The sequence below is a fragment of the Streptomyces sp. NPDC107581 genome (assembly GCF_055657175.1).
In genome coordinates, this window is sequence record NZ_JBVKBH010000020.1 from 1 (window position 1) to 161,520 (window position 161,520).

Consider the following 161,520-nt stretch of genomic DNA (forward strand, 5'->3'; position numbering starts at 1 on the left):
AACTGGAAGGCGGCGCTGGACGACGACCAGATCGCCAAGTTCCAGCGCGAGCTGGGCGCGATGGGCTACCGCTTCCAGTTCATCACCCTGGCCGGCTTCCACTCCCTCAACCACGGCATGTTCGATCTCGCCCGCGGCTACGCCGAGCACGGCATGACCGCCTATGTCGACCTGCAGGAACGGGAGTTCGCGGCGCAGGCACACGGCTTCACCGCCGTCAAGCACCAGCGCGAGGTCGGCACCGGCTACTTCGACCTGGTCTCCACCGCCGTCAACCCCGCCTCCTCCACCACCGCCCTGGCCGGCTCCACGGAGGAGGAGCAGTTCCACTAGGCCGTCGGACCGGGCGCCTCGGCCACGGCCACCCTCTTGGCCGAGCGGACGGCGGACTTCGTCCTCTTGGCCGAGCGGAGGGCGGGCTTCGTCGTCTTGGCTGAGCGGAGGGCGGCCTTCGTCGTCAACGCGCCGCTCATCCCCCATCTCCTGTCGGCGGTCCGGACGGCTGAGTCCGGCTTCGCGACGGCGGCGGACATCGACGCGGGCATGGAACCGGGCTGCGCCCACCCCATGGGCCCGTTGAAGCTCGCGGACGTGATCGGTCTGGACGCCGCCGCCTCGATCGCCCAGTCGCTCCATGACGATTCCGTGAACCCTTCCCCGCCCCTCCCCCGCTGCTCCGGCGGATGGTGGAGGCAGGGCTCCTCGGCCGGAAGCCGGGCCGAGGATTCCACACATACGACCAGGACTGAGGGCCTGGTACGACGCGGGCTGAGGGGCCCGCACAGCCGGGGTGAGGGTCCCGGCGAGGCATCACAGGGGAAGGGCGGGAAGCGCGAGTGCGGCGCTTCCCGCCCTGTGGCGTGCCCCGCACGACGTGTTACGCCTCACCGTCCGAATACTGGACGTCCTGCTCCCTTCCGTCACGACGAACCCGTAGGGTGGCCGGAGCAGCTGGTTCGCCCCGTCCGCCAGGCGGGAGCGTCGCAAGAGGGAACCCGGTGGGAATCCGGGACTGCCCCGCAGCGGTGAGCGGGAACGACCGCCGTCATGAGCACTGGGTCCGACGAACAGGACCCGGGAAGCGACGGCCAGTAGGTGTCTCGTACGACGAGACGTGCCCGCGAGTCCGAAGACCTGCCAACTGCCCGCGTACGGACGATTCCGTGCGTGGACATCCCGGTGACCTCGAGGGCGGGTCGGCGTACACACCAGGCGGACGACCGCGCCAGCCGCGCGGGGTCGTGTTCCGCCCGGTTCGTCATCCCTTCGCGCTCTCGTCCCGTCCCCGGGATCTCAGGGATTCATCTCGCGAAGGAGATCTCCGTGACCAGCAAGTCCGCAGCCGCGGCAGCACGGGCCACCGTGTACGGCTACCCCCGCCAGGGACAGAACCGGGAACTGAAGAAGGCGATCGAGGGCTACTGGAAGGGCCGCGTCAGCGCCGACGCCCTCCGCGCCACCGCCGGCGACCTGCGCCGAACGAACTGGCAGCAGCTGGCCGCGGCCGGCATCGAAGAGGTGCCGACCGGCGACTTCTCGTACTACGACCATGTCCTGGACACGACCGTGATGGTCGGCGCCATTCCCGCTCGTCACCGGGACGCTGTCGCCGGGGACGCGCTGGACGGGTATTTCGCCATGGCCCGCGGCACCCAGGACGTGGCGCCGCTGGAGATGACCAAGTGGTTCGACACCAACTACCACTACCTCGTCCCCGAACTGGGACCGGACACCGTCTTCCGTGCCGACTCCACGAAGCAGGTCGGTGAGCTGCGGGAGGCTCTTGCGCTCGGCCTCACCGCCCGGCCCGTGCTCGTGGGCCCCGTCACCTACCTGCTGCTCGCCAAGCCGGCCCCCGGGGTGGCCGCGGACTTCGATCCCCTCACCCTGCTGGACCGGCTGCTGCCGGTGTACGCCGAGGTCCTCGCCGACCTGCGGGCCGCAGGCGCCGAGTGGGTCCAGCTCGACGAGCCCGCTCTCGTGCAGGACCGCACCCCGGCCGAGCTGAACGCCGCCGCCCGCGCCTACCGTGACCTCGGCGCCCTGACCGACCGTCCGAAGCTGCTGGTGGCTTCGTACTTCGACCGTCTCGGGGACGCCCTGCCGGTGCTCGCCAAGGCCCCGGTCGACGGCCTCGCGCTGGACTTCACCGAGGCCGCCGCCGCCAACCTCGACGACCTCGCCGCGGCGGGCGGCCTGCCCGGCAAGCGCCTGGTGGCCGGTGTCGTCAACGGCCGCAACATCTGGGTCAACGACCTCGGCAAGTCCCTGGCCACGCTCGGTACGCTGCTGGGTCTGGCGGACCGGGTCGACGTGTCCGCCTCCTGCTCCCTCCTCCATGTGCCGCTGGACGCCGCGGCCGAGCGGGACATCGAGCCGCAGATCCTGCGCTGGCTGGCCTTCGCGAAGCAGAAGACGCGTGAGATCGTCACGCTCGCCAAGGGCCTCGCCCAGGGCACCGACACGATCGCCGCGGAACTCTCGGCGAACCGAGCCGACCTCGCGTCCCGTGAGAACTCTCCCATCACCCACGACCCTGCTGTCCGCGCCCGCACCGCCGCCGTCACCGAGACCGACGCGCGCCGTGCCCAGCCGTACTCCGAGCGCGCCGCCGCTCAGCGGGCCCACCTCGGTCTGCCCCTGCTGCCCACCACCACCATCGGCTCCTTCCCGCAGACCAGCGAGCTGCGTACCGCCCGCGCCGAGCTGCGTTCGGGCCGGATCGACACGGCTGAGTACGAGGAGCGCATCAAGGCGGAGATCCAGGAGGTGATCGCCTTCCAGGAGAAGGCGGGTCTGGACGTCCTGGTGCACGGCGAGCCCGAGCGCAACGACATGGTCCAGTACTTCGCGGAGCAGCTCACCGGCTACCTCGCCACCCAGCACGGCTGGGTGCAGTCCTACGGCACGCGGTACGTCCGGCCGCCGATCCTGGCCGGTGACATCTCGCGTCCGGAGCCCATGACGGTGCGCTGGACGGCCTACGCGCAGTCCCTCACCGGCCGCCCGGTCAAGGGCATGCTGACCGGGCCGGTCACCATGCTCGCCTGGTCCTTCGTCCGGGACGACCAGCCCCTCGGCGACACCGCCCGGCAAGTCGCCCTCGCCCTGCGCGACGAGGTGACCGGTCTGGAGGCGGCCGGCACCTCGGTGATCCAGGTGGACGAGCCCGCGCTGCGCGAGACGCTCCCCCTGCGCGCCGCCGACCGGCCCGCGTACCTGGACTGGGCCACGGAAGCCTTCCGCCTCACCACCAGCGGGGTGCGTCCGGACACTCAGATCCACACGCACATGTGCTACGCCGAGTTCGGTGACATCGTCCAGGCGATCGACGACCTCGATGCCGATGTCATCAGCCTGGAGGCGGCCCGCTCCCACATGCAGGTCGCCCGCGAACTCGCCGATCACGGTTATCCCCGTGAGGCGGGACCCGGCGTCTACGACATCCACTCCCCCCGCGTCCCGAGCGCCGAGGAGGCCGCAGAACTGCTGCGCACCGGCCTGAAGGCCATCCCCGCCGAGCGGCTGTGGGTCAACCCGGACTGCGGCCTGAAGACCCGTGGCTGGCCCGAGACCCGGGCCTCCCTGGAGAACCTGGTGGCCGCCGCTCGTACGGTCCGCGGCGAGCTGCCCGCCTCCTGACCCGACGCCGGTATCGCTCCGGGCCGGGGCGCCACAAGCGCCCCGGCCCTTGCGCGACCTCCGGGGCGGAACCACGAGGGGGCACGTCGGTGCAACACGAACCGCGGCGGGTCGTGGTCGACGGCAGGCCCATGGTCGTGTCATCCATCAAGGGCTTCGAAAGCCTGCAAGCCCTGCGCCGGCAGCTGGGCAGCCGCCGCCGGAATGCGCGCTGCGTGACGCGCTCGTCGACATGACCCAGTTCCCGGACACCCTCGCCGAGGCACTCGGCGGGGACAACGGCGCGGAATCGCCGAACGCTCCGGCACCGCCCGGCCGCGCCGAACGCGCCGAACGCGCCGCCGGCATACGCGAGCGGGCCGGCCGCGTACGCGTCATCGCCGGCGCGGGACGCGCGGCGAGCACCCGCCGTCCCAGCACCCCCAGGCAGAACTTAGGTATACCTAACTTTCTTCGCCGACACAACATCTGGGTTGTGCACGTGGCCGACGTTCTAGATGTAGTGTTGGTCGTGCTGGTGGTTCGCCAAGCACTGCTGTGCCTGGCGAGGCAAGAGGGAACCCGGTGGGAATCCGGGGCTGCCCCGCAGCGGTGAGCGGAAACGACCGCCGTCACAAGCACTGGGTCCGACGAACAGGGCCCGGGAAGCGACGGCCAGTAGGTGTCCTCGCCTGTCACAGGCATGAACGCGTCCGCGAGTCCGAAGACCTGCCACCGGTGCGTGCACCGAAGAGCGGTGCACGCGCTCCGAGGCCCCGAGGGAGGGCCGCGTGGCTGCCGCACGGACCCAGGGTCTGGTGTGCCCGCTTGTGCCGCCACCCCACGCTCCGCCGTACGCGCCGCAACGCTCCTCCCCTTCCGGTCCTCGAAAACCGCTACGGGAACGAGCGAGAGGAGGCGGCGACCGTTGAGCGGTCTCGTGTATTTCTCCAGCGTCTCGGAGAACACCAAACGCTTCGTGGAGAAGCTGGGCCTGCCCGCCACACGGATCCCCCTGCACCCGCACCGCGAGGGCATGCCCCGGGTCACCGAGCCGTACGTGCTGATCGTGCCGACCTACGGCGGCGGTGAGCGCGCGGGCGCGGTCCCCAAACAGGTGATCCGCTTTCTGAACATCGAGGCCAACCGCGCACTGCTGCGCGGGGTCATCGCGTCCGGCAACACCAACTTCGGTGCCGACTACTGCCTGGCCGGACGGGTCGTCTCGGCCAAGTGCCGGGTTCCGGAGCTGTACCGGTTCGAACTGCTGGGCACGGACCGCGACGTCCGCGCCGTGAGGGAAGGACTGCACACGTTTTGGACACGACACTCGTCGACGGCGGGACGGCCGGCGGCATGAACACCCTCACCACAGCGGTCACGGCCCCCGCGGCCCAGCGCGAGTCGGTCGGCACGCGCAAGGACTACCACGCGCTGAACGCCATGCTGAACATGTACGACTGCGACGGCCGCATCCAGTTCGACAAGGACCGCGAGGCGGTCCGGCAGTACTTCGTCCAGCACGTCAATCCGAACACGGTGGTCTTCCCGACGCTGAGGGAGAAGATCTCCTACCTGATCGAGAACGACTACTACGAGGAGGCGCCGATCCGGCGCTACGACTGGGAGTTCGTCGAGGGTCTGTACCGGCAGGCGTACGCACACGAGCACCGCTTCCGCACCTTCCTCGGTGCGTTCAAGTACTACACGTCGTACACCCTGAAGACCTTCGACGGCTCCCGCTATCTGGAGCGGTACGAGGACCGGGTCGTGGCCACCGCCCTCTTCCTCGGTGCCGGGGACGAGGCGCTGGCCTCGCGGCTGGTCGACGAGATGATGACCGGGCGCTTCCAGCCGGCGACCCCGACCTTCCTCAACGCGGGCAAGGCGCAGCGCGGTGAGCTGGTCTCCTGCTTCCTGCTCCGTGTCGAGGACAACCTGGAGTCCATCGGCCGTGGCATCAACTCCGCGCTCCAGCTGTCCAAGCGCGGCGGGGGCGTGGCGCTGCTGCTGACGAACCTGCGCGAGCAGGGCGCCCCGATCAAGAAGATCGAGAACCAGGCCTCCGGCGTCGTGCCGGTGATGAAGCTGCTGGAGGACTCCTTCTCCTACGCCAACCAGCTCGGCGCACGGCAGGGCGCGGGAGCCGTGTACCTGCACGCGCACCACCCGGACATCATGCGGTTCCTGGACACCAAGCGGGAGAACGCGGACGAGAAGATCCGCATCAAGACGCTCTCCCTGGGCGTCGTCGTCCCCGACATCACCTTCGAACTGGCCAAGCGCAACGAGGACATGCACCTGTTCTCGCCGTACGACGTCGAGCGCGAGTACGGAAGGCCGCTGTCCGACCTGTCCGTCAGCGAGCACTACGACGACCTGGTCGCCAACCCGCGCATCCGCAGGACCACGCTCAGCGCCCGCGAGTTCTTCAAGACGATCGCGGAGCTGCAGTTCGAGTCCGGCTATCCGTATCTGCTGTTCGAGGACACGGTGAACCGGGCCAACCCGATCCCGGGCTGGATCAACATGTCCAACCTGTGCTCGGAAATCCTCCAGGTGAACACCCCGAGCACCTACGACGCCTCGCTCGGGTACCAGACGGTCGGCCGGGACATCTCCTGCAACCTGGGATCGCTGAACATCGCCGCCGCGATGGCCTCCCCCGGCCTCGGCCCGACGGTGGAGACCGCGGTCCGCGGCCTGACGTCCGTCTCCGACCAGTCGCACATCGACGCGGTGCCGTCCGTCGCCCACGGCAACGACCTGTCGCACTCCATCGGTCTCGGCCAGATGAACCTGCACGGCTACCTCGCCTCGCAGCGCATCCACTACGGCAGCGAGGAGGGCGTCGACTTCACGAACATGTACTTCTACGCCGTCGCCTACCACGCCCTGCGCGCCTCGAACCGTATCGCCGTCGAACGCGGCACGGCGTTCGACGGCTTTGCAGCCACCGCGTACGCCGACGGCTCGTACTTCGACAAGTACACCGAGCGGCTGTGGGAGCCGGCCACCGAGCGGGTGCGGGCCCTGTTCGCCGAGGCCGGCGTGCGGCTGCCCACGCGGGAGGACTGGCAGGAGCTGAAGGAATCCGTCCGCGAGCACGGCATCTACAACCAGTACCTCCAGGCCGTGCCGCCCACCGGGTCCATCAGCTACATCAACGACTCCACCGCCTCCATCCACCCGATCGCCTCCAAGGTGGAGATCCGCAAGGAGGGCAAGCTCGGCCGCGTCTACTACCCGGCGCCGCACATGGACAACGACAACCTGGAGTACTTCCAGGACGCGTACGAGATCGGCCACGAGAAGATCATCGACACCTACGCGGCAGCCACCCAGCACGTCGACCAGGGCCTGAGCTGCACCCTCTTCTTCCGTGACACGGCGACCACCCGCGATCTGAACAAGGCGCAGATCCACGCCTGGCGCAAGGGCATCAAGACGCTCTACTACATCCGGCTGCGCCAGGAGGCCCTGGAGGGCACCGAGATCGAGAACTGCCTGTCCTGCGCCCTGTGACCGCCCCCGCCCACCATCCGAAAGCACCTCGATGACCACCACCCCCGTACCGTCGGCCGATGTCTCGGTCACTCCTCCGTCCTACCGGCACGATCCGGCCGCCCGGCTGCGCCCGGTCAACTGGAACCGGGTCACCGACGAGAAGGACCTGGAGGTCTGGAACCGCCTCACCGCCAACTTCTGGCTGCCTGAGAAGGTGCCGCTGTCCAACGACGTGGGCGCGTGGCAGCAGCGGCTCACCGCCGGGGAACGCACCCTCACCATGCGGGTGTTCACCGGCCTGACCATGCTGGACACCGTGCAGGCCACCGTCGGCGAGATCGTGCAGATCCAGGACGCCCGCACCGAACACGAGGAGGCGGTGTACACGAACATCGCCTTCATGCAGGCCGTCCATGCCCGCAGCTACTCCTCGGTGTTCTCCACCCTCTCCAACACCCCGGAGATCGACGACGCCTACCAGTGGGCGGTCGCCAACGACGTCCTCCAGCAGCGCTGCAAGACAGTACTGCAGCACTACTACGGCGACGACCCGCTGAAGCGGAAGGTCGCCTCGACACTGCTGTCCTCCCTGCTGCTGTACGCGGGCTTCTACCTGCCGCTGCACTTCTCCACGCACGCGCTGCTCACCAACACCGCCGACATGATCCGCCTGATCCTGCGCGACAAGGCGGTGCACGGCTACTACTCCGGCTACAAGTACCAGCGCGGCCTGGAGAAGCGGACACCGGCCGAGCAGGAGGAGATGCGCGTCTTCACCCACGAGCTGTTGGAGGAGCTCTACCAGCTGGAGCTGCAGTACTCGGGCGAGTTGTACGAGCCGCTCGGGCTGATGGACGACGTGGCCGTCTTCGTCCGGTACAACGCCAACAAGGCGCTGATGAACCTGGGTTACCCGGCCCGCTTCGGCGCGGACGAGACCGAGGTCAACCCGGAGATCCTGGCGGCGCTGTCACCGGGCGCGGACGAGAACCACGACTTCTTCTCCGGCTCCGGATCCTCCTACGTCATGGGCAAGGCGGAGGACACCGCCGACGACGACTGGAACTTCTGAGAGGGCGACACATGTCCATCGAACCCCGCGTGCCCGCTTCCCGGGCCTCATCCGGTGATACGTCCGCCGCGTACAGCACCTGCGTACTGCTCAAACACGGCGAGATCTTCCTCAAGGGCCGCAACCGCCACCGGTTCACCGAGCGGCTCCACGACAACCTGCGCGTCGCGATGCGCGGAATCGGCGGCTCGACCTGGATCAAGACCGCCCAGAACGTCACCGTGCTGGGCGGCCAGGTACCCCGGGACGCACTGGTGGAGCGGGCACGCACGGTGATCGGCTTCAACTCCGTCGAGCCGGCCGTACGCGTGCCCAGCGATCTGGAGGACATCACCCGAGCGGCCGTCGACGCGCTGCGCGCAGCCGTCGCCGGGCGAGCCGGGCTCACTTTCGCCGTCCGCGCCAAGCGGCGGGACAAACGGTTCCCGCTGACCTCGTCCCAGGTGGACGCGTATCTCGGGGCCCGGATTCTGGAGGACGTCGCCGGGCTGCGGGTCGACCTCGCCCGGCCGGACGTCCTCCTGACCGTGGAGATCGACCGCAAGGAGACCTACCTGTCCCGGGAGCGACTTCCCGGTCTGAGCGGGCTGCCCGTCGGGGCCAGCGGCCGTGCCCTGGTACTGCTGTCCGGCGGCTACGACTCGCCCGTGGCCGCCCATCGGGCCATGCGACGTGGCCTGGCCTGCGACTTCGTACACTTCAACGGCGCCCCGTACACGAACCCGTCGTCCGTGTACAAGGCGTACGCCCTGGCCCGCGAGCTCAACCGCTACCAGCCGCCCGGCCGACTGCACGTCATCGCGCTCGGCAAGGCCCAGAAGCAGCTCGCCGTGGCCGGCGCGGGACGGCTGCAGGTCGTCGCCCAGCGGCGGCTGATGGTGCGCACCGCCTCCGCGCTGGCCGCCCGCACCGGCGCCCAGGCACTGGTGACGGGTGACAGCCTGGGCCAGGTGGCCAGCCAGACCCTGGCCAACCTGGTCGCGGTGGACGAGGCCGCGGCGCTGCCCGTGCTGCGTCCCCTGATCGGCTGGGAGAAGCAGGAGATCATCGACGAGGCCAGAACGATCGGGACCGCGGACATCTCGGTCCTGCCCGACGAGGACTGCTGCAGTCTGCTCGCCCCGCCCCGCGTCAGCACCCGCGCGCGACTGCCCCACCTGCGCTCGGTCGAGCAGCGCCTCGACCTGGACGAGGTGGTCGAGGCGCTGCTCGGTTCCTTGCAGGTCCTCCTCCCCGGGACGGAGGAAGAGGAGCCGGTCGCCGTGGGCAACAGCTGTCCTGCGCCGGCACCTGCCTGACGGCGGGCTAGGAGGCGCTCGGCACCGGTCGCTGGCCCGGACCGTCGTACGAGGCCAGCGGCCGGATGAGGGCGTTGTGCGCGAGCTGCTCGGTGATGTGGGCGGTCCAGCCGGTGATACGGCTCATCACGAAGACCGGTGTGAAGGCCGGGGTGTCGAAGCCCATCAGGTGGTAGGCGAGCCCGGCCGGGTAGTCCAGGTTCGGATGAATGCCCTTTCGGCTCGCCATGGCATGGCGCAGGGACGCGTGGAGGGTGGCAAGGCGCGTCACCTCCGGGTCGGCGGCTCGGGCCACCAGACGGTCCAGCGCATCCTGCATGATCGGTACGCGCGAGTCGCCGTGCTTGTAGACGCGGTGACCGAAGCCCATGATCTTCCGCTTGGTGGCCAGCGCCTCGTCCAGCCACTCCTCGGCCCGGGCGGGGTCGCCGATCTCCTCCAGCATGTGCATCACGGCCTCGTTGGCGCCGCCGTGCAGCGGGCCCTTGAGGGCGCCGATGGCGGCGGTGACCGCGCTGTAGAGGTCGGAGAGGGTGGAGGTGACCACGCGGGCGGTGAACGTCGAGGCGTTGAAGCTGTGTTCGGCGTACAGCACGAGGGAGATCTCGAAGCACCGGACCACATCGGGGTCGGGCACGCTGCCGAAGCACATGTGGAAGAAGTTCTCGGCGTAGCCGAGCTCGGGGTCCGGGGAGATCGGGTCCAGGCCCCGGCGGCGGCGCTGATCGGCGGCCACCACCGTGGGCAGCTTCGCCAGCAGGGTCAGGGACTTGGCCCGGTTCGCGGCGGGTGAGCCGTCGTCCTCCGTCGGGTCCTCGGCGCCGAAGAAGCTGACGGCGGTGCGCAGGACGTCCATCGGGTGACAGGTCTCGGGCAGCCGGGTGAGAAGTTCGAGCGCGGTGCGGTCCAGGGGGCGCAGGGCGCGTTCGCGGGCCTGGAAGTCGCGGAGCTGCCCGGCGTCGGGCAGTTCGCCGTGCCACAGCAGATGGGCGACTTCCTCGAAGGAGCGGTGTGCGGCCAGGTCCTGGACGGGATAACCGCGGTAGGTGAGGGAGTTGGTGGCCTGGATGACGGTGGAGATCTCGGTGGTGTCGACGACGACACCGGCGAGACCGCGGTGGATCTCGGGTGCGGTGGTGGTCATGGGGTGCCTGCCTTCATGGGTCAGGGCCGGACGGATCAGGTGCCGGACGGATCAGGTGCCGGATCAGGTGCCGGGCGGATCAGGTGCCGGGCGGATCAGGTGCCGGGCGGAAGGGTGAAGTCGAAGACGGCCGAGTCGAAGGCCTCGTAGTCGGCGTAGCCGAGGAGTTCGTACAGCCGGGTGCGGGTCTGCATGCGGAGCAGCAGCGACTCCTGGGTGCCCTCGGCCGCCAGGGTGCGCAGGCCGTCCTCGACGGCGCCCATGGCCAGCCGGAGCAGGGTGACCGGGTAGAGCGCGATGTCGTAGCCGAGGTTCTCCAGCGTGCGTGCGTCCAGCAGCCGGCCCTTGCCGAACTCGGTCATGTTGGCGAGGAGCGGGACGGGCACCGCCTTGCGAAACGTCTCGAACTCGGCCTCGTCGGCGAGGGCTTCGGGGAAGATCGCGTCGGCACCGGCGTCGACGTACGCCTTCGCCCGGTCGATCGCCGCCGCCAGGCCCTCCACCGCGCGGGCGTCGGTGCGGGCCATGAGCAGGAAGTCCGGGTCGCGGCGGGCGTCGACGGCGGCCTGGATGCGCCGGGTCATCTCCTCGCGCGACACGACCGCCTTGCCGTCGAGGTGGCCGCAGCGCTTGGGGTTGACCTGGTCCTCCAGATGCAGGCCGGCAAGGCCGGCGTCCTCCATCAACTGCACGGTGCGCGCTGCGTTCATCGGCTCGCCGAAGCCGGTGTCGGCATCGATCAGAACGGGCAGCTCGGTCACCCTCGTGGTCTGCTGGGCACGCGCGGCGATCTCGGTGGACGTGGTGAGGCCGATGTCGGGCAGACCCAGGTCGGCGGCAAGTACGGCACCGGAGAGGTAGGCGGCCTCGAAGCCCATGTCCTGGATGAGGCGGGCGGAGAGCGGGTTGAGGGCGCCGGGCATCATCAACAGGCGGTCCTCGCAGAGCCGTTGGCGCAGGCCCCGGCGGCGCTCGGCGGGCGTGGTGCGGGTGTGCAGCATCAGAACAGGCCCTTCGGCAGGCGCGCGTCGTACGCGGCGACAGCCTCGGTTTCGACGGCCGGGAAAAGGCCGTCCAGATCGGTGGCGGCCAGCTCGGCCACGTGCTCGGCGGCGTTCAGGAAGCGGTCCTGATCGGCCGGGGTGACGATGCCCTCGGCGAGGGTGCGGAACTTGCCGGCGTAGGAGGGACGGTCGAAGGGCCGGGCACCGGCCGGGTGGGCATCCGCCACTCCCAGCTCGTCCTCGATCACCGAGCCGTCCTCCAGGGTGATCACCGCACGGCCGCCGAAGGCCCGCCGGGCCGGGTCGGGATCGTGGTAGCGGCGCGTCCACGCCGGGTCCTCGACCGTGCTGATCTTCCGCCACAGCTCCACGGTCTCCGGGCGGCGGGCCCGCTCGGGGGCGTAGGAGCGCTCGTGGTGCCAGGTCCCGTCCTCCAGGGCGACGGCGAAGATGTACGGCACCGAGTGGTCGAGCGTCTCGCGGCTGGCCGTGGGATCGTACTTCTGCGGGTCGTTCGCACCGGAGCCGATGACGTGGTGGGTGTGGTGGCTGGTGTGCAGGACGATCGAGCGCACCTTCTCCAGCGAGCCGGTCTTCTCCCGCAGCCGCCGGGCCAGGTCGATGATCGCCTGGGCCTGGTACTCGGCGGAGTGTTCCTTGGTGTACGTGTCGAGGATCCCACGGCGGGACTCACCTGCCTCCGGCAGCAGGACGGTGTAGTCCGATTCCGGGCCGTCGAGCATCCAGGCCAGGAACCCGTCCTCCCCCTCGTAGACCGGCGACGGGGAGGTCTCCCCGCGCATCGCCCGGTCGACGGCCTCGATCGCGGCCTTGCCGGCGAAGGCGGGCGCGTACGCCTTCCAGCTGGAGATCTCGCCCTTGCGGGACTGCCGGGTCGCGGTCGTGGTGTGCACGGCCTGCTGAACCGCCTGGTACACCGTCTCCGTCGGCAGCCGCAGCAGGGCGCCCAGGCCGCAGGCGGTCGCCGCGCTCAGATGGGCCACGTGGTCGATGCGGTGCTCGTGCAGGCAGATGCCCTTGACCAGGGCCACATGGATCTCGTACGCGGCGACGATCCCGCGCAGCAGGTCGGCACCGGTGCGGCCGGTGTGCTGGGCCACAGCGAGGAGAGGGGGGATGTTGTCGCCGGGGTGGGAGTAGTCCGCCGCCAGGTAGGTGTCGTGGAAGTCCAGCTCGCGCACGGCGGTGCCGTTGGCCCAGGCGGCCCACTCCGGCGAGACCCGGACCGGGCTGCCGAAGACGGACGAGCCGGGCGCGGCAGCCGCATGGGCGGTGGCCTGGGCGCGGGCGACGGCGGCCGGGCGGCGCAGCAGGGAGGCGACGGCGACCGAGGCATTGTCGATCACCCGGTTGACAGCCATGGCGACGCTGTCGGCGTCCAGCTCTTCGGTGCCCGTCGCCACCGCTGCGAGCTTCCAGGCGAGCTGGTCCTCGCGGGCCAGCCGGTCGGCGCTGGGGTGGACGCGGACGTGGTGCTCGATCACGGGACTCCTCGTGGGTGTCGGGACGTGCTGGTGTGATCGAGACTGCCCGCGCGGCGGCCGTGGAGCCACCGTTCCCATGTGCGGAATCAGTACAACGCGGGGCTGCGAATCTGCGAATCCTGCGAATTCTGCGGATGCTATGTTCACAGGTAGCGCCGCTGGGCACCGCACCCGGCGACCCTGCGACGAGGAGGTGCGCGCATGGCCCGGCGACCCGCGGACCGCAAGGTCTACGCCCACGCCAAGCTGCGTCGGCTGCGCCGCGAGCACGGCATGAATCAGGTCGAGATGGCACACGCGCTCGGCATCTCCACCAGCTATGCCAACCAGATCGAACAGAGCCTGCGCCCGCTGACCGCGTCCGTACTGCTGCGGATCGCGGAGGTCTTCGGTGTCGACGCCGAGTTCTTCTCGGAGGCCGCGGAGGACCGCCTCGCCGCCGACCTGCGGGCCGCCCTCTCCGACGAGGCGTGCGGAGTGCCCCTGCCCGCCGCCGAGGAGATCACCGAGGCCGCCCGCGACCACCCCGAAGTGGCACGCGCCCTGGTCGCCCTGCACCGCCGCTACCGCGACGCCGCCGAACAGACCGCGGTCCTCGCCGCCCCAGGCAGGGGAAGCGGCACCGTTCTGCCGCCGGCCGAGCCGCACGACGAGGTACGGGACTTCTTCTACGCCCACCACAACCACTTCGAGCCCCTGGACAGCCAGGCAGAGCGGACGGCCGAGTCGCTGGGGCTGCGCCCTGGACGCGCCGCCGAGCCGCTCACGGCACGGCTCGCCGAGCAGCACGGAGTCCGGGTGGTCCAGGCCGCCCCGGGCCGCTCCGCCGACGCCCGGCGCTACGACCCCGACACCGGGCTGCTGTTCCTCTCGCCCTGGCTGAGCGACGCCCAGCGGGCTTTCCAGCTGGCCACCCAGCTCGCCCTCCTGGACCACAGCCCGCTGCTCGGTCAGCTGGCCGACAACGCAACGGAATTGAACTCGCCCGAGTCGTCGGCGCTCGCCCGCATCGGCCTCGCGAACTACTTCGCGGGCGCCCTGCTCATGCCGTACACCGCCTTCCACACCACGGCCGAGGAGGTGCGCTACGACATCGAGCTGCTGTCCGCCCGCTTCGGCGTCGGCTTCGAGACGGTCTGCCACCGTCTGAGCACCCTGCAGCGCACCGGCCGGCGGGGCGTACCGTTCTCGTTCCTGCGGGTGGACCGGGCCGGCAACATCTCCAAGCGGCAGTCGGCCACCGACTTCCACTTCTCGCGGCTCGGCGGCACCTGCCCGCTGTGGACGGTGTACGAGGCGTTCTCGGCGCCCGGCCGGATACTCACCCAGGTCGCCGAAATGCCCGACGGCAAGCGGTACTTCTGGATCGCGCGGACCATCACGCGCGGTGGGTTCGGACACCATGCCCCGCGCGCCGAGTTCGCCGTCGCGCTCGGCTGCGAACTGCGGCACGCGCACCGGCTCGTCTACGCCGAGGGCATCGCCCTGGACGACCCCCGTGCCGCGACCCCCATCGGCCTGGGCTGCCGGATCTGCGAACGCCGCGACTGTGCCCAGCGGGCCAGGCCACCGGCCGGCGGACGGCTGGCCATCGACCCGGACCGGCGCACCTACGTGCCCTACCCCGTGGAGACCCGCACCCCATGACACCTCCGACTCGGAGAGCAGGAGCAGCCACGTGACCAGCCGCGTCATCTTCGTCTCGCCCGCGACGAGCCCATCCCTGCGGCACGCACGCTTCTACGACGGCGACTCGATCGACGACATCGGAGCAGCCAACGCCCGCTCGGCGGCCGGCTCGCTGCCCGCACCCGCCCGCGTGGTCACATCCCCGAGTGCGCGTTGCCGACAGACGGCGGCGGCGCTCGCTCTCGACGGCTCGGACTCACCTCGGCTCGGGGGCCTGGATGTGGGCCGGTGGCGTGGCCGCACCCTGGACGACGTGGGGGCGGCCGAGCCGGAGGCGGTGGGCGCCTGGCTCTCCGATCCCACCTGGGCCGCGCACGGCGGGGAGTCGGTGCGGGACGTGTGCGACCGGGTCGGACAGTGGCTGGACACCGTGCGGGAGCTGGACGGCCGTACCGTCGCCGTGGTGGAACCGGAGGTGGTGCGGGCCGCTGTCGTGCACGTCCTGGGGCTGCCCTTGGCCGCCTTCTGGCGGCTCGACGTACCGCCGCTGACGGCGACGGAACTCAGCGGACGGTCCGGCCGCTGGAATCTGCGGCTCGGGCACGGCCTCGCCCCGTCGGAGACCACCCCGACGCACTGAGAACCAGCGGAGGAATGCCTCCGCTGGTTCTCGCGTCGTTCGCCGGTTCCGAGGGCCGCCTCCGGTTCAGGCGGCTGCGGCTCTCGGGTCCGTCATGCTGCGCCGACCGGCTCCGGTTGCTTCGGCGCCGGCTTGGCGGATGCCCGGATCGCCGGATCGAGCAGCCGCTCCGCCATGGGGGCGAAGACGAGGCCCAGGGCCGCCCACAGCAGGGCCTGCGCGGCGACGGAGAAGAAACGGAAGGAGAAGAGTACGTCTGCCGGAAAGCCCGGGTAGACGATGGCACCCTTGGAGTTCTTCAGGGGCAGGGGCGTCTCCGTGGCCTGGTGGCCGTACTCGTGCACGTTGGCGGAGAGTTCGCCGAGTTGCGGCAGCAGTGCCATCACGACGCCGATGGCGACGACGTACGCGGCGCCCGCGAGGAGCGTGGCGTTCCAGTTGCCGAAGCGCGACTGCAGACGCTTACCGAGCCAGACCGCCCCGACGAGGAACACGACGGAGCAGAGAACCATGACCAGGTACAGGTTGCCGCGGTCCTTGATCGTGTCCGGGTGCCCGATCGCCGGCGGGTTGGCCGGGTACTTCACGTACGGCACCAGGTAGAAGCCGAGGAAGCCGCCCAGGGCCACCAGCAGCGCCAGGTTGCGCGGACGCAGGTTGCCGACCCGGCCGAGACAGATGGCGTAGGCGACGGCGAACAGCGCGCCCATGGCGATGCCGAAGAAGACCATGCCCACGCCGATGCCGACGTTGGCCTGGATCGTCCGGCTGAAGATGTCCGGGTCGGGAGCCCCCGGTGCGATGCCGGCGGCCTTGTCGAGGGCCTCCTGTGCGGCATCGCGTCCGCTCTCGTAGTTGATGGCCTTGTTGATCTGCGGCTCGGCGAAGATCCGCGCGAAGACGAATGCGAGCAGACCGGCGACTGCGCCGGCGATGACGCCGCGCAGTATGAGTCTCTTTTCCATGTTCAGATGTCCGTGCTTGCTCTCGTCAGTGGCAGGGGAAGCCGAGGAAGTGGCGGGCGTCGTGCACGAACTCGTGGACGTGCATGTCCTTGCCGAAGACGGAGTAGGCGCCCTGGTCGACTCCGATGAAGTAGTAGATGGCCAGCGCGATCAACGCGGTTCCGGCCAGCCAGAGCACGGCCTTCGTGGCCGGCAGGACAACAGGGGTGGGAAGCGCCGCGGGCGCGGACATGCTGCTCATGAAATGAGCCCCTCCTTCAGGGGATCGTGCGTCCCTCAACCAATGGAGCGTCGCGACGGCCAAGTGTCTGACTCCAGCCCCACCCTTCGACGGGGCTGTCACAGTGGCGCGACCGTGCCGGATTTTCACCAGCTTCCTTAGGCCATCACTACATATGGAGAGTACGGACAGCGGCGATGATCCGTCAATCAGACAGATGGCCGAGAGTGTGCGATCCCGCGACCACTCCCGGCAATCTCGACGAGCACTCGGACCGACCGGCTCAAAGCTCCTGAAGGCAGGCCGGAGAGCCGGGACAGACGGTTCCCGTGCGGCAGATCCGTATATCTTTGGCAATGTGACCAGAGCCGCCGGTGAACCCCATCGCGACAGCGACCGGACGGCCAGTACCAGCCTCGCACTGGAATGTTTCAGGACAACAGGGGCCGCAGGGGAACCACGGAGAGCTGCCTCACGTTCTCCGGTACACCGACGCAGTCGATTCATGGCCTTGCCACAGAATCCTGCAGACACAACCTGGACCGCTCCGGGCAAGAGGCGGAGGAACTCAGTGGCAAGACGTCTCACACCACGCCGCATCACGCTCGGCGGCCGCGAAGTGGTCGCTCTCCCTCCGGAGGAGTATGAGCTGCTCGTCGCCAGCCGCCGGCAGATCGGCGGGCAGAGCGCTCGTGTGCGCGTCCTCGCCCAACAGGCGAAACGTACCGACCAGCTCCTGCAGGAGCTGGAGGCACTGATCGCCGCAGCGCGGGACGACTGCGGCCGGCAGTCCGCTGCGGAACCGGCGTTGTGCTCGAGGTCCTGCCCCGATGGCGAAGCCGAGGAAGGGAACACCGCAGGCGGCTGCCTTCGTTGCGCGATCGCGGCGCTGTTGCGTCAGCACAGGGACCTGGCAGTCTGAGCCACTTCACGGCCGCAGAATCGTTCATGCCCGATGGCCGCCGCGCCGGCCCGATGCACGGTCGGCACACAACACGTACGCGTCGTCCCGCCCGGCTTGATCTTCATCTCCTGCTGGGCGGGACGGAACGGGTCGGTGGTTCAGCGGTGCCGGAACTCGGCCGGCCGCTTGTCGACGAAGGCGCCCATGCCCTCCTTCTGGTCGGCGGTGGCGAACACCGCGTGGAACAGGCGCCGTTCGAAGCGGACGCCTTCCGCGAGCGTGGTCTCGAAGGCCCGCCCGACCGCTTCCTTGGCCATCATCGCGACCGGCAGCGACATGCCGGCGACGGTCTCGGCGACGGCCAGGGCCTCACCGAGCAGGTCGTCGGCGGGGACCACCCGGGAGACGAGCCCGGCTCGCTCGGCTTCGGTCGCGTCCATGGTGCGCCCGGTCAAACAGAGTTCCATGGCCTTGGCCTTGCCGACCGCGCGGGTCAGGCGCTGGGAACCGCCGATGCCGGGGATCACGCCGAGCTTGATCTCCGGCTGGCCGAAGACGGCCGTGTCGGCGGCGAGCAGGATGTCGCAGAGCATGGCGAGCTCGCAGCCGCCGCCGAGGGCGTATCCGGCGACCGCCGCCACCGTCGGCGTGCGGAGCTGTCCGAGGCGGTCCCAGGCGGCGAACCAGTCGGCGAGATACATGTCCATGTAGTTCTGCGGCTGCATCTCCTTGATGTCGGCGCCGGCCGCGAACGCCTTCGCCGAGCCCGTGATCACGATGCAGCCGCAGTCCGAGTCGCGGTCGACGTCCTCGGTCGCCGCGACGACTTCGTTCATGACCTGAAGGTTCAACGCATTGAGGGCCTGGGGACGGTTGAGCGTGAGCAGCGCGGTGCGGCCCTTGCGCTCGACGAGGATCGTCTCGTACTCGGCGTCCCGCTCCTTGGTGGTCATCCCTGTTCTCCGCTCTGATCCCTGATGGTGCGGACGATGCCGGAGAAGTCCTCCGTGGCACCGACTCGCTCGGCATACGCGGCGTACAACTCGGAAGCGCGCAAGCCGAGTTCCGCGTGCACTCCGCCCGCTCGGACCGCGTTGGCCGCGAGCCCCAGGTCCTTGGCCATGAGGGCGGCCGCGAATCCCGGACGGTAGTCCCGGTTGGCCGGACTGCTCGGCACGGGCCCGGGGACCGGGCAGTTGACGCTGAGGGCCCAGCACTGCCCGGACGCCGTGGCGGCCACGTCGTACAGGGCCTGGTGGGACAGGCCGAGGCTCTCGCCGAGGACGAACGCCTCGCTGACGGCGATCATGGAGATGCCGAGGATCATGTTGTTGCAGATCTTCGCGGCCTGCCCGGCGCCCGGGCCGCCGCAGTGGACGGCCTTCTTGCCCATCGCCTCCAGCAGGGGACGCGCCTCACCGAATTCGCTCTCGCCCCCGCCGGCCATGAAGGTGAGCGTGGCCGCTTCGGCTCCCACCACTCCCCCGGAGACCGGTGCGTCCAGAGCCTGCATCCCTGCGTCGACCGCGCGTTCGTGCGCGGCGCGGGCGTCGGCGACGTCGATGGTGGAGCAGTCGACGAACAGGGTGCCGGGCCGGGCCGCGGAGAGGACGGTGTCGTAGAGGTCGAGGACGTGACGGCCGGCAGGGAGCATGGTGATGACCACCTCGGCGTCCGTCACCGCCTCGGCCGCGGTTCCGGCGGGCTCGACGCCCGCTTGCGCAGCACCGTCCACAGCGTCGGACACCAGGTCGTGTCCACGCACGCGGTGGCCCGCTTTGACCAGGTTGGCGGCCATGGGCGCGCCCATGTGCCCGAGTCCGATGAACGCGACGGTTCGGCTCACCAGGCCACCTCCGGGGTGTCGGTACCGGCGAGTCCGAGCTCGTGCTCGCCGAGGGGGGTGAAGAAGCGTTCGACGTCGGTGTCGGTCACCTCGACAAGGGTGGCCGGCGACCAGTGCGGGGTGCGGTCCTTGTCGATGACCTGGGCGCGGATGCCCTCCACCAGGTCGTGCGTGCGCAGGGTCGCGCAGGAGACGCGGTACTCCTGGTCGAGGACCCGCTCGATGGGGCCGAGGTGCCGAGCACGGAGCAGGGCGGCCAGAGTCACCTTCAGAGCCGTCGGTGACTTGGTGAGCAGGATCTGCGCCGCCTCCTTGGCGGCGGGATCGCCTTGGTCGAGCAGCCGGTTCAGGATGTCCTCGACCGTCGGGGCGGCGTAGCAGGCGTCGATCCACTCCCGCCGGGCCGCCAGCTCACCCTGCTGCGGCGGCTGTACGTGACGGGCGAGCGCCTCTCGTACGGGCAGCTCGGCCAGGTCGTCGACGAAGGCGCCGAGGGCGTCGGAGGGCAGGTAGTGGTCGGCGAGGCCGCACAGCAGGGCATCGCCCGCGCCGATCTGCGCGCCCGTCAGCGCGAGATGGGTGCCCAGTTCGCCCGGAGCGAGAGCCAGCAGGTAGGTACCGCCGACGTCGGGGACGAAGCCGATGCCGGTCTCGGGCATGGCGATCCGCGAGCGTTCGGTGACGATCCGGACGCTGCCGTGTGCGGAGATGCCGACACCGCCGCCCATGACGATGCCGTCCATGACGGCGACGTAGGGCTTGGGGTAGCGGGCGATGCGGGCGTTGAGGCGGTACTCGTCGCGCCAGAACGCGGCCGAGGCGGCGCCGTCGCCGTCCCGGGCGTCGTCGTGAATGCTCCGGATGTCGCCGCCCGCGCACAACCCGCGCTCGCCCGCCCCGGTGACGACCACGGTCTCCACGGCCGGGTCGTGCTCCCAGGCGGTCAGAGCCTCGTCGATCCGGCGCACCATGTCGTGGTTGAGTGCGTTGAGGGCCCTGGGCCGGTTGAGCGTGATACATGCGGCCCGGCCTGCCGTACGGAGCAGGACGGCGTCTTCACTGTCACTCATCCGAACGCCTCCGTCAGGCCGCGGGCCACGATGACGCGCATGATCTCGTTGGTTCCTTCCAGGATCTGGTGGACCCGCAGGTCACGGACGATCTTCTCGATGCCGTACTCGCTGAGGTATCCGTAGCCGCCGTGCAGTTGGAGCGCGCGGTCGGCCACGGAGTATCCGGTGTCGGTGGCGAACCGCTTCGCCATCGCGCACAGATACGGTGCCTGCAGATCGCCCCGGTCGAGGGCCTGGGCGGCCTGCTGCACCAGGGCACGGGCGGCGGCCAGCTCGGTGGCCATGTCCGCGAGGCGGAAGCGCAGGGCCTGGGCGTCGAGCAGGCGTTGGCCGAACGCCTCCCGGTCGGCGAGGTGGGCGACGCTGCGGTCCAGGGCGCTGCGGGCGCCGCCCAGGGAGCAGGCGGCGATGCCCAGGCGGCCACCGTTCAGGCCGTTCATCGCGATGCGGAAGCCGTCACCCTCCTGGCCGAGGAGCCGGTCGGCCGGCAGGCGTACGCCGTCCAGGACGACCTGTCGGGTGGGCTGGGCGTTCCAGCCCATCTTGCGCTCGTTCGGCCCGAAGGTGACACCGGGGTCGTCCTTGCCGACGATGAAGGCGGAGACGCCGTCGGCGCCGCTGCCGCCGGTGCGGGCCATCACCACATACAGCTGGGAGGCGCCCGCGCCGGAGATGAACTGCTTGACGCCGGTCAGGACCCAGTGGTCGCCGTCGCGGACGGCCCGGGTGGTGAGGGCCGCCGCGTCCGAGCCGGCACCCGGCTCGGTCAGGCAGTAGCTGGCGAGGTCCTCCATGGCGCACAGGCGGGGCAGCCAGCGCTCGCGCTGGGCGTCGTCGCCGTAGCGGTCGATCATCCAGGCGACCATGTTGTGGATGGAGAGGTAGCCGGCGATGGACGGGCAGCCGGAGGCCAGCGTCTCGAAAACGAGGACGCCGTCGGCCCGGCTGAGGCCGGAGCCGCCGGCCTCCTCCCGGACGTAGACGCCGCCGAGGCCCAGCCCGGCCGCCTTGCGCAGCACGTCGACGGGGAAGTGCTTGTCCCGGTCCCAGTCCAGGGCGTGGGGTGCGAGATGGTCCTGGGCGAAGTCGAGGGTGGTCTCCACGAGGGCCTGCTGGTCCTCGGTGAGCAGGGTGGTGGTCATACGGCACTCAGCCCATCGTGGGGATCGTGAAGCTCGCGCCCTCGCGCAGACCGGCCGGCCAGCGGGAGGTGACGGTCTTGGTGCGGGTGTAGAAGCGGATCGCGTCCGGGCCGTGCTGGTTCAGGTCGCCGAAGCCGGAGCGCTTCCAGCCACCGAAGGTGTGGTAGGCGACGGGCACCGGGATGGGCACGTTGACGCCGACCATGCCGGTGTTCACCCGCCGGGTGAAGTCCCGGGCGGTGTCGCCGTCCCGGGTGAAGATGGCGACTCCGTTGCCGTAGGTGTGCTCGCTGGGCAGACGCAGGGCCTCTTCGTAGTCGGCCGCGCGCACGACACTCAGGACCGGGCCGAAGATCTCCTCCTGGTAGATGCGCATGGCGGGGGTGACCCGGTCGAAGAGGGAGGCGCCGGCGAAGAAGCCGTTCTCGTGCCCGGGCAGGACGAAGTCACGTCCGTCCACGACCAGTTCCGCTCCCTCCTCGACGCCGAGGTCGACATACGAGCGGACGCGATCCACGGCGTCCGGGCCGACCAGCGGGCCGAAGTCCGTCTCGGGGTCGTCGCTGCGGCCGATGCGCAGGGTGGCGATGCGCTCCTTGAGCCGGGCGACCAGTGCGTCGGCGGTGTCCTCGCCGACCGGGACAGCGACCGAGATCGCCATGCAGCGCTCGCCCGCCGAGCCGTATCCGGCGCCGATCAGCGCGTCCACCGCCTGGTCGAGGTCGGCGTCGGGCATCACGATCATGTGGTTCTTGGCGCCGCCGAAGCACTGTGCGCGCTTGCCGTGGGCGGCGGCGGTGGCATAGACGTGCGCGGCGACCGGCGTGGAGCCCACGAAGCCGAGGGCGGCCACGCGAGGGTCTTCGAGAAGGGTCTCGGCCGCTTCTCCCGCGCCGTTGACGACGTTGAGGACCCCGGGCGGAAGACCGGCCTCCAGGAAGAGTTCCGCGAGTCGCAGCGGTACGGACGGGTCGCGCTCGGAGGGTTTGAGGATGAAGGCGTTGCCGCAGGCCAGTGCGGGGGCCGCCTTCCACAGGGGGATCATCGCGGGGAAGTTGAAGGGCGTGATGCCGGCGACCACACCGAGGGGCGCGCGCAGGGAGTGGACGTCGATGCCGGTGCCGGCGTTGTCGGTGAACTCGCCCTTGAGGAGGTGCGGGATACCGGCGGCGAACTCCACGACCTCCAGGCCGCGCTGAAGGTCCCCGTGCGCGTCGGCGATGGTCTTGCCGTGCTCGGCGGAGAGCAGTCGGGCGAGCGCGTCCTTCTCGTTCTCGACGAGTTGGAGGAAACGCAGGAGGACCCGGGCCCGGCGCTGCGGGTTCCAGGCTCCCCACTCGCGCTGTGCCTCGGCGGCGACGGCGATCGCCGCCTCGGTCTCGGCCCGGTTCGCGAGGGGCACATGGGCCTGCACCTCACCGGTGTTGGGGTCGTACACCTCGCCGTAGGACCCCGACGTTCCCGGGGTGTGCTTGCCACCGATGAAGTGGGTCAGCTCACGCACGTCGGTGGGATCGTTCGGACGGATCATGGGGCCTGCTCTCGTCAGGTGAGGGTGATCCGGGATGGCGCGCCGGACCGGCACGCGTGGACGCGGTGGCGTACACGGACGTGTGGAAGCGGCGCGAGAACGCGTATGGCGTGCGAACCGTCAGGCGGTGACGACGGGAATGCGACCTGCGTGACGCCTACGGCGGAGTCCGCCGGGATCGTGGATGCGCACCGGTGCCATGCGTGTCAGCTCCATCCTCGTGGAAAACACGGAACATCCCACGGCCGGTATCCTGACTCCCGGATCAGCGCGCGCCGTCCGCCTTCCCGACATCCAGCTCGTCAGTGGCGTCCTGCTCGACGGCGTACTCCCCGGTCACAGTGGCGGGACCGTGCCGGAATCACACCGGCTTCCCTGCACCGCGGGCCTACCCCTCGACTATATAGTTGGACGTCCTAGTAAATCCAGTGGTGCAATCAGGCCGCACGCGCTGGGCGCCGGTGTCGAAGGCTCACCGGGGCGCCGCGAAACGCACCGGCGCCCCGAGCCGGACGCGTGGGACGGCCTGCCGGAGGGTCGTCGGTGCCGCCGTCGTCTCGCCAGGACGTGCCGTATCCGCGACCCCGCACGGCACGTCCCGGGTGCGGGGGTCATTGCCGCCCGTACGTCCAGGACGCCCACAGCCGAGCGTAGGTGCCACCCGCCGACCGGAGTTCGTCGGGCCGCCCCCGTTCGACCAGCCGGCCGTTGTCCATCACCACCACGACATCGGCCGTTGCCGCCTGCGAGAGCCGGTGCGCCACCACGACCACGGTGCGGCCCTCGGACACCGCCAGGGCCGCCCGGTCGAGGGACTGGGCCGTGTCACTGCCGGCCTCGGCCGTCGCCTCGTCCAGCACGAGCACCTCGGGGTCGAGCAGCAGGACACGGGCGAGGGCGAGTTGCTGCACCTGGCGGGCGGACAGCCGGGCGCCACCCCGGCCGACTACGGTGTCGACGCCGTCCGGCAGCGCCGCGGTCCAGTCCGCGGCGCCGACGACGGCGAGCGCGGCCCCGATCTCCTGCTCCGACGCCTCCCGGCACGCCAGGCGGAGATTGTCGGCCACCGTGCCGGGGAAGATGTGGTGCTCCTGCGTGACCAGTACGATCCTCCGCTCGCCGTGCGCCGCGGGGCGGGCGAGGTCGCCGGTGGGGACGCCGTCGAGCGTGACGCTGCCCGCGTACGGCGGGCGCATCCCGGCGATCAGCGTCGCCAGGGTGGACTTGCCCGATCCGCTCGCGCCGACGACGGCCAGGCGCTGCCCGGGGCGGATGTCGAGGTCGATGCCGTGCAGTACGTCGGGGCCCTCGCCGTACCGATGGCGGACGTCACGCACGGCGATCCCCTCCCCCGACCGGCGAGGAGTGGGCCCGGAGTGCCGGTCGGGTGCCGGTACGGTCAGGGTGACCCCGACGATCCGGGCAAGCGCGGCGGTCGCCTGCTGCACGCTGTCGAAGGTGCCGAGCAGTGTGTTCACTGGATCGAACAGCCCGGCGAAGAACAGCGCCGCCGTGGTCGCGGCGCCGACGTCGGCGCGTCCGGTGCGGACCAGGGCCCAGGCCACGAGGAGGATCGCGCTCAGGCCGGTGAACTCGGCGATGTTGAGCCGGCCGTAGAAGCGGGTCGCCGCCCGGGTCGCCCGGAACTCGTACGACATCGCCTCCGTCGAGGCCGCCTCCACACCGGCGTGCCGGCCCGGGCCCAGGCGCAGGGCGCGCAGGGTGGGCAGCGCGGTGAAGGCGCCGAGCAGTGCCGAGGTGCGGCGTCCCTCCGCGGTCCGGCCGGCCGCGTAGAGAGGCCGGGAGGTGCGCAGGTACCAGCGCAGGGTGTGCGCCTGGAGGGGCACCGCGAGGAGTCCGGCGACGGCGAACCGCCAGTCGAGCGCGGCCAGTCCGACAAGTGCGGCGAGGATGGTGAGCGCCGCCCCGGCGAAGTCCCCCAGTGCGCCGGTGGCTGCGTTCGAGACGCGTTCGGTGTCGCCGGAGAGCCGGGCGACCAGGTCGCCGGTGCCGCCCGCCTCGACGACGTCCACGGGCAGGGCCAGCGCCGAGACGACGGCGTCCTCGCGCAGCCGGCCCGTCACCGTCAGGACGACCCGCGCCAGCAGTACGGTGGCGGCCCACGCGGTCAGCGCGCCGGCGACGGCGGCGGCGGTCAGGAGCAGAACGGGAGTGACCAGTGCGCTCGGGCCACGGTGGTCGGCGACGGCCTGGGTGATCCGGCCGATCGCCACCGGGCCGGCCAGGGTCAGGGCGCTGTCGAGGACGAGCGCGGCGACAGCCGCCCACAGTGTCGGCCTGCGCGCGCGCAGGGCGTCGCGCAACCGCGCCCGGGTCTGCCGCGCGGTCGCGACGGGAAGCAGCGGTGCCGTGTCCGCCGGGGCCGTCACCGCGTCACCGTCCGGTCCGCCGAGGGCACATGGATGAGCCGGTCGCAGCGTGCGAGCCAGGCCGGGCTGCTCGTGATGACGAGGGTGGTGCGGTGGGCTCGCGCCCGCCGCACCCGGTCGGCGATGGCGTCCTCCGTGGCCGCGTCCACGGCGTTGGTGGGGTCGTGCAGCACCAGCACCGGTGGCCGGGCGGCGAGCGCGCGCCCCAGTGCGATGCGCTGGCGCTGGCCGCCGGAGAGGGTCTCACCGCGGTCGCCGACCGGCGTGCCGGCGCCGTGCCGTGCGGCGTGGACGACCTGGTCGGCGAAGGAGGCCCAGGCGGCTTCGGTCACGGCGGCGGCGTCCTCGGTGAGGGCGGCCAGGTTGTCGGCGACGGTGCCGGGCAGCAGCACGGGGTCGTGGTGGCAGACCAGCACGGTGGCCCTGAGCGCGTCCAGCTCAAGTGCCGTCAGATCGGTGCCGTCCAGCAGGATCCGCCCGTCCTCGGGATCCTCTTCGCGGGCCAGCAGCAGTGCGACGGCGTCGGCGACGGCGGGGTCGGCGCAGGCGAGGCCGGTCATGCGACCGCCGGGGACGGACCAGTTGGCCCGGATCCCGCCGGGCAACAGCACTCCGCGGAACTCGATGGCGCCAGGCGGCGCGGCCGAAGGCGCCCCCGGTCCGGCGCCCGACGGGGCCGGTCTCCGGCGTGCTCCGGTGGTGAACGTCGACTCCCCGCCCGGCACCGGAGAACGGACCGGCGCGGGCGCCGGAGAACGGGCCGCCGCCGGCTCCGGTACGGCCGGGGGTGTGCTGAGCACCTCGTGGACGCGGGCGGCCGACGCGAGGGCGCGGACGTAGCGCGCGTGGGTGGCGGAGACGACCCGCATCGGGCCGTTCACGAACTGCGCGAGGCCGAGCACCGCGATCAGCCGACCCAGGCCGATCCGTCCCTCCAGGGCGAGCCCGCCACCGATCGCGGCAATGGCGGTCAGGTAGAGCCCGGTCAGCAGGACACCGACCGAGAGCAGCGCACCCTCGGCGGACTCGGCCCGCCGCGCCGCGCGTACGGCGTCCCGGCTGACCCGGGCGTAGTCGGCGGCGACGGCGCGCTCGGCGCCGATGCCCTTGAGCACCCGCAGCCCCCGGACGAGTTCCTCGGCCAGGGCAGTGGCCCGCGCCTGCTGGGCCTGCTCGGCACCGCTGGTGCGGCGCAGCACATGGGAGAGGCGGTTCTGCGCGAGAAGGACACCCGCGGTGCCGGCCACGACGAGCGCGCCGAGGCCGAGGGAGATGCGCAGCAGCAGCACCGTGGAGCCGAGCAGGACGACCACCGCGGCGACCGTGGTGGCGAGGGCGCCGGCGAAGGCGCCCACCCGTTCCGCGTCGCCGGATGCGCGGCCGAGCAGGTCGCCCGGCGCCAGCCGCACCCCGCCGCCCGGCCGCAGCACCCGCTGCGTCAGCGCCGTGCGTACCTGGTGCTCCGTGTACTGCCGGGCGCGCGTGGCCGCCCGCGCGCCGAAGCGGTACGACAGGGACAGCAGGAGGAAGTCCGCCGCCAGCAGGCCGAGCCAGCGGACCGTCGATGCAGGCGTGCCGGACCGTACGGCTTCGCCGACCGTGGCACCGACGATCACCGGCACCAGCGCCTCGCCCAGCTGGTGCGTGCTGAACAGCACCGACGCCAGCACCAGGTCGCGTCGGCGGTTGCCCAGGGACCACCACAGCAGCGCCCGCGGCGAGGCGGCCGGAGCCGGGGCGGCGGCACGGGGAGCCCGGGCGGAGGGGCGACGGGAAGGGGCGGAGGCGGGTATGGTCACCCGGCCACGTTAGGGTCACCTTACTTTTGTCGTAAACGCAGCAGAGCGCCACCGTATGTCGTGCATCGGTCATGGACGGCGGGCAGGGGGCGCGTGAACAGGGGCAGGAACGCCGGGCATGGCACACGAGAAGACCATCGGTCTCGAACGGTTCGAGATGGTCCGGGGGCAGATCTTCCAGCACCACCTCCATGACGAGCACCAACTCGCCTGGGCCAGCAGCGGTGTCGTCATGGTCGACGCCCAGGACCGCTGCTGGGTCCTGCCCCCGCACCTCGCGCTGTGGATCCCGGGCGGCGTCCGGCACGCCACCGCGGCTCTGCGGGAGTCGGTGCTCCAGGGCATCTACCTGAACCCGGTGACCTGCCCGCTGGCCTGGCCCCGGCCGACCGTGCTCGCCGTCTCGCCGCTCGCCCGGCATCTGATCGGCTACCTGGCCGGCGAACTGCCGTCCAGGGTGCGTGCGCAGGCCGAGGCCGTGCTCCTGGAGGTACTGCGACCGGCGGAGGCCACCGTGTTCGAGCTGCCGCTGCCGGCCGACCCGCGGGCCAGGGAGACCGCCGCGCTGTTGCTGGACGATCCCGCGGACCAACGCAGGCTGGGCGAGCTGGGGCGCGCGGTCGGCGCCAGCGAGCGCACGCTGCTGCGGCTCTTCCTCGCCGAGACGGGGATGACGTTCGCTCAGTGGCGGACCCAGGCCCGGCTCCAGGCCGCCCTTGCCCACCTCGCCGAGGGCCGGCCGGTCGGACGGGTGGCCGAGCGGGTGGGCTATGCGACGCCCAGCGCCTTCGTCGCCGCGTTCCGCCGGGTGACCGGGTCCACGCCCGCCGCGTACTTCGCCCGGTCACGGGGAAAGGTGAGCGGGCCGGACTAGGCCGAGGGCGCGTTCCGGCCCCGTCGCGCTTGGCGGATCGGCGACATGAGCCACGGATCCGGGCCGGGTCCTTCATCGTCCTCAGCCTCCGGCTGCCGCGTCTGGTGTGCGCCCTGCGGCCCGACGTGGTCGATGTGGCGCACGGGCGTCCGGAAGGGCACGCGGGCGTCCCTGTGGGTGCGCCTGCCTCACATCAGCAGGGGTCGGAGTCGGCGGTCCCGGCTGCCTCGAAGCGGACCGGCGCCCGGAACCGGGCACGCCGGGCGGCACGTCGGAAGGTGGTCAGTACCGCCGGCCCGGCCAGCAGCACACACACGAAGTTGGTCACGGCCCGGCCGGTGTCCCAGCCCAGCGACGTGGCGAGGTCGAAAGCGACGTAGCGGTGCCACTGTTCGGTGAAGGGCAGGCCGGGCAGGTAGGCGATGGAGCTGTTGGGGTCGAGCGAGAACGGCCAGAAGGAGAGGTTCAGCAGGAAGCCGAAGAGATAGCCGGAGAGCGATCCGTACACCGCCAGCAGCGCCACCTCGCGCCGGCCGCTCGCCCGGGGAAGGAACCCGGCGAGCATGCCCACGAACGCGCAGCCGAACATCTGGTACGGCATCCACGGCCCGACGCCTCCGGTGATCAACGCGGAGGCGAACAGCGAGGTGCAGCCGAGCACGAACCCGAAGCCGGGGCCGTAGACCCGCCCCGCCAGAACCAGCACGAAGAAGACCGTCTCGATGCCCGCCGTGCCGGCGCCGAGGGGTCGCAGCGCCGCGTTGACGGCGGAGAGCACGCCGAGCATGGCGAGCGCCTTGGAGTCGATGCCGCCTTCGGCGATCTCCGACAGCACCACGCACAGCACCAGGACCAGCAGGACGCCGAAGATCAGCGGTGGTGCGTAGTTGGAACCGAACTTGCCCGGCGCGACCACGAACGGCCAGAAGAACGCGACGAGTCCGAGGAACGCGGCGAGCGCCACGACCACGCCGGCACGCGGGGTCAGCCGGATCGCGCTGCCGATGCGCGCGCTCACGGGCGTGTCCCCTCTTCGTCGTCGGCGGCCAGTGCCTGCGCGGCCTGCTTGACCGTGAGGAACGGCAGCGGGGAGAGGATCTTCGCGGTCTGCGGGGCGAAGGTCGGCGAGGAGATGATGACCTCGGTGGTCGGGCCGTCGGCCACGACGTCCCCCTCGGCCATGACGACCACCCGGTCGGCTGCACGGGCCGCGAACTCGACGTCATGGGTGGAGATCACAACCGCCCGTCCCTCCGCGGCGAGAGCGTCCACGATGTCCATCAGCGCCGTCTTGGCCCGGTAGTCCAGGCCCCGGGTCGGTTCGTCCAGGAGGAGGACCTGGGGCGCGGCGGACAACTGGATGGCGAGGACGAGCGCGAGCTTCTGGCCCTCCGACAGGTCGCGCGGGTGGGTGGCGTCGTCGATACCGGGCGCGAGCCGGTCGAGAAGGTCGCGCGCCTTCAGCCTGGTGCCCGACTCGGCGTCCGCCTGGTCGAGTTCCTCCTTCACCGTCTCCAGGTAGAGCAGGTCGGCGGGGGTCTGCGGGACCAGGCCCACGAGTCGGCGCGCCTCGGCCGCGGGCACGGTGTGCGGATCGGTGCCACCACGGCCGCCGGACATCTTCACCGATCCGGCCTTGCGTGGTCCGGACCCCTGCAGGGCCCACAGGAGGGAGGACTTTCCGGAGCCGTTGCGGCCCATCAGCGCGGTGACCTCGCCCGCGTGCAGATCGAGGTCCACTGCGCGTACGGCCGCGACACCCCGATAAGTGACCGTGATGCCGCGTGCGGCGAGCAGCCGGGTCCGTTCGCCCTCCGGGACCGGTGGCCTGACGGGGGCCGGGGCACGGCCCGCGAGCCTGGTACGCAGCGGCGCGGCGGCACGGCGGGCGTCGCGGATGGACAGCGGCAGCGGAGACCAGTTCGCGACCCGGCCCAGCTCCACGATCGGCGGTGCGATCGTGGAGGTACGGAGGATTTCGGACGGAGCGCCGATGCGGGCGCGGCCGTCGCCGGGCAGGTGGATGACGCGGTCGGCGTACTGGACGACGCGTTCGAGGCGGTGCTCGGCCATGAGGACAGTGACACCGAGGTCGTGCACGAGCCGGGTGACGGCGGCGAGGACCTCCTCGGCCGCCGTGGGGTCCAGTGCCGAGGTGGGTTCGTCCAGGACCAGGACGCGGGGATGGGCGGTGAGGACGGAGCCGATGGCGACGCGCTGCTGCTGCCCGCCGGAGAGTTCGTGCAGGGCCCGGTGGCGGAGGTCGGCGAGGCCGAGCAGGTCGAGGGTCTCCTCGACGCGCTTGCGCATGGTCGCCGCCGGGATCGCCAACTGCTCCATGGCGTAGGCCAGTTCCTCCTCCACCGTGTCGGTGACGAACCCGTCGATCGGGTCCTGGCCGACCACGCCGACGACGTCGGCGAGTTCCCGGGGCGGATGGTGGGCGGTGTCGCGGCCGTCGACCGTGACCCGGCCGTACAGGGTGCCGCCGGTGAAGTGCGGCACCAGCCCGTTGACCGCGCCCAGGAGCGTGGACTTGCCCACGCCCGTGTGCCCGACGACGAGGCAGAGTTCGCCCTCCTCCACCGTGAGGTCGATGTCGCGCAGGGCGGGTTCGGGCGCGTCCTCGTACTGGACGGTGACCTGGTCGAAGGTGATCACGGGGTGTCGGCTCTCTGGACAGGGCTGGGCGGAGGTGCGAGGAAGCCGGCCGTGCCGGCGAGGAGGATCGCGGCGGTCGGGACGAGCGGCAGGCCGGGCCAGGTCAGCGGGTAGAAGGTGGGGTTGAGCTGGGCCGGGTCGTAGCCGAGGTTGCTGAAGAGCAGCACGGCTGACAGCACTCCGCTGCCGGCCACGGCCCACTCCGGCAGGCGCCAGAGGTCGGGGCGGTAGGTGGTGCGGGTGACACGCCGGCCTCCCAGCCGCAGTCCCGCCACGCACAGCACGGCCCCGCACGCCATCGCGGGCAGGCCCAGGAAGGCGGGCGCGGTGGCGTCGAGCAGCCCGTACGCCCCGGCGCACAGGCCGCACATGCCCAGCAGCATCAGCGCACCGGTGGCCCGGCGGGAGCGGCGGGTGGCCGTGCCCGCCCGGCCGTAGCCGCGGGAGTCCATGGCAGCGGCCAGCCGCAGGGACCGTTCCAGGGCGTCCTCCAGGACCGGGACCACGATGCCGCGCAGCGCCTTCATGCCCTTCGTCCGCCCGGCCCGCAGCTTCTTCGCCCGGGCGACGCGTTGCACGCTCTGCACGAGCTGCGGCGCCACGCTGATCGCGACGGTGACGGCGACCCCCAGCTCGTACAGGGCACCGGGAAGCACCCGCAGGGCCCGCTTGGGATTGGCGAGGGTGTTGGCGGCGCCGATGCAGCACAGCATGCAGGCCAGCCGCAGTCCGTCGGTCGCGGCGGACAGCAGCGCCTCCAGCGACACCGGCCCGCCGATCTTGATGCCCGCGTACCAGTCGGGGGTGGGGATGTGCGGGAGGGAGAAGAGGAAGTGGTCGTGCGGGGTGATGCCGGTGGCGAACACCGCGCGGAAGGCAACGCGGATCGTCACCACCGTCAGGGCCAGGAACAGGTAGTACTTGAAGCCGCGTGCCCAGGGCGCCTCGGTGCGCCGGGCCGTGACGACGTAGCCGAGAACGGCGAGGACGAGGAAGAGCAGCACCGGGTTGTCGGTGCGGCTGACGGCGGTGGCGAGGGCGAGCGCCCACACCCACCAGGCCACGGGGTGCAGGGTTCGCGGCAGGCGCCGGCCGCCGCGGTCGGGGACCGCGGCGGCCGGGGACGCCTCGACTGTCGTGCGGGCCACCGCGGTCACTCGGTACGACGGCGGCGGTACGCCACGAACGCCGCCGCCCCGCCGATCAGCACCACGAGACCGGCGCCCGTCGCCACGGGGACGATCGAACCGGCGTCGTGCTTGGCCTCGGCGGCCGGGGCGGCGTCGACCACCCTGGTGCCGGTGCCGGATGCCGCCGCTGCCGGGCTGCTCGCGGTGGCAGTGGGCGTGGGTGACGCAGTCGGGCTTGCGGACTTGCCCGCCTTCGGCTTCTTCTTCGGTTCGGCCGCGGCGGACCGGGAAGGTGCGGTCGTGTGCCGCTCGGGGGCCGGGCCGGTGTCCACGTCGGGCGGCAGCGAGGGTGCCTTGTGGGTGGAGGCGGGCCGGCCCGCATCGCCCTGTGGCTTGGTGTTGTGAGCCCGCAGCTGGTCCGGGGAGATCGTGGGCCGGCCCTTGGTTCCCTCGACGTTCGTGCCGCCGAAGATCCACAGGTCGACGCTGCCGGGCTTGGGCTTGTAGAGCATCGCCCCGAGCTGGCTGTACGTCCAGTCCCTGGCCCCTGGGTCGGCGTGCCAGTACGACCAGTACGCGGAGGCGGGCGGCGTGAGCACGCAGTCGTCCTGCGCTGCGGTCGGATACTGCTTGCCGCTCTGGTAACCGCTGTAGCCGATACGGCAGATGAAGGCCGGTCCGTCGTGCCCGGTGCCGGTCGTGCGCCAGCCGCCCTGGTTGAGCAGTTCGTACCCGGTGGTCGGGGTCGTACCGCAGGAGCGCAGGATCGGGCCGCCCCAGTGACTGAAGTCGACGGCGAGCACGGCGCCCGAGGTCGTCGTGCAGCGGCCCATCGGCTGCGGGTCGGCCGCGGCCGGGGTGCCGGTCGCGGCGACGACGGCGACCGGCAGGCAGAGCGCTGCCAGTACGCGGAGCCGGCGTGCGGCCGTGGTCGCACCGAGAGCCGTGGCCACCGCGCGGAAGCTCACGGGACTCATCGTCCGCCTCCCGTGCCCGCACGACGCCGCGCGACGACCACCGTGCGCCAGCCGGCGAGCACCAGCAGCGCGGCGATCCCGGCGAGGGTGCCCACCTGGGCACCGGTGGAGGCGAGGACACCGCCCCCACCGCCGCCGTCCGCGACGGTCCCGCCGTCACCCGAGCCGCCGGTGTTGCCGCTGCCGCCGGTGTCGCCCGTGGTGATGATGTCGGGGGCACTGCCGCTGGGGCTCGGCGTGGGCTGCGGGGAGGTGCTGGTCAGGCTGCGCTTCAGCTTGCCGAAGGAGATGCCGGTGGCTCCACCCACGGCCTGGGTGGAGGCGCGCAGGTCGGAGCCGGGCTGGCCTTCCTTGGCAACCCGGAACCCGCCGTCGGCGTTCTGCTGTGCGGCGAGGAATTTACGGGCCTTGGCGATCTGCGCGGTGTACTTCCCCGCGTCGAGGGACAGGCCCTGCACGGCGAGTGCGGCCGAGTTGACGGAGTCGCCCGCCGCTCCCGGGAATCCACCGTCGGACAGTTGCCTGGACGCCATCCATGCCAGCGCCCTGTCCACGGCCTTGTCCGCCTTGGCACCGCCCGCCAGGTCGAGAGCCATGGCGGCGATGGCGGTCGAGTCGACGTCGGAGTCGTTCGTGGCGGGGATCAGGCTCGGCCAGGCACCTGAACTCCGCTGGAGGCTCTCCAGATAGGCGACCGGCTGAGCGGCCGCCGTCTTGTCACCCGCCCGCAGCTGGGCCATGACGGCCAGGGCCTGGGAGAACACGGACGGGGCGTAGGTGTAGGCGCCCTTGGCCGCGCAGGAGCGGTCCGGCGCGGTGCTGGGCTTGGTGCAGACCGCCTTCTTCAGCGCTGCGATGAGGTCGTGCCCGGCGAAGTCGCGCGGGTCGCGCCCGACGGCCTCGGCGAGCAGCGCCGTCTTGCCGATCGAACCGCCACCGGCGTAGACGGTGCCGATGCCGGTCCAGTCGTTGACGGTGCGGCCCGCGCCGTCCCGGCCGGCGTGGTCGAGGAAGTCGACGACGCTCCGCAGCTTGGCGTTGTTCAGGCCGGTGGCGGCGAGCGCGTAGGCACCGTCGATGGTCAGGCCGAAGTCGGCGCGGCCCGTGCCGAGCCCGTCGTCGTAGTACTTGCCGCTCTTGAGGTTCGCCGCCTTGGTGAGGTAGGTGACGCCCTTTTTCAGGTCGGGTCCGGTACCCGGGGCGGGGGTGGTGGGGGTGCCGGTGGGATCGGTGGGGTCCGTGGGCGGTTTCGTGGGACGCGCGTCCTTGGCCGTCAGGGTGACGAGGCTGGTGCCGGCACCGGCCAGGACGGCTCGCGGAGTCGGGTAGAGGGCGGGGGCGGTGTCGCCGCCCTCGAAGCCGAAGCCGCCGTCCTTGAGCTGCTGCCGGGACAGCCAGTCGACGGCGGTGTCCGCGCGGTCGGTGTCGCCGAGCGCACGCAGGGCCTGGGCAGCATAGGCGGTCGCCTCGACGCTGCCGTTGGTGGCGGTCGGGTCGGCAGGGAAAGAGCCGTCCGCGAGCTGCTCCTTGGTCAGGAAGGTACGCGCCCCGGTCACTGCGTCGTCGTGGCCGCCGGCCCTGTGCAGCACGAGGGCGACGAACGCGGTGATGACGGTTTCGCCGCTGCATGATTCGCCGGGCTGGATGAGAAGGCTGGTGGTCCCGCCGTCCTCGCACCGGAGCTGGGTCAGCCGGTCGACGGTCGCGGCCGGCGGCGTCACCCCGCCACGCAGCAGGGCGAGCACGGCCAGCGCCTGCTGCTCGGCGACACCGGCGTTCTTGAAGTCACCCTTCGCGGTGCAGCCCGGAGTCTTGTCCGGGTCGGATCCCTCCGCGCAGACGTTGGAGGTCAGGTCGGCGAGGAGGTCGTGGCCGCCGAACTTGTGCGGATCGGCCTTGGTGATCTCGGCGAGCAGGGCGAGCCGGGCGTTGGCCCCGGCGTCGGGGCCCTGGTCCTTGCCGGCCGCGTAGATGTAGTCGTCCGCGTGCGCCGCGAGGTAGTCGGTGATCTTGTACAGCGGGGTGCCCTGGCCATGGACGGCGGCGAGGGCGTAGGCCGTGTCGAGGGTGAGCGGATAGTCGGGGGTGCTGGCGCCGTCGTCGACGATCCGCGTGCCGTCGGCCAGTTTCCCGGTGAGCCAGGTCGTGGCCGCGGTGAGGGAGACCGTGCCGACCCGCACGTCGTCGGGGCTGAACCTGGGCTCCCCGCCGGAGCCGTCCGGCTTCGTGCCGCCGTACACCCAGGCGTCCACGTCGCCGTTCTTCAGCTTGCGGGACTGTGCGCCGTACGGACTGTATGTCCAGTGGTCCTCGCCGGGTGAGGCGATCCAGTAGGACCAGTAGGCACTGGCCTGCGGGGTGGCGTCGCAGGCTTCCTTGTCCGGAGTCGGGTACTGGGTACCGGAGTTGAAGGTGGCGAGGCCGATGCGGCAGATGAAGGCGTCGCCGTCGTGCTTGGTTCCGGCGGTGGTGAAGCCGCCGGTGTGAAGGAGGTCGAAGCCGGTGGTCGGGGTGGTGTCGCAGCCCCGCTCGACCTTGCCGCCGAAGGACCCGAAGTCGACGGCCACGACGGCACCCTTGGTGGCCGTGCAGTCGCCGATCGGCCCGGCCGCGGACGCCGTCGTGCTGGTGAGGAAGGCCACACCCGCCGCCAGCGCCATGAGCCACGCCGCCACCAGCGCCGTCAGGCGTCTCGGACCTGTGCCCGCCCGTCCGTCTCTTCGTCTCTCGGTCCCCACCGCAGCCCCCTCGTGCCTGCCGGCGCGTGCGCGGACGTGGCAGAGGGCCTCCGGAGGACGGGGAGAGCCCGGCAGCCGGAAGCTGGTCGCACCACGCCGTAGTCCGCGACGGCGGCTGTTACTGATGATCATGTTCCAGGCATTCCGGCTCGCCCGGCGCGGAGCCGGGCCTACGGTTGCGGGTCAGCGCCGGACTTCGACCGGCTTCCCCTGGAACTTGTCGCCTATCAGCGGGATTTGAACACGCTTCACAGGAAGCGTCAAGACGGGCCCAGGGTGCCGCGACGGGTGACCGACCGAGCGCTGGCGGCCGGGTTGCACGTCAGGTACCGTCCCGGACTGCCGAGTGGGGGAACCCGGTGGGAGTCCGGGGCTGACGCGCAGCGGTGTGGGACGGCAGGGGGCCGGCCCGAGCCCGAATGCCCAAGCGGTGAGACACCTTTGGAAGCCGGTCCACGCGTTCCGGGCGGCGGCCACGTCCCGCCGCCCCGGTGAAGGTGGACATGGGTCCGGCCGACGCCCCCTCATTCCAGGAGCAGGCCATGTCCCGTCATCCGTCCCGACGATCCGTCCTCGTCGCTTCCGCCGCCCTCGGCGCATTCGCGCTGACCACGCTGCCCGCGGCGGCCACCTCCACCCCGGCACAGATCGCCACGTCGAAGACGAACGGCGTCACCTACCTCAAGTCGCTTCAGGCCGCCGACGGGTCGTACGCCGGTTCCGGGCTGTCCAACGAGTGGGCGTTCAGCGCGCTCGCCTCGGCCGGAACCGCCGCCGTCGACGTCACGCCCGGCGGAGACACCAGCAAGAACGCGAGAACCGTCTACCGCAACCTGCTGTCCACCAGCGGCTGGCCGTCCTCCAGTCCCCTGGTCACCGACTACGAGCGTGCCACGCTCAACGCCTACGCCGCCGGCATCGACCCGTCCCGTGTCTCCGCCTCCCGCAACCTGGTCGCGGACATCTACAGCTACTGGCAGACCTCCGAGCCCGGCTACTTCGGCCCGTCGTCCAACTTCAACGGCACCGTCTTCGCCGCGCTCGCCCTGAACGGCGCGAAGACCCAGGCGGGGCAGACCCGCATCCCGCAGGCGCTGCGCAACTCGATCATCACCCGTCTCCGGGCCAACCAGCACAACGACGGCGGCTGGAACTACAGCAAGGCCGAAGGCAACCCGAGCCAGCTGGGCGCCGGCAGTGACATCGACATGACCGGTGCCGCCATGGCCGCGCTCTGCGTGTCCGGGGTGCCGAACACCGACACCGACATCGTGCAGGCGAAGAACTTCCTGAAGGGCAAGCTCGTATCGGACACCGGCGCCTTCGACGCCATGTTCGGCGCCAACACCGACTCCAACGGCTGGGCGGTCTCGGGTCTGAACGCCTGCGGAATCGACCCGCAGGCCGGTGACTTCCTCACCGCGGACGGCAAGACGCCGGTGGACTTCCTCATCGCCCAGCAGTTCAACCCGGGCGGCGGCTTCAAGTACCTGCCCACCGACACCTCGCCGACGGCGTACTCGTCGATCGACGGTCTGCGGGCCGTGGCGGGCGGCGGCTTCACCGCGACCCCGCCCGTCCCGACGACGCCGGGCGCCCCGCAGTGGGTCAGCCAGTCCTCCCTCACCTCCGGTACGGCGACGAAACTGGCACTCACCGTGGACGACGGCTCCGGCAACCTGAAGGTGTGCTCCGTCGCACTCACGCCGACCGGTACGACGACCACGCTCGGTGCCGTCCTCGACGCGGCCAAGACCGCCGCCACCCCGTCGGGCTGTGTCACGAGTGTGAACCCGTCCTCAGGCTCGGGCGTCATCACGGCTGTCAACGGCAAGGCCAACAGCGGCTCCAACACCTGGAAGGTCAGCGTCGACGGCTCGTCCTTCGCCTCCGCGACGCGGGGCAAGGTCGTGAACGTCGGCGACACGATCGCCGTGCGCTGGGGCGTCTGACGGCGATGCCGCTCCGGGACCCGCCCCGCGGCGGGTCCTAGAGTCGGGGTATGCGCATCGTCTCGCTGCTGCCCGCCGCCACCGACATCATCGCCGAGCTCGGACTGACCGCGCAGCTGGCCGGTCGCACTCACGAGTGCGACTGGCCACCGCGCGAGGTGGCGTCCGTACCGGTGGTGACCGGGGCGGATCTGGACCAGGACGTGCTCACCAGCCGGGAGATCTCCGACGCGGTCGGCGGTTCGGCGCACTCCGGGTCGTCGCTGTACACGCTCGACACCGAGGCGCTGGCGTCGCTGCGTCCGGACGTCGTGCTCACCCAGGATCTGTGCGACGTGTGCGCGGTGTCCTACGAGAAGGTCAGCAGCACGGTGCGGCTGCTGAACGCGCAGACCAAGGTCCTCAGCCTGGAGCCGCACACGCTCGACGACGTACTGGACTGCCTGGTGACGGTCGGGGAGCTGCTCGGCGTGCCCGAGCGCGCCCGGCGGCGCCGGGCCGAGCTGTGCGCTCGTCTCGACCGCGTCCGCGCGGCGGTCACCGGCCGTGACCGGCCCCGGGTCGTGGCGATCGAGTGGCTCGACCCGTTGTGGCCCGCAGGGCACTGGGTGCCCGAGCAGATCACGACGGCCGGGGGCGAGCCTCTCCTCGCCGCACCCGGCGAGCACACCGAGCCGATGGCCTGGGAGGCGGTGCGGGCCGCACGGCCGGACGTGGTCCTCGTCCTGCCGTGCGGCTTTCCGCCCGAACGCACCTTGCGCGAGAGCGAGTTGCTCACGAGACTCCCAGGCTGGACGGACCTGCCCGCCGTCCGGTCCGGCCGGGTCTGGGTGCTGGACGGACCGGCCTACTTCAACCGCCCGGGACCACGGGTGGTGCGTGGGGCGGAGGTACTCGCCCATGTCCTGCACGGCGTGCGGACCGCAGAGGCGGTGTCACCGGCCGAGGCACGACCGCTCCCCGGCCGGTGACGGCACACCGGAATCAGAAGGCCGTCCAGGTGAACGCCACCTTGTCCCCGGCGTTCAGCTTGAACTGGCAGCCGCCCACGGGGGTGGACGTGCCGTTGACGGAGATGTTCCAGTAGGCGCTGCCCCCGCCGCTGACCTTCTTGATGGTGTCGACCGAGTAGTCGTCGAACGACGCGTACCAGGTGCCGTCCCAGGTGAAGTGCCGCTTGCGGGCCGCGTCGTCGAGGGCGGCCGTAGGCGTCGGTACGGCGGAGGGGTTGGCTCCCCCGTTGGTGCCGTCGCATCTGTGGGTGCCGCCCGTGACCGTGGTGACCTCATGGCCGCGCGTTCTTATGCTGCCCTTGAAGAGGAGTCCGTCCGGTCCCTGGACCGTCAGGCTCACCCGGATGGGAGCGTTCGTACGGGGCATGCTCTGGGCGTGAGCGACGGCCGGGGCGGAGGCGAGAGCCAGGCCGAGAGCCGTCGTGGCGATCATGGTACGGCGTGCGGATGTGCGGTGCACTGGTGAAGCCTTCCTGAGGTGGGCGGCCCGCGGCCCGTCGCCGAGCGAACGGACCGGCACCCTCGGCAGGCGCGGCTTCCCCCTCCGGGATGTTGGACGCACCGAACCCGGCTACTCGGATCAGGCTCTCGGCTTCGCGCTGCAGACCATGACAGTGGGAAGCATTTCTCGGCACGCTCCGGGTACTCCGACTCGCGGCCCGCCAAGGCCGCACACGGTTGCAGGTCAGCGCCGGACTCCCACCGGCTTCCCCCAGTCACGTGCCTATGCGGTTGTTGTGCCGCCCGTCCACTCCCGCGCGACGGTCACGGCCGCCCGCCAGATGCGAACGGCGTTCAGTCTACGGCTGGTTGGGGCGATCTGCTGAGCAGTCGCCGGTATTGCGTGCAGCGGGCGAGAAGCTCGTCATGTGACCCGATACCGACGGCCCGGCCCTCTTTGGAAGGGCTGTGGTGCCTGCGGCGAGCGGACGGGCGACCCGGATCTCGGGGGTCGCAACCGGGCGGTCACATCGGTGGCCCCGCAATGGTCCGCCACGCCGGAATCGCCTGCCCGGCCGAGAGGCCCCGGCCACAGACCACCGTCCGAGGAAGCCCGACGGTGGTCGGGCGGACCCAGGGACGTGCGCCGAGCGGAGCGTAGGCGTCCGGGCGGCGGGTCGTGAAGAAGGGGAACAGCTCCAGCCAGTCGCGCCGGGCGTCCAGGTCGAAGTCGCCGAAAGGGCTCCCGCGGGCGCGCTGCTCGCGGGAACCCTCCGGCGCTGCCTGCTGGTGAAGGGTGAGAAGACGGTCACGAGCAGGACATCCGTGCGACCCCGTCGTCAGGGGCGCAGGAGCAGGCTGTCGCCGCGCTCCTTCGCGGCGGCGTAGCGCTTGGCCACGTCCTGCCAGTTGACGACGGCCCACATCGCCTCGATGAAGTCCACCTTCTGGTTCTTGTACTGGAGGTAGAAGGCGTGCTCCCAGGCGTCGAAGACCAGGACGGGGGTCGAGCCCTGGCCGATGTTGCCCTGGTGGTCGTAGACCTGCTCCACGATCAGGCGGCCGCTGAGCGGCTCGTAGGCGAGCACGCCCCAGCCCGAACCCTGGGTGGTGGCCGCCGCCTTGGTCAGCTGCGCCTTGAAGCCGGCGAACGAACCGAAGGACTCGGTGATCGCGTCGGCCAGGTCGCCGACACCGTCCTGGGCCAGCGGCTCGCCGCCGCCGTCCTTCGGACCGGTCATGTTCTGCCAGTAGATGCTGTGCAGGATGTGCCCGGAGAGGTGGAAGGCCAGGCTCTTTTCCAGCCCGTTGATCGAGCCCCACGACTCCTTGTCCCGCGCCTCGGCGAGCTGCTCGACCGTGTCGTTGGCGCCCTTCACATAGGCCGCGTGGTGCTTGTCGTGGTGCAGCTCGATGATCTCCGGGCTGATGACCGGGGCGAGCGCCGAGTAGTCGTAGGGAAGTTCCGGGAGCGTGTAGAGCGCCATGTCCAACGTCCTCCGACGTTATTGCCAGATGTATGCAGCTGCACGCTAACAGCAAGAACGGTACCTTGCGATCAGGCGTCGGACCTAGGACCCCCTCACCATGTCGCGCCGAGTACGTGACGGCAGTCCGCGATCCGGACTCCTCAACCGCGGCGAGAAAGGCAAGCACGTGACCATGACTCCGCCGTCGCACGGTGACGCGACGACGCCGGAACTGGCGGTGCTGTTGCGACGCCACGGCCTGCGCTGCACCCACAGTCGGCTGTGCACCCTGAGGTTGCTCTCCGCCTCCGGGATGCATCTCTCCTCCGCCGAAGTCTGGGCTGAACTACAGCAGCTGGATCTGCCCTTCGATCAGGCGACCGTCTACCGGACCCTGGAAACTCTGACGGACGCCGGTCTGGCACACGCGGTCCACGGTCCGGGCGGCCCCAAGCGCTACGGCATCAGTTCCAAGCCGCACCATCACACGGTCTGCGAGCGGTGCGGCCAAGTGGGGGATGTGGCGATGGAGCACCTCAGGGAAGCCTCGGAGCGGATCGCCGAGCTGACGGGCCTGCGAGGCGACGCGGCGGGTTCGCTGCTGCTCTTCGGCCGATGCGCTCGCTGCAGTACCTGACCGTGGGTGGGTGCGGGACGCCGTCCATGGAACGGACGCTGTCAAGGCGGGACGGCGCCCCGCACCAGGGCCGGACGCAGGGTGCACCGCTTCGGCCACCCTGGCCGACCACTTCTTGCACAGTAGATGCTCTTGCAACAGGTGCGCAATAAAGACTCATCGCGCTTCGCCCTCAGGGAGGAGCTGCCCGTACGCCTCGCCGCGACGGACAAGGCCGTGGTGAAGGTCGAGCGGAATTTCCCCAAGGTGCACCGGGGTTGGAGTGCTCGGGGGCTGATCGACCAGGCCCCGAACGCCGAGCGGGCCGCCATGGACAAGGAGCGCGTCACCGAACGGGCTGTGGCTGACGCCGGAGACGCGGGTTCGCGTTGCAACTCGGGCGAGGGATCGGCGAGTGACTGTGGTCTCCGGCGGTGACCCTGGGGCCTGACGGTGGCCGGTATCCGGCGAGAGCGAGGGTGAACGGCGGCGGGTCATGCGCGCGGCACCGCCGGACAGCCGCTGCTCGGCGCGTTCCGGGGTCGTGGCGGGCCGGGCCAGTCCCGCCGTCCACTTCACCTCGATCCGGGCGAACGTCCACACCAGCAGGGCGACCGCCCAGGTGGCGAAGAACAGCCCGACGATGACGTAACCGATGACGTTCAGGTCCAGGCGGGAGACCCAGTCCCAGAACGCCCCGTGCAGGTTCGCCTTCTCGGCGATCGGGCCCAGCAGCTCGACGGTGCCGATGACGAGGGCGACGGCCACGGACAGGCCGGGAGGGGTGAGCCTGCCCAGCAGGGATCACGGCTCGCACCTCGGCGTCCGGGGGCGACAGCAGCGCACTCCAGTGGACTGCGCACCGCACATGCGTGCCGGGTTACTTTGCCTGTCCAATCTATTGCACACTGGTTGCAATAACTATTAGTGCGCAGAAAGGGTGTGGAGCGTGGGCTCTCCGATCGTGCTGGGGATCGAGTCGTCGTGCGACGAGACCGGTGCGGGACTGGTCCGGGACGGCCGGCTGCTCGGCCACGCCGTGGCGTCGAGCATGGACGAACACGCCCGCTACGGCGGTGTGGTGCCGGAGATCGCCTCCCGCGCCCACCTTCACTCCCTGCGCCCGGTGGTCCGACAGGCACTGGACCAGGCCGGGCTGAAACTGTCCGACATCGGCGCCGTGGCCGTCACCACCGGACCGGGCCTGTCCGGAGCGCTCCAGGTGGGGCTCGCGGGTGCGAAGGGGATCGCGTACGCGCTCGGCGTGCCCTTGTACGGCGTTCACCATCTCGCCGGCCACGTCGCCGCCGACACGCTCGAACACGGTCCCCTGCCCAACCCCTGCATGGTGCTGATCGTGTCGGGCGGCCACACCTCGCTCCTCCTCGTGCGCGATCTGGCCCGCGATCCGATCGTCCACCTCGGCGACACGCTCGACGACGCGGCCGGGGAGTGCTTCGACAAGGTCGCCCGGGTCTTCGGGCTGCCCTACCCCGGCGGTCCGGCCATCGACCGGACCGCGCGTGAGGGGGATCCGCGCGCGGTCGCCTTCCCGCGCCCGCTGCCGGGCTCGTACGACTTCTCGTTCTCCGGACTGAAGACGGCGGCCGCCCGCTGGGCCGAAGGTCATGCGGGGCGCGAGCTGCCCGTGGCCGACGGCGCGGCGTCCCTCCAGGAGGCGGTCGCCGATGTGCTGACCCGCAAGGCGGTCGCCGCTTGTGCCGAGCACGGCGTCGGGACGCTGGTGGTGGTCGGCGGCGTCGCCGCGAACTCACGGGTACGGTCGCTGGCCGAGGAACGCTGCCGGGCCGCCGGCGTCGAACTGCGCGTGCCGCCGCTGAGGCTGTGCACGGACAACGGCGCGATGATCGCCGCGGTCGGCGACCTCCTCGTCCGCGCCGGATCCGACCCCGCACCGCTCGACGTCTCGATCGACCCCTCGGCACCCCTGGAATACGCGGCCCTGCACCCGGTGTCCGTCTCGGCAGGTGCGGCCTGATGGACATACGGGTCTGCACGGGCACCGAGCTGCTGGACCACAGTGACACCCTGAGGTCGGTCTACACAGACGCCTTCTGCGCCCCTCCCTGGAACGAGGACGAGCAGAAGGCGGCTGCCTTCGTCTCTCGACTCTCGGCCGACGCACGGCGGCCGGGCTTCGTCGCCGCACTCGCCCTCGATGGCCAGGAGGTGGCCGGTTTCGCGACCGCCTGGACCACTCGTGCGCCCTTTCCCACGGATCGCTGCTACCCCGAGGCCACTGCCGCGCTCGGATCCGACCGCACCGCCGCCTGGTTGTGCGGCGCCCGTGAGATCGACGAACTCGCCGTCCGCCCCGCCGCCCGTGGCAAGGGCGTGGCCGCCGAGCTCCTCTCAGCGGTCACCGAGGACGCCCCGGACGGCCGGGCCTGGCTGCTCACCTCGTGGCGCTCCTCGAAAGCCGTGAGTTTCTACCGTTGGCAGGGCTGGACCCAGGCCACCCACCCCGCCCCCGAGGGCACGGGCACCGTCGTCTTCCTCGGCCCCCGCCACCCTGCCCGAACCCTGGCCGCCCATCCCCTGTAATCATCCGGAGCCCACCGTGCGCGCCGCCGAGATCGGACACCGGCTGCCCGGTGCGCAGGCGTTCCTGCCGCACGGCACCTACGGCTTCCCCATCGACCTCACCCTGGAGATGGCCGCCGGACAGGGCGTCGAGGTCGACCGCGAGGGCTTCGACGTACCTCATGCGGGAACAAGGGGAACGCGCCCGCGCCGACGCGCGCGCCCACAAGTCCAGCGGTACGACGGATGCGTCCGCCCTGCGGTCCGTGCTGGACGAGCCCGGCCCGACGAGCTGGCGCGCGTGGGACACCCCGCCCACCGAGTCCCGCGTCGTACGGCGAGAAGGTCCGCGTCGTCGAGATCGGCGGCCCCTGGTCGCGGGAGCTGTGCGGTGGCACGCACGTCGAACGCGCCTCACAGATCGGTGTGGTCTCCCTGACCTCCGAGTCGTCGGTCGGCGCGGGGAAGCGCCGGCTGAGGCCGCAGTGGGGTCGAGGGGTTCCGCCATCTTGCTCGCTCACGTGATCTGGTCTCCGAAATCGCCGAACCGCTCAGTGCCGCGCGCAGCGAGCTGCGCGGCAAGATCGACGGGCTTCTCGACCGGCTGAAGGCCGCCGACGGGGAGAATGCCCGGCTCAAGGGCCATCGCCGCGAGAGCGACGGAGCTGGCTGCCTCCGGAGTGGACGCCCACGGCATCCTGATGGTCACCACGACCGTGGACGACCCGGTCGGCGACGCGCGCACTCGCACTGTGGCCGCGCCGCAAGCTCCTCGGGAGACGGCCGTTGGAGGGATTGAGACCCTCGATCCGCAGCTTTCTCACTCGTAAGGGAAAAAAAGGCAGTATGCCTATTACTGCCAGAATCGAGAGTGACCGGCCGGTGGTTACGTTGATCAACGTATTCACCGTGACACCGCAGCGCCAGCATGAGCTGATCGCTCTGCTGGCGCACGCCACGGAAGAGACGATGAAGCACCAGCCGGGCTTCATCTGCGCCAATTTCCACGCCAGTGAGGACGGCGAACGCGTCATCAACTACGCGCAGTGGGAGAGCGAGACTCACTACCACGCGATGCTGGACAACCCCGAGGCCCGAATCCACATGGACCAGGCAGCCGTCATCGCCACCGACGTCCAACCTCGTCTTTTCCGCGTCGCCTCCCACCACCCCAAGGGCTGACCGCCATGCTCCCCGGAGTACGGCACCGCCCACCGACACGACCCGAGCGGGTGCCGGCGGGCTGAATCTCCGGGGCCGGACAACGCGCCATGCGCCTGTGTCCCGGTCAGTCGGCGTCGGTGGTCTTCGCGTTCCAGCAGTGCTCGACGCCCGCCAGTGGGCGATGGCGCAGGCCCAGACGACGAAGAGGCCGACGTTGTCCAGGGCGATGCCGGAGATCCAGTTGGTGATCCCGTCCTGGAGGCCGAGGTTGTCGTCCAGGACGCCGCCGAGCTCGACGGTGCCGATGGCATGTGACCCCCGTCCTGGGAGCCCAATTCCATGCAGGCATTGCCTCGTCCAGGTGTGCATCTGCCAGAGCTTGGTCACATCTGGGTCTGAGTCTTGCGCTTCAGGCGTTCGTAGGGAGTCTGGCCGCCGAGAGCGCCGTGCGGGCGGTGGTAGTTGTAGTAGTCCTCCCATTCTCGGAGTTTTTCGTCGAGTTCGCCGGTGTCGTCGATGACGACACCGGCGAGCATGCGGTAGAACTCCTCGGCGTCGATGCGGCGTGAGCGTTCCACCTTGCCGTTGAGGTGCGGGGATGCCGGTTTGATGTAGGTGTGGGCGATGCCCTTGTCGGGACGCAGGTGCCTTCGACAGCCACGCTCGGCACCACGTCCGGCAGCGGGGCGGACGGCGGCGCGGTGAGTTTCGTAACGCGCCCGATTCACCGGTCATCCGATCGATCCCACGGGCTGCCGTGCGCGCCATTCTCACAGCATGGCTGACACCCCCCGCCCCCATTCCGCAGAACGCGAGCGCACCCCCGAGCTGGCCGACGGCCGGGGCGGCGCAACCCGCAGAACCGTCATAGCCGCCCTCGGCGGTGCGACCCTCGGAGCGGCCGCTCTGGGTCTCACGGCCGGGCAGGCGACCGCGGCCGCGGACCGGAACAACGCGGCCCAGTCCCCGACCCGGCCGGCCGCCGACTGCGTCCTGACGCCCGAGCAGACCGAGGGCCCTTACTACCTGGACCTGGAGACTGTCCGCAAGGACATCACCGAGGGCAAGCCCGGCGTGCCACTCACCCTCCGTGTCAGGGTGATCGACACCACGACCTGCTCCGCGCTGCCCGGCACGGCGGTCGACATCTGGCACTGCGACGCTCTCGGCGTCTATTCCGGATACGTGGCAGGAGGCTCCACCCCGGACACGACCTTCCTGCGCGGCGTGCAACTGACCGACTCCACAGGCGTCGCGGAGTTCACCACCGTCTACCCTGGCTGGTACGTCGGCCGTGCCCTCCACATCCACGTCAAGACACATGCCGGCGGCACTGTCACCAACGGCAGGTACCACGGAGGCCACGTCTCCCACACCGGCCAGCTCTACTTCCCGGAAACGTACAACAGCAGGGTCGCCGCATTGGCCCCCTACCGGAGCAACACGGCCAGTCGCACGCTCAACGCCAGGGACGGCATCTACCGTAACGGCGGGTCCTCCACCCTGCTGACCCTCACGCAGGTCGGCAGCGACCTCGGCAAGGGAGTGACCGGCACGGTTGTGCTCGGCATCGATCCCGCCGCCACCCCCTGACGCCCCCGTGCGAGCGGTGGCCGGTCCGCTGAAACGAGGCCCGCAACCACCGCTGCGCGGCCGGCCGCCCACACCTGGCGCTCCGCGTCGCGTGTCGGACTGCGTCGTGTTGCGTCGTGGCAAGAACCGCGACCGCAGGAGATGCGTACGCCCGTCAGCCGTGCCCGAGTTGACCCACGGCTGCAGTGCGCGCGAAGGGACGCGATGACGGACGCAAGGATTCCATCCCGGGAATGGGCGGCCGGGAATCGGGGATGACCGGAGCATGACATGTGAGTCGTGCGGCGCACCGCTGACCGGTCGACCGCTCAGCGGTCGACCGGCTCGCTACTGCTCCGGGGCATGCAGACAGAGGGCGTTCAGGCAACGCTCGGCGCGCCGGGATTCCCGCCGGGCACAGACGGCCGCGTCACCGCCTCCACCGAGCGCTCCCTCCCCGACCGCCCAGGGCCGCGGCCTGCCACGGGCGCTCGACTCCTTCGTGGGCCGCCGGGCGGAGCTGTCGCGGCTGCGCACCCTGCTGAGGGCGTCGCGACTCCTGACCCTCACCGGAGCCGGGGGCGTCGGCAAGACGCGGTTGGCGCTGGAGTTCGCCAGGGGGCTCCCCGGCCGCCAGGGGCGGGTCGACCTGGTCGAACTCGACGCGCTGCATGACGGCGCTGCGCTCGCACAGTCGGTCGCGGCCGCGCTGGCCGTGGGTGAACGGGCAGGACGATCCGGTGTCGACGTCCTGGTCCACGCGATCGGCGACGCCCGTCGGCTGCTGATCCTGGACAACTGCGAGCATCTGGCCGAGCCGTGCGCCCGACTGATCGCGACCTTGCTGAGTCACTGCCCTCGGTTACGGATCCTGGCGACCAGTCGAGAGGCCCTGCGAGTACCCGGGGAGATCGTCCTCCGGGTCGGTGAGCTGTCGCTGCCGCCGGCCGACGCCGGAGACGATCCGGTGGTCCTGCTCCGGGCGGACGCCGTCCGGCTCTTCGTCGAGCGTGCCTCGAGTTGCTCACCAGGATTCACGCTCCACCGCGGAAACGGCAGGACGGTTGCCGAGATCTGCCGCAGACTGGACGGCCTGACGCTCGCCGTCGAGCTGGCGGCCCGCCGGGCCGGAACTCTTCCGCCGAGTGACATCCTGACGGGACTGGACGACCATATGTCCCAGCTGTCCCTCCTGGCAGGCGGACACAGGACCGGACCCGGGCGCCACAGCGAGCTGGCCGCCGCGATCGACTGGAGCCACCGGCTGCTCGATCCGGCAGAACAGGTGGTCTTCCGGCGACTCGCGGTGCTCGTCGGCGGGTTCGACACGGCTGCGGCGCGGGCGGTCTGCACCGGCGACGGTGTCGCACCGTCACAGATACTCGGCATCCTGTGTGCCCTCGAGGCCAAATCCCTGATCGCACGCCTCTCAGGAGACGCCGAGACCGCACGGTTCAGACAGCTGAGCGCCATCCGCGCCTACGCCCTGAAGTGCCTGCTCGCGTCCGGCGAGCTGCACATCACCGGGCACCGGGTCCTCGGGTGGCTGAACAGGCTGGCAGACCGGGCCGGCGACGAGGTGTTCCCCGACCAGGCCGGCAGCCCGCTGGCCGTGGAGCGGGACAACCTCGCGGCGGCTTTGGCCGGCACGACCGTACGCGACGGTGCCGCGTGCCCACGACTGGAGCTGGAACTGGCGCGCGTGCACTACGAGCAGGAACAGCCGTCAGCCGCCCGCGCGCTGCTGACGGGCCTGCTGCGGGACACCGGCAGACGGGCGCTCGGCGGGGCGGTACCGGCTCTGGCCGCGCGCGTGGCCTGCCAGCGGGCCGACCTGGCACAAGCACTGCGCCTCGGCGAGCAGGCGGTGGTCATGGAGCGCACGCGCCATCACCCCGCGGGACTTGCCAACGCCCTGGACGCACGGGCAGCGGCGCGGCTCTGCCGCGGGGAATTCGGAGCGGCCGTCGCAGATCTCCGCGAGTGCCTGGACGTCGTCGCCACTCTGGGAAAGCCCAACGACATCGCGTGGTGCACCCATCACCTGGCCTGGGCGTTGCTCCAAGCGGGCGGGGAACCGGAGGCCGACATCCTCATGTCCCGTTGCCTCCCCGTGCTCAGGGACCACGCCCCCTGGAACCGGGTCGCGGCCGCTCTGCACACAGCGGGCGCCGTGCGGCTGGCTCTGGGGCGTCTGGAAAGTGCCGAGGCACTGTTCGCCGAGGTGCTGCGGATCGTCCCCGAGGCCAGCTTTCACGCGCTCTACCCGGTGGAGGGCCTGGCCCTCGTGGCCGCCGAGAGCGGCGACATGCGGCGAGCCCTCCTGCTGTACGAGGCGAGCGCGCAGGCACGCCGCCGCCTCGACACCGTGTCCGAAGCTCCGTGGCGACGCCAGGTGGAGCGGACGGTGGCTCGTGCCAGGACAGGGCTGCCGGCAGCCGCTCGGGACGCGGCCGTCAGCGGCGGCCGTCGGCTGCGCGGGGATCGGCTCGTCGCGTACGCGCTGCGGACAACGGGAGACGACCCCCGCACGACGACGGACGCCGCGGAGGTCGTCGACGACCGGTCCGCCCTCACCGGAAGGGAGTTCATGGTGGCCGAGCTCGTCGCCGACGGACTGACCAACCGGCAGATCGCGGAGCGGCTCGGTCTTTCGGCCCACACGGTCGCCACACACCTGGACAAGGTGCGCGACAAGCTGGGTATGCGGTCACGCACGCAGATCGCCCTGTGGGTGGCCGCGCGGACCAAGGCCGGGCGTGCCTCCGGGTGACGAAGTCCCGGACCTTTGGGCCGTCACGGCGTGTCCGTGAGCCGGGGTCATCGGGCGCATGCCGGCCGGGACGAGCGCTCACGCCCGGTGCGGGCGCGGTTCCGGCCGAGCGGGTTCTGCCGTCGGCCGACGTGCACCGCGCGGCCGGGCAGGGCGCGCAGGCGTCGGACCGGAATGGGCGAGACGCACCGACGCATGCTGTCTTCGACCGACCAGCACGAATACGCCACCCGGCAGACTCGGCACGTCTCGGTCACCCTCGGCCGCTCCCTTGGAAGCGGCTGCCGTATCGTTGCGGCACATGTGGCCAGGAGAGCAGCCGTCGAGGGGCGGACAGAATCCGCAGCAGCCCCCGTTCGCACACCAGTCGAACCCCTACCAGCAGCCCGGTCCTGGCCAGCCGAACCCGTATCAGCAGCCCGGCCCGTTCCAGCCGAACTCCCACCAGCAGCCTCAGCACTGGCAGATGCCCATCCAGCCGGCCGCCGGGGCACCCGCGCCCCCGCCGACGGGTGGCGGCCGGAACCGGACCGGACTCGTCGCCGTCGTCGCTGCGGCAGCCGTCGTGCTCGCGGCCGGCACCACCGGATTCCTTGTGCTCCGCGGCCACAAGCAGGACGGGCCCGACCCGAAGCCGACCAACACCGCTTCATCGGCGCAGAGTTCCGCCAACCCCCGAGGACCCGACACCCGGACCGCCACGATCAAGGGCTGGAAGGTCCTGACGAATCCCACCCAGGGAATCGCGTTCGATGTCCCGCCCCAATGGGAGATCCAGTCTGCCGGCTGGGTCACCTATGTCTCCAAGGACGGGGACCCGGACGACAAACCACTCATCGCCATGCGCAATGTCGCGATGCTGCAGAAGAAGTGGTGCTCCTCCGACGAGGACCGGGACGGCACACTGGAGAACGTGCCTCTGGCCCAGGTGGGTACGAGGGGCAACCACGGATACCGAAGCACTCAGGAGATCGCCCGTTCCGACCCGAAGACCTGGGTGTACGGGGCATACACACAGCCGGACGAGACGAAGGTGAAGACCGGCACCGTCGAGGAGTTCACCACGAACTCCGGCCTCAAGGGCAGTCTGGGCGCTGCCTGGTCCGTGGGCGTGAAGGAATCGAAGAAGTGCGCCACGGACGGCAAAGCCTGGTCCTTCGCCTTCAAGAACACTGCCGGCGATCTGGTCTCCTGGTCGTTCTTCGGCGCCAAGAACGTGGCCGCGGAGGTACCGGACGCGACCATACGGAAAATCGCCGCCACTGTGCGGCTCTACAAGCCCCCGGCGGACTCCTGATTCCAGCCCAGAACCCGGCGAACGAAGGGGAACGGCCCGCCCGGCGCGGATTTCGGCGTCGTGGCAGGGCCGGTCACGGCCCCTGCCCGTGATCCCTCGAGGCCGAGGCGTCAGCCGCGATGGCGCGTGGACACAGATCGTCGGCGGCTTTCTGCACAAGTTCGCCCTTCATGCAGGGCGCGAATCGCTCGCCATCGCCGCCGCGTTGTGGTCACTGGTCTCGCTCACGGCAGGGCACCCTGACAGCACCTCCGGGAAGCACCCGACGAGCCGCCCCCTCAGCTCCGCCCAGGCCCCGCCCGCCGCACGACGCAGGCCGACCGAGGGGTGGAAACGACGGGCCACGCGTCGCCTCGTACCCGGGCATGGAGGTGTTCATCGCCGGGTGGTGCTGTCGGGCCGGCGGGCCATGACGACCAGGGAGCCACGGTCACCGGATGGCGGGGGGGCGGGAGCCTGCGTGGGCATCGGCGACGGATGAGGTCGGCCGGTGCCCACGGGGTGGCCGCGTCTCTCAGCCCTCGTCGAAGAGCAGGTCTTCCACCGGGTGTGTCATGCGGACGGTGTCGCCGTTGGTGACGTTGACGACGTGGTGCAGACCCACAATCCGCTCGCCGGTGGACAGGACCGTCGCCTTGTCCCCCTTGCCGGCAAGGTACGCGGAGAAGCAGCGGACGGGCATGCTGAACTGGAGGAAGTCCACGAGCCGCCGGAACAGCTTGGGCATGATCACGACGTCGTCGGTGATGGTGGACAGATCGGAGACCTTGAACCCGGAGGTGGTGACGTCCTGGGGCCACAGCCCCTGGCGGGCCGTGCGGGCGCCCTGCGCGACGGTGGTGAGTTCTGTCCGCAGGTCGCGGAACAGGCTGGTGTAGAAGGTCGGATAGACCAGGCCCAGTGAGGTCAGGTGGTGGTTGGCGGTCTGCCGCAGCAGCGGCACGTCGACGGTGACGGCCGTGCCGCTGGCCGCGGGAGGGGTGCCCCGGCCGACGAAGGCCACGGCGCGGTTGTTGACGTCGCCGCCCGCGGTGAGGATGTAACCGGGCGTGGTCTCGGGCGTCGAGGCGCTGACGGACTCGTCCGGCTTGCGCTGTACGTCGTTGAACCCGAGCCACGTGAGGAGCTCCGCCGCTGCGGCGTGGCCGAACTGCAGCGGCTGGTGCTCTCCGGCGTAGTGCGTCTCCAGCGCGTCGATGGCCTCCAGGCGGAGTGAGGCCTCACCGGTGTGGGAGGCATGCACCGGGTGGTTACCGCCGATGAGTTTCCAGTCGTCCGGGGTGTCGGCGACGAAGTGGACGGTATCTCCGTCCGGCTGAGTGTCCTTCAGGCGGAACTTTCCCTGAATGAGCAGCATAGGCATGACAACTCCGGTGGGGACGGGGGTGTGGAGCAGGTGGGGAGCACCGCCGTACGCACACATGGACACGACTCGAACGCACGGGCAATTTGCTCATAACCGACAAAATAGCGGCCGATCCGGTGGACGGTCCGCGAGGCGCGCGGAACAGTCCCCAACGTCGCCAGATCGCTCGATCCACCAGAACTTCCTGCAGAACGTCCTTCGGCACGAAGAGCCCGCGTCGGCACCGCGCACTCCTGGAACAGGGGTTTCCGGTGGTCACCCACCTCGCGGACCGCACGGTGCCGGTGAACATCTTCGATTCCGCCACTCGTCTGGCGGCGCAGCGCTTCCTGACCGCGGTTCCGTCACTCTTCGTGGTCGGCACATGCGCTCTGCCTCCGGTGCGGCACAGCTCATCACATCCGTCCGTACCGACTTCGGGGTCACGGGTGCCACGGACGCCCAGCTCGTACAGGCACTCGGTCCCACGACGAGAGCTCTGCGGCACAGCTGGCCGGCAGCCCGCTGTAAGCGGAGACCCCGCACCCGTCCCCGAGCAGCCGGTGCCGGCTGTGCGGCCCCTTAAGGTGAACTGTAGGGACGAAGATCGACGCGGGTGGGCAGGTCACCGGCTGGGGGGACGAGAGCGTGGCAGCACTGGTGGGCAGATCGTCGGAACTCGCGCGACTGGACGCCCTGTTGGCAGGACTGGGCCGGTCCGGCCTGCCGGAGGTCGTCGACATCACCGGTGAACCCGGCATCGGAAAGAGCAGGTTGCTCGACGAGCTGTGCGCGCGGGCCCGCAGGGCCGGGTTCACCGTACTGCGCGGCCGGGCCACGGAGTACGAACAGCACGTTCCCTACCAGCTGTTCACCGACGCGTTCGCCGACACCGACCCCGGCACGCCGGAGGCAGGCGCCACCGTCGCCGAAACGCGCTCGGTGCTGCACGGCATCCGGAGAGTGCCGAGCGACGGTTCCCCCGAAGGGGCCGCCGCCCGGTTCGACCTGCATCGTGCGATCGCCGCGGTCCTGACGCACCTGGGTGAGCAGGGTCTGGTGCTGGCCCTGGACGACCTGCACTGGGCGGATCCCGCCTCACGCGAGCTCGTGGACCACCTGGTCCGGCACCCTGCGCGCGGACGCGTTCTCCTGGCGGTGGCCCGGCGGGTCCGGCAGACACCGACCTCGCTGACCGCGGCGCTGACGCGCGGCGCAGCCGGCGGAACCACGCTCCAGCTCGCCCTGGAACCGCTCTCCGAGCAGGACTCCGTCCTGGCGCTGGCTCCCGACGTGCCCGAGGACCGGGCCAAGCAGCTGCACGCCGCCAGCGAAGGCAACCCCCTGTATCTGTTCGCCCTGGTGTACGCGTACCGCACAGGGACGCCACCACACGGCCTCACGCCCGACGCACACGGCGACGCCCTGGACCCGGCCGGCGTACCCGGTGGGCTCGCGGCGCTGCTGCTCGACGAGTTGGCCACGCTCACCGGGCCGCAGCGCCTGGTCGTCGAGGCGGTGGCGGCGCTCGGCGACCACGCCACGCCCGCCATGCTGACCGTGGCGACCGGGCTCTGCCCGCAGGAGGTGGAGGACGAGACCGGTGCCCTGGTGGTGCGGGATCTGCTGCGCGCCGGGCCGGGTGGCCGGTGGGCGCTGCGCCATTCCCTGGTCCGTGCCCTGGTCTACGAGGGAACCGCGCCGGGGCGGCGTGCCGAGGTCCACCGCCGTGCCGCGCGGGAGCTGGCCCGTGGCGGCGCTCCCGCCACCGAGCGGGCCCGGCACGTCGAACGGTCGCTGACCGGCTGGGACCCCCGGGCCGCGAAGGTTCTCATCGAGGCCGCGGAACGGTTCGCGTCGACCGCGCCGGCCACGGCAGCCCATCTGCTGGATGTCGTCCTCACCCATATGCCGGACAGTCCCGACCGCTTCACGCAACGCGGCGAACTGGTCCTGGCGCGCGCCCGCGCGCTCGGCGCCAGCGGCAACCTCCAGGAGAGCCGGGATCTGCTGCACACCCTGATCGAGACGTCCGGCAAGGACCATCCCGAACTGCGTACGCAGGCCGTCGCCCAGTGCGCCGTGATGGAGCGGCACCTCGGCCACTCCCCCGAGGCAACCGCCCTGCTGCGCCGGGAGCTGTCCCGCGATCCGGGCCCGTCCCCCGCCCAGGCTGTCTCCCTGCGACTGGCCCTCGGCATGTCCGCCCTTCTGACCGGTTCCTATCCGGAGGCGCGCGAGGACGTCGCGCAGGCCGTCGCCGTCGCACGTGCCGACGACGACCCCACCGGTCAAGCGGCGGCGCTGGCCCTGGCAGCCCTGGGCGAGGCGTACGAGGGGGAGACGGAGGCGGCAGCCCGTTTCAGCGACGCCGCAGGTTCACTTGCGGACGCGCTGACCGATCCCGGTCTCGCGGACCTGTGCGAGGCGCTGGTCTGGCTGGCCTGGGCGGAAACCCTGCTGGAGCGCTACGACGACGCCGAGCGGCACATCACCCGAGGCCTCCGCATCGCCCGCCGGACCGGACAACTCCACGTGCTGCCACACCTGTTGACGAGCAGAGCCTTCGTCCACCTCACCACCTGCCGTCTGCCGTCCGCGCTGGAGGCCTCCGAGGAGGCGGAGTCCATCGCCCGGGCCGCGGGCAGCAAGGACCTTCTGGGCTTCACCCTGGCCATCAAGACGCTGGTGCTGTTGCTGATACGTCCGCTGGGGGACGGCAGCGCCCTGTCCACCGGTGAGGAGGCCGTCGCCGCGGCAGGCCGGAGCAGGGGCTGGTGGTCGTCCCTGGCCTGGTGCATGCTCGGTCATGCGACGTACGTGAGCGGCGACCCCCACCGCGCTCGGGAGGCCATCACGACGGCAGGGGGCGGCCCTGAACTACCCCTGTTGCAACCTTCGATCCGCCCTGGTCAGCTCGACACCCTCGCGGCCGCGGCCCTCGCCGCCGGTGACGTCGACGCGGCCGGCCGCTGGGTCGCCCAGGCGACCCGCGAGGCCGACCGGCTCCGCCTCGACGGTCAGCGCGCCGCCGCCCTGCGCGCCCAGGCCACGCTGGCCGAGCACCACGGTGAGACCGGCAGGGCCGTAAGGCTCCTCGACGCGGCGGCAGAGGAATACGTGCGCTGCGGCCAATCCCTGTGGGAGGCGTACTCCCTGTTGCGGGCGGCGCCGTTGGTGCAGCGCACGGGGCAGGGAGCGCGCGCTGTCGCGATGTGGCGCCGGGCCCACCGGATCGCCGTCGGCGGCGGCGCACGCCTGCTGGTGGACCTCGCCGAACTGATCCGCCCCCAGGTGACGGCGGAGACCCCGACGGTTCCGGCACAGCTCGCGGAGCTGACGGCCCGTGAGCTGGAGGTGGCGAAGCTGGTGGCGCAGGGACTGAGCAATCAGGACATCGCCGCCCGGCTCCACCTGAGCCGCCGCACCGTCGAAACCCACCTGTCCTCGATCTACCGGAAGGCGTCAGTGCCGTCCCGCGCGGCCCTTGCCGGACTCATGACCCGCGTCGGGCTGGGCGCCGGATCCTGAGCGACGCCCGGTGATCAGTCGTCGCCGCAGGTCTCGGCCGCCTGAGGCTGCGGCGCCAGGATCACCACGACGGCGCCCGCCACCGCGGCGAGCCACATCGCGTGGCGCACGGCCGGGTGTGCAGGGCGGCGCGAGGCCGCCCACGTGATCCATGCGACCGCGGATCCCATGGCCGGCGCGGCCACGACCGACGCGCGCAGCACACGGTGACCGCCCTGGACCGGGGCGGCTTCGGTGCTCGTGCCCCCGGTGCCGTGGCTGACAACCGCGCTCATGAAGGACGGCGACCACTGCACGGCGTGTCTGCCCGAGCATCCGCCGACGGGTCATGGACGCCCCGCACACGGCGGTCACGACCACCAGAACGTCCAGTGCGTGCGCCGGGACACTCGCTCGGGACGCGCCCGGGCAGGACGCGGGCCGGACGGCTCCTCGCACCTCATCGCCGGTCATCGGCTTCACGGATGCTCGCCTTTCGTCGTGTGCGGTCCGGCGGGGGCGCTCCCGCTCGCCGCCCGGTCGTACCCGCGTCAGTGTGCCGGGGCCGCCTGCGCGGACACATCCGTGAAAACACGACTCCGCCGCACACCCGGCCCGGACACCCGCGACGTGATGAAACACGTAAGGGGTTACGTGTTTCCACTGAGGCCGCTTCCCCCGCGGCCGTCTACGGTCGGCAGTCGGACGACTCGAGCGGTGCAGAGGGGACTGTGTGAAAGGCAACACCCAGGGTGTACGGGGAAGTTGGGTGACGCTCGTGGTGGCGGCGAGTCTGCTGGCCGGGTGTTCGGCACAGGGGGCGGACGTCGGCTCCTCCCGGCGGACCGGGTCACCCGCGCACACTGCCTCGCCGGAGGCAGCGGCGCCCCCGTCGGGCAGCTCTTCCGCCGCCGCCTTCACACCCGACGCCGGCCTCGTCCCCAGGACCTCGAAGGACGGGCGGAACCTGGTGGACTCCGTGGTGTTCGCTCCGGGCGACTGGGGCCGGGGCTTCGTCGCGCAGGACCCGGCCGACAGCACCCCGGGCACCTGGGCCGTGCTGGACGGCAACTGCCGCTGGGAGCGGCGGAAGCTCCCCCGGGGCGTACTGGCCAGCCTGTCCCGTTACAGCCGACTGCCCGCCGGCGGAGGCAAAGGTGCCGTGAAGGTGACGGCCGCTGCCACCGCGCACTCCCTCACTCTCGGCGCCGACGAACAGCTGAGCACCACCCTGGAGGAAGTCCTGCGCTGCCCTGAGCAACAGCCACGGGCCGACGAACGGATCACGGGTCTGAACTCACTCGGCACCCCCTTCGGCGCCCGCGAGCAGGAGTACGCCGACGACTCGGTGCTGGAGGCCGGTCAGTACGTCGCGAAGGGCGGCACCGCCCAGCCGTACCTGTGGATGGTCGCCCGCCTGGGGACGGTCGTCGTGGCCGTCTCCGTGACGGGCGGGCAGGGGCACAGCCAGGAGGAGCTGCAGCAGTTGGGCAGCACCGCCCTGGGGCAGATGCTGGTGCGCGTCCAGCAGCGGCTGAAGGGGAAGTGATGGAGCCACTGCGCACCTCCGACCCGTCCAGGCTGGCGGGCCATCGGCTGCTCGGGCGTCTGGGCGCGGGTGGTATGGGGGTGGTGTACCTGGCCCGCTCGGCCGGCGGTTCGCTGGTCGCGCTGAAGGTGATCCAGGCCGAGTACGCCGAGGACGCCGGATTCCGGGAGCGGTTCCGGCGCGAGGCGGAGACGGCCCGCCGGATGACCAGCCCATGGGTGGCGTCCCTGGTGGACGCGGACCCCGAGGCGGCGGAGCCCTGGCTGGCCACCGCCTTCGTGCCGGGGCCTTCACTGGGCGAGGCGGTCGCCGCACACGGGCCACTCCCCGTGCGGAGCCTGCGGGTGCTGGGCGCCCGGCTCGCCCAGGCGCTGGGGGATCTCCACTCGGTCGGTCTCGTGCACCGGGACGTCAAACCGGGCAATGTGCTGCTCGCGCTCGACGGCCCGCGACTGATCGACTTCGGTGTGGCCCGCGATCCGCAGGACACCGCGCTCACGTCGACCGGTGTCGTGCTCGGCACCCCCGGCTTCCTGGCACCGGAACAAGCCCACGGCGGGCGGGAGGTGGGCCCGGCCGGCGACATCTTCTCGCTGGGCTGCGTCCTTGCCCACGCGGCCACCGGCCGCCCTCCCTTCGGTACCGGCTCACTCGACGCACTGCTGTACCGCACGGTGCACGACGCCCCGGATCTGGAGGGGGTTCCCCAGGAGCTAACCGCAACAGTGCGCGGCTGTCTGGAGAAGAACCCGCGGCTGCGGCCCACTGCCGAAGCACTGTCGGAGGTCCTTTCGGCCACCGCGCCCGCCGCACCTGCCGACCCGCGGGAGGCCCTGCGGGCGGTACGTCCTGCGACGCACGGGGACCAGGAAACCGGTGACGAGGCCTGGTTGCCCGAGCCGTTGGTCCGGCTGATCGCCGAACGGTCGGCCGCCGGGCTCGGGCTGCCCGCCATCGACGACACCGAGGTCGGCTCCGAGTCCTCCGACACCGGCGCGGCGGACGATGCGCTCGGACAGCCATCGCGCCGCACCGTCGGCAGACGCCGTTTCCTCGTCCTGACCGGAGGCGCGGTGGCCGTGACGGCCGGAGGCGGGCTGGCCGCCCGGGCCGCGTTCTCCGGTGACGGCAAGGGGAACGGTTCCACCGCCGCCCCGACGGCAACCGGGCCCGTGCACGCGATCGGCCTGCATGCCGATCTGAGCGGTGACCACAGGGCGGTGGGCCGGGCTCAGGAGCGGGGACTGCGGCTCGCGGTCGAGGAGTTCAACTCCCGCGGCGACAGGCCGTTCACGCTCGCCGTGCGGACCATGGACGACGGCGGGGATCCGGCCCGGGCCCCCGCCGTGGCCAAGCGACTGGTCGCCGACCCTACCGTGCTGGCCGTGATCGGTCCCACCACGGATGACACCGCTCTGGCCTCGCTGGCGACGTACGACGCCGCGTCGCTGCCCCTCATCGCGGTGTCGCCCGGAGCCACCGTGCTGGGCGTGATGGGCAGCCGGTCCTTCCTCCACGCCCGCGTGACGGACACGGTCCTGCCGTTCTATCTCCACGCCTATCTGTTCGGCACGGCGAAGTCGCGCACGATCGGAATCGTCGACGACCGCGCGGCGGACGCGTACGCATGGGAGATCAGCAGCTCGCTCACCCGCATCCTTCGCAAGGGCCGGCAGCGGGCCGTCCCCAAGGTGGTCAGCGCGTTGCGGAAGGACTTCGGACCGACGCTCGACGCGCTGCTCGAAGGCGGCGCCGACTCCGTGGTCTTCGCCGGATACCACGACCGCGCGGCGCTGCTGGCCCGAGAACTGATGAATCGTCACTTTTCGGGCGCTCGGGCCGCCGCCCAGGGGGTGCTCGACACCCGGTTCCTGTCCGCCGCCGGGGACGCGGCCGACGGCTGGGTGATCGTCGCCCCCGTCATGGACGCCTCCGTGGCACCCGAGGCCAAGGCGTTCGCGGCCGCGTACCGCAGGCGGTTCGACGCCGAGCCGGAACGATACGCCGTCGAGGCGTACGACGTGGCCCGGCTGACCGTGCAGACCCTGGACTCGCCGGCCACGGGAGGCGTCACCCGGCAGAACCTGACGACGGCGCTGCGCGCGGCCTCGTACAAGGGGATCACGAAGAACTTCGCGTTCGACAGGAAGACCGGTTCCCTGGTCATCGACGGCAGCGGGGTCTACCTGTGGAAGGTCGGCGGTGGCCGGTTCCGGTACCAGGGCGTGGCGCCGTTCCAGGTGTCCACCTGATGGGGCGTTGATGGAGCCGTTGCGCGGCGCCGACCGGGCCAGGATCGCGGGCTACCGGCTGCTGGGCCGGCTGGGCGCGGGCGGCATGGGCGTGGTGTACCTGGCCCGCTCCGGCAAAGGCTCGCCGGCCGCATTGAAGGTCATCCGTGCCGTGCATGCGCACGACCCGGGCTTCCGGGCCCGTTTCCGCCGTGAGGTGGAGACGGCGGGCCGGGTCACCAGCCCCTGGGTCGTACCGCTGCTCGACGCGGACCCGGACGCGGAGTCGCCGTGGCTCGCCACGGCGTTCGTGCCGGGCCCCTCACTGGCGGAGGCGGTCGAGGAGTGCGGGCCGCTGCCGCACCGCTCGGTGCGGTTCCTGGGGGCCCGCCTCGCCGAGGCGCTGGAGGCCGTGCACGGGGCGGGTCTGGTCCACCGGGACGTCAAGCCGGGCAATGTGCTGCTCGCCGTCGACGGGCCGCGGGTGATCGACTTCGGTATCGCCCGTATGCCGGAGGACACCTCCCTCACCGCCAGCGGGCTGGTGGTCGGCTCCCCCGGATTCCTCTCCCCCGAACAGGCCCAGGGACGGGGCAGGGAGATCGGCCCGGCCAGCGACGTCTTCTCGCTCGGCTGTCTGCTGGCATTCGCCGCGACGGGCGAACGCCCCTTCGGCGGTGGCTCCGCGGCCGAGGTGCTGGTGCGCACGGTCCACGACGAGCCGGACCTGGACGGCGTACCGGCGCCACTGCTGCCGCTGCTGCGGACCTGCCTGGCGAAGGATCCGGGCTCCCGGCCCCCCGTGGCCGACATCCGGAGAACCCTGGACGAGACGGATCCTCACGACCGGGACCGCGAGGGCGGAGGCTGGTTGCCGGAGTCGCCCACCCGGCTGATCGCACGCCGCTCGACCGCCGCTCTCGCCCTGCCCGCCGTCGAGGCGACCGAGGTGTCCGGCGCTCCACCCGGTGTCGATACGGTGCCCGGTTCGTGGGAGCCGTCGAGGGGCGCCACGCGACGCCGCTTCCTGGTGCTGGGCTCGGCCGCCGGAGTACTGACGGCGGGCGCGACGGCGGCCTGGTGGACGGCGGACCGCCCCGGTCACGCTTCGACGCAGCGCGGCGGCACACGGCGTCCGCGCCTGGTGGTCGCCCTGCACGCCGATCTGACGGGAGGACACAAGACGGCAGGAACCGCCCAGGAGAACGGCGTCCGGCTCGCCGTCGACCACCTCAACTCCCGTGCCGACCGCGTCTTCGACCTCGCACTCCGGGTGCACGACGACGCGGGCAGCCCGCCCAGGGCGCAACGGATCGCTCGGCAACTCGCGGCCGACGACCGGGTCCGCGCGGTGATCGGGCCGACCACCGACGCCTGCGCCAAGGCCGTCCTCGACCAGTACGAGAAGGCGCTGCTGCCCATGGTCTCCGTATCGGTCGGGCTCGACGGGGTGTCCCCCGCCACGTACCGGACGTACGTGGCCACCCGGCCCCCCGACCGCAACCTGGCGGCGCCCCTGTTCGCGTACCTCGTCCGCACCGCCCGGGCACGCAGGACGGTGCTGATCGACGACGCAGCCGAGGGCGACTTCAGCTGGAACATCTGCACATGGGTGAGCGAGGCCATGCGTTCCGGGCAGCAGACCACGACCCGGCGCACCCTCGCCGCCGAGGACGACGCAGCCGAGGACTTCCGTGCCCTCGCCGAGTCGGTGACCGACGCGGAAGCGGACGCGGTGGTGTTCGCCGGTGGCCCTGCGCGCGCCGCGAAACTGGCGCTCGCGCTGCGAACCGCCGGCTACTCCGGAGCGCAACTGGCCACCCAGCGCGCCCTCGACCCCCGCTTCCTCACCTCGGCGGGCGACGCCGCCGAAGGATGGGTCTTCGCCACCGCCTTCCTCGATCCGACCCGTGTGCCGGCCGCGAAGCCCTTCGTCACCGCCTACCACGAGCACTTCGGCACCGACCCGCCCTGGTACTCCGCGGAGGCCTACGACGCGACGCTCTTCGTGGGCCGCGCGATGACGACGCTGGGCGCGTCCCGCGCGGAACGGGGCGCGATCGTGGGGCGGCTGCGCGACACCGACTTCCGCGGGATCACCAAGCGGCTGCGCTACACATCGTCGAGTACCGTCTACACCATGAAGGCGCTGTACCTCTTCCAGACGTCCGGCGGCCGCTTCCGCTTTCTCGGCCAGTACGAGGACGCCACGGCTCCAGCCGGTGCGGGGACGGGAGCCGACCGGACCGCCTGACCGCGTCACGCATCCTCGGCTGCCTGCACGCAGGTCCAGCTGTGCCGGATGTTTCGGCGTTCCGGGGAGTCGAGCCGAGTGACGTCCGGCCCTCCGTTGCTGCGCGAGCGGAATGCGCTGATCAGCGTGCGGTATGCGAAGAAGAGCGTCGCGGCCACGGTCACGTCGAAAGCGATGCCAGGCCCGTCCCCGGTGCCCGTGGCGGTGCGGAGCACGTGGAGGAGACCGTAGCCGCTGAGGACCGTCGCCAGGGCACACACCTTCCACAACACCCGGTGCCTGCGCCGCTCATGGCGCATTTCGGAGAACGACGCGAGGGCCACCAGGAGTTGAGCGCCGCAGTGGTCGCACGTCGTACGGGTCTCGTTCCTGCATTCGTCGAAACGCTCCAGACGGTCCACGCCGGCGTTGGTGAGGGCGATCGTCCGCGTGTGCTGGTGACCGGCCTCCTGGCTGACGATGTGCGTGATCCTGTACTCGAAGGTCCCCGACACCTCTGCGGCCACGGCCCCCGCTCCTTCCCCCTGACCCGGTACGGCCTCGATTCTCGGGCCGCCGCGGCGACGTGCCACCGGGATCGCAGCACCCGGGACAACCCTGTTACGCCCCGCGGAAGTACTGCTGACGAAGTACTACCGCCGACGAAGTACTACCGCCGCCCTTCGGCCAGGTACCGGGCTCGCCACTGCGGCAGGCAGTCGTGGAGGTACATCGCGAAGGGGACCCACCAGATCAGATCGTTGGTGACGACGATGACGCCGGAGGCCAGGGGCCACTCGCCGGTGAGAGCCAGCCACAGCCAGCCGAGCGGTCCGAGCACCTTGCCGGCCAGGCCGACCGCCGCGACGGCGAAGCCCTCGGCGGGGCGGAGGGCCACATCCAGATAGAGCAGCCCGTACAGGCCGAGCACCATGCCCAGTGTCATGAAGATCTGGGGGTGGTTCTGCGGGGGCATGTCGGCGACGCGGAACAGCCATTGCGGGTCGACGGCCGCGTAACAGCCCCAGACGATGTTATAGATGCCGGCCGCCGCGAAGACCCGCCGGTGCAGCCGCGCACGGGGAACGGGAGAAGCCTCACGTGATATGAACACGGCTTTATTGTCGTGTCCACGCGCCGGTAGCATGCCGCCGCATGGGGGAATCGAACATCGTCGTGGTCGGGGGCAGCGGCTTCTACGGCCGGTACGTCGTCGCCGATCTGCTGCGCCGGCCCGGCGTCCGCGTCACCGTCGTCTCCCGCAGACCGCCGCATCCCCCCTTCACGTCCGAGCGGGTCCGCTGGGTCGCCGGCGACCGCGACGACCCGGAGCGGCTGGGCGGCCTCCTGGGTGACGCGGTCGCGGTCGTGCACTGCGCGGGCCCGTTCCAGGCGTTGGACGGCGCCGGCACCCACCCGCTCGGGCCGCTGCGGGCAGCGGTGACCGCCGGAGTTCCGTACGTCGACATCTGCGAGGACCGCGCCTTTCTGCACGCGGCGGCACGGGTGGCCCGCTCGGCGACGGCTCCCGTCCTCACCGGGGCATCCGTCGTACCGGGCCTCCAGGCACTGATCGTCCACGACCTCGCGCAGGGCATGGACCATGTCGACGGCGTGCTGTGCTGTGCCGCTCCCGACACCCGGCGGCACCGCGGCCCGGCGATGTTCGAGGCGATGATGCACGGCGCCGGGCTCCCGTTCACCGCTCCTCGTGAGGGCGTACCCACCGTGGTGCACGGCTGGTCCGAGCCCGAGTGGACAGTGTTCCCGCCGCCGGTCGGCCGACGGCTGGTCCACCAGGTGTACGAGATGGCCGACCTGGACGTGCTGGCCGAACTGTCCGGTGCCCGCACGATCGCTTTCAAGGCCGGTACCGAATTCACCGTCGTCAACCGGGCTTTGGCTCTCTTCGCCGCGCTGCGGGCCCGCACCGGGCGGCCCCGCGCCACCCGGCGCTGGACCCCGTTGGTGCGCGCGGTGTCGTGGCTCGTCGGCCGGGTCGGCGACGAGGCGGGCGGCTTCACGGTCACCGTGAGCGGGGAGCGCGGTGGGCGGCCGGTCACCCGCCGGCTGGGCATGACGGCCCGGCAGGACGGCGGTCGCATTCCCTCACTGCTCGCCGGCATCGCCGTCGACCACCTGCTGGAGGGCCGGCTCCACACCACCGGCCTCGTCCCGCTCCATTCCTGGCTGGCTCCGCACGAACTGCGCGCCGCGCTGCGCGACCGGGGGATCGGCCTGTGGCGCAGCGAAGACGAGGACGGCTGGCGCCCTTGGGAGGAGTGACGAGCCGTCAGGCTGCGGCGGACCCGGAACAGTGCTCCCAGTCCTCGGTCTCACTTCGCTCGCGGGGTGGGCTGCCAGACGGATCTGGTGGTCGGCCACGGACATCGCGCCCGCTGTCGTCCACAGCTCCGCCGCAGGGTACCGACCACTGGGCATGTCGAGACGCATGCCATGCGCCACTCGCCGCACCCGGCGCTGTACAGATGGCCTGCGGGGCCGACCCGGTCAGCGGGTCGAGGGCTGCTGCTCGGACCGGCCCTTGCGGTCTCGCTCCTGCAGCAGGCGTGCGGTCCGCTCGGACACCGGCGCGGCCAGCAGCGCGGCGACCAGGTCGACCAGTCGGCTGGTGAACAACCGGTCGTCCCTGCGGGGGCGGCCGGCGGCCCGCGCGGCGAGCTCGGCATGGCAGAAGCGCATGGCCGTGAAGCGGGTGTGGAACACCGCGGTCGACTCGGGGGCCAGCAGCGGTTCCACCAGGCGCCGCCAGGGATAGATGCTCGACCCCTCCGTCACGACGACCTCGACCAGAGGTTCGGGGCGGTTGAGCAGTTCGGCCACGATCTGCAGGAACTCGCGCCCGCCATCGGGGTCGGCGAGTTTGGCGGCGGCCGGCAGAACCAGTGCGGCGGCGAGGGATCGAAGATCGACGGCGCCGTCGTCCTCGTACTGCTCCAGCAATACCTCCCGGCGAGCGTCCACCGCAGGCAGGTGCTTGTCGAGTACGGCCCGCAGCAGACCCGCACGGTCGCCGAAGTGGTACTGCAGCGCGGTCGCGTTGCGCTGACCGGCGGCCCGCTTGATCTCGTTGAGCGACGCACCGTCGACGCCCTTCGCCGCGAACAACTGCTCGGCGGCGCGGAGGAGTGCGGCGCGCGTGTCACCGGCCTTCCGACTCCGGGGCGACGTGGCCTGCCTCTCATTTGCTGTCACGGACGCCCATGCTAGCGTCGGCCAAGTTAATGAGGCTGCATTAATAACTGATAAAAGCGCCTTGGCGCGCTACGGGAGTCCATCCAGTGAAGGCACTGACCTACCACGGCCCCCACGACATCCGCTACGAGGATGTCCCCGACCCGGCCGTCACCAGCCCCACCGACGCGGTCGTCCAGGTCACCACGGCCGGTATCTGCGGCAGCGATCTGCACATCTACGGTGGCCACGGGTTCAGCCCGGAGACCGGTTACACCCCGGGGCACGAATGCGTCGGTGTGGTCGTCGACACCGGAGACCGGGTGACCCGCTTCAGGCCCGGCGACCGCGTCCTGGTTCCCGCCTCGGTCGGTTGCACCCTGTGCGCAACCTGCGCGAGGGGGCTCACCGCCAGGTGCGAGCGAGCACATGCCCCGACGGATCTCTGCTACGGAGTGAGCCCGCATCTTCCGGGCAGTCAGGCCGAGGCCCTTGCTGTGCCCCATGCCGATGTCAACCTGGTGCACCTGCCCGAAGACATCTCCGACGAGGCCGCCATCGTCCTGACGGACAACGCCCCCACGGCCTGGTACGGCTGCCGCCGGGCCCGCATCCAGCCCGGCGAGACGGTTCTTGTCATCGGTCTGGGCCCGGTCGGCCTCATGGCCGCACAATCCGCCTTCACGATGGGTGCCGCCCGCGTGCTGGGCGCGGATCTGGTTGCGGAGCGCCGCGCTTTCGCCGCCACCCTGGGCGTCGAGCCGGTCGAGGGCGAGGACGTGCGAACGGCCGTACGGGAGATGACCGCAGGGCGCGGACCGGACGCCGTGGTGGAGGCCGTGGGCTCGGACGCCACCATCGACCTGGCCCTCAAAACCGTCCGGCAGGCAGGACGGGTCAGCGTCATCGGCGTGAGCCAGAGCAAGGCCTTCCCCTTCCACATGGGACTGGCCCAGATCAAGGAGCTTGAGTTCGCCATCGGGCTGTGCTCGATCCATTACGAGCTCCCTGCCCTGATCCCCCTCGCCCGGGCCGGCCGGATCACGCCGGGGGCCGTGGTCTCCCACCGCTTCGCCCTCTCCCAGGGCCCCGCGGCGTACGAACTGTTCAACAGCCGCGCCGCGGGTGTCCGCAAGGTCCTTCTCGACCCCACCCGCTGATCCACCGCCGTCGGCCGATCGCCACCCGGGGCAACCGCGTCGACACCAAGACGGTCGCCGCAGCCGATCGACCACGGCGGCGGGGCGGGCTGTGCCGGCGGACTCGGAGACGGTCAGGCGAGCGTGCCGCCCAGTGGTTGTTGGGTCCACACGGTCTTGCCCTCGCGCGTGTAGCGGGTGCCCCAGCGTTCGGTCACCTGGGCCACCAGGAACAGGCCGCGGCCGCCCTCGTCGGTGGTGCGGGCGCGGCGCAGGTGGGGTGAGGTGTGGCTGGTGTCGCTGACCTCGCACACCAGACACCGTTCACGGATCAGCCGCAGCGTCGCAGGGCCACTGGCGTAGCGGTAGACGTTGGTGACCAGTTCGCTGGCGATCAGCTCGGTCGTGAACGCCAAGTGCTCCAGACCCCATTCACTCAGCTTGGCCGAGGTCAGTTCCCGGGCCCGGGCGGCGCTGGCAGGCTCCGGCGGCAGACTCCAGGAGGCGACATCGTCCGGTGGCAGCATGCGGGTGCGCGCGATCAGCAACGCGACGTCGTCGGTGGGGCGCGCGGACACGAGTGAGTCGACCACGGCTTGGCATGTCCATTCCAGCCCGTCGGCGGGGCGGGTGAGCGCTGCGCACAGCCTGCTCAGGCCGAGATCGGCATCGATGTGGCGTTCGCCGATGAGTCCGTTGGTGTACAGGCACAGCAGGCTTCCCTCGGCCAGTTCGACGTCCCGGGCCTCGAACGGCAGGCCGCCCAGGCCGAGGGGTGGGCCGGCGGGCAGGTCCAGCAGGGCCACCTGGCCGTCCGGAGCGGTCACCACCGGCGGCGGGTGGCCTGCGCGGGCCACGGAGCACCGCCCGGAGACCGGGTCGTACACGGCGTACAGGCAGGTGGCGCCGACGACCTGATCGCCCACGGGCCGTTCGCCGGCCGCCTCCTGCTCGGCCGCCAGGAGGTTGACCAGGTCGTCGAGGCGGGAGAGGACCTCGTCCGGTTCCAGGTCGAGGCTGGCGAGCGTGTGGACGGCGGTACGCAGCCGACCCATGGTGGCGGCAGCGTGGATGCCGCGTCCCACCACGTCGCCGACGACGAGGGCGACCCGCGCCCCGGACAACGGAATGACGTCGAACCAGTCGCCGCCCAGGCCCGGGGCCGCGCTGGCCGGCAGGTAGCGCATGGCCACCTCGACGGCCGACTGGTCCGGAACCGCCCGGGGCAGAAGGCTGCTCTGCAAGGTGAACGCGGTGTGCTGCTGCTGGGTGAAGCGCCGGGCATTGTCGATGGCGACGGCGGCGCGCGAGGCGAGTTCCTGGGCGAGAGTGAGATCGTCCGCCTCGAAGGAATCGGGGCGGCGTGAACGCCACAAGGCCATCACGCCCAGCACCAGACCACGCGCGGCAACCGGTACCACGATCAGCGAGTGGGCGTCCGGGCCCGGAGCGTGTGACCCCTGGCGGCCTTCCGTCGAGAACCAGTCGGGCGGGAGAACCGGTTCCAGGACGGGCCGCCCTTCGGCCAGGCATCTGGCCTGGGGCGTGTCCGGCCCAAAATCCACCGGCTCGCCCTGGGGGTGGGGCGGCCCGGGTTGCTGGGCACCGATGCTGCAGGCCCCCACTCGGACCACGGGCCCTCCCAAGGCCTGCGCCGGTTCCTCACCACGCGTCACCGGCTGCAGCAGGTCCACCGACGCATGGTCGGCGAGGTGGGGCACCATCACCTCGGCGAGTTCCCGGGCGGTCTCCGCCACGTCGAGCGTGGTTCCGATACGACTGCCGGCCTGGTCGAGGAGCGCGAGCCGGCTCTGGGCCCGATGGCGTTCCGTGATGTCCTCGATCATCTCGGCCACACCCAGGATGCGGCCGGAGGGATCCTCCATCGGGAAGGACGAGACCATCGCGACCCGCTCTCGTGCCGGATCCCACTCCAGGCGCACGAACTGCTCGGAGTAGACCATCGGCCTGCCGGTCTCCATCACCTGGCGCACACGGTCCACGGCCCTGCGTGCGTCATCAGGGAGGAGGAAACAGCCGGTGGGGAGCCCTCGGAACTCCGCTGCCGGGACACCGCTGAATCGTTCGATGGCCCGGTTGACCCGGAGAAGCCTCAGGTCGGGGCCGTGGACGACCAGCCCGATGGGGCACCGGCGGTACAACCCGTCGAGCACCGCCCGGTCCCTCTGCCACTCCAGGACGTCGACCGCGAGTGCCCCGGCAAGGAGCCACTCACGGATCCGGTCATCGCGAGAGAGCGGATGGGCCCTGAGCCCCATCTCCACGAGCCGCCCGTCGCGGTGCCGCACCTTCAGCACCCCGAACCAGCCGCCGGCTCTCCTGCAGCTCGCCGCGGCCTCCCTGACCGCCGGCAGATCGCGAGGATCGACAAGGACCTCGAATGCCGGACGACCGATCACGGCTGTGTCCGGATGGCCGAGCAGTTCCTGGGCCCGCCGGCTCCATCCGACCACCACTCCCCGGTCGTCGAACACCGCCAAGGCGGCGAGGTGCGGGGCGAACGGGTCGTCGTGGCTTTTGCTGAGCTCCGTCATCCACTCCTCCACCGCCGGACACCGCCTCGTCCTCGGTCACCGATCTTCTGCCACGGGGCCGGACCGCGGCCGGTGACCGGCGTGACGACGCCCGGGGCGGTGGCTCGGCGTTCCCACATGCACGCTGACCTGCTGGTGCCATGCAAGCCTAGTGAACCCGGTGCGGCCGCGGCGGCCGCGCCCGCCGCATGGCGCGGCGTGGCGTCGCGGGCACGAGGGGTTACCGCAGGCACGACGACCCGCTCATGGAGCAGCTCCTGCCGGGCCTCGTGGAGGTGTCCCCAGCTCGCGCGCCGCCAGGGCCCAGCTGAGCTCCACCGCGGTGTCCGGAGCGTCCAGGCTGGTTCCGGTCAGCTCCTCGAAACGACGCAGCCGGTAGCGGACGGTGTTGACATGGACGTGCTCGCTGCGGGCGACATCGCGGATGTGCCGTCCCCTCTCCAGGTATCCCCGCACCGACTCCTCGATGAGCGCACCGAACTCCCCCTGCGCCTCCAGAGGGCGCAGATACCGGTCGTGCAGCAACTCGGCGAGTTCCGGTTCGGCCACCACGGCCACCCGCCAGGACAGGTCGCTCAGGTCGTGCACGCCGCGCAGACCGTACGCACGAGCGGCTCCCAGCAGCCGGCCGGCGGCACGGAAGGAGCGGTGCACCGCTGTCAGATCCGTCGGCGGGCCGAGCCCCGCCGTCACCCCCAGGTCACCGATCTCAGGCCTTTCCTCGACGACTCCGACGACAGCCTCGTCCAGCACGGTGAGCAGCGCGCCCCGGCCGTTCCTGCGGCCGTGTGACTCCAAGGAGCGCTCCAGCGCGTCCGGGCCGACGTTGCCGTCCGGGACGGCTCTGATGGCCCGGTGCGGCCGCGCCGGATCCAGTCCGTAGATCGCCGCACCGCTGTGGATCTCCGCCGCGCTCAGCGTCCCGTGGAGCAGTCCGCGCAGGAAGTCGGCGCGACGGCGGGCGTCGAGCAGGGCGGCGGCGACCTCCGCCTGCCGGTGGACGGCGGCGATCTGCAGGCTCGCGACGTCCGCCAGCTCCCACAGGCACCTGGTGCGGTCGACGACGAGGCCGGGGTCCAGCCCACGTGCGGTCGCCTCTGCGAGGAACAGATCCCGTATCGCGCTCAGCGCCCGGCGGAAGGCGCGGAGCCCGTCGCCGAGCGGCACGCCTCGGGCGACCCGGTCCCGGGCCACATCGGCTTCGTCGAAGTCCTCCGGCGCGGGCACGGTCCCTTCACGCACGACCGCGAGAGCCCGGTGGAAGTGCCGATGCCAGATCTGGTCCAGGAGTTCCCGCGGGACCGCCCGGTAGGACGGGATGTGGTCCGCCAGATCCGCGTGCAACCGCCCGCCCACGTGCCACTGCTGCACGGTCATCGCGGCGATGACCCGTTCGAGAGGCGCCGCCGGGCCCGGCTGTCCGGGCATGGACCTCACCTCCGCCCCTGCTGTGCCGGCCGTTGTGCAATTGAACAATATGCCAACCTCCGGCCTTGGCCGGGGAGCCGTCGACAACTCCCCGCCTGCGAAAGCACAGTGGCACGGCGGCGGACGGAGTGGATCGGCGCGCACGCAGCGCGGCGCCGGTCGACCGTGTTCAGTCCCGCCCGTGGTTGTGCCCCACCCTGCCGAACAGTGCGGAGACCGCCATGACCGACAAGTACCACCAGCGAGCCCACCGCGGCGCCGCCGACACCGGCCCGCGCCTCGCGCCACTGCCCGAGGACGGCTGGGACCCGTCCACCCGGGAGCTGCTCGCCCCGATTCCCCGGGACGCCGACGGCCACCTCGCCAACGTCTTCACCACCTTGGTACGGCACCCCGGCCTCTTCCGGCACTTCCTGCCGTTCGGCAGCCATCTGCTGCGGGACGGCCGTCTTCCGGACCGGACCAGGGAACTGCTGATCCTGCGCACCGCATGCAACACCCGGGCCGGTTACGAATGGGGGCGGCACGTACCGCTGGCCAGGGCCGCCGGGGTCAACGACGAGGAGATCCGACGGGTCGGTGCGGGCCCGGACGCCCAAGGGTGGCTGCCGGCCGACGTCCATCTGCTGCGTGCCGCCGACGAACTGCACCGGGAAGCACGCCTGTCCGCGGCCACCTGGTCCGCACTCGCCGCCGACCACGACGAGGCACAGCTGATCGAAATCACCATGCTCGTCGGTCAGTACCACATGGTCGCGTTCTTCCTGAACTCCGCCGGTACGCGGCTCGAGCCCGGCTACGAGACGGAGTCCCTGCCCGCGCCCACCGGGGCCGGCGCGGACGCGACGGAAGGGGCACACGGCGATGCCTGAGCCCCGGCACCACGCGCCTCATCCGACCAGCCTGCTCACCGGCCGGAACGTGCTGGTCATCGGCGCGGGCACCCGCCCCAGCGACGATCCGGCGGCCCCGGTGGGCAACGGGCGGGCGGTGGCCGTGCTCGCCGCCCGCGAGGGAGCGTCCGTGGCCTGCGCCGACGTCTCCCCCTCCGCCGCGGCGGCCACCGCCGCCCTGGTCGGTGAGGAGGAGGCCCGCGGCCTCCCCGTGGTCGGTGACGCCACGGATCCCGGCCGGTCCTCGGCCATGGTCGCCGAGGCCCTTCGCGAACTCGGCGGACTCGACGCGATCGTGGTCAACGTCGGCATCGGCCTCGGCGCGGGCCTGGCGGACACCTCACCGCAGCAGTGGGAGCGCGTGCTCTCGGTCAACCTGAGCGCCCCCTTCTTCGCCGCCAAGTACGGGCTGCCCGCCATGGCCGACGGAGGATCGATCGTCTTCGTCGGATCCGTGGCCGGGCTGCGCGCGGCCACCGACTCGCCCGCCTACGACAGCTCCAAGGCAGGCCTGTTCGGTCTCACCCGCCATGTCGCCAAGGAGGGCGGGCCGCGCGGAATCCGCGCCAACCTGGTCGTCCCGGGCCTGATCGACACCCCGATGGGCCGCCAGGCCTCGACCCGGCGGGCGTCGCGTTCCGCCTCGTTCAGCCGCATACCGCTCGGACGTCAGGGAACCGCCTGGGAGGTGGCCGCAGCCGTCACCTTCCTGCTCTCCGACCGCGCCTCCTACATCACCGGACAGAGCCTCGTGGTGGACGGAGGATTGAACGCCGTCTGAGCACTCCGGTCTCCGGTGACGGGGCGAGGGCGGTCCTCCGGTGTCAGGGCATCGGCCGGGACCGCCCCCGTCGGCTCACTTCTGCAGTGGACCGAACTCCCTACGGGTGTCCACCGACTTGCCGAACAGCTGCCACCGCTCGCCCTTGAACTCTCTACACGGCCCTGGCCATCCTCTTCTTCTGACGACCGACGGCCGCCGGCTGGTTCGCCACGCTCGCTGGATTCGCGGTCATCGCCCTCACCTACGGTGCCCTCGGACTCCTCCTCGGCGTCCTGGTCAAGCGGGATCTGGAGGGCTTCTTCCTGATCATCATGGTCGGGCTGATGGACACCTTCCTGCAGAACCCCCTGGGAAACCCGCTCGCCAACAAGCCCGTCCTGCAGTGGTTCCCGTCCTTCGGCCCCATGCAGTTCGCCGTCGGCGGCTACTTCGGCCGCACGGCCCTTTGGGGACACCTCGCCCTCGGGCTCCTCTGGGCTGCCGCGTTCAGCACGGTAGGGCCGGTGATCTTCCACATCCGGACCCGGAACCGCACGCACACGTGCCATCCGACCCGACGGTGAACACCGATGGAGAGTGCTGATGCTGCCATCAGGCCGGACATGATCGAGTTCGAGCCCCCTGTGCTCTCGTTCCCGGAGGCGGACCACGATCAGCAGGACAACCAGACCGGACAGGGCGAGCCGGACGCGCCGGACGACACCGACTCGTCGACAACCGCACCCCTTGTGGCTCTCGCTTCCACGCACCCGCCCCCTTCACTTGGCTGCCGTCCTGCTCTCCGGCAGGCACAGTGGCGACGCCGGATGTCCCTGCCTCGAACCAGAGCGGAAGCCGTCGGCGCGTCACCCCGGCAAAACCATCCGGGCCAGGGCACCGCACTAGGCAACGGTGTCGGCCGGAATAACCTGCTCCGTCCAGATGATCTTGCCGTTCGTGGTGTAGCGGGTGCCCCACCGGCGGGCGAGCTGGGCCACGATCAGCAGGCCCCGTCCTCCCTCGTCGGTGGTCCGGGCATGGCGCAGGCGTGGCGAGGTGCTGCTGGTGTCGGAGACCTCGCAGATCAGGCTGCGGTCCCGGATCAGGCGGAGACCGATCGGTCCGGACGCGTGGCGGATGGCGTTGGTGACCAGTTCGCTGACGATGAGTTCCGTGGTGAACGTCAGATCGGGTATGCGCCACTCCGTCAGCTGCTGGGCGGCGAGTGTGCGGGCGTGTGCGACGGCGGCCGGATCGCTGGGCAGGTCCCAGGAGACGAACCGGTCGTGGGCCAGGACCCGAGTGCGGGCGAGGAGCAGGGCGGCATCGTCGGACGGCGGATTGACGGGCAGGTCGTCGATCACCGTGCGGCCGATCTCCTCCAGTGTCGGCCGGGGCGCCCCGAGGACATCGCCGAGCCGGGAGAGCCCGACGTCGATGTCCCGGCCGAAGGACCCGATGAGGCCGTCTGTGTAGAGCGCGATGAGGCTGCCTTCGGCCAGCTTCAGTTCGACGGACTGGAAGGGGAGGTAGCCGAGGCCGAGGGGCGGTCCGGCGGGCAGGTCCAGGATGTCGGCGCCGCCGCCGGGACGGACGATCATCGGTGGGAGGTGACCCGCGCGGGCCAGGGTGCACCGGCCACTGACCGGGTCGTAGACGGCGTACAGGCAGGTGGCGCCCATGAACGCGGTGCCGGCGGCCTCGTCCTCGGCCGCCGTCGAGGCGTCGCTGTCGTGCACGCCCATGAGACCGATGACCAGGTCATCCAGGTGGGCCAGCAGTTCGTCCGGGGGCAGGTCGAGGTTGGCGAGCGTGCGCACGGCGGTGCGCAGGCGCCCCATGGTGGCTGCGGCGTTGATGCCGTGCCCGGCCACGTCCCCCACGATCAGTGCGACCCGTGCTCCGGAGAGCGGAATCACGTCGAACCAGTCGCCGCCCACACCACTGGGGGCACCCGCCGGGAGGTACCACGAGGCCACCTCCAGGGCGGACCCTCCGGTCAGTTCCTGCGGCAACAGGTAGCGCTGCATGGAACGGGCCGCGGCGCGCTCGCGGGTGAAGCGGCGCGCGTTGTCGATGCACACCGCCGCGCGGGAGACGAGTTCCTCGGCGAGACGTACGTCGTCCTCCTCGAACGGGCCCAGCCTCCGCGACCGGGCGAACGTCGCCACGCCCAGGGTGACGCCGCGCGCCCGCACCGGAACCACCATCACCGAGCGGGCGTCGTAATCGCGGATGGAGGCGCCCAGCGACTCGTCCTCGGTCACCCACGGACTGGTGGTGTGGTCCAGGGTCCGTTCCACGAGAGTCCTGCTCTCCAGCAGACATCGGGTCACGGGGGACGCGGGTGCGCGCCGGACCGTCTCCCCCACGGTCAGGGTCGCCTCGGGGCAGCCCTCACGCACCGACTGCTGCCCCGCGCGCCGGATGACGGGCGACAGCCCGACCGGCCCGGGTGCCGGTTCCCCGCCTCTCATGACCGAGTCCAGCAGGTCGACGGCGACGAAGTCGGCCACGGCCGGCACGGCGTCGTCAGCCAGCTCCTGCGCGGTCCGCGTCACGTCCAGGGTGCTGCCGATGTGGGCGGCGGCGGCGTTGAGCAGGGCCAGGCGTTCCTGGGCCCGCCAGCGCTCGGTGACGTCGATGACCATGTACCAGACACCCACGTTCCGGCCGTGGCGGTCCTTCATGGCGAAGAAGGAGGCGGAGATGGCGCGGCTGCTGTCGGAGTCCGTCCGGCTGGGTCCGCGGTACTCGTAGTCCATCACCGGAGCGCCGGTGTCCAGGACCCGGCGCATCTTCTCCTCGAAAGCCTCGGCCTCCGCCTTCGGCAGCAGTTCCCCCATCCGCCGCCCCAGCCGCCGTTCGAACGGGATCTCACGGTCGAGCGGCTCGTTCACCCAGACGTACCGCAGGTCGGTGTCGAGCACGGCGATGCCGACCGGCGCGTGCGTGAGGAACGGCGCGAGCATCAGCCGGCTCACGCCACCGCCCGGTATCCGCCAGAAGGCCCGTTTCGGAGGCCGCCCGACGAACCTGCCGAACACCAGCGCGGCCGCCGTGGCGACCAGGACGCCAGGAACCATTTCGTAGATGCCCGATGCGAAGGGGCCGAGCAGCGGATTGATCTCCTTCCACAGCAGCACCGTGGCCGCACCCGACACGATCCCGGCCATGGCACCCGCCCAGGTCATGCGCGGCCAGTACAGCGAGAGCAGGACGACCGGCCCGAAGGCCGCCCCGAATCCGGCCCAGGCATGGGCCACGATGCCCAGCAGCCCGCCGCCCCTGAGCGCGATCACGAAGGCCACCAGGGTCACGACGACGACGGCGGCACGACCGGCCCACACCAGCGCCCTGTCCGAGGCACGCCGATTGAAGAAGGCGCGGTAGACGTCCTCCGTGAGAGCGACGGACGACACGAGGAGCTGGCTGTCCGCGGTCGAGATGATCGCGGCCAGGACGGCGATCAGCATCACCCCGGCACCCCAGGGATCGAACAGTGCCCGGCTCAGGCCGATGTACACCGTCTGCGGGTCGTGGAGCGGCGTGCCGGTCTGTGCGATCCCCACCAGGCCGACGAGTGTGGCGCCGGCGAGCACGATGATGACCCACCCGGTTTCGATACGGCGGGCCGTGGGGATGGCGCCGGTGCTGCGGATGCCCATGAAACGGGCCAGGATGTGCGGCTGACCGAAATAACCGAGGCCCCAGGCGAGCAGCGAGACGACCGCGACGGCACCGAGGGATCCGCTCGCCGACCACCGTCCGCCCAGGAGGTCGACCTTCGCACCCATGTCGAGCAGGTCGGGTGCCCTGCTGTTGAGGGTGTCCCGCAGCGCCCCGAAGCCGCCGAGCGCCCCGATGCCGACGACGGGGAGCACGAGCAGGGCGAGGAACATCAGCGTGCCCTGCATCACGTGGGTCAGGCTCACGGCGAGGAAGCCGCCCAGGCACGAGTAGATGACGATCACCAGGGCGGTCAGAGCCACTCCCAGCCTGAACCCGACATCGAAGATATGTCCGAACAGCAGGCCACCGGCCACCAGCCCGCTGGCGACGTAGACGGTGAAGAACACAAGCGTGACCACCGCCGAGACCATCCGAAGCATCCGGGTGCGGTCCTCGAACCGCTCTTCGAGATAGGCCGACAGACTCACGGCGTTCCCCGCGCGCTCGGTGTAGGTGCGCAGCCTCGGCGCGACGAACAGCCAGTTCAAGTAGGTGCCGAGCACCAGACCGACCGCGATCCAGCTGGCGCCGACACCGGCCGCGTACACCGCTCCGGGAAACGCGAGGAACAGCCAGCCGGACATGTCGCTGGCTCCCGCCGACAGGGCGGCGACGAAAGCGCCGAGTCTGCGGCCGCCCAGGGCGAAATCGGCGAAGGTGTGAGTGCGACGGTAGGCCCAGACACCTGTTCCGATCATGACGGCCACGTACACGAGGAACGTGACCACGATCGGCGCACTCAAGTCCAACATAGTGCCCTCGCCTGCGAGGTCTCTGAAAGCACGGGCGCGAGCGCCGCACGCCTGACAGTCGTGGCTCTTATTACTCAAATGTACATATTTTGGTCACTTTGAGCCGACAGCACCGCCCTCACCGGGGCAGGCACGCGTACCGCGGGATCCTTCGCCGTGGGGCTCGGGCAGCCCGACCAGCAGCAGCGTCACGTCGTCGTCGTGCGCGGCGGTGTCCGGAAGGAGGGTTCTGACCAGCCGGTCCGCGGCTTGGTCGAGGGTCTTCGGATCCGTGGGAGCGCCCTTCAGGGCGACCCAGAGAGTGTGGGCGAGAATGTCGATCTGGGCGTCGATGTCGGTGCCGGGTCTTTCGACCAGTCCATCGGTGTAGAGCGCGAGAGTGCTCCCCGGCGGCAGTGGCTGGGTCGTCTGCCGGAACGGCACCCCTGGGCCGCACGAATCGTTGACTCCCAGCGGTACTCCGACCGGTGTCCGGAGTAGGCGGGCGGGCCCGTCAGGAGGCAGGACGATGACCGGCGGGTGCCCGGCCGAACACAGGGTGATCTCGTGGGCGCGCTGGTCTATCACCAGGTAGACGCAGGTGACGAGCTGGTCCGCCAGGTCGCCGACGAAGGCGTCCAGCCCGGTCATGAGCCGGCTGGGCGATATGCCCGTGCGGGCCAGCGCGTGGGAGGCCGCGCGCAGCTGGCCCATCACGGCGGCCGCCTCCAGGCCCCGGCCCATCACGTCGCCGACGACGACGCCGGTACGGTCCCCGTCCAGGGGGATGACGTCGAACCAGTCGCCGCCGACCCCGGGGTCCTGGACAGACGCCAGGTACCGGTGGGCGCTGGGCAGGTACGGCAACCGGGACGGCTCGCCCATGAGGCTGTGCTGCAGGGTGTGGGCGATACGTCGGTGCTCCTCGTAGCGTTCGGCGCGTTCGGCCTCGGCCTGTCTGCGTTCGGTGATGTCCCGCACGGTCAGGAACACCCGCGTCTCCTGTTCGGCCTGGAGACTGCTGACGCTCACCTCGACGGGGAACTCACCCCCGTCGCTGTGCAGCCCGTACAGGCCCCTGTCCAGGACGATCGGTTTCGGGTCCGCCTGCCGCAGGTAGGCGCGGAGCAGAGCGCTGTGCCGTCGGCGTCGCGGTGGGGGCACCAGATCGACCACCTGCGTCCCGACGAGGTCGTCCGGCGCATGGCCGAACAATCGTTGCACCTGGGCGTTGGCCATGACGACGACGCCATGGCCGTCCGTGATCAGCAGGGCGTCGGGGGCCGATTCCAGCAGCGCGAGGAAGCGTCGGTTGGCCCGCCGGACCTCGCGCTGCGCCGCGACTCGTTCGGTGATGTCGGTGACCACGCCGCACACGGCGTAGTGCTCGCCGGACGGGGTGTTGAGCGGGAACAAGGAGGTGAGGACGTCCCGTGGGCCTCCCGGCAGGGCGAGAAGCTCCTCCCGCTGCACGGCGGTGCCCCGTGCCAGCATGGCACGGTCTGCGGTCCGTGCCTGAAGCGCGAGGTCGGGCGCCATGACATCCTCGTCCCGGCGGCCCAGTACCTGTTCACGGGACAGGCCCAGGCTCTTCTCGAACGTCGTGTTGACCGCCAGGAAGCGACCCTCCAGATCCTTGATGAACACCACCGCAGGTGTGTGGTCCATGAACGCCTGCACCAGTGCGTTCTGCCGCACCTGCCATTCGGCACGGAAGTGCGCCACCTCCATCCGGCGCCCCACGGCCAACGTCGCGAAGACGACCGTGGTGAACACAGCCACATGCCCGCACACCAGCAGCGCGGTACCCAGACGCATTCCGAACAGGCCCGCGTCCTCACCGGCCAGAACGAGTCCGCCCAGTACCGGAGGCACCACCAGGACGGTGGCGAACAGCCGGCGTCCCAGCACGCCTGTGGTGCCCGCATTCATGAGCAGTCCGGCCAGGCCCCGGTCCGGCCGGGCGAGGAACACAGCGATCCCCAGCATGACCAGAGCCACCCCGGTGTACAGGGCCATGCCCTTGTAGGGACCGAACCGTTCGAGTTCGGGTACGGCGTACGCGAACCCGTACAGGCGCAGCATTCCCAGCGTGAGGACGGCCAGGCCCGGGACCTGACTCGTCCAGGCGGGTAGTCGGGACGTGCTCGCACACAGGGCCGCCACTCCCCCGATCATCAGTGCCACAGCCGTGTTCGGTGCCATCCGCCCAGGCACCTCTGCCGCCACCCTCGCCCTCTCGTCCTTGAAGAGCAGCTCGTCGATGCCGAGGCCCGCCCCGGTCACGTACTCCACCAGGGTGAGCCCGCTGATCAAGGCAGCCAGGGCTGCGCCCGCACGCGCCGCGGTGATCATCCAGGGGGCGACACGTCTGCGAGCCACCAGGAACACAGAGACGCCGAGTGCCAGCAGAGCCACGGCGGTGTTCGCGTTCATGGCCGCGTCGGCCCCGGGCACGCGCCTCAGGATGTCGATGCCGAGGATCCAGCCGGACAGACCCGCCGCGCCCAGCACTGCGGCCATCAGTGCGGCGCCCTGCGCCACGGCGCGAGCGGCGTCCAGGGCGGACTGCTGGTACGGCAGGTCCGCGGCCTGCCCTGCTCCAAGTACGCCGGGCAACTCGGGCGTCTGCTGCTCTTCCGTCACGGAACACTCGTCTGCATGGACAAATGACTGAATCGCCACTCACACCATATGTACTTTGACCGCCCCGTGCCCCGTGCCGTGTGTCCCCGGTCATGCCCAGGACCAGCTCCGTCGGCCCATGACCGGTCCGCATCGGTGCCCGCTCGTCCACCGATCGGTGACGCCGAGGGCCAGGTCCTGGGCGTCCCTGCGGAGCACTCCTCGTCCGGGCCGTGCTCCGAGAGCTCAGGCGCAACCCGAGGCGAAAGGACTCAAACGGGTTCGAGTCGCGGTTCCGGTTGCCGCGCCGGTACGGCCGTCGGCTCCCACTGTCTGGTGGTCCGCAGGTAGCCGTAGACCACTGAGGTCATCGCCAGAAGGAGAAATGGCCCGAACACCCACGGATGTCCGGCCATCTCCATCGGCAGACAGCGGTACGACACCAAGAGCGCGGCAAAGACCGTAGCGCCGTAGACGACCAGCTGGATTCCTGGCCGGTCCCAGCCACGGTCGAACGAGCGCAGCGCCGCCTCGATCGTGAGCGCGAACACCACGCCGGCGACGAGATCCGCGCCGTAGTGGTAGCCGAATCCCAGCGTTGCGCCGAGCGTGGCGATCAGCCAGAACGCGCCCGCGAACCGCAGAAGCCGTGGGGCCCTGCGGGAGTGAATGAAGATCGCGGTGGCCCACGCCGTGTGCAGGCTGGGCATGCAGTTTCGGGGGGTGATCCCGTCGTATCGGATCGGGTGCGGGATGTTGACCGGAGGCGGCGTGTCCGGCCACAGATTGGCCACCGCCCAGTGCACGCCGCCGGTGCCCGAGGCGCCCGGGCCGTAGGCGAACACCGGTCCGACCACCGGGAAAAGCATGTAAACGCCCGGTCCGAGGAGGCCGATCACCAGGAAGGTGCGCACCAGATGATGGCGCGGGAAGCGGCGCTCGACCGCCACGCTGCGCAGCTGGTACAGCGCGACGACGACCGCGGCCACCGCAAGCTGGGCGTAGACCAGGTGGAGAAGATGCGTGCCGATCGGACCGGTGCCCCTGACCATCCGGCCCACCAGCCACGACGGGTTGCCCAGCGCGTGATCGGCGGTTGCCACGTACTGATCGAGCACCGCCGGGCGGGCCTTGGAGGTGATGAGCAGCCAACTATCGCCGGTCTTGCGGCCGGCCACCAGGAGCAGGCCCAGCCCGACGCCCTTCAACAGCAGGACGCGTTCGGCGCCGGTGCGGCGCGTGACGGCGAGGACCGCACAGCCCAGCATCACCCACAACGCTCCGCTACCGAAGAGATGACCGTCGGTCGTCCTGGCGTCGACAGCCCACCGCACCAGAGCGAAGACCACGTCGATACCGATGGCGGCACCAGCCGCGATGAACCGTTGCCGCCAGGTGAGCACCACCATCATCAACGCCATACCGCCGTACAGCGGTCCCGGCTTCGGGGTGAATATCAGCCCTTCCACCTGGCTGGTGATCGGCCCCGGTTGACCGTAGCGGCGTGCGGCGATCTCCAGTGTGATGAGGAATCCAAGAGCCGCCGCAGCCACGGCTACCCACAGCAAGGCTCGCCGTCGACGCCACACGGCCAACGCAGCTCTGCCGTCCATTCGCGAAAACACCTGCGACGCTCTAGATATCAATCGTCTGGCCGATTTATTCGATAGGGGTTGAACGGGCAAAAAGCGATCACGGTAGTCATCGCGAGTTCGAACATGCTATCGGAGCAGTTCGGCGGCTTCCGCCGACCAGGAGTGGCGTCACCGGATACCCCGAGGGCTCCCCAGCGTGCGCCGGCGCCGTCTTGCAGCATGAACGCGGTGTTGATGTACCGCCAACGCCCCGAACACAGCGCACGGCCTGCGCGGGCAGCCTCCGCCCGCCCCGATACCGGAAGGTCCTTGCGCCGCCTACGGGAGCAGGGTTTCGCGCGAGTGGATTGCCCAGGGTTGACCGTGCCGGCAAGCTGTCCGCCGGCACTGCGGATGACGGCCGGTGACGCTTACCGCCGGCGCAACCGCTCGAGGCTTCAGCGGCTGCCCACGATCCGCTCGGCCGCCTTTTCGGCGATCATGATCGTGGGTGCGTTGGTGTTTCCGCTGATGACGGTCGGCATGACCGAGGCGTCGACGACACGGAGTCGCTCGACTCCGTACACCTCCAGGTCCGGATCGACGACGGAGTCGTCTCCGGTTCCCATGGCACAGGTGCCCACTGGGTGATATGACGTGGCACTCCACCTGCGGACGTGCTCTTCGAGAGCCGTGTCGTCGTCCATGCCGCCCAGACGGCTCAGGTCGTCACTGGCCGGCAGGTACGACCGTGCCAGGTATGCGGCGAACGGTGCGCGGTGGGCGATGCCCATGACCGCTCGGAGTCCGGCGACCATGACCGACACATCCGCGGGTACGTCGAAGTACCGGGGATCGATCAGCGGTGGGGCCTGCGGATCGGCCGACGCGAGACGGACGGTGCCGCGGCTATGCGGGTTCAGGGTGCAGCAGTTCATCGTGAACACCGGCCGGTCAGGTACCACCTCACCACTGAGAATGAGCGCAGTGGCCCCTCCCAGCAGCTGGACGTCAGGTCGGCTGGTGCCGTCCGTGACGTTGAGGAACGCGCCGACCTCGCCGTAGTTGGAGGCGAAGGGCCCGTCGCCGTGGGCGCGCCACCGTTCGAGGTTGTCCGGGGTGAGCAGGTCCCGGACGACGTCGGTGGAGTTCCGGGTCTCCCACACGACGGGAGTCATCAAATGGTCCTGCAGGTTCCGCCCGACTCCCGGCAGGGGGACACGGACGTCTATCCCCACGGCGTGCAGTTCGTCGGGATCGCCTATGCCCGACAGGAGCAACAGCTGCGGCGAGTTGATGGATCCGCCGCAGAGCAGGATCTCCCTGTCGGCGTGGGCCGCCCGCTCCTGTCCGTCCTGCAGATAGGTGACGCCCGCCGCGCGTGATCCGTCGAGTGTGACCTTCGTTGCCATGGCGCCGGTGCGTACCGTGAGATTGGGCCGGCCGAGGGCCGGACGCAGATAGGCGTCGGCCGCGGACCACCGTCGCCCGTGATGGCATGTCACCTGGTACAGGCCGGCACCGGCCGGGGACGCACCCGCGAAGTCGTCGTTGCGGTCCAGTCCCCATTCCACGGCGGCGTCCAGCCAGGACCGTGAGAGTTCGTGCGTGTAGGTACGGTCCTCGACGTGCAGGGGTCCGTCCGAACCGTGGTAGGGCTCGCCGAGGCGGCGGTTCGACTCGGACTTCACGAAATACGGCAGGACGTCGTCGTAGCCCCAGCCTTTCGCACCGTGCTCGTCACGCCAGCCGTCGTAGTCGTGCCGGTTGCCCCGGGTGTAGATCATGACGTTGGTGGACGACGAGCCGCCCAGTGTTCTGCCGCGGGGCCAGAAGAAGGTGCGGTCCGGCCCGGGCTGTTCGACCGTCCGGTAGCTCCAGTCGGTGTGCGATCCGAAGAGCATTCCGAGCGCGGCCGGGATGTGGATGAGTTCGTCGGTGTCGGGGCCGCCCGCTTCGAGGAGCAGCACGCGGACGCGGTCGTCGCGGCTCAGGCGGTCTGCGAGCACACAACCGGCGCTGCCGGCTCCCACGATGACGTAGTCGAATCCTTCGGTTCCGGTGGAAGTCATGCTGGTTTCCTCGCCCGGCGAGCATCCGTCGCCCGACTCGCCCGAGCCGGGCGACGGATGCCGACTGTCGCATCAGGGGTGGTAGATCGACTGGACTTGCTGGTATGCCTGAAGCCCCTCGGGCCCCAGTTCGCTGCCGAGTCCGCTGGCCTTCCAGCCTCCGTAGGGGGAGGTGATGTCGGGCAGATAGCCGTTGAGCCCGACGGTGCCGGTCCGGAAACGGCGGGCCACCTGGGCACCGTGGTCCAGGTCCGTGGTCCAGACGGTGCCGGCGAGGCCGTAGGCCGACTCGTTCGCCAGGCGCACTGCCTCGTCCTCGCCGTCGTAGGGCATGACCGTGAGGACCGGGCCGAAGATCTCTTCCTGCGCGATGGTCGATGAGTTGTCGACGTCGGCGAATACGGTGGGTTCGACGAACCAGCCTCGATCGAGTCCGGACGGCCGGCCTCCTCCGGTGGTGAGCCGGGCGCCCTCGTTGCGGCCGGTCTTGATGTAACCCAGCACACGTTCGCGCTGGCGCTCGCTGACGAGCGGGCCGATCTGGGTGCCGGGGTCGAGCGCGTCACCGACGACGGCGTCACGGGCCATCGCCGTACAGAACTCGACCACTTCCCGATACCTGCCGCGGGAGGCCAGGATCCTGGTACTCGCGTAACAGGTCTGACCGTTGTTCGGCAGCGTGGCCATGAAGAACTGCTCTGCGTTCGCGGCAAGGTCGGCGTCGTCGAGGACGACGGCGGCGGACTTGCCTCCCAGCTCCAGGGTCACCGGCCGCAGCAACTCGGCGCACACGGCAGCCACTTGGCGCCCCGCTCTGGTGGATCCGGTGAACGACACCTTGTCGATGCCAGGGTGGGAGACCAGATACGCGCCGGTGTCGCGGCCGCCCGGAACGATGTTGATCACGCCGTCGGGGATGCCCGCTTCCGCGACCGCCTCCGCCAGCAGCACCGAGTCGAGGACCGTCTCCGGCGCCGGCTTGAGGACGAGCACGCAACCGGCCGCCAGAGCCGGCGCCATCTTGAAGAAGGCGATGGTCTGAGGGAAGTTCCAGGTCATGATGGCGGCTACGACGCCTACGGGTTCCCGGCGGACCAGGGTGCTGCCACGAGGCAGTCCGGTACGCAGTTCCTCGTGCGGCATGCTGCCGGCCAGACCCGCGTAATAGCGCAGCAGGGCCGACGGCACCACACCTTCGACGGAGCGGGCCACCGTGATGGGCATGCCGTTCTGCGCGCTGACGGCGGCGGACGTCGCCGCCGTCCTGGCATCGAGCGCATCAGCGAGACGGATCATCGCGGCCGCGCGATGTTCGGCGCCCCAGGAGGCCCAGCCGGTCGGTGTGTCGAATGCGGCACGAGCGGCCCCGACCGCCCGGTCGATGTCGTCCTGGGTACCGTCCGGTACCGCACCGAGGTGATCGCCGGTACTCGCGGATACGGCATTGATGACGCGATCTCCGGACGCGTGCACCCAGCGTCCGCCGATGAACAGATGGTCGGAATCCATGGTGAACTCTCCCCACGGCATGGCCTTGGGACCACAGCACTGCCGTGGTGTTCGATAAGCGGGTGACCAGCGGGCACAGGAGTGCTCAGCGCGGCACGCGGGCCGCCACCGGTCGTGACTTTCCTACGCTGCGGCCCGGCAGGTCGAACCTGCGGGCGGGCCACATCTGCGACGCCCCTGGCGGCCGGTACCGGCCTCGCGAGGAGCGCTTGCACGGTTTACGACTGAATAAATGCGACATTACCCCCATCTGGGGTAGCCTGTCACCAGATGGGCAGAATGTAAGTGAAAAACATGGGTCGCCGCCCGACGGGGCAAGGCCGGACCGACGGCTCAGAGCCTCACACGACGCCCGTGGGCATCACGGTCGGCAGACCGGACCACGGTGTGCGACATCGCACCATGGGCGGGACGACGCCTCAAGGAGAGGTGGCACATCATGAGGACATATGGCGGAGCCACGGCGGAACAGCGCACATCGCTCCGCCGTCGGCGCCTCATGGAAAGCGGTCTCGAACTCTTCTCCAGCCAGGGATACGCCCACACGTCGATCCGTGCGGTACTCCGCCACGCCGGACTGAAGGACAGGTACTTCGCGGAGAGCTTCTCCTCCCTCGACGATCTCATGGCAGCGCTCATGAGAGACATCTACGAGGAACAGATCGCCCGGTGCGCCGAGGCGATCGGCACGGACCAGCCGCTGCGCGACCGGGCGCGGAACATGATCGACATCATCGTCGGACTTCCGCTGCAAGATCCGAGAAAAGGGCGGGTCAAGCTCGCGGAATCCCTGGGTGCCGGTCCCCTCACAGCACACGAACGACGTCTGGGCCTGCAGCGCACGAGCGGCCTGGTGGACTCCCTCCTGAGGGAAAGACTTCACGATTCCCGGATCGACACCGCCACCCTGTCCGTAGCCATCGTGGGCGCGGTCAGCGAAATGCTGCTGAGCTGGTTCAACGGAGTTCTGGACACTTCGAGGGAGGAGCTGGTGGATCAGGGACTTCTCCTCTTCGAGGCCGTCATCGAGCACGCCTCGGCTTGCCGACCCGCAGAAACGGCCGCTGAACCATGTGATGACTCGGCCGTTCGAGAGGCCGCGAGCACTCGGCCGTGATCGTGGACGACGCCGTGTGCGCGGATGCCGACGTTGTGAGGCTGATCAGGAACCAGCGCCGGGCAGCTTCTGCGACAGTTCGATCATGTTGCCCCACGGGTCACGGAAGAACGCCAGTCGCCGGCTGATGTCCTCGATCTCGAAAGGTTCACCGATAAGGTCGACGCCACGGCCGGCGAGCTCGGCGCATGCCTCGTCGACATCGTCGACATGGACGCACATGTGCTGGTAGCCGCCGTGCTGCAGGCTGGCTCCGAGGTCGTCGAGGACCTCGTTCGGGAAGGGCACCGGTCCGGCCAGCAGTTCCACATGGAAGTTGTCATCGTTGGGCGGGCAGAGGTATGCGAGCTGCAGCTCACCGTAGGGCCACTCCTGGAGCACTCGGAAGTCCAGCTTCTCCGTGTACCAGACCTTCGCCGCGTCGTAATCGGGAACGCGGATACCGACATGGTGACCGCCGAAGGACGCAAAGGGGCTTGATGGGTTTTTCGGCGGGTGGGCCGGCATGGGCATCGCAATCACTCCTGTCCTGCTGAACCATCAAGGGATGGCACGAAGAACCAGACGGTTCAGACTACCCCGCGGTTCGGTGCGGAATAAGCAGGCTCCGGATATTCGTGATCAGGTACGTCGGCTCGCCGTTCAGGGCTTGTGACACGATAATGAACGGCGCTTCTTCGATCTGCTCCAGCGGATGAGGCCGAGGCCCAACGAGAAGAAAGTGTCGTGGAGTTCGGGTCGGTATTCCCAGCGGACGACGAGACGCCGGCTGCTCGGCGAGCACGAAGCGATACCGACTTCGGAACACGCCGGGGACCGCGTTTGAGGAATTCCACCCATGGTGCGCCCACCTTGCTGCGGCCCTTCGAACTGCCTTCTGTCGTCCGAGGCCGCGCCGGCCGCCACATCGACGGTCCGGGGGTTCGGCGGGCGGTGGTTCAGCACTCATCGGTCGGCCCGTTACTCGTACCGGTACTTCAGCGAGTCCGCCTCCGCCTGCTCGATGTCGGCGATCGTCAGCTCCGGCATCCGCAGCTGGGCCAGCGTCACCTCGGCCGAGGTCGGCTGGGCGTCCGCCGGCAGCCACTGCTCCGGCTTCCAGGCCCCGCTGCGCAGGAGCGACTTGGGGCAGTGCGGGTAGACCTCCTCGATCCCCAGCACCAGCGCGCCGGCCGGCGGCTTGCCCACGGCGGTCAGCTGTGACAGCAGCTCCGGGCGGGTGGAGACGCAGGCCCGGCCGTTCACCCTGAGCGTCGTGGTGCGCCCCGGGATGACGAACAGCAGCCCGGCCCGTCCGGTGGTGACGACGTTCTGCAGGGTGTCCAGGCGCTTGTTGCCGGTCGCGTCCGGTATCGCCACCGTCCGTGCGTCCAAGACGGCTACGAAGCCTGCGGGGCCGCCGCGCGGGGAAACGTCACAGTTGCCCTCGGCATCCGCGCTGGCGACCAGGACCAGCGGTGAGCAACCGATCAACCGCCGGGTCTGTTCGGTGAGTTCTGTCATCTGCTTGCGCACGGCCGCGTCGCCGGGGAGTCCGTAGGCCCGGCGCAGCCCCTCCTGGTCGCGCACGGCATCGAGGCGGAGCGAGTCGAAGGCACTGGCGGCAAGAGGTGATGTCATGTCCCCGACCCTAATGGACCGACCTGCGATCGATCTTGGTCGGTGAGTGCGGGGGTGCGGGGACATGGAGGCATTCGCGCGCGTTTTCTGGTGTGGGAAGAACAGACAGGCTCGCGCGGCCGAGCGGCCTACCCGGCACGACCCAGCACCGAGCAGGAGCTCGTCCGTGCCACGGCCGGCCGGACCCACAGGCCAACACGCCCCAAGAACAGTCGCAGGTCGGCCCGTTACTCCGTCACGACCGGGGGCAGCGGTTCACGGGCCGCGTGCCAGGCAGGGGGGAGGGCAGCGACGCCCGTGCGGGCGGCGATCACCCCGCCCGCGATGGCGCAGGTGGTGTCGATGTCACCGCGCCCGGCGACCGTGCACCACAGGCCTTCCTGCAGGTCGTCGAGGTGCCCCGCCGCGCACCACAGGGCGTACGGGACCGTGTCGGGCCCTGACATGCGGTAGCCGGAGCCCAGAACCTCCGCAGCGTGCCGGACCGAGGTGCGCTCCGGCATCCGGGCCGCGACCCGCACACCCGACCGGACGTCGCTGTCGGGGAGCTGTTCGGCGACTGCCCGGAGGAAGTCCGGCCGTGCCGGGGCAGGCCCGCCCCGGCTGCGCGTTGCCAGCGCCGCGGCGAGGGCGACCGCCACCGCCCCGGCGACCGCCTCCGGGTGGTGGTGTGAGACCGCGCCCTGGCGGGCGGCCTGCTCAGCGACCGCATCGAGGTCGTCGGCGTGCCAGGCGCCGAGCGGGGCGGCGCGCATGGCTGCGCCGTTGCCCCAGGAGCCTTGGCCGCAGAACTGTCCGGTGACCACCTCCTGCCAGGGCTCGCCCGCGCCGATCCGGCGGAGCACGTCATGCATCGAGGCTCCGTAGCCGCGGTGCGTGTCGTCGGCGTAGGCTGCCGCGAAGCGCAGGGCGAGGCGGTCCTGGTCGACGGTGCCGTCGCCCTCGGCGAGTTCCCGTACGAGTTCGAGCGCCTGGGCAGTGTCGTCGCTCCACCGCCACAGCGGTTCCGGGGGCAGCGTCCGCGCCTCCAGGGCTGCCGAACCGTCTCGGCGCAGGATGGCGAACCAGCGGTCGCCGAAGGCGTCGCCGAACGCGAGCCCGTACAAGGAATCCAGCGCAGCAGTAGGCACGGTGATCATCGGGGCAGTATCGCAGCGCGTCGACGCTCATGCGCTTGGCCCCCCTTTTTTGCCGCCCGGACACGGACGGAGTCGATCGCGCACCGTGACCGGTCGAGCTCACCACAGGCACCAGGTTCGTCGAGGCCGACGCGGCCTGCGGGGCGGGTGTTGCCGTAGACACCCGTGGTGAACTGCGTAGTTTCACGGATGCGGAGCCTGGGGCCGCGCGACGTACCGTGCGCATGGAAACCTGTGCGCCGCACGCGCCCAGCATGCCTGCTCGGAGACCTCCGGCGGCTGCTCTCGACCTTACGGAGATTCAATGCGTATACGTGCCATGTCGGTAGCCCTTCCCTCCGCCGTCGCCCTGTCCGCGCTCTGCCTTCCGGCAGCCGCCCTGGCGGCGGAGCGTCCGGGTGCGGCGGCGACACTCGGCTCCTTCGGCGCCCGGTCCGTCCACCCCGACACCAAGCTGGGCAACATCAGTTTCTCCAAGGCCGTCATCAACGGCGGCAAGGACACCGTTCTGGGCACCACCACCAAGAAGTCCGTCACCGTGACGTACACGGCCACCAGTTCCAGCGGGGTCGCCCTCACGGAAGCCTTCCTCTGGCAGGGCACGGACAGCTCAAGCACGGACACCATCACGGGATCCCTGGGCACCGATGACGACCCCACCTGCACCGAGTCGACGACCCGGACCGGCGTCTACGCCTGCAAGGCCGTCTTCCACCTCAATGCCGCGTCCGATCTGAAGCACAACGGTGTCGCAGGAACCTGGAAGCTGTTCCTCGGCGGGTACGACCTCTACGCCAACGCCAGCTACAACGACGACGTTGCCACCACCCGGATCAAGAAGGCGTCCCAGCTGACCGCCAACGCCACCCCGGAGCCGGTGAAGAAGGGCAAGACCATCACGGTCACAGGAAGCCTGAAGCGTGCCAACTGGAACGACGGCACGTACGCCGGCTACACAGGGCAGGGGGTGCTGCTCCAGTACCGCAAGAAGGGAAGCAACACCTACACCACCGTCAGGAAGGTCACGAGCGGCACCGGTGGCGCGCTCAAGACCACCACCACCGCGACGGCCGACGGGTACTACCGCTTCTCCTTCGTCACCAACACCACCACCGCCGCCTCGACAGCCGCCGGCGACTACGTCGACGTCAGGTAGCGATCACGCTCTCGGACGGGCTCGTCGGTGAAAGGGCGAGGCCAGGACCTCCCTAAGAGCTCGTAACACGATCATGATCCAACCTTCCTAAGGCGTCTCCAGCAAATGAGACTGCAAGCCAATGAGAGGAAGGCGTCATGGAGTTCGAGACGTCGTTCCCAGAGGACCGCGAGGCGTTTGAACTGGTGGAGCAGGGCGAAGGTCTGCTCGACGACGTAGCGGAGCTTGCCCAGGCCCTTGATGTTCGGGGTGCCCTTGCGGGAGATCACCGCCCGGATGCGGCGGCGTCGCAGCTCACCGCGCACAGCCTTCGAGTCGTACGCCTTGTCGCCCAAAAGGCACTCAGGCCGCCTTCGGGGCCGGCCAGGTCGTCCGGCGACGGGCGGGATGCCGTCGACGAGGTCGAGCGTCTGGGTGACGTCGTTGACGTTGGCGGCGGTCGTGATGACGTGCAGCGGGGTGCCCTTGCCATCGCAGATGAGGTGATGCTTGCTGCCCGTCTTCCGTCGGTCGACCGGCGACGGACCAGTCGCGGCTCCCCCTTTTTCGCGCGCACGTGGGAGCCGTCCACGCACGCGCGGGTCCAGTCGAGCTCGCCGACCGCGTTGAGCTCGGCGAGCAGGGTCCGGTGCAATCGCTCGAAGACTCCGGCCCGCTGCCAGCGGTCCAGACGCCGCCAGCAGGTCTGCCCGGATCCGAATCCCAGCTCCAGCGGCAGGAGTTGCCAGGCGATGTCCTGGTGCAGGACGTACAGGATGCCCTGCAGACAGAGCCGATCATCCACTGGCCTCGGCCCCGGCGACCGCGTCGGCCAAGGCGGCAGCAGCGGTTCGATCAGCGCCCACAAGTCGTCGTCCACGATCCACGGTCGAGTCGTCACACCCGCCGAACGATCAGATCGTCACAACAGTCACGCTCGACCGGGACACCTCAGCAAGATCTCTTTGCGGGCTTACACAGCCATGCGTCGTGGTCCGATTTCGCCACCCTGCCAGCTGGGCCTCGTGAGGCCACGGGCGTGAGATGCGTGTGTCAGGCGTCCGCCGCGTACCGCCAGAACTCCCTGATCACCGGTGCCGGCACAGGGCCCATCGCTGCCACCTGAGTCAGCAGGATGGTGACCGCACCCGTGGCCGGGATGACGTGCGCCGCTGTGCCCGTGCCGCCGACCCAGCCGTAACGGCCGGGCGCATTCCACGGGTTGGTCCGGTCGATGTCAACCGAGCCACCGAAGCCCCAGCCCTGGCCCTCCAGGAACAGCCGGCCGATGTCGCGCTGCGCCGGATTCGTATGGTCGGTGGTCATCATGCGTACGGAGTCGGCCGACAGCACCCGACGCCCGTCAGCCGCCACTCCGCCCGCCAGCAGCATCCGGCAGAAGGCCAGCCAGTCGTCGGCGGTCGAGGCCAGCCCGCCACTGCCGAGCGGTAGCGCGGGCAGGCTACGCCACTCACCGTCCGGGCCGTCGGCGAGCTCCAGGCTGCCGTCGTCGCCTGGCCTGTAGAAGCTGGTGAACCGGCCCCGCTTGGCGGCCGGCACCTCGAAACCGGTGTCCACCATGCCCAGCGGCCCGAAGATCCGCTCCGTCAGGAATTCCGGCAGCGGCTGTCCGGTGACCCGCGAAATCAATACCCCCTGCAGGACGGAGCAGGTGTCGTACAGCCAGGCAGCGCCCGGCTGGTACAGCAGCGGGATGCGGCCGAGCGCCGCCATCCACTCGTCGGCCGGCGGGAAGTTGCTCGGCACCCGGCCGTCCTTTTGCACCGTGAACAACTCCTGCACCGCCGGCAGTGTGAAGTCGGAGGGGAATCCGTACCCGGCCTGGGAGGCCAACACGTCGAAAACGGTGATGGGCCGGTCGGCCGGCACCACGTCGTCCACCGGGCTCGCCGGTGTGCGTACGACCACCGGCTTCCCCAGCTCCGGCAGCCACATCCCGATCGGGGCGTCGAGTGCGATCCTGCCCTCCTCCACGAGGATCAGCAGTGCGGCGGCGGTGACGGACTTGGTGATCGAGGCGACCCGGAAGATGGAGTCCCTCGCCATCGGGGCGCCGCCGTCGGCGTCCTGCGCGCCGACGGCCACCACCTCGACCTGGTCACCCCGGGCCACGAGGCCAACCGCTCCCGGCAGCGTACCGGCACCGACGTGGGCTTCGATCAAGTCGTGCAGGGTCGTCATGGGGCCGCCTTCCAGAAGATTGCTGTCGAAAGGCAGACTCCCGCACGGGCCGGGAATCATCGGTGTCGACAGGTCTGGTGGCCGGAGCCTCGTCACGGAACGTCTCAAGAAGACCAGATCATGATCGTGTTATGAGCTCTAAGTAATGCGCACAGACGGCTGGCGGTCATTGACGGCTGATCCAGGCCGTCCTATGGACTGTCTCGACCAACAGCACCTCACAGCCCGACTGACGGCTCCACGGCCGTCACCCTGGGCACGGGCATACGTTCTGGTCGCAGTACGCGCCTCCCGGGTCCCGCGCCGGACAGGGCGTCCGGCCCGGCATCAGCGCTCGACGGTCTCCACGGCCAAGTCGTCCTCCGCACCGCTTTCGTCGCCCGTCTCATCCTTGCCCTCGCCGCAGGCAAGTGGCTGAGCGGCGTAGGTGATGCGGACGACGCCGTCGGCGTGCCTCTCGGCGCATGCCCGTACGCCGAAGACCTCGGCGAGGATCTGCGGAGTCAGCACCTCCAGAACCGGACCCGCCGCCACCACGGCTCCCTCGTGCAGGACGACCAGGCGGTCGCAGAGCCGGGCGGCCAGGTCGAGGTCGTGCAGGACCGCCAGCGTGGTGACACCCGTGGCGCGGATCAGGTCCAGCAGCTCGAACCGGGCCCGGATGTCGAGGTGGTTGGTCAGCTCGTCGAGCACGAGCAGCTGGGGGTCCTGTGCCAACGCCCTGGCGAGCAGGACACGTTGGCGCTCGCCTCCGGAGAGGGAGGCGTAGTCCCGGTCCGCGTAGGGTCGTACGCCGCAGCGGTCGACGGCGTCCTCCACGGCCCGGTGGTCCTCCGCGCCGTCGCGGCCCAGCAGTCCGTGGTGCGGAGCACGGCCGAGGGCGACGATCTCGGTGACGGTCAGGCCGGTGGTGTTGCCGGTGGAGTCCTGGAGGACGGCGGCGGTGCGGCGGGCCGCGGTGCGGGCGGACAGGGTCCATACGTCGTCGTCACCGACCCTGACCACGCCGCCGGCCGGACGGAGCGAGCGGTAGACGGCCCGCAACAGTGTTGATTTTCCACTGCCGTTGGGGCCGACGAGGCCGACGATGTCCCCCTTGTGGGCCTCCAGGCTCACGGCGTGCAGGATCGGCCGGCGGTCCAGGGTGATGCGGAGCTGGTCGACGGTGAGTTTCATGCTTCAGTCCAGGCCCTTGTTGCGGCGCAGCAGCCACAGGAAGAAGGGTGCGCCGAGCAGAGCGGTGAGGATGCCCAGCGGCAGCTCGTTGGGGCGGTTGAGGGTGCGGGAGAGGAGGTCGACGAGGACCAGGTAGAGGGCGCCCAGCAGGGCGGTGAGGGGCAGGAGGCGGCGGTGGTCGGCGCCGAGGGTGAGGCGGACCAGGTGCGGGATCATCAGGCCGACGAAGCCGATGCTGCCGGCGACGGCGATGACGGTTCCGGTCAGCAGTGCGCTGAGCACCAGGAGCACCGCGCGCAGCCGGTTGACGTCGACACCGAGTGCGGTGGCCGACTCGTCGCCGGCCAGCAGGACATTGAGCCGCCGGCCGAAGAGCGTGAGGAGGGCGGTGCCGGCCAGGACCACTACGGTGACCGTGGGGAGTTGGTCCCACTGGGCGCCGGCCACGCTGCCCAGCATCCAGAACATCACCGTGCGCAGCTCGGTGGGCGTCGCCTGCAACTGGACGTAACTCGTCGCCGAGAGGAAGACATAGCCGACCGCGACCCCGGCCAGCACCAACCGTGTCGGTGCCATCCGGCCCCGCCGCTGCCCGAGCGCGAAGACCAGAGCGCCGGCCGCCACCGCACCGAGGAAGGCGGCCGCCGACACCCCGATCCCGGCGAGTGCCGCGCCTCCGCCCAGGGTGATCACCAGCACCGCGCCGAGCGTGGCGCCGTATGAGAATCCGAGGACGATGGGGTCGGCGAGCGGGTTGGACACCACGGTCTGCAGCACCGTTCCGGAGACGGCCAGACCCGCGCCGACCAGGGCTGCGAGGACCACCCGGGGAGTCCGGAAGTTCCAGACGATCTGGTCGGTCGCGAGGTCGCCGGCGGTGCCCTGCCCGGTGACGTGGTGCCACACGATGCCCCACACGTCACCGAGCGGGATGGTGACCGCTCCGATGCTGATCGCCACGATCATGGTGGCGACCAGCGCGACGGGCAGGAGGGTGAAGGCCAGGGCGACTTTCAGGCGGGTCGGCCGGTTCAGAACGCGTCCGGGTGCAGCATCTGCCCGATCTTCTGCACGGCCAGGTCGTTGCTCGGGCCGAGGTACATCGAGTCGGACAGGACCACGTACTTGTTCTTCTTGGCGGCCGGCCACTGGGGGAACTCCTTCAGCAGTTTCTTGGCGTAGGCCGCCGGGTCGGGGTCGTTGTAGCCGATGACGACGAGTGCGTCCACGTCGGTGGCGGCGACCTTCTCCTTGCTCAGGTCGGCGAAGGAGGTCTTGGATGCCGACGCGAAGGCGTTGGTGCCGCCGGCTTTGGTGAGGATGTCGTTGTAGATGCCATGGGCGACGACCGAGCTGAAGTCGTTGCCGCCCATGGACATGTTCGAGAAGAGCACCATCACCTTGGGCGCCTTCTTGCCCTTGACCTTCGCTGCCACCTCGTCGATGTGCTTCTCCGAGGCGGCGATCAGCTTCTCCGCCCGGTCGGTGACGTGGAAGATCTTCCCCATGTCGCGCAGCAGCGTGTAGCTGTCGGCGACGGTCATCTTCGAGGTGTCCTGCTTGCAGCCCTGCGGGGAGACATAGGTGTGGGCAGCGACCTGCTGCAACTGGTCACGGGTCGCGAAGCCGTTCTTCTCGTCGAAGCCGTACGACGTCGTGGACAGCACCAGGTCCGGGCGCAGGCCGAGCATCGCCTCGCGCGGGATGTCGTAGGCGTCGTTGAGTTTGATGTTCCCGGTGGGCAGGGCCTTGATGGCCTTGGCCCGGCCGGGTACCTCGCTCATGCCGTAGCTCTGCTCGTTGGCGACGATCCTGTCGCCGAGGCCGAGTGCGAGCAGTGTCGAGACCTCGGCGACGGAGGCGCCGTTCATGACGACCACGCGGCTGGGAGCCTTCTTGAAGGTCTCGGTCCGACCGCAGTTCTCGATGGTCACCGGGTATCCGGCCTTCGAGGCGGCGGCATCGGCCTTGGTGCCGCTCGCCTTCTCGTCCGTCGAGGAGCCGGCGCATGCCGCCGTGAGCAGACACAGGGCCGCGGCCAGGGCTGTGGCGACCGGCCGTTTGATGGACATGCTGACTCCTTGCGTGCAGGGCTCGGTGGTGTTCCGTTCCAGTAGTCGTGGCGCGGTGGCCATGAGTTCCCGGCGAGGTCCAACTACTTTGCGGGCCAGGCCGGATGGGGCTCCCTTCCGGGGGGTGCGGGCAGTTCCCCGGCAGCGACACAGTGATCGAGGTACCGGAACACCAGGTCCCGGCCGACGGGCGGGCAGGTGATGCCGCTGCCGCTCAGGCCCCGTCGGACGTTGTCGGCGTGGACGCGTCCCAGGTGCAGGTCTGCGGCATCGCTCCCGCTCGTCTCGTTCGAGTCGAAGAAGGCGAGCGTGGTGGCCGCGGCGTCGGCCGAGCGGGGCAGCTGATCGCGCCATCGGGCCAGGGGCAGACGTCGTACAGGATAGCCGTACTCCTCGATCCAGTCGTAGAGGTCGCTCACTCGGATCCTCGGTACGGCCGCGTGGTTGAAGACCGGTCCGGTGGCTGTGCGGGCGAGATGCACGAGGGACCGGGCGACGTGGTCCACCGGCGTCCAGATCTCGTCCTCGAACAACTCGGGGAGGATGCCCGCCGGGATGCCCGCCCTCAGCACGCTCCACAGGAAGTCGCGTGCGTTGACGTATCCGGAGCCGGCCGGTCCGACCACTCGTCCCAGGCGGTGCACGGTGACCGGCAGACCACGCTCGGCCGCCTGTTCGAGCAGTCGTTCGGAGGCCCACTTCGACTGCTGGTAGCCGTACCGCAGACCGGCGTGGGGCGGCAGGAACGCTTCCGGTACCTCGGGGCTGAGGCCGGCCGGCGGGGCCACGGACAGCGTGGAGACGTAGTGGAGGGGGATCGACCGTGCGGCGGCCAGGCGCAGCAGGTGCCGGGTGGACTCGGTGTTGACGGCGCGCAGGGTGCCGTACTCCCGCATGATGCTGACCGTCGCGGCGTTGTGGAAGATCGCGTCGCAAGTCTCCGCGAGTTCACCGAGGGTGTCCAAGGCGAGGCCGAGGCCGGGGCGGGCGAGGTCGGCGGGGACACCGGTGATGCGCTGCTTCGCCGCCTCCGGGAGCGAGAGGTCGTGGTGGTCCAGGGCCTGGTGGATCCGGTCGACGGCCTCGCCGGTGGTCCGCGCGCGGACGGTGCAGACGATCTCGGCTTCCGTGGTGTCCAGGAGTGCGGCGAGCAGGTACGTGCCGACGAAGCCGGTGGCGCCGGTCAGCAGGATGCGCCGGGGCACGTCCGGACAGCGGCCGTTGCCGGGCCGGATGTCCGGGGCGAGGACGGTGTCGGTGTGAAGGGCCGCCGGGAGGCCGGTGGCGGTGGGCGAGCGGTCGTCGAGGAAGCGGGCGAGCTCGGCGGCGGTGGGGTACTGGAAGAGCCAGGCGACCCGTATGTCGCGGCCGAGTTCGACGCCGAGCCGGTTGGCGACCTGGATGGCTTGCAGGGACTGGGCGCCCAGGTCGAAGACGTCGTCGCCGGGGGTGATGGTGTCGACGCCCAGGATCTGTTGCCAGATGCCGATGACGGTCCGCTCCAGGGGGCTGCCGGCGGTGGGGGCCGGGGTCGCCAAGGGCGTGCTCAGCGTGCGTCGGTCGATCTTGCCGGATCCCGTGCGGGGCAGGCGGCTGTGGAGTTCGACCGCGGAGGGGACCATCGCCGCGGGGAGCCTCGCCCGGAGGTGGTCCCTGAGCTCGGCGGCGGAGGGAGCCGGAGAGTCCGTGACCACGTGGGCCGCGAGGCGTCGGGTGCCGTCCGGCGACGTCTGTCCGACGACCGCCGCCTCCCGGATCCGTGGGTGGGTCAGCAGGGCGCTCTCCACCTCGGCGGGCTGTACGCGATGGCCGCTGATCTTGAACTCCTCGTCCGCCCGGCCGAGGAAGCGCAGTTGCCCGTCCTCGCCGATGTGCACCAGGTCGCCCGTGCGGTAGGCGCGGGGTCCGCCGGGAAGGGCGGTGAAAGGGGCGAACCGGGCGGTGTCGGGGTGGCCCGTCCGCCGGTAGCCGAGGGCCAGGTTGTCGCCCATGAGGTACAACTCCCCGCCGCCGACGGCGACTCGGGTGCCGGGCAGCGGCAGCCCGATCGGCACGTCGCCGGGGGCGAGAGCCGGGTCGTGCAGGTCGGCGACGGTGGCGACCACGGTCGCCTCGGTCGGGCCGTAGGTGTTGAACAGTTCGACCGACGTGCCGACGGCCTTGCGCCAGCGCTCCACTCGTTCGGGGAGCGCCGCCTCGCCGCCGATGACGACGGCTCGGACGTCCCCGGGCAGGGCGCTCATGCCCGTCGACAGTGTGTAGGCGAGTTCGTGCCAGTACGCGGTGGGCAGGTCCAGGACGCTGACGCGCAGGCGTGCGCACTCGTCCAGGAACCGTGGGACCGACTCCGTCATCTCGTCGGTGCGGACGACGAGGGTGCCGCCGGCGCACAGGGTGAGGAAGATTTCCTCCACGCTGGTGTCGAAGTGGAGTGGCGCGAACTGCAGGACCCTGTCCTCGCGGCGCAGCCCGTAACGGTACGTGGCACCCGCCACGAAGTTGGCCAGGGCGCCGTGGCTGATCTCGACGCCCTTGGGGCGGCCGGTGGAGCCGGAGGTGTGGATGACGTAGGCGCAGTCCCCGGGTGACGACGGCGTCGGGGCGGGGCCCGGGGATGGATGATCCGGCTGGTCGAGCGCGAGGACGGGCGTGCCCGCGAAGGTGCTCGCCCGGGCGGCTGTCGTCAGCACCAGGTCGGGCGCGGCCTCGCTCAGCAGCCGAGCCGTCCGGTCGGCGGGGGCGGCCGGGTCGAGGGGACAGTAGGCCGCGCCCGACATCATCACGCCGAGGATGGTGGTGACGGCGTCGATTCCCCGGGGCAGCGCCACGGCCACCAGGCTGCCCCGGCCGATGTTCCGGGAGGTCAGACGGCGGGCCACGTCGCGTGCGCTGCCGAAGAGCCGGGCATAGGTGATGTCGTCCCCGGCGTGCTCCACGGCGACGGCCTCGCCCCTGCGGGCGGCGTGGTCGGCGATCAGGCTCATCACGGGGCGGGCGGGGACGGGCAGCGGTCCACCGTCCAGAACCGGCACGGACGCCGGACGCAGGGGCCGGTCGGGGGCGGCCACCGCCTCGTCGAGCAGCGCGAGCAACCCCTCCAGGAACGCGGTCGCATCCGCCTCGTCGTACAGGTCGGGATTGGCGTCCACCGCGATCCGCAGTCCGGTGCCGTCGGAGCGGTCGTACACGTTGACCGCGAGGTCGTCGACGGGACCCGCGGAGACGTTGTGGACGGTGCTGCGGTGTCCGGCGAACCGCAGGTCGTACGCGAACGGCATGATGTTGACGCCGGGCCCGGAGAGCCTCCGCTGTCCGCCCACCAGCTTCAGGTCGCGGCGCAGTTGTTCGTAACGGTAGCGCTGGTGCGGCAGACCGGCGCGGAGCTCGCGGGAGACGCGGGCCGCGAGGTCGCGCAGGCTGTCGTCGGCGCAGACGGCGACACGCAGGGGCAGGATGTTGCGCACCATCGACGGCACGCGCAGCGACACGGAGCCGAGACGGCCCATGGCCGGAAGGCTCAGGACGATCTCCGGGGCACCGGTGACCCGGTGCAGCTGGGCGACGGTCACCGCGAGCAGTACCTCGGACCAGGTCACCGACAGCTCACGGGCGACGGTGCGCAGGTCGTCGGCCCGGGTCGGGTCGAGGTCGGTGACATGGCGGTGGAAGGTGCGGGCGGGCAGCGCGGACCGGCCGGCCGGGGTGGCCACCGGGGGGCGGTCGGCGTACCGGTCGGTCCAGTAGGCGCGGTCCTTGGCGTAGCGGGCGGATTCCAGGTAGGCGCGTTCCTCGGCGCGAACGGACTCCAGGGTGCCGAAGCCGCTGTCGGGTACGGGCTCGCCCGCCATGAGTGCCGTGTAGACCTGGGCCACGCGGCGGGCGACCAGGGAGAGGCCGAATCCGTCGAGTGCGATGTGGTGGACGCGGTGGTACCAGAGGTACTGGTCGTTCCCGGTCTTCAGCAGGGCGTGTCCGAACACCGGGCCGCGGGCCAGGTCCACGGGCCGGGCCATGTCCCTGGCCATCCAGGCGCGGGCCGCGGTGTGCGGATCCGGTTCGGCGCTGAGGTCGGCGGTGTGCAACTGCCAGTCGCCGACCGGGGTTTCGAGCTGCCAGGGGCGCCCTTCGCGGTCCGCCGCGAAGGTCACGTGAAGAGCTGCGGTCTCGGCGACGACGTGATGGAGCGCCCTGTCGAAGACGGCCACGTCCACCGGGCCGTCGATGCACACGTACTCGGCGGTGTTGTAGGCAGGGCTGTCCGGGTCCAGCAACTGGCCGGTCCAGATGCCTTCCTGGGCCGCCAGCAGCGGGTGGCGGGGTGCGGGTTCAGGTGTCGGCATGGGCCGCGCCTCCTTGGCGTTCGACCAGCAGTTGCCACCACTGCGCGAAGGAGGTGCGCTCGGCGAGGTCCACGAAGCTGACGTCCGCACCGGCGGCCTGCCACCGTTCGATCAGGGTGACGATGCGCAGGGAGTCGAGGCCCGCGTCCAGCGGGCTCTCGTTCAGGTCGACTTCGTCGGGGCGCAAGTACAGGAACTCCGCGAGGTCGGCGCGGAAGCTCTCCGGGGTGAGGGATTCAGGCATGGGGTCTCTCTACGACGGTGTCGGCGGGGTCAGTTGACCTTGCGGGCGGAGTCGCTCCAGAAGCGGTCCCGCAGTTCGCGGCGGAGGATCTTCCCACTGGGGTTGCGCGGCACCTGGTCGATGAACTCGTAGGCCGACGGCAGCTTGAAGGCGGCCAGGCGCGGAACGAGGAAGGTGTGCAGGTCCCGTGGGCTCGGCCGCTCCCCCGGGACCGGGACGACGAACGCGTGGACCCGTTCGCCCCAGCGCTGGTCGGGAGCCCCGACGATCACCGCCTCGGCCACACCCGGGTGGCGCTCCAGCACGTTCTCGATCTCGGCGGGGTACACGTTCTCGCCGGCGACGAGGACGGCGTCCTTGATCCGATCGCGGATGAAGATGTAGCCGTCCTGGTCGATGTACCCGGCGTCGCCGGTGTGGATCCACCCGTCGACCAGGGTCTCCGCGGTCTTGTCGGGCAAGCCCCAGTACTCCACCATCCGGGCCGGGGTGTGCAGGCAGACCTCGCCGATCTCGCCCGGCGGCAGCTCGTCGCCCTTGTCGTCGATCACCCTGGCGCGGACGCCCGGATAGGGGTGGCCCGCGGCCTGCATGCGCCGTCCGCCGGGGACGTGGTCGGCCGGCGGCAGGCACACGGCGGTGTTGCCGGTCTCGGTGAGCCCGTAGATCTGCGCGAACTCGCAGTCCAGTACGGCGAGACTCGCCTCCAGCAGGCTCTCGGAGATCGGCGAGCCACCGTAGACGGTCTTGCGGAGCGTCGTGAAGTCCTCGGCGCTGACGCCTGGTTCGGTGAGCATCATGCGGAGCATCGCCGGAACCACGCAGGCCGTGGTGATGCCGAGATCGCGGATCAGGTCGACGGCATGGCGGGCGGCGAAGGCACGCATCGCCACGATCGTCGTCCCCGCGGTGAAGTTCTGCGTGGCCCACCACAGTCCGCCGATGTGGAAGCCGGGGATACCGACGAGTGCGATGTCACCGTCCCGCCAGTCGATCCAGTCCAGCCCCTCGCTCGCCAGGGCCTCGCGGATGGCGAAGAAGCTGCGGTGGGCGAGGACGACACCCTTGGGGAGGCCCGTGGTGCCGCTGGTGTAGAGCTGGGCGACGGGGGTGTCGGACTCGGCCTCGAACTCCGTTTCCGTGTCGCGGTGTCGGCCGCTCCAGTCGCCTATGGATTCCAGTGGAACGACCGTCTCGGGGGGCGCGATCGGCATGCGCTCCACGATCGGCGCGCATTCCGATTCGAGGAACAGCAGTCTGGTGCCGGAGTCCTGGAGAATGTGGCTCACCTCGGGTGCGGTGAGCCGCCAGTTGACGGGGACCAGAACGGTGCCGCTCTTGGCGCAGGCGAAGAGGATCTCGTAGTAGTGCTCGGACTCCTTGCCCAGGTATGCCACGCGGTCGCCCTCGGCGAGTCCGGCGGCCCGGATCGCCCGGGCGATGCGGCTGCTCCCGCGGTGCAGATCGCCGTACGAGAGGCTGCGGCCCTCACAGAGCACGGCCGGGATGCCGGGCCGGTGCTCGGCGTGGAAGCGGATGGTCTGGACGAGCGTCTCCATGGGCGAACCCTCCGGTGGCTCAGGTGATGTTGACGAATGCGAGCGTCGCCTCGCCGTCGCACCGGCCGCCGTCGGCGTCCCAGTAGCGGTACGAGGTCTCGGCATGGAGGAACGGCCTGCCGACGCCGGGCGTGCGCCGGGTGAGGGAGAGGAATTCCATCTCCCCGGAGAAGGAACGGGGATTGACGGGACGCCGGAAGTTGCCCGCGAAGCGGGCGATCAGGATGTCCGGGAGCTGGTGTCGCCAGAAGTCGTCCAGGGTCCAGTCCTCGAGCCCGGCCAGCAGTCCTTCCTTCACCGACTTCGCGACGAGGTAGTACATCATCTGGTTGTAGGCGATGTTGACCTCGACCGAGTTCAGGTGGCCGGTGTCGTCGATGTAGCAGGACTCGGGGATCTCGAACTCGCAGCGCGCCGAGGTGCGTTCGGGTCCGGCGGTGACGACGGCGGACTTCACGTACTTGCAGTGCGTTTTGTACGGCACCAGGACCCGCTCCATCAGGTCGGTGTCCGTGTCGTACGAGCGGTCGACGGCCGGTGTCGTCATGCCCCTGGTATCCCGTCGTGCAGCTTGCGCTCGTCGTGGACGGTGACGCGGAAGGAGACGGTGGGTTCCGGGGTGGTCGTGTGCCGGGCGCGGTGGATCAGACTGCGGTTGTCCCAGATCAGCAGGTCGCCCTGCTCGAAGCTCTGGAGGTGGATGTTGTCGTGCTCGAAGGTGTCGTCGAGCTGGCCGGTGGCCTCGAAGAGCCGCTTGAGGAGTTCCTCGTCGTACGGCGTGCCGTCCACGTCCTCGATACCGACGGTGAAGCCCTCGCTGATGTAGAGGACCGTTTCGCCGGTGAAGGGGTGGGTGAATGTGCTGGGCTGGCGCACGGCCGGAGTCTTGCGCTCGACCTCTTCGATGATCTCGGACAGGGGCCGGTAGACGTCGTGCGGCCGGATCTTGAAGTACTTGCGGACCGAGTGCCGGCAGTAGGTGTCCGCGACCTGCTTCTTGAGGTCCTCGGGCAGCCTCGCGTACGCCCTGCCCATGTCGATGAAGTAGGTGCCGCGGTTCTTCTGCGGAATGACCTGGGGGTAGATCAGGGTGATGCCGAAGGGGTCGGGCATGAACTGGTAGTCGGCGTGCCAGAACTTGCCCGTCTTCGGCACGCCTATCTGCTTGCCGTTCTCCGGGACGTTGGAGGAGACGAAGATCTCCTCGATCTCGGGGTGGTGGTACATCGGCTCGTAGTACGCCTCCGGGCGCCCGAGGCGTTTACCGAGGTCCAGGAACTGCTGCGGGGAGAGGTCCTGCCCCTTCAGGACGGCGATCTTCTTCGTGTAGACGGTCTGCTTGAGCGTCTCGAAGTCCGCGTCGGATGCGGTGCTGTGGTCGAGGTCCTCGACCAGGGCGCCGATGGCCGAGCCGGGCTGTTCGGTGATCTTCATGGGTGTCTTCCTTGGTGAGAGCGGTCAGCGGGCCTGTTTGGCATCGATCAGTGCCGCGGTGCCGGCGAGGGTGAGGGTGGGCCGCAGCTCGCTGTCGTGCACCGTCACGCCGAGGTCGCGTTCGATGCGGATGCTGATCTCGACCATCGTCAGCGAGTCGACGTCCAGGTCGGCGAAGGTGGCCTCGGGGGTGAAGCGGTCGGCCGGGGCGTCGTGCAGTTTCGCCAGGATCTCGACCAGCCGGTCGTAGGTGGTGCTCATGAGGCGGTTCCTTCTCCTCGTTCGTACGGGTGGACGGGTAGGGGCAGTTCGGGCCAGGTCAGCAGGCAGGAGCCCCAGGTGAGTCCGCCGCCGAAGGCGGTGAGCAGGAGTCGGTCGCCGGGACGGATCACCTGCCGGCCGGCCGCGTCGGCGAGAGCCAGGGGTATGGAGGCGGCGCCGGTGTTGCCGACCGAGTCGACGTTGGTGACGCAGCGTTCCCGGGGCAGGCCCAGGTCGTCCGCCACCGAGTGCAGGATGCGCAGGTTGGCCTGGTGGGGGACGAAGTGGCCGACGTCGTCGATCTTCCAGCCGGCCGTGTGCAGCACGGCTCGCGCGGACTCGGCCATGCGGTTCACGGCGTGGCGGTAGACCTCGTTGCCGCGCATCGCGAAGTGCCGGTCGCTGCGCTGCGCTTCGTCGCCGGTGGACCGCTGGCGGGAACCACCCGCCGCGACCGTGATGAGGTCCTCGTGCGCTCCGTCACTGCCCAGGTCGAACCGGCCCACGGCGCCGAGTTCGTCGGCGTGTCCGGCACGCAGGACGACGGCGCCGGCGCCGTCCCCGAAGATGATCGCGTTGGCCCGGTCCAGCGGATCCACGATGGTGGAGTAGGTGTCGGCGCCGATGAGCAGGACCCGTCCGGCCACGCCGGAGGTGATCAGTCCGGCAGCCGTGGCGAGTCCGTAGACGAATCCGGTGCACACGGCACCGACGTCGAAGGCGGCCACTTGGGCGAGCCCCAGCCGGGCGGCGACCGAGGGTGCCGTGGCCGGACAGGGCCGGTCGGGTGTGGTCGTGGTGACGATCACCGCGTCGACGGAGTCGACTCCGGCACTGTGCAGGGCCCGGTGCCCGGCCTCGACGGCAAGGTCCGAGGTCGCCTGGCCGGGCTCGATGACGTGGCGTCGGCGGATTCCGGTGCGGGTGCGGATCCAGGCGTCGTCGGTGTCGAGCCTCTCGGCCAGCTCGTCGTTGGTGACCACGCGGGGCGGCACCCATCCGGCAAGGCCGCAGAGGACGGCAGCGGGTGGACCGGGAGCGTTACTGGGCACGGCTGTGCTCCAAGGGTGAGGAGTTCCGGGGGCACCCGGAAGGGGCGGGGAGGGCAGGAGTGCTCTAGGGAACGGTGGTTGTTCTGCGCACGGCGAGGGCCAGTGGCACGCCGCAGGCGATGCCGGCCGCTATCGCGAAGACGGCGGCCCTGATGCCGGCCGGCGAGGCGCCGCCGGCCTGGTGCTGCCCCACAGCGCCGGCCAGTGCCACCAGCACCGCAAGGCCCACCGCGCCGCCGACCTGGAGGCTGGTCGAGGCGAGCCCCGACGCCACGCCCTGGTCATCGGGAGCGACACCGGCGGCAGCGGTGATCCACATGCCCGTCCAGGCGGCACCCTGGCCAAGGCCCAGCAGAACGATGCCCGGCAACAGCAGCGGGTACGAACCGTGCTCGGTGAGCGCGAGGCCGAGAGCGGCGGCCCCCGTCGCGCCGAGTGCCATGCCGCCGACCAGCATGCGGCGTACGCCGAAGGCTGCGACGGCCCGCTCCCCTGCCTGGGTACCGGCAGCGACCAACACGGCCGGGACGAGGAAGGCGAGACCGGTCACGAACGCGCTGTAGCCGCGCACGGTCTGGAAGTAGAGGGTCAGGAAGTACGGCAGGGAGCTGAAGGTGGCGCTGTACACAGCGGTCACCGCCATCGCCGTGACAAGCCCGCGATGCCTGAACAGCCGGGCCGGCACCAGTGGATCGCGCGCACGCGTCTCGACGACGGCGAAGAGCGTCAGCAGGGTCAGCGAGAGCACCGCACTCACGAGGACGGACGGGCTGCTCCAGCCGGCCTCGGGAGCGTGCACCAGGAGGAACACCAGGAGGGTGATGCCTCCGGTCCCGGTCAGTGCACCGGTCAAATCGAATCTCCGCGCGCCGACGCGTGGGACGTCGGCGGGGAACAGCACCCGGCCCGCCCACGCGATGGCTCCCGCCACGGGAACGTTGACGAAGAACACGGACTGCCAGCCGAACGCCTCCACCAGGACCCCGCCGAGGAGGGAGCCGAAGCAGAGACCGCCGGCCCCCGCGGCGCCCCACACGGCCAACGCCCGGTTGCGGTCGGGTCCTTCGGCGTAGATGGTGTTGATCAGGGACAGGGTGGCCGGGAAGAGCAGGGATCCGCCGATGCCCTGGACCGCCCGCACCGCGACCAGTGCTCCCGGGGTCTCCGCGAGCCCTCCCACCAGCGAGGAACCCGCGTAGACCAGTGCGGCGGCGACGAACGTGCGGCGTCGGCCCAGCAGGTCCGCGGCCCGGCCGCCCAGCAGCAGGAAGCCACCCGTCGCCACGACGTAGGCGCTCACCACCCACTGCAGGTCGTGCTCCGAGAAACCGAGGCCGGTGCCTATGCCGGGGAGAGCGACATACACGATGTTGTAGTCGAGGGCGATGACCAGCTGAGCCAGCGCCAGGACGAGAAGGGACAGCCGTGCCGACAATGTCCGGTCCCCCTCACCCATGGAAAAGAAATAGAGACGAATATCGAATCCGTCGATCATTTTCGGTCACGATAGCACCTCGATGAGAACTTGAGAATGCCCGCCCTACAAACCAACTCGGGCCTGTGGATTAGCTTTTCAGGCAGCACTGAAAACCGACAGTGCATAACTGCCGGTTCAATTCTGCAGTATTTTCAGGCGGTCAGCTCTCCCCCATCAGTCGCCTGATTTCCGAGATGAGCGACACCAGCGCCCGTCGTTCCGGAATGGTTGTTTCCGGGTGCCAGAGGTCCACGAGGAGGCAGGTGCGCGGACGATCGCCGCCATTGCGCGCCTCATGTTCGAAGGAGTAGTCGAAGAGCAGGCAGTGGCCCTCCCGCCAGTTGCGGGTCTCACCGGCCACGGTGATGCTGCACCCGTCGGGGATGTCCACGGCGAGATGCAGGTTGATGCTGAAGTTCCACAGGTCGCAGTGCGGAGCGATGGAGGCCTTGGGCAGCAGGGTGGAGAAGTGACTTTCCAGGAGAGGACAGATCTTCTCCGTGTCGACGGCGAACTCTTTGAGCACCTTGTGGGCGGTGGGCACGGTCGCGGCCGATTCCTCGACCATTGCCCCACCGCGGTAAAGGTAGAGAGCCTGCCAGTCCTCCTGCCGGGTCAGATAGTGCTCGTAGTCCGAAAATGCCTCCCGACGTACCGCCCAAGCCGAGTTCAGCTCGTCCTTGATGACCGGATGGGCGGATTCCAGCGCCTCGACGACGGAGATCACTTCCGGGTGGGCGCGGGGATCGTGCCACGGGGTGGGAGACAGACCCGGCAAGATCCATTTGGCTCCCCTCTGGAGCGGGTGCCGGGCCCCTCCTCCGGGTTCCAGCATCCGCTCCACCCGGCTGAGGGATTCCGCACCGTGGTCGCTTCTGATCACCGCGAACGCGTTCTCTATCTCGGGTGTCATGGGGCCCTCCTGGCTGCTGCCGCGACCGTGCGCCGTGCCGCACCGTCGCATCAGTAGTCGGACAGATGACCGAGCGAGTTCCCGCGACTTTCGGCCAATGCGTAGGGGCGTCAGGGGAATTGACGCTCCTGCTTCTGCGTGACCTGGAACACGACATGCGTCGTCGTTCTCCTCAGCAGGGCCGCCGGTCGGGCTCCTGCTCCCCAGGGACACCGTGCGAACGCCGGCGGCCGGGATCCGAAGTGACAGGCCACCGGGCGCCGGCGCCACCTCGCACGCTCATCCGCAGGTGACGCCGGCACCCGTCACGCTCAGGCCGCCGTGGCGGCCGGAGCGGGCACGCCCCGGACGGACTCCTCCACGGCCGCGTCCGGACGAGGTCTGTCGGCCTCGCCGAGCAGCCCCACGAGGGTCATCCGTGCGCGGGCCACGCGGGACCGCACCGTGCCGACCGGGCAGCCGGCGAGCCGGGCCGTCTCCTCATAGGACAACCCCACCACCTGAGTCAGGACAAACGCCTCACGGCGTTCGTCCGGGAGGCCGTCCAGCAGGTCGAGGAGGGCGATGCCGTCGTCGAAACCCGGCAGACCACAGGGCTGAGCCCATTCCACGGCCGTCTGCCAGTCGTGGGTGTGCGCCGCCCGGGGCCGGACGGCGGCGCGGCGGAAGCTGTCGACGACCGCGCAGCGGGCGATGGACAGCAGCCAGGTGCGGGCCGAGGCGCGTCCCTCGAACCGGTGCAGGCTGCCGAGCGCCCGCACGAAGGTGTCCTGGGCGAGGTCGTCGACGTTCTGGGGATCCACCCCCAAGTGGGCGACGTAACGCAGCACGTCGGAGTGCAGGGCGCGCACGAAGCACTCGGCCGCGTCCGGGTCACCGCTCCGGGCGGCAAGCGCCCATGCGGTCGTCGACGCGTCCGCCGAGGCCCGCTGCGGTCGCGGAGCAGTCAGGGCAGAAGTGATCACGAGGTGTCCTTCTCAAGTCATCCGGAGCCCGGCCCACGGTGAGGCCACGGCTCTCGGGTGAATGGGGTGCAGCCGTAGGGGTGGTACGGCGGTGCCCGGGGCTCGCGCGGGCTCGTGTGCGTGCGGTGGTCCGCACGGGTTCTCCGGGAACCCTCGCGACACAACTGATGAACGCTCCTGAGAAAGGCTCAGGAGGCCCGCTGAGAGAAAGAAGGGGGTGAGCCCCGGTGGATCCGGCTGTCTCAGGCGACAGCGGCACCCACGGGCGGCCCCCGGGAAGTGATGGCGTAACTGAGAAGGAGTCGTGCCAGGGTCCGGCAACCGGAGTCGCGGCGCCTTCGCACCGACGGCCGGCGCGGCGGCACGGGCAGGGCGAGCAGCAACCGCAGGGGTGCCACCAGGCGGGCGGCGACGGCCCGCAGGATGCGGAAGACCGCGCGCTCGCCGTAAGCGAGCCACAGACCGCACACGACCGCGGCAAGCAGGTGGGCTGCGAACATGCCGAACGCGCCGCCGCCTCCCATGCTGTGCGCACCGTGCATGCCGGGCCCCATGTGCGTCATGGAGCCCGATCCCATGTCTCCCATGCCGGGCATGTCCATCGCGCCCGTCTGCGTGGGACCCATGTCCATGGCGTCCATGCCATGTGCCGGGGCCGACGAGGGCGAATGCGGGCCGGACGCGAGCGACTGTGTCAGGGAGAAGGTCTCGTGGAGCACCGCCTGGGCCACGACCACGACCGTGACGATCAGCGCGTGCCCGCGCTCACGGCCGGCGAGGCACCAGCCGGCGGCACCCGTCCCGGCGGCGGCTGCCGCCATGGCCCACCAGGGCACCGGGACACCGGACATCATCACGTGGCCGAGGGCAGCAAGCAGCACACAGGCGGCGGCGAACACACCGGCCCGCAGCGTGCGGCACCATCCTCCGACAGTCATGACGCGCCCATCTTCGCACCCGTGGTCCGATCGTTGTCAGGGGGTACGTACGGTCACCTGCCCCCGGACTCAACCAGAGAAGAGTGACACACACCACAGCAACAGGGCGGGAACTCCACGGGCGTCGGCGACGACTTCCAGTACGGGACGGTCCACGGGCAGCTGCTGAACCGTGCCTCTCCGATCACTCGACCGGTAACCGCCTTCCGGCGCCGGAGGAGCCGGAGGAGCCGGAGGAGCCGGAGGAGCCGGAGGAGCCGGAGGAGCCGGAGGAGCCGGAGATGGACTGGAACACCGACGGAGTGCGCGGAAATGTGCCGGCCGAAGGGGCGAACGGTTCGGCCTGCTCCTTCGCTGCGGCTGACCTTCGCTGCGGCTGACCTTCGCTGCGGCTGACGCGCGCGGACACGGAGTGGCCACGAGAGCGTGCGCCCCCGCCGGTCGGCCGGGCCTTCGAGGAGGCGGTTCCCTTCCGCACGCAGTCGGGCCGCCCGGATGAGCGACCCGGCCTCGTGCCGGGCCGCACCGGGCACCGGGTTCACGGTGGAGGGTCTGCAGCGTCAGGAACTCGTCCATCGACGGCGTGGGCCATCACGTAGAGCCGCACGCTCGGCCGGCCAGTGGTCCTGAGTCTCTTGCGGCGTTGGATCGCCCCTCGGACCGGGCGGGGGCACCGCCTAGAACGCGGTCGTTCCGGGTCGGACCACGACGGCGGGCAGCTTCACCCTGCCGCTGCGGCTGAACGTCAGTGTGAACGAGACGAGGTCGCCCGCCCGCCACTCGCCGGTCGGGGCCGACACCGTCAGGTCCACACCGTAGGGCGACATGGCGACGGTCTTCCCCGCCCGTATCTCGATCGACTCGGCCGAGGCCCGGTAGGCCGTCGCGCCGCTGTTCATGTGGTGGCGGGCCAGATCCACTCCGCCGGGAGCGTCGGGCGAGCTGACGCTCACGAGGCGGTCGGCCGAGCCGCCCTTGTTGGTGATGCGGAAGAACGCCGCCGTCTCGGAGGAGCCGGCGGTGGGGAGGAGAACGCGCCCTTCGGTCACGCGTATGCGGGCCGGGCTGCCCGCGTTGCCCGTACCGACCCAGGTGGTCAGGCCCGCCAGGGCCAGGCTGGACGCGGCGACGGGCACGAGGGCGGCCAACAGGGTGTCGGCCGTCCGCCGGCGATCGGTGAGTCGTGCCGACAGGCGGGCGAGGAGTCCGTTCACCGGTGACCTGCTTTCCGCTGCCGACGCTCGCGCGCCGGGGCGGGCGCGGGCTGCCAGGCCCGCAGGCGCAGGCTGTTGCCCACCACCAGCACGGAGCTGGCCGACATCGCGGCCGCCGCCACCATGGGATTGAGCAGTCCCACCATGGCGAGCGGCACGGTGACGACGTTGTAGCCGAAGGCCCACACCAGGTTGGCCCGGATCGTGCCGAGCGTTCGCCGGGCGAGCAGGACGGCGTCCCCCAGCGCTTCGATGTCCCCCCGCACGAGCGTCAGGTCGGCCGCGCCGATGGCCACATCCGTCCCGCAGCCCATGGCAATGCCCAGATCGGCGCCGGCGAGCGCGGCTGCGTCGTTGACGCCGTCCCCGACGACCGCGACCCGGCTGCCCTCCTCCTGCAACCGCCTCACCAGTGCGGCCTTGTCCTCGGGCGTGCAGCGGGCGTGCACCTCGTCGATGCCGAGCGCCTCGGCCACGGCCCGCGCGGGTGCCTCGCGGTCGCCGGTGGCGAGTACCGGTCGGATCCCGAACCTGCGCAGCCGGTCCACGGCCCGATAGCTGCCGGGCCGGACGACGTCGCCGACCGCGATCAACGCCTCGGCCACTCCGTCCACCCGCACGAGGACCGGCGTGTGTGCGGCGGTCTCCGCCGCGACGAGGGCGTCCGCAAGAGTGGCCGGCAACTCGCCGTCCGGCGCCAGTACTTCCACCGTGCGGCCGTCCACGCGGCCACGTACTCCCCGCCCCGGCGTGGCCACGAAGTCCCGCACGGCGGGCAGCGGGTCCTCGGCCGCCGAGCGCCGTGCGTGAGCGGTGACGGCCCGCCCCAGCGGATGCTCCGAGCCCTGTTCCACGGCGCCGGCCAGGCGGAGGACGGCCTCCCGGCCGAGTCCGCCGTGAGCGGGGGTGAGCTGTACGACGGTCATGTGGCCGCTGGTCAGCGTGCCGGTCTTGTCCAGGACCACCGTGTCGACGTGCTGGAGCGCCTCCAGCGTCTGCGGGCCGCTGACCAGCACGCCCAGCTGGGCCCCGCGGCCGGTTGCGGCCATCAGCGCGGTCGGCGTGGCCAGGCCCAGCGCACAGGGGCAGGCCACGACGAGTACGGCCACGCACGCGGTGATCGCGGTCTGCGGGTCTGCTCCGGCACCGAGCCAGAACCCGAGCACGGTGACGGCGACGGTCAGCACGACGGGCACGAACACCCCGGCGACGGCGTCGGCCAGCCGCTGGGCCCGCGCCTTGCCCGCCTGGGCCTCCGTCACCAACCGGGTGATGCGGGCCAGCTGTGTGTCGGCCCCGACCGCCGTGGCACGGACCAGCAGCAGACCGCCGACGTTCACGGCCCCGCCGACCAGGGCCGAACCGGGTCCCACCTCCGCGGGCTCGCTCTCGCCGGTGACCAGGGACAGGTCCACGGCGGAACTGCCCTCCACCACCCGGCCGTCGGTGGCGACCCGCTCGCCGGGACGCACGACGAAGACCTGGCCCACCCGCAGCCGCTCGATGGGAACGGAACGCTCGCCGTGCTCGTCGCGTACCGACACCTCCTTGGCCGCGAGCTCCGCCAGTGACCGCAGGGCAGCTCCGGTCCCCCGCCTGGCCCGCGCCTCCAGGAACCGCCCGGTCAGCACGAACAGCGGAACACCGACCGCTGCTTCCAGATACACGTGCGCCGGGCCGTCCGACGCGGACGGCAACAGACTGAACGGCATCCGCATCCCGGGATCGCCCGCTCCCCCGAGGAACAACGCGTACGCCGACCAGGAGAAGGACGCCACCACGCCCAGCGAGACGAGGGTGTCCATGGTGGCCGCAGAGTGACGCAGCCCGCGCACCGCCCGTACGTGGAACGGCCAGGCGCTCCACACCGCCACCGGGGCCGCCAGCATGAAACACAGCCACTGCCAGTTGCGGAACTGCAGGGACGGCACCATCGAAAGCACCAGCACGGGGACGGCGAGCAGCGCGGTGACGATGAGCCGCTCGCGTTCCCGTCGCGCGGCGTCGGATCCGTCCTCGTCACCGGCTTCCTCGTCACGCTGCTCCGGCGAGGGGGGCTCGGGGAGCGCCGCCTCGTAGCCTGCCTGTTCGACAGCCGTGACGAGGTCCTCCGGAAGGACACCCGCCGGATGACTGACCCGGGCGAGTCCGGTGGCGAGATTGACGGTCGCCGTGACGCCGTCGAGCTTGGCGAGCTTCTTCTCCACCCGCCGTACGCAGGCGGCGCACGTCATGCCACCGACCGTCAGGTCCGTCACCACGAGCGACGCCACCGGTTCGGCTCCCATCACTCACCGCCCCCGTGCATCCCGGGCATGCCACCCGTGCCACCCGTGCCACCGCCACCGGCGCCCCCGTTGCCGTCGCCGTCGGCTCCGGTGCCGTGTATGCCCGGCGCCACAGGTCCGGCGGCCGATCCCACGGCGTAGGAGACCGAGAAGACCAGCGCCAGCAGCAACAGGAAGCCGCAGAGGGCGGGCGGGGGCATCAGCTTGCGGGGAATCACGCCCCCGATGCGGGAGGAGTGTCGGGACTCGGCCATGCTCGACCTTCCTGGTCGCGTCGAACCGTCGTACGGCGCGAGGCAGTCCCCAGCCGTACCGCTCTAGGAGTCGGACGGATCGAGGGCCCAGTTCCTAGATCGAATTATGACGTGCGCCACATGGCGGACACGCGTGCAGCACGTCGCCGCCCCTGGGGAGCGAGGCGCCCGGCCGACACGGCGCTCGCCGCGTGCTGCGTTCCTCACCGCGTGCTGCCCCATTCGGTGCATGCTGCGCTATTCGGTGCCGGCCAGTGCGGCACCCAGAGCAGGCTTGTCGATCTTGCCAACGGCGTTCTTGGGCAGGTTTCCCAGGGTGGGCTCGCGGTGTTCCACGGCGGCGATGTGGCAGTGGTCGACGCCCAGGTGCGCGAGCAGGGCCTCGTGCATGTCGGCGTGGTCGTGGACCGAGTACTCGTATGCGAGTGGCTTGTCGGAGAGGCCCATGCCGAGCATGTCCGGCGCGATGACGGTGAACCACTGGGTGAGGCTCGGCCAGAGCGCGGCCCAGTCCGTGGAGTTGAACGGGTATCCGTGGATCAGCAGGAGGTGTGAGCCCTGTCCCTCCATCCGGTGGAACACCTCGAAGCCGAGGCAGTCGAAGCTGTGGCCCTGGGACTTCCATGTCGTGAGGTCGGGATCCATGGGCTGTCTCCTCAAGTGGTGTCCGGGGTGACCCGACGTCCGGCGGGTGTGCAACTCCCACCGGCACGGGCGGTGTGGTGTGCAACTCCCACCGGCGCGGGCGGTGTGATGTGCGCGGTGGTGGATCGCTCAGAAGTCGAAGTTCGTGGATCGCAGTGCCAGCGCCGCGCCGGCCATGCCCAGCAGGCGGGCCGGCAGCCTGCGCAGCCGGGCCTGGTGCGCGGCGACCGCTCCGTCGAGCCGTGTGCGCGGGTAGAGCCGGCCGCGGGAGACGACGGCCAGCAGGCCCTGGCCGGGGCTTGTCGCGGTGGTCGGGTCCTCGCGGTAGACGAGCAGGTCGGCGGGTGCGCCGACGCGAAGGAGTCCGAGGTCCGGCTCACCGAGAGCGGGGCCGAGGACTTCGGCGTTGCCGCGCGTGGCCAGGTGCCAGACCTCGGCGGGGGCGATACCGGCCCGCGCGAACAGCGCCATCTCGGTGTGCAGGGAGGCTCCGGGGACGGTGAACGGCTGGGGCGAGTCGGTGCCCAGGTGCAGGCGGACCCCGGCGGCGTGCAGGTCGCCGATCAGCCGCAGTTTCTGGTCGAGCGTGCGGGCGACGCGGGCGAGGCGTGCCTCGCCGATGCTCCGATAGACGGGGAAGCCGCGGGTGGGGTGCCAGAGCTGGTTGGCGTACAGCGGTGGCAGCAGCGCGGTGGCCGGGTCCCGCTTGGCCTTCGGGTAGTCGTGGTACGAGAGCAGCATCTCGGTGGCGACCACGGTGGGCGTGTGGGCCAGGCCGTGGGCGAGGCTGTTGCGGACGATCTCGTCGAGGCGTCGCTGGTCGACGTTCTGCCAGTCGGTGGCCCGGCATACGACGGTGTCGGCGGAGAGGTCGGCCGGCCTCGGCACGCCGAAGAAGTGCTGGGTGTCGGGGAGCAACGCCTGTTCGTGGCGCAGGTGACTGGGGACGTGCCCGATCACGCCCAGGCCGCGTTTGTCGGCAGCCACGACGAGCGCGGCAATGTCTTCGGCGTCCAGGCCCTCGTAGGACTTGATCCAGTGGTCGCCGGCGTCGGCGATCCGGGCCACCAGCTCGTCGGCCTGGCGTGGGCCTTCCATCTGAAGGCTGTTGGGCCAGCGGGTCCGGCCACGGGTGACGAAGGATCCGGCTGTGGAGAGACGCGGCCCGGGGTGGCCCTGTTCCATGGCGCGGCGAGCGGTGGGTCCGGCGGTGCCGTCGGAGTCGCCGGCGTCTCGGACGGCGGTCACCCCGTGGGCGAGGTGGACCAGCAGGGAGGCTTCGTTGACGTGCAGCGGGTTGCCGGGCGCGAGGTGGGTGTGCATGTCGACCAGGCCCGGCACGACGTAGGTGCCGCGGTACTCCTCCAGCACTCGGTCGGCCGGTGACCGGGGGTCAGCCACCAGAGCGGCTATGCGTTCGCCGCGGACCGCCAGGGTGGTGTGGGCGGTTGTGTGTTCGGCCGGTTGGACGAGGGTGACATCGGGGAGCGCGAAAGGGCCGGTTGCACCGGCGGGAATGTTCATCGTGGTGTTTCCTCAATTGACGTCCTCGGCCGGCGGGCTCGGCCCTGCAGGGCCGAAGCCAGGAGTCTGGTGAGGACGTCCGGGGTGGTGGCGGCGTTGACGGCGGCGGGTGCGGCACCGATCGACAGCGAGGCGATCAGATCGTGGTCGCGGGTGACTGGGATGCTGCCACCATAGAACCGATCGGTTCATGTTCAAAGTTTGTGAACCGTTCGGTTGCATCAATCTCGCGGTACCTTACACGCGAGAGGACGGGCTGGACGGCCCGTCCACCCAACCTCCGCCCACCGCACCGGGCACCGGACGCCCCACCGACGACCCTCCTTCGATGCCTACGCCTACGCCCGCGCAGCAGCGACCCCTTGCCTGCGAACCCTTGAATAATCCAGTCGGTTCATTTAGTTTCCACATGTGAGTCAATCGGTTCAATCGCATGACCGGACACCGGCGGCCGAGCCGACCGTCCGGTTGATCCGCTACGACACCTCCGACGACTCGGGCGGCGCGCGGGACCTGCTGGATCGCTTCCTGTCCGTGCGACTGCCGCGACTGCCCTACGGCTTGCCGTTCACCGGCCTCATCCACAACGCCGACGAGCGCGTCCCGGCGACCGCTCTGGAATTCGGCACCGACCTGTGACCGAACTGATCACCACATACCCCGGAGCACGCTCGTGACCACCTTCGTCCTCGTCCACGGCGCCTGGCACGGCCCCTGGTGCTGGGACCGCGTCGCCGGGCTGCTGCAGGCGGCCGGGCACCGTGTCCTCGCTCCTTCCCTCACCGGACTCGGTGACCGCACGAACCGGCTCACCCCGGCCATCACCCTGGACACCCACGCCGACGACGTGAGCGACGTCCTCGAACGGGAAGACCTCCACGATGTCGTCCTGGTCGGGCACAGCTACGCCGGGATGGTTGTCCGCCAGGCCGCGGACCGCGTCCCCCAACGCGTCGCCGAACTCGTCCTCCTGGACGCCTGGGCGGCCTCCGACGGTCAGGCCATCGCCGGAATCGCGCCCGAATGGTTCATGACCGCGCTGGACGACAGCGCCCGCACCGCCGGCGACGGCTGGCTCATGCCCGCCCTGCCGGCAGAGCTGCTCGGCGTCACCGAGCCGATCGACGCGACATGGCTGGAGGCCCGTATGACCCCCCATCCGCTGCGTACGTTCCACGACGCCGCACAGCTGACGGGAGCGGTCGACGCGCTGCCGTGTCGGGCCGTCGTGTGCACGGTCGGCGAGGTCATGCCCTTCCGTCACCTCGCCGAAGACCACGGCTGGCCCGTCACCGACCTGCCGGCCGGACATGACGCGATGATCACGCACCCCGCCGCGGTCGCCGACGCCCTCCTGTCCGCATGACTCCCCGCATACGCTTCCGCTGGAAGGCAGGTCCGGTGCCCTCCACGCACACCGACCTGGTGGTCAGCGCCGCGGTGCTGACCACCGACAGCCATCGCCTCCTCTGGTACGTCTACGCGCGCGGTCTGTGGCTGCGTCACCACTGGTCCAGGACCCCCGGTTGTGTCGGCCTGTGGGTCTGGGCCCGGCCGCTGCGCCGCGAGGCCGGCGTGGTCTCCGTCTGGGCCAGTGAGGAGGATTTCCATGCCTTCATCCGGGGGCACGGTCACGCGCCTCTTGCCGTAAGGTTCGCCGACCGCGTCACGGCACGCGCACAGACTTGGCACACCGAACGCTTCGATCCGTCGCAGACCTGGGAACGGGCCCTGAGCGTGCTGCCGGCAGACCCGCCCGTGCAATGACCGCCGGCCTGGGCGGGCACCTGCGCCGAGTAGGAGACCTGCGGAGTGGCCAGTGCCGCGTACCAGCCCATGCCGACAGCCTGAATGGCCAGCCCCAGGGTGAGGATGTTGCGGCTGCCGATGCGGTCGGACAGGGTGCCCGCGAGCGGGGTGACGGCGATCGGCATCGCGGTCCACGGCAGCATGCGCAGGCCCGCCTGCAGTGGTGTGTAGCCCTGGACGCCCTGGAGGTACTGGGTGAGCAGGAAGACGGCGCGGCTCCACGGCGTCGCGTGTGCCCGGATCGCACAGCAGGAGAGGGCGCCGGGCGTCGACCGTTAGTTCAGCTTAAACGAACGATGTAGCTGATGTAGCTGGACAGAAAGTGCCTCCGGCGGCGACGCTGAGCGGCCTGTCCCACCCCGTTCAGCAGCATCAGGAGTTCTCCCATGCGCGCCACCGTGATCCATGGACCGAACGACATCCGGATCGAGGAGGTCCCGGACCCCCGGATCCAGCACCCTGCGGACGCGGTGGTGCGAGTGGTCAGCGCCTGTATCTGCGGCAGTGACCTCTGGGCCTATCGCGGGGTGGCCTCGCGCGTGGCCGGGCAGCGCATCGGGCACGAGTTCCTCGGCGTCGTCGAGGAGGTCGGCTCCGAGGTCACCGGCTTCGCGCCGGGCGATTTCGTGGTCGCGCCCTTCGTCTGGTCCGACGGCACGTGCGACCACTGCCGGGAGGGCCTGCAGACGTCCTGTCCGCACGGCGGGTTCTGGGGAGAGGTCGGCTCCGACGGTGGCCAGGGCGAGGCGGTCCGCGTGCCCTACGCCGACGGAACCCTCGTGGAACTCCCCCGGGACGCCGTCACCGACGAGAAGCTCGTCCCCGGCCTGCTGGCCCTCTCCGACGTGATGAGCACCGGACACCATGCCGCCGTCTCGGCGCGGGTCCGTCCCGGTGCGACGGTCGCCGTCGTGGGCGACGGAGCGGTCGGCCTGTGCGGCGTGCTCGCCGCCCGGCGCCTTGGCGCCGACCGGATCATCGCGCTCGGCCGCCACCGGACCCGCACGGACATCGCCCGCTCGTTCGGCGCCACCGACGTCGTCGCCGAACGCGGTGAGGCGGCCATCGAGGCGATCCGGGAAATGACCGGCGGCCAGGGCGCACACGCCGTACTGGAAGCCGTCGGCACCGAGGAATCGATGCGCACCGCCATCTCCATCACTCGCGACGGCGGCGCGGTGGGCTATGTCGGCGTACCGCACGGCGGCAGCGCCGGCGTGGACATCGGCCAGATGTTCGGCCGCAACATCACTCTGGCGGGCGGCGTCGCCCCGGCCCGCGCCTACATACCCGAACTGCTCACCGACGTACTGGCGGGCGTCATCGACCCCGCTCCGGTATTCGACCGGACCATCGACCTCGACGGCGTGCCGGACGGCTACCGCGCCATGGACGACCGGTCGGCGCTGAAAGTCCGCATCGCCTTCTGAACAGCCCCGAGGAGAAGTCCATGAAGATCGCCATTGCCGGCGGCCACGGCCGGATCGCCCGGCGTCTGGGCCGACTGGTCACCGCCCGGGGGGACAGCGTCGTCGGGCTCATCCGCAACCCCGCCCACGGCAATGACCTGTCGGACGACGGCATACGGCCGATCGTCTGCGACCTCGAAGCGGCTTCGTCCGAGGACGTCGCCGCGGCCCTGTCCGGAGCCGGTGCCGTGGTCTTCGCCGCCGGCGCCGGCCCCGGCAGCGGCGCAGCCCGCAAGTACACCGTCGACCATCAGGCCGCCGTGCTGCTGGCCGACGCCGCCTTGCGCGCGGGGATCCGGCGGTACGTCATGGTCTCCACCCGAGGCGCCGGCAGTCCGCCCCCGGCTCACGCCGACGAGGTCTGGGCCGCTTACGTGCACGCCAAAACCGCCGCCGACGACCACGTCATGGCACAGGACCTCGACTGGACCGTGCTGCGCCCCGCGGCCCTCACCGACGATCCCGGCACCGGCGCGGTACGTCTCACTGCGGAGAGGAGCGTGGGGCAGGTCACGCGGGACGACGTCGCTCAGGTCCTGGCCGCCCTGCTCGCCACGCCTGCTACCGCAGGGCTCGTCCTGGAACTCGCCCAAGGACCTGACCCCGTCGCCGAAGCGGTGGCACGTGCCGCGAACAGCCGTACGGGCGAGCGCCGCCCGTGACGGGGAGGGGTCGGCAACGGCCCCGATCAACACCCTCAATTCATCGGTCAGCTGATGACGACGCGCCATGAACGACCGACGGACCAGCCGCTTTGGAGACAGGAGCCGGCCAGGGCTGGTCCGATGGGCCATGCGAAGCCTTCCTGTCGGCACTGGAGGCATCGGCCGTGGAGCATGCGACGAACTGCGGTGCGCCGGGTTCGAGGGGAAGCGTGGTCGCACGGGCAGTGAAACCGATGGCGTGGTACCAGCCGCACAACATCAGCAGGTCCGGCAGCTCCTCGCTGCTGAACTCGACCCGCCGAGCTGGACCATGCACCGTCCAACGGCTCGGGCTCGTAGCCGCCATCGGGCCGGGGGCGACGGCGACCGCGAGTGGCCCTGTCCGTGAGAACGCCATGGCCGCACCCTTGAACTTGCAGCGCATGTCAGGAAGTCGGCGACGTCCGCGCCTTCTGCGTGCCGAGGTCTTCGTACAGACGGTGGCGCTGGTCGGGACTGAGGGTGGTGGAGACCGCGGTGAGTGCGCTGTCCGCCTGACCCGGCATCGCGTCGAGGACATCGCGAACGATCGCCGCCCTGGGTGCGGGTGGCAAGGCGGGCAGCATCCGGTGAAGGTCGGTGAGGGCCTCCGCGGGGGTGCGGGAGGCATGGAAGGCGTCGAACACTGCGGCCAGTTCCTTGTCGCCGGCGTACTGCCACAGCGCCGGCATCGCGACCGTCTCCTCCACATGCAGGTGGGCAAGATAGGCACTGATCACTTCGTTCAGCGCCAGGTACAGCGCGTGCTGAGCCTCCGGAAGGGCGTCGGCAACGGCGTCCGGCAGCGAGCGCGCCCGCTCGTCCAGCGCGACGAAGGCCGCGTCGAGTCGTATGTGCTCGGCTTCCAGCGCATCGGCCGCCTCGGGCGCCCGCTCCCGCAGGAGTTGGTGGATGAAGGTGTCTTCGTGGTCGGCGTGCTCGCGCAGTTCCTGCGTCATGGCGAGGCAGCGGTCCGCCTGCTCGACGGCAGCGCCGCTGTGGGAGATGTCGGCAGCGCCGAGTTCGACGGCAAGCGCGAAAAGCCGGGCACGCTGCCCCATGTGCACATTCCGGTAGAGGTCGATCTTGGGCATTTCCCGTCCCTGGGTAGATGGGGCTATGATGACAACATGCTGCCTAACTAGCAACATGTTGTCAATCGGAGGAATGTGCAATGCCCGATGAGACGGCCCTACTGGTCGCCGATGTCCTGGAAGCTGCCGGGGCCCTGCGTCGTTTGGGTGAGCAGACCGCCGGCACGGAGGGGCTCACCCAGGCTCGATGGCAGGTGCTGAGTGCGGTGTCCGAGGATCCCCTCACCGTTCCCCAGGCCGCGCGACGCCTCGGCGTCAGCCGCCAGAACGTCCAGCGGGTCGCCAACGATCTCGTGGCCTTCGGGCTCGCCGCCTATGCGTCCAATCCCGATCACCGCGGCTCCCCCTTGCTGACGCTGACGCCCAAGGGAAGGGAGTCGCTCGCCCGGGTCACCGCCAGCGCCACGCAAGTGCATCGCACCCTCTTCGCGGCCATCCCCGACGAGGAGATCCGTGCCACCAGGGCATCGCTGCGCAGGCTGCTGGCCGAGCTCGACCGCCATGAAGGGACAACGGGCAAGCGCTAGGAGCCGTCCGAGCGATCACGGTCGCTGTCGGCCTCTCTGAAGTCGATTGCCCAAGTCCCGTCTGCCGCGCGACCATCACCGAATGGATGAGGTCGAGGGTCTGATGCTGGTGCGGGTTGTGCAGACGTGTTCCGCCCACCCGTCCCAGTGGGATGCCTGGACGGCGGAGGGCCAGTACCTGTACCTCCGGTACCGGCATGGCGAAGGCTGCGTCGAGCGGCACCCTGGCCCCGACATCGACACACCAGATTCCTGGAAGGAGGGCCTGTCGGAACTCCTGGCCGAATGGGACGACGGCACCGGCAGCGGAGTCATCAGCCTCGAAGCCTTCCTCGCGGTTTCTGGCTTGGCGCTGGCTCCCGGCGCGTCGGTGCGCTGACGCCGCACAGCGCGGTCATGTGCGGAGCCAGATCTTCCTGCACGCGGCAACCATCCTCGCCGACGCCTGCACCAAGATGCGCGAATACTGCGTCGAAGGCATCCGGCTCAACCGGGACCGGATCGACGCCTACGTCGACCGGTCCCTCATGCTGGTCACCGCCCTCTCGCCCGTCATCGGCTACGACAAAGCCTCCGCGATCGCCCACAAGGCCGACGACGAGGACACCACCTTGCGCGCGGCAGCGGTGGCCTCCGGCTACGTCAGCGCCGAGGACTTCGACCGGATCGTCAGGCCCGCCACCATGGTCGGCCGGACGTAGGGCAACCGCGAGTACCCCCAACGGAGCCCGGCCACTCTCGCCCTGCAGCCCGCTCCGGAGGGGGCGATCCTGAAGATGGGGTGTGGGGTGTCTCGGCTGTCCATAGGGACCGAGCGCATGGGGTCGCGGAGCCCGCGGCTGCCGCGGCCCGTGCAGGGAGCGGGTTACCGGATGAGGCTTGTCGTCGATCTCAACCGGTGCCAGGGATTCGCGCAGTGCGTCTTTCTCGCCCCGGACGTCTTCGCTCTGCACGGTGATGAGGCGTTGCTGTTCTCCCCAAGTTTCGACGAGGCACAGCGTGACCGGGTGGAAAAGGCTGCTGCGGCCTGTCCGGTCCAGGCCGTCCTCGTCGACTACTGCGACGAGCCGACGAAGGGTGTGGAGCCCCATGTCGGCTGAGGCGGACGTCGCGGCTCTGCGGCGCCAGGGCCGCATCGTCGTCGTCGGTGCCTCGCTGGCCGGTCTGCGCGCGGCGGAGGCCTTGCGCGACCAGGGTTTCACCGGATCGCTGACCATGATCGGCGACGAGCCGTGCGAGCCCTACGACCGTCCGCCGCTGTCCAAGCAGGCGCTGCTCGGGCGGGCGCGGGCCGAGGACACGGTGCTGCCGCGCCGGCGCGACATCGCTGCCGAATGGCGTCTGGGCGTCGCCGCCGCGGGCTTGGACCGGGATGCCGGACAGGTACGTCTGGCGAACGGCGACACCGTTTCCTACGACCGCCTGCTGATCACGACCGGGACCAGAGCACGGCCCTGGTTCCACCGGAAGAGGCCGCGCTGGACGGGGTGTTCGGGCTCCGTACCCGCGACGACTCCGCCCGCCTGCACCGGAAACTGACCGGAGGAGTGTCCCGGGTGCTGGTGATCGGCGCCGGTTTCACGGGCTCCGAGGTCGCCTCCGCCTGCCGGGAGCTGGGCCTGCAGGTCACAGTCGCCGAACGTGGCCCGGCACCGCTGGTGGGCGCGCTCGGCGGAGTTCTCGGCGCGGTCGCGGACCGGATGCAGCGCAGGAAGGGTGTCGACCTGCGCTGCGGCATCAGTGTCACCGCCCTGGAGGGCGACTACGGGGGACGACTCAGATGCGCCCATCTGTCCGACGGTTCGTCGATCGACGTGGAGGTGGCGGTCATCTCGCTCGGCGCCGTCCGGAACACCGAATGGCTCGCCGGCTCGGGATTGGCCGCGGGTCCCCGGGGGGTCGCGTGCGACGCCGGGTGCCGGGTGTTCGACGTGAACGGCATCGTCACCGACGACATCTACGCCGCCGGTGATGTGGCCCGCAGCCCGCACCCGCTGTTCGACTACCAGTTCCTGTCGCTGGAGCACTGGGGCAACGCCGTCGAACAGGCCGAGATCGCCGCCCACAACATGATCTGTGCGGGCCCCCAGCGCCGTCCGCACCTGTGGCTGCCGATGTTCTGGTCCTCCCAGTTCGGTGTCAACATCAAGTCGGTGGGTGTGCCCTCGCTGGGCGACGAACTGGTCGTCGCCCAGGGCACGCTCGCCGAGGAGCGGTTCGTCGCGGTGTACGGGTACCGCGGCCGTGTCATCGCCGCGGCGTCCTTCGACGGAGCCAAGTGGCTGGGGTTCTACGAACAGCAGATCGCGGCCGGCGCGCCGTTCCCGCCGGAGTACCGCACGGTCGACCGCCGCACCGAAACGCTGCAGCCGGTCGACCCGGCCTTCCCTGATCCCCATCTGCCCACCCATGGAGCCACGGTCACGCTGACGGGTCACTCACCGAGCGAGCGGCGTGTCGCATTCGTTCCGTCGCACGCCTGATCACCGGCCCCTGCACGTCCGGAGCCAACAGGAGGCACCATGACGCCCGGCCCCATCTCCGCGCAGATCACCGACTACGCCAATCGAGCCGATCCGTACCCGCTCTACGCGGAACTGCGCAAGACACCGGTCAGGCGGGAGGACGACGGCACTTACCTGGTCAGCACCTACTACCAGGTGCGGAGCCTGGCCAACGACCCGCGGCTGAGCAACGACACGAGCAACCGTCCGCCGGGCTACGCCCGCACCGGGCAACCGGCGAAGAAGAGTGGCCTGCCGCCGGGCTTCATCTTCACCGACCCGCCCGTGCACGACCGGCTGCGCGACATCATCAACCGGCCGTTCGGTCCCCCGCACAGCCCCGGATTCCTCGACGGCCTGCGCGGGGAGCTGTCCAAGGTCGTCAGCGACCTGCTCGACGCCTTCGAAGGCAAGGACCGGGTCGACACCGTCGACGACTTCTCCTACCCCCTTCCCGTCACCGCCATCTGCAAGGTGCTCGGCGTGCCGCGCGAGGACGAACCGCTCTTCCACGGCTGGGCCGACGCCCTGGCGTCCGGAATCGATCCCCAAGCCGCCGACACGGGCGGCCAGGAAAAGACACAGCAGGCGCGCCAGGACATGGGCGCCTATCTGTCCGACCTGATCGAGACCAAACGCCGCCACCCCGGCCCCGGGATCCTCAGCGCGCTCGCCCCCGAGATGACACCGGCAGACCTGGAGGCCACCGCGGTGCTGCTCCTGGTCGCCGGCCACGAGAGCACGGTCAACGCGATCACCAACACGACCCTCACCCTGCTGCGCCACCCCGATGTCCTCCAGCGGTTCCAGAAGGAGCCCGACCTGGCCGTCCCGCTCATCGAGGAAGTACTGCGGTACGAACCCCCGGTCCAGTTCATACCGTTCACCACCGCCCTGGCCGACATCGACGTCGCCGGCACCACGATCCCCCGGGGCTCGCCGGTCTGGCTCATGCTGGCCGCGGCCAACCGCGACCCCAAACGCTTCAAGGACCCGGACCGGTTCGATCCCGACCGCAAGGACAACGAGCACCTGGGCTTCTACACCGGCATCCACTACTGCTTCGGCGCTCCGCTCGCCCGGATCGAACTCCATGCGGCTGTGCCCGAACTGTTCCGCCGGGTCAAGTTCTCCGGACTGCTCGAGGACCCGCCGCCCTACCGTGCCAACGCGGTGCTCCGCGGCCCCCGCCACCTGCCCATGGCGATCGAGGGTCTCACCGCCTGAACACAGCCCCATCTCAGGCCTCACAGCCTCAACCCCGCCGCACGGGCCGGGGGAACCGCTCCGGCAAACAGAGGGACGGTACATCTGGCCGTCTGCCGTCAGTTCAGACCTCGTAGGGCCAGACGGCGACATGGTCCTGTGCCACACGGACCTCCACCCACGATCCATCGGCACCCTCCGGCGGCGGCCCGGCAAGGTCGAACAGGATCAGCGCGTCACCCACTCCCAGGACAGCCCTTGAGTCCTCGGTCAGGCTCAGCCGTCCACGAAAGACGACGCGGCCGCGTTCTTCCCGCAGCTCAGGGGCTTCAGAAGTACTCGGCCAGGCGTTCTCCGCCCAGACGATGTCCTCATCCACGGTCCACTCGACATGGTGTTCTCGCCCTACCGCGTCAGGGTCCCCCTGCCAGCGCACCACAGCAGTGCCCGCTGCCGAGCGCACCCGGACAGACAGGGGCCTCGACGGATCGGGCTGCACAGCCTCCACTTCGACCAGCACTCTCTCTCCTCCCAGTCGAGGCAGTCGGCGCCCTCCTCCTCCGGGCGCTGGTGGTCATCGGCGGCCTGCCGGTTCGCCGCACGTTCAGCCTCGTTACTTCGGGTCCGGGAGCGGGAGCGGGTGATGGTGACTGAGCGCTTCAGTCGGCCGGTTGAGCGTGACGGACAACAGCCGCCGCGTCGTCGACGCGGTTCAGCCGTAGCCCGGGGAGGCCGGGCTACGTGGCATGGTCATCGCACGTCGACGTAGTCCGTGACCATGGGGCTCTTCAGATACTGGTCTTCTACGCCGCGGTTCAAGGCGACCGCCCAAGTGCCGTCCTGGGTGTCGTTGAGGATGATGTTGTAGATCCGGCCCTTGGAGTCGGTGCTCAGGTCACTGACGTAGCGGTAACCGGAGGCCCCGCGAGGCCGGAAGTACAGGGCGGGGTTGGCGTGGGCGAGCGGCTTCCAGGCGGTACCCGTGTAGTACTGGAGCGTGCCCGCGAGGTGGATGAGGCCGTTCTTGCGAATCGGTTCGGGGGTGACGTCGAACCCGGTGATCCGCGTGGGGTAGCGGCGCAGGTGGACGGGCTTGGTCGTGCTGCTTGCGAGGTCCGGGTTGCCGTTGAAGCGCGCACGCCAGTAGGCATTGTTCGGCGCGGCGAACGATGTGCTGAAGGGCTCTTGGAAGTTCGGCTTGTTGTAGCGGATCTTCACCGGGATCGTGGAGGCGGACTTCCACCCGGTCCTGCCGTCCTTGGAGTATTCGATGCTCACGACGGGCTTGGACGGCCAGTGGGCGCGGGGCTCGCTGTAGGACATCTCTCCCGATACGTGGAGTCGGGAGTCGTCGCCGAGCGTCGCGTCCATGGTGAGCTCGGTCGTGTACGCCACGTGGAGACTGAACGGCTGAGCGGCAGGCTGCAGGAACGGTGTGTCACCGAGGACGAGTTGGCTGGTCGGCAGCGGGTTCGCCGAGGGGACGCGCAGGGTGTAGAACCCGTTGTCGTCCGTCGTGGTCGTCCCCCCTAGGCCCTGCGAAGAGCCGGTACCCATCAGGCTGAGTGACGTGTGCGGCAGCGGCTGCCAGCCGTCGGCCGTCTGGATCTCCGCGCGTCCGGTGACCGTGCCCGTCGTTCCCTGGCGCAGGTTGAGGGCGTGCGTGCTCGCCGTGAACCGGGTCGGTGCCTGCACGGGGTTCATCTGCTGCTCAGGCGTGTTCAGGAGGATCGCCCCGGGATAGGCGCTGGAGGCTTGTGGCCACGCCGTAATGTCGGCCCAGTGCAAGGTGGGGACGAAAGAGAAGGTGAAGCGCCCGTCGGCGCCGGTCTGCGTGTTGAACCTGCCGTCCGGGGAGGTGCCCTGGGAGGTGACGACGACCGGGACATCGACGACCGGAACTGGACTGTCGGGCGTCCGTGGGTCCTCGGCGAGTTCGGTACCGCTGACGGTCACTTTCTGATGGAAGTAGTCCGGCCTGGTCGGCGTCACCGTGAGGTCCCGGATCGTGAGAATGGTCTGGTACTTCAGTGTGAACCGTGACACGGCGCCGGTGACCGTGGCGCCGGAGGAGTCCTGCAGATCGACGGTGATGCGGTACTCGCCGAGTTCCGCGAGGTGCACCGGTGCCCGCCAGACTCCGGACCGGCCGTCCGTGCCGGACTGCTGGGTGAAGTCGTCGGTGGACCCAGCCTCGGGTGCGCCGTCTCGGGCGCCGACGGGGGTGAAGTGGACGGTGATGTGGGTGATCGGATTGTCCGAGTGCGCGGTGATGAAGACCATTCCGGGACGGTCGTACCAGGCACTCGCGTCATCCAGGACAGGTCCACCCCCTGGAGCGGCGTCGGCACGGGCCAGCGTGGAGCCGGTGAACATCGAGCAGGCCAGCGCCGTGGCAGTGGCAGCCGAGAGCAGAGCAGTACGTCGCACGATGGTGTCCCCCCACAGGATCACATGGCCCCAGCCAAGGGGGCCTTATGGCACCCGGCACGACGACACTGTTCATCCGGTGCGGATCGTGACCGAGTGATCAATGAATATAGCGACCGGATCGAACACCCGATCGCGGAGGGGCATGGGCGGGCACGCGGCGCATCACGACCGGTCTGGCAACTGAAAGCGCGCAGCCCGTCGTAGGTCAGCTCGCGTTGGAGTTCGCAGTCGGCGACGAGCGTCTGCACCATGAACTTCACCGTGGACAGCAGCTCGCCGGTGCGCGGGTGGCGGGCGGTGAGGTCCATCGCGGAGAACGCGTCGTCGTGGATACGCAGGCCGAAGTGGTCGGCGTGCAGAACGGCAAGCACGTCGAGGATGTGCTGGGTGCCGCGTACGAGGCGAAACATCTCGGATGTGGACGGTGTCGCCGGCCAGGCGTACGTCAGAGGGGAACCGACGAAATACCGTTCCAGAGGTGACGTAATGCGCTGAGCGGGACCAGCCGGCCTCGTTGTGCTGAACGGACGCTGTGCCCGCCGCTCGTCGTACCGGTCGATGTGGCCGAACACCAGCTGGGCTGCTACCGCCTCGCCCTGACCGCCGCCGGCGCGACGACGAAATTGCAGCGTGCCTTCCTGAGCCGCGCTGCAACGCGGGCCCCGACTTGGTGGCCATCAAAGGAGCATCGGGAAGGTGTGCCCATCGCATGCCCTCCAGAGGGACGATCCACAAGTCATGAGCCTTGCTTATTGACCAGCAACGCCTCGTTTGTCAAAGGAATTCCGGGGCACATGCGAGTCACCGCGACAGCGGCACACGACCTGACGAGAGGCGTTCTTCCACGACTGCCGGTGCTGTCCGGCGTACAGGAACTTGGCGCGGCGACCCGGCGCACGCGGCCGGCCGGTGGCGCACCGACGTGCTGGACGAGGCGGTCCGAGGAGCGGAGGTGAAAGGCATCCGCGTCATGGTTGCTGCAGACGGTCGCACGGCTCGGTGGTGGTCGGCGCTGCGCCGGACGCCGGCGGCCGTCTGGAACGACGACATCACGGACTGGGCCGCCGCGCTGACCTATTACGCGGTCCTGTCCCTGTTCCCCGTGCTGCTGGTGATCCTCTCGATCCTGGGTCTGACCATGCCCACGGCCAAGCCGGAGGTCATCGACCGCATGTCCCAGGCCGCCCCGGTCGCCTCCCGCGCCCTGCTGCGCAGCACCCTGCGGCAGATGGCCGGGCAGTCGTCAGCGGCATGGACACTGATCTTCCTCGGCGGGTCGGGCGCCTTGTGGTCGGGGTCAAGTTACTTGAGCGTCTTCCGCCGGGCGTTGCACTCCATGCACCGGGTCAGCGCGCAACGACCGCTCTGGCGCACCGCACCCCGCATCGTCGCCACGGCCCTCGTCCTGATCTTCCTGCTTCTCGCATCCACCCTCGCGTTGCTTCTCACCGGCAGCCTGGCCCGGCGTCTGGGCCGTGTCCTGGATCTGGGCACCGGGCCGCAGGCCGTCTGGGACGCACTGCGCTGGCCGGTCGTGGCCGCGGTCGCCGTCGCCCTGGTGCTCGTCCTGTACCGTTCCGGCCCCGCGCCCTCCCGCCCGGTCGGGAAGATGGCGCCGGGCGGGACACTGGCGGTCGTGCTGCTGCTGGCCGTCTCCCTCGGATTCGCCGCCTACACCTCCCATGTCACCAGCTATCACCGTCTGTACGGTTCACTGGCAGGCGTCGTGGTCTTCCTCGTCTGGCTGTGGCTGTCCCATCTGGCCCTCCTGATCGGCGCTCAGTTCAACGCGGAGCTGGCGAAGCCCGTGCCAGGAAAGTGACGTGCCAGGAAAGCGAACCGGTCTTCCGGTGTCTGCGGCGGACCATCCGCAGCGTGCGGCGGGGTCGACCGGTACGGCCTGCGCGCGCCGCTGGCGGGTCGTGTCCGAGGGGTCAGGGGAGAGCCGACGCAGGGCGCCCTGCTCCGGGCCCGCAGCGGTGCCGGCCGAGCGGAAACCGGCGGAGGGTTACGGTGCGGTGCGCCAGGCCCTCGCCGCAGGACCTGACGCACCGGTGTTCCAGTCCAGGCGCAGGACGGCGAGGTCGTCGGTGTGGCGGTCCGCGTTGAGCGCGCGGGTGCGGGCGATGAGCTGGTCGAGGTGGGTGCCGGGATCGGGCGTGTGCAGCGTGTCGATGATGCGCAACAGGCCGTCCACGCCGAGCCGGCCGCCCGTACCGTCCGCGAAGCCCTCGACGAGACCGTCGGTGTAGGCGATGAGCGCGCCGTCGGCGGGCAGAGCGAGCTTGGTGGCGGGCCAGTCCCCCAGCCCGGGTGCTATGCCCAGCGCGATGCCGTGGGCGGCGCTGATCTGCTCGGTGCCGCCGGACGTGATGACGAGGGGCTCGTGATGACCGGCCAGATGCAGGGTGAGGGTGGCGGCCTCCGGGTCCAGGGTGATGAGGGTGCAGGTGGTGAAGAGGTCGCTGCCCGCGCGTTCGGCGATGTGGATCTGTTCCAGCAGGTGCAGCAGGTGCTCGTCGCGGTGGCCGCCGAGCGTGAGGGCGCGCCAGGCGATGCGGAGGCAGACGCCGAGCGCGGCGGCGTCGGGGCCGTGGCCGCTGACGTCTCCGATGACGGCGTGGACCTGGCCGTCCTCGGTCTGTACGACGTCCAGGAAGTCCCCGCCCAGCAAGGCCTGGGCCCGTCCGGGGTAGTAGCGGCTGGAGGCGGTGACGGCGGCGGAGGACAGGAGCGGTTCCGGCAGCAGCCCGCGTTCCAGACGTGCGTTCTCCTCGGCGCGCAACCGCCCGATCTGCAGGGCGGCGTTGGCGCGCTCGGCCTGCTTTCGCTGGACGGCGTAACGGACGGCCCGCTGCATCAGTTCCGGTTCGACCTTGCCCTTGATCAGGTAGTCCTGGGCGCCGGCGGCGAGGGCGTCGCCCCCCGCGCGGGGTTCGTCCAGTCCGGTCAGAACGATGATGGCGGCGTGCGTGTCCCCCTGGATCGACTGGACCGTCTCGACTCCGGACGCGTCGGGCAGGTGCAGATCGAGCAGGACACAGTCGACGGGACCCGCCGCCAGTGCCCGGCGCGCCTCCCCGGCGGTGCGACACCGCGTCAGGGTGTGCGGCAGGTCGGTGTCGTGGAGGAGTTCCTCGACCAGGAGGGCGTCTCCGTCGTCGTCCTCCACCAGGAGCACGTCGTACTGCTCGTCGCGGCCTGCGGCTGGGGCGGTCACGGCTGTGTCTCTCTGTCCGGGGCCACTGTCGTGGCGACGAGGGCGGGAAAGGTGCAGACGATGCGGGTGCCGAGCCGGTAGTCGGGGTCGATCCTGATCGTGCCGCCGTGGAACTCCACGACCTTCTTGCACATCGCCAGGCCGATGCCGGTACCCGGATAGGCGTCCTTGGTGTGCAGCCGCTGGAAGAGGATGAAGACCTTCTCCTGGAATTCCGTCGCGATGCCGATGCCGTTGTCGGTCACCGCGAGCTCCCACACCCCCTCGTCGTGGACGGCGCTGATGTGGATGCGGGGCAACCGCTCGGGGCTGCGGAACTTGATCGCGTTGGAGAGCAGGTTCTGCCAGAGCATGCCCAGTTGGGTGGTGTCGCCGACGACGGTGGGCAGGGTGTCGTGGGTGATCTCTGCGCCGGTCTCCTCGACGCTCACGCTCAGGTCGTCCAGCGTCCGGTTCAGCACCTCCTCCAGGTCCACGGTCTGGTGCTCGGCGTGGACACGGCCGACCCGGGAAAAGGCCAGCAGGTCGTTGATGAGGCTCTGCATGCGGTTGGCGCCGTCGACGGCGAAGGCGATGTACTGGTCGGCCTTCGCGTCCAGCTGCCCCCCGTAGCGCCGTTGCAGCAGCTGGGTGAAGCTGGACACCTTGCGCAGCGGTTCCTGCAGGTCGTGCGAGGCGACGTAGGCGAACTGCTCCAGTTCCGTGTTCGAGCGCTTCAGATCCTCGGCCTGCTCGTCCAGCAGGGTGCGGGCCGCCTCGCTGAACCTCAGTTCCTCCACCAGCCGCAGGCGCATGGAGTCCACGTCGGAGGCCAGCCGACGCAGGTCGGCGGGACCGGTGCCGACGAGGGAGCGGTCGAAACGACCCTTCGTCACGTCACGGGTGGCCGAGCCGAGCCGGCCGAGCGGACCGGTGACACCGCGTCGCAGGGCCTCGAAGACGAGCACCGCCACCAGGACGATGACCGCCGCGATGACGGCGAACATCCAGTTCCGCAGTGTCATCGCCTGCCGCAGCTCACGCGTGGACGCCGTGCGCTCCTCCTCCAGGTGGGTCTGCTGGCGGGTCATCGCGCGCCGCAACGAGTCGAACGCGGCCTTGCCCTCGCGGGCCCGCGCCGTGGCGATCCGCGCAGCGCCCGCCGGGGGAGCCGCCGAGACGGGCCGGGCCATCCGCTCCTGCCAGGTTCCGGCGAGATGCTCCACTTCGGCGAGGTCGGCGAGGGCTCGGCCGTCATCGCCGAGCAGCGGCCGCAGACGCTTGAGCGCCGCCTTCTCGGCGGCCACGCCCTGTGCGTAGGGCTGGAGAAAGTCCCGCCGGCCGGACAGGCCGTAACCGCGGATGCCGGTCTCCTGGTTGACCAGAGCCTCCTCCACCCGTATCGACTCGATCAAGGCCGGGGAGCGCCGGTCCACCAGCGAGCCCGTGACCTGCGAGGTGCGCCGCACAGCCCAGCCGCCGAGCGACCCCAGCACCGCCAGGACGACCAGGGTCCCGGCCACCCCGAAGCGCAGCCAGCGACGGGTCGTCCAGCCCGCGAACACGCCCCCTGTGCCCGGCGGCTTGCTTGTCATCGCAGTGGACTTCTCTCCCTCGGCCGGCCATCCGGGCCGCGCGGCGGCGCGCGGCAAGCACACTGTACCCGCGGCCCGACAACGTATGTTGTCCCGTCCTGGATCAACGCCTTAGGGTGGTGCCATGCCTGGTCCACCCTCAACTTCCCGTCCGGCAAGCACGGATACGGCTGTGCTGGTCAGTCGGGTGGTGGAGGAGCTCACCCGACGGCTGACACAGGAGACCGCCCGGCCGCCGGCAGAATCCGGCGACACAACCGACGAATCCCGTAGGCATGCTCTGCTGCGCCTGCGGGTACTCGCCCATGTCAAACAGGCCGTCCGGCACCTGGAGGACCAGGCCGCCCAGGCCGCCGCCGCGAGCGGAGCCGGCTATCCCGACATCGGCCAGGCCGTCAGCATGAGCCGTCAAGGAGCCCGGCGCCGCTGGCCCGGGCTGATCACCAACAGCACACACCGTCCTGCCTCCCGACCCACACCCCGGAGCTCGTGAATCATGGCTGCCGCCGCAACCCGCCCCCACGACGTGCTGCTGGTCGAGGACGATGTCGCCGACGCGATGCTCATCCAGGACGCCCTCTCCGAGCGGGGTACCCGCAATCTCACCCAGGTCTCCGACGGCATCGAGGCCCTGGACTACCTGCGCGACCCGGACAACGAGCGCCCCGACCTCATCGTGCTCGACCTCAATATGCCGCGCATGAACGGGCGCGAGTTCCTCGCCGTGGTCAAGGAGGACGCCGACCTGCGGACCATCCCGGTCGTCGTGCTGACCACGTCCGCCGCTCCCGACGACGTCACCGGCGCGTACCGTCATCACGCCAACGCCTACGTGACCAAGCCCGTCAACCTCGAAGAGTTCGAGGCGGCCGTCCGCAGCATCGACGCCTTCTACCTCGACATCGCCGTCAAGCCCCCCAAGCACTAGAACCGGGCGCCGGCGGGCAGCCCCCACCAGGTACGTGCATCAGGCGTGCGGTCCGGGGTACTCGGGTCGCGGAGGTTCATGATGTTCGAAGCATGCGACATCCGTGAATGGCGTGGTCACGACGTGGTCGACCCCGGCGGCCACAAGGTCGGCGTGCTCGAAGCGGTCTACGTGGACACGGCGACGGACAAGCCCTTCTTCGCGACGGTGACCATGGGTCTGCCCACGCGCCGCCGCCTTGCCTTCGTGCCTCTCGAGGGCGCGACGGTCGGTCCGGGGTACCTGAAGATCGCTTACGACAAGAGCCTGGTCAAGAAGGCTCCGGCGATCGACGTCGACGGCGAGCTGCCGGCGACGGACGAGGCGCCGGTCTTCACGCACTACGAGTTGGACTACACCCCGGGGGCCGGTGGCGAACGCCGCCTCGCCCGCCGCTGAACCGCACAAGCCGCCGGGAGAGCCGATGAGCCTGTTTCTGCTCCTGATCCTCGTGGCCCTCGTCCTGGGCATCATCGGATTCGCCGTCCATGGGCTGTTCTACCTGCTGGTCATCGGCGCCGTCGTACTGCTCGCCGATCTCGTCCACGCCGGGATGCGCCTGCGCCATGGGCGTGCAGGTCAGCGCGTCACCCGTTGACCGTCCCGGCGGCAGGGACGGTCAACGGCGTCGGAGCCGGTCGCGGCCAAGCGATGGGAAGCGGCACTCCGCACGCACCGGCAACCCGACTCGCGGCCCCTGCGGGCCGCACACGGCTGCGGGTCAGTGCCGGACTCCCACCGGCTTCCCCCGGTCCCGTGCGCATGCGGTCGTGGTGCGGTCCGTTCGCGGCCATGGGCGGACACTGCCGACGACGGGCGCGAAGTCGCCCGATGCAGCATCTGTCATGCGGAGAGCCGGCAATCCGGGATGTGATGGGTCGTCCATGGCGGGAGGTTCGTGAGTTCTCGGTCGCCGGACAGGTCGAGGGTGAGGGTATTGAGGCAGGCCTGGGCGTCGATGTGGGCGATGACCAGTCGGCCCCGGGGGGCCACGGCGGCCGAGGGTGTGTGCACGAACGGACCGCCGCCGAGTGAGATCCACTGCGGCCGTACGGGGCTGCCGTCGAGGGGCTGGATGCAGAGGCTCAGTCCTTGCTCGTCGGTGCGCTGGATCAGGGCGGCTTCCCCTGTGGGCAGAACCGCGTGCGCGAGGGGGCCGAAGCCGGGAGTGGTGGCGGCGATGTCGGGCTGCGTGTTCCAGGTGCCGTTCGGACGGTCTTGGCGGTGGGCGAGGAGCCAGCCGGTCTCGGGCTGGCGGGAGTACATCAGCAGGCGGCCGTCCGACAGCTCGAGCAGGGTCACGGGAGCGGCGGGCTGGGCGAGTTGGGTGCCGTAGTCGCGTGCGAAGTCTCCGCCGGGGGTGGTCTGGTACCAGCGCAGGACGCCCATGCCACTCGTGCTGCTGGCGGCATAGATCTCGACGGTGCCTGCGCTCTTGGCGATGGCGGAAAAGCCCTCCAGAACACCGCCCTTCAGGTCGCCCCAGGGCTGCCAGCCCTCGTCGGTCAGGCTTCGGGAACTGAGACCGGAACCGAAATTGCGGACCATGACCCGAACGCCGGCACCGGAGGCGACCACCACCGGCATACCCAGGGCGCGACGCCGTGCTTCCTGCGCCGCCGACGCGCTGTAGGGGCTCTGGAGGTCGGTCCACGCACCGAACTCGCCTGTCGCGGAATCCTGGGTGAGGTGCATGAGGTTGCGCTGCTGCTGTTCGGGGGCGGCTCCCACCGTCGCTCTGACCGCGACGAGGTGAATGCGTCCGGCGGCGTCGCGTGTCGTGTCGAGGCGAGGAAGGAAGCGCCCGCCGCCGCTCGGCAGGTGGCCGAGCGGTGCCGGCCCCGACCACTTGTCGGCGCCGGGGTGCTCCTGGGTCCACATGACGGGCCGGCCGCCGAGCACGGCGAAGGCGGCGAGTCGTCCGTCGGTCAGTGGTTGGAGCCAGTTGGTGCTCGACTGCCAGCGGTAGTTCGTGCTCTGTCCGTAGAAGCGGTTGTACGCGCGGTCGCCCAGTGGCTTGTCACCGCACAGGCCCGGGGGCTGTTCGCATGCGTGACCGTCCTCGCCGCCGTAGACCGCCAGGTAGGAGAACTTACGGGCGGCCTGCTGCGGGCTGAGGCTGCGGGGACGCAGCTTGTTGCAGTACCCGACGTAGCTCTCGACCGCTGCGGGCCGCTGTCTTCCGGTGCGCTCGTACTTCTCGAGTGCCGCCATGGCGAAGAGGGCTGCAGCCGTGTGGTCGGAGTTGTCGCAGTAGGTGATGTCTCCTGTCGTTCTGTCGATCGCGGTCCACTGTGGATCGGGGTTCATGATGCGCACGAGGGCCGGGGAATACCACTGCAGGACGTCGGTGAGAATGCCGGTGACGGCATCCCGGGTGAGCAGCTGTCCGTCGCATGCGGTGGGGATGGGGCTGGAGGCCGGGCGCAGGGTCGCGAGCGTCCTGCCGGTCTGCTGCCACAGGCCCAGCAGGTTCGTCCCCGGTGCGCCCTGGCCGGTGCGCAGGTTGAGGAAGACCAGTGTGATGCGTCCGTCGTCCAGGCTGTTGACCTCCGCTGTGACTCCCCGGATCTTCACGGCGGAGCGCAGCCATGGGGCCCGTCGGCTGCCGGTGACCATGAATGCGTAGGCCGCGCGGATTCCGTGCTGGCGGGCGGCGGTGTAGCCGGGGAAATCCGGTGTGGCGGTCTTGCGGTCCGGGTCGTCCATGGGGAGATTGACGCCGTCGGCCTCACCTGTCGTCAGATAGACGTTGACCTGGGGCACTCCGGATTGCACGGACTGCCACAGGTCCGGCGTCATGAAATACAGATCGTCGTCCGTGTGGGCGCAGATCTGTACATGGGGCGCCAGGGCTGTGGACTTCGACTGGCGTGGCAGCCCGGCGGCAGAGAGGCGATGGAACAGACGCATGGTGTGGAGAACCTCCTTGACCGGAGAGGGGAACTGGTGCCCGCCGCACAGCGGAGCTGTCGGACGGGAAGGTCGTCATGAGGCCGCGGAGGGCCGTGCGGGGGTGGGGTGTCACAGACGCGGAGCGTGGACGTCGCCGGTCAGAGCTGGGCGAGACCTTGCTTCAGGCGACGGCCGAGGGGCCGTTCGACATAGCGGTGCACCAGCCAGGCGAGCGCCAGCATGGCTGCCGCCACCAGGGCGACCGAGGCGCCGGACGGCGCGCGGGGGAGCCACAGGGTGAACAGCTCCCGGCCGATGTCCTGATGGAGCAGGTACACCGGGTAGGTGAGGGTGCCGGCGACGGTCAGCCAGCGCCAGGATATCCAGGAGAGTTTCGTGGTGGCGACGAGCGTCATGACCCCGAAGCTCGCGGCGAGGATGACGATCACGGGCCAGGACGGGACCGTGTGCCCGATGTACGTGCCGGTGTTCTTCCATGTGCTGAGCACGAAGGGAAGCGACGCGGCGAAGCACAGCAGGACCACGCCGAACAGCATCAGGTTCGGGCGGAAGCGGTGCATGAGGTAGAGCGCGATACCGGCGATGAAGTACCAGCTGCTGTCCGGCATGATCAGCAGCCGCAACGGGTCGTCGACCGGGGCCTGGGCGTACATCGCGCTGGCCACGGCCCAGACGCAGCAGAAGAGCAGGACACGGCGGTAGGTGAGCCCCCACCAGGTGAGGAGCGCGAAGAGCAGGTAGAACCTGAGCTCCGCGAAGAGTGTCCAGTACGCACCGTCGACGTGTTCGACACCGAGGGGCTCTTGCAGCATCGTCAGGTTGGTCAGTACCTCGTTCCACGGCAGGGGGCGCGCCCCGCCGGGGATCACCGCGACGGTCACCGTGGTGGCGACGACCGCGAACCAGTAGGCCGGGTAGAGCCTCACCACGCGCGAGACGAAGAACTCCCTCGGTGACTTCCCCCAGCAGCTCATGCAGATGACGAACCCGCTGATCAGGAAGAACAGCTGGACACCCAGCCAGCCGTACGCGGCGACGGGGAAGGCCGACGGGAATTGCGCCTTCAGGTCGATGTGACCGCCGCTGTCCCGGGCGAGGTAGTGATAGGACATCACGGCGAGTGCGGCGATGAGCCGCAGCGCGTCCAGCAGGAGTATCCGCCGAGGGCGCTCACCGGCCGGTGGGGAGTCCTCGTTCTCTTGTCGTGGCGAGACGCGCGCGCGGCCGGCTCCGTCGAGCATGGGATCGTTTCTCCTGTGGGGAGGCCGAGGTGCCCGGCCGGGCACCTCGACTCTGCCTCGGGTGCGGATGACTGCGGGGCGGGCGGATGGTCAACGCCGCTCGAACCGCGACGGTACGGGGAAGTAGGCGTTGAGGAAGGCTCGCAGGACGCGGTCCTGTTCGTCGACGGGGACTTCCGCGTGCGGGGATTCACCGATGCAGAACACGCCGTGGCTGCGTGTGGCGAGGAGTCGGCTCAGCCGGGTGTGGTGCTCGTACCGGCCGGCGTTGATGAACGTGCTGGACAGACTGGAAGGCTGCGACCGTCCGGTCAGGTAGCTGTAGTGGTGGTGGAGGGAGGAGGGGACGGAGAGGTCCGTGCTCGCCCGGAAGGCGCTCGATGCCGTGGTGGCGATCTCCTTCGGGTACGTCTCCTCGATCTCGGTGAGGACGCTGCGCCTGAGGGGGTGCGGCGTGTGCAGGAACCCCTGGGTTGCGGTGCGCTGGAAGTCCCGCTGCAGCAGCGCCCGGTTGTTCTTGGCGGCAGCGAAATAGCCCTCGTCCTCGGCGGAGAGCGGCACAGGGGGCACGGTGGTGGGTGACCAGAAGAAGCGGGTGTGCCCGTTGCTGGTGAAGAATTCCTGCGGCGTGAGGGGGCGCCCCAGGAAGACGTCGTCGTTGAAGTAGAGGAAGTGCTCCGACAGGCCGTCGATGTGGTGCAGCTGGCTCTCGATGGCGTGCGAGTTGAACGTCGGCAGCCATTCCGCCTCGGTGAAGATCTCACGGTGGCTGATGACCGTGACACCGGGCTGGGAGGTGTCCAGCCAGTGCGGAGTCTGATCGTCGGTGACGATGTAGATGTTGCGGATCCAGGGCGCGTACATGGACAACGACCGCAGGGAGTAGCGCAGTTCGTCCCGGTTGCGGAACCGCACGTCCCCGCTGTCGGCTCCCTCGTCGGCGATGCCCGCGGCCTTCTTCGCCACGTCCCTCCGTGCACGCCACTCGGGATCCGTGTCGTCGACCCATGTGTAGACGGCGTCGACGGGAAAGTCGATGTCCTTCATCAGGCGATCGGTGAATGCCGCGGCGGTGGGATGGTCGCGCTCGCCGACCCGCAGCCGTGCAGTCGGCTTCAGGTCGGGCAGGCAGGGCCCGACCAGGGTGGATCCGCGAGGAGCCCGGCGCCAGCCGGGCAGTTCGTCGCTCTCGTCGTTCTCGGCCCAGAACTCGATCTGGCAGCCGTACGCGGGGCCGTAGCGCAGCGTACGGCTCTCCGTGGTCACCGGTTTGAAGACACGCAGGCCCATGACCTTGCCGACGGCGCGCAGCCGCTCGGCCAGCACCGCGCCGGGAGCCGCGCCCCGGGGAGTGACCAGCTCGGCGTAGACGGGCTCGGCATGGAAACCGGCGGCCAGGGCCTCGATGGCCTGCTCGCGGTGTTCGACCGCGACGGCGAGTCGATGGGTGGGGGATCCGTCGCGCAGCATGAGGTACGGGATGTTCCGCTCCGTGAACACCTCGGCCACGAGCTCCAGATTCCACTCGGCCATGCGCGCCGCGGAGACGTCGTCCCGCACCTCGGCGAGCCGGCCCGCGCTCCTGACGAGCCGGCCCGTGCGGTCCTGGGCCTGGAGCATGACCTCCCGGGCCTTCTGTTCGTCGGCGGAGGCCGCCAGCATGCTGACGGGAGCGGCGATATTGAAGTGGCGGCTGCCGCCGGCCGCGATCCGGCGGGCCATGCGGTCCGCGCGGTCGGCGGTACGGGAGGCCGTGGCCCGGCGCGCCGTCAGGAGCGTGAAGAGTTCTTCCCACTGTGCGGTGATGCGCTGCGCCGAGAACCTCTCCTGGACACCGGCCCGGCCGGCGGCGCCGTAGGACCGGCGCAGCGTCTCATCGGCCATCAGCGTGGACATCGCGGTGGCCAGTGACTCCTTGTCGCCCGCGGGGACGAGCAGGCCGTCGACTCCGTGCCGGATGATCTCCGCCGGACCGGTGACGATGTCGTAGGCGACGACGGGCAGGCCGGCCGCCATCATCTCCAGCAGGACCAGCGGGAACGCCTCGTTGCGGGAGGGCAGCAGAGCCATGCCCGCCTTGGCCCACTCGGAGGTCATCTGGCCCGTGTGGCCCAGGAGCTGGACACGGTCGTGCAGCTTCAGCCCGTCGATCAACCGCCGCAGCCGGACCTCCTGCGGCCCGTCCCCGAAGATGCGCATGGTCCATTCGGGATGCTCGTCCGTGAGGGACGCGAACGCCTCGATGGCATGGTCCAGCTGCTTCTCGGGCGTCATGCGGGCGGCCAGGACGATCGTCTTGTGCGTGAGGTCCGAGCGGGGCCGGAATCCGTCCGGAACGGCATTGGGTATGGCGGCCAGGACCGGCGCGGCCGCGCCGAGGGAGTCGGCGAACCACTCGCTGGTGCGCTCGGTGAGTGAGACGAGCGCGTCGACGGCGGGCGCGTACATCAGCAGGGGATCGCCGGTGACGCCGCGCAGCTGGGAGGCACGGTGCTCCTGATGGATGGTGATGACGTCCCAGGGCACCAGCTCGGCCGCGGCGGCCATGAGAGCCGGAGTCGTGGTGACCAGCACATCGGTGTCCAGGGAGGACAGCGCTGCCGTCATCTCGATGTCCGAGAGCCGGTCGAACGTGGGTTCCCAGTCGGGCTTGATGATCTCACTGGGGAGTGAGGCGAGGAAGCGGCACGTCCCCTCGTCGAGCGTGGTGGTGCGCACCGGTCGGGCGTCGTGTCCGGTGCGGTCGACGAGATAGCGGCGGGGCACCCCGCGGCCGGCCTCGAAGAAGGGTTCCTCTTGGGTCTTGAAGACGCTGAGCACTTCCACGTCGTGGTGTCGGGCAAGGTGCGCGGCCTGCGTGTAGACGGCCATCTCCGTTCCGCCCATCCCGTCGGCCCAGGTGAGCAGAAAGGTGATCTTCATCGGGTTCTGTCCTCGAGTGTGGGAATGACTGTGCAACTCACCGTGGCCCATCCGGCTCCGGAGACGTGGGCGTGCACCCGCAGCAGCTTGCCGGTGGGCAGCGCGACGGTGTGGAACGGTGTTCGGAAGACCTTGCCGGGATGCCTCACGTCGGTCAGACGACGACCGATCCTGATCTTCGTGCGGCCGCACCGCAGACGCAGGTCCCAGACATGTGCCGTCCTGCTCCCGGCCGACATGGCCGGGAGCGGCACCTCGAAGGTGAAGCGGTCCCCCTGCCACTCGGGGTGGACCGGGAGGGCGGCGCCCACGGTGCGCGGTACCGCTTCCGCGGTGAAGTGCGAGGGTTCGAGACCGGGCGCGATCAAACGGCCGTGGACGGTGATGCGGTCCCATCCCGCGGTGAAGCCCGTCAGTTCGGCCTGCCGGCGCGGCCCGGTGACCTTGAGCATCGCGCGGTCCTCGATGGAGCGCACCACCCGGAACACCGCGCCGGAGCCGGCACTCGGAAAGGTCAGCAGAGTGGGACCGTCCGCAGCGGGTGCGGGTGGGGCCACGACGGCGAACCGGGCCGTGGCACCGGAACGGTAGGTCACCACGACGGCCAGCCGCCACAGCCCCTCCCCCACACGCAGTCCGGGCTGCTGCGGATCGTCATGGCGTGGATGACACAGCGCGGTGGTGGCCGTCAGCAGAGCGGACCCGTCCCACTGGACCTCCAGGTCCAGGGGAACGCTGTATGCCTCGTTGCGCCGCCGTACCTGCAGGAAGGCCGCTTCGAGTTCGTCATGACCGGGCGGGCCGGGCACGGCCACGTTGAGCGTCCCACCACCGAGAACCGAGAGGTGAACCGGTCGCAGCGCCGGCCGGCCACGCCCCGGACCGCTGAAGGCGGGAACAGTTCTGATCTGTTCCATGCTGCGACGGGTCCGTCTCACCGTACGGCGGGCCCGCGCCGCAACCGTCACGGCGCGGGACAACAGGGCTTGGTTCATGACACTCGGACACCTCTGCTCGCGCTGGGACTGGAATCTAGGGGGTGGGCGCACCCTTGTTGGCCAGCAGGACCGCTTCTCGTCACCCTTCGTTCCCATCCCGGCCTGTGATCCCTGTTACTGCCGGGCCAGTGAACCTGACGATTCCTCACGGCATCTCCCCCCAGGCGAAGGGCCCTTGCACTGCCGGCGCTGTGATCCCGGCAGCCCTGGAGAGGCCCGGGAAAGGTAAGGCTCACGATGGACCCAACCGCCACCGAAGATGAATTGGCGCAGTCACGGCCGCTGCCCAGAACTCAGCCCGTCGATCCCCCGGCCGTGGACCGACGCTCGGTCAATGCCGAAGGAGCTGCTCTTGTCAGGGCCTACCGCGCCTTGATGCCACACCGGCTGCGGCGGATCATCGCAAGCCGCTACTCGACCGAGTCACGCCGGAAACTCAAGGCTGTGGTGAGCGGTGCGTTCTTGACGGCCGCGGTGCGCAGGCTGCGGCTGTCGGTGCTGGCTCTGCTGTGCCGTTCACGGATCGATGCCGCCGGGGCGGTCGTGGTGTGGGCGGACGGTCGCGCGCGCATCGCGTTCCGGGAACAGAACCTCGCGCCGCACGTGGCCCGGGCAGGCAACCTTTCCAGAGTGACCGAAGCCCTGGAACGGTCGGGTGTCGACTACTTCTGTGTGCGGGGTCAGGAGCGGCATTCCACCGTCGTTGCGGTGCCTGCCGGCGAACGGCAGCAGGCGGTCGACGCACTGCGCACACTGTGTCAGGAGGTTCCGGGATATCTGGTGCGCCGAGGAGCCGGCGGCACTGCTGTCCTTCCCGCCCACCGGGCGCGCGGGTGGCGGGCGGCCGCGAAGGACTCGACGCTGGGCCTTTTCTGGTTCCATGCCGAGCCCGGTGAACGTCTGGTGCTGGGGCCCGGGCAGGCCTGCGAGGTCGAGTTCTGGGAGCCGGAGGACGGCATGCTCCGGGCGCCGCGGCGCAACGCGGTCACCGACTCCGTACCTCTTGACGAACCCGTGGTGCGGTCCACCGTGTCCGCTTTCACGGCTCCGGGCGGCCCGAGCTCCTCCTCCGCCGCAACGGTGCGCACCCGCAAGGCCTTTACGGCACTGCTTCCGGGAGACATCGACTTTCCGGTGGATGCCGTCTACACCTGGGTCGACGGCAGCGATCCACAGTGGTTGCGCCGTCGAGCGGCCGCGTCGAGCGAGGGGCTTCACGAAGAGGCGGCCAACGCGGGCCGGTATGCCAACCACGACGAACTGCGTTACTCGCTCCGGTCGCTGTCCATGCACGCCCCGTGGATCCGCAACATCTACCTCGTCACCGATGACCAGACCCCACCGTGGCTGGACACCGACCAGCCCGGCATCCAGGTGGTCAGCCACCGCGACATATTCAGCCGGCCGGAATATCTCCCCACGTTCAATTCGCATGCGATCGAGAGTCAGCTCCACCACATCGGCGACCTGTCCGAACACTTCCTCTACTTCAACGACGACGTCTTCCTCGGCAGTGAGGTCCTTCCCGAGGACTTCTTCCTCGCCAACGGCCTGAGCAAGTTCTTCCCCTCGCCGGCCCTGGTTCCGCTGGGACCCCGTGCCCTGCAGGACCCGCCGGTCTCCCTCGCGGGCAAGAACAACAGGGCCATCGTCCAGGAGCGCTTCGGCAGGCTGCTGGTACAGAAGATGCGCCACGTTCCGCACCCTCTGCGGCGCACCGTCCTCGATGAGATCGAGAAGGACTTTCCCGAACAGCACCGGATGACGGCGGGCACCCGGTTCCGGGGGCCGGACGACCTGTCCGTGCCGTCGTCCCTCTATCACTACTACGCCTTCCACACACAGCGGGCCCTGCCCTCGGAACTCTCCTATTCCTACATCGACGTGTCGTTGCCGAACTCGGCGAACCGGCTCGACCAGCTGCTGCTGAAGCGCGACAAGAAGGTGTTCTGTCTCAACGACACCTGCTCGACGGAAGCGGACTACGACCGGTGCAACCGTCTCCTGCGGTCCTTCCTCGACGTCTACTTCCCCGTGCCGAGCCGGTTCGAGAAGCAGACCTGAGCCGCGGTCCTGCCGCCCTGCCGGCGGCCGCGGCGTCGTCCGCCCTGCCGAGTCGCGGGGCGAGGCCCTGGACGCGCGCGCAGGAAGGCCCGTTCCCGTCGAGCGACTGCGCGAGCAGCGATGTGGGGGACGATGTGAGTGACGAGGCGGGCGACGATCGCCGGTGCCAACGTGAGCGGCAACGCGATGGACAACGAGGACGACAACGCGAGCGACAACGCGCCGGCTTCGGCACGGTAGAAAGGACACATGTCGGAGCGCGAGATCCCTGCGGGGACCATGGACGACGTCGATGCGGTCACGCGGGCGGTCCTGACCGCGTCCCGCCTGTTGGTGGCGGTCTCCGCCCGCTCCCTCGCCGAGGTCGAGGAGCGGGTGACCCTTCCGCAGTTCCGGATGCTGGTCGTGCTGTCCACCCGGGGCGCCACCAAGCTGGTCGCGCTCGCCGAACTGCTCCAGGTGGCGCCCTCCACCGCCATGCGCATGGTCGATCGCCTCATCGCCGCCGGTCTCGCCGACCGGCAGACCAACCCCGACAACCGCCGCGAGACCCTGCTGCGGCTCACCGAGGAGGGCCGGCGCACCGTCGAGGACGTCACCGCCCGGCGCCGCGCCGAGATCGCCGAGATCGTCTCCCGGCTCGGCCCGACGCAGCGGCCGGCGCTCATCGAGGCCCTCAACGCCTTCAACGAGGCGGGAGGAGAGCCCATGGCTCCCGCCCCGGACGACCCGGAACCGCACCCGCTCGGCTGGATCGTGGACGGCGCACCGGACCGCGACGCCTGACTCCGCCCCCGGCTCAAGCCGTGGCGTGCACAGCGCGCAGCGCGCTCTGGTGGCTGAGCCAGCCGATCGGCTTGCCTCGCTCGGCATCGAGGACGGGTACCCCGGTGCCGGCGGCCGACATCAGTGTGTGCAGGGCCTGCGCGAGGGGCTGGTCCGCAGTGACCGGCGTGGGCGGTTCGGCGAGCTGCCCGACGAGTGCCGGTGCGGCGTCCGGCTGCTCGGCAAGGGCCTCGGCCACTGCCCGGGCCGTGACGACACCGACGTACTCCCCGGTGTCGTCGACCACCGGGAGCGCGCCGTGGCCCGACAGGCTGAGCAGGCCGGCGGCGTCCGGCAGAGTGGTCGAGGCGGGCAGGGGCGAGGGCAGCGGTTCCATGACGAGGCCCACGTGCTGGGTGCCGATGCGGGCGCCGGGGACGGGGCCCTCGAGATCGATGCCGCGGCGGCGCAGCTTGAGGGTGTAGACGGTGTCGCGCATCAGCAGGCGGCTGGTGGCGGTGGCCAGCACGATGGCCAGCATCAACGGCAGAATGATCGAGTACTCGCCGGTGAGCTCGAAGAGGATGACCACGGCCGTGATCGGTGCCCGGGCGGCGCCGGCGAAGGTGGCGCCCATGCCGACCAGGGCGTACGCGCCCACCGCCCCGGCCGAACCGGGCAGCAGGTGGTGGACGCCGGTGCCGTACGCCGAGCCCAGCATCGCCCCGATGAACAGGCTGGGTGCGAAGACGCCGCCCGAACCGCCGATGCCGATGGTCAGGCTGGTCGCCAGCATCTTCCCCGCCAGCAGCAGGAGCAGGAAGCCGACCGCGTAGCCGCCTTCCGTCGCCTTCTGAAGCACCGGGTAGCCGACGCCGTACATCTCCGGCAGGGCCAGCAGCACCAGGCCGAGGGCCAGTCCGCCGACCGCCGGGCGCAGCCATTCCGGGCCGCGCCACAGCCAGTCGCAGGCGTCCTCGATCAGGTACAGGAAGCGTGAGAAGCCCATGCCGACGAGGGCGGCGACCACGCCGAGCAGGGCGAAGAGGCCGTACTGGGTGAAGTGGTCGACGTGGAAGTCCGGCAGGTTCAGGAAGGCGGTGTCACCGAAGGAGGCGCGTCCGATGACGCTCGCGGTGACGCTGGCCAGTACGGTCGCACCGAACGCCTCCGCGGAGAAGGTGCCCAGGATCAGCTCCATGGCGAAGAAGACACCGGCCAGGGGTGCGTTGAAGGTGGCGGCTATGCCGCCCGCCGCGCCACAGGCGACGAGGAGCTTCATCCGGCCCTCGGTCACCTTCGTCACGCGGCCGAGGGTGGAGCCGAGTGCCGAGCCGATCTGCACGATCGGGCCCTCGCGGCCCACGGAGCCGCCCGATCCGATGGTCAGTGCGGAGGCGAGCGTCTTGACGACGGCGACCTTCGGGCTGATCCGGCCGCCGCGCTGGGCGACCGCGAGCATCACCTCGGGCACCCCGTGCCCGCGGGCCTCCTTCGCGAACCGGTTCACCAACGGCCCGTAGAGCAGACCGCCGAGCACCGGGGTGAACAGGACGAAGTACGGGCCGAGCCATGCCACGTGCGGATTGGCCGCGCCGGGGGACGCGGAGTAGTCGGCATGACCGGACAGCAGGCGGGTGAACGTCCGGATGCACCAGCGGAAGACGACCGAACCCGCACCTGCTCCGGCACCGACCACCACCGCGGCGGCCATCACACCCCACGCGGCGTTGCGCAGTCCCGCAAGCCCCGGCGCGGGCGTGAATCCCCGTGCCCCGATGCCCAACCCCTGCTTCCCGTCCCTTGCTGCCGGTATGACACCCATCGCTTCCCCTCCCTTACTTTTGCATTATGCAAAAGAAGTCAAGGGGGTGCCCCGCCGGTCCACCCGTCGAGACCGAGCGGCCTCCTGGGGTGCGACCGGCTCACGCGTAGGCGGGTGGAGGTACGTTCCCCCGCGGCGCACCACGATTCCGGCTGACGGTCCGGTAACGATCCAACGAAGCCCGGCACACACACGCATGGAACATACATACGATCCACCGCATGAACAGAGCTGTGAAGATCGGCCTCGCCGGTACGTGCACCGCACTGCTCGTCCTAGGGGGAATCGGTACGTACAACGTCATGCACGGCCTGGTGGCGGGCTCCTCGGGTGACGTCACGCCGAAAGCCGCGCGCAGCTTCGACCCGGCGGCGTTGTCGAGCACGCCGCCGTCGAACGCCGAAGCGGTCAAGCTGACCCGCGCGTTCCTGGACAGCTGGTCCCACCAGCACCTCGACGGCGCGGCGAGCGACACCGACGTACCGGGCGCCGCCACGGAGGCCTTGCGGGAGTACACGCACGGCCTGCACCTGAAGAAGCTGTCGTTCGATCACATACTCGCCGCGGGGCCCTCGGCGGTGACGCAGGGCGCCACCAAGGTCACCTTCGAGGTCACCGCCCACGTCGCGGGTGGCACCTGGAACTACCCGGGCGCGCTGGCGGTCCTGAAGAGCGCGGACGGCCTGCTCGCGGTCCACTGGAACAACTCGGTGCTCCATCCGGGCCTCGATGACGGCCAGTCACTGACCGCGGGCAGGCTGCCGGTCGGCGCGGTCACGGCCAAGGTGGTCGCGAGCGACGGGAAGACGGACCTGTCCGGCTTCCCGTCCCTGCGGGACATCACGGCGACGATCCGTCAGAACGGGACGCCCGCCGGCGGCAGCACCGGCACGGGCGTCGCCGTGGTCGACGGCGGCGGCGCGGGCGTCAGGACGCTGCAGGTCTTCTCCAAGGGCCGGACGCCCGTCATCAGGACGACCATCGACGCCCGCCTCCAGGCCGTTGCCGAGAGCGCGGTGAAGGACCCGCATCTCCAGGAGAAGCCGGCCGGCACCGTGGCGCTCGACTGGCGGAACGGCCACATCCTGGCGATCGCGCACACGGGCTCGGACGGGGACATCGCCATCAACGGCATCAAGTCGCCGGGCTCCACGATGAAGATCATCACCTCGGCGGCCCTGTTCGACCGGGCCGGCCTGACGGCGAACAGTCCGGCGCCGTGCACCGACTCGCTGATGGCCAACAGCCAGATGTTCCACAACGATCCCGGCGTGAGGGCGAACCCCGGCGCCTCCCTCGCCCAGGCGTTCACCGTGTCGTGCAACACCTCGTTCATCAAGGACGGGTTCCACTACCTGGTGCGCGACGGGGACGCCTCCGCGCTGCACGACGAGGCGGCAGACGTCTTCGGCATGGGCAGCTGGTCCATCGGCGGCGGGGTCGCCACCACCGACCCGAGCATTCCACCGGACGTGCAGGGCGGCGACCAGGCGGCCCAGTTCATCGGTCAGGGCAAGGTCACAGCCACCCCCCTGTTCATGGCGTCCGTGGCGGCGACCGTGCGCAACGCCGGCTTCGAGCAGCCGGTCATCCTGCCGGGACAGCGTCAGGACAGCGCACCGCGGCCCATCTCCGCCCGGACGGCGGGTTACCTGCAGTCGATGATGCGGAGCGTGGCCACCAGCGGTACCGCCGCTCCCCGGCTGGGCGGGCTGGCCGGCGTCGGCGCCAAGACGGGCACCGCAGAAGAAGGGGACCACACCAACGGCTGGCTGACCGCCTACAACTCCCGGGTCTCGGTCGCAGCTCTCGTCGAAGGCGGCAGCTCCGGGGTGGACTCCGCGGGATACGTCGCCCGGCGACTGCTGACGGCCGGATGACCGTCCGGCCGTGAACCGGACCACTCACGGAATCGGAATCGGCGTCCGGAGAAGGCCTCCGGTGGCCCTGCCCCAGTTCGGGACCTCTGCCACGACGGATGCGTCCCGACTCGCCGACGGCCCGGAGGAAAGCCCGCAGCACCTCTCCGTCACCCAGTGATTACGCAAAGCATTCACTCGTCAGCTGTTCCTGCATAGTGCACTGTGGGAGATGTGGATGTCCGGCGGAGCTTTGCCGGTGTGCGGCGGCCATGGCAGTCGAGCCATATGCTGCTGCTGATCCCCATCGTGCTCATCGTGGTGATCACGGTGGCGGACCAGCTGGTGCCGGCCGACATCCATCTCGGCCCGCTCCTGGTCATCGCCCCCGCGATCACCGCCTCCTTCGCCGGCCCCGGGCTGACCGGGTTGATCGGCCTGCTGACCGTGGGGGCACAGGCATACATCGGCTGGCACTTCGGCGTGCTGTTCACCCGCAACGTACTGGTGCAGATCCTCGCCCTGGCCCTCCTGTCGGCCCTGACCGTCTTCTACTGCGTGATGCGCGGGCGCCGCCAGCGCCAGCTGGCCCAGGTGCGCCTGGTCGCCGAGGCGGCGCAGCACGTCCTGCTGTGGCCCCTGCCGGAGCAGATCGGCTCCATGAAGATCGCCTGTCTGTACCTGGCCGCCGAGGCCGAGGCACAGATCGGCGGCGACCTGTATGCCGCGACCCCCACCGACAACGGCGTGCGGGTCATGATCGGCGACGTACGCGGCAAGGGTCTGTCCGCCATCGGCGAGGCCGCTCTCCTCATCGGAGCCTTCCGGGAATCCGCCCACCACCACACCACCCTGCCCGCCCTGGCCGCCGCCCTGGAACAGAGCGTTGCCCGCAACCTGCCCAACCTCGGACCCGAGGAAGAGCTGGGCGAGCGGTTCGCCACCGTGATGCTGCTGGAGATACCCGACGAAGGCCACGTCAGCCGGATACTGAGCTGCGGCCACCCCCCGCCCCTTCTGCTCAGCCACGGAAGCGCCGTCACGGTTCCCGTGCACCCGGCGCCCCCGCTCGGGATCCACGGGCCGACACCCGGGGACTACACCGTCGACGTCGTCACCTTCGAGCCCGCCGACACCCTCCTGCTCTACACCGACGGCGTCGTCGAGGCCCGGGATGCCTACGGCGCCTTCTACCCCCTCACGGAACGTGTCGCTCAATGGGCCGGGAGCAGCCCCGAGAAGCTTCTGCACCACATCCGCAGCGATCTGCTCGACCACGTGGGCAGACGCCTCGACGACGACGCGGCACTCATCGCGCTGTGCCACGCGCCGAGCACCCATCGGGCCCACCGACACGACCGTCATCTCGGCGGGTTCGGCCACGACGGACGTCCGGCTCCGCGCTGAGACGCCCATGCTGCGGAAGGGCGGAACGGCCGTCTGAGGGCACAGCGGCCGGCTCAGGGCGCAGCGGGCGACTGAGGGCACAGCGGGCGACTGAGGGCGGGGCGGCCGGCTCAGGGCGCAGCGGCCGGCTGTACGTCGGCACAGCGGACGAGGGGTTCTGTGCCGGCCTCAGCGAGCCGTCGTCCATCGCGGCTGTGCGTTCCTGCGCGTTACAGCGGTGCACGGGCGGGCCTTCGGCAAGGTGGGCCCAGGCGGTTGGGCGGGTGTGGGAAGGTGGTGAAGGGGCATCGTGGGAGGGCGTCGGCACGCCGCGGCGCCGCGAGGGGGTGGCGCGGATGCGACCGGAGGGCCGGCCGGAACAGGAACCGGAGGAGCCGGAGCACGAGCAGGCTCGCCGACCGGATTCGCCGGAGCGGGGGAAGGCTCAGCGAGCGGAGGAGCCGGAGCACGAGCAGGCTCGCCGACCGGATTCGCCGGAGCGGGGGAAGGCTCAGCGAGCGGAGGAGCCGGAGCAGGAGAAGGCTCAGCAAGCGGAGGCCGAACAGGTCGCGGCCGCGCGGACGGAACAGCCGGAGCACGAGGAAGCTCGGCGGGCCGATCAGCCGGAGCACGAGGAAGCTCGGCGGGCCGAGGCCGAACGGGCCGAGGCCGAGCCGGCCGAGGGCGAGTGGGCCGAGGCCGAACGGGTCGAGGCCGAGCGGGTCGAGGCCGAGCGGGTCGAGGCCGAGCGGGTCGAGGCCGAGCGGGCCGAGGGCGAGTGGCGGCGGGCCGAGTCCCAGGGAGTGCAGGGCGCGGCACTGGCGGATCTCCTGGACGCGGCGGCCTCGGCGTACCGGCGCCATGCCTGGCACGGAGGAGCCACACCGGACCTGGAGCGCGCGCTGGACCGCTACCGGCGCGCGGCGCAGGCCGATCCCGCCCGACGGGCCCTGTGGGAGAACGAAGCGGCGGTCACCCTCACCGATCTCTACGACATCACCGGCGACTCCCGTCACCTCGACGCGGCACGGCGGACGGCCGAGGAGGCCATGGGCGTCGCCGAGGAGGGCTCGGCGCAGTGGGCGCACTGCGCGGCGACGCTCGTGCTGTGCCTGTGGGACGCGTTCGACGCGACCGGTGCGCTCGCCGACCTGGATGCGGCGATCGGCCTGGGCACCCGGGCGCTGCACGTCCTGTCCCAGGACGACCGTGCGTGGGCGCGGATCTGCAGCAACGTCGGCATGCTGCACATGGACCGCTTCGAACGGCTCCAGCAGGACGCCGACCTGCACGCCTCGGTCCGTCTCGCGCAGGACGCGGTGTCGGCCGCCCATGCCGACGACCTCGAACTCGGCGGCTGGTGGAACAACCTGGGGAACGCCCTGCTGACCCGCTTCGGTGTCCAGTTCCCCGACCGCGCGGTGCCGCGCCGCGGCGAGCGGCTCGACCTCACCGACGTGGACGCGGCCGTCGCGGCCTACCGCACGGCGATCCGGGTCTCCGTCTGGAAGGTCGCGGGCCGGGCCACCTTCCTCACCAATCTGGGCAACGCGCTGATCGACCGAGCCGAGGCGCTGCGTCTGGTGGGGCGGCCCGAGGAGGCCGAACCGGCGTTGCACGAGGCGGTGGAGGTACTGAGGCAAGCGGTCTCGCGCACTCCGGAATCGGCACCGTACCGGGCGAGCCGGCTGAACGTGCTGGGCGAGGCGTGGCGGACGCTGGCGGAAGGGACCGACGCGGCGGAGCATGCCGACCGAGCCCGTGCGGCGTTCCGGGAAGCGTGCACGACGGGGCTGGAGATCGCCCCGGAGATGACCGTGGCCGCCGCGGACAACTGGATCCGCTGGGCGGGCCGGCGCTCGGCCTGGCGGGAGGCCGCCGAGGCCGACGCGTACCTGTTGCGGGCGGCGCAGGCACTGCACCGGGCGCAGACCGCCCGCGACCACCAGGAAGCGTGGCTGCGCGCCTCCAAGGGGCTGGCCCACGAGGGTGCGTACGCGCTGGCCCGGCAGGGCCGGGCGGAGGCGGCGGCGGTCCGGCTGGAGCGGGGACGGGCCGTGCTGCTCAGCGAGGAACTGGGCCTGGTTCCGGCCCTGTTGGACCGCCTGCCGGTCAGGCTCCGGGACCGCTACACCGCGGCCGCGCGGCGCGTTCAGGAGGCGCTCGGGGACGCCGGGTAGGGCGGCCGCGCCCCGTGGGGGTTCGGGTACGGCGGCCCGGGTATTCCTCCCTCCGGGCCCGTGGGGGCGGGCCCTCAGGAGGGGGGCCGGTCGTGGACCGAGCTGTGAGTGCCGGGGCGTTCACTCCGTACACCTGGCGGGCCAGGGTGCGGCCGGTGCTGATCGCGGCCCTGCCCCTGGCCCTCCCGGTGGCCGTGCTGGTACCGGACTGGCCGGCCGGCCGTCGGCTGTGGTCCCTGGCGATCGTGTGTGGACTGCCCCTGCTGCTGGGCCAGTTGGGCCGCAGCCGGGGGCGGCGGCTGGAGCCGGGCCTGTTCGAGCGCTGGGGCGGCAAGCCGTCGGTGCAGCTGCTGCGCTGGCGCGGTCCGACGGAGCCGGCCCAGCTCGCCTATCTGCACGCCCGTATCGAGCGGATCGCGGGCCCCGCACTGCGCCTGCCGACAGCCGCGCGGGAGCAGGCGGACCCGTCCGGCGCCGATGCCGTGTACGAGGCGGCGGGCACCGTGCTGCGGGTCCGTGCGCGGGCGCTGCCGGGTGCCGAACTGGTGGCGGAGGAGAACCGCGAGTACGGCTTCCGGCGCAACATGCTCGGGCTGCGGCCCCTGGCCCTGGCGGCGGGCATCGCCGGACTGTGCGGGGCCGTGCTGCACACGGCGCTGACCTGGCCGCCGTCGGGCACGGCCGGGGCCGCCGTGCCGGCCGTGCTCGTCGTCGCCGACCTGGCCCTGCTGGCCTTCTGGCTCCGGATCGTACGGGCCGCCTGGGTGGAGGAGGCGGCCTGGACGTACGCCCGGCGCCTCATCGAAACGGCGGCCCTGCCGGACCCGGAGCCGAGCGGCTCCTAGCCGGTACGAAGGATCATGCGGCCGATGGGTGGAAGCCCCGGGTCGTACGGCGCTGCCGTTGCCCTGCACTGGTTCGCCGGACGGGCCTCAGTCCTGCCGGGCGGGCAGGATCGCCGGGGTGAGGGTGGTGTCCCCGTCGCAGTACAGCGCGTAGAGCAGCCCCAGTGGGTTGCGGTGCTCGACGGCGAAGTGGACGCGGGTGGCACGGACCGCCTCGCCCATGGGCTCGCCCGCCAGGAGGCGGTCGAAGAAGGCGGTGGCCCAGGCCGAGGCGAACGGGGCGGGGGTGTCGGCCTCGGTGCCGAGCACGCCCCGGGAGCGTTCCACGAAGTGGGTGAGGAACCCCATGGTGGACAGGGGCGGGCCGACGGCGGTGCTGCACGCGTTCAGCACGATGACCGGCGGTCCCGGCAGGGGCCCGTCGGTGTCGTGCAGGCTGCGCAGCAGGATGAAGCCGTCGGTGCCTTCGACGACGAGTCTGGCGTACTGCGGCCCGCCGTCGTCGGGGTCGTGCGGGACGGCGTGGCAGTACAGGTAGAGGATTTCGGTCGGCGCGTCCTGACCGGCCAGGGCGGGCAGGACGGTGTCGCGCCGGTCCCGGACGCTGACCCGGGCCAGTCCGCGGTCCGCCAGGTCGCCCCAGTAGGCCTCCTGTCCGCGTACCAGATCGCGCTCCCCGCCGCGGTCGATGCTCCGGTTGAGGGCCAGCGTGACGTTCAGGCCCGACCGGGTGTCGATGGCCGGGGCGACGATGGCGTTGCTCGCGTCGTCGACGCAGGGCAGGCAGTCGACCCGGTGGCGCAGACCGAGGATCTTGTGGAAGTCCGCGTCCTCCATGTGTTCGACGGGGCACATCAGGTGCCAGGGCAGCAGCGGATGTCCCGGGATGATCTGCACACTGCGCGGTGCCTCCCCGGCCAGCAGCCGCTCGATCCGTCGCCCGACCTCCTTGAGCTGTCTGTCGGCGCCGGTGAAGAACAGGGAACGGAACATGCGGCAGCCGGACTCGGCCAGTTCCCTGGTGTGCCGTTCGTAGGCGGCCTCGGTGAGTTCCAGGCCGGGCAGCGGGCCGTCCCCGGTGAGCGGACCCCACAGGTCGGTCAGGGCCTGCAGCGGGCGGCGGGCCTCACGGGCGATGGTGTCGAGGTCTGCGGCCTCCTTGCGCAGCACGCCATCGAACTTGTGGCCGATGCTTCCGGAGACGTGGATCTCGTAGGTGTGGTCGCCCGTGCGGCGCATGTGGAGGGCCATCCCACGGTCGCGGACCTGGCAGATCGCGGGCCGCGGCAGTCCCTGCGAGCGGGTGCGTACCGTCCCTTCGACGATGTTGAGGTGCACCGAGTGCACATAGGCGTTGCCACGGAGGAAGACGGCGCGCAGCTGGAGCGTGCCGGTTCGGGAGGGAACGATCCGGAAGCGGGCCCGATCGGGCGAGGCGCCCTCACGGGGCACGGTCAGGGTGTCGTCCAGCGGCTCGACGTCGGCGTCCTCGCTGAACAGCCGCACGGTCAGGGTCACCGGCCAGGCCTCGGGTTCGTGCAGGTCCCCCAGGGGTGCCGCGTCGAGCAGGCTGCGGGGCCGGTCGGAGAGGTCGAAGGCCAGGACCAGGCTTCCCGGGCGGCCGTCCTCGTCCGGCTCGGTGGCGGCGTTGATCCAGCGCTGGGAGCGGTCGATCTCGTACTCGTCCGGCTGGACGAGGCCGGCCCGGCGGGCGAGCCGGGCGGCGGGGCGGGAGCCGGGCCTGCCGCGGGTGGTGGCGGCGCGGTCGGTGGGCATGGTCCGGCCGGCCAGGGCGAGCGCGAGCCGCTTGCGCACCGGCTCGTACTGGCGCAGCAGTGCCAGCAGTTCCCGGGCCCGCCGGTCGCGGGACTCGGCAGGCGCGTTCGCCAGGTCCTCCACCGCCGTCAGGAGCCGCGGCCGCAGTCCGGGCCAGGCGTCGCCGACCAGGACCGGCAGCTCGTGCCACATGTCGGTGAGTTCGACGAGTGCCGGATCGAGGTTCACGGCGCCCTCCCTGGATCGTGGTGCCTGGCGGTGACCCGGCCGTGGGAGACGGTCAGGTCGATGCCCGGGCGGTCCTCGGGCGGGTGTACGGCCGTGTAGCCACGTGCGTGGGCCAGTTCGGTGCGGGCGTACTCGGCCGTGCTGGGCGAGAGGTGGTTGAACCACAGCACCGGACGGCCGGGACGGCTCGCGATGCGGGCGACAGTGCGCCGGTCCGGGTGCCCGAAGCGGTCGCCGTTGGTGGAGAACAGCCAGTGGTGGCAGTCCAGTTGAGCCAGCAGTGCGGGACTGAGGTTGTGGCTGCTGCCGTGGTGCGGGACCTTGCACAGGTCCACCCGGTACGGCCGGTCGCCCGGTGTGCCGTCCAGGCGGCGCAGGCCCGCGTGCAGGATGTCGGCGTGCGCGTCGGCGCCGAACAGGACGCGGGAGCCGTCCTCGTGCTCGGCGACGAACGCGATGCTCGACCGGTTCGGCAGGGAGGCGTCGGGCGTGTACGGGCGGGTGGTCAGCTCTTCCCAGAGCAGGCCCGCGTCGCTGCCGCGCAGGACGTCGGGCGGGGCCTGCGGCGGTGGGGCGAGCCGCTGCCGTTCGGCCTTCTCCACCTCCCGGGCCCAGACGCGGCTCAGCCGGAGCAGTGTCTTCCACACGGGGGAAAGCAGGGTCAGCCGCAGTCCGGGCAGGTCGATCACGGGTGGTTGCCCACTCTGCGGCACGGTGACGGCGCGGCCCTCGAACCGTCGGTTCCAGGGCCGGCCGCGCAGCAGCCGGGACAGGGTGTCGGCCTGGTCGAGGCTGAGCACGTCTCCGAGGAGCTGCCGGTCCCCGTTGAACCACACGTCGTGGGCGCTGAAGCCGTCGGGCGGATCGCGGAACAGGGGGATGAGGCCGCCGATGTGATCGGCGTCGAGGTGGGTGCAGACGACCAGGTCGAAGACGCGCTGGGCGACGGGCAGGCAACGGAACCGGGCGGCCAGGCCCGCGGGCAGCGCGTCGCCGGGACCTGCCCGGCCGCCGTCGACGAGCATGCGGCGGACGCGGCCCTCGTGCGTCCACTCCACCCAGAGGCAGTCGCCCTCCCGGGCGGGAAGTGCTTCGATCCTGATCACGGCAGGTCCGTCACGCCCCGAAGTAGCCGAAGCCCGCCCACGAGTGCAGGTCGTCGAAGGATCTGCCGTCGGGCTCCTGGTACTCGAGCATCAGCAGCAGCGCCTCGGTCTCCTCGCCCTCCGGCAGCCAGGTCTCCCTCGCGTCGTGGGCCTGGCGGAGGAAGGCGTGCCGCTCGCCGTTGGGCACGTCCCGCAGCCAGACCTGGGCGTCGCGCAGTGCGGTGGCCGGGTGCTGCCGCTCGGTGCGCCAGCGCCGGTAGAAGTCGAGCATGAGGAGCGCCGCCTGCAGATCGGGCAGCGACCACATGGCCGCGGCGACACCCGCCACGCCCGCCTGGAGCAGCCCGCTGGGCAGCGACACCACCTCGTCCGGCAGCGCCGTGCCGGGCAGGAAGGACTCGCAGGCGGACAGGACCGCCAGCCGCAGTCGCAGCTGCAGCACCATCAGGTCACGCAGGCTGAGGACGTCCGGGCCGGCCAGCAGCAGTCGGCTGTCCAGCGGGTTGATCAGGTCGGCCTGCCCGTGGCAGGCGAAGTGGACGGCGTCCGCGCCGGTGAGGGCCGCGCGGGTGGCCCGTGCGTGCGCCCGGGACCCGCGCAGCGAGGTCACCCCGCGCGGGAACGCCGCCTCCGCGACACATGCCTCCCACGCGGCCGAGCCGAGGGGGGCGCGTCCGTCGTCCCCGGGCGGGTCCACGACCACGGCGAGGCGCTCCACGGGTCCGCGGGCGAGGGCCTTGGCCGAGGTCAGGGAGCGGGCGTTCGGTACGTAGCTGATCACTAGGTCGTCGAGGGCGTACCGGGGACCCGTGGGAGTCTCGGTCCAGGCGGCGTGCAGGGGCAGCAGCCCGAGCAGGCCGCCGGCCACCAGCGCGGCCTCGCGCTGTCCGCGCAGTGCGTCGCAGACCGGCCCCATCAGGTCGTCCCACAGCCACCGCGTGGTGGTCTTCAACGACTTCTGCCACTGTCCCAGCTGCCCGATGCGGTCGGCCTCGTACGCCGTGTGGGCGTCGTCGTGGGCCTGCGTACGGGCCCGTACCGTCTCGGCCGTCAGCCGGGGCAGGTCCACGGCCCGCACGTCGTGGTCGTGCACGATGAGGGCGAGTCCTCCGTGCTCGGCCGCGGAGAGATACACCAGGGGCTGCTCCTGGGCGGCCCGGTGGATGTCTTCCGGCGTCGGATCGGGCAGGAAGTCCTCGAACCCCTTGAGTCGCTGGATCTCCTCGACGACGGCGTCCAGTTCGCGCCGGGCCGCACGGATCTCCTCGAAACGGTCCACCCCATCACCCCCAGCACCGCGCGGCGCCTTCGCCGGCTCGGCGCACTCAGCGTAGCCGAACGCGCACACTGGGACGGCAGGTTGAGTACTACGAAGGGAGCACCCCCGTGACCGACGAGCACGCCGACACGGCCTGCCGGGCCCGTGACGCGTACGCCGTGACCGGTGACCCGGCGGCCGCCCGCGAAGCCGTACTGCTGCTGCGCGAGCTGGTGAACGGCCGGCGGGAGCCGGTGAGCTGCAGGCGGGCGAACGGCCGACGGGAGCCGGAGCCGGTGAGCCGCCGGCCAGAACCGGAGCTGCTCAGCGAGTTCGGCGGGGCCCTGCTCGACCTGTACGAGGCCGAGGGCGAACTGCCCGTCCTCACCGAGGCCGTCGGAGTGTACGAGGACCTGGTGCGCCTGGAGCGGGACATGGACTGGCTCAACAACCTGGGCAACTGCCTGCGCACGTACCACGGCGCGACGGGCGAGCGGGCCCACCTGGCGCGGGCCCGGGAGGTGCTCGCCGAAGCCGCGGAGGCGGCGCCGGACGACGCGACGGTCCTGGACAATCTGGGTCTCGTCCTGATGGACCTGTACGACCTCGACGGCGATCCCGAACTCCTGGACAGCGCGCTGGAGTTGCACGGCCGGGCCGTGACCCTGGGCGCCGGGCGCGACCCCAACCACCTGCTGCACGTGACGAACCTGGCCACCGCCCACATGTACCGCCACAGCGTCGGTGGCGCCCTGGCCGATCTCGACGCCTGGGTCGAGGGCTGCCGCCGGGCCGTGACCCTCACCCCTCCCGGCTCCCCCGACCTTCCGCTGCGCCGGGCGAATCTCGCACTGGCGCTGCTGGACCGGCACGCCCGCCGGCACGACCCGGCCGACCTCGCTGCGGCCGTCCGCTGTGCCCGGCAGGCGCACGAGAACAGCCCGGCCCCGGCCGCCGACCGGCCGCGGCAGGCCGGGGTTCTCGCGAACGCGCTGACCCGGCGCTACCACGAAGAGGGCCGTCCGGAGGACCTCGACGAGGCCACCGAGCTGCTGCGCGGGGCTACGCGGTCCCGGCCCGAAGGCTCCGCTGGGGCGCCGCACGCCTGGAACAACCTCGCCAGGACCCTGCTGGACCGCCATGAGCGCCACGCCGACCCGGCGCACCTGGCGGAGGCGGTCGAGGCCGCCGAGCACGCCGTGGGCCTGCTCGACGAGGGCGCTCCGCTGCTGCCGCTGTGCCTGGAAACCCTCGGTACCGCGCTCACGACACGCTTTCTGCACCAGGGCGACGAACGGGATCTGGAGCTGGCCATCGACTGTCTGGAGGCCGCCGTGGAGCTGACCGGGGGTACGGCAGTCGACCTGTCCGGCAGGCTGACGGCGCTGGCGACGGCCCTCGCCCACCACTACGAGCACACCTGGGACCCGGCCGCCCTCGACCGCTCCGTGGACCTGTTCGAGACCGCCTCCGGCCTCCGCCCCGGGGAGCCCTCCCCCGCCGACCTCAACAACACCGCGCGCAGCCGGCTCCGGCGCTACCACCGCACGGGGTCCCCCGAAGATCTGGAGTCCGCGCTGGAGCGGCTGGAACGCCTCGTCGCCGGGACGTCCGAGCACGCGCCGGGGCTGCCGCTCTACCTGGAGAACCTGGCGTGGGGCCTGCGGCTGCGGCACGAGGCGACCGGCCGGGCCGGGGATCTGGACCGGGCGGTCGCACTGCTCGGGCAAGCGCTGCGGCTGCTGCCGGCCCGCGCATCACTGCGCCCGGACGCCCTGAGCGGTATGGCCAACGCGCTCCTGGACCGGTTCGGCCGGCGGGGATCGGTGCTGGACCTGGAGGAGGCGGTGGCCCTGCACCGCGAGGCGCTGGCCACGCTCCCGCCCGGCGCGCCGGGCCGGGCCGGTTTCCTCAACGACCTGGCGAACGTGGTGCGCGAGCGCCACCAGCACCTGGAGTCCCGGGCGGACCTGGACACGGCGGTCACCCTGCTGCGCGAGGCCGTGGACCTGGCCGCGGCCTCGGCTCCGGACCGGCCGGTCTTCCTGGACAACCTCGGCACCGCCCTGCAGGACCGGTACGAATGCGACGGCGACCCGGCCGACCTGGACGCGGGCCGGGCGGCCCAGGCCGAGGCGCTGGAGCTGCTGGCGGCCGGGACCGGCGAGCGCTGCCGGGTGGCGGCCAACCTCGGGGGCGCGCTGTGGCGCACCTGGCGGCTGCGCGGTGCGCCGGAGGATCTGACGCGGGCTGTCGAGCTGCTCCACGAGGCGGTCGACGCGACACCGCCCGCCTCGCCGGACCGGCCGCTACGACTGAACAACCTGGGCTGCTTCCTGAGCGACCGGCATGGGCACAGCGGTGCGGAGGAGGACCGGCGGGCCGCCGCGGCGGTGCTGGCGGAGGCCTGCCGGACGGGAGCGGAGCGCGCCCCGCGCTGGGCGGTGGAGGCCGCCCGCAACTGGGGGCGCTGGGCGGCGGCCCGGGGAGCGTGGGCGGAGTCGGCCGAGGCCTACGGGCTCGGCCTGGCGGTGCTGCGGACGGTGTCCCGGCGCCAGGGCGTGCGCCCGCACCGGGAGAGCTGGCTGCGGATCGCCAGTCTGCTGCCCGCCGACGCGGCGGCCGCGCTGCTGCGGACGGGCGACGCCCCTGGTGCCGTACACGTCCTGGAGGCGGGCCGGGCGGTCCTGCTCAGCGAGAGCCTGCTGGTCGAGAGCGGGCTGGACCGGCTGGCCGCGAACGGACACGGCGGCCTGGCGGACCGCTACCGCCGGATCGCGGACCGCCTCGCCTGGCTGCAGGACCCGCAGGAGAACGGCCGGACGGGTCGTTCCGCTCGATCTCCGTCGTGAACTCGTCGGCGCGCTCCATGCGCGAGACCGACGCCACGGCGACCGCGCGCGTCGCACGCCAACGGCTGCGAACAGATCCGCCCGTACCCATCGGATCCTGGAGCAAGGCCGAACCCGGCGAACCCGATCCGTGGGCAAGGACGGCCTGTGCGGTCACGGCACTAGGCGGACTTGGCCGTCGCGCGGACACCGAAGTGGACGTACCGGGTGCCGTCGGCGAGCGCGTAGAACACCACGGGAATCCACGCGTCCTTCTCGTTGCGGCGGCCGGCGAACACCGTCTTCACCGGCGTGTGCGAGACCGGGGTCAGGTGCCAGACCAGCGGGTCGAAGGTGCCCGCCAGGCCGTCCGCGCCCTCGTACGTCAGCCGCAGTGTGCCCGGGCCGCCGTCACCGGCCGCGATGGTCATCAGGAAGCCCTCGCGCTTGTAGCCGCCGAGGAACGGCTCCGTCTCCACCGCCACGGGTTCGGAGGCCGGCGCGAACCCGGGCATGGTGACCCCGGCGAGTTCGGCGCAGAGCTCGCGGCAGAGTGCCTCGAAGACCTTGGGCGCGGCCCCGCCGCCGTTGGTCAACAGGGCGATGGCGAGGCCCTCCTCCGGGATGGCACGCAGGTAGGCGAGCTGGCCGAAGGTGCTGCCGTCGTGGCCGAAGCCGCGCGCGCCGTCCCACTCGAACAGGCCCCAGCCCAGGCCCCAGTGGGCGCCGAGGAACCACTGGTCGGGCATCTCGACCTCGCGGGTCAGCATCGCGTCGACCACGGCGGCCGGCAGCACCCGGGTGCCGTCCGGCGCGGCGCCGCCTTCCACGAAGGCCCGCGCGAACCGGGCCACGTCGGCGGCGGTCGCGCTGATCCCGCCGTACGGGCCGGCCGAGCGCGGCAGCATGTTCCAGAGCGGGGTGGGGACAGGGGTCTCGCCCGGCTCGCCCATGTGCCCCATGGCGGCGCGGAAGCGCAGCACCTCCTCGGGCAGGGTCATGGTGTGCTCCAGCCCGAGCGGGGCGAGAAGCAGCTCCTTGAGCGCCTCGTCCCAGGTCTGGCCGGTGACCACCTCGACGATCCGGCCCAGGACGTTGTAGGCGGTGCTGGAGTACGACATGGTGACGCCGGGCGGATTGGTCAGGCCGACGGTCCGCGCGCCCTCGATGTAGCGGGCCAGGCAGTCGTCGCCCCGGCCGGTGTCGTTGACGTAGTCACCCTCGATGCCGCTGGTGTGGTTGAGCAGCTGGCGCGGTGTGATCGTCCGGGTGGCCCCGGCGTCGGCGACCGCGAAGTCCGGCAGGACGTCCACGACCGGCGCGTCGAGGTCCAGCTTCCCGGCGTCGCCGAGCAGCACCACCATGGCGGCGGTGTAGCCCTTGCTGACGGAGCCGATCTGGAACACGGAGTCCGGGGTCACCGCGACGCCGGTGCCGGTGTGCAGGATGCCGGCGGCCACCTCGTGGATCTCGTCGTCGGCGAGCACGGCGAGGGCGGCGCCGGGGATGTGGTGGGCGGCGAGGAGCTCGCCGAGCCGGGTCTGCCAGCGGGCGGTGTCGAACGCCGGGGCGCCGTCACTCACGCCCAGCGCGCGGTTGACCGTACGGGCCACGTCACGGTCGGTCTGTTCCAGGATCCTGGCCACCTCCTGGTCGACGAGCTTCGACACTTCCCGGCGCAGGTCTTCCGGCATGCTGTTCCCTCATGGTCACGGTGGATAGGGCACGGGCGGGGGGAGCGGGGCCTGCCGGCTAGCCGGCGCTGCGGGTCCGCCGGCCGATGAGCCCGGTCAGCGAGGCGACCGTCGTGCGCGGCGGCTGCCGGAGGTCGCGGTCCGGGTGCAGGACGGTGCGGAACGCGGCCCAGGCGAGTGCGCCGAGGGCGAAGCCGTAGCCGGAGACCAGCCCGTGCCCGTTCTCCTGTGCGAACCACATCGCCAGCCCGAGCACCGGCACGCCGAGCGCCAACAGCCGGTTCTTGCGGACGGCCTTGCCACGGCTCGCGTCCTCGTCGTCGGAGCCCTTCCCGGCGGCCTTGCCGGAGTTCTCGTCGGCGCCGCCGCGCAGCAGCAGGGCCGCGGCCAGCGTCGCGCCCAGAAAGTAGGTGGCACCGGAGCTGCCGGCGAAGTTGCGGGGGTCGGTGCTGTGGGAGGTCTGGCCCCACAGTCTGTCGATCTGCTCCGGCAGCAGGATGCCTGCGGCGAACAGGCCGAGCGTCAGCGGCGCACCCCAGAACCAGTCGGCGAAGGCCGCGACGGCGGCGAGGGTGGCGATGTTCCAGGCCGCCCCGCCGAAGCCGCCGTTCTGCATGAAGACCGAGGTGACCACACGCCACCAGCCGGACTTCGATGGGTCCGCGTCGAGCGCGCCCATCGCCCCTGACCAGCAGAGCTGGAGAGCCACCCCGGCGAGCGCGAGCCCGGTCAGGCCGACGCCGGCCCAGGGGATCCGCCGCCGGCCCAGTGTGCTCTGGCCGACCAGGGCCAGACCTCCGTTGAACATCAACACCATCAGTGCCGCCGTGGTCACGTTGAACAGCAGGATGTCCATCGTCACCACCCCCCTCCGAGCCGTGTGCGATTTCGCTGATCAGGACATTAGCGTGACCCGGAGCTTTTTCAAACAGTGTTTGAAAGCTGGCACGGCTCGCTAGACTGCGGCCGTGAAGCTGACCGCAGACCTGATCATCGACGCGGGGATGGCGGTGTTCGCCCAGACCGGCTACCACGGCTTCTCCATGCGCCAGGTCGCAGACCGCCTCGACGTGCACGCCGGCAGCCTCTACTACCACGTGCCCAGCAAGGCCGCACTGCTCCAGCTGATGGCCGACCGGGTGGCCGGACAGGCGTACGAGGCCGGTACCGCCGCCCTGGCCGGACTGCCCGCGCAGGCAGGCTGGCCTGCGCGGGTCACGACGCAGGCCGTCGCCCTGCGGCAGAGCATCCGGCAGCACCCTGGCGGGGCGATCATGCTCGCCGGAAGCCCGAAAACCCTCAGCCCCGGTGCGCTCTCGCTGATGGAACGGCTGCTCGCCACCCTCGCCGAGGCCGGCGTGCCCCCGGAGCACTGCGGCACCGCCGCCGACACCGTACTCAGCCACGTCACCGGTTACGTGCTCCAGGAGCAGAGCGAGCCACCCGCGGTGCCGGTCACTGCCGAGGACGTCACCGCCCTCCACCGGAGCTTCCCCCGGACGGCGGCCGCCGCGGCCGCGCACGGGCCCGACGAGAAGTTCACCCGCAGCCTGGACCTGCTCTGCGGCGGCATCGCGACGCTGATCCGGCCGCCGCCCGAGGGACCGCCGTCCGAAGGAGCGCCGTCCGAAGAACCGGACAGGAGGAGCCAGGGGCTTTCGTCTGGAGCACCGCGCTGACCATTGGATCACCGTGCTGACCAGAGCAGGATGCCGGCCATGTGGAGTCAGGCCAGGCAGACGGTCGCGGTTGGTCGTCCCACTCGAAATGCGCCCGGGCGGTGCCGTCACAGGTGTTGTAGATCTGCTGGACCTGGCCGACGTACCAGTCCCCGGCCCCAAGGTTGCCGGGGTTGCCGGGGTTGCCGACGTTGATCGGGCCGCAGCTCGCCGCGATGGCGTGGGCGGAGCAGCGCGCAGGCCGCCGCCTCGGCCTCAGCCCGGCCGTCCTTCGACGAGACGCTGCAATTCCGGCAGCAGTGCGTCGATGCTGCGGGAGGTGGAGAACGCGACGACAGTGGTGCCGCCGCTGCCGGACTCACCGCCGGAGAAGAGGCCGATCACCTCGCGCATCGCCTCGTCCACCTCTTCGACCGGGTCCGGTGACTCGCCGCGGAGCCATCGCCGCAGGACATGGTTGTGCGCGGCGACCACGGCGGCAGCCATCAGCTCGGCCCTCAGCGCCGCCCCGGGAGCCCCTCCCATCCAGTCCGCGATGAACTCCCGGAACAGCCGCTGGTAGCGGGCCACGCTGACGATCTCCCGGTCGCGCAGCGCCGGCACCTTGCTGGTGAGGGCATAGCGCCGCCGGGCCAGATCGCCCTCGTCCAGATAGTGGAGCAGGACGAGCCGCACGGCATCGGAGACGGCGGCGAGCGCCGTGTCGCTGTTCGACGTCGCAAGACGGTTTCGGATCCGTTCCAGCAGCCGGTCGTGGTCGGGAAAGATGACCGCTTCCTTGGACCGGTAGTGGCGGAAGAACGTCGTACGCCCCACCGCGGCCCGTTCGGCGATGTCGTCGACGGTGGTCTGCTCGTATCCACGCTCGTCGAAAAGGGCGAAGGCGGCGTCCGCAAGTCGGATCCGCGCGTCTGGCTTGCTCATGACTTCTCATCCTCCCCTGTCCGGGATCACTGTGAGTACTTGCCACCTGCAATGGTACTGAGTACCGTTCTTTGGAGATTCAGTGCCAGTGAGGGAGGCCCGGGGCGTGACTTCCGTTGCACACAGTGAGTCCGGTCTTCCGGTCCAGCCGCTCCACGACGGCTGAAGGAGCGCGACAGCAGCGCCGTCGAGGGCGCCCCTCGCGACGCCCGGGGCGCACACGTCCCCCACGACACCTTCTGACCGATGAGATCCGGGTGGAACAACCAGTGACCGACATCGACATTCACACGACCGCGGGCAAGCTCGCGGATCTGCAGCGCCGTATCCACGAAGCGACGCACGCCGGCTCCGCACGCGCCGTCGAAAAGCA

At 70.7% G+C, this 161,520-nt stretch carries 125 protein-coding genes, 7 pseudogenes and 5 riboswitches; of the genes and pseudogenes, 56 read left to right on the forward strand and 76 right to left on the reverse strand.

All coding sequences use genetic code 11. The annotated features are described in order from the left end of the window. Positions 1-333, forward strand: a pseudogene (locus ACZ7P3_RS36845) (isocitrate lyase); the annotation flags it as partial. Here ACZ7P3_RS36845 and ACZ7P3_RS36850 read toward each other — a convergent pair. Then, complete coding sequence (locus ACZ7P3_RS36850; protein WP_472088681.1) at positions 330-473, reverse strand: hypothetical protein; 144 nt, start codon at positions 471-473, stop codon at positions 330-332. The pseudogene ACZ7P3_RS36845 and the gene ACZ7P3_RS36850 sit on opposite strands and share 4 nt — an antisense overlap. Between ACZ7P3_RS36850 and ACZ7P3_RS36855 the strand changes: the two are divergent. From ACZ7P3_RS36855 to thiI, 6 genes and pseudogenes are all read left to right on the forward strand, one after another. Further along, a pseudogene (locus tag ACZ7P3_RS36855) lies at positions 442-749 on the forward strand (3-hydroxyacyl-CoA dehydrogenase family protein); the annotation flags it as partial. The gene ACZ7P3_RS36850 and the pseudogene ACZ7P3_RS36855 overlap by 32 nt on opposite strands. Before the next feature lie 186 nt (positions 750-935). Beyond that, a riboswitch (cobalamin riboswitch) is annotated at positions 936-1,156 on the forward strand. A gap of 167 nt (positions 1,157-1,323) precedes the next feature. Beyond that, complete coding sequence (gene metE / locus ACZ7P3_RS36860) at positions 1,324-3,642, forward strand: 5-methyltetrahydropteroyltriglutamate--homocysteine S-methyltransferase (RefSeq protein WP_472088479.1); 2,319 nt, start codon at positions 1,324-1,326, stop codon at positions 3,640-3,642. A gap of 501 nt (positions 3,643-4,143) precedes the next feature. Continuing rightward, positions 4,144-4,372: riboswitch (cobalamin riboswitch) on the forward strand. A gap of 177 nt (positions 4,373-4,549) precedes the next feature. After that, the gene (nrdI, locus tag ACZ7P3_RS36865) at positions 4,550-4,981 is read left to right on the forward strand and encodes a class Ib ribonucleoside-diphosphate reductase assembly flavoprotein NrdI (RefSeq protein WP_472088480.1); all 432 of its coding nucleotides are present in this window, start codon (positions 4,550-4,552) and stop codon (positions 4,979-4,981) included. Then, positions 4,939-7,146, forward strand: a complete 2,208-nt coding sequence (gene nrdE, locus ACZ7P3_RS36870; protein WP_472088482.1) for a class 1b ribonucleoside-diphosphate reductase subunit alpha — start codon at positions 4,939-4,941, stop codon at positions 7,144-7,146. Before nrdI ends, nrdE begins: the two co-directional genes overlap by 43 nt. A 31-nt stretch (positions 7,147-7,177) precedes the next feature. Then, positions 7,178-8,200 (forward strand): class 1b ribonucleoside-diphosphate reductase subunit beta, encoded by a 1,023-nt coding sequence (gene nrdF / locus ACZ7P3_RS36875; RefSeq protein ID WP_472088484.1) that lies wholly within the window; start codon positions 7,178-7,180, stop codon positions 8,198-8,200. 11 nt (positions 8,201-8,211) lie between these two features. Then, positions 8,212-9,498, forward strand: a complete 1,287-nt coding sequence (gene thiI, locus ACZ7P3_RS36880; protein WP_472088485.1) for a tRNA uracil 4-sulfurtransferase ThiI — start codon at positions 8,212-8,214, stop codon at positions 9,496-9,498. Positions 9,499-9,505: 7 nt separating this feature from the next. Here the strand turns inward: thiI and ACZ7P3_RS36885 are convergent, their stop codons facing one another. From ACZ7P3_RS36885 to ACZ7P3_RS36895, 3 genes are all read right to left on the reverse strand, one after another. Beyond that, complete coding sequence (locus ACZ7P3_RS36885; protein ID WP_472088486.1) at positions 9,506-10,642, reverse strand: bifunctional 2-methylcitrate synthase/citrate synthase; 1,137 nt, start codon at positions 10,640-10,642, stop codon at positions 9,506-9,508. 95 nt (positions 10,643-10,737) lie between these two features. Beyond that, positions 10,738-11,643 carry a methylisocitrate lyase gene (gene prpB / locus ACZ7P3_RS36890; protein WP_472088488.1) on the reverse strand — a complete coding sequence of 302 codons (906 nt, stop codon included), beginning with the start codon at positions 11,641-11,643 and terminating at the stop codon, positions 10,738-10,740. After that, entirely contained in the window at positions 11,643-13,151 is a 1,509-nt protein-coding gene (locus ACZ7P3_RS36895) for an MmgE/PrpD family protein (protein WP_472088489.1), read from the reverse strand. The genes prpB and ACZ7P3_RS36895 overlap by 1 nt, the downstream gene beginning before the upstream one ends. Before the next feature lie 201 nt (positions 13,152-13,352). Between ACZ7P3_RS36895 and ACZ7P3_RS36900 the strand changes: the two genes are divergently transcribed. Both ACZ7P3_RS36900 and ACZ7P3_RS36905 read left to right on the forward strand, forming a co-directional pair. After that, positions 13,353-14,798, forward strand: coding sequence for a short-chain fatty acyl-CoA regulator family protein (locus tag ACZ7P3_RS36900; RefSeq protein WP_472088491.1), 1,446 nt, complete (start codon positions 13,353-13,355; stop codon positions 14,796-14,798). 31 nt (positions 14,799-14,829) lie between these two features. Continuing rightward, on the forward strand, positions 14,830-15,420 hold the full coding sequence (locus ACZ7P3_RS36905) for a histidine phosphatase family protein (RefSeq protein WP_472088492.1): 591 nt from the start codon (positions 14,830-14,832) through the stop codon (positions 15,418-15,420). 92 nt (positions 15,421-15,512) lie between these two features. Here the strand turns inward: ACZ7P3_RS36905 and ACZ7P3_RS36910 are convergent, their stop codons facing one another. Next, positions 15,513-16,385: a CbtA family protein gene (locus ACZ7P3_RS36910; RefSeq protein WP_472088494.1), complete on the reverse strand. Its 873-nt coding sequence runs from the start codon at positions 16,383-16,385 to the stop codon at positions 15,513-15,515. 25 nt (positions 16,386-16,410) lie between these two features. Beyond that, on the reverse strand, positions 16,411-16,626 hold the full coding sequence (locus ACZ7P3_RS36915) for a CbtB domain-containing protein (RefSeq protein WP_472088496.1): 216 nt from the start codon (positions 16,624-16,626) through the stop codon (positions 16,411-16,413). 41 nt (positions 16,627-16,667) lie between these two features. Next, a riboswitch (adenosylcobalamin (AdoCbl) riboswitch) is annotated at positions 16,668-16,790 on the reverse strand. A gap of 386 nt (positions 16,791-17,176) precedes the next feature. On the opposite strand from ACZ7P3_RS36915, the gene ACZ7P3_RS36920 reads away from it, so the two are divergent. Continuing rightward, positions 17,177-17,527, forward strand: coding sequence for a hypothetical protein (locus ACZ7P3_RS36920; RefSeq protein ID WP_472088498.1), 351 nt, complete (start codon positions 17,177-17,179; stop codon positions 17,525-17,527). A gap of 140 nt (positions 17,528-17,667) precedes the next feature. Here the strand turns inward: ACZ7P3_RS36920 and ACZ7P3_RS36925 are convergent, their stop codons facing one another. The 7 genes from ACZ7P3_RS36925 to ACZ7P3_RS36955 all read right to left on the reverse strand — a co-directional run bounded on the left by ACZ7P3_RS36925 (position 17,668) and on the right by ACZ7P3_RS36955 (position 27,290). After that, a complete protein-coding gene (locus ACZ7P3_RS36925) occupies positions 17,668-18,462 on the reverse strand; it encodes an enoyl-CoA hydratase (protein ID WP_472088500.1) in 795 nt (264 codons plus the stop codon). Further along, positions 18,459-19,355: a 3-hydroxyisobutyrate dehydrogenase gene (gene mmsB, locus ACZ7P3_RS36930; protein ID WP_472088502.1), complete on the reverse strand. Its 897-nt coding sequence runs from the start codon at positions 19,353-19,355 to the stop codon at positions 18,459-18,461. Before mmsB ends, ACZ7P3_RS36925 begins: the two co-directional genes overlap by 4 nt. Next, positions 19,352-20,425, reverse strand: coding sequence for an enoyl-CoA hydratase/isomerase family protein (locus ACZ7P3_RS36935; RefSeq protein ID WP_472088504.1), 1,074 nt, complete (start codon positions 20,423-20,425; stop codon positions 19,352-19,354). The genes mmsB and ACZ7P3_RS36935 overlap by 4 nt, the downstream gene beginning before the upstream one ends. After that, the gene (locus ACZ7P3_RS36940; protein WP_472088506.1) at positions 20,422-21,570 is read right to left on the reverse strand and encodes an acyl-CoA dehydrogenase family protein; all 1,149 of its coding nucleotides are present in this window, start codon (positions 21,568-21,570) and stop codon (positions 20,422-20,424) included. Before ACZ7P3_RS36940 ends, ACZ7P3_RS36935 begins: the two co-directional genes overlap by 4 nt. Positions 21,571-21,577: 7 nt before the next feature. After that, positions 21,578-23,101 (reverse strand): CoA-acylating methylmalonate-semialdehyde dehydrogenase, encoded by a 1,524-nt coding sequence (locus tag ACZ7P3_RS36945; protein ID WP_472088508.1) that lies wholly within the window; start codon positions 23,099-23,101, stop codon positions 21,578-21,580. Positions 23,102-23,327: 226 nt separating this feature from the next. Then, a riboswitch (cobalamin riboswitch) is annotated at positions 23,328-23,501 on the reverse strand. Positions 23,502-23,712: 211 nt separating this feature from the next. Continuing rightward, complete coding sequence (locus tag ACZ7P3_RS36950) at positions 23,713-25,491, reverse strand: ABC transporter ATP-binding protein (RefSeq protein WP_472088510.1); 1,779 nt, start codon at positions 25,489-25,491, stop codon at positions 23,713-23,715. Continuing rightward, positions 25,488-27,290, reverse strand: a complete 1,803-nt coding sequence (locus tag ACZ7P3_RS36955) for an ATP-binding cassette domain-containing protein (RefSeq protein ID WP_472088512.1) — start codon at positions 27,288-27,290, stop codon at positions 25,488-25,490. Before ACZ7P3_RS36955 ends, ACZ7P3_RS36950 begins: the two co-directional genes overlap by 4 nt. 118 nt (positions 27,291-27,408) lie before the next feature. Here ACZ7P3_RS36955 and ACZ7P3_RS36960 point away from each other — a divergent pair, with 118 nt between their 5' ends. Then, a complete protein-coding gene (locus ACZ7P3_RS36960) occupies positions 27,409-28,164 on the forward strand; it encodes a helix-turn-helix domain-containing protein (protein WP_472088513.1) in 756 nt (251 codons plus the stop codon). 193 nt (positions 28,165-28,357) lie between these two features. On the opposite strand, the gene ACZ7P3_RS36965 is transcribed toward ACZ7P3_RS36960, so the two are convergent. Genes ACZ7P3_RS36965 through ACZ7P3_RS36985 form a run of 5 tightly spaced genes read right to left on the reverse strand, consistent with a single transcriptional unit; the run spans position 28,358 to position 35,670 of the window. Further along, a complete protein-coding gene (locus ACZ7P3_RS36965; RefSeq protein ID WP_472088515.1) occupies positions 28,358-29,182 on the reverse strand; it encodes an ECF transporter S component in 825 nt (274 codons plus the stop codon). Beyond that, complete coding sequence (locus ACZ7P3_RS36970; protein WP_472088517.1) at positions 29,179-30,825, reverse strand: ABC transporter ATP-binding protein; 1,647 nt, start codon at positions 30,823-30,825, stop codon at positions 29,179-29,181. Before ACZ7P3_RS36970 ends, ACZ7P3_RS36965 begins: the two co-directional genes overlap by 4 nt. Next, positions 30,822-31,982 (reverse strand): energy-coupling factor transporter transmembrane component T, encoded by a 1,161-nt coding sequence (locus ACZ7P3_RS36975; RefSeq protein ID WP_472088519.1) that lies wholly within the window; start codon positions 31,980-31,982, stop codon positions 30,822-30,824. Before ACZ7P3_RS36975 ends, ACZ7P3_RS36970 begins: the two co-directional genes overlap by 4 nt. After that, positions 31,979-32,932, reverse strand: a complete 954-nt coding sequence (locus ACZ7P3_RS36980) for a hypothetical protein (protein ID WP_472088521.1) — start codon at positions 32,930-32,932, stop codon at positions 31,979-31,981. The genes ACZ7P3_RS36975 and ACZ7P3_RS36980 overlap by 4 nt, the downstream gene beginning before the upstream one ends. Further along, positions 32,929-35,670, reverse strand: a complete 2,742-nt coding sequence (locus ACZ7P3_RS36985) for a prenyltransferase/squalene oxidase repeat-containing protein (RefSeq protein ID WP_472088523.1) — start codon at positions 35,668-35,670, stop codon at positions 32,929-32,931. Before ACZ7P3_RS36985 ends, ACZ7P3_RS36980 begins: the two co-directional genes overlap by 4 nt. A 120-nt stretch (positions 35,671-35,790) precedes the next feature. Next, positions 35,791-35,926: riboswitch (cobalamin riboswitch) on the reverse strand. Between the two features lie 286 nt (positions 35,927-36,212). Here ACZ7P3_RS36985 and ACZ7P3_RS36990 point away from each other — a divergent pair. Next, positions 36,213-37,622: a prenyltransferase/squalene oxidase repeat-containing protein gene (locus ACZ7P3_RS36990; RefSeq protein WP_472088525.1), complete on the forward strand. Its 1,410-nt coding sequence runs from the start codon at positions 36,213-36,215 to the stop codon at positions 37,620-37,622. A 50-nt stretch (positions 37,623-37,672) separates the two neighbouring features. Then, the gene (locus ACZ7P3_RS36995; RefSeq protein WP_472088527.1) at positions 37,673-38,593 is read left to right on the forward strand and encodes a cobalamin-binding protein; all 921 of its coding nucleotides are present in this window, start codon (positions 37,673-37,675) and stop codon (positions 38,591-38,593) included. 13 nt (positions 38,594-38,606) lie between these two features. On the opposite strand, the gene ACZ7P3_RS37000 is transcribed toward ACZ7P3_RS36995, so the two are convergent. Together ACZ7P3_RS37000 and ACZ7P3_RS37005 are read right to left on the reverse strand one after the other, a co-directional pair. Further along, entirely contained in the window at positions 38,607-39,095 is a 489-nt protein-coding gene (locus tag ACZ7P3_RS37000; RefSeq protein WP_472088529.1) for a DUF4430 domain-containing protein, read from the reverse strand. Positions 39,096-39,915: 820 nt separating this feature from the next. After that, entirely contained in the window at positions 39,916-40,563 is a 648-nt protein-coding gene (locus tag ACZ7P3_RS37005) for a superoxide dismutase (protein ID WP_472088531.1), read from the reverse strand. A 175-nt stretch (positions 40,564-40,738) separates the two neighbouring features. Between ACZ7P3_RS37005 and ACZ7P3_RS37010 the strand changes: the two genes are divergently transcribed. Beyond that, the gene (locus tag ACZ7P3_RS37010) at positions 40,739-41,182 is read left to right on the forward strand and encodes a Fur family transcriptional regulator (RefSeq protein WP_472088533.1); all 444 of its coding nucleotides are present in this window, start codon (positions 40,739-40,741) and stop codon (positions 41,180-41,182) included. A gap of 516 nt (positions 41,183-41,698) precedes the next feature. On the opposite strand, the pseudogene ACZ7P3_RS37015 reads toward ACZ7P3_RS37010, so the two are convergent. After that, positions 41,699-41,950: pseudogene (locus ACZ7P3_RS37015) on the reverse strand (HoxN/HupN/NixA family nickel/cobalt transporter); the annotation flags it as partial. A 160-nt stretch (positions 41,951-42,110) separates the two neighbouring features. On the opposite strand from ACZ7P3_RS37015, the gene tsaD reads away from it, so the two are divergent. From tsaD to ACZ7P3_RS37035, 4 genes and pseudogenes are all read left to right on the forward strand, one after another. Next, on the forward strand, positions 42,111-43,160 hold the full coding sequence (gene tsaD, locus ACZ7P3_RS37020) for a tRNA (adenosine(37)-N6)-threonylcarbamoyltransferase complex transferase subunit TsaD (protein ID WP_472088534.1): 1,050 nt from the start codon (positions 42,111-42,113) through the stop codon (positions 43,158-43,160). Further along, entirely contained in the window at positions 43,160-43,726 is a 567-nt protein-coding gene (locus tag ACZ7P3_RS37025) for a GNAT family N-acetyltransferase (RefSeq protein ID WP_472088536.1), read from the forward strand. The genes tsaD and ACZ7P3_RS37025 overlap by 1 nt, the downstream gene beginning before the upstream one ends. A gap of 25 nt (positions 43,727-43,751) precedes the next feature. Beyond that, positions 43,752-44,463: pseudogene (locus ACZ7P3_RS37030) on the forward strand (alanine--tRNA ligase-related protein); the annotation flags it as partial. Positions 44,464-44,551: 88 nt separating this feature from the next. Beyond that, positions 44,552-44,887 (forward strand): antibiotic biosynthesis monooxygenase family protein, encoded by a 336-nt coding sequence (locus ACZ7P3_RS37035; RefSeq protein WP_472088538.1) that lies wholly within the window; start codon positions 44,552-44,554, stop codon positions 44,885-44,887. Between the two features lie 365 nt (positions 44,888-45,252). Here the strand turns inward: ACZ7P3_RS37035 and ACZ7P3_RS37040 are convergent. Then, positions 45,253-45,504: pseudogene (locus ACZ7P3_RS37040) on the reverse strand (integrase core domain-containing protein); the annotation flags it as partial. A gap of 142 nt (positions 45,505-45,646) precedes the next feature. On the opposite strand from ACZ7P3_RS37040, the gene ACZ7P3_RS37045 reads away from it, so the two are divergent. From ACZ7P3_RS37045 to ACZ7P3_RS37055, 3 genes are all read left to right on the forward strand, one after another. Further along, positions 45,647-46,462, forward strand: coding sequence for an intradiol ring-cleavage dioxygenase (locus tag ACZ7P3_RS37045; protein ID WP_472088540.1), 816 nt, complete (start codon positions 45,647-45,649; stop codon positions 46,460-46,462). Between the two features lie 481 nt (positions 46,463-46,943). Then, positions 46,944-49,214, forward strand: coding sequence for an ATP-binding protein (locus tag ACZ7P3_RS37050; RefSeq protein ID WP_472088541.1), 2,271 nt, complete (start codon positions 46,944-46,946; stop codon positions 49,212-49,214). A 301-nt stretch (positions 49,215-49,515) separates the two neighbouring features. Then, a complete protein-coding gene (locus ACZ7P3_RS37055) occupies positions 49,516-50,511 on the forward strand; it encodes a DUF8017 domain-containing protein (protein ID WP_472088542.1) in 996 nt (331 codons plus the stop codon). 514 nt (positions 50,512-51,025) lie between these two features. On the opposite strand, the gene ACZ7P3_RS37060 is transcribed toward ACZ7P3_RS37055, so the two are convergent. Then, complete coding sequence (locus tag ACZ7P3_RS37060; protein WP_472088544.1) at positions 51,026-51,874, reverse strand: nuclease; 849 nt, start codon at positions 51,872-51,874, stop codon at positions 51,026-51,028. 630 nt (positions 51,875-52,504) lie between these two features. Here ACZ7P3_RS37060 and ACZ7P3_RS37065 point away from each other — a divergent pair. Then, entirely contained in the window at positions 52,505-55,387 is a 2,883-nt protein-coding gene (locus ACZ7P3_RS37065) for a helix-turn-helix transcriptional regulator (RefSeq protein WP_472088546.1), read from the forward strand. 14 nt (positions 55,388-55,401) lie between these two features. Here the strand turns inward: ACZ7P3_RS37065 and ACZ7P3_RS37070 are convergent, their stop codons facing one another. Next, the gene (locus tag ACZ7P3_RS37070) at positions 55,402-55,662 is read right to left on the reverse strand and encodes a hypothetical protein (RefSeq protein WP_472088548.1); all 261 of its coding nucleotides are present in this window, start codon (positions 55,660-55,662) and stop codon (positions 55,402-55,404) included. A gap of 473 nt (positions 55,663-56,135) precedes the next feature. Here ACZ7P3_RS37070 and ACZ7P3_RS37075 point away from each other — a divergent pair, with 473 nt between their 5' ends. The 3 genes from ACZ7P3_RS37075 to ACZ7P3_RS37085 are packed head-to-tail and all read left to right on the forward strand — an operon-like array spanning position 56,136 to position 61,400. Continuing rightward, on the forward strand, positions 56,136-56,915 hold the full coding sequence (locus ACZ7P3_RS37075) for a hypothetical protein (protein WP_472088550.1): 780 nt from the start codon (positions 56,136-56,138) through the stop codon (positions 56,913-56,915). Further along, positions 56,915-59,167: a bifunctional serine/threonine-protein kinase/ABC transporter substrate-binding protein gene (locus ACZ7P3_RS37080; protein ID WP_472088552.1), complete on the forward strand. Its 2,253-nt coding sequence runs from the start codon at positions 56,915-56,917 to the stop codon at positions 59,165-59,167. The genes ACZ7P3_RS37075 and ACZ7P3_RS37080 overlap by 1 nt, the downstream gene beginning before the upstream one ends. 10 nt (positions 59,168-59,177) lie before the next feature. After that, on the forward strand, positions 59,178-61,400 hold the full coding sequence (locus tag ACZ7P3_RS37085) for a bifunctional serine/threonine-protein kinase/ABC transporter substrate-binding protein (protein WP_472088554.1): 2,223 nt from the start codon (positions 59,178-59,180) through the stop codon (positions 61,398-61,400). A gap of 5 nt (positions 61,401-61,405) precedes the next feature. On the opposite strand, the gene ACZ7P3_RS37090 is transcribed toward ACZ7P3_RS37085, so the two are convergent. Together ACZ7P3_RS37090 and ACZ7P3_RS37095 are read right to left on the reverse strand one after the other, a co-directional pair. Beyond that, complete coding sequence (locus tag ACZ7P3_RS37090; protein ID WP_472088556.1) at positions 61,406-61,906, reverse strand: hypothetical protein; 501 nt, start codon at positions 61,904-61,906, stop codon at positions 61,406-61,408. A gap of 143 nt (positions 61,907-62,049) precedes the next feature. Further along, positions 62,050-62,493 carry a hypothetical protein gene (locus ACZ7P3_RS37095; protein ID WP_472088558.1) on the reverse strand — a complete coding sequence of 148 codons (444 nt, stop codon included), beginning with the start codon at positions 62,491-62,493 and terminating at the stop codon, positions 62,050-62,052. A gap of 41 nt (positions 62,494-62,534) precedes the next feature. Here ACZ7P3_RS37095 and ACZ7P3_RS37100 point away from each other — a divergent pair, with 41 nt between their 5' ends. Further along, the gene (locus tag ACZ7P3_RS37100) at positions 62,535-63,665 is read left to right on the forward strand and encodes a saccharopine dehydrogenase family protein (RefSeq protein ID WP_472088560.1); all 1,131 of its coding nucleotides are present in this window, start codon (positions 62,535-62,537) and stop codon (positions 63,663-63,665) included. A gap of 225 nt (positions 63,666-63,890) precedes the next feature. On the opposite strand, the gene ACZ7P3_RS37105 is transcribed toward ACZ7P3_RS37100, so the two are convergent. Further along, positions 63,891-64,595: a TetR/AcrR family transcriptional regulator gene (locus ACZ7P3_RS37105; protein ID WP_472088561.1), complete on the reverse strand. Its 705-nt coding sequence runs from the start codon at positions 64,593-64,595 to the stop codon at positions 63,891-63,893. Positions 64,596-64,681: 86 nt separating this feature from the next. Here ACZ7P3_RS37105 and ACZ7P3_RS37110 point away from each other — a divergent pair, with 86 nt between their 5' ends. Then, a complete protein-coding gene (locus ACZ7P3_RS37110; RefSeq protein ID WP_472088562.1) occupies positions 64,682-65,734 on the forward strand; it encodes an alcohol dehydrogenase catalytic domain-containing protein in 1,053 nt (350 codons plus the stop codon). A 113-nt stretch (positions 65,735-65,847) separates the two neighbouring features. Here the strand turns inward: ACZ7P3_RS37110 and ACZ7P3_RS37115 are convergent, their stop codons facing one another. Further along, positions 65,848-68,268 carry a SpoIIE family protein phosphatase gene (locus ACZ7P3_RS37115; RefSeq protein ID WP_472088564.1) on the reverse strand — a complete coding sequence of 807 codons (2,421 nt, stop codon included), beginning with the start codon at positions 68,266-68,268 and terminating at the stop codon, positions 65,848-65,850. Positions 68,269-68,511: 243 nt separating this feature from the next. Then, positions 68,512-69,696, reverse strand: a complete 1,185-nt coding sequence (locus ACZ7P3_RS37120; RefSeq protein ID WP_472088566.1) for a PucR family transcriptional regulator — start codon at positions 69,694-69,696, stop codon at positions 68,512-68,514. A 221-nt stretch (positions 69,697-69,917) separates the two neighbouring features. Here ACZ7P3_RS37120 and ACZ7P3_RS37125 point away from each other — a divergent pair, with 221 nt between their 5' ends. From ACZ7P3_RS37125 to ACZ7P3_RS37135, 3 genes are all read left to right on the forward strand, one after another. Continuing rightward, a complete protein-coding gene (locus ACZ7P3_RS37125; RefSeq protein WP_472088568.1) occupies positions 69,918-70,568 on the forward strand; it encodes a carboxymuconolactone decarboxylase family protein in 651 nt (216 codons plus the stop codon). Next, a complete protein-coding gene (locus ACZ7P3_RS37130) occupies positions 70,561-71,370 on the forward strand; it encodes an SDR family NAD(P)-dependent oxidoreductase (protein WP_472088570.1) in 810 nt (269 codons plus the stop codon). The genes ACZ7P3_RS37125 and ACZ7P3_RS37130 overlap by 8 nt, the downstream gene beginning before the upstream one ends. Positions 71,371-71,696: 326 nt before the next feature. After that, the gene (locus ACZ7P3_RS37135; RefSeq protein ID WP_472088572.1) at positions 71,697-71,936 is read left to right on the forward strand and encodes a hypothetical protein; all 240 of its coding nucleotides are present in this window, start codon (positions 71,697-71,699) and stop codon (positions 71,934-71,936) included. 318 nt (positions 71,937-72,254) lie between these two features. Here ACZ7P3_RS37135 and putP read toward each other — a convergent pair whose 3' ends face one another. From putP to ACZ7P3_RS37160, 5 genes are all read right to left on the reverse strand, one after another. Next, positions 72,255-75,836: a sodium/proline symporter PutP gene (gene putP / locus ACZ7P3_RS37140; protein WP_472088574.1), complete on the reverse strand. Its 3,582-nt coding sequence runs from the start codon at positions 75,834-75,836 to the stop codon at positions 72,255-72,257. A gap of 93 nt (positions 75,837-75,929) precedes the next feature. Continuing rightward, positions 75,930-78,461, reverse strand: coding sequence for a SpoIIE family protein phosphatase (locus tag ACZ7P3_RS37145; RefSeq protein ID WP_472088576.1), 2,532 nt, complete (start codon positions 78,459-78,461; stop codon positions 75,930-75,932). A gap of 251 nt (positions 78,462-78,712) precedes the next feature. Then, on the reverse strand, positions 78,713-80,053 hold the full coding sequence (locus tag ACZ7P3_RS37150; protein ID WP_472088577.1) for a phosphatase PAP2 family protein: 1,341 nt from the start codon (positions 80,051-80,053) through the stop codon (positions 78,713-78,715). Between the two features lie 419 nt (positions 80,054-80,472). Continuing rightward, positions 80,473-82,086: a GMC family oxidoreductase gene (locus ACZ7P3_RS37155; RefSeq protein ID WP_472088578.1), complete on the reverse strand. Its 1,614-nt coding sequence runs from the start codon at positions 82,084-82,086 to the stop codon at positions 80,473-80,475. A 72-nt stretch (positions 82,087-82,158) separates the two neighbouring features. After that, positions 82,159-83,595, reverse strand: coding sequence for an aldehyde dehydrogenase (locus ACZ7P3_RS37160; RefSeq protein WP_472088579.1), 1,437 nt, complete (start codon positions 83,593-83,595; stop codon positions 82,159-82,161). Positions 83,596-84,094: 499 nt separating this feature from the next. On the opposite strand from ACZ7P3_RS37160, the gene ACZ7P3_RS37165 reads away from it, so the two are divergent. Beyond that, positions 84,095-84,712: a TetR/AcrR family transcriptional regulator gene (locus ACZ7P3_RS37165; protein WP_472088581.1), complete on the forward strand. Its 618-nt coding sequence runs from the start codon at positions 84,095-84,097 to the stop codon at positions 84,710-84,712. A gap of 45 nt (positions 84,713-84,757) precedes the next feature. Here ACZ7P3_RS37165 and ACZ7P3_RS37170 read toward each other — a convergent pair whose 3' ends face one another. The 4 genes and pseudogenes from ACZ7P3_RS37170 to ACZ7P3_RS37185 form a co-directional block, all read right to left on the reverse strand. Further along, positions 84,758-85,225: a VOC family protein gene (locus ACZ7P3_RS37170; protein WP_472088582.1), complete on the reverse strand. Its 468-nt coding sequence runs from the start codon at positions 85,223-85,225 to the stop codon at positions 84,758-84,760. A 447-nt stretch (positions 85,226-85,672) separates the two neighbouring features. Continuing rightward, positions 85,673-86,332, reverse strand: coding sequence for an MSMEG_1061 family FMN-dependent PPOX-type flavoprotein (locus ACZ7P3_RS37175; protein ID WP_472088583.1), 660 nt, complete (start codon positions 86,330-86,332; stop codon positions 85,673-85,675). Between the two features lie 227 nt (positions 86,333-86,559). Then, positions 86,560-87,471, reverse strand: a complete 912-nt coding sequence (locus tag ACZ7P3_RS37180; RefSeq protein ID WP_472088585.1) for an ADP-ribosylglycohydrolase family protein — start codon at positions 87,469-87,471, stop codon at positions 86,560-86,562. A 47-nt stretch (positions 87,472-87,518) separates the two neighbouring features. Continuing rightward, a pseudogene (locus tag ACZ7P3_RS37185) lies at positions 87,519-87,605 on the reverse strand (IS5/IS1182 family transposase); the annotation flags it as partial. A gap of 170 nt (positions 87,606-87,775) precedes the next feature. Between ACZ7P3_RS37185 and ACZ7P3_RS37190 the strand changes: the two are divergent. Beyond that, positions 87,776-88,627 carry a hypothetical protein gene (locus tag ACZ7P3_RS37190; protein WP_472088586.1) on the forward strand — a complete coding sequence of 284 codons (852 nt, stop codon included), beginning with the start codon at positions 87,776-87,778 and terminating at the stop codon, positions 88,625-88,627. Positions 88,628-88,698: 71 nt separating this feature from the next. Here the strand turns inward: ACZ7P3_RS37190 and ACZ7P3_RS37195 are convergent. The 21 genes from ACZ7P3_RS37195 to ACZ7P3_RS37295 form a co-directional block, all read right to left on the reverse strand. Next, a protein-coding gene (locus tag ACZ7P3_RS37195) for an IS5 family transposase (protein ID WP_472088675.1) occupies positions 88,699-89,489 on the reverse strand; the annotation gives its coding sequence in 2 pieces (ribosomal slippage) (positions 88,699-89,174 and positions 89,174-89,489; 792 coding nt in all). 170 nt (positions 89,490-89,659) lie between these two features. Further along, on the reverse strand, positions 89,660-90,808 hold the full coding sequence (locus tag ACZ7P3_RS37200; protein WP_472088587.1) for a serine hydrolase domain-containing protein: 1,149 nt from the start codon (positions 90,806-90,808) through the stop codon (positions 89,660-89,662). A 327-nt stretch (positions 90,809-91,135) separates the two neighbouring features. Beyond that, a complete protein-coding gene (locus tag ACZ7P3_RS37205; RefSeq protein WP_472088588.1) occupies positions 91,136-91,984 on the reverse strand; it encodes an ABC transporter ATP-binding protein in 849 nt (282 codons plus the stop codon). A gap of 3 nt (positions 91,985-91,987) precedes the next feature. Further along, positions 91,988-92,950 (reverse strand): FecCD family ABC transporter permease, encoded by a 963-nt coding sequence (locus ACZ7P3_RS37210; protein ID WP_472088590.1) that lies wholly within the window; start codon positions 92,948-92,950, stop codon positions 91,988-91,990. Between the two features lie 65 nt (positions 92,951-93,015). Continuing rightward, on the reverse strand, positions 93,016-94,056 hold the full coding sequence (locus tag ACZ7P3_RS37215) for an ABC transporter substrate-binding protein (protein WP_472088591.1): 1,041 nt from the start codon (positions 94,054-94,056) through the stop codon (positions 93,016-93,018). Positions 94,057-94,139: 83 nt separating this feature from the next. Next, a complete protein-coding gene (locus ACZ7P3_RS37220; RefSeq protein ID WP_472088593.1) occupies positions 94,140-98,396 on the reverse strand; it encodes an amino acid adenylation domain-containing protein in 4,257 nt (1,418 codons plus the stop codon). Beyond that, entirely contained in the window at positions 98,383-98,640 is a 258-nt protein-coding gene (locus ACZ7P3_RS37225) for a phosphopantetheine-binding protein (RefSeq protein WP_472088595.1), read from the reverse strand. The genes ACZ7P3_RS37220 and ACZ7P3_RS37225 overlap by 14 nt, the downstream gene beginning before the upstream one ends. 29 nt (positions 98,641-98,669) lie before the next feature. After that, positions 98,670-100,199, reverse strand: a complete 1,530-nt coding sequence (locus tag ACZ7P3_RS37230) for a long-chain-fatty-acid--CoA ligase (protein ID WP_472088597.1) — start codon at positions 100,197-100,199, stop codon at positions 98,670-98,672. Between the two features lie 19 nt (positions 100,200-100,218). After that, on the reverse strand, positions 100,219-100,746 hold the full coding sequence (scoD, locus tag ACZ7P3_RS37235) for a (2E)-enoyl-ACP glycyltransferase (RefSeq protein WP_472088598.1): 528 nt from the start codon (positions 100,744-100,746) through the stop codon (positions 100,219-100,221). Next, positions 100,743-101,633 (reverse strand): (3R)-3-[(carboxymethyl)amino]fatty acid oxygenase/decarboxylase, encoded by an 891-nt coding sequence (scoE, locus tag ACZ7P3_RS37240; RefSeq protein ID WP_472088600.1) that lies wholly within the window; start codon positions 101,631-101,633, stop codon positions 100,743-100,745. Before scoE ends, scoD begins: the two co-directional genes overlap by 4 nt. 24 nt (positions 101,634-101,657) lie before the next feature. Continuing rightward, positions 101,658-101,894, reverse strand: a complete 237-nt coding sequence (locus tag ACZ7P3_RS37245; protein ID WP_472088602.1) for an acyl carrier protein — start codon at positions 101,892-101,894, stop codon at positions 101,658-101,660. Continuing rightward, the gene (locus ACZ7P3_RS37250) at positions 101,891-102,946 is read right to left on the reverse strand and encodes a beta-ketoacyl-ACP synthase III (RefSeq protein WP_472088603.1); all 1,056 of its coding nucleotides are present in this window, start codon (positions 102,944-102,946) and stop codon (positions 101,891-101,893) included. Before ACZ7P3_RS37250 ends, ACZ7P3_RS37245 begins: the two co-directional genes overlap by 4 nt. A gap of 64 nt (positions 102,947-103,010) precedes the next feature. Continuing rightward, positions 103,011-104,402: an MFS transporter gene (locus ACZ7P3_RS37255; protein ID WP_472088604.1), complete on the reverse strand. Its 1,392-nt coding sequence runs from the start codon at positions 104,400-104,402 to the stop codon at positions 103,011-103,013. A gap of 181 nt (positions 104,403-104,583) precedes the next feature. Continuing rightward, on the reverse strand, positions 104,584-105,336 hold the full coding sequence (locus ACZ7P3_RS37260) for an aspartyl/asparaginyl beta-hydroxylase domain-containing protein (protein WP_472088606.1): 753 nt from the start codon (positions 105,334-105,336) through the stop codon (positions 104,584-104,586). A 311-nt stretch (positions 105,337-105,647) separates the two neighbouring features. Beyond that, positions 105,648-106,301 carry a sigma-70 family RNA polymerase sigma factor gene (locus ACZ7P3_RS37265; RefSeq protein ID WP_472088607.1) on the reverse strand — a complete coding sequence of 218 codons (654 nt, stop codon included), beginning with the start codon at positions 106,299-106,301 and terminating at the stop codon, positions 105,648-105,650. A 242-nt stretch (positions 106,302-106,543) separates the two neighbouring features. Further along, complete coding sequence (locus tag ACZ7P3_RS37270; protein WP_472088608.1) at positions 106,544-107,239, reverse strand: hypothetical protein; 696 nt, start codon at positions 107,237-107,239, stop codon at positions 106,544-106,546. 677 nt (positions 107,240-107,916) lie between these two features. Next, positions 107,917-108,453: a copper chaperone PCu(A)C gene (locus tag ACZ7P3_RS37275; protein WP_472088610.1), complete on the reverse strand. Its 537-nt coding sequence runs from the start codon at positions 108,451-108,453 to the stop codon at positions 107,917-107,919. Beyond that, positions 108,450-110,741, reverse strand: coding sequence for a heavy metal translocating P-type ATPase (locus ACZ7P3_RS37280; protein WP_472088612.1), 2,292 nt, complete (start codon positions 110,739-110,741; stop codon positions 108,450-108,452). The genes ACZ7P3_RS37275 and ACZ7P3_RS37280 overlap by 4 nt, the downstream gene beginning before the upstream one ends. Then, complete coding sequence (locus tag ACZ7P3_RS37285) at positions 110,741-110,995, reverse strand: hypothetical protein (protein WP_472088614.1); 255 nt, start codon at positions 110,993-110,995, stop codon at positions 110,741-110,743. The genes ACZ7P3_RS37280 and ACZ7P3_RS37285 overlap by 1 nt, the downstream gene beginning before the upstream one ends. A 237-nt stretch (positions 110,996-111,232) precedes the next feature. Then, positions 111,233-111,640 (reverse strand): alpha/beta fold hydrolase, encoded by a 408-nt coding sequence (locus ACZ7P3_RS37290; RefSeq protein WP_472088615.1) that lies wholly within the window; start codon positions 111,638-111,640, stop codon positions 111,233-111,235. 129 nt (positions 111,641-111,769) lie between these two features. Next, positions 111,770-113,164, reverse strand: a complete 1,395-nt coding sequence (locus ACZ7P3_RS37295; protein WP_472088616.1) for an amidohydrolase family protein — start codon at positions 113,162-113,164, stop codon at positions 111,770-111,772. Between the two features lie 411 nt (positions 113,165-113,575). On the opposite strand from ACZ7P3_RS37295, the gene ACZ7P3_RS37300 reads away from it, so the two are divergent. From ACZ7P3_RS37300 to ACZ7P3_RS37320, 5 genes are all read left to right on the forward strand, one after another. Then, on the forward strand, positions 113,576-113,803 hold the full coding sequence (locus tag ACZ7P3_RS37300; protein WP_472088618.1) for a hypothetical protein: 228 nt from the start codon (positions 113,576-113,578) through the stop codon (positions 113,801-113,803). Positions 113,804-113,837: 34 nt separating this feature from the next. Then, positions 113,838-114,530: an alpha/beta fold hydrolase gene (locus ACZ7P3_RS37305; RefSeq protein ID WP_472088619.1), complete on the forward strand. Its 693-nt coding sequence runs from the start codon at positions 113,838-113,840 to the stop codon at positions 114,528-114,530. Continuing rightward, entirely contained in the window at positions 114,527-114,931 is a 405-nt protein-coding gene (locus ACZ7P3_RS37310) for a hypothetical protein (RefSeq protein WP_472088621.1), read from the forward strand. The genes ACZ7P3_RS37305 and ACZ7P3_RS37310 overlap by 4 nt, the downstream gene beginning before the upstream one ends. 428 nt (positions 114,932-115,359) lie before the next feature. Next, positions 115,360-116,403, forward strand: coding sequence for a zinc-dependent alcohol dehydrogenase family protein (locus ACZ7P3_RS37315; RefSeq protein ID WP_472088623.1), 1,044 nt, complete (start codon positions 115,360-115,362; stop codon positions 116,401-116,403). A gap of 20 nt (positions 116,404-116,423) precedes the next feature. Further along, positions 116,424-117,104, forward strand: coding sequence for an NAD(P)H-binding protein (locus ACZ7P3_RS37320; RefSeq protein WP_472088624.1), 681 nt, complete (start codon positions 116,424-116,426; stop codon positions 117,102-117,104). Positions 117,105-117,532: 428 nt separating this feature from the next. On the opposite strand, the gene ACZ7P3_RS37325 is transcribed toward ACZ7P3_RS37320, so the two are convergent. Beyond that, positions 117,533-118,219 (reverse strand): hemerythrin domain-containing protein, encoded by a 687-nt coding sequence (locus tag ACZ7P3_RS37325; RefSeq protein WP_472088626.1) that lies wholly within the window; start codon positions 118,217-118,219, stop codon positions 117,533-117,535. An 80-nt stretch (positions 118,220-118,299) separates the two neighbouring features. Here ACZ7P3_RS37325 and ACZ7P3_RS37330 point away from each other — a divergent pair, with 80 nt between their 5' ends. The 6 genes and pseudogenes from ACZ7P3_RS37330 (at position 118,300) to ACZ7P3_RS37355 (ending at position 122,477) form a co-directional block, all read left to right on the forward strand. Continuing rightward, the gene (locus ACZ7P3_RS37330; protein ID WP_472088627.1) at positions 118,300-118,746 is read left to right on the forward strand and encodes a MarR family winged helix-turn-helix transcriptional regulator; all 447 of its coding nucleotides are present in this window, start codon (positions 118,300-118,302) and stop codon (positions 118,744-118,746) included. A gap of 82 nt (positions 118,747-118,828) precedes the next feature. Next, the gene (locus ACZ7P3_RS37335) at positions 118,829-119,125 is read left to right on the forward strand and encodes a hypothetical protein (RefSeq protein ID WP_472088628.1); all 297 of its coding nucleotides are present in this window, start codon (positions 118,829-118,831) and stop codon (positions 119,123-119,125) included. 19 nt (positions 119,126-119,144) lie between these two features. Beyond that, positions 119,145-119,447 (forward strand): hypothetical protein, encoded by a 303-nt coding sequence (locus ACZ7P3_RS37340; RefSeq protein ID WP_472088629.1) that lies wholly within the window; start codon positions 119,145-119,147, stop codon positions 119,445-119,447. Between the two features lie 171 nt (positions 119,448-119,618). Continuing rightward, positions 119,619-119,846 (forward strand): ferredoxin, encoded by a 228-nt coding sequence (locus tag ACZ7P3_RS37345; protein ID WP_472088631.1) that lies wholly within the window; start codon positions 119,619-119,621, stop codon positions 119,844-119,846. Beyond that, positions 119,836-121,229: pseudogene (locus ACZ7P3_RS37350) on the forward strand (NAD(P)/FAD-dependent oxidoreductase). Before ACZ7P3_RS37345 ends, ACZ7P3_RS37350 begins: the two are co-directional and overlap by 11 nt. A gap of 39 nt (positions 121,230-121,268) precedes the next feature. Further along, positions 121,269-122,477 carry a cytochrome P450 gene (locus ACZ7P3_RS37355; protein WP_472088633.1) on the forward strand — a complete coding sequence of 403 codons (1,209 nt, stop codon included), beginning with the start codon at positions 121,269-121,271 and terminating at the stop codon, positions 122,475-122,477. A gap of 103 nt (positions 122,478-122,580) precedes the next feature. On the opposite strand, the gene ACZ7P3_RS37360 is transcribed toward ACZ7P3_RS37355, so the two are convergent. The 3 genes from ACZ7P3_RS37360 to ACZ7P3_RS37370 form a co-directional block, all read right to left on the reverse strand. Continuing rightward, positions 122,581-122,976, reverse strand: a complete 396-nt coding sequence (locus ACZ7P3_RS37360) for a hypothetical protein (RefSeq protein ID WP_472088635.1) — start codon at positions 122,974-122,976, stop codon at positions 122,581-122,583. A gap of 230 nt (positions 122,977-123,206) precedes the next feature. Next, on the reverse strand, positions 123,207-124,886 hold the full coding sequence (locus ACZ7P3_RS37365; protein ID WP_472088637.1) for a hypothetical protein: 1,680 nt from the start codon (positions 124,884-124,886) through the stop codon (positions 123,207-123,209). Positions 124,887-124,906: 20 nt separating this feature from the next. Next, positions 124,907-125,299, reverse strand: a complete 393-nt coding sequence (locus ACZ7P3_RS37370; RefSeq protein ID WP_472088639.1) for a hypothetical protein — start codon at positions 125,297-125,299, stop codon at positions 124,907-124,909. Between the two features lie 560 nt (positions 125,300-125,859). Here ACZ7P3_RS37370 and ACZ7P3_RS37375 point away from each other — a divergent pair. Beyond that, positions 125,860-126,711, forward strand: coding sequence for a YihY/virulence factor BrkB family protein (locus tag ACZ7P3_RS37375; protein ID WP_472088641.1), 852 nt, complete (start codon positions 125,860-125,862; stop codon positions 126,709-126,711). Positions 126,712-126,897: 186 nt separating this feature from the next. On the opposite strand, the gene ACZ7P3_RS37380 is transcribed toward ACZ7P3_RS37375, so the two are convergent. Both ACZ7P3_RS37380 and ACZ7P3_RS37385 read right to left on the reverse strand, forming a co-directional pair. Then, positions 126,898-128,109 (reverse strand): PP2C family protein-serine/threonine phosphatase, encoded by a 1,212-nt coding sequence (locus ACZ7P3_RS37380; protein WP_472088642.1) that lies wholly within the window; start codon positions 128,107-128,109, stop codon positions 126,898-126,900. Beyond that, positions 128,106-129,683: a sensor histidine kinase gene (locus ACZ7P3_RS37385; protein ID WP_472088643.1), complete on the reverse strand. Its 1,578-nt coding sequence runs from the start codon at positions 129,681-129,683 to the stop codon at positions 128,106-128,108. The genes ACZ7P3_RS37380 and ACZ7P3_RS37385 overlap by 4 nt, the downstream gene beginning before the upstream one ends. 172 nt (positions 129,684-129,855) lie before the next feature. Between ACZ7P3_RS37385 and ACZ7P3_RS37390 the strand changes: the two genes are divergently transcribed. From ACZ7P3_RS37390 to ACZ7P3_RS37405, 4 genes are all read left to right on the forward strand, one after another. Beyond that, a complete protein-coding gene (locus ACZ7P3_RS37390; RefSeq protein WP_472088644.1) occupies positions 129,856-130,176 on the forward strand; it encodes a hypothetical protein in 321 nt (106 codons plus the stop codon). Between the two features lie 3 nt (positions 130,177-130,179). Next, positions 130,180-130,611, forward strand: coding sequence for a response regulator (locus tag ACZ7P3_RS37395; protein WP_472088646.1), 432 nt, complete (start codon positions 130,180-130,182; stop codon positions 130,609-130,611). A gap of 81 nt (positions 130,612-130,692) precedes the next feature. Continuing rightward, positions 130,693-131,049, forward strand: coding sequence for a PRC-barrel domain-containing protein (locus ACZ7P3_RS37400; RefSeq protein ID WP_472088677.1), 357 nt, complete (start codon positions 130,693-130,695; stop codon positions 131,047-131,049). Between the two features lie 25 nt (positions 131,050-131,074). Continuing rightward, positions 131,075-131,248, forward strand: a complete 174-nt coding sequence (locus ACZ7P3_RS37405) for a hypothetical protein (RefSeq protein WP_472088647.1) — start codon at positions 131,075-131,077, stop codon at positions 131,246-131,248. 245 nt (positions 131,249-131,493) lie between these two features. Here the strand turns inward: ACZ7P3_RS37405 and ACZ7P3_RS37410 are convergent, their stop codons facing one another. The 4 genes from ACZ7P3_RS37410 to ACZ7P3_RS37425 all read right to left on the reverse strand — a co-directional run bounded on the left by ACZ7P3_RS37410 (position 131,494) and on the right by ACZ7P3_RS37425 (position 138,646). Then, complete coding sequence (locus ACZ7P3_RS37410) at positions 131,494-133,563, reverse strand: PLL family lectin (protein ID WP_472088648.1); 2,070 nt, start codon at positions 133,561-133,563, stop codon at positions 131,494-131,496. A gap of 140 nt (positions 133,564-133,703) precedes the next feature. Continuing rightward, positions 133,704-134,807 carry an acyltransferase family protein gene (locus ACZ7P3_RS37415; RefSeq protein ID WP_472088650.1) on the reverse strand — a complete coding sequence of 368 codons (1,104 nt, stop codon included), beginning with the start codon at positions 134,805-134,807 and terminating at the stop codon, positions 133,704-133,706. A 90-nt stretch (positions 134,808-134,897) separates the two neighbouring features. Next, complete coding sequence (locus ACZ7P3_RS37420; protein ID WP_472088651.1) at positions 134,898-137,729, reverse strand: stealth conserved region 3 domain-containing protein; 2,832 nt, start codon at positions 137,727-137,729, stop codon at positions 134,898-134,900. Beyond that, entirely contained in the window at positions 137,726-138,646 is a 921-nt protein-coding gene (locus ACZ7P3_RS37425; protein ID WP_472088652.1) for a hypothetical protein, read from the reverse strand. Before ACZ7P3_RS37425 ends, ACZ7P3_RS37420 begins: the two co-directional genes overlap by 4 nt. A gap of 528 nt (positions 138,647-139,174) precedes the next feature. On the opposite strand from ACZ7P3_RS37425, the gene ACZ7P3_RS37430 reads away from it, so the two are divergent. Then, positions 139,175-140,791: a stealth family protein gene (locus tag ACZ7P3_RS37430; protein ID WP_472088654.1), complete on the forward strand. Its 1,617-nt coding sequence runs from the start codon at positions 139,175-139,177 to the stop codon at positions 140,789-140,791. Between the two features lie 249 nt (positions 140,792-141,040). Next, positions 141,041-141,577 (forward strand): MarR family winged helix-turn-helix transcriptional regulator, encoded by a 537-nt coding sequence (locus tag ACZ7P3_RS37435; RefSeq protein ID WP_472088655.1) that lies wholly within the window; start codon positions 141,041-141,043, stop codon positions 141,575-141,577. 13 nt (positions 141,578-141,590) lie between these two features. Here ACZ7P3_RS37435 and ACZ7P3_RS37440 read toward each other — a convergent pair whose 3' ends face one another. Beyond that, positions 141,591-143,270, reverse strand: coding sequence for a chloride channel protein (locus tag ACZ7P3_RS37440; protein WP_472088679.1), 1,680 nt, complete (start codon positions 143,268-143,270; stop codon positions 141,591-141,593). 332 nt (positions 143,271-143,602) lie between these two features. Here ACZ7P3_RS37440 and ACZ7P3_RS37445 point away from each other — a divergent pair, with 332 nt between their 5' ends. The 4 genes from ACZ7P3_RS37445 (at position 143,603) to ACZ7P3_RS37460 (ending at position 149,651) form a co-directional block, all read left to right on the forward strand. Further along, entirely contained in the window at positions 143,603-145,261 is a 1,659-nt protein-coding gene (locus ACZ7P3_RS37445; protein WP_472088657.1) for a penicillin-binding transpeptidase domain-containing protein, read from the forward strand. A gap of 267 nt (positions 145,262-145,528) precedes the next feature. Then, positions 145,529-146,647, forward strand: coding sequence for a PP2C family protein-serine/threonine phosphatase (locus ACZ7P3_RS37450; RefSeq protein ID WP_472088659.1), 1,119 nt, complete (start codon positions 145,529-145,531; stop codon positions 146,645-146,647). 335 nt (positions 146,648-146,982) lie between these two features. Beyond that, complete coding sequence (locus ACZ7P3_RS37455; RefSeq protein ID WP_472088660.1) at positions 146,983-148,806, forward strand: hypothetical protein; 1,824 nt, start codon at positions 146,983-146,985, stop codon at positions 148,804-148,806. 92 nt (positions 148,807-148,898) lie between these two features. Then, positions 148,899-149,651, forward strand: coding sequence for a hypothetical protein (locus ACZ7P3_RS37460; protein ID WP_472088661.1), 753 nt, complete (start codon positions 148,899-148,901; stop codon positions 149,649-149,651). 87 nt (positions 149,652-149,738) lie between these two features. Here the strand turns inward: ACZ7P3_RS37460 and ACZ7P3_RS37465 are convergent, their stop codons facing one another. The 3 genes from ACZ7P3_RS37465 to ACZ7P3_RS37475 are packed head-to-tail and all read right to left on the reverse strand — an operon-like array spanning position 149,739 to position 154,040. Beyond that, positions 149,739-151,655 carry a CHAT domain-containing protein gene (locus ACZ7P3_RS37465; RefSeq protein WP_472088663.1) on the reverse strand — a complete coding sequence of 639 codons (1,917 nt, stop codon included), beginning with the start codon at positions 151,653-151,655 and terminating at the stop codon, positions 149,739-149,741. After that, the gene (locus ACZ7P3_RS37470) at positions 151,652-152,761 is read right to left on the reverse strand and encodes a ComEC/Rec2 family competence protein (protein ID WP_472088665.1); all 1,110 of its coding nucleotides are present in this window, start codon (positions 152,759-152,761) and stop codon (positions 151,652-151,654) included. Before ACZ7P3_RS37470 ends, ACZ7P3_RS37465 begins: the two co-directional genes overlap by 4 nt. Positions 152,762-152,771: 10 nt before the next feature. Beyond that, positions 152,772-154,040, reverse strand: coding sequence for a CHAT domain-containing protein (locus ACZ7P3_RS37475; protein ID WP_472088667.1), 1,269 nt, complete (start codon positions 154,038-154,040; stop codon positions 152,772-152,774). 107 nt (positions 154,041-154,147) lie between these two features. On the opposite strand from ACZ7P3_RS37475, the gene ACZ7P3_RS37480 reads away from it, so the two are divergent. Beyond that, the gene (locus ACZ7P3_RS37480) at positions 154,148-156,871 is read left to right on the forward strand and encodes a tetratricopeptide repeat protein (protein ID WP_472088668.1); all 2,724 of its coding nucleotides are present in this window, start codon (positions 154,148-154,150) and stop codon (positions 156,869-156,871) included. Positions 156,872-157,032: 161 nt separating this feature from the next. Here the strand turns inward: ACZ7P3_RS37480 and ACZ7P3_RS37485 are convergent, their stop codons facing one another. Beyond that, complete coding sequence (locus tag ACZ7P3_RS37485) at positions 157,033-158,544, reverse strand: serine hydrolase domain-containing protein (RefSeq protein WP_472088670.1); 1,512 nt, start codon at positions 158,542-158,544, stop codon at positions 157,033-157,035. 58 nt (positions 158,545-158,602) lie between these two features. Then, complete coding sequence (locus ACZ7P3_RS37490) at positions 158,603-159,400, reverse strand: hypothetical protein (protein WP_472088680.1); 798 nt, start codon at positions 159,398-159,400, stop codon at positions 158,603-158,605. Positions 159,401-159,512: 112 nt separating this feature from the next. On the opposite strand from ACZ7P3_RS37490, the gene ACZ7P3_RS37495 reads away from it, so the two are divergent. After that, positions 159,513-160,223, forward strand: coding sequence for a TetR/AcrR family transcriptional regulator (locus tag ACZ7P3_RS37495; RefSeq protein ID WP_472088672.1), 711 nt, complete (start codon positions 159,513-159,515; stop codon positions 160,221-160,223). 255 nt (positions 160,224-160,478) lie between these two features. Here ACZ7P3_RS37495 and ACZ7P3_RS37500 read toward each other — a convergent pair whose 3' ends face one another. Then, positions 160,479-161,147: a TetR/AcrR family transcriptional regulator gene (locus tag ACZ7P3_RS37500; RefSeq protein WP_472088674.1), complete on the reverse strand. Its 669-nt coding sequence runs from the start codon at positions 161,145-161,147 to the stop codon at positions 160,479-160,481. Positions 161,148-161,520 lie beyond the last annotated feature (373 nt).

Bases quoted from the DNA above. Each gene is read 5' to 3' on its own strand.
- ACZ7P3_RS37130 (WP_472088570.1), top strand. From the start codon at position 70,561: ATGCCTGAGCCCCGGCACCACGCGCCTCATCCGACCAGCCTGCTCACC.
- ACZ7P3_RS36910 (WP_472088494.1), bottom strand. From the start codon at position 16,385: ATGGAAAAGAGACTCATACTGCGCGGCGTCATCGCCGGCGCAGTCGCC.
- ACZ7P3_RS37320 (WP_472088624.1), top strand. From the start codon at position 116,424: ATGAAGATCGCCATTGCCGGCGGCCACGGCCGGATCGCCCGGCGTCTG.
- ACZ7P3_RS36990 (WP_472088525.1), top strand. From the start codon at position 36,213: ATGTCCCGTCATCCGTCCCGACGATCCGTCCTCGTCGCTTCCGCCGCC.
- ACZ7P3_RS37205 (WP_472088588.1), bottom strand. From the start codon at position 91,984: ATGAAACTCACCGTCGACCAGCTCCGCATCACCCTGGACCGCCGGCCG.
- ACZ7P3_RS37045 (WP_472088540.1), top strand. From the start codon at position 45,647: ATGGCTGACACCCCCCGCCCCCATTCCGCAGAACGCGAGCGCACCCCC.
- ACZ7P3_RS37270 (WP_472088608.1), bottom strand. From the start codon at position 107,239: ATGACTGTCGGAGGATGGTGCCGCACGCTGCGGGCCGGTGTGTTCGCC.
- ACZ7P3_RS37160 (WP_472088579.1), bottom strand. From the start codon at position 83,595: ATGGATTCCGACCATCTGTTCATCGGCGGACGCTGGGTGCACGCGTCC.
- ACZ7P3_RS37135 (WP_472088572.1), top strand. From the start codon at position 71,697: ATGGACACCTTCCTGCAGAACCCCCTGGGAAACCCGCTCGCCAACAAG.
- ACZ7P3_RS37165 (WP_472088581.1), top strand. From the start codon at position 84,095: ATGGAAAGCGGTCTCGAACTCTTCTCCAGCCAGGGATACGCCCACACG.
- ACZ7P3_RS37500 (WP_472088674.1), bottom strand. From the start codon at position 161,147: ATGAGCAAGCCAGACGCGCGGATCCGACTTGCGGACGCCGCCTTCGCC.
- ACZ7P3_RS37220 (WP_472088593.1), bottom strand. From the start codon at position 98,396: ATGCCGACACCTGAACCCGCACCCCGCCACCCGCTGCTGGCGGCCCAG.
- ACZ7P3_RS37225 (WP_472088595.1), bottom strand. From the start codon at position 98,640: ATGCCTGAATCCCTCACCCCGGAGAGCTTCCGCGCCGACCTCGCGGAG.
- ACZ7P3_RS37230 (WP_472088597.1), bottom strand. From the start codon at position 100,199: ATGGAGACGCTCGTCCAGACCATCCGCTTCCACGCCGAGCACCGGCCC.
- ACZ7P3_RS36980 (WP_472088521.1), bottom strand. From the start codon at position 32,932: ATGAGTCCCGTGAGCTTCCGCGCGGTGGCCACGGCTCTCGGTGCGACC.
- ACZ7P3_RS37440 (WP_472088679.1), bottom strand. From the start codon at position 143,270: ATGGCCGCCGCGGTGGTGGTCGGTGCCGGAGCAGGTGCGGGTTCGGTC.
- nrdF (WP_472088484.1), top strand. From the start codon at position 7,178: ATGACCACCACCCCCGTACCGTCGGCCGATGTCTCGGTCACTCCTCCG.
- ACZ7P3_RS37200 (WP_472088587.1), bottom strand. From the start codon at position 90,808: ATGACGACCCTGCACGACTTGATCGAAGCCCACGTCGGTGCCGGTACG.
- ACZ7P3_RS37085 (WP_472088554.1), top strand. From the start codon at position 59,178: ATGGAGCCGTTGCGCGGCGCCGACCGGGCCAGGATCGCGGGCTACCGG.
- ACZ7P3_RS37210 (WP_472088590.1), bottom strand. From the start codon at position 92,950: ATGATCGTGGCGATCAGCATCGGAGCGGTCACCATCCCGCTCGGTGAC.
- ACZ7P3_RS36945 (WP_472088508.1), bottom strand. From the start codon at position 23,101: ATGATCCGTCCGAACGATCCCACCGACGTGCGTGAGCTGACCCACTTC.
- ACZ7P3_RS37295 (WP_472088616.1), bottom strand. From the start codon at position 113,164: ATGAACATTCCCGCCGGTGCAACCGGCCCTTTCGCGCTCCCCGATGTC.
- thiI (WP_472088485.1), top strand. From the start codon at position 8,212: ATGTCCATCGAACCCCGCGTGCCCGCTTCCCGGGCCTCATCCGGTGAT.
- ACZ7P3_RS37425 (WP_472088652.1), bottom strand. From the start codon at position 138,646: ATGGAACAGATCAGAACTGTTCCCGCCTTCAGCGGTCCGGGGCGTGGC.
- ACZ7P3_RS37345 (WP_472088631.1), top strand. From the start codon at position 119,619: ATGAGGCTTGTCGTCGATCTCAACCGGTGCCAGGGATTCGCGCAGTGC.
- ACZ7P3_RS37100 (WP_472088560.1), top strand. From the start codon at position 62,535: ATGGGGGAATCGAACATCGTCGTGGTCGGGGGCAGCGGCTTCTACGGC.
- ACZ7P3_RS37245 (WP_472088602.1), bottom strand. From the start codon at position 101,894: ATGAGCACCACCTACGACCGGCTGGTCGAGATCCTGGCGAAACTGCAC.
- ACZ7P3_RS37445 (WP_472088657.1), top strand. From the start codon at position 143,603: ATGAACAGAGCTGTGAAGATCGGCCTCGCCGGTACGTGCACCGCACTG.
- ACZ7P3_RS37420 (WP_472088651.1), bottom strand. From the start codon at position 137,729: ATGAAGATCACCTTTCTGCTCACCTGGGCCGACGGGATGGGCGGAACG.
- ACZ7P3_RS37330 (WP_472088627.1), top strand. From the start codon at position 118,300: ATGCCCGATGAGACGGCCCTACTGGTCGCCGATGTCCTGGAAGCTGCC.
- ACZ7P3_RS37035 (WP_472088538.1), top strand. From the start codon at position 44,552: ATGCCTATTACTGCCAGAATCGAGAGTGACCGGCCGGTGGTTACGTTG.
- ACZ7P3_RS37395 (WP_472088646.1), top strand. From the start codon at position 130,180: ATGGCTGCCGCCGCAACCCGCCCCCACGACGTGCTGCTGGTCGAGGAC.
- putP (WP_472088574.1), bottom strand. From the start codon at position 75,836: ATGTTGGACTTGAGTGCGCCGATCGTGGTCACGTTCCTCGTGTACGTG.
- ACZ7P3_RS36900 (WP_472088491.1), top strand. From the start codon at position 13,353: ATGGCCCGGCGACCCGCGGACCGCAAGGTCTACGCCCACGCCAAGCTG.
- ACZ7P3_RS37490 (WP_472088680.1), bottom strand. From the start codon at position 159,400: ATGGACATCCTGCTGTTCAACGTGACCACGGCGGCACTGATGGTGTTG.
- ACZ7P3_RS37280 (WP_472088612.1), bottom strand. From the start codon at position 110,741: ATGGGAGCCGAACCGGTGGCGTCGCTCGTGGTGACGGACCTGACGGTC.
- ACZ7P3_RS36915 (WP_472088496.1), bottom strand. From the start codon at position 16,626: ATGAGCAGCATGTCCGCGCCCGCGGCGCTTCCCACCCCTGTTGTCCTG.
- ACZ7P3_RS37175 (WP_472088583.1), bottom strand. From the start codon at position 86,332: ATGACATCACCTCTTGCCGCCAGTGCCTTCGACTCGCTCCGCCTCGAT.
- ACZ7P3_RS36850 (WP_472088681.1), bottom strand. From the start codon at position 473: ATGAGCGGCGCGTTGACGACGAAGGCCGCCCTCCGCTCAGCCAAGACG.
- ACZ7P3_RS37410 (WP_472088648.1), bottom strand. From the start codon at position 133,563: ATGCGTCTGTTCCATCGCCTCTCTGCCGCCGGGCTGCCACGCCAGTCG.
- ACZ7P3_RS37055 (WP_472088542.1), top strand. From the start codon at position 49,516: ATGTGGCCAGGAGAGCAGCCGTCGAGGGGCGGACAGAATCCGCAGCAG.
- ACZ7P3_RS36940 (WP_472088506.1), bottom strand. From the start codon at position 21,570: ATGACCACCACCCTGCTCACCGAGGACCAGCAGGCCCTCGTGGAGACC.
- ACZ7P3_RS37180 (WP_472088585.1), bottom strand. From the start codon at position 87,471: ATGATCACCGTGCCTACTGCTGCGCTGGATTCCTTGTACGGGCTCGCG.
- ACZ7P3_RS37455 (WP_472088660.1), top strand. From the start codon at position 146,983: ATGCGACCGGAGGGCCGGCCGGAACAGGAACCGGAGGAGCCGGAGCAC.
- ACZ7P3_RS36960 (WP_472088513.1), top strand. From the start codon at position 27,409: ATGGCACACGAGAAGACCATCGGTCTCGAACGGTTCGAGATGGTCCGG.
- ACZ7P3_RS36995 (WP_472088527.1), top strand. From the start codon at position 37,673: ATGCGCATCGTCTCGCTGCTGCCCGCCGCCACCGACATCATCGCCGAG.
- ACZ7P3_RS37415 (WP_472088650.1), bottom strand. From the start codon at position 134,807: ATGCTCGACGGAGCCGGCCGCGCGCGCGTCTCGCCACGACAAGAGAAC.
- ACZ7P3_RS37120 (WP_472088566.1), bottom strand. From the start codon at position 69,696: ATGCCCGGACAGCCGGGCCCGGCGGCGCCTCTCGAACGGGTCATCGCC.
- ACZ7P3_RS37310 (WP_472088621.1), top strand. From the start codon at position 114,527: ATGACTCCCCGCATACGCTTCCGCTGGAAGGCAGGTCCGGTGCCCTCC.
- ACZ7P3_RS37060 (WP_472088544.1), bottom strand. From the start codon at position 51,874: ATGCCTATGCTGCTCATTCAGGGAAAGTTCCGCCTGAAGGACACTCAG.
- ACZ7P3_RS37115 (WP_472088564.1), bottom strand. From the start codon at position 68,268: ATGACGGAGCTCAGCAAAAGCCACGACGACCCGTTCGCCCCGCACCTC.
- ACZ7P3_RS37435 (WP_472088655.1), top strand. From the start codon at position 141,041: ATGTCGGAGCGCGAGATCCCTGCGGGGACCATGGACGACGTCGATGCG.
- ACZ7P3_RS37485 (WP_472088670.1), bottom strand. From the start codon at position 158,544: ATGCCGGAAGACCTGCGCCGGGAAGTGTCGAAGCTCGTCGACCAGGAG.
- ACZ7P3_RS37375 (WP_472088641.1), top strand. From the start codon at position 125,860: ATGGTTGCTGCAGACGGTCGCACGGCTCGGTGGTGGTCGGCGCTGCGC.
- ACZ7P3_RS37315 (WP_472088623.1), top strand. From the start codon at position 115,360: ATGCGCGCCACCGTGATCCATGGACCGAACGACATCCGGATCGAGGAG.
- ACZ7P3_RS37260 (WP_472088606.1), bottom strand. From the start codon at position 105,336: ATGACACCCGAGATAGAGAACGCGTTCGCGGTGATCAGAAGCGACCAC.
- ACZ7P3_RS37370 (WP_472088639.1), bottom strand. From the start codon at position 125,299: ATGTTTCGCCTCGTACGCGGCACCCAGCACATCCTCGACGTGCTTGCC.
- ACZ7P3_RS37355 (WP_472088633.1), top strand. From the start codon at position 121,269: ATGACGCCCGGCCCCATCTCCGCGCAGATCACCGACTACGCCAATCGA.
- ACZ7P3_RS37125 (WP_472088568.1), top strand. From the start codon at position 69,918: ATGACCGACAAGTACCACCAGCGAGCCCACCGCGGCGCCGCCGACACC.
- ACZ7P3_RS37255 (WP_472088604.1), bottom strand. From the start codon at position 104,402: ATGGGTGAGGGGGACCGGACATTGTCGGCACGGCTGTCCCTTCTCGTC.
- ACZ7P3_RS37450 (WP_472088659.1), top strand. From the start codon at position 145,529: ATGCTGCTGCTGATCCCCATCGTGCTCATCGTGGTGATCACGGTGGCG.
- ACZ7P3_RS37155 (WP_472088578.1), bottom strand. From the start codon at position 82,086: ATGACTTCCACCGGAACCGAAGGATTCGACTACGTCATCGTGGGAGCC.
- ACZ7P3_RS37005 (WP_472088531.1), bottom strand. From the start codon at position 40,563: ATGGCGCTCTACACGCTCCCGGAACTTCCCTACGACTACTCGGCGCTC.
- prpB (WP_472088488.1), bottom strand. From the start codon at position 11,643: ATGCTGCACACCCGCACCACGCCCGCCGAGCGCCGCCGGGGCCTGCGC.
- ACZ7P3_RS37010 (WP_472088533.1), top strand. From the start codon at position 40,739: ATGACTCCGCCGTCGCACGGTGACGCGACGACGCCGGAACTGGCGGTG.
- ACZ7P3_RS37070 (WP_472088548.1), bottom strand. From the start codon at position 55,662: ATGAGCGCGGTTGTCAGCCACGGCACCGGGGGCACGAGCACCGAAGCC.
- scoD (WP_472088598.1), bottom strand. From the start codon at position 100,746: ATGACGACACCGGCCGTCGACCGCTCGTACGACACGGACACCGACCTG.
- ACZ7P3_RS37170 (WP_472088582.1), bottom strand. From the start codon at position 85,225: ATGCCCATGCCGGCCCACCCGCCGAAAAACCCATCAAGCCCCTTTGCG.
- ACZ7P3_RS37385 (WP_472088643.1), bottom strand. From the start codon at position 129,683: ATGACAAGCAAGCCGCCGGGCACAGGGGGCGTGTTCGCGGGCTGGACG.
- ACZ7P3_RS37335 (WP_472088628.1), top strand. From the start codon at position 118,829: ATGGATGAGGTCGAGGGTCTGATGCTGGTGCGGGTTGTGCAGACGTGT.
- ACZ7P3_RS37190 (WP_472088586.1), top strand. From the start codon at position 87,776: ATGCGTATACGTGCCATGTCGGTAGCCCTTCCCTCCGCCGTCGCCCTG.
- ACZ7P3_RS36885 (WP_472088486.1), bottom strand. From the start codon at position 10,642: ATGACCACCACCGCACCCGAGATCCACCGCGGTCTCGCCGGTGTCGTC.
- ACZ7P3_RS37080 (WP_472088552.1), top strand. From the start codon at position 56,915: ATGGAGCCACTGCGCACCTCCGACCCGTCCAGGCTGGCGGGCCATCGG.
- ACZ7P3_RS37405 (WP_472088647.1), top strand. From the start codon at position 131,075: ATGAGCCTGTTTCTGCTCCTGATCCTCGTGGCCCTCGTCCTGGGCATC.
- ACZ7P3_RS37325 (WP_472088626.1), bottom strand. From the start codon at position 118,219: ATGCCCAAGATCGACCTCTACCGGAATGTGCACATGGGGCAGCGTGCC.
- ACZ7P3_RS37150 (WP_472088577.1), bottom strand. From the start codon at position 80,053: ATGGACGGCAGAGCTGCGTTGGCCGTGTGGCGTCGACGGCGAGCCTTG.
- ACZ7P3_RS36935 (WP_472088504.1), bottom strand. From the start codon at position 20,425: ATGAGTGACAGTGAAGACGCCGTCCTGCTCCGTACGGCAGGCCGGGCC.
- ACZ7P3_RS37400 (WP_472088677.1), top strand. From the start codon at position 130,693: ATGTTCGAAGCATGCGACATCCGTGAATGGCGTGGTCACGACGTGGTC.
- ACZ7P3_RS37285 (WP_472088614.1), bottom strand. From the start codon at position 110,995: ATGGCCGAGTCCCGACACTCCTCCCGCATCGGGGGCGTGATTCCCCGC.
- ACZ7P3_RS37215 (WP_472088591.1), bottom strand. From the start codon at position 94,056: ATGTCCATCAAACGGCCGGTCGCCACAGCCCTGGCCGCGGCCCTGTGT.
- ACZ7P3_RS37290 (WP_472088615.1), bottom strand. From the start codon at position 111,640: ATGGATCCCGACCTCACGACATGGAAGTCCCAGGGCCACAGCTTCGAC.
- ACZ7P3_RS37025 (WP_472088536.1), top strand. From the start codon at position 43,160: ATGGACATACGGGTCTGCACGGGCACCGAGCTGCTGGACCACAGTGAC.
- ACZ7P3_RS36925 (WP_472088500.1), bottom strand. From the start codon at position 18,462: ATGACCACCAAGGAGCGGGACGCCGAGTACGAGACGATCCTCGTCGAG.
- scoE (WP_472088600.1), bottom strand. From the start codon at position 101,633: ATGAAGATCACCGAACAGCCCGGCTCGGCCATCGGCGCCCTGGTCGAG.